201 protein-coding genes, 10 pseudogenes and 2 riboswitches are annotated in these 219,100 nt (G+C 71.2%); of the genes and pseudogenes, 101 read left to right on the forward strand and 110 right to left on the reverse strand.

The genetic code is table 11. The features are described from left to right. Positions 1–203 precede the first annotated feature (203 nt). The 10 genes from clsA (at position 204) to IF17_RS0118260 (ending at position 10,233) form a co-directional block, all read left to right on the forward strand. Positions 204–812 carry a cardiolipin synthase ClsA gene (clsA, locus tag IF17_RS0118215; protein WP_018516183.1) on the forward strand — a complete coding sequence of 203 codons (609 nt, stop codon included), beginning with the start codon at positions 204–206 and terminating at the stop codon, positions 810–812. A 114-nt stretch (positions 813–926) separates the two neighbouring features. Next, on the forward strand, positions 927–3,422 hold the full coding sequence (locus tag IF17_RS0118220) for a mannose-1-phosphate guanyltransferase (protein WP_015607273.1): 2,496 nt from the start codon (positions 927–929) through the stop codon (positions 3,420–3,422). A gap of 100 nt (positions 3,423–3,522) precedes the next feature. Further along, positions 3,523–4,437, forward strand: a complete 915-nt coding sequence (locus IF17_RS0118225) for a DUF881 domain-containing protein (RefSeq protein WP_032772168.1) — start codon at positions 3,523–3,525, stop codon at positions 4,435–4,437. Next, positions 4,434–4,766 (forward strand): small basic family protein, encoded by a 333-nt coding sequence (locus IF17_RS0118230; protein WP_003970459.1) that lies wholly within the window; start codon positions 4,434–4,436, stop codon positions 4,764–4,766. The genes IF17_RS0118225 and IF17_RS0118230 overlap by 4 nt, the downstream gene beginning before the upstream one ends. Positions 4,767–4,771: 5 nt before the next feature. After that, positions 4,772–5,602 carry a DUF881 domain-containing protein gene (locus tag IF17_RS0118235; RefSeq protein WP_030567226.1) on the forward strand — a complete coding sequence of 277 codons (831 nt, stop codon included), beginning with the start codon at positions 4,772–4,774 and terminating at the stop codon, positions 5,600–5,602. Positions 5,603–5,792: 190 nt separating this feature from the next. Further along, on the forward strand, positions 5,793–6,578 hold the full coding sequence (locus IF17_RS0118240; protein WP_078615946.1) for an FHA domain-containing protein: 786 nt from the start codon (positions 5,793–5,795) through the stop codon (positions 6,576–6,578). 42 nt (positions 6,579–6,620) lie between these two features. Continuing rightward, on the forward strand, positions 6,621–7,364 hold the full coding sequence (gene ftsR, locus IF17_RS0118245; RefSeq protein ID WP_030567228.1) for a transcriptional regulator FtsR: 744 nt from the start codon (positions 6,621–6,623) through the stop codon (positions 7,362–7,364). 53 nt (positions 7,365–7,417) lie between these two features. After that, a complete protein-coding gene (locus tag IF17_RS0118250) occupies positions 7,418–7,891 on the forward strand; it encodes a bifunctional nuclease family protein (RefSeq protein ID WP_006123076.1) in 474 nt (157 codons plus the stop codon). A 168-nt stretch (positions 7,892–8,059) separates the two neighbouring features. Next, complete coding sequence (locus tag IF17_RS0118255) at positions 8,060–8,686, forward strand: MerR family transcriptional regulator (protein WP_030567231.1); 627 nt, start codon at positions 8,060–8,062, stop codon at positions 8,684–8,686. A 98-nt stretch (positions 8,687–8,784) separates the two neighbouring features. After that, the gene (locus tag IF17_RS0118260; protein ID WP_030567233.1) at positions 8,785–10,233 is read left to right on the forward strand and encodes a DNA polymerase IV; all 1,449 of its coding nucleotides are present in this window, start codon (positions 8,785–8,787) and stop codon (positions 10,231–10,233) included. Here IF17_RS0118260 and IF17_RS0118265 read toward each other — a convergent pair. Next, positions 10,155–10,526, reverse strand: a complete 372-nt coding sequence (locus IF17_RS0118265) for a PRC-barrel domain-containing protein (RefSeq protein ID WP_026242248.1) — start codon at positions 10,524–10,526, stop codon at positions 10,155–10,157. The genes IF17_RS0118260 and IF17_RS0118265 overlap by 79 nt on opposite strands. A gap of 157 nt (positions 10,527–10,683) precedes the next feature. After that, a riboswitch (glycine riboswitch) is annotated at positions 10,684–10,781 on the forward strand. Positions 10,782–10,974: 193 nt separating this feature from the next. Here IF17_RS0118265 and gcvP point away from each other — a divergent pair. Then, positions 10,975–13,860, forward strand: a complete 2,886-nt coding sequence (gene gcvP / locus IF17_RS0118270) for an aminomethyl-transferring glycine dehydrogenase (RefSeq protein ID WP_030567236.1) — start codon at positions 10,975–10,977, stop codon at positions 13,858–13,860. Positions 13,861–13,955: 95 nt separating this feature from the next. Here the strand turns inward: gcvP and IF17_RS0118275 are convergent, their stop codons facing one another. After that, positions 13,956–14,162 (reverse strand): DUF5999 family protein, encoded by a 207-nt coding sequence (locus IF17_RS0118275; protein WP_030567238.1) that lies wholly within the window; start codon positions 14,160–14,162, stop codon positions 13,956–13,958. Between the two features lie 318 nt (positions 14,163–14,480). Next, complete coding sequence (locus IF17_RS0118280) at positions 14,481–15,071, reverse strand: hypothetical protein (RefSeq protein WP_030567240.1); 591 nt, start codon at positions 15,069–15,071, stop codon at positions 14,481–14,483. A gap of 495 nt (positions 15,072–15,566) precedes the next feature. Here IF17_RS0118280 and IF17_RS0118285 point away from each other — a divergent pair, with 495 nt between their 5' ends. Then, a complete protein-coding gene (locus tag IF17_RS0118285; RefSeq protein ID WP_030567242.1) occupies positions 15,567–17,072 on the forward strand; it encodes a glutamate-cysteine ligase family protein in 1,506 nt (501 codons plus the stop codon). Between the two features lie 133 nt (positions 17,073–17,205). On the opposite strand, the gene IF17_RS0118290 is transcribed toward IF17_RS0118285, so the two are convergent. Then, positions 17,206–18,996 (reverse strand): substrate-binding and VWA domain-containing protein, encoded by a 1,791-nt coding sequence (locus IF17_RS0118290; RefSeq protein ID WP_167344526.1) that lies wholly within the window; start codon positions 18,994–18,996, stop codon positions 17,206–17,208. A 195-nt stretch (positions 18,997–19,191) separates the two neighbouring features. On the opposite strand from IF17_RS0118290, the gene IF17_RS0118295 reads away from it, so the two are divergent. Continuing rightward, positions 19,192–19,971: a CPBP family intramembrane glutamic endopeptidase gene (locus IF17_RS0118295; RefSeq protein WP_030567245.1), complete on the forward strand. Its 780-nt coding sequence runs from the start codon at positions 19,192–19,194 to the stop codon at positions 19,969–19,971. Between the two features lie 47 nt (positions 19,972–20,018). Here the strand turns inward: IF17_RS0118295 and IF17_RS0118300 are convergent, their stop codons facing one another. The 4 genes from IF17_RS0118300 to IF17_RS0118315 form a co-directional block, all read right to left on the reverse strand. Next, positions 20,019–20,840, reverse strand: a complete 822-nt coding sequence (locus tag IF17_RS0118300) for a PhzF family phenazine biosynthesis protein (protein WP_030567247.1) — start codon at positions 20,838–20,840, stop codon at positions 20,019–20,021. Positions 20,841–20,982: 142 nt separating this feature from the next. Beyond that, positions 20,983–21,225 (reverse strand): hypothetical protein, encoded by a 243-nt coding sequence (locus IF17_RS0118305; RefSeq protein WP_030567249.1) that lies wholly within the window; start codon positions 21,223–21,225, stop codon positions 20,983–20,985. Then, positions 21,209–21,460: a DUF6400 family protein gene (locus tag IF17_RS0118310; protein ID WP_030567251.1), complete on the reverse strand. Its 252-nt coding sequence runs from the start codon at positions 21,458–21,460 to the stop codon at positions 21,209–21,211. Before IF17_RS0118310 ends, IF17_RS0118305 begins: the two co-directional genes overlap by 17 nt. Positions 21,461–21,691: 231 nt before the next feature. Continuing rightward, on the reverse strand, positions 21,692–22,954 hold the full coding sequence (locus IF17_RS0118315) for an MFS transporter (protein WP_030567253.1): 1,263 nt from the start codon (positions 22,952–22,954) through the stop codon (positions 21,692–21,694). A 346-nt stretch (positions 22,955–23,300) separates the two neighbouring features. Here IF17_RS0118315 and IF17_RS0118320 point away from each other — a divergent pair, with 346 nt between their 5' ends. The 6 genes and pseudogenes from IF17_RS0118320 to IF17_RS1000000139820 form a co-directional block, all read left to right on the forward strand. Further along, positions 23,301–24,107 carry a TnsA-like heteromeric transposase endonuclease subunit gene (locus IF17_RS0118320; protein ID WP_244890514.1) on the forward strand — a complete coding sequence of 269 codons (807 nt, stop codon included), beginning with the start codon at positions 23,301–23,303 and terminating at the stop codon, positions 24,105–24,107. Beyond that, on the forward strand, positions 24,095–26,176 hold the full coding sequence (locus IF17_RS0118325; protein WP_030567257.1) for a Mu transposase C-terminal domain-containing protein: 2,082 nt from the start codon (positions 24,095–24,097) through the stop codon (positions 26,174–26,176). The genes IF17_RS0118320 and IF17_RS0118325 overlap by 13 nt, the downstream gene beginning before the upstream one ends. After that, entirely contained in the window at positions 26,173–27,204 is a 1,032-nt protein-coding gene (locus IF17_RS0118330) for a TniB family NTP-binding protein (protein WP_030567259.1), read from the forward strand. Before IF17_RS0118325 ends, IF17_RS0118330 begins: the two co-directional genes overlap by 4 nt. Positions 27,205–28,389: 1,185 nt before the next feature. Then, on the forward strand, positions 28,390–28,740 hold the full coding sequence (locus IF17_RS1000000137160) for a hypothetical protein (RefSeq protein WP_051884057.1): 351 nt from the start codon (positions 28,390–28,392) through the stop codon (positions 28,738–28,740). 71 nt (positions 28,741–28,811) lie between these two features. Continuing rightward, entirely contained in the window at positions 28,812–29,054 is a 243-nt protein-coding gene (locus IF17_RS1000000137165; protein WP_051884058.1) for a hypothetical protein, read from the forward strand. A gap of 165 nt (positions 29,055–29,219) precedes the next feature. After that, positions 29,220–31,169, forward strand: a pseudogene (locus IF17_RS1000000139820) (type I restriction-modification system subunit M); the annotation flags it as partial. A 1,399-nt stretch (positions 31,170–32,568) separates the two neighbouring features. Here the strand turns inward: IF17_RS1000000139820 and IF17_RS0118345 are convergent. The 5 genes and pseudogenes from IF17_RS0118345 to IF17_RS0118365 all read right to left on the reverse strand — a co-directional run bounded on the left by IF17_RS0118345 (position 32,569) and on the right by IF17_RS0118365 (position 37,993). Next, the gene (locus tag IF17_RS0118345; RefSeq protein ID WP_244890515.1) at positions 32,569–33,480 is read right to left on the reverse strand and encodes a transposase; all 912 of its coding nucleotides are present in this window, start codon (positions 33,478–33,480) and stop codon (positions 32,569–32,571) included. Positions 33,481–33,623: 143 nt separating this feature from the next. Further along, positions 33,624–34,394: pseudogene (locus tag IF17_RS01000000136530) on the reverse strand (transposase family protein). 126 nt (positions 34,395–34,520) lie between these two features. Further along, the gene (locus IF17_RS1000000138980) at positions 34,521–35,279 is read right to left on the reverse strand and encodes a hypothetical protein (protein ID WP_157851156.1); all 759 of its coding nucleotides are present in this window, start codon (positions 35,277–35,279) and stop codon (positions 34,521–34,523) included. A 35-nt stretch (positions 35,280–35,314) separates the two neighbouring features. Continuing rightward, positions 35,315–36,487 (reverse strand): hypothetical protein, encoded by a 1,173-nt coding sequence (locus IF17_RS0118360; protein WP_030567266.1) that lies wholly within the window; start codon positions 36,485–36,487, stop codon positions 35,315–35,317. Between the two features lie 273 nt (positions 36,488–36,760). Then, the gene (locus IF17_RS0118365) at positions 36,761–37,993 is read right to left on the reverse strand and encodes a hypothetical protein (RefSeq protein ID WP_030567268.1); all 1,233 of its coding nucleotides are present in this window, start codon (positions 37,991–37,993) and stop codon (positions 36,761–36,763) included. A gap of 591 nt (positions 37,994–38,584) precedes the next feature. Here IF17_RS0118365 and IF17_RS0118375 point away from each other — a divergent pair. The 3 genes from IF17_RS0118375 to IF17_RS0118385 are packed head-to-tail and all read left to right on the forward strand — an operon-like array spanning position 38,585 to position 42,463. Further along, complete coding sequence (locus IF17_RS0118375) at positions 38,585–39,952, forward strand: dsDNA nuclease domain-containing protein (RefSeq protein ID WP_030567271.1); 1,368 nt, start codon at positions 38,585–38,587, stop codon at positions 39,950–39,952. After that, complete coding sequence (locus tag IF17_RS0118380) at positions 39,949–40,521, forward strand: hypothetical protein (RefSeq protein ID WP_030567273.1); 573 nt, start codon at positions 39,949–39,951, stop codon at positions 40,519–40,521. The genes IF17_RS0118375 and IF17_RS0118380 overlap by 4 nt, the downstream gene beginning before the upstream one ends. Position 40,522: 1 nt before the next feature. Beyond that, on the forward strand, positions 40,523–42,463 hold the full coding sequence (locus IF17_RS0118385; protein ID WP_030567275.1) for an ATP-binding protein: 1,941 nt from the start codon (positions 40,523–40,525) through the stop codon (positions 42,461–42,463). Between the two features lie 468 nt (positions 42,464–42,931). On the opposite strand, the gene IF17_RS0118390 is transcribed toward IF17_RS0118385, so the two are convergent. Further along, entirely contained in the window at positions 42,932–43,510 is a 579-nt protein-coding gene (locus tag IF17_RS0118390) for a hypothetical protein (protein WP_157851157.1), read from the reverse strand. A 434-nt stretch (positions 43,511–43,944) separates the two neighbouring features. On the opposite strand from IF17_RS0118390, the gene IF17_RS0118400 reads away from it, so the two are divergent. Then, positions 43,945–44,565, forward strand: a complete 621-nt coding sequence (locus tag IF17_RS0118400) for a PadR family transcriptional regulator (RefSeq protein WP_078615950.1) — start codon at positions 43,945–43,947, stop codon at positions 44,563–44,565. A 72-nt stretch (positions 44,566–44,637) separates the two neighbouring features. Here IF17_RS0118400 and IF17_RS0118405 read toward each other — a convergent pair whose 3' ends face one another. Then, a complete protein-coding gene (locus IF17_RS0118405; RefSeq protein ID WP_030567283.1) occupies positions 44,638–45,075 on the reverse strand; it encodes a type II toxin-antitoxin system Rv0910 family toxin in 438 nt (145 codons plus the stop codon). A 62-nt stretch (positions 45,076–45,137) separates the two neighbouring features. Further along, the gene (locus tag IF17_RS01000000136535; RefSeq protein ID WP_032772176.1) at positions 45,138–45,350 is read right to left on the reverse strand and encodes a hypothetical protein; all 213 of its coding nucleotides are present in this window, start codon (positions 45,348–45,350) and stop codon (positions 45,138–45,140) included. A 257-nt stretch (positions 45,351–45,607) separates the two neighbouring features. Between IF17_RS01000000136535 and IF17_RS0118415 the strand changes: the two genes are divergently transcribed. The 3 genes from IF17_RS0118415 to IF17_RS0118425 all read left to right on the forward strand — a co-directional run bounded on the left by IF17_RS0118415 (position 45,608) and on the right by IF17_RS0118425 (position 48,503). Continuing rightward, the gene (locus tag IF17_RS0118415) at positions 45,608–46,168 is read left to right on the forward strand and encodes a Clp protease N-terminal domain-containing protein (protein ID WP_030567285.1); all 561 of its coding nucleotides are present in this window, start codon (positions 45,608–45,610) and stop codon (positions 46,166–46,168) included. Between the two features lie 158 nt (positions 46,169–46,326). Continuing rightward, the gene (locus IF17_RS0118420; protein ID WP_030567287.1) at positions 46,327–47,376 is read left to right on the forward strand and encodes an EamA family transporter; all 1,050 of its coding nucleotides are present in this window, start codon (positions 46,327–46,329) and stop codon (positions 47,374–47,376) included. A gap of 158 nt (positions 47,377–47,534) precedes the next feature. Continuing rightward, complete coding sequence (locus tag IF17_RS0118425) at positions 47,535–48,503, forward strand: DMT family transporter (RefSeq protein WP_030567289.1); 969 nt, start codon at positions 47,535–47,537, stop codon at positions 48,501–48,503. 102 nt (positions 48,504–48,605) lie between these two features. On the opposite strand, the gene IF17_RS0118430 is transcribed toward IF17_RS0118425, so the two are convergent. Then, the gene (locus IF17_RS0118430) at positions 48,606–49,301 is read right to left on the reverse strand and encodes a pyridoxamine 5'-phosphate oxidase family protein (RefSeq protein ID WP_030567290.1); all 696 of its coding nucleotides are present in this window, start codon (positions 49,299–49,301) and stop codon (positions 48,606–48,608) included. Positions 49,302–49,349: 48 nt separating this feature from the next. On the opposite strand from IF17_RS0118430, the gene IF17_RS0118435 reads away from it, so the two are divergent. Then, positions 49,350–50,681, forward strand: a complete 1,332-nt coding sequence (locus tag IF17_RS0118435; protein WP_076968880.1) for an aminotransferase class I/II-fold pyridoxal phosphate-dependent enzyme — start codon at positions 49,350–49,352, stop codon at positions 50,679–50,681. A gap of 40 nt (positions 50,682–50,721) precedes the next feature. Here IF17_RS0118435 and IF17_RS0118440 read toward each other — a convergent pair whose 3' ends face one another. Next, positions 50,722–51,735 carry a DMT family transporter gene (locus IF17_RS0118440; protein WP_030567294.1) on the reverse strand — a complete coding sequence of 338 codons (1,014 nt, stop codon included), beginning with the start codon at positions 51,733–51,735 and terminating at the stop codon, positions 50,722–50,724. Between the two features lie 133 nt (positions 51,736–51,868). Here IF17_RS0118440 and IF17_RS0118445 point away from each other — a divergent pair, with 133 nt between their 5' ends. Then, entirely contained in the window at positions 51,869–52,792 is a 924-nt protein-coding gene (locus IF17_RS0118445; RefSeq protein ID WP_030567296.1) for a LysR family transcriptional regulator, read from the forward strand. Here IF17_RS0118445 and IF17_RS0118450 read toward each other — a convergent pair whose 3' ends face one another. Next, a complete protein-coding gene (locus IF17_RS0118450; RefSeq protein WP_030567299.1) occupies positions 52,793–53,266 on the reverse strand; it encodes a pyridoxamine 5'-phosphate oxidase family protein in 474 nt (157 codons plus the stop codon). 128 nt (positions 53,267–53,394) lie between these two features. Here IF17_RS0118450 and IF17_RS0118455 point away from each other — a divergent pair, with 128 nt between their 5' ends. After that, positions 53,395–54,054, forward strand: a complete 660-nt coding sequence (locus IF17_RS0118455) for a cysteine hydrolase family protein (protein WP_030567301.1) — start codon at positions 53,395–53,397, stop codon at positions 54,052–54,054. A gap of 15 nt (positions 54,055–54,069) precedes the next feature. Here IF17_RS0118455 and IF17_RS0118460 read toward each other — a convergent pair whose 3' ends face one another. Continuing rightward, positions 54,070–54,519 carry a Rieske (2Fe-2S) protein gene (locus tag IF17_RS0118460; protein WP_030567303.1) on the reverse strand — a complete coding sequence of 150 codons (450 nt, stop codon included), beginning with the start codon at positions 54,517–54,519 and terminating at the stop codon, positions 54,070–54,072. Positions 54,520–54,723: 204 nt separating this feature from the next. Between IF17_RS0118460 and IF17_RS1000000137170 the strand changes: the two genes are divergently transcribed. The 3 genes from IF17_RS1000000137170 to IF17_RS0118475 are packed head-to-tail and all read left to right on the forward strand — an operon-like array spanning position 54,724 to position 59,597. Beyond that, positions 54,724–58,461 carry a CHAT domain-containing protein gene (locus IF17_RS1000000137170; protein WP_157851158.1) on the forward strand — a complete coding sequence of 1,246 codons (3,738 nt, stop codon included), beginning with the start codon at positions 54,724–54,726 and terminating at the stop codon, positions 58,459–58,461. Positions 58,462–58,493: 32 nt separating this feature from the next. Continuing rightward, the gene (locus IF17_RS0118470) at positions 58,494–58,871 is read left to right on the forward strand and encodes a CATRA system-associated protein (protein WP_157851159.1); all 378 of its coding nucleotides are present in this window, start codon (positions 58,494–58,496) and stop codon (positions 58,869–58,871) included. A 9-nt stretch (positions 58,872–58,880) separates the two neighbouring features. Then, positions 58,881–59,597: a hypothetical protein gene (locus IF17_RS0118475; protein ID WP_030567309.1), complete on the forward strand. Its 717-nt coding sequence runs from the start codon at positions 58,881–58,883 to the stop codon at positions 59,595–59,597. Positions 59,598–59,702: 105 nt separating this feature from the next. On the opposite strand, the gene IF17_RS0118480 is transcribed toward IF17_RS0118475, so the two are convergent. From IF17_RS0118480 to IF17_RS0118490, 3 genes are read right to left on the reverse strand one after another with little or no spacing between them, the layout of a single operon-like run. Next, entirely contained in the window at positions 59,703–60,089 is a 387-nt protein-coding gene (locus IF17_RS0118480) for a hypothetical protein (protein ID WP_030567311.1), read from the reverse strand. 30 nt (positions 60,090–60,119) lie between these two features. Next, positions 60,120–60,293 (reverse strand): hypothetical protein, encoded by a 174-nt coding sequence (locus tag IF17_RS1000000138985; RefSeq protein WP_157851160.1) that lies wholly within the window; start codon positions 60,291–60,293, stop codon positions 60,120–60,122. A gap of 27 nt (positions 60,294–60,320) precedes the next feature. Next, on the reverse strand, positions 60,321–61,040 hold the full coding sequence (locus IF17_RS0118490; protein WP_030567312.1) for a hypothetical protein: 720 nt from the start codon (positions 61,038–61,040) through the stop codon (positions 60,321–60,323). A 236-nt stretch (positions 61,041–61,276) separates the two neighbouring features. Between IF17_RS0118490 and IF17_RS1000000137175 the strand changes: the two genes are divergently transcribed. After that, entirely contained in the window at positions 61,277–62,230 is a 954-nt protein-coding gene (locus IF17_RS1000000137175) for a helix-turn-helix domain-containing protein (protein ID WP_051884060.1), read from the forward strand. On the opposite strand, the gene IF17_RS0118500 is transcribed toward IF17_RS1000000137175, so the two are convergent. After that, on the reverse strand, positions 62,191–64,593 hold the full coding sequence (locus tag IF17_RS0118500; RefSeq protein WP_051884061.1) for an ATP-binding protein: 2,403 nt from the start codon (positions 64,591–64,593) through the stop codon (positions 62,191–62,193). The genes IF17_RS1000000137175 and IF17_RS0118500 overlap by 40 nt on opposite strands. 265 nt (positions 64,594–64,858) lie before the next feature. Beyond that, complete coding sequence (locus IF17_RS1000000138590) at positions 64,859–66,970, reverse strand: CATRA conflict system CASPASE/TPR repeat-associated protein (RefSeq protein WP_157851161.1); 2,112 nt, start codon at positions 66,968–66,970, stop codon at positions 64,859–64,861. A gap of 118 nt (positions 66,971–67,088) precedes the next feature. Between IF17_RS1000000138590 and IF17_RS0118510 the strand changes: the two genes are divergently transcribed. The 9 genes from IF17_RS0118510 (at position 67,089) to IF17_RS0118550 (ending at position 77,536) form a co-directional block, all read left to right on the forward strand. Next, positions 67,089–67,442 carry a CATRA system-associated protein gene (locus IF17_RS0118510; protein ID WP_157851162.1) on the forward strand — a complete coding sequence of 118 codons (354 nt, stop codon included), beginning with the start codon at positions 67,089–67,091 and terminating at the stop codon, positions 67,440–67,442. 10 nt (positions 67,443–67,452) lie between these two features. Further along, a complete protein-coding gene (locus IF17_RS0118515; protein ID WP_030567317.1) occupies positions 67,453–71,304 on the forward strand; it encodes a CHAT domain-containing protein in 3,852 nt (1,283 codons plus the stop codon). A 92-nt stretch (positions 71,305–71,396) separates the two neighbouring features. Then, positions 71,397–72,275 (forward strand): HipA family kinase, encoded by an 879-nt coding sequence (locus IF17_RS0118520; RefSeq protein WP_030567318.1) that lies wholly within the window; start codon positions 71,397–71,399, stop codon positions 72,273–72,275. Next, the gene (locus tag IF17_RS0118525) at positions 72,272–72,655 is read left to right on the forward strand and encodes a DUF3037 domain-containing protein (RefSeq protein ID WP_030567319.1); all 384 of its coding nucleotides are present in this window, start codon (positions 72,272–72,274) and stop codon (positions 72,653–72,655) included. Before IF17_RS0118520 ends, IF17_RS0118525 begins: the two co-directional genes overlap by 4 nt. Positions 72,656–72,881: 226 nt before the next feature. Beyond that, entirely contained in the window at positions 72,882–73,643 is a 762-nt protein-coding gene (fabG, locus tag IF17_RS0118530) for a 3-oxoacyl-ACP reductase FabG (RefSeq protein WP_015607234.1), read from the forward strand. Between the two features lie 20 nt (positions 73,644–73,663). Then, a complete protein-coding gene (locus tag IF17_RS0118535; RefSeq protein WP_018516145.1) occupies positions 73,664–74,419 on the forward strand; it encodes an SDR family oxidoreductase in 756 nt (251 codons plus the stop codon). A 118-nt stretch (positions 74,420–74,537) separates the two neighbouring features. Next, positions 74,538–76,118, forward strand: a complete 1,581-nt coding sequence (locus IF17_RS0118540) for an ABC transporter substrate-binding protein (protein ID WP_030567322.1) — start codon at positions 74,538–74,540, stop codon at positions 76,116–76,118. Positions 76,119–76,226: 108 nt separating this feature from the next. Continuing rightward, entirely contained in the window at positions 76,227–76,910 is a 684-nt protein-coding gene (locus IF17_RS0118545; protein ID WP_030567324.1) for a uracil-DNA glycosylase, read from the forward strand. A 113-nt stretch (positions 76,911–77,023) separates the two neighbouring features. Then, entirely contained in the window at positions 77,024–77,536 is a 513-nt protein-coding gene (locus IF17_RS0118550) for a hypothetical protein (protein ID WP_373036976.1), read from the forward strand. 628 nt (positions 77,537–78,164) lie between these two features. Here the strand turns inward: IF17_RS0118550 and IF17_RS1000000139490 are convergent. Beyond that, a pseudogene (locus IF17_RS1000000139490) lies at positions 78,165–78,422 on the reverse strand (mycothiol transferase); the annotation flags it as partial. Positions 78,423–78,549: 127 nt separating this feature from the next. On the opposite strand from IF17_RS1000000139490, the gene IF17_RS0118565 reads away from it, so the two are divergent. Beyond that, on the forward strand, positions 78,550–79,458 hold the full coding sequence (locus IF17_RS0118565) for a Gfo/Idh/MocA family protein (RefSeq protein WP_030567328.1): 909 nt from the start codon (positions 78,550–78,552) through the stop codon (positions 79,456–79,458). Here IF17_RS0118565 and lnt read toward each other — a convergent pair. The 4 genes from lnt to IF17_RS0118585 form a co-directional block, all read right to left on the reverse strand. After that, positions 79,379–80,974, reverse strand: a complete 1,596-nt coding sequence (gene lnt / locus IF17_RS0118570; protein WP_106980210.1) for an apolipoprotein N-acyltransferase — start codon at positions 80,972–80,974, stop codon at positions 79,379–79,381. The genes IF17_RS0118565 and lnt overlap by 80 nt on opposite strands. Positions 80,975–81,097: 123 nt before the next feature. After that, on the reverse strand, positions 81,098–81,577 hold the full coding sequence (locus tag IF17_RS0118575) for a nuclear transport factor 2 family protein (protein WP_030567332.1): 480 nt from the start codon (positions 81,575–81,577) through the stop codon (positions 81,098–81,100). Between the two features lie 72 nt (positions 81,578–81,649). Then, positions 81,650–82,516: a universal stress protein gene (locus IF17_RS0118580; protein ID WP_030567334.1), complete on the reverse strand. Its 867-nt coding sequence runs from the start codon at positions 82,514–82,516 to the stop codon at positions 81,650–81,652. Between the two features lie 36 nt (positions 82,517–82,552). Next, a complete protein-coding gene (locus IF17_RS0118585) occupies positions 82,553–83,587 on the reverse strand; it encodes a ferric reductase-like transmembrane domain-containing protein (RefSeq protein ID WP_030567336.1) in 1,035 nt (344 codons plus the stop codon). Between the two features lie 221 nt (positions 83,588–83,808). Here IF17_RS0118585 and IF17_RS0118590 point away from each other — a divergent pair, with 221 nt between their 5' ends. Both IF17_RS0118590 and IF17_RS0118595 read left to right on the forward strand, forming a co-directional pair. After that, positions 83,809–84,459, forward strand: a complete 651-nt coding sequence (locus tag IF17_RS0118590; protein WP_030567338.1) for a hypothetical protein — start codon at positions 83,809–83,811, stop codon at positions 84,457–84,459. A gap of 180 nt (positions 84,460–84,639) precedes the next feature. Further along, positions 84,640–85,296, forward strand: coding sequence for a sigma-70 family RNA polymerase sigma factor (locus tag IF17_RS0118595; RefSeq protein ID WP_030567340.1), 657 nt, complete (start codon positions 84,640–84,642; stop codon positions 85,294–85,296). Here IF17_RS0118595 and IF17_RS0118600 read toward each other — a convergent pair. The 4 genes from IF17_RS0118600 to IF17_RS0118615 are packed head-to-tail and all read right to left on the reverse strand — an operon-like array spanning position 85,285 to position 89,573. Then, positions 85,285–86,505 carry an MFS transporter gene (locus tag IF17_RS0118600; protein ID WP_030567342.1) on the reverse strand — a complete coding sequence of 407 codons (1,221 nt, stop codon included), beginning with the start codon at positions 86,503–86,505 and terminating at the stop codon, positions 85,285–85,287. The genes IF17_RS0118595 and IF17_RS0118600 overlap by 12 nt on opposite strands. A gap of 7 nt (positions 86,506–86,512) precedes the next feature. Next, positions 86,513–87,739 (reverse strand): ATP-grasp domain-containing protein, encoded by a 1,227-nt coding sequence (locus IF17_RS0118605; RefSeq protein ID WP_030567344.1) that lies wholly within the window; start codon positions 87,737–87,739, stop codon positions 86,513–86,515. Beyond that, a complete protein-coding gene (locus IF17_RS0118610; RefSeq protein WP_030567346.1) occupies positions 87,736–88,836 on the reverse strand; it encodes a pyridoxal-phosphate dependent enzyme in 1,101 nt (366 codons plus the stop codon). The genes IF17_RS0118605 and IF17_RS0118610 overlap by 4 nt, the downstream gene beginning before the upstream one ends. Continuing rightward, on the reverse strand, positions 88,833–89,573 hold the full coding sequence (locus tag IF17_RS0118615; RefSeq protein ID WP_030567348.1) for a class I SAM-dependent methyltransferase: 741 nt from the start codon (positions 89,571–89,573) through the stop codon (positions 88,833–88,835). Before IF17_RS0118615 ends, IF17_RS0118610 begins: the two co-directional genes overlap by 4 nt. A gap of 168 nt (positions 89,574–89,741) precedes the next feature. Here IF17_RS0118615 and IF17_RS0118620 point away from each other — a divergent pair, with 168 nt between their 5' ends. Beyond that, positions 89,742–90,299, forward strand: coding sequence for an AAA family ATPase (locus IF17_RS0118620; RefSeq protein ID WP_030567350.1), 558 nt, complete (start codon positions 89,742–89,744; stop codon positions 90,297–90,299). Positions 90,300–90,416: 117 nt separating this feature from the next. On the opposite strand, the gene IF17_RS0118625 is transcribed toward IF17_RS0118620, so the two are convergent. Together IF17_RS0118625 and IF17_RS0118630 are read right to left on the reverse strand one after the other, a co-directional pair. After that, on the reverse strand, positions 90,417–91,289 hold the full coding sequence (locus IF17_RS0118625; protein WP_018516128.1) for an undecaprenyl-diphosphate phosphatase: 873 nt from the start codon (positions 91,287–91,289) through the stop codon (positions 90,417–90,419). A gap of 197 nt (positions 91,290–91,486) precedes the next feature. Beyond that, positions 91,487–92,209, reverse strand: a complete 723-nt coding sequence (locus tag IF17_RS0118630; RefSeq protein ID WP_030567353.1) for a TVP38/TMEM64 family protein — start codon at positions 92,207–92,209, stop codon at positions 91,487–91,489. 49 nt (positions 92,210–92,258) lie between these two features. Between IF17_RS0118630 and IF17_RS0118635 the strand changes: the two genes are divergently transcribed. From IF17_RS0118635 to IF17_RS0118650, 3 genes are all read left to right on the forward strand, one after another. Next, positions 92,259–92,975: a DNA alkylation repair protein gene (locus IF17_RS0118635; RefSeq protein ID WP_030567355.1), complete on the forward strand. Its 717-nt coding sequence runs from the start codon at positions 92,259–92,261 to the stop codon at positions 92,973–92,975. 293 nt (positions 92,976–93,268) lie between these two features. Next, on the forward strand, positions 93,269–94,444 hold the full coding sequence (gene tuf, locus IF17_RS0118645) for an elongation factor Tu (protein WP_030567357.1): 1,176 nt from the start codon (positions 93,269–93,271) through the stop codon (positions 94,442–94,444). 64 nt (positions 94,445–94,508) lie between these two features. Further along, positions 94,509–95,354: a spermidine synthase gene (locus tag IF17_RS0118650; protein WP_030567359.1), complete on the forward strand. Its 846-nt coding sequence runs from the start codon at positions 94,509–94,511 to the stop codon at positions 95,352–95,354. A gap of 75 nt (positions 95,355–95,429) precedes the next feature. Here IF17_RS0118650 and IF17_RS0118655 read toward each other — a convergent pair whose 3' ends face one another. Continuing rightward, positions 95,430–96,503, reverse strand: a complete 1,074-nt coding sequence (locus IF17_RS0118655) for a DUF8017 domain-containing protein (RefSeq protein WP_030567361.1) — start codon at positions 96,501–96,503, stop codon at positions 95,430–95,432. 156 nt (positions 96,504–96,659) lie between these two features. On the opposite strand from IF17_RS0118655, the gene IF17_RS0118660 reads away from it, so the two are divergent. Continuing rightward, a complete protein-coding gene (locus IF17_RS0118660) occupies positions 96,660–97,097 on the forward strand; it encodes a DUF4442 domain-containing protein (protein ID WP_030567363.1) in 438 nt (145 codons plus the stop codon). Between the two features lie 83 nt (positions 97,098–97,180). On the opposite strand, the gene IF17_RS0118665 is transcribed toward IF17_RS0118660, so the two are convergent. Further along, entirely contained in the window at positions 97,181–97,711 is a 531-nt protein-coding gene (locus tag IF17_RS0118665) for a gamma carbonic anhydrase family protein (RefSeq protein WP_030567365.1), read from the reverse strand. A gap of 180 nt (positions 97,712–97,891) precedes the next feature. Between IF17_RS0118665 and IF17_RS0118670 the strand changes: the two genes are divergently transcribed. Together IF17_RS0118670 and IF17_RS0118675 are read left to right on the forward strand one after the other, a co-directional pair. After that, positions 97,892–98,653, forward strand: coding sequence for an acyltransferase (locus tag IF17_RS0118670; RefSeq protein WP_030567367.1), 762 nt, complete (start codon positions 97,892–97,894; stop codon positions 98,651–98,653). A 59-nt stretch (positions 98,654–98,712) separates the two neighbouring features. Continuing rightward, on the forward strand, positions 98,713–99,267 hold the full coding sequence (locus tag IF17_RS0118675; RefSeq protein WP_030567369.1) for a YbaK/EbsC family protein: 555 nt from the start codon (positions 98,713–98,715) through the stop codon (positions 99,265–99,267). Between the two features lie 34 nt (positions 99,268–99,301). Here the strand turns inward: IF17_RS0118675 and IF17_RS0118680 are convergent, their stop codons facing one another. From IF17_RS0118680 to IF17_RS0118690, 3 genes are all read right to left on the reverse strand, one after another. Beyond that, positions 99,302–99,985, reverse strand: coding sequence for a hypothetical protein (locus IF17_RS0118680; RefSeq protein ID WP_030567371.1), 684 nt, complete (start codon positions 99,983–99,985; stop codon positions 99,302–99,304). 89 nt (positions 99,986–100,074) lie between these two features. Continuing rightward, positions 100,075–100,869 (reverse strand): AAC(3) family N-acetyltransferase, encoded by a 795-nt coding sequence (locus IF17_RS0118685; RefSeq protein ID WP_030567373.1) that lies wholly within the window; start codon positions 100,867–100,869, stop codon positions 100,075–100,077. Between the two features lie 31 nt (positions 100,870–100,900). Then, a complete protein-coding gene (locus IF17_RS0118690; RefSeq protein WP_030567376.1) occupies positions 100,901–101,323 on the reverse strand; it encodes a CoA-binding protein in 423 nt (140 codons plus the stop codon). A gap of 75 nt (positions 101,324–101,398) precedes the next feature. On the opposite strand from IF17_RS0118690, the gene IF17_RS0118695 reads away from it, so the two are divergent. From IF17_RS0118695 to IF17_RS0118705, 3 genes are all read left to right on the forward strand, one after another. Next, the gene (locus IF17_RS0118695) at positions 101,399–102,025 is read left to right on the forward strand and encodes a YigZ family protein (RefSeq protein ID WP_018516115.1); all 627 of its coding nucleotides are present in this window, start codon (positions 101,399–101,401) and stop codon (positions 102,023–102,025) included. A 225-nt stretch (positions 102,026–102,250) separates the two neighbouring features. Next, positions 102,251–103,420 carry an exonuclease SbcCD subunit D gene (locus IF17_RS0118700; protein WP_030567378.1) on the forward strand — a complete coding sequence of 390 codons (1,170 nt, stop codon included), beginning with the start codon at positions 102,251–102,253 and terminating at the stop codon, positions 103,418–103,420. Further along, complete coding sequence (locus IF17_RS0118705; protein WP_030567380.1) at positions 103,417–106,422, forward strand: AAA family ATPase; 3,006 nt, start codon at positions 103,417–103,419, stop codon at positions 106,420–106,422. Before IF17_RS0118700 ends, IF17_RS0118705 begins: the two co-directional genes overlap by 4 nt. Positions 106,423–106,448: 26 nt before the next feature. Here IF17_RS0118705 and IF17_RS0118710 read toward each other — a convergent pair whose 3' ends face one another. Next, positions 106,449–106,895, reverse strand: coding sequence for an Lrp/AsnC family transcriptional regulator (locus IF17_RS0118710; RefSeq protein ID WP_018516112.1), 447 nt, complete (start codon positions 106,893–106,895; stop codon positions 106,449–106,451). Between the two features lie 88 nt (positions 106,896–106,983). On the opposite strand from IF17_RS0118710, the gene IF17_RS0118715 reads away from it, so the two are divergent. Beyond that, positions 106,984–107,481, forward strand: a complete 498-nt coding sequence (locus IF17_RS0118715; protein ID WP_030567382.1) for a rhodanese-like domain-containing protein — start codon at positions 106,984–106,986, stop codon at positions 107,479–107,481. A 75-nt stretch (positions 107,482–107,556) separates the two neighbouring features. Here IF17_RS0118715 and IF17_RS0118725 read toward each other — a convergent pair whose 3' ends face one another. After that, the gene (locus IF17_RS0118725) at positions 107,557–109,245 is read right to left on the reverse strand and encodes a DUF885 domain-containing protein (protein ID WP_030567384.1); all 1,689 of its coding nucleotides are present in this window, start codon (positions 109,243–109,245) and stop codon (positions 107,557–107,559) included. A gap of 93 nt (positions 109,246–109,338) precedes the next feature. Beyond that, the gene (locus tag IF17_RS0118730) at positions 109,339–109,827 is read right to left on the reverse strand and encodes an Lrp/AsnC family transcriptional regulator (protein ID WP_030567386.1); all 489 of its coding nucleotides are present in this window, start codon (positions 109,825–109,827) and stop codon (positions 109,339–109,341) included. A 59-nt stretch (positions 109,828–109,886) separates the two neighbouring features. Here IF17_RS0118730 and IF17_RS0118735 point away from each other — a divergent pair. After that, positions 109,887–111,107 (forward strand): annotated as a pseudogene (locus tag IF17_RS0118735) (trans-sulfuration enzyme family protein); the annotation flags it as partial. Here the strand turns inward: IF17_RS0118735 and IF17_RS0118740 are convergent. The 5 genes from IF17_RS0118740 to pdxR form a co-directional block, all read right to left on the reverse strand. Continuing rightward, positions 111,034–112,560, reverse strand: a complete 1,527-nt coding sequence (locus IF17_RS0118740; RefSeq protein ID WP_244890516.1) for a GNAT family N-acetyltransferase — start codon at positions 112,558–112,560, stop codon at positions 111,034–111,036. The pseudogene IF17_RS0118735 and the gene IF17_RS0118740 overlap by 74 nt on opposite strands. Positions 112,561–112,662: 102 nt before the next feature. Further along, positions 112,663–115,368, reverse strand: a complete 2,706-nt coding sequence (locus IF17_RS0118745) for a DUF7825 domain-containing protein (protein ID WP_030567392.1) — start codon at positions 115,366–115,368, stop codon at positions 112,663–112,665. Beyond that, positions 115,365–116,741 carry an SWIM zinc finger family protein gene (locus tag IF17_RS0118750; protein WP_030567394.1) on the reverse strand — a complete coding sequence of 459 codons (1,377 nt, stop codon included), beginning with the start codon at positions 116,739–116,741 and terminating at the stop codon, positions 115,365–115,367. Before IF17_RS0118750 ends, IF17_RS0118745 begins: the two co-directional genes overlap by 4 nt. A gap of 106 nt (positions 116,742–116,847) precedes the next feature. Continuing rightward, entirely contained in the window at positions 116,848–118,440 is a 1,593-nt protein-coding gene (locus IF17_RS0118755; RefSeq protein ID WP_030567396.1) for an alkaline phosphatase D family protein, read from the reverse strand. Between the two features lie 160 nt (positions 118,441–118,600). Continuing rightward, positions 118,601–120,109, reverse strand: a complete 1,509-nt coding sequence (gene pdxR / locus IF17_RS0118760; protein WP_030567398.1) for a MocR-like pyridoxine biosynthesis transcription factor PdxR — start codon at positions 120,107–120,109, stop codon at positions 118,601–118,603. Positions 120,110–120,156: 47 nt separating this feature from the next. On the opposite strand from pdxR, the pseudogene IF17_RS1000000137890 reads away from it, so the two are divergent. Then, positions 120,157–121,002: pseudogene (locus tag IF17_RS1000000137890) on the forward strand (DMT family transporter); the annotation flags it as partial. Between the two features lie 15 nt (positions 121,003–121,017). Here the strand turns inward: IF17_RS1000000137890 and IF17_RS0118770 are convergent. Continuing rightward, positions 121,018–121,902: an alpha/beta fold hydrolase gene (locus IF17_RS0118770; RefSeq protein ID WP_030567402.1), complete on the reverse strand. Its 885-nt coding sequence runs from the start codon at positions 121,900–121,902 to the stop codon at positions 121,018–121,020. A gap of 122 nt (positions 121,903–122,024) precedes the next feature. Here IF17_RS0118770 and IF17_RS0118775 point away from each other — a divergent pair, with 122 nt between their 5' ends. Together IF17_RS0118775 and IF17_RS0118780 are read left to right on the forward strand one after the other, a co-directional pair. Continuing rightward, the gene (locus IF17_RS0118775; RefSeq protein WP_030567405.1) at positions 122,025–122,909 is read left to right on the forward strand and encodes an RNA polymerase sigma-70 factor; all 885 of its coding nucleotides are present in this window, start codon (positions 122,025–122,027) and stop codon (positions 122,907–122,909) included. A 306-nt stretch (positions 122,910–123,215) separates the two neighbouring features. Beyond that, positions 123,216–123,983 (forward strand): GntR family transcriptional regulator, encoded by a 768-nt coding sequence (locus IF17_RS0118780; protein ID WP_030567407.1) that lies wholly within the window; start codon positions 123,216–123,218, stop codon positions 123,981–123,983. A 212-nt stretch (positions 123,984–124,195) separates the two neighbouring features. On the opposite strand, the gene IF17_RS0118785 is transcribed toward IF17_RS0118780, so the two are convergent. From IF17_RS0118785 to IF17_RS01000000136545, 3 genes and pseudogenes are all read right to left on the reverse strand, one after another. Further along, positions 124,196–125,353, reverse strand: a complete 1,158-nt coding sequence (locus tag IF17_RS0118785) for an ROK family protein (RefSeq protein ID WP_026242235.1) — start codon at positions 125,351–125,353, stop codon at positions 124,196–124,198. Between the two features lie 100 nt (positions 125,354–125,453). After that, positions 125,454–126,104: a response regulator transcription factor gene (locus IF17_RS0118790; protein ID WP_030567409.1), complete on the reverse strand. Its 651-nt coding sequence runs from the start codon at positions 126,102–126,104 to the stop codon at positions 125,454–125,456. Then, positions 126,076–127,276: pseudogene (locus IF17_RS01000000136545) on the reverse strand (sensor histidine kinase). Before IF17_RS01000000136545 ends, IF17_RS0118790 begins: the two are co-directional and overlap by 29 nt. Before the next feature lie 108 nt (positions 127,277–127,384). Between IF17_RS01000000136545 and IF17_RS0118800 the strand changes: the two are divergent. From IF17_RS0118800 to IF17_RS0118810, 3 genes are read left to right on the forward strand one after another with little or no spacing between them, the layout of a single operon-like run. Further along, positions 127,385–128,323 (forward strand): ABC transporter ATP-binding protein, encoded by a 939-nt coding sequence (locus IF17_RS0118800; protein WP_030567411.1) that lies wholly within the window; start codon positions 127,385–127,387, stop codon positions 128,321–128,323. Beyond that, the gene (locus tag IF17_RS0118805) at positions 128,320–129,057 is read left to right on the forward strand and encodes an ABC transporter permease (RefSeq protein ID WP_030567413.1); all 738 of its coding nucleotides are present in this window, start codon (positions 128,320–128,322) and stop codon (positions 129,055–129,057) included. The genes IF17_RS0118800 and IF17_RS0118805 overlap by 4 nt, the downstream gene beginning before the upstream one ends. Before the next feature lie 49 nt (positions 129,058–129,106). Then, positions 129,107–129,541 (forward strand): hypothetical protein, encoded by a 435-nt coding sequence (locus IF17_RS0118810; RefSeq protein ID WP_030567415.1) that lies wholly within the window; start codon positions 129,107–129,109, stop codon positions 129,539–129,541. A gap of 34 nt (positions 129,542–129,575) precedes the next feature. Here IF17_RS0118810 and mug read toward each other — a convergent pair whose 3' ends face one another. The 6 genes from mug to IF17_RS0118840 form a co-directional block, all read right to left on the reverse strand. After that, positions 129,576–130,133, reverse strand: coding sequence for a G/U mismatch-specific DNA glycosylase (gene mug / locus IF17_RS0118815; RefSeq protein ID WP_030567417.1), 558 nt, complete (start codon positions 130,131–130,133; stop codon positions 129,576–129,578). 19 nt (positions 130,134–130,152) lie between these two features. Then, positions 130,153–131,595 (reverse strand): adenylosuccinate lyase, encoded by a 1,443-nt coding sequence (gene purB, locus IF17_RS0118820; RefSeq protein ID WP_026242234.1) that lies wholly within the window; start codon positions 131,593–131,595, stop codon positions 130,153–130,155. Positions 131,596–131,706: 111 nt separating this feature from the next. Further along, positions 131,707–132,570, reverse strand: coding sequence for an SGNH/GDSL hydrolase family protein (locus IF17_RS0118825; protein ID WP_030567419.1), 864 nt, complete (start codon positions 132,568–132,570; stop codon positions 131,707–131,709). Positions 132,571–132,684: 114 nt separating this feature from the next. Then, positions 132,685–133,704 (reverse strand): hemolysin family protein, encoded by a 1,020-nt coding sequence (locus tag IF17_RS0118830; protein ID WP_030567421.1) that lies wholly within the window; start codon positions 133,702–133,704, stop codon positions 132,685–132,687. Next, positions 133,701–135,041 carry a hemolysin family protein gene (locus IF17_RS0118835; RefSeq protein ID WP_030567423.1) on the reverse strand — a complete coding sequence of 447 codons (1,341 nt, stop codon included), beginning with the start codon at positions 135,039–135,041 and terminating at the stop codon, positions 133,701–133,703. The genes IF17_RS0118830 and IF17_RS0118835 overlap by 4 nt, the downstream gene beginning before the upstream one ends. A 168-nt stretch (positions 135,042–135,209) precedes the next feature. Further along, positions 135,210–135,644 carry a GNAT family N-acetyltransferase gene (locus IF17_RS0118840; RefSeq protein WP_030567425.1) on the reverse strand — a complete coding sequence of 145 codons (435 nt, stop codon included), beginning with the start codon at positions 135,642–135,644 and terminating at the stop codon, positions 135,210–135,212. A gap of 95 nt (positions 135,645–135,739) precedes the next feature. On the opposite strand from IF17_RS0118840, the gene IF17_RS0118845 reads away from it, so the two are divergent. Both IF17_RS0118845 and IF17_RS0118850 read left to right on the forward strand, forming a co-directional pair. Then, positions 135,740–136,027, forward strand: a complete 288-nt coding sequence (locus IF17_RS0118845) for a hypothetical protein (protein ID WP_051884062.1) — start codon at positions 135,740–135,742, stop codon at positions 136,025–136,027. Further along, positions 136,024–136,395, forward strand: coding sequence for a hypothetical protein (locus tag IF17_RS0118850; RefSeq protein ID WP_030567429.1), 372 nt, complete (start codon positions 136,024–136,026; stop codon positions 136,393–136,395). The genes IF17_RS0118845 and IF17_RS0118850 overlap by 4 nt, the downstream gene beginning before the upstream one ends. A gap of 7 nt (positions 136,396–136,402) precedes the next feature. Here IF17_RS0118850 and IF17_RS0118855 read toward each other — a convergent pair whose 3' ends face one another. The 4 genes from IF17_RS0118855 to bioB form a co-directional block, all read right to left on the reverse strand. After that, complete coding sequence (locus IF17_RS0118855; RefSeq protein WP_030567431.1) at positions 136,403–137,089, reverse strand: class I SAM-dependent methyltransferase; 687 nt, start codon at positions 137,087–137,089, stop codon at positions 136,403–136,405. 163 nt (positions 137,090–137,252) lie between these two features. Further along, a complete protein-coding gene (bioD, locus tag IF17_RS0118860) occupies positions 137,253–137,948 on the reverse strand; it encodes a dethiobiotin synthase (RefSeq protein ID WP_030567433.1) in 696 nt (231 codons plus the stop codon). A gap of 1 nt (position 137,949) precedes the next feature. After that, positions 137,950–139,293 carry an adenosylmethionine--8-amino-7-oxononanoate transaminase gene (locus tag IF17_RS0118865; protein WP_030567435.1) on the reverse strand — a complete coding sequence of 448 codons (1,344 nt, stop codon included), beginning with the start codon at positions 139,291–139,293 and terminating at the stop codon, positions 137,950–137,952. Beyond that, the gene (bioB, locus tag IF17_RS0118870) at positions 139,286–140,572 is read right to left on the reverse strand and encodes a biotin synthase BioB (protein ID WP_030567437.1); all 1,287 of its coding nucleotides are present in this window, start codon (positions 140,570–140,572) and stop codon (positions 139,286–139,288) included. The genes IF17_RS0118865 and bioB overlap by 8 nt, the downstream gene beginning before the upstream one ends. A gap of 144 nt (positions 140,573–140,716) precedes the next feature. Here bioB and IF17_RS0118875 point away from each other — a divergent pair, with 144 nt between their 5' ends. Continuing rightward, on the forward strand, positions 140,717–141,913 hold the full coding sequence (locus tag IF17_RS0118875) for an 8-amino-7-oxononanoate synthase (protein WP_030567439.1): 1,197 nt from the start codon (positions 140,717–140,719) through the stop codon (positions 141,911–141,913). Here the strand turns inward: IF17_RS0118875 and IF17_RS0118880 are convergent. Both IF17_RS0118880 and IF17_RS0118885 read right to left on the reverse strand, forming a co-directional pair. Beyond that, positions 141,906–142,151: a DUF397 domain-containing protein gene (locus IF17_RS0118880; protein ID WP_030567441.1), complete on the reverse strand. Its 246-nt coding sequence runs from the start codon at positions 142,149–142,151 to the stop codon at positions 141,906–141,908. The two genes, IF17_RS0118875 and IF17_RS0118880, sit on opposite strands and share 8 nt — an antisense overlap. 53 nt (positions 142,152–142,204) lie before the next feature. After that, positions 142,205–143,065, reverse strand: coding sequence for a helix-turn-helix domain-containing protein (locus tag IF17_RS0118885; RefSeq protein WP_030567443.1), 861 nt, complete (start codon positions 143,063–143,065; stop codon positions 142,205–142,207). Positions 143,066–143,325: 260 nt separating this feature from the next. Between IF17_RS0118885 and IF17_RS0118890 the strand changes: the two genes are divergently transcribed. Continuing rightward, on the forward strand, positions 143,326–143,757 hold the full coding sequence (locus tag IF17_RS0118890; protein WP_030567445.1) for an ATP-binding protein: 432 nt from the start codon (positions 143,326–143,328) through the stop codon (positions 143,755–143,757). Positions 143,758–143,983: 226 nt separating this feature from the next. Further along, positions 143,984–144,880 carry a M48 family metalloprotease gene (locus IF17_RS0118895; RefSeq protein WP_051884063.1) on the forward strand — a complete coding sequence of 299 codons (897 nt, stop codon included), beginning with the start codon at positions 143,984–143,986 and terminating at the stop codon, positions 144,878–144,880. Positions 144,881–144,913: 33 nt separating this feature from the next. Here IF17_RS0118895 and IF17_RS0118900 read toward each other — a convergent pair whose 3' ends face one another. After that, a complete protein-coding gene (locus tag IF17_RS0118900; RefSeq protein WP_030567449.1) occupies positions 144,914–145,828 on the reverse strand; it encodes a LysR family transcriptional regulator in 915 nt (304 codons plus the stop codon). 72 nt (positions 145,829–145,900) lie between these two features. Here IF17_RS0118900 and IF17_RS0118905 point away from each other — a divergent pair, with 72 nt between their 5' ends. Continuing rightward, positions 145,901–146,581 carry a LysE family translocator gene (locus IF17_RS0118905; protein ID WP_030567451.1) on the forward strand — a complete coding sequence of 227 codons (681 nt, stop codon included), beginning with the start codon at positions 145,901–145,903 and terminating at the stop codon, positions 146,579–146,581. An 81-nt stretch (positions 146,582–146,662) separates the two neighbouring features. Here IF17_RS0118905 and IF17_RS0118910 read toward each other — a convergent pair whose 3' ends face one another. The 4 genes from IF17_RS0118910 to IF17_RS01000000136550 form a co-directional block, all read right to left on the reverse strand. After that, on the reverse strand, positions 146,663–147,133 hold the full coding sequence (locus IF17_RS0118910; RefSeq protein ID WP_030567453.1) for a C40 family peptidase: 471 nt from the start codon (positions 147,131–147,133) through the stop codon (positions 146,663–146,665). A 3-nt stretch (positions 147,134–147,136) separates the two neighbouring features. Continuing rightward, a riboswitch (cyclic di-AMP (ydaO/yuaA leader) is annotated at positions 147,137–147,302 on the reverse strand. Between the two features lie 374 nt (positions 147,303–147,676). After that, positions 147,677–147,982 carry a hypothetical protein gene (locus tag IF17_RS0118915; RefSeq protein WP_030567455.1) on the reverse strand — a complete coding sequence of 102 codons (306 nt, stop codon included), beginning with the start codon at positions 147,980–147,982 and terminating at the stop codon, positions 147,677–147,679. A gap of 7 nt (positions 147,983–147,989) precedes the next feature. After that, positions 147,990–148,625: an ATP-dependent Clp protease proteolytic subunit gene (locus IF17_RS0118920; protein ID WP_030567457.1), complete on the reverse strand. Its 636-nt coding sequence runs from the start codon at positions 148,623–148,625 to the stop codon at positions 147,990–147,992. Positions 148,626–148,772: 147 nt separating this feature from the next. Continuing rightward, the gene (locus tag IF17_RS01000000136550) at positions 148,773–149,294 is read right to left on the reverse strand and encodes an excalibur calcium-binding domain-containing protein (RefSeq protein ID WP_030567459.1); all 522 of its coding nucleotides are present in this window, start codon (positions 149,292–149,294) and stop codon (positions 148,773–148,775) included. A 192-nt stretch (positions 149,295–149,486) separates the two neighbouring features. Between IF17_RS01000000136550 and IF17_RS0118930 the strand changes: the two genes are divergently transcribed. Further along, positions 149,487–149,783, forward strand: a complete 297-nt coding sequence (locus IF17_RS0118930) for a type II toxin-antitoxin system Phd/YefM family antitoxin (RefSeq protein WP_030567461.1) — start codon at positions 149,487–149,489, stop codon at positions 149,781–149,783. Here the strand turns inward: IF17_RS0118930 and IF17_RS0118935 are convergent. Continuing rightward, positions 149,762–150,739, reverse strand: a complete 978-nt coding sequence (locus tag IF17_RS0118935; protein ID WP_030567463.1) for a membrane protein — start codon at positions 150,737–150,739, stop codon at positions 149,762–149,764. The two genes, IF17_RS0118930 and IF17_RS0118935, sit on opposite strands and share 22 nt — an antisense overlap. 117 nt (positions 150,740–150,856) lie before the next feature. Between IF17_RS0118935 and IF17_RS0118940 the strand changes: the two genes are divergently transcribed. From IF17_RS0118940 to IF17_RS0118975, 8 genes are all read left to right on the forward strand, one after another. Next, entirely contained in the window at positions 150,857–151,477 is a 621-nt protein-coding gene (locus IF17_RS0118940; protein WP_030567465.1) for a TetR/AcrR family transcriptional regulator, read from the forward strand. Between the two features lie 139 nt (positions 151,478–151,616). After that, on the forward strand, positions 151,617–151,919 hold the full coding sequence (locus IF17_RS0118945; protein ID WP_018516067.1) for an urease subunit gamma: 303 nt from the start codon (positions 151,617–151,619) through the stop codon (positions 151,917–151,919). Between the two features lie 13 nt (positions 151,920–151,932). After that, positions 151,933–152,244 carry an urease subunit beta gene (locus IF17_RS0118950; RefSeq protein WP_030567469.1) on the forward strand — a complete coding sequence of 104 codons (312 nt, stop codon included), beginning with the start codon at positions 151,933–151,935 and terminating at the stop codon, positions 152,242–152,244. Then, positions 152,237–153,958 (forward strand): urease subunit alpha, encoded by a 1,722-nt coding sequence (locus tag IF17_RS0118955; protein ID WP_030567471.1) that lies wholly within the window; start codon positions 152,237–152,239, stop codon positions 153,956–153,958. The genes IF17_RS0118950 and IF17_RS0118955 overlap by 8 nt, the downstream gene beginning before the upstream one ends. 19 nt (positions 153,959–153,977) lie before the next feature. Next, complete coding sequence (locus tag IF17_RS0118960) at positions 153,978–154,640, forward strand: urease accessory protein UreF (RefSeq protein ID WP_030567473.1); 663 nt, start codon at positions 153,978–153,980, stop codon at positions 154,638–154,640. A 23-nt stretch (positions 154,641–154,663) separates the two neighbouring features. Continuing rightward, entirely contained in the window at positions 154,664–155,341 is a 678-nt protein-coding gene (gene ureG, locus IF17_RS0118965; protein WP_030567475.1) for an urease accessory protein UreG, read from the forward strand. Continuing rightward, entirely contained in the window at positions 155,338–156,126 is a 789-nt protein-coding gene (locus IF17_RS0118970; protein ID WP_030567477.1) for an urease accessory protein UreD, read from the forward strand. Before ureG ends, IF17_RS0118970 begins: the two co-directional genes overlap by 4 nt. A gap of 199 nt (positions 156,127–156,325) precedes the next feature. Next, a complete protein-coding gene (locus tag IF17_RS0118975; RefSeq protein WP_051884072.1) occupies positions 156,326–157,885 on the forward strand; it encodes an alpha/beta hydrolase in 1,560 nt (519 codons plus the stop codon). Positions 157,886–157,924: 39 nt separating this feature from the next. Here IF17_RS0118975 and IF17_RS0118980 read toward each other — a convergent pair whose 3' ends face one another. The 7 genes from IF17_RS0118980 to IF17_RS0119010 form a co-directional block, all read right to left on the reverse strand. Then, positions 157,925–158,956, reverse strand: coding sequence for an NAD-dependent epimerase/dehydratase family protein (locus IF17_RS0118980; protein ID WP_030567481.1), 1,032 nt, complete (start codon positions 158,954–158,956; stop codon positions 157,925–157,927). 86 nt (positions 158,957–159,042) lie between these two features. Beyond that, positions 159,043–159,759, reverse strand: coding sequence for a lysophospholipid acyltransferase family protein (locus tag IF17_RS0118985; RefSeq protein ID WP_030567483.1), 717 nt, complete (start codon positions 159,757–159,759; stop codon positions 159,043–159,045). A 188-nt stretch (positions 159,760–159,947) separates the two neighbouring features. After that, complete coding sequence (locus IF17_RS1000000139290) at positions 159,948–160,106, reverse strand: hypothetical protein (protein WP_032772232.1); 159 nt, start codon at positions 160,104–160,106, stop codon at positions 159,948–159,950. 66 nt (positions 160,107–160,172) lie between these two features. Continuing rightward, positions 160,173–161,120: a cytochrome c oxidase assembly protein gene (locus tag IF17_RS0118995; RefSeq protein WP_030567485.1), complete on the reverse strand. Its 948-nt coding sequence runs from the start codon at positions 161,118–161,120 to the stop codon at positions 160,173–160,175. A gap of 111 nt (positions 161,121–161,231) precedes the next feature. Then, complete coding sequence (locus tag IF17_RS0119000) at positions 161,232–162,257, reverse strand: 6-phosphofructokinase (RefSeq protein WP_018516056.1); 1,026 nt, start codon at positions 162,255–162,257, stop codon at positions 161,232–161,234. A 143-nt stretch (positions 162,258–162,400) separates the two neighbouring features. Beyond that, positions 162,401–163,129: a type 1 glutamine amidotransferase gene (locus IF17_RS0119005; protein WP_030567487.1), complete on the reverse strand. Its 729-nt coding sequence runs from the start codon at positions 163,127–163,129 to the stop codon at positions 162,401–162,403. A 34-nt stretch (positions 163,130–163,163) separates the two neighbouring features. Then, on the reverse strand, positions 163,164–164,402 hold the full coding sequence (locus tag IF17_RS0119010; protein WP_018516054.1) for a Mur ligase family protein: 1,239 nt from the start codon (positions 164,400–164,402) through the stop codon (positions 163,164–163,166). A 114-nt stretch (positions 164,403–164,516) separates the two neighbouring features. Here IF17_RS0119010 and def point away from each other — a divergent pair, with 114 nt between their 5' ends. Further along, positions 164,517–165,062: a peptide deformylase gene (def, locus tag IF17_RS0119015; protein WP_030567489.1), complete on the forward strand. Its 546-nt coding sequence runs from the start codon at positions 164,517–164,519 to the stop codon at positions 165,060–165,062. A gap of 10 nt (positions 165,063–165,072) precedes the next feature. Here def and IF17_RS0119020 read toward each other — a convergent pair whose 3' ends face one another. Then, entirely contained in the window at positions 165,073–165,747 is a 675-nt protein-coding gene (locus IF17_RS0119020; protein WP_030567491.1) for a TetR/AcrR family transcriptional regulator, read from the reverse strand. Between the two features lie 186 nt (positions 165,748–165,933). Between IF17_RS0119020 and IF17_RS0119025 the strand changes: the two genes are divergently transcribed. Then, positions 165,934–167,160 carry an acyl-CoA dehydrogenase family protein gene (locus tag IF17_RS0119025; RefSeq protein WP_030567493.1) on the forward strand — a complete coding sequence of 409 codons (1,227 nt, stop codon included), beginning with the start codon at positions 165,934–165,936 and terminating at the stop codon, positions 167,158–167,160. Between the two features lie 55 nt (positions 167,161–167,215). Here the strand turns inward: IF17_RS0119025 and IF17_RS0119030 are convergent, their stop codons facing one another. From IF17_RS0119030 to IF17_RS0119040, 3 genes are all read right to left on the reverse strand, one after another. Beyond that, positions 167,216–167,704, reverse strand: coding sequence for a glutathione peroxidase (locus IF17_RS0119030; RefSeq protein ID WP_030567495.1), 489 nt, complete (start codon positions 167,702–167,704; stop codon positions 167,216–167,218). Between the two features lie 51 nt (positions 167,705–167,755). Beyond that, positions 167,756–168,280, reverse strand: a complete 525-nt coding sequence (locus IF17_RS0119035) for a GNAT family N-acetyltransferase (protein WP_030567497.1) — start codon at positions 168,278–168,280, stop codon at positions 167,756–167,758. Between the two features lie 145 nt (positions 168,281–168,425). Further along, entirely contained in the window at positions 168,426–169,391 is a 966-nt protein-coding gene (locus IF17_RS0119040) for a DUF389 domain-containing protein (RefSeq protein WP_030567499.1), read from the reverse strand. A 201-nt stretch (positions 169,392–169,592) separates the two neighbouring features. Between IF17_RS0119040 and IF17_RS0119050 the strand changes: the two genes are divergently transcribed. Then, positions 169,593–169,841: a DUF6011 domain-containing protein gene (locus IF17_RS0119050; protein WP_030567500.1), complete on the forward strand. Its 249-nt coding sequence runs from the start codon at positions 169,593–169,595 to the stop codon at positions 169,839–169,841. A gap of 7 nt (positions 169,842–169,848) precedes the next feature. On the opposite strand, the gene IF17_RS1000000140135 is transcribed toward IF17_RS0119050, so the two are convergent. Genes IF17_RS1000000140135 through IF17_RS0119065 form a run of 3 tightly spaced genes read right to left on the reverse strand, consistent with a single transcriptional unit; the run spans position 169,849 to position 173,469 of the window. After that, a complete protein-coding gene (locus IF17_RS1000000140135) occupies positions 169,849–169,980 on the reverse strand; it encodes a hypothetical protein (protein WP_275406367.1) in 132 nt (43 codons plus the stop codon). Continuing rightward, positions 169,977–170,849, reverse strand: a complete 873-nt coding sequence (locus IF17_RS0119060; protein WP_030567501.1) for an acyl-CoA thioesterase — start codon at positions 170,847–170,849, stop codon at positions 169,977–169,979. The genes IF17_RS1000000140135 and IF17_RS0119060 overlap by 4 nt, the downstream gene beginning before the upstream one ends. Before the next feature lie 46 nt (positions 170,850–170,895). Continuing rightward, positions 170,896–173,469 carry a DEAD/DEAH box helicase gene (locus IF17_RS0119065; RefSeq protein ID WP_179115599.1) on the reverse strand — a complete coding sequence of 858 codons (2,574 nt, stop codon included), beginning with the start codon at positions 173,467–173,469 and terminating at the stop codon, positions 170,896–170,898. Positions 173,470–173,546: 77 nt separating this feature from the next. On the opposite strand from IF17_RS0119065, the gene IF17_RS0119070 reads away from it, so the two are divergent. Beyond that, positions 173,547–174,338, forward strand: coding sequence for a metal-dependent hydrolase (locus tag IF17_RS0119070; protein ID WP_030567504.1), 792 nt, complete (start codon positions 173,547–173,549; stop codon positions 174,336–174,338). Between the two features lie 56 nt (positions 174,339–174,394). Further along, positions 174,395–175,930 carry an ATP-dependent DNA ligase gene (locus IF17_RS0119075; RefSeq protein ID WP_030567506.1) on the forward strand — a complete coding sequence of 512 codons (1,536 nt, stop codon included), beginning with the start codon at positions 174,395–174,397 and terminating at the stop codon, positions 175,928–175,930. Positions 175,931–175,972: 42 nt separating this feature from the next. On the opposite strand, the gene IF17_RS0119080 is transcribed toward IF17_RS0119075, so the two are convergent. Continuing rightward, entirely contained in the window at positions 175,973–177,334 is a 1,362-nt protein-coding gene (locus tag IF17_RS0119080) for an NAD(P)/FAD-dependent oxidoreductase (protein ID WP_030567509.1), read from the reverse strand. A 219-nt stretch (positions 177,335–177,553) separates the two neighbouring features. Here IF17_RS0119080 and IF17_RS0119085 point away from each other — a divergent pair, with 219 nt between their 5' ends. The 4 genes from IF17_RS0119085 (at position 177,554) to IF17_RS0119100 (ending at position 180,381) form a co-directional block, all read left to right on the forward strand. Next, a complete protein-coding gene (locus IF17_RS0119085) occupies positions 177,554–178,261 on the forward strand; it encodes a hypothetical protein (RefSeq protein ID WP_244890517.1) in 708 nt (235 codons plus the stop codon). Between the two features lie 79 nt (positions 178,262–178,340). Next, positions 178,341–179,003, forward strand: a complete 663-nt coding sequence (locus tag IF17_RS0119090) for a DsbA family protein (protein WP_030567513.1) — start codon at positions 178,341–178,343, stop codon at positions 179,001–179,003. 110 nt (positions 179,004–179,113) lie between these two features. Next, a complete protein-coding gene (locus IF17_RS0119095) occupies positions 179,114–179,482 on the forward strand; it encodes a BlaI/MecI/CopY family transcriptional regulator (protein ID WP_030567515.1) in 369 nt (122 codons plus the stop codon). Next, the gene (locus IF17_RS0119100) at positions 179,479–180,381 is read left to right on the forward strand and encodes a M56 family metallopeptidase (RefSeq protein ID WP_030567517.1); all 903 of its coding nucleotides are present in this window, start codon (positions 179,479–179,481) and stop codon (positions 180,379–180,381) included. Before IF17_RS0119095 ends, IF17_RS0119100 begins: the two co-directional genes overlap by 4 nt. 12 nt (positions 180,382–180,393) lie before the next feature. On the opposite strand, the gene IF17_RS0119105 is transcribed toward IF17_RS0119100, so the two are convergent. Beyond that, positions 180,394–181,431, reverse strand: a complete 1,038-nt coding sequence (locus tag IF17_RS0119105) for a C40 family peptidase (RefSeq protein WP_030567518.1) — start codon at positions 181,429–181,431, stop codon at positions 180,394–180,396. A 141-nt stretch (positions 181,432–181,572) separates the two neighbouring features. On the opposite strand from IF17_RS0119105, the gene IF17_RS0119110 reads away from it, so the two are divergent. Then, positions 181,573–183,111, forward strand: a complete 1,539-nt coding sequence (locus tag IF17_RS0119110) for a fused MFS/spermidine synthase (protein WP_030567519.1) — start codon at positions 181,573–181,575, stop codon at positions 183,109–183,111. A 15-nt stretch (positions 183,112–183,126) separates the two neighbouring features. Here the strand turns inward: IF17_RS0119110 and IF17_RS0119115 are convergent, their stop codons facing one another. The 5 genes from IF17_RS0119115 to IF17_RS01000000136560 form a co-directional block, all read right to left on the reverse strand. Further along, positions 183,127–184,908 (reverse strand): ABC transporter ATP-binding protein, encoded by a 1,782-nt coding sequence (locus IF17_RS0119115; RefSeq protein ID WP_030567521.1) that lies wholly within the window; start codon positions 184,906–184,908, stop codon positions 183,127–183,129. After that, positions 184,905–186,743, reverse strand: a complete 1,839-nt coding sequence (locus tag IF17_RS0119120; RefSeq protein ID WP_030567522.1) for an ABC transporter transmembrane domain-containing protein — start codon at positions 186,741–186,743, stop codon at positions 184,905–184,907. Before IF17_RS0119120 ends, IF17_RS0119115 begins: the two co-directional genes overlap by 4 nt. A gap of 166 nt (positions 186,744–186,909) precedes the next feature. Continuing rightward, positions 186,910–188,409 carry a Gfo/Idh/MocA family protein gene (locus IF17_RS0119125; protein ID WP_030567524.1) on the reverse strand — a complete coding sequence of 500 codons (1,500 nt, stop codon included), beginning with the start codon at positions 188,407–188,409 and terminating at the stop codon, positions 186,910–186,912. 245 nt (positions 188,410–188,654) lie between these two features. After that, a complete protein-coding gene (locus IF17_RS0119130) occupies positions 188,655–191,600 on the reverse strand; it encodes an FAD-binding and (Fe-S)-binding domain-containing protein (RefSeq protein WP_030567526.1) in 2,946 nt (981 codons plus the stop codon). Between the two features lie 12 nt (positions 191,601–191,612). Beyond that, entirely contained in the window at positions 191,613–192,140 is a 528-nt protein-coding gene (locus IF17_RS01000000136560; RefSeq protein WP_030567528.1) for a MarR family winged helix-turn-helix transcriptional regulator, read from the reverse strand. A 106-nt stretch (positions 192,141–192,246) separates the two neighbouring features. Here IF17_RS01000000136560 and IF17_RS0119140 point away from each other — a divergent pair, with 106 nt between their 5' ends. The 3 genes from IF17_RS0119140 to mltG all read left to right on the forward strand — a co-directional run bounded on the left by IF17_RS0119140 (position 192,247) and on the right by mltG (position 196,030). Beyond that, positions 192,247–194,082 (forward strand): ABC transporter ATP-binding protein, encoded by a 1,836-nt coding sequence (locus tag IF17_RS0119140; RefSeq protein WP_030567530.1) that lies wholly within the window; start codon positions 192,247–192,249, stop codon positions 194,080–194,082. Between the two features lie 68 nt (positions 194,083–194,150). Beyond that, a complete protein-coding gene (locus IF17_RS0119145) occupies positions 194,151–194,762 on the forward strand; it encodes a hypothetical protein (protein ID WP_030567532.1) in 612 nt (203 codons plus the stop codon). Positions 194,763–195,172: 410 nt separating this feature from the next. Continuing rightward, positions 195,173–196,030, forward strand: coding sequence for an endolytic transglycosylase MltG (mltG, locus tag IF17_RS0119150; protein ID WP_030567533.1), 858 nt, complete (start codon positions 195,173–195,175; stop codon positions 196,028–196,030). A gap of 12 nt (positions 196,031–196,042) precedes the next feature. Here the strand turns inward: mltG and IF17_RS0119155 are convergent, their stop codons facing one another. From IF17_RS0119155 to IF17_RS1000000140410, 6 genes are all read right to left on the reverse strand, one after another. Then, positions 196,043–197,137, reverse strand: a complete 1,095-nt coding sequence (locus IF17_RS0119155) for an NAD(P)-binding domain-containing protein (RefSeq protein ID WP_030567535.1) — start codon at positions 197,135–197,137, stop codon at positions 196,043–196,045. Positions 197,138–197,204: 67 nt separating this feature from the next. Beyond that, on the reverse strand, positions 197,205–198,416 hold the full coding sequence (locus IF17_RS0119160) for an LLM class flavin-dependent oxidoreductase (protein WP_030567537.1): 1,212 nt from the start codon (positions 198,414–198,416) through the stop codon (positions 197,205–197,207). Continuing rightward, the gene (locus IF17_RS0119165) at positions 198,413–199,447 is read right to left on the reverse strand and encodes an ABC transporter substrate-binding protein (protein WP_030567539.1); all 1,035 of its coding nucleotides are present in this window, start codon (positions 199,445–199,447) and stop codon (positions 198,413–198,415) included. The genes IF17_RS0119160 and IF17_RS0119165 overlap by 4 nt, the downstream gene beginning before the upstream one ends. Positions 199,448–199,513: 66 nt before the next feature. Then, positions 199,514–200,335, reverse strand: a complete 822-nt coding sequence (locus IF17_RS0119170) for an ABC transporter ATP-binding protein (RefSeq protein WP_051884065.1) — start codon at positions 200,333–200,335, stop codon at positions 199,514–199,516. Beyond that, complete coding sequence (locus tag IF17_RS0119175) at positions 200,308–201,195, reverse strand: ABC transporter permease (RefSeq protein WP_030567543.1); 888 nt, start codon at positions 201,193–201,195, stop codon at positions 200,308–200,310. Before IF17_RS0119175 ends, IF17_RS0119170 begins: the two co-directional genes overlap by 28 nt. Before the next feature lie 252 nt (positions 201,196–201,447). Beyond that, complete coding sequence (locus IF17_RS1000000140410) at positions 201,448–201,549, reverse strand: putative leader peptide (RefSeq protein ID WP_311586523.1); 102 nt, start codon at positions 201,547–201,549, stop codon at positions 201,448–201,450. Between the two features lie 74 nt (positions 201,550–201,623). Here IF17_RS1000000140410 and IF17_RS0119180 point away from each other — a divergent pair, with 74 nt between their 5' ends. Next, positions 201,624–202,046, forward strand: coding sequence for a secondary thiamine-phosphate synthase enzyme YjbQ (locus tag IF17_RS0119180; protein ID WP_030567545.1), 423 nt, complete (start codon positions 201,624–201,626; stop codon positions 202,044–202,046). A gap of 272 nt (positions 202,047–202,318) precedes the next feature. On the opposite strand, the pseudogene IF17_RS0119185 reads toward IF17_RS0119180, so the two are convergent. The 5 genes and pseudogenes from IF17_RS0119185 to IF17_RS0119200 all read right to left on the reverse strand — a co-directional run. Next, positions 202,319–202,513 (reverse strand): annotated as a pseudogene (locus IF17_RS0119185) (transposase); the annotation flags it as partial. Positions 202,514–202,822: 309 nt separating this feature from the next. After that, positions 202,823–204,622: a DUF6924 domain-containing protein gene (locus tag IF17_RS0119190; RefSeq protein ID WP_244890518.1), complete on the reverse strand. Its 1,800-nt coding sequence runs from the start codon at positions 204,620–204,622 to the stop codon at positions 202,823–202,825. A gap of 211 nt (positions 204,623–204,833) precedes the next feature. After that, positions 204,834–204,986: an IS3 family transposase gene (locus IF17_RS1000000140415; protein ID WP_106980211.1), complete on the reverse strand. Its 153-nt coding sequence runs from the start codon at positions 204,984–204,986 to the stop codon at positions 204,834–204,836. A gap of 510 nt (positions 204,987–205,496) precedes the next feature. Then, positions 205,497–206,771 carry an APC family permease gene (locus IF17_RS0119195; protein ID WP_051884066.1) on the reverse strand — a complete coding sequence of 425 codons (1,275 nt, stop codon included), beginning with the start codon at positions 206,769–206,771 and terminating at the stop codon, positions 205,497–205,499. Between the two features lie 402 nt (positions 206,772–207,173). Further along, complete coding sequence (locus IF17_RS0119200; RefSeq protein WP_030567561.1) at positions 207,174–208,577, reverse strand: NAD(P)-binding domain-containing protein; 1,404 nt, start codon at positions 208,575–208,577, stop codon at positions 207,174–207,176. A gap of 108 nt (positions 208,578–208,685) precedes the next feature. Between IF17_RS0119200 and IF17_RS1000000139830 the strand changes: the two genes are divergently transcribed. The 3 genes from IF17_RS1000000139830 (at position 208,686) to IF17_RS0119215 (ending at position 210,062) form a co-directional block, all read left to right on the forward strand. Next, entirely contained in the window at positions 208,686–208,910 is a 225-nt protein-coding gene (locus IF17_RS1000000139830) for an FAD-dependent oxidoreductase (RefSeq protein ID WP_030567562.1), read from the forward strand. 243 nt (positions 208,911–209,153) lie between these two features. Then, a complete protein-coding gene (locus IF17_RS0119210) occupies positions 209,154–209,528 on the forward strand; it encodes an ArsR/SmtB family transcription factor (protein ID WP_030567563.1) in 375 nt (124 codons plus the stop codon). A 27-nt stretch (positions 209,529–209,555) separates the two neighbouring features. Continuing rightward, a complete protein-coding gene (locus IF17_RS0119215; RefSeq protein ID WP_030567564.1) occupies positions 209,556–210,062 on the forward strand; it encodes a GNAT family N-acetyltransferase in 507 nt (168 codons plus the stop codon). A gap of 3 nt (positions 210,063–210,065) precedes the next feature. Here the strand turns inward: IF17_RS0119215 and IF17_RS1000000139835 are convergent. The 5 genes and pseudogenes from IF17_RS1000000139835 to IF17_RS0119235 all read right to left on the reverse strand — a co-directional run. Further along, positions 210,066–210,212 (reverse strand): annotated as a pseudogene (locus tag IF17_RS1000000139835) (pyridine nucleotide-disulfide oxidoreductase); the annotation flags it as partial. A 191-nt stretch (positions 210,213–210,403) separates the two neighbouring features. Further along, positions 210,404–210,775, reverse strand: coding sequence for a transposase (locus IF17_RS01000000136565; protein ID WP_157851163.1), 372 nt, complete (start codon positions 210,773–210,775; stop codon positions 210,404–210,406). 130 nt (positions 210,776–210,905) lie between these two features. Further along, positions 210,906–211,409 (reverse strand): MarR family winged helix-turn-helix transcriptional regulator, encoded by a 504-nt coding sequence (locus tag IF17_RS0119225; RefSeq protein WP_018515998.1) that lies wholly within the window; start codon positions 211,407–211,409, stop codon positions 210,906–210,908. A gap of 482 nt (positions 211,410–211,891) precedes the next feature. Next, positions 211,892–213,004: an ACR3 family arsenite efflux transporter gene (arsB, locus tag IF17_RS0119230; RefSeq protein WP_030567565.1), complete on the reverse strand. Its 1,113-nt coding sequence runs from the start codon at positions 213,002–213,004 to the stop codon at positions 211,892–211,894. Then, positions 213,001–213,309, reverse strand: a complete 309-nt coding sequence (locus tag IF17_RS0119235; protein WP_026242219.1) for an ArsR/SmtB family transcription factor — start codon at positions 213,307–213,309, stop codon at positions 213,001–213,003. The genes arsB and IF17_RS0119235 overlap by 4 nt, the downstream gene beginning before the upstream one ends. A gap of 95 nt (positions 213,310–213,404) precedes the next feature. Here IF17_RS0119235 and IF17_RS0119240 point away from each other — a divergent pair, with 95 nt between their 5' ends. Further along, positions 213,405–213,827 (forward strand): arsenate reductase ArsC, encoded by a 423-nt coding sequence (locus IF17_RS0119240; RefSeq protein WP_018515995.1) that lies wholly within the window; start codon positions 213,405–213,407, stop codon positions 213,825–213,827. Further along, positions 213,824–213,995, forward strand: a pseudogene (locus IF17_RS1000000137900) (FAD-dependent oxidoreductase); the annotation flags it as partial. The gene IF17_RS0119240 and the pseudogene IF17_RS1000000137900, both read left to right, overlap by 4 nt. 808 nt (positions 213,996–214,803) lie before the next feature. Here IF17_RS1000000137900 and IF17_RS0119250 read toward each other — a convergent pair. Then, positions 214,804–215,667: a helix-turn-helix transcriptional regulator gene (locus IF17_RS0119250; RefSeq protein ID WP_030567566.1), complete on the reverse strand. Its 864-nt coding sequence runs from the start codon at positions 215,665–215,667 to the stop codon at positions 214,804–214,806. 254 nt (positions 215,668–215,921) lie between these two features. On the opposite strand from IF17_RS0119250, the gene IF17_RS0119255 reads away from it, so the two are divergent. The 4 genes from IF17_RS0119255 (at position 215,922) to IF17_RS0119270 (ending at position 218,703) form a co-directional block, all read left to right on the forward strand. Next, positions 215,922–216,437, forward strand: a complete 516-nt coding sequence (locus IF17_RS0119255) for a hypothetical protein (RefSeq protein ID WP_030567567.1) — start codon at positions 215,922–215,924, stop codon at positions 216,435–216,437. Positions 216,438–216,486: 49 nt separating this feature from the next. Further along, complete coding sequence (locus IF17_RS0119260) at positions 216,487–217,746, forward strand: serine hydrolase domain-containing protein (RefSeq protein ID WP_030567569.1); 1,260 nt, start codon at positions 216,487–216,489, stop codon at positions 217,744–217,746. 166 nt (positions 217,747–217,912) lie between these two features. After that, the gene (locus IF17_RS0119265) at positions 217,913–218,170 is read left to right on the forward strand and encodes an agmatine deiminase family protein (protein ID WP_030567571.1); all 258 of its coding nucleotides are present in this window, start codon (positions 217,913–217,915) and stop codon (positions 218,168–218,170) included. Between the two features lie 122 nt (positions 218,171–218,292). After that, entirely contained in the window at positions 218,293–218,703 is a 411-nt protein-coding gene (locus IF17_RS0119270) for an FKBP-type peptidyl-prolyl cis-trans isomerase (protein ID WP_051884069.1), read from the forward strand. A 140-nt stretch (positions 218,704–218,843) separates the two neighbouring features. Here IF17_RS0119270 and IF17_RS0119275 read toward each other — a convergent pair. Further along, positions 218,844–219,100 (reverse strand): annotated as a pseudogene (locus IF17_RS0119275) (recombinase RecA); the annotation flags it as partial.

A 219,100-nucleotide genomic window follows, 5' to 3' on the forward strand; every position in this document is an offset into this window, starting at 1 on the left:
GGTACTGCAGGGGGGACCCTGTGGGAGAGTAGGACGCCGCCGAACAATTTTTCCGGGAAAGCCCCGCACCGTATGGTGCGGGGCTTTTCTGCGTTCTGAACCGTGTTGGCCTCGGTCTCCGCCCACCCCTGTGCAGGTGCCGGCCGAGGCTGAGGGTAAGGTCGGGGGGCATCATTCGCACGTTCTTCACAGGAGGCTCCCGGGTGGAGGTCCAGGAGACTCGGGTCCAGACGGACCGGGTCCTCACCATCCCCAACATCCTCAGCATGGCTCGCCTTGTCGGGGTACCGCTTTTCCTGTGGCTGATTCTCCGCCCCGTGTTCGGCGGCCCCAACAGTGATGGCTGGGCGCTGCTGGTGCTGATGCTCAGCGGCATCAGCGACTATCTCGACGGCAAGCTCGCCCGGCGGTGGAACCAGATCAGCAGTCTCGGCCGGCTTCTGGACCCGGCTGCCGACCGCCTGTACATCCTCTCGACCCTTCTCGGCCTCACCTGGCGTGAGATCCTGCCGCTCTGGCTCACCGCCGCCCTGCTGGCCCGTGAGCTGATGCTCCTCGTGATGGTGGCGATCCTCCGGCGCCACGGCTATCCGCCGCCGCAGGTCAACTTCCTCGGGAAAGCTGCAACTTTCAACCTGATGTACGCGTTCCCCTTGTTGCTGCTCAGCGACGGGAGTGGTTGGCTGGCTACTGTGGCCGCCGTTTTCGGATGGGCGTTCGCAGGATGGGGTACAACGCTGTATTGGTGGGCAGGGATCCTCTACGTGGTCCAGGTCCGCCGGCTCGTCAAGGCGGATGCAGTAGCCGATTGAACTCGTTGATGTGGTGCCGTGCAGTGTGGCCGGCCCGCGGTGTGATGTCTTGAGTGTGATGCCCCGACGGGTGAAATCGGCTGACCGTCGTCTCTCTAGGAGGACGTTTCCGATATGAAGGCCGTCGTGATGGCTGGTGGCGAAGGCACACGCCTGCGCCCCATGACCTCGAGCATGCCCAAGCCGCTCCTGCCCGTGGCCAATCGGCCGATCATGGAGCATGTCCTGCGGCTTCTCAAGCGGCATGGGCTCAATGAGACAGTAGTGACCGTCCAGTTCCTCGCCTCCCTCGTAAAGAACTATTTCGGGGACGGCGAGGAGCTCGGGATGGAGCTCACCTATGCCAACGAGGAGAAGCCACTCGGCACCGCGGGGAGCGTGAAGAACGCCGAGGAGGCGTTGAAGGACGACACCTTCCTCGTCATTTCCGGTGACGCGCTCACCGACTTCGACCTCACCGACCTCATCGCCTTCCACAAGGAGAAGGGCGGACTCGTCACGGTCTGTCTGACCCGGGTCCCCAATCCGCTGGAATTCGGCATCACCATCGTCGACGAGAACGGCCAGGTCGAACGCTTCCTGGAGAAGCCGACCTGGGGCCAGGTCTTCTCGGACACGGTGAACACGGGCATCTACGTGATGGAACCCGAGGTCTTCGACTACGTCCAGGCCGATACCTCCGTCGACTGGTCGGGTGACGTCTTCCCGCAGCTGATGAAGGAAGGCAAGCCCATCTACGGCTATATCGCCGAGGGCTACTGGGAAGACGTCGGCACGCACGAGAGCTATGTGAAGGCCCAGGCGGACGTCCTGGAGCGCAAGGTCGACGTGGAGCTCGACGGCTTCGAGATCTCGCCCGGCGTGTGGGTGGCCGAAGGTGCGGAGGTCCACCCCGACGCCGTGCTGCGCGGGCCGCTGTACATCGGTGACTACGCCAAGGTCGAAGCGGACGTGGAAATCCGTGAGCACACCGTCGTGGGCTCCAACGTCGTCGTCAAGACCGGCGCCTTTCTTCATAAGGCCGTGGTTCACGACAACGTCTACATCGGACAGCACAGCAACCTCCGGGGCTGCGTGGTCGGCAAGAACACCGACATCATGCGGGCGGCCCGGATCGAGGACGGCGCTGTCATCGGTGACGAATGTCTGGTCGGCGAGGAGTCGATCATCCAGGGCAATGTGCGGGTCTACCCGTTCAAGACCATCGAGGCCGGTGCGTTCGTCAACACCTCGGTGATCTGGGAGTCCCGTGGGCAGGCACATCTCTTCGGGGCGCGTGGCGTCTCCGGCATCCTGAACGTCGAGATCACCCCCGAGCTGGCGGTCCGGCTGGCCGGTGCCTACGCCACGACCCTCAAGAAGGGGTCGACGGTCACGACCGCCCGTGACCACTCCCGAGGTGCCCGCGCGCTCAAGCGAGCCGTGATCTCTGCGCTCCAGGCCAGCGCCATCGACGTACGCGACCTGGAGAACGTACCGCTGCCCGTCGCCCGCCAGCAGACGGCGCGAGGCAGTGCGGGCGGCATCATGATCCGTACGTCGCCGGGGGTGCCCGACTCGGTGGACATCATGTTCATCGACGAGCGGGGCGCCGACCTCTCGCAGGCCCAGCAGCGCAAGCTGGACCGCGTCTACGCCCGCCAGGAGTACCGCAGGGCCTTCCCCGGGGAGATCGGGGACCTGCACTTCCCGTCCAGCGTCTTCGACTCGTACACCGGCTCCCTGCTCCGCAACGTGGACATCGCGGGGATCGCCGACTCCGGGCTCAAGGTCGTCGTGGACGCCTCCAACGGGTCCGCCGGGCTCGTGCTGCCGAGCCTCCTCGGACGGCTCGGGGTGGACGCCCTGACGATCAACCCGGGGCTCGACGAATCGCGCCCCACCGAGTCCGCCGAGACGCGCCGTGCCGGCCTCGTCCGGCTCGGGGAGATCGTGTCCTCGGCGCGGGCAGCCTTCGGCGTCCGCTTCGACCCGGTCGGTGAGCGGCTCTCCCTCGTGGACGAGCTGGGCCGGATCATCGAGGACGACCGGGCCCTGCTGGTCATGCTGGATCTCGTCGCCGCCGAGCGGCGCAGCGGACGGGTCGCCCTGCCGGTGACCACCACGCGCGTCGCCGAGCAGGTGGCGGCCTACCACGGCACCCAGGTGGAGTGGACGACCACCTCGCCCGACGACCTGACCCGGGTGGGACGCGAAGAGACCACCATCTTCGGAGGAGACGGGCGCGGCGGGTTCATCGTTCCCGAATTCAGCAGCGTCTTCGACGGGACGGCCGCTTTCGTGCGGCTCATCGGACTCGTCGCCCGGACCCAGCTCACCCTGAGCCAGATCGACGCCCGTATTCCGCGGGCCCATGTCCTGCGCCGTGACCTCGCGACGCCCTGGGCGGTCAAGGGCCTCGTCATGCGCAGCGTCGTCGAGGCGGCCGGGGACCGCAGCGTGGACACCACGGACGGCGTCCGGGTGGTCGAGGCGGACGGACGGTGGATCATGGTGCTGCCCGACCGGGCGGAGGCCGTCACCCATCTGTGGGCGGAAGGCCCGGACGACGCCTCCGCACAGGCGCTGCTCGACGAGTGGTCCGCCGTGGTGGAGAGCGCGGGCGAGTGACTTCCTGACACCCGTGCACCGGAACTCCCTGCCCAGGGCGTTCCGGTGCTCCGGTGGGGCCATTCGGCGGCAGCCGTGGTGACGTGCGACGATGTGCGGCATGTCGCAGCAGCCCCCCGATCGGAGCACACCCTCGCCGCCCGCACGTCCTGACGCCTCCATGTCGCTGCTGAACAACGTGATGGACCACAGCCTCGACGACGGTTACGCGGAGGCCTCGGCCCGCCGCCAGGCCGACGGGAGCGCGGGGCTGCCCCGTACGCTCAAGTCGAAGCTCGGCCTCGCCGCCGGTCTGGTGGTGGCCGCCCTCGTGGTCACCCTCGGAGCCGCTGAGGCGCGGGTGTCGGCGCCGGTCGTCGCGAAGGAACGCGAAGAGCTGATCGACCGCATCGACGCCGAGACCCGGGCGGCCGACACACTTGAGTCCGATGTCGACAAGCTCCGAAGCGATGTGAGCGAGCGGCAGCGCAAGGCGCTGGAACAGCACGGCGGGGACCAGGGGGAGCTGGTGGCGCTGCTGTCGGGGGCGACCCCGGTCCAGGGCCCCGGCGTGAAGCTCGTCGTGGACGACGCCAAGAACACCGACCAGGGCGGGGGCGGGCCCCGTGAGTCGTCGAGCTTCTCCGACACGGGCCGGGTGCGCGACCGGGACATGCAGCGGGTCGTCAACGGCCTGTGGGAGTCCGGCGCCGAGGCCATCGCCATCAATGGGCAAAGGCTGACGGCGCTGTCGGCGATCCGCGCCGCGGGCGACGCCATACTGGTCGACAACAGGCCGCTCGTACCGCCTTATACGGTGCTCGCGGTGGGGGACGGGAAGAATCTCGCCGCCGCGTTCCGGGACAGCGCCGACGGCCAGTACCTGAACGCGCTCAAGGAGAGCTTCGACATCCGCACCAGCTTGTCCGATCAGGCCGAGGTGCGGCTCCCGGCCGCACCGAGCCTGATCGTCCGTACAGCAGAGCCGAAGGCCGCCGGCAGTGATGCGGCAGAATCAGGGAAGGGCACATCGTGATCGCCGTACTGGGCCTCGTCGTGGGAGTCGTGGTCGGACTGTTGGTCCGGCCCGAAGTACCGGCGGTGGTCGAGCCCTATCTCCCGATCGCCGTGGTCGCCGCGCTCGACGCGGTCTTCGGAGGTCTGCGGGCCATGCTCGACGGTATCTTCGTCGACAAGGTCTTCGTGGTGTCGTTCCTCTCCAACGTCGTGGTCGCCGCACTGATCGTGTTCCTGGGCGACAAACTGGGTGTCGGCGCGCAGCTCTCCACCGGTGTGGTGGTCGTGCTCGGCATCCGGATCTTCTCCAACGCCGCCGCGATCCGCCGGCACGTCTTCCGGGCTTGAGGCCGATGAACAACGACGAGAACCCGCGCAGCCAAGAGCCGGAACGGCCCGAACAGCCGGACGCCGGTGTCTCCGGCGCCCCGGACGCGCCTGTGCGGCCGCCCGCCGTCGAGGAGGTCTCCGGGCGCCAGAGGCTGCTGGCGGGCCTGTGGCCGCCCCGGGTGAGCCGGGCCCAACTCATCGTCGCCGTGCTGCTGTTCGGGCTCGGCCTGGGGCTGGCCATCCAGGTGCGGTCCACCAGTGACGACAGCGCGCTGCGCGGCGCGCGGCAGGAGGACCTGGTCCGGATCCTCGACGAGGTCGACGACCGCACGCAGCGTCTGGAGGACGAGAAGCAGCGTCTGGACGCCCAGCGCACCGAGCTGGAGAACAGCTCGGACCAGGCCGAGGAGGCCCGGAAACAGACGCTGGAGAAGGAACGCCAGCTGGGGATCCTCGCGGGTACGGTGGCGGCCCAGGGTCCCGGCATCACGCTGACGATCAGTGACCCCTCCGGCGCGGTCGCGGCCGACAAGCTGCTCGACACCGTCCAGGAGCTGCGCGCGGCGGGCGCCGAGGCCATCGAGGTCAACGGCGTGCGGGTGGTGGCCAACACGTACTTCTCCGGGGAGGGCGGTGACATCCAGGTGGACGGCAAGAAGATCGAGGCACCGTACGAGTTCAAGGTGATCGGCAAGCCGCAGGACCTGGAGCCCGCCCTCAACATTCCCGGAGGAGTGGTGCAGACGCTGGAGAAGGAGCAGGCCACGGCGGTCGTGGAGCGCTCCGAGGAGATCGTCGTCGACGCCTTGCGACCGGCGGAGCGGCCTGACTACGCTCGGTCGTCGTCCCCGTGATCGCGCCGAGCCGCAGGGCCGGTGGACGAGGGTACGAGGTTGCGGGGGGTCGGCGCACCGGATTGGTGGTGCGTGGTGGAAACTGTCGGGTGGATACGGACGTTGTGAAGATGTCCGGGTCGGCAGGTGTGTTCATTCAGGGTTCGTCCTGCCCCACGGGCGGGTCTATGTCGGTCAAGGGGAATCGCCCGTGAAGTTTTTTGCGAAGTTGTTCGGGAAGAGCGCGCGCGAGGACAGCAACAGTGCTGCCCGCCACCGTGCTCCGCGCCACGGCCAGGTCGAGGAGCAGGACACGGAGCGTCCGCTCTTCCGCGATGAGGTGTCCGGGGACGCCACTCAGGCTGGTATCGACGTGTCGTCCATTGACCCTGCCGGTGCCGGCCGCATAGGTTTCGGCGCATCATCAACCTCAGGTTCGGGTGGAGGGTTCACCCCGGAGGGCTCGTCGATGCCGGTCTGTACGAGGTGCGGCCACCGCAATGCGGCGGACAGCCGTTTCTGCTCCAACTGCGGCGCGCCGCTGCGGGGCGGAGTCCCCGAGCGTGCCTCGGAGACGACGTCCACGATCTCCATCTCCGGTCTTGAGGCGTACGAGGCCGAGGCGACGGGCCAGACGGCTCTGCCCTCGCTCTCCCCGGAGGCCCAGGCCGCCGTCGACGCGCTGCCCGGAGGTTCGGCGCTCCTGGTCGTGCGCCGCGGCCCCAATTCCGGCAGCCGTTTCCTGCTGGACAGCGACCTCACGACCGCCGGCCGTCACCCGCAGAGCGACATCTTTCTCGACGACGTGACCGTGTCGCGGCGTCATGTGGAGTTCCGCAGGGGTCCGGACGGTAGCTTCACGGTGGGTGACGTCGGCAGCCTCAACGGCACCTATGTCAACCGCGAGCGCATCGATTCGGTCCTGCTGTCCAACGGCGACGAAGTCCAGATCGGTAAGTACCGCCTGGTCTTCTACGCGAGCCCGCGGGGCGTGTGACCAGCCCCCGGACCTTGTCCGGGGGGATCCCCAGGAAGGCCCATGCTGCGAACACCGACAGGCGGTTCCGGTGACGGTACCGCCACCGCGGACGCGCGCTGGGTGAGCATCGGAACGGTACTCACCCGGCTGCGCGAAGAGTTTCCGGAAGTCACGATCTCCAAGATCCGCTTTCTGGAGGCCGAGGGGCTCATCGAGCCGCAGCGGACTCCCTCCGGGTACCGGAAGTTCGCTCCCGGCGATGTGGAGCGCCTCGCGCAGGTGCTCCGCATGCAGCGGGACCACTATCTGCCGCTCAAGGTCATCCGGGAGCACCTGGACGCCCTGGCCCGGGGGGAGCAGCCGGCGCTGCCCTCGCCGGGCGGTCAGCGCGATCTCGGCGACGGTGTGTGGGATTCCGGCCCGGGTGCGGCGACCGCCGCGCGGATCGGGCGCGCCGAGCTCCTGGCGGCCGCACAGGTCGACGAGGAGCAGCTGGAGGAGTGGGAGTCCTACGGGCTCATCGTCCCGGCTCCTGAGGGTGGCTACGACGCGGAGATGGTGACCGTGGCCAGGCTGGTGGCGGATCTGGGGCGATTCGGTCTGGAACCGCGCCATCTGCGCGCCATGCGCGCCTCCGCGGACCGGGAGGCGGGGCTGGTGGAGCAGCTGGTCGCGCCGCTGCGCCTGCACCGGAATCCGCAGACCAGGGCCCATGCCGAGGCCACGGCGAACGAGCTGGCCGAGCTTTCCGTACGGCTGCACGCGGCGCTCGTCCAGAGCGCTCTGCGGAGCCGTCTGCACTGAGCTCGGGGGAGCCCGACTACCCAAACATGGCGAGCACGTCCTAGGGTTGCTGTGTGAACGAGCTCGACGTTGTCGGTGTCCGGGTGGAAATGCCCTCCAACCAACCGATCGTTCTCCTGCGTGAAGTGGGAGGCGACCGGTACCTCCCCATTTGGATCGGTCCTGGGGAGGCGACCGCCATTGCCTTCGCCCAGCAGGGCATGGCTCCGGCCAGGCCGCTGACCCATGACCTGTTCAAGGATGTGCTCGAGGCCGTGGGCCAGGAGCTCACCGAGGTCCGCATCACGGACCTTCGCGAAGGGGTCTTCTACGCGGAGCTCGTCTTCGCCAGCGGGGTCGAGGTGAGCGCCCGGCCGTCCGACGCCATAGCGCTCGCCCTGCGGACCGGCACGCCGATCTACGGCAGTGACGGCGTGCTGGACGATGCGGGCATCGCGATTCCCGACGAGCAGGAGGACGAGGTGGAGAAGTTCCGCGAATTCCTCGACCAGATCTCACCGGAGGACTTCGGTACGAACAGCCAGTGACCGTCCCGCAAGGGTGTCGTCAGCGCATCCGACAAGCCTTTCCCGGAAGCGAGACACGGGAAACCACCCTCAGGGTGATTATCACTCGGCGTGCCGAGTGTGGCGATCGTTGACGCACCCCCAGTGACTGCCTACCTTCGAGTGGGCAGGTCAAGGACGGAGGTCGGCGTGAGAAGCAGCGGCGACGGTACGGCGGCGGGTGGGCCGTATCCGCAGCACGTCAGTGGAGCCGACCACGCCATCAGGCAGCCGGTTCAACCGGCAGCGGTGGCAGCGGGCGGCGTGGCAGCGGCGAGCGATGCCGGTGACATCGGCTATCGGGGACCGACGGCGTGCGCGGCGGCGGGGATCACCTACCGCCAACTGGACTACTGGGCGCGTACGGGGCTGGTGGAGCCGAGCGTGCGGCCGGCCTACGGGTCGGGGACCCAGCGTCTCTACAGTTTCCGGGACGTGGTCCTCCTCAAGATCGTCAAGCGGTTCCTGGACACCGGGGTCGCTCTGCAGAACATCCGCACCACGGTCCAGCACCTGCGGGCCCGGGGGTTCCAGGATCTTGAGCGCATGACGCTGATGAGCGACGGGGCGACGGTCTACGAGTGCTCATCACCCGACGAGGTCGTCAGCCTTCTCCAGGGTGGTCAGGGCGTCTTCGGGATCGCCGTCGGCGTCGTCTGGCGGGATGTGGACGCGGCGCTCTCCCAGCTCCACGGCGAGCGGGTCGACACCGGTGAGACGCTCATCGGCAACAACCCGGCCGACGAGCTGGCCCGGCGCCGCAACCGCGCCGGATGAGCGGCTGAGAGCACAGGACCTTACGGAACGGGGCGGCCCGGCACTCCACGGAGTGCCGGGCCGCCCCGTTGTCAGTGGTGTAGGGCAGCATCGGAGGTGTGAGACCCGCGCCGACCATCCTTCACCTGGACATGGATGCCTTCTACGCCTCGGCGGAGCAGGCGGCCAAGCCCAGCCTGCGCGGGAAGGCGGTCGTGGTGGGCGGCCTCGGTCCCCGAGGGGTCGTCGCCACCGCCTCGTACGAAGCACGGGTTCTGGGCGTGCACTCCGCGATGCCGACGGCCCAGGCCAGACGGCTCGCGCCGAACGCCGCCTATCTGGTGCCCCGCTTCTCGCTCTACCGGTCGGTGAGCGAGCAGGTGATGGAGCTCCTGGGGCGGCTCTCGCCGCTGGTGGAGCCGCTGAGTCTGGACGAGGCCTTCGTCGACCTGGAGGCGGGCGGGGTCGCGGACGACACGGTGTCGGCCCGCAGGACGGGGGAGCGGCTGCGTACGGCCATCCGGGAGGTGACCGGGCTGAGCGGGTCGGTCGGGCTCGCCGGTTCGAAGATGCTCGCCAAGATCGCCTCCGAGCAGGCCAAGCCGGACGGCCTGGTGCTCATCGAGCCGGGCACCGAGCGCGAGCTGCTCGCCCCCATGTCGGTACGGACGCTGCCGGGCGTCGGGCCCGCCACCGGGGACCACCTCCGGCGAGCCGGGATGACCACCGTCAACGACCTCGCGGAGGCGGGGGAGGCGGAGCTGGTACGGCTGGTGGGCAAGGCCCATGGCCACGGTCTTTACCGGATGGCGCTGGGGCTCGACGACCGGCCGGTGGTCGCCGAGCGGGACGCCAAGTCCGTATCGGTCGAGGACACCTTCGATGTGGACCTGCACGACCGGGTGAGGGTGCGCGCCGAGGTGGAGCGGCTGGCCGTGCGGTGTGTGGAGCGGCTGAGGTCCGCCGACCGGTCGGGCCGCACGGTGGTGCTGAAGGTGCGCCGCTACGACTTCTCCACCCTGACCCGCTCCGAGACCCTCCGGGGCCCCACGGACGACCCCACGGTGGTCCGTGAGGCGGCCGCACGGCTGCTGGAGGCGGTGGACACCACCGGGGGCGTACGGCTGCTGGGCGTGGGTGTCACGGGGCTCGCGGACTTCACGCAGGAGGATCTGTTCGCACAGGCCGCGGACGCCCGGGAGCGGGCGGCCCGGGCGGAGGTGTCCGAGAAGCCGGTAGCGGAGGACAGCAAGCCGGTCGAGGAGGAGCCCGAGAGCGCCGAGCAGCTCGCCGCCCGGCGCTGGCCCGCCGGACACGACGTACGCCACACGGCGCACGGACACGGCTGGGTGCAGGGGAGCGGGGTGGGGCGGGTGACGGTCCGGTTCGAGGAGCCCGGCGGGCCGGTCGGCCGGGTCGTCACGTTCCGCGTCGACGACCCGGAGCTGAGCCCGGCCGATCCGCTGCCGCTGGTCCGCGACCCGGTCGACTACTCCTCCTGGCCGGCCAGCCTGCCGAAGTCACGGTCGGGGCCGGTCTCCGCCGCCGGCGGGGAGTCCAGACCGTAGTGGCGGTAGAGCTGCAGCTCCTGCTCCGGGGAGAGGTGCCGGCCGACGCCGAAGTCCGGGGCGCCCTTGATCAGCGTGCGGTCGAACGGGACCCGCAGCTCGTCCTCGACGAATTCGCTCGGCTCCAGCGGGACGAAGGCGTCCCTGCTGAACAGGCCGGTGCGGACGGCCGCCCACTCGGGCACGCCCGTCGCGTCGTCGAGATAGACCTCATCCACCGTTCCGATCTTGGCGCCCTTGCGATCGAAGGCCTTGCGGCCGATCAGGCGGCGCGGATCGATGTCGGTCTGCACGGTGCCTCCCACTGGTCCCACTGCCTGAAAGGTGGTCCTCTGTCACTTCAGGGGTGATCCCCTGTCGCTCCACCAGCACCAGACAAGTGCAGATCCGTGGCGTCGGCCACTCGAGGACTCCACGGGGATGGCCGCTGGTAGGCTGGCAGGTGGCTGCTGACCCCGTGCGGGAGAGTCCTCCGGTGCAGAATTCGGAGGCGCCGAAGGAGCAAATCCTCCCCGGAATCTCTCAGGCCCCCGTACCGCACGGACGAGGTCACTCTGGAAAGCAGGGCGGGTTCGTGCGGGCACATGCCGGGACGGACTGGACCCTCACCGACGGTGAAAGTCGGCACGCCCCCGGGCGGGCCGGTGAAGCTCTCAGGTTGAGATGACAGAGGGGGAGGCCGTTCGGGCACCCGCGCCGTGGTGCCCCTCGCAGGTCGTGACAGACCAGGAGGCCTCCACCATGACCCCCCGTCGCACTCCGCTCTCCCAGCTGGAGCAGGGCATTCCGTTCGAGCAGCGCCACATAGGGCCCGACGCCGGTGCCCAGGCGAAGATGCTCGCCCAGGTCGGCTACGGCTCCCTCGACGAGCTGACCGCCGCCGCGGTGCCCGACGTGATCAAGAGTGCGGAGGCCCTGAACCTTCCCTCGGCGCGCACCGAGGCCGAGGTGCTCGCCGAGCTGCGGTCGCTGGCCGACCGCAACAAGGTGCTCGCCCCGATGATCGGCCTCGGCTACTACGGCACCTTCACGCCGCCCGTCATCCTGCGCAACGTCATGGAGAACCCCGCGTGGTACACGGCCTACACGCCGTACCAGCCGGAGATCTCCCAGGGCCGCCTGGAGGCCCTGCTCAACTTCCAGACGATGGTCGCCGAGCTGACCGGGCTGCCCACCTCCGGCGCCTCCCTGCTCGACGAGGGCACCGCGGCCGCCGAGGCCATGGCGCTCGCCCGGCGCGTCGGCAAGGTCAAGAACGGCGTCTTCCTGATCGACGCCGACACCCTGCCCCAGACCATCGCCGTGATCCAGACCCGCGCCGAGCCGACCGGTGTCGAGGTCGTCGTCGCGGACCTCAGCGACGGCATCCCCGCCGAGATCGCCGAGCGCGGCGTCTTCGGCGTCCTGCTCCAGTACCCGGGCGCCTCCGGTGCCGTCCGCGCCATCGAGCCCGTCATCGAGCAGGCCCACGAGCTGGGCGCGATCGTCACCGTCGCCGCCGACCTGCTGGCCCTCACGCTGCTCACCTCGCCCGGCGCCCTCGGCGCCGACATCGCGGTGGGCACCACCCAGCGCTTCGGCGTGCCCATGGGCTTCGGCGGCCCGCACGCCGGCTTCATGGCCGTCCGCGAGAAGTTCGCCCGCTCCCTGCCCGGCCGCCTCGTCGGCGTCTCCGTCGACGCCGACGGCAACAAGGCCTACCGCCTGGCCCTGCAGACCCGCGAGCAGCACATCCGCCGCGAGAAGGCCACCAGCAACATCTGTACGGCACAGGTGCTGCTCGCCGTCATGGCCGGGATGTACGCCGTCTACCACGGCCCCGACGGACTGCGCACGATCGCCCGCCGCACCCACCGCTACGCCACGATCCTCGCGGAAGGCCTGCGCGCCGCCGGCGTGGACGTCGTGCACGGCGCCTTCTTCGACACCCTGACCGTCAAGGCGCCCGGCAAGGCCGCGGAGATCGTCGCGGAGGCCCGCGAGCGCGGGGTCAACCTCCGCCGTGTCGACGCCGACCACGTCTCCATCGCCTGCGACGAGACCACCACCCGGTCCCAGCTCTCCGCCGTCTGGGCCGCCTTCGGTGCCGACGCCGACATCGAGGCCCTGGACGGCTCGGCCGCCGACGCGCTGCCCGAGGGGCTGCTGCGCTCCGACGACATCCTGACCCACCCGGTCTTCCACCAGCACCGCTCCGAGACCGCGATGCTGCGCTACCTGCGCAAGCTCGCCGACCGCGACTACGCGCTGGACCGCGGCATGATCCCGCTCGGCTCCTGCACCATGAAGCTGAACGCGACCGCCGAGATGGAGTCCATCACCTGGCCCGAGTTCGGCGCGCTGCACCCCTTCGCCCCGGCCGAGCAGGCGCAGGGCTTCCTCACACTCATCCGCGAGCTGGAGGAGCGCCTGGCGGAGGTCACCGGTTACGACGCCGTCTCCATCCAGCCGAACGCGGGCTCCCAGGGTGAGTTCGCGGGGCTGCTGGCCGTGCGCGCGTACCACCGGGCCAACGGCGACGACCAGCGCACCGTCTGCCTGATCCCCTCGTCCGCGCACGGCACCAACGCCGCGAGCGCGGTCATGGCGGGCATGAAGGTCGTCGTGGTGAAGACCGCCGACGACGGTGAGGTCGACATCGCGGACCTGCGGGCCAAGATCGAGCTGCACCGCGACGAGCTGGCCGTCCTCATGATCACCTACCCCTCCACGCACGGGGTCTTCGAGGAGCACGTCGCCGACATCTGCGGCGAGGTGCACGACGCGGGCGGCCAGGTCTACGTCGACGGCGCCAACCTCAACGCGCTGGTCGGGCTCGCCAAGCCCGGCAAGTTCGGCGGCGACGTCTCGCACCTGAACCTGCACAAGACGTTCTGCATCCCGCACGGCGGCGGCGGCCCCGGCGTCGGCCCGGTCGGCGTCCGCGCCCACCTCGCCCCGTACCTCCCGAACCACCCGCTCCAGCCCGCCGCGGGCCCGGAGACCGGTGTGGGCCCGATCTCGGCCGCCCCGTGGGGCTCGGCCGGCATCCTGCCGATCTCGTGGGCGTACGTCCGCCTGATGGGCGGCGAGGGGCTCAAGCGGGCCACGCAGGTCGCCGTGCTGGCCGCCAACTACATCGCCAAGCGGCTGGAGCCGCACTTCCCGATCCTGTACAACGGCCCGGCCGGACTGGTCGCGCACGAGTGCATCGTCGACCTGCGCCCGATCTCCAAGGCGACCGGCGTCTCCATCGACGACGTCGCCAAGCGCCTGATCGACTACGGCTTCCACTCGCCGACCATGTCGTTCCCGGTGGCCGGCACGCTGATGATCGAGCCGACCGAGAGCGAGGACCTCGCGGAGCTGGACCGGTTCTGCGACACCATGATCGCGATCCGCGCCGAGATCGAGAAGGTCGCCTCGGGAGAGTGGGCCAAGGACGACAACCCGCTCGCCAACGCCCCGCACACCGCGGCCGCGCTCGGCGGCGAGTGGGACCACGGCTACAGCCGTGAGGAGGCCGTCTTCCCGGCCGGTGTCTCCGCCGCTGACAAGTACTGGCCGCCGGTCCGTCGTATCGACGGTGCCTTCGGCGACCGCAACCTGGTCTGCTCCTGCCCGCCGCTGGAGGAGTACGACAACTGACGCCTGGGGGCTGACGCCTGACATGCGTCGGGGCCGGTGCGGGGATCTCCCCGGGCCGGCCCCTTCTCCGTACTGCGTGTTCTTTACGTCCGCCCTCAGGCGGCTTTCACCACGCGGCCCGCTGCCGACAGCCGGTGCGGGGCGATGATCTGCCCGTCCGGCAGCAGCTCGCCGGTGTCTTCGAAGAGCAGGACACCGTTGCACAGGAGGCTCCAGCCCTGTTCCGGGTGGTGTGCCGTCAGACGGGCCGCCTCCCGGTCGGGGGAGTCGGCGGTGGGGCAGGGTGGCTGGTGCTGGCACATGGATGGGTTCTTTCGCTGCGTCGAGTCGAGTGTCCTGCGGCTGGATGAAAGGTTCATGGCCGCCCCCGTATCAGTCGGTCCGGTCCCAGTGTTGCCCTACGGGGGTGATTCCGCAGGGATTTCGCTGCAGCTCCCGTACTCCTCTCATGACGCGTCACCCGCGCGGACGGTTCACCGCAACTGCACTGTCCCTTCGGGTGGTTCGGGATGGCCGGGACGGGCTAGTCCGAGTGGGTAGGGCGGAGCCCCCGCGATGACCCGTTCCGCCGCAGGGCGTTCGGGTCACCACGGGGGCCGGTCGTTCCCCTCGGCCGCCGGTCAGGCGGAGCTGAGCAGCGGGCCGGGCGCCACCCGCAGGGTCATGACGGGCAGCAGATCGGCGACCCGGTGCGGACGGTGCGCGGCGATGCCCGGCGGCGCCGGCGCCAGGGGCACCAGGACGTCGGCCGGGGCGAGGACACTGCCGGAGGCGTCGGCATCGTCGTCGGGGTTGTCGTGCAGCCAGAGGGTGAGCATGTACAGCTCGGGGATGGAGAGAAGTCTCGCCTGGTACGCCGTGGGCGAGGCCTCCGCCTGGCGGACCGCGAGCTCCGTCGAGGCGAGGTAGGGGCCCTCGAAGAAGTGCGAGAAGCTCCAGCCGTCCGGCGTGAGCATGGTGTCCGCGGCGGCGATCGCCCGGCCTTCGCTCCGGATCAGGAAGCGCCAGGCCGCGAGGCGGGTCCGGGGTGCGGTCCCGGTCGGGGTGATCCGGTCCAGGACGTGCACGGGAAGCGGCAGTTCGGGGCTGAGCGGTCCCTGGACGGACCGGAGGGCGGAGGTCCGCGCCTGGCGGACCGCGGTGGGAGATCCGAGGGCCGCGAGAACACTGCGCAGGGCGGGCGCGGGAGCCGAGGGGACATGCAGCGGCATAGTGGGTCGCCTCTCACTTGGAGACACGGTGATGCGTGGGCGGGTGCAGACGGCGCTGTCGGCGTGCGGGGCCAGAGGAGGCCGATGACGGGCCGGATGACGGGCCGGTTGCGTCAACTCTCTGCCTCGTCAGGCGGAGTTTATACGACACGTGTTCACTCAGTGTTTCCGCTAGCTGCCGGGGATATTTCGCGCAAGGCGATATCAGGACGTGAAAATGCGGTTTTCCTGGTGATTTGATCGGCCGTTTCCGCTCCGGCCTGCGCCTCTTTTGGCGGAGCGGTAGGCCGAAACTCGTCGGTGTTTCCACCACGCACTCTCCGGGTGAAAATGCCGCTCGCCGGGTGCCCCGGGAATGTGCCCCCGGTCTCCGTCAACCAGCCTAGCGGGTTTCCGGGCGGCTGTGGGGCGTTACGGATCACTCCCACTGGGCATTATCGATCGTGATGCACGCGGCCCGGTCGGCGGGCCGACCACTGGAGGAGGGACCCCTCGATGGGGGAGAAGGTCGTGGCGGGAGCCGTTGACCTGTCCGATCGGCAGGCGTACCGGACCAAGCTGAACCAGTGCCTGGAAGGGCTGGGCAGACTGCTGGCGGAGCGGAGGTTCGACCGTCCCCGAAACCTGATGGGGCTGGAGATAGAGCTGAATCTCGCGGGCTCCGACGGCCTGCCCCGGATGATGAATCAGGAAGTGCTCCAACGTATCGCGAGCCGGGATTTCCAGACGGAACTCGGGATGTTCAATCTGGAAGTAAATATCGTTCCGCACCGGCTCGGCGGCCGGGTATTCGATCAGCTCTCGGAGGAGTTGCGCACCGGTCTCGCCTACGCTCACCGCAAGGCCGGTGAGGTGGACGCGGGCATCGTCATGATCGGAATCCTGCCCACGCTCGGCGAGCACGACGTGGTCTCGGCGAATCTCTCCGACGTGGACCGCTACACCCTGCTCAACGACCAAATGGCGGCGGCCCGGGGGGAGGATTTCGTCCTCGATATCGAAGGCGTCGACCACCTCGTCTGCTCCTCGCCCTCGATCGCCCCCGAATCGGCCTGCACCTCGGTCCAGTTGCACCTCCAGGTGACGCCCGCGCGGTTCGCGGACGTGTGGAACGCCGCCCAGGCGATCGCCGCCGTCCAGATCGCGCTGGGCGCCAACGCCCCGTTCCTCTTCGGCAAGGAGCTCTGGCGGGAGTCGCGGCCCCCGCTGTTCCAGCAGGCCACCGACGTACGGCCGCCGGAGCTGGCGAACCAGGGGGTGCGGCCCAGGACCTGGTTCGGGGAACGCTGGATCTCCTCCGCCTACGAGCTCTTCGAGGAGAACCTGCGCTACTTCCCGCCGCTGCTGCCGATCTGCGACGACGAGGAGCCGCTGCGGGTCCTCGACGAGGGAGGGGTGCCGGAGCTGGCCGAGCTGGTCCTGCACAACGGGACGGTCTACCGCTGGAACCGCCCGGTGTACGGCATGGCCGACGGCGTCCCGCACCTGAGGGTGGAGAACCGGGTGCTCCCGGCCGGCCCGACCGTCACCGACGTGATCGCCAACTCCGCCTTCTACTACGGGCTCGTCCGGGCGCTCGCCGAGGAGTCCCGGCCGGTGTGGAGCATGCTGCCGTTCGAGGCCGCGGCGGAGAACTTCACCGAGGCCTGCCGCCACGGCATCGACGCCGAACTGCTCTGGCCGCGCCCCGGCCGCGCCGGCGGGCTGGCGAAGATCCCCGCCGTACAGCTCGTACGGGAGGAGCTGCTCCCGCTGGCCGCGGCCGGTCTGGACGCCTGGCACATCGAGCCCGTCGACCGGGACCGCTACCTCGGGGTCATCGAGGAGCGCTGCAAGCGGCGGGTCAACGGGGCCTCCTGGCAGGTCGCCACCTACCGCCGGGCGCTAAAGGCCGGGCTCGGCCGGGAGGCGGCGCTGGCGGCGACCACCCGGCGCTACGCCGAGCTGATGCACGCCGGGGAGCCGGTCCACACCTGGCCGGTGGGGTTCCCGGCCCCCTGAGGCACGTCCGTACGGTGGCGTGCCTCAGGCACGTTCGTACGGGGCGCGCTTCGTACGGCGGCAGGCGCTTCCGTACGGCAGCAGGCCTTTCCGTACGCGGGCGGGGGCGGCGGTTCCGGTCGGGGCGCCGCTCTCACTCCTGGGTGGCGCGGCCGTTCTGCCCGGCCGTCATGATGGCCTGGAGGATGACGGCCTGGATCTCCGCCGGGTCGCTCACCTCGTACCCGTCGCCCCCGGTGATCCGCGCGATCTCGGCCACCTCCTCGCGGTCGGCGTCCGGGCCCACCGCGATGGCGATGACCGGAACGGGACGCTCGGTGTCGGCGAGCTCCTTGAGCTCGGCGATCAGCGCACTCCGGGAGATGCCGTCCTCGTCCTGGTTGGACCCGTCGGTGAGGATCACCAGGGCGTTGAACTTGCCCTTCACATACGTCGCCCGGGCCTCCTTGTACGAGGCCAGCGTGGTGTCGTACAGCCCGGTCGCCCCGCCCGGCACGGGCTGGAGCCCCGCGAACGCCGCCGAGAGCTTCTCGCGGTGGGTGGAGCCGCCCTGGGCCGGGTCGCCCAGCCGGCGGGTCTCCATGAGCTGGCGGTAGTCCTTCTCGCCGTCCAGCGTGGTGGCGAACTCCCACAGGCCGATCTCGTCGTCCGGGGTGAACTGGGTGAGCGCCTGGATGAGCGACTCCTTGGTGACGTCCATCCGGGACTGGCCGCGACCCGGCACGAGCGTGGCCATGGAGCCCGAGGCGTCGACCACCGTGGTCAGCCGGGCGCTCTGGACGGTGATCGTCCACATCCCCAGCATCTCCTGGAGCTGCTTCGCCGACGGTGCCTCCGCCGCCGACGTGGCGTACGGCTGCGGCGACCTGCCGCCCGCCGACGTGACGACGGCGTCCTCGGCCGCCCCGTCGGCGGGGCGGAACCCGTACCGGGCGAGGACGGCTCGCGAGCTCCTGTCGTTGAGGAGGGTCATGAAGCGCAGGGCGGCCCGGGACTGGGCGAGGGTCAGCTTCTCCTCGTCGACCAGCGTGTAGGGGTAGTCGAGCAGCGGAGTGCCGTCCTCCGGGTAGAACAGGTTCAGCCTGCCGCTGCCTGTCGCCTCCGCGTTGTGCGTGAAGGCGGCCTGCTCGGATATGAGGACCGCCTGGTTACGTCTCGGATTGCCCTCCTCGGCTCCGGAGCGGCTCCGCGCCAGGGTCTCCAGCACCTGCGCGTCGCTGTCCGACATCCGCTCGGCCAGCACCTTCGCGGTCTCCGCGACCCTGGTGTCGCTGTCCCCGCCCTGCTGCGCGGACGAGCCGCCGATGCTGGTGAGCGCGAGGAGGCCGGTGGCGCTGCGCGCCGGGTCGGCCGCGCCGAGGCGGACCTTCTCCGACTGGAGGGAGGCGCCGACCAGCTCGGCCCAGGAGTACGTCCTCTTCGGCCAGCCCAGCCGCTTCGAGGCGGACGGCACCATGGCGAGGGCCACCGGGGAGGAGGCCACCGAGTCCGAGGGGGAGATGGGGGTGCCCGTGCCGAGCCCCTCGGCCCGGTCCAGCCAGAGATCGGAGTCGGGCAGCCAGACCTGGAAGTCCGGGGTCTCGCCGCCGCCCGCGAGCGCGTCGGCCACCTTGTAGGAGTCGCGGGCCACCACCTCCACGTCGAGGCAGTGGCCGTCGGATCGCACCTCGTCCGCGAAGGCCTGCTCGGCGATGTCACGGACCGCCGGGGCGATGTCCGGGGAGGCGGCCAGGGACAGACGCACGGCGGAGTCCTCGCAGGACTCGGAGAACGACAGCAGGCCGCCGTTGACCGCCACCCCTGTTCCCGTCGCCACCGCGAGCACGAGCAGCGTGGCGATGGCGATGGTGCGACGCCTGCGCCGGGGAGACGCGTCCCCGCGTGTCCCCGGCGCGCCGGCGTCGGGCAAGCTGTGACGTCCCATGTCGGTGGTGCCCCCTGAAGACGAACGATGAACGGTGAACAAGGAAAAGGGGGACCTCACCACCGCCGATGGTGGTCGTCCCCCGGCCTGTCGCGCATGATCTTCGTACCTGCATTCGAGACCCTAGCGGGACGGTGGGCGGGATGAGACGCGATTGCAGAACAAAAGGCAGGTGGAGCGGTGAAGGTGGGGCGCGTGGCTGATTCTTATCCCCAAGAGGGCCTATCACGAGGGATCTTGCGGTCGGAGACGATCCTGGTCCTGGCGCTCTCCCTGGGCGCGAGTGCGGTCTCCGCACTCATCAGCTTTGTCGGATCGCTGACGAAACCGGGAGGTCTGAAGGATCAGGCGGCGACGCTCAACGGTTCGTACGCCCCGGGCCGTCCATGGCTGGATCTGGCGTGGCAAATGTTCGGAATCGCAACGGCCCTGGTGCCGGTCGCCCTGGTGGCGCACCTGCTCATCAGGGAGGGGGCGGGCTTGCGGACCATCGGATTCGACCGCACCAGGCCGTGGTTCGACCTCGGTCGCGGAACGCTGATCGCGGCGGGCATCGGCAGCGCCGGGCTGGCCTTCTACCTGGTCGCCAGGGCGAGCGGCTTCAACCTCACCGTCGTACCGGAGTCGCTGCCCGACGTCTGGTGGAAGTTCCCCGTGCTCATCCTCTCGGCGGCGGAGAACTCCGTGGTGGAGGAGGTCATCGTCGTCGCCTACCTGCTGCGGAGGCTGGACCAGCTGGGCTGGTCACCGATGGCCTCGCTGGCGGCCAGCTCCGTGCTGCGTGGCTCGTACCACCTGTACCAGGGCATCGGCGGCTTCATCGGCAACATGGTGATGGGTGTCGTCTTCGTGCTGCTGTACCGGCGTTGGGGGCGGGTGGGGCCGCTGGTCGTCGCCCATACGCTGCTCGACATCGGGGCGTTCGTCGGGTACGCGCTGCTCGCGGGGAAGGTGGACTGGCTGCCGACGCCGTGAGGAGGGGGGCGTCCTGCGGTGGCTGCGCAGGACGCCCTGCCCGACGTTCAGAAGGCTGTCAGCAGCTCGCCGTCGATGACGGTGACCGCCGAGCCCGTCAGCAGGGTTCGCTCGCCGCGCAGCGCGGTGCGGACGAACCCCGAGCGGGCCGAGGCCTGGAGTCCGGTGAGGTCGTCCCGGCCGAGGCGGGCCGACCAGAAGGGGGCCAGTGCGGTGTGGGCGCTGCCCGTCACCGGGTCCTCGTCGATGCCGACACCGGGGAAGAAGCCGCGCGAGACGTAGTCGTAGCCACGGGAGGGGTCCTCGGCCGCGGCCGTGGCGATGACGCCGCGCCGCGAGTGGGTCTTGAGGGCGGCGAAGTCCGGGGCGAGAGCCCGTACGCTCGCCTCGTCGCGGAGCTCGACGAGCAGGTCGCCGATGTGCTCACCGGTGTCGTGGACCGAGACCGGCTCCGCCCCGAGCGCCTCGGCGAGTCCGGGCGGCGCGGTCTCGGCGCGTAGCGGGGCGGTGGGGAAGTCGAGGGTGAGGGAGCCGTCCGTGTGGGCGGTGGAGGTGAGGATCCCGCAGCGCGCGGTGAAGCGTACGGTGCCGGTGGCCCGCCCCGTGGTGTGCAGGACGTGCGCGGTGGCGAGCGTGGCGTGCCCGCACATGTCGACCTCGGTGGCCGGGGTGAACCAGCGCAGCGCCCAGTCGGCTTCACCGCCCGGCGGCAGCGGGTGGGCGAAGGCGGTCTCGGAGAGGTTGACCTCGGTGGCGATCTCCTGGAGCCGTTCGGCGTCCGGGAAGGCGGCGGACTCCAGCAGGAGGACGCCCGCGGGGTTGCCGGAGAAGGGGCGGTCGGTGAACGCGTCGACGATACGAATCCTCATGGGGCGACCGTAGAGGGGCCGCGCGGCCACGGACCAAGGCCAATCGCGGGTTCCTGGCCCTCTTGGCCGGGCGCGCGCCGGCGGTCCGGGCGCGCGTCGGTGGTGCAGGTGCGTCGGTGGTTCAGGCGCCCGTCGGTGGTTCTCAGGAGCAGTGGGCGCCGCCGTGGCCGGGGCGGCCCGGGCGGGTGTCGAGCGACCAGGTGTGGGTGCAGCCGGGGCACTGGAGGTGCAGGACGGGACCCTGGTTCGAGATCAGGTAGCGCCAGTGCTCGCCGCAGGTGCGGCGGTCCGCGCAGGTCGCGCAGTGCCGGGCGTCGTCGCAGGCGGGGCAGGCCACCCAGGCGCGGTGGGCGATGTCCGCCTGCGGATCAATGGGCAGCCGCACGGCCCTGGTCCTCGCCCGGCAGGACACCGGCGGCCACCAGCCGGTCGTAGGTGCGCTGCTGCTCGGCGTCGAGGCCCGAGTAGAGCAGGGCGTAGGCCTCCTCCTCACCGCGCAGGGCGGCCATCGGGTCCCAGTCGGGTCCGAGCGCGGCGACGACCGCGGCCCGCCGCCGGGCTTCCTCGAAGGTCAGGTCGATGGTGAAGGGGATGAGGTCGGCGGTCCTGTCCTGAAGCATGGCAGCACTTCCGGGGTGGGGGTCGGGACTACCGAAGTGATCGTCGGGGTGAATCCTCACCATCTGTACCAGGCCTTCGCGGCGGCAGGGAAGGGTGACCTGAGTCGCCGGCCGCGGAGCCGGCTCCGCCTTCCCGGTGGGGTGTTCCCGGATCGGCGGGCGGGGGCGGGCGGTTGTGGGTACGGGGTGGTGTGCGGCGGACCCGGCCCGCGCGCGGCCTTGTGGCGCAGGTCATAGCGGGAGCCGCCGCCCCAGGCGTACGAGCGGGGACGCGGCCATCACGGCCGGGGACAGCATCATGCCCGCCGCCGCCACCAGGAGGCTGGTGCGCAGCCCCCACCCCTGCGCGAGGAAGCCGCCGAGCAGCGAGCCGAGCGGGGCGGACCCCAGACCGGCGAAGGTGATCGTCGCGGCAACGCGGCCCTGCATCCCGTCCGGCGTGACGGCCTGCCGCACCGACATGACCGTGACGTTCACCAGCTGGCCGAAGGCCCCGAACACGAAGTTGACCGCCAGAAGCGCGGCCACCGTGACCGCCGAGGAGCCGTGCAGGGCGGGCACCCAGAGCAGTGCGCCGTTGCCGAGCACCGCGGCGGACACGAGCACCACGCCATGGCCGTACCGCCTCGGCAGCCGCGCGGCCAGGAGCGAGCCGAGGAGCGCGCCCGGGCCGGTCGCCGCGAGGGCGAGCCCGATGGTGGCGCCCGACAGGTGCAGTTCGCGCGGGAGGAAGAGCAGGTAGACGGTCATCGTGGCCGCGAGGGAGAACTGGAAGGCGGCCGAGGCGAGGCAGACGGCCCGCAGCAGGGGATGTCCGGTGACGAAGCGCAGGCCGTCCCGGATCCGGTGCCGGACCCGGGGGGCGGGCCCGGGATGCTCCGGTACGGCTTCGGCCCGGCGGATCCGCCGGAGTGACGCGAACGACACCGCGAAGAAGAGCGCACCGGAGGCCGCCGCGACCGGCCCCGAGAGCAGCGACACCAGGGCGCCGCCGAGCGCGGGGCCGCCGATCTGTGCGGCGGACCGGCTGCCTTCCAGCGCGCTGTTGCCCTGCAGGAGCTGATCGCGCCTCACCAGCCGTACGAGGGAGGCCTGATAGGCGACGTCGAACAGGACGGACAGGGCCCCGACGGTGAAGGCGGCCACGAACAGCGCGGGCAGGCCGAGCAGCCCGAAGAGCCCGGCCACGGCGGCCGCGCCCAGCGCCACGGCCCGGGCGGCGTCCGTCAGCACCATCGCCGTGCGGGCCCGCCACCGGTCGACCCATGCCCCCGCGAGGAGCGAGAACAGCAGGACGGGCGCCTGCCCCACGGCACGGAGGGCGCCCAGCTGGCCGGCCCCGGCGTCGAGCGCGAGGACGGCGAAGAGCGGCAGGACGACGAGCGTCGTGTGTTCGCCGAGCTGGGAGGCGGTCTGGCCCGCCCAGAGTCTGCGGAAGTCGGCGTCCCGCCATACGGAGGGCGGAGCGGAGGAGCTGGGGGAGGGGGACGGCACGGAGACCCCTGGAGTTGGCCGGTACGAGGACCGCCGGCCCGGCGCGCGAGGGCGCACCCGGCTACGGGCGGGGTGAAGGGCTCGCTGTGCCGCGACCTCAGGGGCAGCACGCGATGACGGGCCGGTCTCGGCCTAGGACGTCAACGCGCGCTCGGACGACCGGGCATGCCTCACCGCTTCCCTCGTGGGTCACTCGTCGGCCCGAACGCTAGCGCGCGGCGGCGGGAGGCGACAGGCGATTTCGGCCGGGGCCGGCTGTGTGGGCGGGGCAGGCCGTGTGGGCGGCGGCTGACCTGTGACAGTGATCGTTGATCGATTGCCAGCGAATGATGATCAACGCTAGTTTGTGCCACTGAAGGTTGATCATTCGGCGTACAGGTGGGCGGGGGATGTGGTGGGGGCACCCCTTGGCGTGTTCGAAGAGGCTACCCTCACGTCCTTTGACCTGGCCTTTTCTGTCAATGGGTCGCTCGTACGCCGATCGCTTGGGTCTAGCTGGGATACGCCGTTCGAGGCTGTGGACCCGGTGCGGGAGTTCAGCTGGCACAAAGGCGGTCACGGGTTCGCCGGCTGGTACTACTCGGCGACGCTGCGGGATCACGTGGGCTACGAGTCGTGGCTGGAGCGGGACCGGCTGATCTTGCTGGACCGTGATCCGCAGGTGGTCGCGATCGCCTCGCAGCCGTTCTGGCTGCACTGGCACGACGGCACACGCAAGCGCCGGCATGCCCCTGACTACTTCGTCCGGCTGTCCGACGGACGCGCCCGTGTCGTTGACGTCCGTGCTGCGGACGAGATGGACGGGGCGACGCGAGAGGCGTTCGAGGCGGCCGAGCATGCCTGCAGAGCCGTGGGATGGGAGTTCGAGTGGGTCGGGCGGCCCGAGCCGGTGTTCATGGCGAACATCCGCTGGCTGTCCCGATACCGGCGGGCCCGCTGCGGCCGACCGGTGGCGGTGAGGAATGGCCTCTTGGAGGTCTTCCGGGAACCGATGGGGCTATGGGAGGGTGCCGGGCTGGTCGGAGACCGGTTGCAAGTTCTGCCGGTGTTGTTCCATCTGTTGTGGTCCGGCGCTCTGAGGACCGATCTGGCGGGAGGACTTATGGAGAGCGACAGCCTCGTCTGGGCGGAGGGGATCCGATGGGCAGCTTGAAGCGGCCGCCGGCCTTGGTGGTCGGCCAAAGGGTCCGGTTCGAGGGCCAGGTGAGGGGTGTTCTCGAGGTCACCGCACGGGCGGCGGTGCTGGAGGACGCCGAGGCACCGCACCGCGTTGTCGCTCTGATTGAACTGTTCGAAACCGCGGACTTCGAGATCCTGTTCCAGCCCGAACGCATGCCTCTGCCCCAGTCCGGTCTGTTGGAGACCTTCGCACCCGAGGTGATGAAGCGTGCACTGTGGTGGGAAGGACATGTCCTTGAGGTCCTGCACGGGCTGCCGCCAGGCGCCGAACCGGGCACACCACCGCGACCGGGCTACGGACCGGGCACATCGGTGACCTCGCGCCAGAAGGCCAAGGCGGCTGAACTGACCGCCCTCGGCCACGAGATCAAGACCGGAGCAGTGGGCCTCCGGCGACGCCGTTACACGGAGGAAGGCCTGGTCGGCCTGGCTCGGCTGGTCGATCACCGCTCGGTCCGCAAGCGCAAGGAGTTCGGTGACGTGCCCGACGCCGTCGTCGAGGCGATGCGGCAGGCGATCAAGGAGGGCGTCGAGACCTCGACACGCAACGGGGCCTACCTGATCTGGAGGACCGGGGAGATCATTCGGGAGAATGGCGGGAACCTGGCCGAGCTGCCCTCGCGACGGACTCTCTACCGACTGGTGGCGAAGCTGACGGTAGGCACACATGCGACCGGGTCGGCCGTCACACGCAGGTCGAAGGCCCATGGGGCCGCGGCCCCGTTCGGTGAGTTGACGGTGTCGGCTCCGGGTGAAGTCATGCAGATCGACTCCACACCGCTGGACGTCATGGTCCGCCTCGACAACGGAGTGGTCGGCAAGGTCGAACTCACCGGCATGATCGACGTCGCCACCAGGACACTGGCCGCGGCGGTGCTCAGGCCCACGACGAAGTCCGTCGACGCCAGCGTGCTGCTGGCCCGCACGGTCACCCCGGAGCTGATGAGACCAGGCTGGGTCGACGCGTTGAAGATGTCCCGCTCGGTGCTGCCGCATGCCCGGATGCTGACCCTCGATGAGCGTCTGGAGCACGCGGCAGCCAAGCCGGTGATCGTCCCGGAGATGATCGTCTGCGATCACGCCAAGGTGTTCGTCTCGCGCAACTTCCGGGCCTCCTGCCGGTTCCTGGAGATCGACTTCCAGCCCACGCACAAGGGCTCGCCCTTCGAAAAGGGCCACATCGAGAAGATGCTCGGCTCCGTCGCCACGATGTTCGCCCAGTTCCTCCCCGGCTACACCGGCCGCAACACCGACCACCGTGGCCGTCACCCGGAGCGTGAGAACCTGTGGGCTCTGCCCGAACTGCAGGAATTACTGGACGAGTGGATCGTCGCCCACTGGCAGAACCGCCCTCACGAGGGGCTACGAGATCCCGACCATCCGGGCCGGCTGTTCACGCCGAACCAGAAGTACGCCGCGCTGGTCGAGGCCTGCGGCTACGTCCCGGTCGCTCTCAGCGGGCAGGACTATGTCGAACTGCTCCCAGCGGCCTGGCGGGCCGTCAACTCCTACGGAATTCGGATCAACAACCGCACCTACGATGCCCCCGAGCTGGGGCCGATGCGACGGCGCGACTCAGGGGTCACCGCCAAGCGTGGGCTCTGGGAAGTCCACCGTGACCCCTACGATGTCTCCCGCGTTTGGGTACGCAACCACCGCGGCGAAGGCGAGTGGATCCAGGCAACCTGGAAGTACTTGAACCGCGCGCCCGTTCCCTTCGGTGACCTCGCCTGGGACCACGTCAGCCACCAGTTGCCCAAGGCCACGGAGGAAGAACTCGCCAAGGCCGTCTCCGCCCTGCTGACCCGCGCCCACGCCGGCCCTGAACAGCCGGCGGCAAACAACCGGAAGGCCAAGCGGTCCAAGGCGGACCGTCGTGTTACGGCCCGGACCAAGGCCACTACACCGGCAGCAGCCATGCCTCCGCCGCGACCGGAGACGCAACCCTCGCCGGAGCCGCCGGCGGAGGACGAGGAAACGATGGCCGAAGTGATCCCGCTGGGCATCTTTGACCCGCTTGAGGACCCCTGGAGACGTTCGTGAGCACGCCGCTGGCAGACCAGCCGGTAGACGAGTTCGGCCGCTATCTGACAGCCCTGCCTGGCTGGCGCGAGTTCATCGCGGAGGCGATCAGCGAGCCGATGGCCATGGTGACGCAGGACGAGTACGACGCCCTGACCAAAGAGGACAGGTATCAGTACGACGAGGACCGGCTCGACCACCATGCCCGCCTGCAGGTGGTCGCCACCTCAACCGTCCGGCACACCGTCACCTGCGGACGCCGCCTGGTCATCCTCAACCGCGGCGCCATCAGCGCCCGTCGGGGCCTCATCGTCACCGGCCCGGCCAACACCGGCAAGACGATCGCCCTGACCCAGCTCGGGCTGGCGCACGAGTTGCAAGACCGCCGCAGGCACCCTGGCCAGGACGAGCGCATACCGGTCATCTACATCACCGTCCCGCCCGCCGCGACACCCCGCATGATCGCGGCTGAGTTCGCCCGTTTCCTCGGCCTCCCGGTCCTGCGAAGCTCCAACATCACTGACCTCACCGAAGCCGTGGTCGGCGTCTGCACCAAGGCCCGCACCGGCCTCGTCCTAGTCGACGAGATCCACAACATCTCCCTGCACACCCGCACGGGAGCCGAGGCGTCCGACACACTCAAGTACTTCTCCGAGCGCATCCCCGCGACGTTCGCCTACGCTGGCATCGACATCGAAGGCAGCGGCCTGCTGTCCGGCACCCGCGGCGACCAGATCGCCGCCCGCTTCACCTCGGTGGCCACCCACCCCTTCCCCTACAACAAGGAGTGGAAGGGCTTGGTCGCACAGATGGAGGCGAACCTCCTGCTGCACCATCACACACGTGGCACCCTGACTCGCTTGGACCGCTTCCTGCACACCCGAACGGGCGGCATGATCGGCACCCTTTCCCATCAGCTCCGCGGAGCTGCCGTGGATGCCATCCTCACCGGCGCCGAGAAGATCACCAAGTCCGGCCTTTTGGCAGTCGACCTGGACATCGCCTCCCGTCGCAGGCACCCCGACGGCCTCTCGGACGCGGACAAGTGACCCACTCGACCGTGGACAGCGAGCCGATCACCAAGCTTCCCTTCCAGGTCCGGCCGATTGCCGGTGAAGGCTGTTACCCCTTCGTCGCCCGCCTTGCCCGCGCCAACTGCCTTCCGCCCGCCTACCTGCGGCGCTTCCTCGCAGGACCGCCCAGATATCAGGGCCGTCCAACTTGGGCACGGATCGCCGCCGTCACCGGCCGTGACCCCGAACAGCTACGGAAGACGCTTGACACCGTCAAGTGCAAGAGATGCGGCTCCGACTTCGCGGTCACCCGCACGTTCGGCGTCATGCCCGTTTACTGCTCGACTCGATGCCGCGTCCCCCAGAAGCATCCAGTCATGGAACCCTGCCGAATCTGCCGGCAGCCGATGAAGATCCAGTTCGGTCAACGTCACCGGCTCTGTTCCTCTGCCTGCCGCAGAGTGGCCTACATCGAACGTCGTTCCCGCGAAGAGGACGCGGCTGACCAGCAGCCATTCCGCGATTGCGCCGCTTGCGAAGGCCTCATGCCGCCGGCCCCTCAAATCGCCAAGCGCACCTGCTCGGAGACATGCGAACTGCAGGTCTCCCGCTGGGACCTGCTGATCGAGAGGGACGGGCTTCCCTTGCCTTCCAGGACATGCGTGTTCTGCGGCATCCCGATAGAAGCGAAGTCGCTAGCCGATCCCCCTCGCCGCTGGTGCAGCCGCCGTTGCCGAACATGGTCGTCTGGGGGTACTGACCCATCCATCTTCTTTGGGCCGGTGTCGTGCGGCCAGTGCCAGAAACCCATTGACCGCCGCAAGGACGGCTGGACTCGGCGATGGTGCTCGCGCAAGTGCTACCGGTTGTCCCGCGGCTGGCCTGAGCAGCCGCGACGAAGTTAGGCCGTGCTCTGAACGTGGCCAGATGACCTCGCTCCGCGCGGACCTGAGCTGCCGGTTGCACGAGAGCGATGCAGCCATGGTGTCACCACAGGCTTGAACGGGGCAGAGCCGTCTCAGGCTCGCGCAGTGGCTTTCGAGGCGGCGGTGACACACCCTTCTTCCCAGTGCCACCACTCCTTTGTCTCTCCGTGTTTTCCTGCCTACAGGAGCGCTGTTCGTGACGTCCGCCTTGGGCTGTGACTGGGGACATCCCGACCTCGTTTGCCGACCGGCGTCGCGATGTTCGCGATGTCAGCTCAGTCGGCAGGGAGGTCACGTGGCACAGAGATTGGCACTCGGTCAGCTCCGGGTGGAGAAGGTGCGGCACCGGAACGGCCGCTGCTCGTACACCGTCTTCGACTCGGCGAGCGGGCTGCATCCCGGGGCCGACTGGTACCTGTCGAAGTACGCGGGCACGGGTTCGGACAGGACGTATGCATACCTGCTCGTCGATCATCTGCGGTGGCTGGAGCATGAGGGGCTAACGCCCGAGAGCGTGGTCTTCCGCGATCTCAAGCGGTACATGGGGGCCGTCGGGGCGAAGATCCCGATGCCCTACGGGCCCCGTGGCGGGTGGGTTAGCGCCCCTACCAGAACGACGCTCTGCGCGGGGCGGCCACCTGTCTGAAGGGCTTCTACCTGCGGCAGGCTGAGCTCGGCATCAACACTGCGCTCGTCCAGGAGCTGAACCTGAAGCGGATGCCGACGCAGCAGGACAAGGACCGCGCCCTGCTCGGACACCTCAAGCGGAGCATGGACGCGAACCCGCTCGCGCCGAAGGAACTGAAGCGCCGGCATAAGAAGATGCTGCCGGACGGCGCCCGCGAGGTCCTGTTGGAGGAGGTGAACTCGGCCCGCGACCGGGTCGTCGTCGAGTGGCTGAGTGACGGCGGCTTCCGCATCGGTGAATTGTGGGTCTCAACCGTACGGACGCCCCGTTAAGCATGAGGACCTTGACTCGGTGCGTAGGAGCGAGGGATCGGAGCGCTGCTTCTCCGAACTGAGGCTGGGCACCAATGAGCGGCTTGTTGGCAGTTCTTGCCCCTCGCACTGCTCGCCCATGGGACGATCCTCCTTGAACATTGGCTATCTGTTCGGGGGGCTTCAGTGAACGACGGCGTGCAGCACCTAACTGGCTTGATCTGGTCCGTCGCTGACCTTTTGCGTGGCGACTATAAGAAATCCGATTACGGGAAGGTGATCCTGCCGTTTACTGTGTTGCGCCGACTGGAGTGCGTACTAGAGCCAACGCGCGACAAAGTTGCGGATCTCGCTGACCAGTATGAGGACAGCGAGGTCGCGGCGAAGGGTCTCCTTCAGCGTGCCTCTGGACACGTCTTCTACAACACGAGTCACCTGACGCTGAGGGAAATCGCCTCAGATCCGGCGAACGCGGCGAAAAATCTCCAAATCTACGTAAGGGCGTTCTCGGACGAAGCTCGCGAGATTCTGGATCGCTTTGATTTCGACGGGCAGACCCGACGGCTGGACGGCGCTGGGCTGCTCCAACATGTGATCGGTAAATTTTCCGATCTCGATCTGCGCCCTGATGTTGTTCCCGACCACAGAATGAGCCCTGTATTCGAGGAGCTCATTCGCCGGTTCGCCGAGCACTCCAATGAGACGGTCGGTGAGCATTTTACCCCACGTGACGTTATCAGGCTGACAGTCAATCTTTTGCTGTCCCCGGATAGTGATATCGTCACTGCTCCTGGCGCTATCCGCACCGTCATGGACCCGGCATGCGGCACAGGCGGAATGCTTAGCGCCGCCGAAGATCACATTAAGGCGCTGAATCCAGATGCGACAGTCGACGTGTACGGGCAGGAGCTAAACCCAGAGTCGTGGGCTCTCTGCCAGTCGGATTTCTTGATCAAGGGAAAGGGTCCAGGCAATATTGCGTTCGGCAATTCCCTTACCGATGATGGGCATGCGCAGCGAAAGTTCGACTACCTACTTGCTAATCCTCCATACGGCATAGAATGGAAAAAAGCAAAGGCAGAGGTTGAGCGGGAGCACCAGGACCTCGGCGCGTCCGGCCGCTTCGGCGCCGGACTGCCGCGTATCAACGACGGCTCGTTTCTATTTCTTCAGCACATGATCTCCAAAATGAAGCCGGTAGACGCGAACGGAGAGGGGGGTTCCCGTGTCGCGATCATTTTCAACGGATCACCCCTGTCAAATGGTGCGGCCGGATCGGGCGAATCTGAAATCCGGCGATGGATACTGGAAAACGACTGGCTGGAGGGAATCATCGCCCTTCCCGAGCAGTTGTTCTACAACACTGGCATTTTTACATACCTCTGGATTCTCACGAATCGCAAGAAATCTGACCGTAACGGCCGAGTGGTCTTGCTGGATGCGCGTGACGAGTGGCAGAAGATGCGCAAGTCCCTGGGGGATAAGCGTCGGGAAGTAGGCAACGAGCACGTCCGTGCGATCGCTGAGCTTTACGAACAGGCGCTGCAGATTTCGCAAGACCCCAAGAATCCACGTCATGCCAGGGTGAAGGTCCTCCCCAACGAATACTTCGGGTACCAGCAGGTCACGGTAGAACAGCCATTGAAGTTCCGCTTTGAGGCCAACGACGAAACGCTTACAGCGCTGGCAGCGGCGAAGTCGGTACAGAGGCTTGAAAAGAGCGAGCAGTTCGTGGCTGCCGTGAGGACACTGCGGGGCTCATCCTGGGACACGCAGGCGCAGGCGCTGACTGCGATGAAGAGGGTCGTGGCGGCGGCTGGCCTGAGTTGGCCCACAGGAGGACCGTTCGCCAAAGCAGTGCGTGACGCGATTGGTGTACGGGACCCAAGAGGCGAAATCCAGCGGGTGAGGGGGGTGGTAGAGGCAGACGCGAAGTTGCGTGAGTACAAGAGGATTCCCCTGGGCGCGGATGTCGATGACTACCTTGCGCGCGAGATCAAACCGAAAATTCCGGACGCCTGGATCGACCCGGCCAAGACCAAGACGGGCTATCAGATCAGGCCGGAACTGTTTTTCGCGGCCCGACTCAAGGCTACCTTTGCACCGCTCGAAGATTTCTGTCGCCCTGTGACTGAGAGAATTGATCCCCAAAACAGCGAAACCGAGGAGTCACCCGAGGACGCAAGCTCCTACTTGAAGGAGAAGCTCCGCTATCTGCGAGCTCAAGATCTTCACGTGGTTGATTCTGCTCTGGAGCTTTCTTCTCCGCCTGAAGGAACAACTGCGCTGACGCCGTGCGCCGGCGGTGACATCGTGGGGCGGTCGGGAAGCTGGCGTCTTCTACCTCAACTCTTCGGCCAAGCTGTCACATCCCTGATCGTCCTCAACCCTCAGGATCCAAGGACCGGTAGAGCCCTCTGCGAGTGGCTAAATTCCCCAGCAGCTACGAAGGAGTTGCCAGCAGGATCTGACCTGATGATGCTGCCGGTTCCTGTCGACGTTGTCGGGGCCGAGGAATTTGACGATCTCCTTGAGAATGTGCAGTCCGCCCGACACAGGCTCCGAGCCGCGACATCTGACCTGCTGCCGAACGTATTCTCAGGAACAGACTCAAATATTCAAGAACTGCGCAGGACCATACAAGCGGCTGATGCTGAGGCACTATTGATTGGTGGACTGACGCAGGCACTCGAAGATCCAGTGTCGCGGGCAGAATGGAGCTACCCATTTCATGTGGCAGCACTGGCCCGAAGGTACCGAATCAGCAGTATTGCGCCAAGTACTCATCCGGCGGAGCGAATGGATTCCCTGCTAAAGCTCGGGGAAGGCATCGCGCGAACACTCGGGATCATCGCCCTGGCAGAGCTGGCTCAGGCTGACAGGGAAGAGTTCCTCAAGACTTTGAGGCAGAAATTTCGATCCGGTGCCACCTTCGGCACATGGACGACGATTCTTGGCTGGCAGGCCGCGCCAGGGTGGGCGATCCTAGATCCTGACGCTCGCGGGGATGCACACTTGCTACTTAGAGGTATCAAGGAATTCAGAAATAGTGGGTCAGCCCATGCTCATGGCGTGCGTGAAATGCACGAGATCGGCGACGCTGCAGATGAACTTGAACACCTTGTCCTGCGGACCCTTAGATCGGTATCTTGGCTCGCCACTACGCATTGGGATTGGGTCGAGCGGTGCGAGTACCTCGATACGGCCTCTTTCAACCTTGTAAAGCAGCGTCTCCGTGGGAGCCACCCGGCTTGGGAACCTATTGAGGAATCCAGTCAGCGCCCGTTGAGACCCAAGCACATCTATGTAGGGAACGGCCCTACGAAAGCCCCGCTCGACCTTTGGCCCCTGGCGTCCGTGGACGTATGCTCCGATTGCAAGACTCGTGAGCTATTCCTTGTCGATAAACAAGAACAGGGCGTGCTGACGCTGAAGAGCCTGAGGGATCACCCCAAAGAAATTACGTACCCAGATCTCTAACGAACTCGTGCACGGTAGGCGGTGAGACGTCGAGGCTGTCGGCGGGGCTCGGTGTTCACCTCTGCCGTGTCGACGTCAGGTCCGCGGTCTGCTGATGGGACAGCAGGCCGGCGACGGCTTGGACGGTGTCGCTCATGCGCTCGCGGCGGCCGAGGCGGCGGGCCAGGGCACGCCAATTCTTCAGATGGGCGATGCCGTGCTCGACCCGGATCCGCCTCGAGGAGTGTGCCTTGCGCTGGCGTTCGTACATCTCCTCGTACCAGTCCGGGGCGTTCTTCTTGAACTTGCGGTGCGGTGGTGTCACCACCCGGCCGCCGGTCTGCGCGCCAAGGCCCTGGTATCCGGCATCGGCGAGAATCTCGACCGCGGGCCCGTCGGCCAAGAGCTTGACCAGCCCTGATTGGCGGGCGTGAGTGATGTCCGCGCAGCTTGCGGGTCGTGCTGGGCTGCACCACAGCACGCGGCCTTCGGCGTCCGTGACCACCATGGACTTGACGGCGTTCTGCTTGTTCTTGCCGGAGATGAACTTGTCGCGGTCCTTCCGTCCGGCGGCGGGCCGACGGACCCGGATCTCGGTGCCGTCGATGATGCCGGTCGTCCCGCTCGCGCCGAGGTGGTCGACGACGTCGGCCAGAGTTCGCAGCCGCACGTCGGGGCTGACCGTGCAGCCTCGCTCGGCGAGCAGGGGCCGCACCTCGCCGACGGCCCGGGTGATGGTGGAGCGGTCCACGCCGAACCAGCAGGCCAGCACGTCGTGGGTGACCCCGTGACGAAGATGGACGAGCGTGGCCGGCAGCCGATCGACAAACACCAGCCGGTGCTTTGCGCCGGCGCCCACGGCCCGCTTCCGTGGCCGGGAGGTGAGCCGGGCCTGGTGACGCTCTTGCCACAACGGGCCGATCTCCTCGACGAGTTCAGCAATCACTCCCACAGCCAGGCCCGTGATCCGCCGATTGCTGATGATCACTGCACGCGTTGAGTTCCCCACCACAAGACCATGATCGAGGATCAGGAGCTCGACGTCTCACCGCCTACCGTGCACGAGCTCGTAAAGGGTGTTGCACAAGGCCGTGATTGTGCAGGCCAGGGGTTTTGATCGCGGTCTTGTGGTCATGATGCGAGGGCGAGGTTGTGCATGTGGGCGACGGCCTGGACAGCGTGGTGGAGGCCGTCGCCGTGCTGCCGGCAGTCGCGGAGGATCTTGTAGTTCTTCATCCGGCCGATCACATGCTCCACCTGCGCACGCACCTTGCGGTGGGCGGCGTTGTCGTCCTCCTTGCCCGGCAGCAGGGGCCGGCGGGGGCGTTTGCGGTGCGGCACGACCATCCCGCAGTTGAGGTAGGCGCCGTCGCCCAGGACGGTCACGCCCTGGCAGTACGTGCTCAGCCCGGAGGCTCGCCAGGCACGGGCGTCCGCGGTGTTACCCGGCACCGGGCAGGCGGCAGCGATCACAGGACGGGTGCCGGGCATCGACAACGACCTGTACGTTCGTCGAGAACCGGTAGTTGCGTGACGAGGAGCCGACGGTCCGGTCACGGACCGGGACCAGGATGCCGTACAAGATCCACAACCGTTCCGCCGCATCGGCCGCGCGAGAGGCAGGCTCGAGTGCCAGCAGCGGGCCCAGCCGCTGGATGACACGGCAGGCCGGGGAGGACGAGACACCGAACAACGGGACCAGCTGCCGCATCGTCAGGTTCGTCCGGTAGTAGACCGCGACCATGAGAACCCGCTCGGCCAGCGGCAACGACCACGATCGGCCTCGCAGCGTGCCGTCACCGCCCCGCTCCCGCGCCACCTTCAACAGACCCGAAACTGCGTCACCCGCAGCCCCGTAAAGGTCTCCACCCACACCCGCTCAGCCCTCAACACCCCGGCCATACAACGGAGATGCCCAGTTCAGAGCCTTGCGCAACACCTTTTAGACAATACTCATTCTCGCTGGTCAGAGGTGTTCTTTGTTTGTGTGACCGCCTGCCGGACAGCCCCCTTCATCAAAGCGCGAGGTTAAGCTGAAGGCTGACCACCGAGGTAGTTCCACCAGGCCAATACCAGACTGCGGACGAAAGCCTCGCCCTCGGCCAGGGTCATCGTCCGTTTCGGAAGTCCGGTCCCGGTAGCTCTTGCATGACGCGCCTCGCTGCCACTCACATCAGGTCGATTAGCTGATGCCGTAAACGCAGACAGATCACCACTGGACACCCACTGCGTCGCCTTGAGTTGCTTATCGCCTCCTACATTGCCACGCACAATCTCATAGACCTTGTAGAGATCAACCCAGGTTAGTGAAACGCTTGACCTGCCCAGGATTTCCAGAGTCTCGGCAACATCCACGTGGCTCGACGCCAACCGCATGTACGGCGGTCCTTCTGGCGGTGATGGGGGCGGGGGTTGAGATGGTGGCGACTGTCCATCACCCACTGACAGAACTACGCCGTACGCCCTGGACCGAACCACAGCGGTGTCGGCCTGCACAATATGGTGACGCCGCCTGTTACCCGTGCCGTCATCCTCCACGAAGATGCCGGGCAGGCTGACGGGCCGAAAGCTGCTGTCCAGGACACGTGCCACCCCTGTCACTCGCTGGAGAAGGTTAGTAGCTGCCTCGAGCAACCGCCCACCGTTGTCCATGAGGCCGCCCAACTCAGCCGAGTTCAGGTAGTAGCCGCCCTCCTCCTTGCTAACCCTCGGGTCGCCCTCGCGGAAGAGTTCCACCAAGGCATCCAGATCGAAGGTATGGCCCTCTAGCTTTGCCTTTACCGCCATGCCACCTCTTCCCGCAATCCATTTTGCGCTGGCCACTACAGCTTATCGATGCACTCCCGTAGCAGCGCGTTTAGGTAAGCCCCGAAGGGCAACAGGTCGTGCATCGCGATGACGTCCTTGCTAGGGCGGATCCGCCGGTGAAGTACATCATCCGCCTGGTTCTTGAATTCCAGCAAACGGGTCATGTACTTCTTGTCGGTCCGGGTCCACTTGTAGTTGCTGACTGCTGACTCAAAGGAGTTGGCACCAAGAATCGGCGGGACATGATCAATGACTGCCCTTACTAGTGCGTGGCAGGCATAGACATGATCTTCCGCGTAACAATCGTTCAGCTCGCGCAGCAACTGCAACAGCTTGTCGAGGCTCCAGGTGGTCTGACCCTGCTTCTGCTCCAGTTCTTCAATGAGGCCAGCGTTGACGTAGAATGGAAATGTGACGGTAGGAGAAGCTGTTGGCGCCAGGCCCTCCGGCGCGCCTACGATGATGTTCTGTTGAGTCAGGGAATGGGTTGCCTCAAATAGAAGTTGCTCCTCAAGCAGGATTTCAGTGACCTTTGAAACATATTCGCTGAGGTTGCTGACATTCCGATACTTAGCGAGTTCTCGGTTCAGCTCAAACCGCCAGCCGTTGCTGGTGCCCCACGTCGAGTAGCCGCTCCGCAATACTGGTTCGTGACGGAAGATACCAGGCAGCGCCCCCAAGAACTCAGGTGTCGCGGCGGAGAAGTCCCTTCGGATGTCGTCCGACGTTACATATGCCTTCTCTACCTTGTCGGGTGAGGGAGTTATGGCCTGCTGATGCTTAATCAGGTATTGCAAGATGGTGATTAAAAGATCGCCGAAGACGCGCTCAAGTTGGGGAACATGGAGGCCAGCGGCGACGGTAAGAACCGGGCGGCTATCGTCGGCAAGCTGGTTCCGGTCGTACCACGCCAGTCCGTATGAACGCTGCCCGATGAGCGGAGACCCCACGCTCGGCAACGACTTAAGAACCGACGCAGCATCCAGACCCTGGCGGTCGAGCTGAGCCTCGACGTAGTGCCAGACCGGCCACTGCCCCTTCTTGAGGTAGGGCTCAGCCATAGTGGTCATCAGGGCAAGCTGGCCGTCATCAAGCTGAGCCGTCAACGCTGACATGGTTCGTCCGATCTTGGAATCATCCGCCTGGATGGCCCCGTATCGTACGCGCCCTGAGCGGTCATCAGCCATGGCTTTCACGCTGGTCAGGCAAGCCGGATCTTCCTGGTCGCCGAACCCCTCGCCGTACTGCTCGCCACCAGCCGCACCGCCATCGCACGCTCCCGAAGAACAGGCGGTTGCTCAAGGCACACGGCATCGTCATTCTGTCCGCGCCGACCCCCAACGGTCGCCCAGGCGGCTCGGGCCCACGCCCAAGCGAGCACACCCAGCATCAAGATCAAGAGGACACGTTAATGATCTACAAGACCGTAGACCTATTCGTGCTTCAGCCGTCGCGCTTGCTCACCAATCTTCTTCCGGGGCTTCGTTACGCGATTCAATGCCCGCCGTGACGATTTCCCCGCGGTTGCTCAGGGAGAGGCCGCAGAAGGGGCAAGAGAAGGACTCGACCGTTCCGACGTCGACAACCCCGCCAGGGTGGATACACGACTGCGCCCACGCATCGCAGCGGCAGGGTACGGGGCTGAGGTCCCCGTACACGTTGCCGGCGTAACCGCAAGCCGGGCACTCACGCCACCACACGTGGTCACCGCTTGCCCGACTACTTATCAGGCAGCCTCTTTGGTCGAGGTGGATCAGAATGTCAACTAGGGGCATATCGCGGTGGCGACCCTGAACGTCGACGAGTCCAGCGGTGACACCTGAAGCGATCATGACCTTGACCGTTACAGCAGTATGGGACCGCTGCAGGACGCCAGGGTCCTCGTGGGAGGACAGTGGCGCAGGGAGCGGGAGCACTCCGTGCTCTACGAGCAGCCTCTCGGCGGCTTGCCCAGCTTGGGATCCCTCGATCCGTAGTGCAGTGACCAGTGCAGCATCCAGCGCAGTGCGGGTGACATCCCCTTCGAGCTCGCTGGACATTGTGGCCTCGTCCCAGGAGGCGGCTTCAAGGCCTGTACTGAGGGCTACCGAGACAGCCGAGCGGGCACGCTCGCGCGCGGCGAACGCAAGTTGTTGGGCGAAGGGTTCCAGAAGAGGTCGTTTGTCCGGTCCTGCGGGGGCGGGCACGGAGGCAACCTGGCTCAGATCTGCGAAGACGTTCGTGTATTCGCCCCAGAAGCCAGCTGGGTCCAGGCCTAGCTCGGCACGGACAGACTCGACGACCTGGACACCCGTTTCGATGACCTTCCTGACGGCCATGTCATCGAGGTAGGCAGAGTGCGCGACGCCGTTGCGGGAGTCGGCGAACGGCCGAAAAGTCCGTTCATCCACTGGCATACGGCCGCGCATGAAGACGGCTGCAGTCTTGAAGGCTTCGAGTATGCCGATGGTCCTTGCCTCAGAGAGAGGCTTGACGCCGTTCGCGTCCCCGTGGCCAAGAGAGTGAAAACGGAAGGACTGGTCACCCTTCTCAGCGATCAACAAGGGGTTGTGACGGCACAGCAAGGCCTTGAGGATGTGCTCGCATCCGACACCAGCGTGTAGGACAGCAAAGGCGTGGTTCCCCTGGCGCCACGAGTCCAGGGATGCGCGCAGGAACCGGCTTGCCATCTCGGTGAAAGTCTTCTCGTTCAATTTTCCCTCCCCCTCAACTCGATCTTGACTCAGTGGTCGCGCCCTCGTCCAGCACGGGTCCTGTTGGGCATCCGGGGGGGCATCCCAAGTCGAGGGTCAGCGTCGTGGACATTGCGTGGGCTTACACCTCGTCGGCACGTCGTCCGTGAAGTCGCCGGCCGCGCGCCGGGGCCAGGTCGGCGGACGGGTCAGCCACTGGGCGCAGCGGTGCGAGCGCAGCATCGGGAGGGGGTGGTGGCGGAAGATCCGGCCGGGGCCGGAGCTGACCGGTTCGCGCCTACCCATCGTCTTCCTTGTCCGCCAGTACGGCCTTCACCCGCTCCTCCAGGGCGCTCTGTCGAGCCTGCTTCACCAGCGCCCCTTCGTAGGCGCCGAGGAAGTCCGCGTGGCGCAAGCTTCTTGATCGCTGGGGCGAGCATCTGAAGGACACCGGCTAGCGGGGCGAGCGAAATGGCATCTCCCACACGATCACGCGACGGAAAGTTACGCAGTGACCCTGGAGTGTGATACGGGTAGGGATCTTCACGTCTGCTGGCGGAGCAGACGTGGAAAGGAACGCGCTCTCATACGGGGCCGGAGCGGGGGACGTTGATGGTCGACGCGTCGGGCGGAGCCACCAGGGCCGAGCGCCCTGCAACTGCCACGGGTCCGGACGGTTCGACGCACGCGATCTTCAGGCTCGCCCCGGGCGAAGACAGTGGCTCGGATACGTTGGGCCGCTATCGCTACCAAGCGGAAGTAGCCGCGCGGGACTGTCTGGCCATGCTCACGCAAGACGCGATCGACTTCATCGTCTGTGAATGGCACGAAGACTTCGTGGTGGCATTCACCGACGGCTCCGTGGAACTCGTATCGGTCAAGCACCGCGAAGAGAACCAAGGCACCTGGACGCTCGTCAAGTTGTGCAAGAGCGGCGGTCTTACTCATCTCTTCGACCGCTGGTGCGCCTGCGAGTGCGCCGCGAACGTGCGGCTCCGGTTGGCCACCAACGCGGCCATGAGCCCAGCCAAGGACAATGCCGACCTCCTGACTCGGATGTGCGGGCCGGGGCCTGAAATCACTGACGGCCTGTCGGCCATGGTCGACACGATCGCCCGCCAGATGTTGAAGGTGCGCTGGGAAGAGCCCTATGACAACGTCCCTGAAACGCCCAAAGTGCCACTCGCAGACATCCAGATACCGGCAGGCTTCGCGGACAAGGTCAGACAGTTCCTCACGGTCCTAGAGATCTCGTGTGATCCGCCGCAGCGCGCGTACATCACCGACGTCAACATTCAGAGCCTTCTGGTACCCGTCGTCGAGCAACTGCAGCTGGCGCACGTCGACACGGAGGCCACCTACCGGAACATCGTGGACCGGATCGAGAGCGCCAACCGTGATGAGAGCGACCGCGGCCAACTTGCCGCCTACATCGCCGATCCGAGCCGCGTCCGCTACAGCACGCAGATGCAGCAGCGCATTGGGCGCCGGAGCATCACCCGCGACGTCCTCCGTGCAGAGATGGCGTACGCATCGGCCCAACTAGCAGCGTTCCCACGGGGCCAGGTCCCCCTAGTGGCACCGGGGGGCGCCAAGCTCAACCGCAAGCTGCTGCGCGGCCTGGTCCCCTCGGATGAAGCGGCGTTCGCGGAGCGGCTCCGCTCAGCGTGGTACGCCACATGGTCCGAGCGGCGATCCGGCCTGGCCGGAGATGACACCGATCTGCTGAACTTGTCCACGGACGTACTGGAAGTCGTCTTCGAGTGCAAGCGCCACGCCCGCTCACAGACCCAGGACGGCAGCGCGTACGGCAGCACGATGAATGACCTGCTCACCCAGCGACTCAAAGTCGACGGGCTGTCCACGCCGCCGCCATTCCTGGTGAAAAACCAGCATCTGCTGGGGCTGGCCTATCAGCTGTGCGACGAATGCCTCTTCTACTTCTCCGAGAACTTCGATGCGGACGGTGAAGCGTCATGACGCCGAGCGCCGACTTCGAGGCTGCGGCAGTCCGCCTGCGCACCCGGCAGCGGCAGGCCGAGCAGCGCGAGAGCCAGTATCACGAAGCGCGAGTTCTCCTGCTCATTGCGCAGTTCACCACCGCCAAGAGCTGCCTCGCGGGTCTGACTAAGCTCGCCAAACTCGACTTTCTGCTGCGCTACCCGGCCATGCTGGAGCGTCTCTTGCCAGCCGGTCAGGCCTCCTGGCCCGAAGGAACCGCCCCGTCCTCGGAGGAGCGTCTGGCGGTGGAGAGCCGGATGACCCGCTACAAGTACGGGCCCTGGGACCAGCGCTACTACAGCATCCTGGGCTCCCTCGCCGCCCGCGGCCTGATCACCTACGGCGACACGGCCCGAGCCGAATTTCGCGTCACCGAGCAAGGCGCCTCTGCCGCTGCCGCCCTGGCCGCCACGCCGGAATGGGCAGTAGTCGCCAGCCGGATCAAGCTTCTCAAGAAGCATTTCAACAAAACAGGATCGGCTTTGAAGAACCTCATCTACGACCGCCTGCCCGACGCGGTGGACCGACCCTGGCGGACGGAGATCTGACATGGCCGTCAACCTGCGCATCCTCTCCCTGACGGTCACCACCGCCGAGACGGAGAAGACCTACCACTTCAACCGCCCGGCCACCGTGATCACCGGCCCCATCGGGACCGGCAAGTCCAGCCTGCTGATGCTCTTCAAGCACGCCCTCGGCGGCACCGCCATGCTCACCCCTGCCGTCCGCGACCACGTCCTGTCCGTCCAGGCCGAGGTCGTGGCCGGCACCGAACGCATCGTCCTGCGACGCACCATCGGGGGTGACACCGCCGACACCGTCGACCTCCTTGACCCGCACTCCCTCGCCCTTGAGCGCACCCTGCCCCTGCGCAACACGGAGAGCGGTGGAACAACGCTCTCCGACCACCTGCTGGACGCTCTTGGCTTTCCCCGCGTACAGATCGCTGCGCGCCGCGAGGGAGTAGCGCGGCAGCAGAACCTCACCTTCAACGACCTGTACACCTACGTCTATCTCCAGGCGCGCGAGATCGACCGCCAGGTCGTCGGCCACCTGGACTCCTGGTTCGAGCCCAAGCGCAAAGAGCTCTTCCGATTGATGTTCGCGCTGACCGACAGCGTGCTGCTGGAGCTCAAGCGCACCGCGGGCCAGCTCACGGACAGGCTGAAGGCCCGAACCGCCGAGCACGACAACATCGGCCAGTTCCTGGCCGCCTCCGATCCCCGCAGCGACGACGAGCTGCGGGCCGAGCTCGTGCAGCTGCGCGACACTCTGGGACGGGCCGAGTCCGCGCTGGCGAGTCTCCGCACCGAACTGGAGGAACAGACGGCCGCCGACAGCGCACTGCGGGAGGAACTGCAGGCCGCGATCCACGCCGCACGGCAGGCCGAGGAGGAAGTCTCCGCGGCCGCCGACCTCGTAGAGGCACGACAGGCGGTGGTCGCCCAGGTCCAGCTCGACCTATCCCGTCTCGCACGGTCGGCCACCGCCATCGACCAGCTGTCCCCGTTCGAATTCGTCGTCTGTCCGCGCTGTATGCAGTCCCTGACCACACGGACCGTGGCAGACGACCACTGCATCGTCTGCCTCCAGCCCGATCCCGCCGAGGCCGATGTCGACCCGACGGCCATCGAAGAAACACGCACCGTCCTGCAGCAACAACTTGAGGACGCGCGGCACATCGAGCAGTCGGACGAGGCGCACCTGCAGGCCTCACGGCAGCGGTCGCAGCAGATCAACTTCGCTGTCACCAGCTTGCGTCGGCAGCTTGACGCCCAGACCCGCGATGCGGTCGCTCCACGCTTCGACGCAATTACCGATGCGAGCACGCGCGTTGCCACGCTCAAAGCCAGTATCGACGCTATTACCCAGCTGCGGGATTCCTGGACCCGGGTACGCGCCATCGACAAGGACATCCGCGACATCAGAGCGGAGCGGCGGCAGGCCAACAAGGACATTAAGGAAAAGTCGGAGCAGCTCAAGGCCAGCCAGACACTGCTCGGTGACCTCAGCACCGAATTCGGGCAACTGCTCACCAGCTGGAACCTGCCGTGGGTCGACACGGCCGTCATCGACCGCGACACCTACCTGCCCGTGGTCAACGGACAACCCTTCGAGAGCTTGCAGGCCTCTGGCGGCGGCATCGCCACCTCCGTCAGCCTCGCCTACAGCCTGACTCTTCTTGCCTTCGGTCTCGACCACGCTGACGTCCTCGTGCCATCCCTCCTTGTTATCGACTCGCCCCGCAAGGCCTTCGGCAACAACGACTCCGACCGGCAACGCGCTACAGATATCTACAGCCGCTTTCGGACGATGGCCGACGCATACGGTGAGCGCCTTCAACTGATCATCGCCGACAACGACCCTCCGCCAATCACCAGCGACTCTTTCGGCAAGGTGGAGTTCGACTACGAGAACCCCATGGTGCCCGGCGTCGATCATCCGGGCCCCGATCGTGTGACCCGCATCGAAAACCAGACGCAGGACTGACTTCGCGTCCAAGGCTCGGCCCGGCACTGGGCGCAGACACTCAGCCGAGCGAACGGACGTGCGGCGCCGAAGAGACCGGTATCGGTGGGCGGGTGCGGGCGGCGGCAGACGCACCGGCGATCCCATGCCGGCTCGGCAACACCTGATGGATACTTCCGGCATGGACACGGGCACCCCCGGCGAGTAGGCAAGACCAGGCGACGTACTCCGGGCACGCTACCGCCGCCGCTTGCCCGAACGGCTCACAGCCTGACAGGCCCCACCTGTGGGGTGGTGGCGCTTTCCCTGTAGGTGCCCTGGTCTGGCCCGACCGGAAACAGCGGGAGTTGCGGAGCCAGCACGGAGCGTCAACAACAGGCGATCCCGGGACACCGGGTGGCGTCGCATTGCCTATCGGCGGACTTCCTCGCCTGCCTAGGGTCGTGCCTGTGCGTCCGCGTTCCGCGGAGAAACGGCAGGAGAAGGCGCTCAGGTCCGGCGTGGCAGTCTCGCCTGTGGCCAATCCGCTTCTAGAAGGAGGTCGAGCTTCTCGGCGTACGCGAAGAGCAGCCTCGCATCCTCCTCGAGGTCCTCAAGGGTGCAGACGATGTTCGCGCCATCCTGCTTCCTGAAGAAGCGGGAGCGCATGACGCCCACGCCGTCCCAGTTCCACCAGGAAGCGTGAACGGCATCGTCGCGGCGGCGCTTGAGCTCGTTGACCTCGCCCCACTCGAGGATCTCGGCGAGTGCGGTGGCCTGTGGAATGCTCCTGCGGGATTGCGCCACCAGCAGTTTGTGAAGGTCGGACCATGTTTTGTCGACGAGCGAGAAGCCGCCCTGCTCGTCTCTCAGTAGCAGTATGAGCCGCTTCATGGCCGCCTCGACATGGCCGCCGGCGACCACGATGGCGCCGATCAGCCCGTAGAGACGTTCACGGTAAGCGAGGTCGGCTTCGTCCGGGCCTCCGTGGCGCCCGACCCTGAAGGTGGAGATGTCCACGCTCGACCGGGCTCTGGGAGTGGTGATGTCCAGGTCGAAAGACGGTCCACCGTCCAGCTGGGTGCTCATCCGGTAATAGAAGGAGTGCCTGGGCGGGGGCCATTCATCTGACATACCTGGATCCTGTCGGATCTGGCTCCCCGGAGCCACCGCTTTCTGCTCCGCCGCAAGGGCCAGCGCGCGCCTCGCCGACAGGCAGGGTCCAAGTATCGGCTTCTAAAGCATGGCCTAGCAGGCGCTCGACCACGGTCCCAGACGGTCGCCGAGGAGATCAACCTTCACCGAGAGAGGTCAAACACGCAGCGGTCAGCCTGAGCTGACACAAGAAGCCATGTGGTCACTCATCGCTGACATAAACGAACTTTGATCAACTCTTTCTGGCAATCGATCAACGATCGCTGTCACAGGTCAGCGGCGGCCGTCGTGGCAGCTTCTTGCCAGACGATAGCTTCCGATATATCGTTGACGCATCGCGATAGATCAACGATGGAAGGAGCGTAGCGATGCGTTCACACGGATATGAGCACGAGCATGAGCACGGACCGGGGCATTTCGGGCCCGGTCATCACGGTCGTCACGGTCGGGGCGGCCACGACGGCCGCCGGGCCGCCTTCGGCCCCTTCGGGCCGCCGTTCGGCGGTGGTCCCTTCGGAGGCGGGCGGGGTCGGGGCGGAGGACGGGGAAGGGCACGGCGCGGTGATGTGCGTGCGTCGATCCTGGCCCTGCTGAAGGACCGGCCGATGCACGGGTACGAGATGATCCAGGAGATCGGCGAGCGCAGCGGCGGGGCGTGGAAGCCCAGCCCCGGCTCGGTCTACCCGACGCTCCAGCTGCTGGAGGACGAGGGGCTGATCGTCAGCGCGAGCGAGGGCGGCAAGAAGCTGTTCACGCTCACCGACTCCGGGCGCGGTGAGGCCGAGTCCGGCCCCGAGGCTCCCTGGGAGGAGGCCGGGCGCGGTGCGGACTGGGAGGGCGTGAACGAGATCCGCCAGGCCGGATTCGGTCTGATGGAGGCGTTCGGGCAGGTCTGGAAGACCGGCTCCGCCGATCAGCGGCAGAAGGCGCTGACCGTCATCAACGACGCCCGTAAGAAGCTGTACCTGATTCTCGCCGACGAGCACTGAGTCGGTGGTCCCGCCGCCGATGCCGAAGGGGCCCGCTCCGAGCGGGCCCCTTCGGCGTTCGTGCGGTGAGCGTCAGGGCGTGACCAGGCCGTCGAGCTTGCGCAGGGACTCCTGGAGCGCCGCCGTCGCGGAGTCCTTGAGTTTGCCGCCCATCAGCGAGACCGCCGCACCCGTGAACTCGCCCTCGATGCGGACCGTGGTGGCGCCCCCGTCCTGGGCCGGTGCCAGGGCGTAACGCATGACCAGGTCGACCCCCATCGGGCCCTTGCCCCGGGTCGTCAGCAGACGGCCGTCCTCCAGCTCGTCGACCGTCCACACCACTTCGGCGGGGAAGCCCATGAGCTTCATGTTCTCCTCGTAGGTGGCCCCGAGCTCCAGGGGAACAGGACCGCCCTTGGGGAAGCTGGTGTGGGTGGCGTTCCACTCGCCGTACGACGAGAAGTCCGTCAGCTGCACCCAGACCTTCCCGGCGGGTGCTTCGATGCGCGCCTCCGCGCTGACTTCGGCCATGCGACCACCCCTGGTTCGTCCGGTTTCGGTGGGGCGGAACGTAACGGCGACGGCTCCAACATTCAATGCTGATGAACCGTCAGATTCGCTGGCGCTGCCGGGTTCCGCCAGATCTCCGCCGTGTCGAACCGGTCCGACGCGCGCGGATGCGGGCCTTCGTCGTGGCAGTGGAAGGCGGCCCAGAACAGATCGGCGGGCAGGGCTTCGTCCGGTGCGTACACGCGGTAGACGTACTGCATCCCGTCCTGGGCGAGCAGAGCGACCATCCAGAACACCCTTGGTTTCCTCCGCCCGGAGCCGATGTCCGCTGTTACGTGCTGTGTGCCATCAGTGACGTACGCGCGGGGGGTGACGGTTGCCAGGGGGCGTGCGGCGCAAGGCGGCGCGCCCTCTTGAAGGCGATGGTTGTACGCCATGGCGCGATCTCATCCGCAGGGATGAGGGGGCGCTCCGGTGTACCCAACTTGGGTGGGACGCGTGAATGGGCCGCTCCGCCGATGCTTCGCCGCCCGGGGACTGATGGGGTGGAGTAGTGCAAAACCGGACGCCGAGGATCCCCGAACAGCCCACCCCGAACCCCGTCGACGCCGACGCCGGACTCACCGTCGAACTGGCCTCGGTGGTGACGGGTGCGCGCCGGCGTGCGCTGCGGGACGGCGACCGGCAGATCGACACAGCCCACCTGCTGCACTCCCTCATCGAGAGCGACCCCGAGGTCCGCGAGGCCTTCGACGGCGGACCGCAGCTGGCGAAGGTGCTCGGCTACCTCGTGCAGCGCAGCATCGGTTACGGGCTCCGCTGGCAGGGGTCGGTGGAGGACTCGGGCGCCGTTCCCGTCGTACGGGAACCGGCCGCGGACGTCGTACGGGACCCGGCCGCGGAGGGCTGGTCGCCGTCGGCCGTCACCGCGATGGAGGACGCGCTGCACCGTGCCGGGCTGCGCGGGGAGCCGCGCGCCCGCGGGCTGGATCTCCTCGCCGCCCTGGCCGCCGACGGCGAGTGCCGTGCGGTGGAGGTGCTGGGCCGGGCGGGCGTGGACGCGCGGTGGCTGGCGGGGCGCGCGGTGGAGCGTACGGCGGAGGTGTCTCGGTAGGGGGGGACGGGGCTGGGGGCTGTGTCGGTCTGTGGGCGGGGCGGTTCGGCGGGTCTGAGCGGGGTGTGTGCCGACTCCGAGCCGCGTGTGTACCGTCTGCGCGTCTCGACAGGTGTCACGGAGGTGACGGTGCTGTCGGCTGCTGTCATGATGTGCCGATGCACGCGTCTCGGGGTACTCAGAAACGAAGCGCCGGCCTGGGGCTCGCCCTCCTCTCGGCCTTCGCTTTCGGCGGCTCGGGGGTCGCCGCCAAGCCACTGATCGAGGCGGGGCTCGACCCGCTGCACGTGGTGTGGCTCCGGGTGGCGGGTGCCGCGCTCATCATGCTGCCGGTCGCCTGGCGCCACCGGAACCTGGTACGTGAACGGCCCGCCCTGCTCGCCGGGTTCGGGCTCTTCGCCGTGGCCGGTGTGCAGGCCTGCTACTTCGCCGCCATCTCCCGTATCCCGGTCGGCGTCGCGCTCCTCGTCGAGTATCTGGCGCCCGCGCTGGTCCTCGGCTGGGTCCGGTTCGTCCAGCGCCGGCCCGTCACCCGGGCCGCCGCACTCGGCGTGGTCCTGGCGGTCGGCGGCCTCGCCTGCGTCGTCGAGGTCTGGGCCGGGCTCAGCTTCGACGCCCTCGGGCTGCTGCTCGCCCTCGGCGCCGCCTGCTGCCAGGTCGGCTACTTCGTCCTCTCCGACCACGGCGGCCAGGAGGCCAAGGGCCGTGACGGCCGGGAGAGCAAGGGCGGCGACGGCGGGAGCGTCGAACCTCCGCCTCCGCTCGGCGTCATCGCGTACGGACTGATCGTCGGCGCCCTCGTCCTCACCGTCGTGGCGCGCCCGTGGGGCATGGACTGGTCGCTGCTCGGCGGTACCGCCGGGATGAACGGCACCGGGGTCCCCGCCTGGGTCCTGCTCGGCTGGATCGTGCTGATCGCCACCGTGCTCGCGTACGGCACCGGGGTCGTCTCCGTCCGGATGCTGTCGCCGCAGGTCGCCGGGGTCGTCGCCTGCCTGGAGGCGGTCATCGCGACCGTGCTGGCCTGGGTGCTGCTCGGCGAACACCTCTCCGCCCCGCAGCTCATCGGCGGCTTCGTCGTCCTGACCGGTGCGTTCATCGCCCAGTCGTCCGCCCCGAAACCGCCGTCCGGGCCCGTCGCCGCGGGCGCGGGTGCGGCGGCCGCCGCCGCGGAGAGCGAGTTGTCCGCCGGGCGGGCCTCGCACTAGTGTGCCGATCATGCATCTGACTGTGCTGCCGCCGCCTGCCGCCTAGCGCGGGCGGCCACTCCTGACGAAGACCGGGCTCGGGCAGTCCCCGAGCGGTTCGTCGCTGCCCGCGTGCGGAGCCGAGCGACCACCACCCTGTCCTCCTCTGGAGCGGTCCTATGTCCCTTCCCGCTGTTTCCGCGCTGCCCGTCGGGCGCAGCCTGCTGTATCTCGTCATCGCCGGAGTCGCCTGGGGCACCGCCGGTGCGGCCGCCTCCCTGATCTTCCGGGTCAGCGATCTCGGCCCCCTCGCCCTGTCCTTCTGGCGCTGCGCCGGCGGGCTCGTCCTGCTGGCCGGGGCGCTCGCCGTACGTCCCCGCCGCGCACCCCGGCAGCCCGAGCCCCGGCGTCGCCGGCTGCTGCGCATCCTCGGCACGGGGGTCGGTCTCACCGTGTTCCAGAGCGCCTACTTCGCGGCGGTCGACGCCACCGGCCTCGCCGTGGGCACCGTCGTCACGCTCGGCGCCGGGCCCGTCCTGATCGCCGTCGGCGCGCGGCTGATGCTGGGCGAACGCCTGGGCAAGGGCGGCCTGGCCGCCGTGACCGGGGCGCTCGCCGGCCTGATCGTGCTGGTCCTGGGTGGTGAGGGCGGTGACGTCGTCCCGGCCGGGGTGCTGCTCGCGCTCCTGTCCGCCTCCGGGTACGCGGCGATCACCCTGCTCACCCGATGGCTCGGGCGGGACGGCGGCGGCGGTGACGCGCTGACCACCAGTGCCTGGGCGTTCGGCATCGGGGCGGTGGGGCTGCTGCCCATGGCTGCCGTCGAGGGCCTCGTGCCGCACACCGCCGAGACGGGACAGGTGCTGTGGCTGCTCGTCTACGTGGCGGCGGTGCCCACCGCGCTCGCGTACGCGCTGTACTTCGCGGGGGCCGCCGCCGTCCGCTCGGCCACCGTCTCCGTGATCATGCTCCTGGAGCCGGTGAGCGCCGCGCTCATCGCGGTGACCGTCCTGCGGGAGCAACTGACGGCGGCCACCGTCCTCGGCACCCTGCTCCTGCTGACCGCTGTGGCCGGGCTGGCCCTGGCCGAGGCGCGGGGCGCCTCGGCCACGCGCCGGAGGGAGGGCGAGGCGTCGGTGGCGGTGTAGCGGGGGAGGGCCAGGGGTCGGCCGTCCGCCGGCCCCGCTGCACCGGGGAGGGCCGGGGGCCGGCCGTCGAGGCGGGGCCCGCCCCTCCCCGGGTGCTCCGGATCAGAGCGCGCGCAGGTAGTCCGGTACGCCGATGGCCGGGTCCAGGTCGTCCGCCGGGACCGGCTGCGCGTAGCCCCGGGTGAGCGGCACGATGCCGGTCCAGTGGGGGAGGGCGAGGTCCTCCGGCTCGTCGTTGGGGCCGCCGGTGCGCACCTTCGCGGAGACCTCGTCCAGGTCCAGCCGGATCACCGCCGTGGCGGCCAGCTCCTTGGAGTTGGCCGGGCGCGCGTCCTGGGAGCGGCCGGGGACGGCCTGGTCCACGATCGCGTCGAGGGCGATGCGCTGCTCCTCGGGGTCGGTCACCGTGACGGCGGTGCCGTGGACCACCACGGAGCGGTAGTTCAGCGAGTGGTGGAAGGCGGACCGGGCCAGCACCAGGGCGTCGACATGGGTGACGGTCAGGCAGACCGGCAGCCCCGGATCCGCCGCCCGGGCGTTCCGCAGCGGGCGCGAGCCGGTCGACCCGTGGACGTACAGGTGCTCCCCGACCCGGCCGAACAGGGTCGGCAGCACGACCGGCGCCCCGTCCCGGACGAAGCCGAGGTGGCAGAGGTAGGCCGCGTCGAGTATCGAGTGGACCAGCTCCCGGTCGTAGGAGGCGCGCTCCTTGGCCCGGGTCGGTACCGTGCGGGCGGTGGGCGTGTAGGGGGCGGCGACGCCGGGGCCCGTGGTGGTGGGCGGTGCGGTGTCCTGCATGGCGTACTCCCGTTGCGCATCTCATTGCACTAGTGCATACTTTTGTTTGTGCTAGGAGAGTATCGGATCAGTGGGCGGCGCGCATCGGAAATCGCCGCCAGTGTGGAGCGCGGGGTCGGCTCCGGAGACCTCCCGCCCGGTCATGTGCTGCCCCCCATGCGGGAGTTGGCCGAGCGGCTGGAGGTCAACCCGAACACGGTGGCGGCCGCCTACCGGACGCTGCGCGAGCGCGGAGTGATCGAGACGGCGGGCCGCCGGGGGAGCCGGGTGCGGCCGCGTCCGGCCGGCACGTCCCGTGGCTCCCTGCGCATCGAAGCTCCGCCGGGCGTACGTGATCTCGGCGAGGGCAACCCCGATCCGGCTCTGCTGCCGGAGCTCGGCCCGGCGTTCGCCGCGGCCGCCGCGGTCCATGCGGAGAGCCCGGGGCTGTACGGGGAGGCACCCGTGGTCCCGGAGTTCGCCGCGTACGCGCGTACCGCGTTGGATGCCGACGGGGTGCCCGAGGGGCCCGTCGCCGTGACCTCCGGCGCCCTCGACGCCATCGAGAGGGTGCTCGCGGCGCACCTGAGGCCGGGCGACGCGGTGGCGGTCGAGGATCCGGGGTGGGGCAGCGTCCTCGACCTCGTACCGGCGCTCGGGCTGCACGCCGTGCCGGTCGGGGTGGACGACGAGGGGCCGCTCGTCGCGGATGTGGAGCGGGTGCTGCGGGCCGGGGCGCGGGCGCTCGTCGTCACCGACCGGGCGCAGAACCCGACCGGTGCCTCGGTGAGCGCCGGCCGGGCCCGGGAGCTCAAGGCCGTGCTCGCCCGCCACCCGAGCGTGCTGCTGATCGAGGACGACCACGGCCACGCCATCGTCGACCTGCCGCTGCACCCGCTGGCCGGGACCACGGACCACTGGGCGTTCGTCCGGTCGGCGGCCAAGGCGTACGGCCCCGACCTGCGGGTCGCCGTCCTCACCGGCGACGCGGTCACGGTCGACCGGGTGGCGGGCCGGCAGCGGCTGGGGCCCGGCTGGGTCAGCCGGCTGCTCCAGCGCGCCGTGCTCCACCTGTGGACCTCGGAGGCCGTCGACACCGCCGCTGTCGCCCGGTCGTACGGGGAGCGGCGCGACGCCCTCGTGCACGCCCTGGCGGAGCGCGGGGTGGCGGCCCGCGGGCGCAGCGGGATGAACGTGTGGGTGCCCGTCAGCGACGAGACCGGGGCGATCGCCCGGCTGCTCCACGCGGGCTGGGCCGTGGCCCCCGGGGCGCGCTTCCGGATGGGCACGCCCCAGGCGGTGCGGCTCACCGTGTCCCCGCTGACCGCGGCGGACATCGGGCCGCTGGCGGACGCGGTGGCGGCTGCGGCGGGGCCGGCGCGGCCGGTGACGTACGGCTGAAGTGCTGTGCTGTGCCGCTGTGCTGTGAGGTGCCTGCCGGTCACGTACGGCTGAGGCGCTTCGTCCGGTCGCCCGTCGTACGGGTCCGCGCGGCGGTGGTGGCCGACGGGCGGCTCTGGGTGAGCGCCGCCCCGGCCAGCACGATCACCGCGCCCACCGGGGTGTTCCAGGTGAGCTGCTCGCCGAGCAGGGCGACGCCCGCGGCGGTGGCGATCACCGGGATGAAGTAGGTGACCATCTGCCCGGTCGTCGGTCCGACCTCCTGGACCAGCCCGTACTGGAGCAGTACCGCAAGCCCCGTGCCCAGCGCTCCGAGCGCCAGGACCGACAGCGTGGGCAGCAGGGGGAACGTGTCCGGTGCGGAGGTGAACACCGGTGTGACCAAGGCCAGTTGCAGCGTCCCGATGAAGAGCTGGCTGCCGGTGAGTGTCAGCGTCGAGGAGCCGGTCCCCGCCAGCGTACGGCGGACGTAGATCCAGCCGACCGCGTAGCTGAACGAGGCCAGCAGCGCCATCCCCGTACCCGGCAGGTCCAGGCCGGAGAAGCCCTGCCAGGCGCCCAGGACGGTCAGCACCCCGAGGAAGCCGACGCCCAGGCCGGCGACGCGGCGGCGGGTCGGGCGGTCCTCGGAGAGGGCGACCACCGAGAGGGCCATGCCCCACAGGGGTGAGGTCGCGTTGCAGATGCCCGCGAGGGTGGAGGGGATCGTCAGCTCGGCGTAGGAGAAGAGGGAGAACGGCAGCGCGTTGAGGAAGAACGCCGCCACGGTGATGTGCCCCCAGGTCCGGGCCGAGCGCGGCAGCCGCTCACGGCGCATCGCCATCGCGACGGCCAGGACGGCGGTCCCGGCCAGCAGCCTGCCGAGCGTGACCTGGAACGGCGCGAACCCCTGGGTGCCCACCTTGATGAGCAGGAAGCTGAACCCCCAGATCAGGGAGAGCGCGGCGAACCGGATCCGCCAGTCCACGGCCGGGCGCCGGGTGGCGGGAGCGGGTGTGAGAGGGGGTACGGAGGCGGCCGGAGGGGCGGCGGGCTGCTGGCAGGGGGCGCTCATGGCTCAACGATGACGAACAGCACTGATAAGAACAAGCGAGAGTTTCTGTGCTGGTTCGCGTAGCATCGCTTACATGTCGAACCTGGGGCGGGCATCGTGAATCGGGAACGGACATGTTGAGGCGGGAGCGGACATGTTGAATCTGGAGCGGCTGCGCACCCTGGACGCCCTCGCCCGGCACGGCTCGGTGAGCGGAGCCGCCGGGGGGCTGCACGTCACCACGTCGGCGGTCTCGCAGCAGATGGCCAAGCTGGAGCGCGAGGTCGGGCAGCAGTTGCTTGCCAGGAACGGGCGCGGCGTCCGCCTCACCGACGCGGGCCGGCTGCTCGCGGACCACGCCGCACGGATCCTGTCGCAGGTCGAGCTGGCCCAGTCCGACATCGAGGCCCAGCGCGGCGAGGTGGTCGGCGAGGTGACGCTCTCGGCGTTTCCCACGGCGGCGCGCGGACTGCTGCCCGCCACGCTCACCGCCCTGCGCGTGGACCATCCCGAACTGAGAGTGCGTACAAGAGAGTTGGAGCCGGAGCAGGGGCTCCAGGCGGTGCTGCGGGGCGATGTCGACGTGGCCGTGGTGCTCGACTGGAGCAACAAGCGGCTTCCCGTGCCCGGCGGTCTGGCCAAGGCCGAACTCCTCGACGACGCACCGGACATCGCCATGCCGGCCGGGCACCCGCTGGCCGGCCGTGCCGAGGTGGATCTGGAGGACTTCGCCCAGGACGAGTGGGTCTCCTGGCCCGAGGGCGAATTCTGTTACGAGTGGCTCATGTTCACCCTGCGCTCCCGGGGCATCGAACCGCGCATCTCCCATCTGGCCGGTGAGCACCACACACAACTCGCCCTCATTGCCGCCGGGTTCGGCGTCTGCGTCGCGCCGAGGCTGGGGCGTGGCCCTGTTCCCGAGGGGGTCTCCCTGGTGCCGGTGCGGCAGACCATGCGCCGCCACATCCACGCCGTCTGGCGTGCGGACGCCGACCGCCGCCCCTCCGTCCGGGCCGCCGTCGCGTCGCTGCGGGCGGCGGGAGCACGGGTGGCGGCCGGGATCTCCACGTCGGGGTGACTACCGGGACAGGTCCGCCAGCTTGCGGAAGTCCCACGAGGTGATGGCGTCCGGGGTGAGCCGCAACCAGGCGTGCCGGCCGTCGTGCGGCATCTCCTCCATCCCGAAATACTTCGCGGGGAACAGCCGCTCCGGTACGTCGAGTTCGGGGCACGGCTCGCCCGTACGCGGCGCCTCGCCGACGAACTCCGCCGTACCGGACAGCTCCACGCCGCGCAGCTCGTCGTACTCCACGCCGTCGTCGACCACGACGGCGATCCTCGGGTCCTTGCGCAGCTGGGACCAGCGCAGGCTGCGGGTGATGGAGTACAGCCAGAACGAGGTGCCGTCCCAGACGAACCAGAGCGCGCCGATGTGCGGAGGGCCGTCGGCGGCGAGCGTGGCGACCCGGCACGTGCGCTGCTCACGGAGGTAGGCGTCCCGCTCCTCAGGGGTCATCATGATCCGGCGACCGCGGCGCTGGGTGTCGGTCATGCGGGTTCCTCCCCTTGTCATCTGATGAGCTGTCAGAAAGCATGGGGCCTCTTTCCGTGCGGCGCAATGCCGCTCGCCCCGCGCGGCAGACCCCGGGCCGGAGAAGGCCCAGAAGGAGGAGGAGCGCCGTGGCGTCCAGAGAATCCCAGGAACGGCTCGCCGCGCTGCTGGCCCCCGACACCACCGTACTGCTGACCGTCGAATGCCAGCAGGGGGTCGTGGGGCCGGACAGTGCCCTGCCCGAACTCGCCGCGGCCGCCCGCTCCTCGGGCGCCCTCGACAACATCGCCCGGCTGGTCGCCGCCGCCCACGAGAGCGGGGTCCAGGTCATGCACGCCGTCGCCGAGAGCCGCCCCGACGGCCGCGGCGCCAACCGCAATGCCCGGCTCTTCCGCGCCGCCGCCCGGCTCCCCGTACAGCAGCACACCGGCACCACCGCCGTACGGGTCGCGGCGCCCATCCAGGTCGCGGACGAGGATCTCGTCGTACGGCGGCTGCACGGGCTCTCGCCGCTCGCCGGGACCGACGTGGACGCCCTCCTCCGTAACCTCGGCTGCCGCACGCTCGTCGTCACCGGGGTCTCGGCCAACGTCGCGATCCCCAACGCGGTGTTCGACGCCGTCAACCTCGGCTACACGGCCGTCGTCCCGGCCGACGCGATCGCGGGGGTGCCCGCCGAGTACACCCCCGCGATGATCCGCAACACCCTCGCCCTGGTCGCCACCGTCACCACCGCCGACGACATCCTGGGCCGCTGGAAGGAACCGCGCAGGCGCGCCGGGACCTGACGTGGCACCGACCCCCTACGCCAGCGTGATCGAGTCGCCCTCCACCGAGATCTCCCGTGCGGGCAGCGGCTGGGTGGCGGGCCCGGCCGTGGGGCTGCCGGTCGCCGCGTCGAACGTCGAGTTGTGGCAGGGGCAGGTGATGACGTTGTCCACCACGTCCTTGACCGCACAGCCCTGGTGGGTGCACGTGGCCGAGAACGCCTTGAACTGACCGGCCGTCGGCTGGGTCACCACGACCTTCTGCGCGGCGAAGACGACCCCGCCGCCCTCGGGGATGTCGGCGGTTTTCGCCAGCACCGCCCCACCCGCCCCGCCGCTCCCCGGCTGCTGCTCGACCGACTCCGCGCCGCCCGACCCGTCCGAACCCCCGCACGCGGTGAGTGCGGCGGCCGCCCCGGCCGCACCCACCGCCAGGACGACGGTGCGGCGTTCGAGGAGGGTCCGTCGTTCCTGGGCTGCGCTCATCGTGGTGATTCCCTTCATCGGTATCCATGAATGTGTCCTTCGGCCATGGGTACGGAGGGCGGGGCGCGGGTGTTCAGTGCGGATCGGCCCCGCGCACCTCACTGCCGCGGGGACTGTTTGTCGGAGATTTCCGGACGGTGACCATCTTGGGCCGTTGCAGGGAAGACTGGCGGGGTGTCAGAGATACGGATGACCGTGGACCGCATGCTCGTACGCTGTGAGGCGGAGCCGACACCGGCCGTCGAGCGGCACCTGACCGGTGCCGACGATGACCCGGAGAGCTGGCTCGTGTCGGCGACCGGTCTGCTGCGTGCCTCCTGGAGCGAGGGCGGTCGTGACTGCGCGGTGGCCGCGGTTGCTGTCCTCGAGTACGCGCTCGACATGGGGGACAGGGTGCACCCGCAGCGGCCCCGCTGGGTGCTGCACCTGTGGCTGGCCGAGCGCACGCTGGCGCGCAGGTTCGAGGACCACCGGTTGTCGGACGAGGTCCAGCACCATCTCGCCGCCCAGACCCAGGGCCGGTCCGCGGACGATCCGGTCGCGGTCGCGGCGAACTACCTGGAGGAACCCCCGCCCCGTCACTTCGAGCCGCCCCGGCGGTCACACCCGGACGCCGTACGGCTGGCCGACGGGCTTCCGGCGGACGACCTGGTCCGGCCCTGTCTGCTGGCCCGGCTGGCGCAGTCCGCGTACTTCCGCCTGGAGTCGGGCGACGCGACCGCGCTGGAGGACGCCGGACGGTGGGCCGACGCGGCGTTCACCGGCATCACCGCCGACCACCCGGAGGCGGCTTTCGTCAGCCGTACCGCGGTCCACACGGCGCTGATCCGCTTCCGTGACCGGCCGAGCGACGTGCGGAGCGTGCGGCTGGGCCTGAGGGCGGGCCGGTCGGCACTGCGGGCGGTGGAGCACTCCCGGCGTTACGGCACCGGCTCCGTCGACGCCGCCTCGGCCCATCTCATGCTCTCCCTCGCCCTCACGGCATTCCTGCCGTTCGATCCGGACGAGGAACTGGTCGACGAGGCCATCGCCCAGTTGCAGGCCTTTCAGGCCTGCGCACCGCCCGACGACAACGGGATGTATGCCGGGAACATGCCGGCCCTGCTCGCTGTGCGGGCCGTTCTGACCGGCTCGCCCGACGACTTCCGGCGCTCGGACGAACTGTGGGCCGCGCTCCAGCGGGACCTGCCGCCGGACCACCCCCTTTCCCCGCACATCGCGGACAAACGCGCCGCGTGCGCCAAGATGGCGCAGATGCTCACGTGGCTGCCGTTCAACGCCGGCCGGCTGCTCAAGCTCGCGCGTCCGCTGCTGGGTCCGCTGCTGACCGGGGTGCAGCTGCCGCCCATCCGGATGTCCGTGCCGCCCGGCCGCCCCGGCGTGCGGTCCCCCGGCCCGGGGCCTGAGGACTTCGCCCCCTTCGTCGGCGCGTCCCGGCCCGCTTCGGCGGACGCCCGGACCGATCGGGCCGGACCCGTTGCGGTGTGGCCGCCGGGGCCGCCCACGGACGCCGGCCCCGCGCAGCCGGCCTCCGCGGCCGATGTCGAGGGGCTGCCCGCGGACGCCGCGGCCGTGCGGAGCGCCCTGCTGGGTGCGGGGGTCAGCGACCCCCGCCGACTGACCCTGGCCGTGGACCAGTTGCACGCCCTGCTGGCCGAGCCACTGCCCGACGGGCGGCGCGGCTTCGCCGCGAGCATCCTCGTGCAGTTGCTGGCCGCCCAGTTCATGTTCAGCGAGGACCTGGAGGATCTGGAGCGGGCCGTACGGTGCGGGGATGAGCAGCTGGCCCTGCTGCCGCCGACGAGTTCGCGGTACATCGAGCTGCTGTGCGCGGTGGAGAGGCACCGGCACGCCTACGGTGAACTGCACCAGGACGAGTCGACGGTCGCGCGGGCGGCCGACGCGTTGGCCTGGGCGGTGGGCCGGCGGCCGGAGATGTCGGCGAGCTGGCTCGGCTGTGTCCTTCCCTACGCGCATGCCCTGGCATTCGTCTCCTGGTTGCGCCGGGACGTGACCGGTACCCAGGAGGCGGTGCGGCTCGTCGAACTGGCGGCGCGGAGCCTCGAAGGACTGCCGGACCGGCCGGAGTACACGCCCGAGCTGGCCGCGGTGCGTGAGCAGCTCCGCCCAGCCCTGACCATGGTCACCGATCTGGTCCGCCAGGCCCACGACCAGGTCATCTGGCACGTGAAAGCCGACGGAACCGGCCCGTGGGACCCGGCCGCCGACCGGGTGCTGCCTCCCGGAGCCCGGTTGGTGAATGCGCAGATCGCGCTCGGCGAGGCAGTGAAGGTCCGGGACTGGGACCGCGCGACAGAGGCCGGGGCGGCTGCGCTGGAGGCGCTGCCGCTGGTCGTGTCACAGGCGCTGCACCGGGAGGACCGTCAGGCTGTTCTGCGCACCGCGCTGCTCGGCCGCCGCTATCCGGCACCGGCCGGACGCCGCCGCACCTCCGATCTCCCGGACCGGCTCGCGGGGACGAGCCTGGCCAGGACCACGTGCGCGGTGGCGCTCGCCGCTGGGCGTACGGAGCGGGCGGCGGCGCTGCTGGAGCAGGGGCGGGCGGTGCTGATGGGGCAGGACCTCCAGGCCCGCAGCGATGTGTCCGACCTGGCCGCCGCCCATCCGCAGGCGGCCGAGGCGTTCACCGCGCTGGCCCGGCGACTGAGGGAGACGGAAGCGGCGGGTGCGCCGGACACGGGGCTGGGCGCCCGGCGGCCGCACCGGGCCGACGCGCCGGTCGGGCCCGGCGAAGCCGCGCGGATCAGGGAGCAGCACGCGGCGGCCGAGGAGTGGCAGCGGCTGCTGACCCGGATTCGGGGGCTCGACGGATTCACGCACTTCCTGCTGCCTCCGAGCGCCGAACAGATGCTGCGTGAGGCGAAGGAGGGGCCGGTCGTCCTGCTCAACGTCGACCCGCTGCGTTCCGATGCCCTGGTCGTCACGGCCGAGGGCATCGAGCTCGTCCCACTCGGTGTCACCGAGGGACAACTGGCCCTCACCGCCCAGCGGTTCCTCGCGGCGGTGTCCGTGGGCGCCGACGAGCCGCGGGCCCGGCGAAAGGAGGCGTCCGCAACCGTGTTCGGCATCCTCGAATGGCTCTGGGACGCCATCGCGGAACCGGTGCTGGAGACGGTGGGCCTGACCCGCCCGATACCCGAGGGCACCCCGCGCGCTGCGGTGCCGAGGCTCTGGTGGTCGGCGTCCGGCCCGCTGGCCCATCTGCCGCTGCACGCCGCCGGTCACCACCGGGCGGCCGACGGGCGCTCCGTGCTGGACCGGGTCGCCTCCTCCTACACGCCCAGCATCAGGGCGCTGCGGCATGCCCGCCAGGCCCCGGCGGCGCGCGGTGGCGGCGGCCCCTTCCTGGCGATACGCCGCCCCACCGGTACCGGCGGCCGGGACGGCGCGTCCGTGGCCGAGGTGGAGGCGATGGCCCGTACCGTGGCCGGGCTGCGGACGGTGGAGGGCGAGGACGCGACGGTGGGACGGGTGCTCGCCGAGCTGTCCTCGGCGGCCACCGTGCACTTCGCGTGCCATGGCCTCAGTGACGCGGAGGACCCGTCCCGAAGCCACCTGGAACTCGCCGACGGACGGCTCGGGGTGCTGGACGTCGCCCGCAGGCATCTGCCGCACGCCCAGCTCGCCGTCCTGCTGGCCTGCCACACCGCCCGTACCGACCGCCTCCCCGATGAGGCCATCCATCTGACGTCGGCGTTCCTGACGGCCGGGTATCCGCAGGTGGTGGGGGCGCTGTGGGAGGCGACGGACCTGGTCTCGGTGCGGATGGCGGATCGTTTGTACCGGGCCCTGCGGACGTACGGCGGTGGTCTCGACGTCACCGACACCGCGCGGGCCGTGCACGGGATCGTCAGGGAGCTGCGGGCGCGGCATCCCGCCTCGCCCCAGGTATGGGCACCGTACGTCCACACGGGGCGCTGACAGTGATGACGACAGAGCGGAAGGACGGCGGCGTGAGCACATCGGACAGGGCGGCCTCGATCGGCCGGGGGACGCACGAGGCAACGCGTCTGGTGCTGGAACTGATCCAGGAGGAGTGGCACCTGCCGCCCTGGAAGTGGGAGGAGATCGCGGAACAGCTCGACGAGCTGTCGGCAGCCCTGGCCGCGGGCGACCGGGCGGCGGTGGACGAGCTGACCGGCGAACTGGAGGAGGTTTCCGGCCCCCGGGTCTCCCGGATCGGCGCCCCGCCGGACGGGGAGCCGTCGGAGGGCGACAGGAAGGTGCCGCTGCCCGAGGAGTACAGGGAGCGGGTCGTCGCCCTCGTGCACACACTCGCCACGGAGTCCGCGCCCGGCGGATCACGCCCCCAGCCCTCCGAGCGGAACTGACGGCCGCCGATGCTGTCGGTGATCGGCAACGTCGCGGTCGGTCTGCTGACCAGTCTCATCGGTCTCGGTCTGGGTGCGTTGTGGGAGCGGGGCCGGCAGACCAGGAAGCTGTACCGCAAGGCCGCCTTCTTCGGCACCCGCCCGGGCGACCCCTGCGTACTCGTCGCCGGAACCAAGCACGGGCAGTCGGAAACGGTCCACCAACGGGACCTGCGTGCCGTCGTCGAACTGTCCGTGCTGCTGGGCGAACTCGGTTGCCCGGTGAGTGTGGAGTCAGGTGAACTGCGCGGCACCAACGGCGACCGTACGGAGTTCTGCGTCGGCGGGCCCATCGGCGGTGCGAATCCGCGGACCGGGGGGCATCTCACCGCCTGTCTGCCGGGGGTGACGATCACTCCGTTCGGCGACCGGCCCGACTCGATGGCGATCGTGGTCGGCGGCGAGCGCTACTACTTCGACCGGGGGCACCAGGAGTACGCCGTGGTCGCCAAGTTCAGGCCGCCGGAGTCGAGCCGACCGGTCGTGCTCGTGTGCGGACAGAGCTCGGTGGCGAACCAGGCGGCGGTCCACTTCCTGCGGCGCGAGTACGCGGAGGTGGCGCGGTCGGTGGCGTCCCTGGACCAGTACTGCCTGCTGATCAAGGTCTCCCACATCGAGGTCTACGCGTTCCACCGGTCGGTGCTGGAACGGGATGTGTCGGCGGAGGCGTTCGCGGCGGCGGAGTGAGGTGAGCACCCTCCACGTGGGGCTCGTGCACGCCGATGAGCACCCGGTCCCCTGTGCCGGGTGCTCATCGGGCCGCCGGGCCCGAAGGCCGGTCCGTGCGCTCGTTCAGATCCCCGAGTACTCCATGGACGGATCGAGGTCGGCCAGCGCGTCGACATAGCGTCGGATCTTGCGGTTCGCCTTGATGCCGAAGGAACCGAGATTGCGGCCGACGCCGAGCATGATCTCGCGGTTCGGCCCGCGGTTCCACATGTACATGTGGACCGCGGACTTCTGGATCCCCGCTCCCCGGCCGCCGAGCAGCGCCATCACGACGAAGTCCGGACGGTCCTCGGCCACGGTGTCGAAGACCGAGCCGCTGGGCTGCTCGAAGGTGGTTCCCGCGCCGGTGACGTGCTCGCTCCACCAGCTCACCCGCATCGCCTCGCGGAAGACGTCCGCCGCCTCCGCCATCGACAGCTGCGTCGTGATCTCCACAGGTGACTTGGCCATGCCTTGTTCTCCTCTTTCGTTCCGCTCGCTCTACTTGTCCTCGAAGACCTTTTCGCTGAACCGGTTGCGCTGACCGCTGGCGATCCAGTTCTTGCAGGCGGGGTTGCGGCACTCGTAGACGACCCACGAGCCCATGGGCTGCCGCTGTTCGCTCTTGACGCTCATGCGCTGCCGGCAGACCTGGCAGCTTCGGCCTTTGGCCATGTCTTCTCTCCTTGGGAGTCGGTTGCCTCAGAAACGGGACGGAGGCAGGGGGATGAACGGGCGCAGCTCTTCGGCGGCCCAGTGGACCGGTGTCTGGAACGCCTCCCCGATGCCGGTGTAGAGGGCGTGCAGGGTGTCCGCCGACATCCAGACGAAGCGGCTCCGGGTGGGGTCGGTGTCGCTGGCGGGCGCGTCGACGACGGCCACGAAGCGGCCGTCGTCCGCGGTACCGACGTGGACGACGTTGGAGTCCGGCATCTCGGTGATCTGCGCGACCCGGCGGAGCTCGCCCGGTGCGAGCGGCGTGATCCGGGCCTCCCCCGGGGCAGGCGGGGGGCTCCCTGCGAGCCAGGGCTCGGAGTGGTTCTTCCGCCAGAACAGCCAGTCGTCGGTGGGCAGCCGGCCGGCCGGTACGCCGTTCGCCCGGAAGAACTCCAGCGCGGCCGTCCGCACGGAGCGGTAGGCGGGGTCGTCGAAGTCGGAGCCGATCAGGTTCCACATCGTGCGCGCCGCCCCGAACAGGGCGAAGCCTCCGGCCGGCAGTACGGCGTTCGCCAGCTCCCGCGCGAAGCCCCCCGGGTCCGACTCGGCGAACGGCAGGAAAGGCTCCTGCAGTTCACCCCATACATCCGTGGCATCGATGCCGGTGGCGGCGGGGTCGAACTCGAAGCGGCCGAAGCGCTCCATCCGCGCCACCACATCGCCCGGCAGGCGTGTGGCGCGGGGGTTCCCGGCAGACAGAGCCATGGCGTTCTCCTGGGTACAAGGGCGGAAACCGGTCGATGCGGGTGCGCCGGAACCGGGCTCAACCTGTCTAACAAGGGCCGGAGTTCGCGATCAACGATTCTTCACAGAACCGGACGATCGCCGGAAAACCAGGACGGCCACGGGATGCCGCGCGAGACCCGGACGACTTGGCCGGTTCTGTGCGAAACTCGGCGCCACGGGGGCACCGCCTGCGCGGAGAAGGGAAGTTGTGCACGATGGGGCGTCCACAGAAGGAGATAGTCCTGGACGGGTCGCCGACCCGCCTCTTCGCCTACTGGCTCCGGGACCTGCGCGGATCGGCCGGATTCACACTGGAACAACTGGCCCGTCGCACCGGATACGGCAGGACGACCGTCAGCGACGCCATGCGGGGCGAGACCCAGCCCAGCCGTCCGGTCACCCTGGCGATCGTCGGCGCCTGCGGCGGCGACGTGCGGCGGTGGGGCGAATACTGGGCGCAGGTGCGCCGGGCCCTGGACCCCGACTCCCCGGACGGTCCTGACGGGGTCGTCCCACCCCCCTGGGACGGCCCGGCGGGCCGCACGGCCGGGGTGCACACCGAGCAGTGCCCGGCGGACTGCGCGCGAACCGACCCGCACGGCTGGTACACCGAGTCCGTGTCCACCCGGCTCAGGCTGGACACCCCGACCCCCGAAGCGTGGGAACGCCGGGTCGTGGTGGCGACCTGCGACGGCCTGGACCGGATCCCGGTCGGGGTGAGCGTGCCCCGGCGTACCGGCGACACGACGGGCGGGCACGGACTGGACATCTCGCTGGTCCGGGGAGGGCGGCTGGCGGACGGCGTGCCGCAGTACGAGAGCTACTTCGAGCGGTTCCTGGTGCTGCCCGAACCGCTCAGGGCCGGCACCCGCCATGTGTACGAAGTGAGGCTGCGCATACCGCCGGCCCAGCCGATGGCGCCGCACTTCGTGCATGTGCCGCTGACCCGCAGCGAGCACTTCCGGCTGCGGGTCGGCTTCGACCGGGCGAGGCTGCCGCGTACGGTGTGGCGCCTGGCCGGGGTGCCCACCGCCGTGATCTACCAGCACGACCCCGGCACACCCGCCCTGCGGCCGGACGAACGGGGCCTGGTGGACGTCGAGTTCGCGGCGATGAAGGTGGGCTACGGTTACGGGCTGTGCTGGCTGGAGGCGGGCGCCGGAGGGTAGTCCACGGCCGGTGTGCGCAGCTTGGCGCGCACCGGTCCGGCATCGGGATGGTGCAGGTCCTCGAAGATCGCGAGGGCCTCCTCCCACCGGGCGCGGGCTTCCTCCTCCCCGCCGAGCGCCAGGTGGGCGTCCCCGAGGTGGCCCAGGGCGTGGGCCTCGCGGTAGCGGTCGCCCAGGGCCCGGTCGAGGTCCAGGGAGACCTCGTAGTGGCCGACCGCGGCGGCGGGCCGGCCGAGCCCCCGTTCGGCGTGGCCCATACAGATCAGGATGCCCGCCTGGCCGTCGAGGTGACCGAGCGCCGTGTAGAGCTCGAGGGCCCGGCGCGCGTGGTCCAGGGCGCCGGCGTGCTCTCCCAGCCGCTCCCACTGCTGGGCCACGGCGGTGAGTCCGTCGGCCAGCGCCTGCGGATCTCCGGTGCGCTCCGCCGTGGCGAGGGCGAGCCGGGCGTGCGGCAGCGCTCTGCGGGGGTCGCCGCCGGAGTCGTACGCCCGGACCAGGGAGAGCCGGACCTCTCGTACGCCCTCCACCTCGCCCAGGGCGCGGCAGGCCCGGAGGGCCTCGTACAGCAGGCCGAGCGCCTCCTCGGTCCGGTTCAGACGGGAGAGGGCGTCGGCGAGCCGGCGGGTGGCAGTGGCGTGGGCGACCCGGTCCCCGCTCCGGGCCGCGGCGTCGCGGGCCAGGGCATGCAGGGCGGCCCGCTGGGCCCGGCGGCCCGAGCGGCGCAGATGGACGGCACAGGCGTCGGCCAGCCGCCAGGCGTATCCACCGAGGCCCGGGGTGTCGGCGGCCCGGGCGATGGCGGCCTGGAGAGACGGCAGCTCCGTCTCGAACCAGCCGGCCGCCGTGGCGTTGTCGCCGATCGGCGGCTGTACGGCGGTGGGCTTCGGTGGATCGCCGGGTGTCGGGCGCCAGGGTTCGAGGTGGTGGTCGGCCAGGCGAGCGGTGTCCAGGAAGTGCCTCAGCAGCCGTTCGGTGCCGTCCACGCGCTCCTGCGGCGGACCGTCGTCCAGGAGTTCCGCGGCGTACAGCCGGAGGAGGTCGTGCAGGGTGTAGCGGCCTGGAGTGTGCTGGTGGACGAGGTGGGCGGAGGCGAGTGTGTCGAGGAGGGGGAGCGGCGGATCGGGGGCGCCGATGAGTCCCGCGCAGGTCAGGGCGTCGAACTCGGGGCCGGGGTGGCAGCCGAGGAGGCGGAAGAGGTGTGCGGCGGGCGCCGGCAGCAGCGCGTACGAACTGTGGAAGACGCTCCGCAGGTCGACATCCGCATCCTGCGCCCCGAACAGGTCCAACGGCGCCCGCGCACGGCGCAGTTCGCGGACCAGGGTGCTGATCGAGCCGCCGGGGGCCGTGGCCGTACGGGCGGCGGCCACGCTCAGCGCGAGGGGCAGCCGGGCGCACAGATCGACGAGTTCGTCGGCCTCGCGCGGCTCCAGGGCGACGCGCTCCGCGCCCATCTGCCGCTCCAGAAGGACACGGGCGGCGTAGCGGGGCAGCACGTCGAGTGCCAGGCGCAGAGCTCCTTCCCGGACGACCAGGCCGTCGAGGCGGTTGCGGCTGGTCACGACGGCGGCGGAACCGGGACAGGTCGGCAGCAGCGGCCGTACCTGATCCGCGGAGCGCGCGTTGTCCAGGACCAGCAGCACCCGGCGGTCGGCCAGCAGGGTGCGCAGGAGTCCGGAGGCCACGGCGGTGTCGGCCGGGACGGCGGTCGGGCTGACGCCGAGGGCCTGGAGGAACGTGTGCAGCGCCTCGCCGGGGTCCATCACCGCCTCGTGGCCGAAGCCCCGCAGATTGACGTAGAGCTGGCCGTCCGGGAAGCAGTCCCGCACCTCGTGGGCCCAGTGCAGGGCGAGCGTGGTCTTGCCGACACCCGCGGTGCCCTCGATCACGGCGACGGCCGCTCTGCCGGTGGCGTCGCCGGACGGGTTCTGCAACGCGTTCAGCCGGGCGCGTTCCGCCTCCCGGCCGACGAATCCCGGGTGGCTCAGCGGAAGCTGGCGCGGAACGGCTGGAGAGACCGAAGCGGCGGGCGGCCGGCGGACACCGGCACGGGCGGCGGGGGGACGCAGCCGCCGGGCCGCGTCCGCCTCGTCCCGCAGCGTGGCGAGCCGGCCCGCCTGCGGACCCGGGACGCCCAGCGCGGCGAGGAGCGTGTCGAAGACTCCGGCGCCGGGCAGGGTGGTGCCGTTGAGATAGGCGTACAGGCTGCTGGTGGAGATGCTGACGCGTCTGGCGAGTTCCCGGCGGTCCAGCGTTCTGCCCAGCTGCTTCTCGGCCTGGACGACAGCGCGCGCGAACTCGACCGCCAGCTGCCGTCCCAGCACCTCTCCGTCCTGGCCGGACGGCCAGGGGACTTCGTTCGCCACCGTTCCTCCGAGGAGATGTCGACAGGTCCGTGCCGCACGGATTCCAGAGGTTTCCAGTCTGCCCCAGGACCGGGGGCGGCCGGATCCGTCCGGGTGTTTCCCTGCGGACTCCACCCCGAGGGGATATCGGACCCTCGGCCTGCCGCAGGAGGACGACAGCCGTGCAGACCCACTGATCGCCGTGCCCCGCCCGAATCCGGCTCTCCGCGTCCACCGGCAGGACGCGGGGAGCCGGTTGCGGGTCTCGGGAGGCCGCGGGCCCGGGTCAGGCGGTGTTCCTCGGGTGGGCGCAGCCGAGCACGGTGGCGGCGGCCCCGGCCCAGGTGTAGCGGGTGGCCATCACGTCACGGAGGTCGGCGGCGTCACGGAAGGCGGCTTCCGGGTTGCGCAGCACGGCGTGGATGGCTTGCGCCCAGGTCCGCATGTCGGACTTGCGGTGACCCCGGACGGCCTTCACGTCCACCACGGCCCGGTCCGCCGCCGGCGTCTGCTGGGCCCGCAGCAGCATGCCCAGCCCACTGCGACCGCTGACCAGTACGGGTACCCCGGAGGCGATCGCCTCCGCACCGGCCAGGCCGAACGCCTCCGCCCGGGAGGGCATCAGGACGAGAGTGGCCCGCGCGAGGTCGTTCCTGATCCGCCGGGGATCAGCCGAGTAGCTGCGGGGGATGACGTCCACAGCGGGGTTGTCGACCCACTTTGCGACCAGGGCCGCCAGTTCCTCGGACTCGCCCTCGGGGATCCCCCGTACGAACAGGTGCAGGGAACCGGGACCCTCCCTCTTCGCGACCGCTCTGCCCAGCGCCCGGGCGGCGATGTCCAGTCCCTTGAGAGGGGCGTCCTTCAGTCGGCCCAGGAACAGGACCTGGGGGATCTCACCCGGCCGGGGCGGAATCACGAGCGTCCCGCCGTCGAAGCCCGGGTCGACGCGGACGGGTGCGAGGTGTTCGTACTCGGGCGTGCGCAGGTGGGGCGCCAGGGCCTGCTCCAGCCGGGGGCCGACCGGCATCGGGTGCAGCGCGCCCAGGCAGAGCTGTAGTTCCAGCTCCGTGCGTTCCTCGGCGCGGGCGGCCAAGTCCCCTTCGGCGTCGGGTTTGTTGGCCTCCGCCTGGTCCGGCTCGACGTGCAGGAAGTGCAGTCGCCCGGCGTTCTTGAAGTAGCGCTCGACCAGCACCTTGGCCGCCGGCCCCGTGACCCTGCCGTGCCCGACGACGAGATCCGGTAGGAATCCGTCGGTGAAGGCCGGCGGCACGGACCGCGCGACCTCCCTGGTGAGTCCTGGCTGCGCGACGTCGAGCAGCCGCACCCCGTGCTCGGCCGCGTCGGCCCGCTCCCGCTCGGTGGAGGTGTGGACCATGACGCGGACGTCGGCCCCCTGGCGAGCGAGGGCCGCACTCATCCTGCTGTTGAACGTGCTCACGCCGCCATGTGCCGGAAACCACTCGTCCGCGACCATCAGCACCCGCACCGGCCGGCCCGGCCCCCGCCGAGGGCTCCAGAGCGGCTCGCCGACTCCGCTCCGTCTCAGCTGGGCGAGCAGGTCGTCGAGCCAGCCGAGCAACGACGAGGCGAAGCGCCGGTCCTCCTCCACCACGGTCCCACCGTCGAGGCCCGACGCCTCCAGGGCGCGGCGGGCGTTCTCCCAGGTGGCCTCCACCGATTCCCGGATGAAGTGGATCTCGGCCGTGGAGGGCAGTTCCCGGTCCGTGTGACCGTCGAGCCGCACCACGGCCAGCGGCCCCTCGTCTCCCGCGTTCCTGGACTCCGCCAGGCGGCGATAGGTCCTCCACTGGTGACGCATGGCCGTCATGTGCATCAGGTAGCGGACGAAATGCGGAATCTCGGGGTGACTGCCGTCGGACCACGCCCAGCCGCTGAGCGCTCCGTCCGCACGGGCCCGGCCCAGCAGCCGCAACACCCGCCGCGGGCCCGCCCCTTCGCCCCGCTCCGGCTCCATGACATCCGCGACGCCGGGTGTTTCCGCCGGAGCTTTGCCCAACTCCATGGTCACGGAACCCAGGTGGCACTCACCGAGCGGGCCCGTGATGACCTCCATCCGGTCCCGCAGCCCCGGCCACTCCCGGCCCGGACCGGCGCCGAGCAGGAGCGACAGATTCAGGATGTCCCGGTGTCGGCGCAGGATCGCCTGGTCGAGCCGGTCGGCGGACTGCGCTCCCGCCACGGGGATCGAGCCGTACGAGGGCCGGCCGGGCAGAACGTACGGCATGCGGACCGGCAGCGCCGAGTACAACTGCCTGTCGGCTCGCTGCAGTTCCCGGAAGCGGTCCCACATCGCCGCCAGGGAATCCACCCCCTCCTCCGTGCGGGTGCTGTCCAGCGGTACGAAGACGTGGACCGCGACTTCCTGCTCCGTCACCCGGCGTTCCGTCGAACCGAGTTCCGTCACCCTGGCCTCTGCCTTCGCTTCGTCGGGCACGTGCGGGTACACCCCCGTCTCGCCTCGCCGCTACCGGCGTCTCGCTACAGTTGAGGCCATGGAGTCTAAGGCGGATCCACTCGGGATGGGCAGGGACGCGGCGTTGCCCGCCCGGGCCCGCCAGTTGCTCGTCGACGTCTCGACCTGGCGGCTTCCGCAGGCCGCCTGGTCGCGTCCCGCCGCCGCGGTCGAGGCACTCGCGGCGGCGTACGCGGCCGGGGACGCGGTCGCTCTCCGGATCGCCGTCGCCAAGCTCGAAGTCCTCAGCCCGAACCGGGTGGAACGCATCGCCGACCCGGCCGACGTCCCGCCGCCGGAGCCCCTGGCCGAGCGGGTGGCCGCTCTGGTGCACATCATCCCCGTTCCGGAAGAGGACGGGGCGGGGGAGGCCGGCGGCGACGACCGGCGCTGAGGCGGCCGACGTGAAGTTTCCCCACCGTCTCCGGCCGGGCCTGGCCCTGGCGCTGCGGCGTGCCCGCTCGGCGACCGGGGGCGGCCGCTTCCCGCGTCGCCCGGACCGGGCCGTCGGCCGTCTTGAGTCCGCCCTCAGGTGGGCCGGCCGCGCGGACCGGGTGTCACTGCTGGAGGGCATCGCCGCCTTGCACGCCGAGTCGGCCCGGCGTGGCGCGGGGGCCGCCGCGGGGGTGCGGTCGGTGGAGGCGCTGCGCCGGGCCCTGGTCGACGCGGGACCGGACGAAGCGGTTGTCCTTGCCCAACTCGCCGACGCCCAAGCCGCGTTGCAGGAGATGACGGGGGACGCCCGAGCGCTCCGGGAGGCCGTCGCCACCGCACGCCGGGCGGCGGACCGGGCCCCGGCCGACCCACTGACCCGCATCATGGTGCTGTCGTCGGTGGCCGCACTGCTGCTTCGGGCCGGGACGGACCTCGCCGATCCCGACCTGTTCGAGGAGGCCGCCGTCGTGGTCGAGGAGTCGCTCGCCGCGGGCGGAGGTTCGCCGCTCAACCTCGCCTACGCCCACCGGCTCCGGTACGAGTACGACGGGGAGGCCGAGACTCTCGCACGCGCCGAGACGGCGGCCCGCGACGCCGTCGCCCGGTGCGAGGAGCACGGGCTCGACGCCGCCGACGAGTACGCGGAACTCGCCCAGGTGCTGCGCTACCGCTCGGCCCGCACCGACGGCCTGACCATCGCGGCCGAGGCGGCGACCGCGGCGCGCGAGGCGTTGGACCGTACGGCCGAGGACGACGAGGAATACTCCCGGCGCGCCTGCTTGCTGGCGGGCGCGCTGACGGAGTGCCACTACGCGGGGGCTCCGGAGGCCCTGGCACAGGCGGTGGAGGTCGTGCGCGCGGCCATGTCCGCCGGGGCGCCGAGAGCGGAGGCACCCCCCTCCGCCCCCGCCGCGCCGTCCGTCCGCCCCGACGTGTGGCAGATCGCCGCCGCGGTGCTCGGCGCATGGGCCGACCAGCACGAGGACGTCGGAGCGGCCCAGGAGGCCGAGGGGGCGGCTCGGACGGCGCTGGTCCTGGCGGGGGACGACGAGCAGCTCCGGGCCGTCGCGCTCGACACCCTCGCCGATGTCCTGCGCAGCGCCCATCTGCTGACCGGCGACCCCGAGCCGCTGGGCGAGGCGATCGCCCACGGGGAATCCGCCGCCCTGACCGAGGCCGGCCCGCCCGGCGACCGGGCCGGGCGCATCGGCAACCTCGGTGTCCTGCTGCGCCTGCGGCACGAGCAGACCGGCGCGCCCGGCGATCTGGACGCGGCGATCGACCGGTACGGCGAGGCCCTTGCCCTGCTCGGCGACGACCACCCCGACGCCGGGATCCACTTCAACAACCTGGGCTCCGCCCTCGCCGCCCGTACCGCACTCCACAGCCTCGCCGATGAGCTCGACGAGGCGATCGCCGTCGGCCGGGCCGCCGTGCGCGGCGGCGGACCCGCCTTCCAGCGGGTGCTGCGGATGAGCAACCTGGGCGGGGCGCTGTACGAGCGCTACCGTCGCGGCGGAGACCTCGCCGACCTGGACGAGGACATCGACCTCCAGCGCGAGGCGCTGCGCCTGGCCCCGCCCGACCACCCCGAGCGTCCGGGTCTGCTCAGCAATCTGGCCACGGCCCTCACCGAGCGCCACGAGGTGCTCGGTGTCCGGGGCGACCTGTCCGAGGCGCTCACGCTTCTGGAGGACGCCATGGCGACCGGGCCGGCGCCCCGCCGGCTGGCGACGCTCGCGGGAGCGCACGGTCTGGCGCTGCACGCGCACCACCGTGTCACCGGTGACGGCCTGCGCACAGCCGTGGAGGCCACCGCGCCGACCGACCCCCACCTCCCGCTCCAGCTCGCCAACCTGGCGGCCACGCTGCGGGCGGAGTCCGCGCACCGGGCGGCGGCGGCCGCTGAGGCCGTCGACACGGCGCGCGGTGCCCTCCTCTCGCTCGGCGAGGGGCGGTCGGCGACCGCCGTCCGCGGCAGTCTGGTCCTCGCCCTGGCCGCCCGGTCCGGCGAGGGGGATCTCGACGAGTCGGTGACGCTGGCCCGCCGGGTGGTCGCGGACACCCCGGCGGACGATCCCGACCTGAGCCGTTCGCTCTCCAACCTCGCCTACGTGCTGAACCTCCGGCACGCGTCCGCCGGCGGCGAGGACGATCCGGCAGAAGCTCTCGACGCTCTGCGGGCCGCCGCTCGCACCGCGACCGGCCCGGCGGACGTCCGGCTGCACGCGGCCCGTGACTGGGGCCGGCTCGCGGCGCTGAGCGGCGATGCGCGGGCCGCGGCGGACGCGTTCGCCCTCGGTGTGGAGCTGCTGCCGGCTGCCACGCCCCGCCGGCTGGAGCGGCCCGACGCCCAGCGGCGGCTCGCCGAAGCCGCCGGGCTTGCCGGTGACGCGGCCGCGATGTGCCTGGCCTGCGGGGACCGCGAGCGGGCACTGAGCCTGCTGGAGCTGGGCCGCGGGGTGCTCCTCAACCGCCGGTCCGGCATCCGCACCGATCTCGCGGACCTCTACGACGCCGACGAGGACCTCGCCCGGCGCTTCGAGGAGCTGCGCGACGCTCTCGACCGGCTGGACCACCCCCCGCTCCCGCTGCCCACCCCGCCACCGCAGGCGGAGGCGGGGGGCCGGGACCGGGAGCGCCGCCGGGATCTGGAGGCCGAACTCGACATCGTCGTACGCAGGATCAGGGCGCTGCCCGGCCAGGACGGGTTCCTGCGGCCGCCCTCGGTCCCGTCGTTGCTCGCCGAGGCCGCGCACGGTCCGGTCGTCGTGGTCAATGTCAGCGGGTACCGCTGCGACGCGTTGCTGCTCGGCGCCGACGGGCTCCGGCAGGTGCCGCTGGAGGGCCTGGACGCGGACGAGCTGGAGCGGGCGGCGGACGTCTTCCACACGGACGTGGTCACCGCGCTGGACCCCCGAGCCGCCCAGGACGAGGTCGACGCGGCCGACGAACGGATCACCGCGACGCTCGACCTGCTGTGGCGTGAGGTGGCGGGACCGATCCTCGCCGAACTGCGGGTGACGGACCCGGACACCCGGGTCTGGTGGGTGCCGACCGGCGCGCTGTGCCGGCTGCCCCTGCACGCCGCGACGGCGGCAGGGCCTTGGCCGGGGAGCACCGCTGAGCCGGCGGCGCACCCCGCGCTCCCGCCGCCGTCCCTGGTGGACCGCACGGTGTCCTCGTACACGCCGACGGTCACCGCGCTGCGCCATGCCCGCGCTCGCGTCGCGCCGCCGGGCCGTACGGTGGCGGCCGTGATGCACGCCGACGTGCGTCGGCCGGGACTGCCGGAGCTGCCCGCCGCGCGCCGCGAGGCCCGGGCGGCGGCGGACCGCCTCGGTGTCGAGCCGCTGGACCTCGCCGAGTGCGAGCGGGCGGTTCTCATCGAGGCGCTGGGCACCTGTACCCATCTGCACCTGGCGCTGCACGCGGTCGCGGACCAGGACGATCCGGGCACCAGCCGTTTCCTGCTGCCCGATCTGGATCTGACGTTCGCGGAGATAGCCGCGCGCCGGGGCGGCCGGGGCCGTCTCGCGTACCTCTCGGCATGCGAGACGACGTACTCGCCCCGCGATCTCGCCGACGAGGCCATCCACCTCACCGCCGCGTTCCTGCTGGTCGGGTTCTCCGGTGTGATCGGCACCCTGTGGCGGGTACCCGACGCGGTGGCCGAGACGACGGCGGGCGTCTTCTACGACGCCCTGGACTCCGCCCGGGACGACCCCGCCCTAGCCCTGGCCCGCACGGCCCGTCTGGTCCGCGTCCGCTACAGCGACGCACCGGCGGCGTGGGCGGCCCATCACCACGTCGGCATCTGAGGTGTGATCACCTTCGATTACTATGCTCACTTCATGCCGGAGGCCGGAAAACGATCGTGGACCGACGGCTGAAGAGACGGGTGGCCTGGGAAATGCTGACAGAGGTGACCGCGACCCGCTACGTCACGCCCCTGCGTGAGGGCGGCTCGCTCCCCGGCATCGTCGAGGCCGACGATCTCGGTACGTACGTCATGAAGTTCACCGGCGCCGGCCAGGGCCGCAAGACGCTCGTCGCGGAGGTCATCTGCGGGGAGCTGGGGCGGCGGCTCGGGCTGCGGGTGCCGGAGCTGGTGACCATCGAGCTGGACCCGGTCATCGGGCTCGCCGAACCCGACCAGGAGGTGCAGGAGCTGCTCAAGGCGAGCGGCGGACTGAACCTCGGCATGGACTATCTGCCGGGCTCGCTCGGCTTCGACCCGCTCGCCTACGAGGTGGATGCGGCCGAGGCGGGGCGGGTCGTCTGGTTCGACGCGCTGATCAACAACGTCGACCGCTCCTGGCGCAACCCCAACATGCTGGTCTGGCACGGCGATCCCTGGCTCATCGACCACGGCGCCACCATGATCTGGCACCACAACTGGCCGGGCGCCGAGGCCTCGGCCGCGAAGCCGTACAACGCCTCCGACCATGTGCTGGCCCCCTTCGCCCCGGACATCGCCGCCGCGGCCGCCGAGCTCGCCCCGCTGGTCACCGAGGAGCTGCTCACCGAGGTGGCCGCCGAGGTGCCGGACGCCTGGCTGGTGGACGAGCCCGGGTTCTCCTCCACCGACGAGCTGCGGCGGGCCTATGTGGCGCCGCTGCTGGCGCGGGCCGCCACCATCCACGAGCGGATCACCCTGGACGCACCGACCGCGAACCGGCCCTCCCAGGCCCCCGGCTGGCTCACCGAACGCCTGCCACCACGGCACCGGCCGTCCGCCGGCGACGGAGCCGCGGCAGCCGCCCGTACCGGCCTGGAGGGTGGCCGATGACGCGCCGCGATGTCTTCGAGTACGCGCTCCTGCGGGTCGTCCCCCGGGTCGAGCGCGGGGAGTGCTTCAACGCCGGGGTCCTCGTCTACTGCCGGGCCCACTCGTTCGTCGCCGCCCGTACGCACCTGGACGAGGCGAAGCTGAGGGCGCTGGACCCGGACGCCGACGTGGTGGGCGTACGGGCCGCCCTCCGCGCGGTCGAAGGGGTCTGCGGCGGCGGGGAGGGGGCCGGACAGGCGGCCGGTGACGACGCCGGGCGGCGCTTCCGCTGGCTGATCGCGCCGCGCTCCACGGTCGTCCAGCCCGGGGCCGTGCACACCGGGCTCACCACCGACCCGGCCGGTGAGGTGGAGCGGCTGCTCGACCTGCTGGTGCGCTGAGTGTCCTGCGCGCGCCGCCGCTCGGTGCGCTGGATCCGGTACGAGGGGGCCGCCGCCCGGTGTGACGTGCGGCCTCCCGGGCCGTGCGCCGTTGACACCGGGTGCCAGGGCTTCTAGCGTCTCGTCTGCTGAAGGTACTAAGCGGTTGCTCAGCCATCGGGTCTCTCTGTCAGGGAACGGCCACGACGTCCGCTGAGCCGCTATCCAAGGGCGAGGAGAACCAAGCATGTCCACCACCGAGCAGCGCGTCGCCATCGTGACGGGAGCGGCGCGGGGCATCGGCGCCGCCACCGCCGTACGCCTGGCGGCCGAGGGCCGCGCCGTCGCCGTACTCGACCTCGACGAGGCGGCCTGCAAGGACACCGTCGAGAAGATCACCGCCGCCGGCGGCACCGCGCTCGCCGTCGGCTGCGACGTGTCGGACAGCGCCCAGGTCGAGGCGGCCGTCGCGCGGGTCGCCGCCGAGCTGGGTGCCCCGACGATCCTCGTGAACAACGCGGGCGTGCTCCGCGACAACCTGCTGTTCAAGATGAGCGAGTCCGACTGGGACATCGTGATGAACGTCCACCTCAAGGGCGCGTTCCTGATGGCGAAGGCCGTCCAGGCGCACATGGTGGAGGCCAAGTTCGGCCGGATCGTCTCGCTGTCCTCCTCCTCGGCCCTCGGCAACCGCGGCCAGGCCAACTACTCCGCCGTCAAGGCGGGCCTCCAGGGCCTCACCAAGACCCTCGCCAAGGAGCTCGGCAAGTTCGGCGTCACCGCCAACGCCGTCGCCCCCGGCTTCATCGTCACCGAGATGACCGCGCAGACCGCCGCCCGCGTCGGCATGGGCTTCGAGGAGTTCCAGGCGGCCGCCGCCACCCAGATCCCGGTCCAGCGCGTCGGCCGTCCCGAGGACGTCGCCAACGCCATCGCCTTCTTCGCCGGTGACGACGCCGGCTTCGTCTCCGGCCAGGTCATCTACGTGGCCGGCGGCCCCCTCAACTGACCCGAAGGGCAGCGAACGACATGACGGTGCAGGACAGCGGAAAAGTCGCCCTCATCACGGGCGCGAGCCGGGGCATCGGCTACGGGATCGCCGAGGCGCTCGTCGCGCGCGGCGACCGGGTGGCCATCACCGGGCGGGGCGAGGACGCCCTCAAGGAGGCCGTGGAGCGGCTCGGAGCCGACCGGGTCATCGCCATCCCCGGCAAGGCCCACGACGAGTCCCACCAGGCGGCTGCGGTCGAGCGGACCATGGAGGCGTTCGGCCGGGTCGACTACCTGGTGAACAACGCGGGGACCAACCCGGTCTTCGGCCCCATGGCCGAGCTCGACCTCAACGTGGCCCGCAAGGTCTACGAGACCAACGTGATCTCGGCGCTCGGCTTCGCCCAGCAGACCTGGAAGGCCTGGCAGAAGGAGAACGGCGGGGCGATCGTCAACATCGCCTCCGTCGCCGGCGTCGCCCCCTCGCCGTTCATCGGCGCGTACGGGATGTCCAAGGCGGCCATGATCAACCTGACCGCCCAGCTGGCGCACGAGTTCGCGCCGGTCGTCCGGGTCAACGCGATCGCTCCCGCCGTGATCAAGACGAAGTTCGCCGAGGCGCTCTACGAGGGCCGGGAAGCGGAGGCGGCCGCCGCCTATCCGCTCGGCAGGCTCGGTGTGCCCGAGGACATCGGGGGTGCCGCGGCCTTCCTGACCTCGGCACAGTCGGACTGGATCACCGGACAGACCCTGGTGGTCGACGGAGGAATTTTCCTCAACGCCGGCGTGGGCTGAGAGCAGCCTGAACCGTTTTGGCCCTGATTGACTCAAGTGCCCCGCCGGACCGACGGATTGGTCCGGCGGGGCGCTGCGGTATGGTCTGCCGACCCATGGCTGATCGAGGAGCGTGCACGTGTTCTACCGGGCCAGTCTGCAGGCCGCTGCAGCCCTAGCATCCCTTTCTCTGCTGGCCGGCTGCGGTCTTCTTTCCGACAGCGGATCGGAAGAGAACCAGAAGATAACCGTCGGGACGACGAGCTCCCCGTCCACGCTGGACCCCGCGGCGGCCTGGGACGGCTCCTGGGAGCTGATGCGGAACATCTACCAGACCCTGGTGAGCTTCCCCACCGGCAGTACGAGCCCCGAACCGGACGCGGCCGACACCTGCACGTTCACCGACGCCACGAGCATGGCCTATCGGTGCACGCTCAAGAAGAACCTCAAGTTCTCCAACGGCGAGAAGCTCGACGCCCAGGCCGTGAAGCACTCCATCGACCGTGTCGTGGACATCCACTTCAAGGGCGGCCCGGCCGGCATGCTCGGCTCCCTCGACCGGATCGAGACCAAGGGTGACGACACCGTCATCTTCCACCTGAACAAGTCCGACGCCACCTTCCCGTTCATCCTGGCCACGCCCGCCATGTCCCTGGTCGCCCCCGGCGACTACCCCAAGGACAAGATCCGCGACGACGGCAAGATCACCGGCTCCGGACCCTACCTCCTGGACTCCTACGAGGCCGGTGTCTCCGCGGAGCTGACGAAGAACCCCGACTACAAGGGCTTCGCCAACCGGAAGAACAACGCGGTCACCATCCGGTACTTCGAGAAGTCCGGCGAGATGGTGAACGCGCTCAAGGCCAAGGAGATCGACGCCACCTACCGCGGTCTGACCGCCGAGGAGGTCGTCGGCCTGGAGGACAAGAAGGAGGGCAACGACGGCCTCCAGATCATCGAGACCACCGGCGCGGACATCCGCTTCCTGGTCTTCAACCCGAAGGACCCGGCCGCCGCCAAGCCCGCCGTCCGCAAGGCCATCGCCCACATCGTGGACCGGGACGCCCTGGTCGCCAAGGTCTACCGGGGCACCGCCGAACCCCTCTACTCGATGATCCCCAAGGGCATCTCCGGGCACACCACCAGCTTCTTCGACACCTTCGGCGACCCGGACGTGAAGAAGGCGAAGGAGATCCTCACCGAGGCCGGGATCACCGCTCCGGTGAAGATGACCTTCTGGTACACCACCGACCGGTACGGCTCCTCCACGCAGCCCGAGTTCGAGGAGCTGGAGCGGCAGCTGGAGAAGACGGGGCTCTTCGACATCACGCTGGAGAGCGCCCCCTGGAAGACCTTCCAGGAGGGCTTCACCCAGGGCGAGTACCCGGTCTTCGGCCGTGGCTGGTTCCCCGACTTCCCGGACCCGGACAACTTCATCGCCCCGTTCGTCGGCGAGGAGAGCGTCACCGGAACCCCGTACCGCAACAAGGAGATCACCCAGCAGCTCATCCCGGCCACGCGGCAGGAGAGCGACCGGGGCGCGGTCAGCAAGCAGTTCGAGCGGGCCCAGCAGATCCTCGTCGACGACGTCCGGCTGCTGCCGCTCTGGCAGGGCAAGCTGTACGTGGCCTCCGGCGAGGACATCGGCGGCGGCGAGCGCGCACTGGACCCGCAGACCGTCATGCAGATGTGGGAGCTGTACCGCAAGGCCAGCTGGTAGCAGGTAGCAGGTGCGCGGGCCCGGGGAGCAGGTCTCCCCGGGCCCGTTGTCAGTGGCGGGCGGTAGGTTCTGGGATCAAGAACCTGTTGCTCACCGGAGGTTGTGGACGTGACCGATATCGACCTGCTGCCCGAGTCCTGGCGCGGCGTCCTCGGCGAAGAACTGCAGAAGCCGTACGTCAAGGAGCTGGCGGACTTCGTCGAGGAGGAGCGGTCCAAGGGGCCCGTCTATCCGCCGCGCGAGCAGGTCTTCGCCGCCCTCGACGCCACGCCCTACGAGAAGGTCAAGGTCCTCGTCCTGGGCCAGGACCCGTATCACGGCGAGGGCCAGGGGCACGGGCTCTGCTTCTCCGTGCGGCCCGGCGTGAAGACGCCGCCCTCCCTGCGCAACATCTACAAGGAGATGCAGGAGGAGCTCGGCCTGCCCATCCCGGACAACGGCTATCTGATGCCGTGGGCGCAGCAGGGCGTGCTCCTGCTGAACGCGGTGCTCACCGTGCGCGGCGGCGAGGCCAACTCCCACAAGGGCAAGGGCTGGGAGAAGATCACCGACGCGGTGATCCGCGCCGTCGCCGAGCGGCCCGACCCGGCCGTCTTCGTCCTCTGGGGGAACTACGCCCAGAAGAAGCTCCCCCTGATCGACGAGGAGCGCCACGTCGTGGTGAAGGGCGCCCACCCCTCCCCGCTCTCCGCGAAGAAGTTCTTCGGCTCGCGGCCCTTCACCCAGATCGACGAGGCCGTCGCGGCCCAGGGCCACCAGCCGATCGACTGGCGCATCCCGAATCTCGGCTGAGGCCCGACCGGGCCGTGGAGCCCGTGCCTCAGCCGTATTGCCCCGGCCCGGCGCTAGCGTCGGGAAGGACCGGGACCACGACCGGCCGGGACGGGCCAGAGGAGACCGCAGTGGTGGAGCAGCAGCAGGAGGCGTCGTCCGAGGACGCCGTCATGACCAGGATCGGCCAGGCGGTCATGCTGCTCCACGGCGGTGACCGGGAGGAGGCCCGCAACCGCTTCGGCCTTCTCTGGTCGGAGCTCGGCGCCGACGGTGACGGCCTGCACCGCTGCACCCTCGCGCACTACATGGCGGACACCCAGGACGACCCCGGGGACGAGCTCGCCTGGGACCTGCGGGCCCTGACGGCCGCCGAAGGGCTGAGCGGCGAGCGGCCGGCCGAGCACCGGGACTCCTTGGCGGTCCAGGCGCTCTACCCCTCGCTCCACCTCAACCTGGCGGCGGACTACCTCAAGCTCCAGCGCCCCGACGCGGCCCGTATCCACCTGCGCCAGGCCCGCGACGCGGCGGACGCGCTGGAGGACGGCGGGCCCGCCGGGCAGGGGGCATACGGCGGATACAGCGGTTACGACGCCGGAGTGCGGGCCGCCATCGAGCGGCTGGAGGAGCGGATGCGGGGGGTGTGAGCCCCGGCGGGCTTCACCGCCCGTACGTCTCCTCGCAGATCCGGGCCTCCCTGCTGCCCGCGGGCCAGCCGCCGTATCCCCGGCCGAGCGCGCACACGTCATGCAGGCCGCCGCCCCGGGTCTGCGGCAGGGCGGGCAGCACGCCGGGAGGGATGACCGGGACCTGCCGGGGCGGTGTCCGCCGGGGCGGTGGCGCGGCCCGCTCCGGCGGCCGGGGTGCCGGGGGAGGCCCCGCCCGCCGGGCTTCCGCGGAGGAGCGAGGCGCGGGGGAGGCGGGCCTGCCCGGTGAGGGGCTCGGCTCCACGATGGTCTCCAGCGCCTCCCGCCCGGGTGGCTGCACCACCTGCGGGAACACGTCCTGGGCCGCTCTGCTGCTCTCCGTCGTCGAAGGCTGCCGCGGGCCCGCCTCCGGATCGACCGACACACAACCGGAGACGGCGGTGACGGCCACCCCGACCAGGAGTTTCGTGGTGAATCTGGTTCGCTGCACGCGGGTAACTCTGCGCTGCGGGCAGCCGCCCGGGCAGCCCGTGGGCGAGGAATGGCCCGCACGAGTGACCCGGTCAGCACGGCGCCCCGGCCCGGAGTCAGAGGGCGGACGGGCGCGCGCGGGCAGCCGGACCCGTCCGTCGCCCGTCGCGCCGTCGACGCGCTCCCGCACCAGGTCGGCGTGGCCGTTGTGCCGGGCGTACTCCTCGATCATGTGCGTGTGGATCCAGCGCAGGCTGAACGGCTCACCCGCCGAGCCGACACCCTGCGAGAAGTCGTCCAGGCCGTACCCGGCGGCGCTCTTGCGGGCCGCCGCTATCTCCGCCCGCCACACGGACTCCGTCCCGGCCCAGGTGGTGGACTCCGTCACCTTGAAGTCCCCGTCCGGGTCCTCCTGGAGCATGATCACGACCCTGGCCAGGCATTTCTTTCCTGGCGGCCGCCGGAAGCGGCAGGACGGCGGCCCCGTATGCTGCCGGGCAACGGAACTGACGGAACTTCCGCACGGCGAGAGGGAGACCCCTGTGAAGGTCGGTTGCATCGGGCTCGGCGACATCGCGCAGAAGGCGTATCTGCCGGTGCTGAGCGCCGTGCCGGGGGTCGAGCTGCACCTCCAGACCCGTACCCCCGCCACGCTCGACGCGGTGGGCGACACGCACCGCATCCCGGCCGCCGCCCGCCACACGACTCTGGACTCGCTGCTCGCCGAAGGGCTCGACGCGGCCTTCGTGCACGCCCCGACGGCGGTCCACCCGGAGATCGTGGAGCGGCTCCTCGAAGCCGGGGTCGCCACCTATGTCGACAAGCCGATCGCCTACGAGTACGCGGAGTCCGAGCGGCTGGTGAACCTCGCCGAAGAGCGCGGTGTCAGCCTCGCCGTCGGCTTCAACCGCCGCTTCGCGCCGGGCTACGCCCAGTGCGCCGAGCACCCCCGCGAGCTGATCCTGATGCAGAAGAACCGCGTCGGGCTGCCCGAGGACCCCCGCGCCCTGGTGCTCGACGACTTCATCCACGTCGTCGACACCCTGCGCTTCCTGGCCCCGGGACCCGTCGACCACACCACCGTGCGGGCCAGGATCGTGGACGGCCTGATGCACCACGTGGTGCTCCAGCTCTCCGGCGACGGCTTCACCGCGATCGGGATGATGAACAGGCTGAACGGGTCGACCGAGGAGATCCTGGAGGTCTCCGGCCGGGACACCAAGCGCCAGGTCCTCAACCTCGCCGACATCGTCGACCACAAGGGCCAGCCCAGCATGCGCCGGCGCGGCGACTGGGTGCCGGTGGCCCGCCAGCGCGGCATCGAGGCGTGCGTCCACACGTTCCTGGACGCGGTCCGCGCGGGCAAGGTGCTCAGCGCTCAGGACGCTCTGGCGACCCATGAGCTGTGCGAGCGGATCGTCCGGGACTCCCTGGAGCAGGCCTCCTCCTGAGCGCCCGCAGCCCCTCGGCGGCGCACAGGGCGGCCAGCGCCGCCAGGGCCCCGTACACCGCCCAGTCGCCGAAGCGGACGTAGAGCGTGGTGCCGCGCGTCAGCGGTACGTCGTACACGGCCGCCGCGCTCTCGTCCGTACCGAGCGGCGTCCCGATCCGCTCCCCGCGCGGCCCGTACACGGCGCTGATCCCGGTGAGCGTCGCGTGCACCATGGGGCGGCCGTTCTCGGCCGACCGCAGCGCCCCCAGGGAGGCGTGCTGGGCCGGTGCCCAGCTCTCCTGGAAGGTGGAGGTGGCGGACTGCGCGACGAGCACCTGGGCGCCGTCCCGGGTCAGCCGCCGGCTCATGTCGGGGAACGCCGACTCGAAGCAGACCAGCGGACCGATCCGCAGCCGCTCGTCGCCGTCGGGCAGCGTCATCACGACCTGCCGGTCGCCGCGCAGCCGGTCCTCGCCCGCCGCCTTGCCCACCGAGGTCGCCCAGCCGAGCAGGGAGCGCGCCGGGATGTACTCACCGAACGGCACCAGGCGCATCTTGTCGTACCGGTCCCCGGTCGGCCCGTCAGGTCCCACGAGCACCGCCGACTTGAAGATCCCGCTCCGCCCGGAGCCGTTCGTCTGCCGGGCGTCCACATTGACCAGCAGGTCGGCCCCGGTCTGCCGGGAGAGCGCCGCGAGCCGCCGTGCCGTCTCCGGGTCCCGCCAGGCGCCCGCCCCGATGCTGCTCTCGCCCCACACCACGAGGTCGACGTCCCGGCCCGCCACCGTACGGGTCAGCTCCTCACCCCGGGCCAGCCGCCGCTCCACGCTCCCGGGGCCGGAGATGACACCCGGCTGTACGACGGCGATCCTGGCCGTCCCCGTGGTCACCGGCTGCGGCGCCCAGGCCCACACGAAGGTCACCGTCAGCGCGCACACGACCAGCAGCACCCCGCCCGTCGTCCGGGCCCCGGTCCGCGCGACCGTCAGCAGGACGAGCGCGGTGTTGACCGCCACCACCAGCAGGCTCACCAGCCACACCCCGCCCACCGACGCCACCCGCAGCGCCGGGGCGACCTCCCACTGGCTCGCGCCGAGCAGCCCCCAGGGCCCGCCCAGCCCCTCCCAGGAGCGGACCAGCTCGATCACCAGCCACCCCGACGGCACGGCCACCACCGCGGCGGCCGCCCGCAGCGCGGAGGGCGTGCCGCCGAGCAGCCGCTGGGCCAGCACGCCCCAGGGTGCCCACAGCAAGCCGAGCAGCGCGGCCAGCAGCACGATGAAGACGTGCAGGCTCGGCATCAGCCAGTGGTGGACGGCGATGACGAAGCCGGTGCCGCCGATCCAGCCGTCCAGCGCCGCCCGGCGCGTCGTCCCCGCCGAGCGGATCAGCAGCAGCCAGGGGACGAGCGCGACATAGGCCAGCCACCAGAGCGACGGGGCGGGGAACGCGAGCGCGGGCAGCGCCCCGGCGAGGAGCGCCAGGGCCCCCCGGCCCCAGCCGGACGCCGGAACCCTTCCGCCCCGCATCGGCATGCCGTGCCCTCCTCGTCCCACGTGGGTGAGCAGCCGCGTGATCTGCCAGGTCAGCTCTGTGTACCCAGTGTGGGGGAGGTGATCCCCGGGGGACACAGGACACCCCCGGCCGACGGGTGCGGTTCAGGCCGCTCCGGGCGCCCGGCGCCACTTCTCGTGGACGGTGACCGTACGGATCCGCCAGCCCGGGTCCGTACGGTGCAGCTCGAAGGTGTACCGCCCGCCGGAGACGAAGTCGGGGGCGGTGTCACCGGACCCTGAGGCTTCGCCCTTCCGCGCCAGGCGCATCGGGTTCAGGTAGTCGGCCCGCACCTGGGCCCGGTCGCCCGGGTAGCCGCCGAGGTCCTCCAGGTCGATGCGCCGGTTGACGATCAGGTGCTGGCGGATCGCGAAGAGGCGCATCGTGCCGGTGAGCCAGCGCGCGATCTCGTCCGCCGGGCCCTCCACGCCGCCCGCGCCCGTGTAGTCGGCGCGGCCGTCCGGGGTGAACAGGGCTCCGTAGGCGGGCCAGTCGCCGTCGTCCACGGTCACGGCGTACCCGGTGATCACATCATCGATGGCGAGCCGGTCCATCACGGTCGCGAGTGCCACACGCTGTGTCATCGGTCAAGTCTCGGTCAAGCCGCCCGCCACGCCAAGGGGCCTGCGCGGTCGGGCGGATGACCGCCCACCCGGTCAGCAGGGCACGACCGCGACCGGGCCCAGCGCGTGCGTGACCGTCGTCTGGGCCACCGGGGAGAGGCCGAGACCGAGCGACTCCCCGCCCTTCCGGCGGCCGATCACCGTCAGGGCCGCCGTGGCGGAGGCCGTCACCAGGGTGCGCGAGGCGGACCCGTTGACCGGCTCCCGTACGACCTCCACCTGCGGGTACCGCTCCTGCCAGCCGGAGGTCACCTCGGCTAGGCCCCGCTCGGCCGAGCCCTGCGCGGACTCCCGGTCGAAGACCGGTCCGCCCGCGAGCATCGAGGAGAACATCGTCCAGCCGTGCACGATCCGCAGCCGTGCGCCGGGCCGGGCGGACGCGGTGGCGAAGGCGAACTCCAGGACCGCCTCGCTGCTCTCGTCGGCGGCCACCCCCGCCACGATGTCGGAGTACGCCTCCTCGTCCTCGGGCCGGTCGTCCTCGTCCGAGCGGCCGTCCTGCACGATGACGACCGGGCAGTTCGCCATCGACGCGGTGGCCAGGCTGTTGGAGCCGATCATCAGCGACCGGAAGCCGCCGAGCCCCCGCGAACCGACCACGACCATCGACGCGTCCCGGCTCAGCGAGACGAGAGCCGCCGCCGGGAAGTCCAGCGGGGCCAGCGTCGAGGGCCGTGACGCCGGTGCGACCAGTTCACTCCGGCGTACGGCCTCGGCGAGCAGTTCGTCCGCCTCGTGCTGCCCGGTCTCCTCGTCGACGTTCCGGGTGAGCGGCCGGACATGGACGATCAGCAGCGGCAGGTCGCGCCGCGCGGCCTCGCGCGCGGCCCAGTCCAGCGCCTGCCGGCTGTGGGTGGAACCGTCGACGGCGGCGATCACGGGAAGATCATGAGTGGTCATGGACCCGAGCGTACGGCGGTGGGCAAAAAGCGCCGGTCAGTCGTGGTTGTGGCTGGAGGAGGTGTCGTCCGGCGGCACGGTCCGCCCGCCGTCGCTCCCGCTGACCACCACCACGACCAGCGCCACCACGACCCCCACCACCGCGAGCCGGCCGCCCAGGCGCAGCGCCCAGCCCGTCCGGGAGACGGCGGCACCGGGCGTCAGGGGCAGCTTCTCGGAGCGGCGGGCCGGGCGCAGCAGCCGGACGAGCAGCAGGGCGGCGATCGGCAGCTGGAGCAGCCACACGCTGGTGCGGAACCAGCCGTCGTACCAGACGTTCGTCCCGTACAGCAGGGTGTGCCAGACGCTCAGCACGTAGACCACGATCACGAAGCGGTGCAGGACGCGCCAGGTCTTCGGGCCGATGCGGTGGCGTACGTAGAAGAGCAGGCCGAGCGGGATCGCGAGGTACAGCGCCGCCTGGCCGATCGGGATGGCGATCTGGCCGGTCCCCGAGGTGTAGCCGCCCGGGACGAACGTCTCGACGAAGGCGGTGCCCAGCGCGGAGTTCCAGGCGTCGGTGGAGTGCCGGAACAACTCGGCGCCGAACAGCAGCGCATGAGCGGTGATCAGCGCGATGGTGTTGAGGCTCGTGGTGCGGTGCAGGCGCTCCAGGCGGGATCCCGAGAGCGGCAGGCGGCCCGGGCGCCGGCCGGAGAGCAGGAGGCCGAGGATGACCGTGCCCCAGGCCCAGAGCAGCGCGGACCAGCCGAACGCCTGGCTGAGGAAGTACATCCAGAAGCCGCCCGCGTCGGCCATGAACGGCATCACGGAGACCGTGGAGGAGGTCTTGTTGCGGATGCGTATGTAGAGCAGGACGAAGACGGCCGCCGTCACCAGGAGCGCCACGAGCCCGTCGGGCCAGGAGGCGCGCAGGTCGGAGCGGAGGGTGGTGCGCTGGGCGGTACGGGGCTGCCGGGGGCCGGGGAGTTGGGCGTCCGGCGTGGCGTCGGTCTCGGTCTCGGTCGCGGGGGATGCGGTGGGGAGTTCGGCGGCCGCTGCCGGTTCGGGTGCGGGGGTCTGGTTCGTCATGCGGCCTCTTCGGGGGCGTCGACTGGCGGGGCGGATGCGTCGGCCCCGGGCCACGAGGCTTATGCGGACGCGTTGTTGGAGCAGTCGGTGGGGGAGAGGCGAAAGTTCCCCCGATGGTTGTGTGACATGAATCACAGGGATGACGCCTGGGGCAAACGGGGTGAACTCCCGCTGTTTCCGCATCTGCTGGTCTTCTCCACGAGGTGGGGGAGGCTGGCACGATGGCCGCCATGGGAGCCGGAACCGCACTCCGCCTCGCCCGCACCGCGCTGTTCGCGGTCGTGTGCGTCGCCGTGTCCGGGCTCGGCCATGCCCTGATGTCCGGCGGCCCCCTGCCGCTGCCGCCCCTGCTGGCCGTGCTCGTACCGGTCGCCGCCGCGGGCTGGTTACTCGCCCGCCACCAACGGAACGCCCTGGTCACCGTCTCCGCCCATGTCCTGGGCCAGTTGGGGCTGCACGCCTACTTCACCGCGTACGCCACTGGGGGAGCACACCACGCGCACGGGGCGATGCCCCACGCCACCCACGCGGGCCCGGCCGGGGACGTCTCGCACCGGATGGAGCTGCTCGCGGCCTTCGACGCCTCGGTGTTCACCACCGGCATGGCCGCCTCCCACGCCGTCGCCGGGCTGATCTGCGGCTGGTGGCTGTGGCGCGGCGAGATGGCGCTCGCCCGGTTGGGCCGCTGCCTGGCCTACTTCGTACGGACCCCGCTGCGGACGGCCTGGCGCCTCTGGTCGGCGACGCCCCTCGACGGGATCTCGCCTTCTCGGCCGCGCGCCCGCCGCCGGCCGGGCCGCCGCCTTCAGGACCTCCTCGCCCTGCACGCCATCTCCCGGCGCGGTCCACCGCTTCCCGTCCCCTCCCTGTGACCTCCAGCCGCCCGCCCGGTTCCGTGTGACCCGGTGGCGGTACGGGTGTGCGCTCGCGCCCACACCCGTGTCAGGCATGCCGGTACCGCCGGACCCGCCCCCAGGGCCCGTCCGCGCGGCCGGCCACGCGGAGCCGGGCGATGACCACGCCAGGGCTCCGCCAGGACGCGAAGGACTGCTGTGACCCTTACTGCCACCCCCCTCCCCGCCGGGCCGCCCGTCACCCCGGCGCCCCGGCCCCGGGTGTACGCCACCCGCCAGAACGACGTCCAGATCACCGACTGGGCGCTGGCCGCGGGCGGCGGCGACCGGGAGGCCGCCGACCGCTTCGTCCGGGCGACCTACGAGGACGTCCGCCGGTTCGTCGCCTACCTCAGCGCCGACGTCCCCGGCGCCGACGACCTCGCCCAGGAGACCTACCTGCGGGCGATGAGCGGACTGGCCCGCTTCGCCGGACGCTCCTGCGCCCGCACCTGGCTCCTTTCCATCGCCCGGCGCGTCGTCATCGACCGCCACCGCACCGCCGCCGTTCGCCCCCGGACCGCCGACACCGCCGACTGGCAGGGCGCGGCGGAACGGGCCCAGCCGCGCCACCTCCCCGGCTTCGACGAGTCCGTCGCGGTCTTCGACGCCCTCGGCCACCTGGACCCGGCGCGCCGCCAGGCCTTCGTCCTCACCCAGGTGCTCGGGCTCTCCTACGAGGAGGCGGCGGACGCGGCGGGCTGCCCCGTCGGCACGGTGCGCTCCCGCGTGGCGCGCGCCCGCCGCGAGCTGGCCGGGCAGTGGCGTACGGAACCGGGGGAGCGGGTGACGGTGGCCGCAGGTTCAGCCACGTAGCTCCGAGGCCGTCTCCGCCCGGGGCTCCGACCGGCTCCGGGCGGTACGGCGGCCGCCGTACATCAGCAGCACCGGCAGCAGCAGGCACTGGAGGCAGACCACCACCCAGAACGCCCGCGCCGAACCGGCCGACTCCGCCGCCGCGTACAGCTGACCGCCCACCACCCCGCTGGCGAACGCCCCGATGCCCGCCGCGAGCCGCTGCCGCCCGAACACGGTGGCCGGAGGCGCGGAGCTGCGGGCCAGCGCCTCCAGGTCGTTCTTCAGGAAGAGCACGATCTCGCCCAGGCAGATCAGCGCCCCGCCCACCGCGACGCCCGTGTGCCCGCCCCCGGCGATGGCCGCCATCCCCGCCGCCATGGCCCCGAACCCCCACCGCAGCGCGGCCGGGTAGCTCAGCGCGGCGATCCACTCCGCCAGCATCGGCTGGGCCACGACGAGGAGGGCCGCGTACCCCATCAGGACCACGCCGTAGAAGCCCGCCGAGGTCCGGGGGACCGCGTACAGCGCCAGGTAGTGCTGGAAGAACATGAACGCGTAGACGCTCACCACCGTCACCAGGAACGGCGAGAGACCGGACCGCCGTTCGCCGGGTGAGGGCTCCTGGGGCGCGGCCTTCTCCGGCCGCCCCTCCTCGCTCGGCAGGAACGCATGCCCCACCCCGACCAGTGCGAACAGTCCCGCCACGCACGTGAAAAGCACCCCGGGGGAGCCCATCACCAGCGGCGCGGCGGCCGGGGGGCCGAGCGCCATCCCCGCGTTGAACGCCGAACTGCTCGCCGACAGCAGCCGCGGCCGGTCCGCGTCCGGTGAACCGTCCACCAGATAGGCCTTGTTGGCCGGGAGGTAGAGCGCCGCACCCGCCGACACCAGCAACAGCGCGCCGATCGCCAGGACGGGGCTGGTCAACCCCGGTACGAACGCGGCGAATCCGGCCGTCCGCAGGGTCAGCGCCAGCAGCATCGACCGCCGCAGCCCGATCCGCGCGGCGACCGGACCCGCGACCACACCCCCGGCGAACTGGATCAGTGAGGCCACCGCCAGGACGGAGCCGACCGTGCCGAGCCCGAGACCGAGCCGCTGGTGCAGCAGGACCGACATGTACGGCAGCACGGCGAAGCTGCCCAGCGTGATCAGGAACGAGCCCGCCAGCAGAAACCCTTGCGGAGTGGTGAACCGCTTTTTTTCCGGAGGGCGTTCGGCGCTCACCCCGCCCTCACGGCGTGTCCGCGATCACCGGACGCACCCGGACCGCCGCGCTCCACGCCCGGTGCTGGGCCAGCTCCGCCGTCGCCGCCTCGGCCAGCACCATGCCCGTGCACCCCCGCTGGTCGCCCACATGGGCCAGGGTCTCGCCGGGTTCGCGGACGGGGTACCACTCCACGGACCCCGGAAAGGCCGCGAGTTCGTCCAGACCATGCCAGCCCTTCAGCACGCCCGGCCGGTCCGCGTAGACGAGGACGAAGCCGTACGCGGGGCCCTGACCGCCTTCGAGCGGGGCGTCCAGCAGGGTCGGGCGGCGGCCGAGCGCCTCTTCCATCATCGCCGCGTACACATTGGTGCCCAGCGTCCGGCAGAGCACCTCGCCGACCAGCGCACCGCCGATCCGCCGGTTGACCTCCACCAACTCCGGCCCCTCGGCGGTCAGGATGAACTCCACATGGGCGAACCCCCGCCCGTGCCCCGCCACTTCGAGGACCTGCCCCACCCACGCCTCGATCGCGTCCCGCTCCCCGTCCGGCAGCGCCACCGGGAAGGCCGCGACCTCCTCCCGTACCACCGCCGACCGGGACGTCTGGCGGCTCAGCACCCCCAGCAGCCGGGTGGTCCCCTCCCAGCTCAGGGTCTCCGCGCTGTACAACGGACCGGCGAGGAACGACTCCGCGAACAGCGTACCCTTCAAAGGCTGTTGCTCCGCCTCCGCCAGCGCCCGGTGCAGCGCCTCCCCGTCGTGCACGATCCACACGCCCCGCGACGAGGTGCCCGCCGAGTCTTTCAGCACGGCGGGCAGTCCGACCGTACGCAGGACCGCCTCGGCCCCCTCCGGCCCGGGCTCCACGACCACGGCGGCCGACCGGCTCAGCCCCCGCTCGTACAGCGCCTCCCGGACCCGGCGCTTGTCCCGCAGCAGCCGGACCGCCTCCGGGTCCGGCCCCGGGAGCCCCAGCTCGGCGGCGAGAGAGGCGGCCGGGACGCTCCAGGTGTCCGTCGTGTTGATCAGCCCGGCCAGGGACGGGAGGGCGGCCAGCGCCCGGCGGACCGCTTCCGGGTCGTCGGTGTCCACATCGACGACGTCCAGCGCGTCGGCGGGCAGGGTGGCCAGCTCGTGCCGGTACACCGAGCGGTCACCGGTGAGCAGGCACAGCCGGTGCCCGGTCTCCGCGGCGGCCTCGGCCATCCGGCCGAGCCCGAAGGACAGGGACTCCAGAGCGGCGATCGTCATGGCTGCATCTCCACGGTCGGTACGGGGGCGGGGGCGCCGCCCTGTTCGGGCAGGCGGGCGGCTTCGGGTGCGGCGCGCCGGCCCCACTCCATCACCGACCACGGCGGCCGCAGGGCGTCCAGCGACGCGATCGGGCGGGGCCGCAGTCCGGCCGGGTCCAGCGCCTCGGCGTGCCGGGTAAACACCCGCTCCGCGTACCGGTGTCCGGTGTCGGCGCCCAGCACGAGGTGCAGCCGGCCCGGGTCGCGGGCCGCCTCCCAGGAGGCCGCCAGGTGCGCCGCCCCGGTGGAGAGCCCGGCGAACACCGCGTGCCGGCGCAGCAGTCCGACCGCTCCGGCCATGGCATGGCGGAAGTCCAGCCAGTGCACGGTGTCGTACAGCTCGTGGTGGACGTTCCCGAAGGGGATGGAGCTGCCGATGCCCGCGATGATCGCCTCCGGGTCGCTGAACTGCTCGCTGGCGAAGGTGACGCTGCCGAACGGCTGGATCCCCACCAGCCGCACCGCCCGACCCGACTCCCGTAGCGCGCGGGCCAGTCCACCGGTCGAGGCACCCGTGCCGACCGCGCCCACGACGGTCAGCGGGCCCTCGGGCAGGGAGGCGTCGAGGAGTTCGGCGAACTCCCGGTACCCCTCGTGGTGCACGGCGTCGTGGTACTGCCGCATCCAGTGGAAGTCCGGCCGCTCAGTGAGGAGTTGCCGCACATGGCGTACGCGTAGCTCCTGGTCCAGGCGCAGGCTCTGCGACGGCGGCATCTGGTCCACGGTCGCGCCGAGGATCTCCAACTGGGCGAGCATCGTGGCGTCGACGGTGGTGGAGGCCACGATGTGGCAGCGGAGCCCGTAGCGGTGACAGGCCATGGCGAGCGCCACCGCGTAGATGCCGCTGGAGCTGTCGACCAAGGTCTGTCCGGGCACCACCCGGCCCCGGCGCAGCAGCGAACGGACCGCGCCGAGCGCCGCGTACACCTTCATCGTCTCGAACCGTGCGAGCACCACCTCACCGTCCAGCCGGATCAGATCCGGGGTCTTCACGGCGTCGGTGATGTGCTCGTGGACGGTCGCGGTGGCGGCGGACTGCCGTGCCCCGGACCTCACTTGCGCCGCCCGCGGACGATGAGCCGGTCGGAGTGCTGGTCGTACCCCGAACCGTCGAAGCCGCCGAAGCACTCCACGTCGGTGAAGCCCGCCTCCTCGAAGAGGGCGTGCAGCTCGGCGGCGGAGTAGAGCCAGGAGTGGATGGACGCGGTGCGGGCCGAACTCCCGCGCACCAGCGTCCAGTCGGTGCGCAGCCGCCGCCAGCTGTCGAGGACCGTGTCGCGCTGGACGACGTACGCACCGTCCGGCAGGTCCACCACCTTCGGCCGCCCGATCCAGCCCGCCAGCACCTCCTTGCCCATCACGTCGACCAGCAGCTGACCACCGGGCGCCAGGCTCTCGTGGGCGTTGCGGAGCACCTGGAGGTTGTCCTCGGCGTCCTCGAAGTAGCCGAACGAGGTGAAGACGTTCAGCACGACGTCGAAGGCGCCGGGCTCCGCGTACGTGAGCATGTCGGCCCGCTCCAGGCGGACCTCGGCCCCCGCCGCGTCGCATGTGTTCCGGGCCCGCTCCAGCATCGAGGGCGAGAGGTCGACGCCGGTCACCGCGTACCCGCGCGCCGCCAGCGGCACCACGAACAGGCCCGGTCCGCACGCCAGGTCCAGCACCCGTGAACCCGGTGGGAAGTCCAGCAGGGGCGAGGAGGCGACGAGGGCGGCGGCGGACTCGGCCCGGGCCGGCGGGAACATCGTCGAGGCGAAATCGGACCAGAGCGTCTCGTCCTCGTACCAGTGCATGCCTCTCGGCCTCCTCCCGGCCCTCGTGGGCCGACGTGCCGCCGCGGCTGTTCGCCGGGCTCGTCCTCCAGTAGTCGGCGGCCCGGGCCGGGAAGTTCCCGCCCGGGAGGTGTCCTACGATCACCGGGCGGAGACGGGCCGGACCGCCCGCGGAGGGAGCCGAGGACGATGAGCTGGACCGAAGTGCCGGTGGACACCGAACCGGCGGCGGGAGCCGTCCTGCTGAGCGGTATCCCGGGCAGCGGCAAGTCCACCGTGGCCGCCGCGCTCGCCGCCCGGTTCGCCGCCGCGGCCCACATCGAGGTGGACACCCTCCAGGAGCTCATCGTCACGGGCGGGCGCCGGCCCTCCCCGGAGCGGGACGAGGAGGCGGACCGGCAGATCTTCCTCCGGGCCCGCAACGCCTGCCTGCTGGCGGACAGCTTCGTCAGCGCCGGGTTCCTGCCGGTCATCGACGACGTGGTCGTCCGCCGGGCCCACCTCGACTTCTACCGCCGCCAGATCGCCGTCGGGCCGCTGCACTGCGTGGTGCTCGCCCCGGGCGCCGCGAAGGCGGGGGAGCGCAACCTCGCCAGGGACAAGAAGCTCACCACGGACTGGTCGTTCCTGGACACGGCGATGCGCGCCGAACTGACCGGCGAAGGCGTCTGGATCGACAACGCGGAGCTGACGGTCGAGGAGACGGTGGACGCGGTCCTCGCGGCGACGGGCCTCACGGACCGCTGAACCGGCATTGTCAGACCCCCGTTCTACGGTGGTGACATCTATCCGCGCTGCTGGCTGCTGCGCTGCTGGATCGGCCCCGCCCGGCTGCTCCCGGGCGGGGCCGCACAACGGAAGACGTCAGCCCGCCGACTCACCCGCGTGCGGGCTCAGCGCACCGGTCGAGACGAGGATGAAGATGAGGATGCCGAGGGCCACCCGGTAGTAGACGAAGGGCATGAAGCTCTTGGTCGTGATGAATTTCATGAACCACGCGATGACGGCGTATCCGACGAAGAACGCCACGACGGTCGCGAAGATCGTCGGCCCCCAGGAGACATGGCCCTCGCCCACGTCCTTCAGCTCGTACGCGCCCGACGCGAGCACCGCGGGGATGGCCAGCAGGAACGAGTAGCGGGCGGCGGACTCACGGGTGTAGCCCATCAGCAGACCACCGCTGATGGTCGCGCCGGAGCGCGAGACACCGGGGATCAGCGCCATCGCCTGGCAGAAGCCGTAGATCAGACCGTCCCGGATGCCCAGGTCCTTGAGCGTCTTGCGCTCCTTCACCGCGCGGTGCTTGCCGCCGTCCTCGTCGCGTGCGGCCAGCCGGTCGGCGATGCCGAGGACGATGCCCATGACGATGAGCGTCGTCGCGATCAGCCGCAGATCGCGGAAGGGTCCCTCGATCTGGTCCTTGAGAGTGATGCCGAGCACCCCGATGGGGATCGAGCCCACGATGACCAGCCAGCCCATCTGGGCGTCGTGGTCGGCGCGCATCTCCTTGTCCGTCAGCGAGCGGAACCAGGCCGACACGATCCGGGCGATGTCCTTGCGGAAGTAGATCAGCACCGCCGCCTCCGTGCCGATCTGGCTGATCGCGGTGAAGGCGGCCCCTGGGTCGTGCCAGCCGGCGAACGCGGCCGTCAGCCGCAGATGGGCGCTGGAGGAGATCGGCAGGAACTCGGTCAGTCCCTGAACGAGTCCCAGGACGAATGATTCGAACCAGCTCATGGGGCTTCGGCCATCCCGGAAATGATCGTGCATCGGCCAGGGACGACTGGGCCCGTCGGCAGAGTGCGGCGTACGGAGTGCGGACTACGGCGTGCGGACTACGGAGTGCGGCCGCGGACATCGAGGTCGCGGGAAGCGTATCGCCTGTAGGTGAACGCCAGGATGACCGCAGCGGTCATCCACGTGCCGCCGCACGTTCAGTTGTCCGGCGTGTCCCGGCCGAGCCGGTGGCGCTTGCGCCAGGCCACCAGCGCACCGCCGAGACCGGACACCACGATGAACCCCATCGCCGCCAGGAACAGGGGCGAGGTCGGCGAGGCGGCCTCGCTGCCCGCTATGACGTACGCCGCAGTGTTCGGGATGGAGCCGAGTCCGGTGGCCAGCAGGAAGGGCGGATAGCCCATCCGGGAGGTCGCCGCGCAGTAGTTGGCGGCGGCGAACGGGACGCCGGGGAAGAGGCGGAGCGCCAGCACCGAGCGGAAGCCGTGCCGGCTCAGCACCCCGTCGGCGGCGGTGAGCACCTTGCCGCGCAGCAGGGTGCGCAGCGCGTCCTGGCCCAGCACCCGGCCCAGCAGGAACGAGACGCCCGCACCGAGCACCGTCCCCGCCAGGGCCGCCGCGAGGCCCAACTGCGCGCCGAAGAGGGCCCCCGCCGCGAGGTTGAGGAGCGGACGCGGCACGAACGCCACGGTCAGCGCCCCGTACGCGAGTCCGAACAGCAACGCCGCACCGCCGCCGGTCAGCTGCTCCGGCCAGCCCGACGCCAGCAGTCTCTGTGGCTCGAACAGCAGCATCGTCGAAGCGGCGCCGAGCAGCACGGCGACGAGCAGCGAGAACCGGGACCAGGGGGAGAGCAGCCCCTTCGAACGACGAAGGGCCGTGGCGCCGGCGGGCCGGGCGGTGGGGACGGGGTCGAACATTCGGGGAGAGTAACCGAAAACGGTGTCTGATCGTCGTAATGTGCGTCGCGTGGACCCCGCCGCAGCCCCCGCCCCCGCCGCACCGGACAGCCCGCTCGCCGACACCGTCCTCGCCCGGCTGACCGAGCTGTACGCCCCGGCCGCCGACCCCGTACGGGCCGAGGGCGCCGCCGCGTACATGAAGCACATCGCCCCGTTCCTCGGCATCCCCACCCCACGGCGCCGGGCCCTGTCGAAGGCCGTGCTGGCGGGCACCGAGCGGCCGGACGAGCGGGACTGCACGGCGATCGCGCTGCGCTGCTGGGGGCTGCCCGAGCGCGAGTACCAGTACTTCGCCGTCGACTACCTCCGCCGGTACGTGGCCTCCTGCTCCTCCGGGTTCCTGCCCGTCCTGCACCACCTCGTCACCACCACCCCCTGGTGGGACACGGTCGATCTGCTGGCCGCACATGTCGCCGGGCCGCTGGTCTCCGCCGACCCGGCGCTCGCCCGCGCGATGGACCGGTGGATCGACGACGAGAACCTGTGGGCCGCCCGGACCGCCCTGCTGCACCAGCTCCGCTACAAGGACGCCACCGACACCGACCGGCTCTTCGGCTACTGCCTGCGCCGCGCGGACCACCCGGACTTCTTCATCCGCAAGGCGATCGGCTGGGCGCTGCGGGAGTACGCGAAGACCGATCCCACCGCCGTACGCGACTTCGTCGAGGGCGCCCGGGACCACCTGTCACCGCTGTCGGTGCGCGAGGCGCTCAAGAACCTCTGAGGCGCGGGGAAGCCACCGGAAAACCATTCGACGCGGCGGTCCCGCCCGGACATGATCAGGGCATGTTCCGGTACGCCTTCCTCGCAGCACGGCCCGCAGTCGCGGCCGCGCCGAAGGCTGCCGTGAACGACATGGTCGCAGCCACCACCGCAGCCTTCGTCGCTGCCGCAGCGCCCATCGGCGGCGCCCGAAGCTGACCCTCCCCCGACAGTCCGGCGGACCCCGCAAGGGGAGGGTCGGCGGGGCCCTGGGGTCTTCTCTCTCTCAGCTTCGAGTTCTCAAAGGAACGAGCCATGTCCAAGACGGCTTACGTGCGCACCAAGCCGCACCTCAACATCGGCACCATGGGCCACGTCGACCACGGCAAGACCACGCTCACCGCCGCCATCACCAAGGTCCTCAGCGAGCGCGGTGGCAGCTCCACCTCCTACGTCGCGTTCGACCGGATCGACCGGGCCCCCGAGGAGGCCCAGCGCGGCATCACCATCAACATCGCGCACGTCGAGTACGAGACCGACACCCGCCACTACGCGCACGTCGACATGCCGGGTCACGCCGACTACATCAAGAACATGGTCACGGGAGCGGCGCAGCTCGACGGGGCGATCCTCGTCGTCTCCGCGCTCGACGGGATCATGCCGCAGACCGCCGAGCACGTCCTGCTGGCCCGTCAGGTCGGCGTCGACCACATCGTCGTCGCCCTCAACAAGGCCGACGCGGGCGACCCCGAGCTGACCGACCTGGTCGAGCTGGAGGTCCGCGAGCTGCTCTCCGCGCACGGGTACGGCGGCGACACCGTCCCCGTGGTCCGGGTCTCCGGGCTCAGGGCGCTGGAGGGCGACCCGCGGTGGACGGCGGCGATCGAGGGGCTGCTGGACGCCGTCGACACGTACGTACCGATCCCGGTGCGCTACACCGACGCGCCGTTCCTGCTCTCCGTGGAGAACGTCCTGACCATCACCGGCCGGGGCACGGTCGTCACCGGCGCGGTCGAGCGCGGCACCGTCCGCGTCGGGGACCGGGTCGCGGTGCTGAGCGCGGACATCGAGACGGTCGTCACCGGCCTGGAGACCTTCGGCAAGCCGATGGAGTCCGCCGAGGCCGGGGACAACGTGGCGCTACTGCTGCGCGGCGTCGAGCGCGACCGGGTCCGCCGCGGCCACGTCGTGGCCGCGCCCGGCAGCGTGGTGCCCAGCCGCCGGTTCACCGCGCAGGTGTACGTGCTGTCGACGAAGGAGGGCGGCCGGTCGACCCCGGTCACCACCGGCTACCGGCCGCAGTTCTACATCCGTACGGCGGACGTCGTCGGCGACGTCGACCTCGGCGACACGGCGGTCGCCCGCCCCGGCGACACGGTCACGATGACCGTGGAGCTGGGCCGTGACGTCCCGCTGGAGTCCGGCCTCGGCTTCGCGATCCGCGAGGGCGGCCGCACGGTCGGCGCGGGCACGGTGACCGGCCTGCTCTGAGACCGCCTGCTGCCCGCCACCCCTCGGTTCGGGGGTGGCGGGCGGTGGCGGCGACAATGGAGGGGTGAACGAGCCGATACCCGTCATCCGCGACGTCGACTGCGGCACCGCCCGGCTGCTGCCCGATGTGGACCGCGACCGGGCCTGGCTGCTCACGGTCGACGAGGCTCCCCAGTCCTACGTGGACCTGGACGACCCGACGTACCTGGAGTTCGAGTACGTACGGCGCCTCGCGCATGTCCTGGACTGCGCGGCACCCGAGGACGCCCCGCTGGACGTCCTGCACCTCGGCGGCGGGGCGCTGACCCTGCCCCGGTACGTCGCGGCGACCCGCCCCGGCTCGCGGCAGGACGTCGTCGAGGCGGACCGGGAGCTGCTGCGGATGGTGCGGGAGCACCTGCCGCTGCCCGACGAGAGCGGCATCTCCGTGCACGCCGCCGACGCCCGGGCCCGGCTGGAGGCGGCACCGCCCACGTCCGCCGATGTGATCGTCGCGGACGTCTTCGGCGGCTCCCGGGTCCCGGCCCACCTCACGTCGGCGGAGTACGCGCGGGCCGCCGGGCGGGTGCTGCGGCCGGACGGGATCTACGCCGCCAACCTGGCGGACAGCGCGCCGTTCGCGTTCCTCCGGTCCCAACTCGCCAACTTCGCGGCGGCCTTCGGCGAGCTGGCGCTGATCGGTGAACCGGCGGTCCTGCGCGGCCGGCGGTTCGGCAACGTGGTGCTGCTCGCCTCGCACACCCCGATCGCCACGGCGCCGCTCACCCGCCGCTGTGCCGCCGACGCCTTTCCGGCCCGGGTCACCGACGGGGCGGCGCTGGTCCGGCTCATCGGCGGGGCGCGCCCGGTGGCGGACGTGGACGCGGTCGCCTCGCCGGAGCCGCCGGACGGCGCCTTCAGCATCGGCTGAGCAGCACGGTGCCCTCCGGCCCGGGGGACAGCGTTCCCGGGCGGGAGGGCAGGCGTCAGCGGTGTGTGAGTCGCGTCAGCCGGTCGGCTTGTCGGCGGTGAGGCGGACCGTGCTCAGGATCTGCTGGATGGTGGTGTCCGGCAGCTCGCCGTCGACGCCCTTGGGGCCGTAGAGGATCCAGGTCGAGAACTCGTCGTTGCCGTTCTTGAACGAGAAGGCGATCGACTTGCCGTCGGTGTCGCACTTCTCCTTCTTGGCCAGACCCGTCGCCGTGGCGGTCACGACGCTGCCGGAGAGACCCGACTTCGTGGTGAACGGCTTGGCCGGGGCGATCTTGACCTTGTTCTTGGAGTCGGTCTGGGCGTACGCCGCCCACACCCAGGTGCCCGCCTCGGCACGCGCCGCCTCGTCGGAGTTCTTCGCCCCCCGCGCGCCCTTCGTCCCGACGCCGGCGAGCTCGGTCTCCTCCTTGTTGCCGTCCTTGTCGGAGTCGTCGACGCACCACTTGCTCTTGTAGTAGGCGGGTGCCGAGAAACCGGCGACGGGCTTGCCCGTGGGCTCCTTGGCATCCTCGAAGCCGGCGAACACGCCCGAGCTGGAGACCTCCCAGTCACCGGGCACGTCGAACTGGGTGCCCCACTTCGGGTTGGTGACGACCTTCCAGCCCGGGATGAGGGGCTTGGGGTCGCTCTCGGAGCCGCGCGGGTTCTCCACCGGCGCGGAGCTCGTGTCCTCAGACGTGCTCGGCTTCGCGCTGGGGGAGGCGGACTTCTTGTCGTCGGCGACGGTCGAGCCGCCTTCGTCGTCCTTGTCGTTCAGCACGATGACGCCGGTGACGACGGCGGCCACGACGACGGCGGTCGCCGCGACGATGGCGATGACGGTCGTCTTCTTCTTGTCACCGTCCGGCTTGGGCCCACCGGGCGGGCCCGGCACCGCGTACTGCGGGACGGTCGGCTGCTGGTAGGGATTGGGCTGTCCGTAGCCCGGCTGCCCGTATCCGGGCTGTCCGTAGCCAGGCTGGCCCTGCTGCGGATATCCCGGTTGCTGATAGGGATTCGGCTGCTGGTACCCCGGCTGCTGGTACGGGTTCTGGTTCGAGTCCTGCGGGTTCTGCTCGCCCCCGGGCGGCTGCTGTCCTGGCCACATGGCTGGTAACCATAGATGGGTGTCGTGTGCACTGCTACGGCCACCCCTGTCCCAGTGCTGTCCCGGTGCCGTAACAGCGGTAGGTCCGGACCGGGCGCAGGGGATGGCCAAACATCGCTACTCATGAGTAACCTTCGGTCCATGAGCGCTGAACAGATGACCGTGGGCGAGATGCTCGTCGCGACGGTTCCGATGGCCCGGACCCTCAACCTCGAATTCCTGGAGACGACCCCCGAGCGCGCCGTCGTCCGGCTGCCGGACCAGGCGGAATACCACAACCACGTCGGCGGGCCGCACGCCGGCGCGATGTTCACGCTCGCCGAGTCCGCCAGCGGCGCCATCGTCATCGCCGCCTTCGGCGACCAGATGTCCCGGGCCGTCCCGCTCGCCGTCAAGGCCGAGATCGGCTACAAGAAGCTCGCCATGGGCGAGGTCACCGCGACGGCCACCCTCGGCCGCCCGATCGCCGACGTCGTGGCCCAGCTCGACGCCGGGGAGCGCCCCGAGTTCCCGGTCGCCATCGAGATCCGGCGCGCGGACGGCGCGGTCACCGGCGAGATGACCGTCGTGTGGACCCTGCGCCCCAACAGCTGACGCCTGCGGGCGTACGTTCCCGGGGCCGCCGCCCCCTCCGGTCGGGGAGGGTGCGGCGGCCCCGGTATGCCTGGATGCCGGTCTCAGCCCTCGTGCGCCGCGCGGTGGGCCTTGGCCAGCTCCACGTAACCGGCCGCGTTGAACCGGATGCCCTCCAGCTCCTCCGCCGTCAGCGGCCGCTTCACCTTGGCGGGCACGCCCGCGACCAGCGACCCCGGCGGGACCTGCATCCCCTGCGGTACGAGCGCCTGCGCCGCGACCAGGGACCCGGCGCCGATGTGCGCGCCGTTGAGCACCGTGGCGCCCATCCCCACCAGGACGTCGTCCTCGATGACGCAGCCGTGCAGGACCGCGTTGTGGCCGACCGAGACGCGCGCGCCCACGGTCAGCGGGAAGCCCGGGTCGGTGTGGACGCTGCAGTTGTCCTGGATGTTGCTGTCGGGACCGAGCGTGATCGGGCCGCAGTCGGCGCGCAGCACCGCCTGGTACCAGACGCTGGAACCGGCGGCCAGCGTCACCTCCCCGATCACCACGGAGGTCGGGGCGACGAACGCGTCCGCGTCGATGTCCGGCTCCTTGCCGCCCATGCCCGTGATCAACGCCTGTTCCGCCATGGCCTGCTCCTCGGTGGTCCGGTGGTCCGGTGCTGCTGCGGTGTGCTGCGCTTGGGGCCGTCGATCGGGATCGGGCCGCCTCACACGGTAGGCGACGGCTCCCCGCGCGCGCCGGGGGGTGGGGTGAACATCACAGGTCACCGCACGGATCGCCGCCCCACCGACGGCTACCGTGACCCCGTGCCGAAGAACCGAAACACGTTCTCCTTCCTCGCCCGCCGACGGCGCCGCGCCGCCTCCTGGGTGGTCCACCGCGGCTGGGCATGGGCGCAGGAGGCGGGTGCCGTCACCGCCGAGCACCCGGGCCGGCTGCGCTTCGGCGCGATCGGGGAGGGGACCCGGCTCGCCTTCCCCCAGGGCACCGTCTTCGGGGAGCCGTGGATCCAGCTCGGCGGGCACTGCATCATCGGCGAGCAGGTGACCCTGACGGCCGGGATGATGCCGGACCTGGACCTCGGGCCCGAGCCGATCCTCACGCTGGGTGACGGGGTGGTGCTGGGGCGCGGCAGCCACGTCATCGCCGACACGACGGTGAGCATCGGCTCGGACACGTACTGCGGTCCGTACGTCTACATCACCTCGACGAACCACAGCTACGACGACCCGCACGAGCCCGTGGGCAAGCAGTGGCCCCGGATGGAGCCGGTGGAGGTCGGCCCCGGCTGCTGGATCGGCACGGGCGCGGTGATCCTGCCCGGCGCCCGGCTCGGCCGCAATGTGGTGGTCGCCGCGGGCGCGGTCGTACGGGGCGAGGTCCCCGACCACGCGGTGGTCGCGGGGGCCCCGGCGCGTGTCGTACGGAGGTGGGACCCGGAGAAGGGCTGGCAGCCGCCCCTGCGCACGCCGGCCCCCGTGCCGATCCCGAAGGGCGTCACGCCTGAGCAGCTGCTCGCACTGGCCGAGCTGGAGGAGGAGCAGAAGCAGGAGCCGGACACCCGCTGACGGCGCTCCGAGGACCAACGCCCTGCTGGGGCAGGGCCCGTCGCCGTTAGTGTGGGCCCATGCGCGCACCCATCGGCACCTTCGAGGATGCCTCCCCCGCCTCGGAACGGCTCGACCTGCTCCCCGCCCCTGTCGCGGCGGCCCTGGCCGCCGGGTGGGGCGATGTCACCGCCGACCGGATCATCCACGTCGACTCGGACCCGGCCGTGGCCGACACCGCCGTCTTCGTCGAGCACTACGGCGCGGACCTCCTGGACACCTCGGCGAACTGCGTGGTCGTGGCGGGCAAGCGCGGCGGAGAGGTCACCCTCGCCGCCTGCGTGATGCTCTCCCGTACCCGGGTGGACGTCAACGGCGCGGTGCGCAAGCACCTCGGCGCCCGAAAGGCGTCCTTCGCGGCGATGGACACGGCGGTCGGCGAGACCGGCATGGAGTACGGCGGCATCACCCCGATCGGCCTGCCCGCCTCCTGGCCCCTCCTGCTGGACCCCGCCGTGGTGGACGAGGAGTGGGTCCTGATCGGCAGCGGCAGCCGCCGGGGCAAGCTCATCGTGCCCGGCAAGGCGCTCGCCGCCCTCCCGGGAGCGGCGGTCGTCGAGGGCCTCGGGGTCTGACGTCGCGCCCGTCAGGATTCAGGCGTCACGCCCGTCAGAGAAGGGGCGGGTCGGCGCGGCGGGGTGACCGGTCGGCACCCTTCAGCACGTCGATGACGCGCTCATGGGTGTCGCCCACCCGGTCCGTGACCCGTAAGCGCACATGAACGGTGCGGACCTCCGCCATCGCCGCCTCGGTGAACCAGCCGATCAGCATCATTCCCTGGGCCGGAAGGGGTCTGCCGACCCCGATGAAGTGGAGCGCGAAGTCCGCCCGGTCGACCGGTCCCCGCTCCTCGATCAGCCTCACGGCCTCGTCCCGGCGCACCCAGCCCGCCTCGTCGTCCGCCGCATCCGTGTCCCCGGTGAGGGCGACCCGGTAGCCGAGCTGTTCGACGACGGCCACGTCCTGGGCGGCGTTGAGGACGCTGCACACCCAGGCGAGCCGGTCGTCGGGGGCCATGCCCTCCTTCACCTGGCCGAAGTACCCGAGTGCCGGGCGGACCGCTCGCGCGTACTGCGCCCTGGCCAGCGAGGCGCCCAGACTGCCGACCGCCGCCGTGGTGGCGGACTGGACGTCCAGCAGCTGGAGCTTCCAGGGCCAGGAGTCCGTGAGCGAGTCGGGGGCGTTCTCGCGCCACACGCTGTAGGCGAGCAGCAGCAGGGACAGATAGACGAGCCAGGTCAGCAGGCCGGACAGGACGCGATTTCTCCGCACCACCCGCTGCGATGTGTTCACGCTTCGGACCCCCCGTCGGCCGCCGTGCGAGCAGCGTCACTCTAAGGACTCCGAAGGATGTGCGATAGAGCGCCTGTTCGAGCGCCCGGTCACCGATGTTCCGTGAGCCACCCGGTGGCGAAGTCGACGGCCGCCCGCAGCCGGAGCAGCCTGCAGGGCGCGGACCCCAGCAGACCCGTCCGTACGTCACCGGGGCCGGCGGCCTCCTCGAACGCCGCGCCCAGGGACGCGAAGTCGCCGTCGTCCAGGGCGACATCCTCGTACGCCCACCACTGCCGCACGCCCCGCAGGGTCACCACACAGCGGTAGGTGCGGAGGGGAGGGCCGGGTCTGCGGTACTCGCCCAGGTGGAAGGCGGTGCAGGTGTCGTAGCCGGTGCCGAGCAGGAGGGCCCTGGCGTCGGCCTCGTACAGCCGGGCGAGCGGGGAGTCCTCGCCGAGGTGGCAGTCCGGCCGGTGCCCGGCGAGCAGCTTTCCGGCCGCCGGGCCGATCGCAGCGAAGGAGGTCTGCGGATGGCCGCTGCGCTCGGCCCCCGCCGCCGTCCGTACGGTCTCCGCCAGGGCGCCCACCGAGGGGGCGGGGGTGGTCGCCGGATCGAACGGCGCCATCGACGCGCGGACGGCCTCGCGCGCCTCGGCGTCCAGGCCCCGCACACGGGCGCGGTAGTGCGGCGAGGTGTCCGAGTTCTCCGGGGTGAACGAGGGGACCACGACGGTCCCGTCCCGTCCCACGGCCCGGCGCAGGGCCGCCAGCACGGCCTCAGGCCCGCCGGAGACCGGCCCCACCGCCCGCAGGGAGGCGTGCACCAGCAGCACATCGCCGGGGCGCACACCCAGCGCGGACAGCGTGCCGGTCAGCCGGTCGCCGTCGAGAGGATCGCTCACGGCGGGGATCCTTCCCCATGCGGGCCTCTCCCTAGCCCAGGCGCGGAATCTCGATCGCCGGGCACCGGTCCATCACCATGTCCAGCCCCGCCGCCCGCGTCCGCCCGTAGGCGGCCGGGTCCACGACATCGAGCTGGAACCACACCGCCTTCGCCCCCACCGCCGCCGCCTCGTCCGCGACCCCGCCCGCCAGCTCGCTGTTGACGAACACGTCCACCACGTCCACCGGGAAGGGGATCTCCGCCAGCGAGGCGTACCCCTGTTCCCCGTGCACCGTCTCGGCCTTCGGGTGCACCGGCACCACCCGCTTGCCGAAGCGCTGGAGGACCTGCGCCACGCCGTAGGCGGCCCGGGAGCGGTTGTTGGAGAGGCCCACCACCGCCCAGGTGTCGCCCGCGTCCTGAAGAATCCGCCGGATCGTCTCTGTCTCGTTGTCCCTGCCGTCTGCGTTCATGCCGGGACAACCGCTGGTCCCGGCCCTGTCATTCCCGCCGGAACCGGTCGGCGGAGGGCCGCATAGGGTGGACGGATGCAGGAGCAGTACCGGACCGTCGCCCGCGCGGGTGTGCACGAGAGCGAGATCAACCGATCGCGTTTCCTCTGCTCCCTCGCCCCCGCCGCCACCGAACAGGAGGCGCAGGACTTCGTCGCACGCGTCCGCAAGGAACACCCGACCGCCACCCACAACTGCTTCGCGTACGTGATCGGCGCCGACGCCTCCGTACAGAAGGCCAGTGACGACGGCGAGCCCGGCGGTACCGCGGGCGTCCCGATGCTCCAGATGCTGATGCGCCGCGAGGTGCGGTACGTCGCGGCGGTCGTCACCCGCTACTACGGCGGGGTCAAGCTGGGGGCGGGTGGACTGATCCGCGCGTACGGGGGAGTGGTCGGCGAGGCCCTCGACGCACTCGGCACGATCACCCGGCAGCGCTTCCGGCTGGCGACCGTCCGCGTCGACCACCAGCGGGCGGGCAAGCTGGAGAACGACCTGCGGGCCACCGGCCGGGACGTGCGCGAGGTGCGGTACGCGGAGGCCGTGACCATCGAGATCGGGCTGCCGGACGCCGACGTCGCCGCGTTCACCGCCTGGCTGGCCGACGCGACCGCGGGCTCGGCCACGCTGGAGCTGGGCGGCGAGGCGTACGGGGACGTGTGAGCGGCTTGCCGCGCCATGAGACGGGCCCCACGGGCGGCCTCACGGCCGGCCCCCTGGGCGGCCTCAGGGGCGGTCTCACGGGCGGTGAATTCTTGATCGATGCGGGTTCGGGGGCCCGGCGGCGTTAGCGTGGTCCGTGCCGGCGGCGGGATCACGGGCCGCTCCGGCGGTGGCCCAGGGGTGGAGGACGACGTACATGCAGCTCGGAACAGGCGGAGCGATCGCGTGAGGATGCTGCACACCTCGGACTGGCATCTGGGCCGGTCCTTCCACCGCGTCCCTCTCCTCGACGCCCAGGCCGCCTTTCTGGACCACCTGGTGGCCACCGTCCAGCAGCGGGAGGTGGACGTGGTCCTCGTCTCCGGCGACGTCTACGACCGGGCCGTCCCGCCGCTCACCGCGGTCGAGCTCTTCGACCGCGCGCTGCACCGGCTCGCCGCCATCGGCGTCCCCACCGTCATGATCTCGGGGAACCACGACTCGGCGCGCCGGCTCGGCGTCGGCGCCGGGCTCTTCGACCGGGCCGGGATCCACCTGCGCACCGACCCCGAGAGCTGCGCCACCCCCGTCGTCCTCACCGACGCCCACGGCGACGTCGCCCTCTACGGCCTCCCCTATCTGGAACCCGCCCTCGTCAAGGACACCCTCCGCGCCGCCAAGGCCGGGCACGAGGCCATCCTGACCGCCGCCATGGACCGGGTCCGCGCCGACCTCGCCACCCGCCCCGCCGGAACCCGCTCCGTCGTCCTCGCGCACGCCTTCGTGGCGGGCGGCGAACCCAGCGACAGCGAGCGCGACATCACCGTCGGCGGGGTCGCCGCCGTCCCCGCCGGGGTCTTCGACGGCGTCGACTACGTGGCCCTCGGCCACCTCCACGGCTCCCAGCGCGTCACGAGCCGCGTCCGCTACTCCGGCTCCCCGCTCGCCTACTCCTTCTCCGAGGCCGACCACCGCAAGACCATGTGGCTGATCGACCTGGACGGCAGCGGCGCCATCGCCGCCGAGGAGCGGATCGACTGCCCCGTGGAGCGCCCCCTCGCCCGGCTCCGCGGCCGCCTGGACACCCTGCTGGAGGACCCGGCCCTCGACCGCCACGAACACGCCTGGGTCGAGGCCACCCTCACCGACCCCGTCCGCCCCGCCGACCCCATGGCCCGCCTCAGCGCCCGCTTCCCGCACACCCTCAGCCTCGTCTTCGACCCCGAGCGGCACCCCGAGGACCCGCTCGCCTCCTACGCCCAGCGCCTCAAGGGCCGCGACGACCACCAGATCGCGGAGGACTTCGTGGCCCACGTGCGTGGCGGCAGCGGACCCAGCGACCCCGAACGCACCGTGCTGCGCGCCGCGTTCGACGACGTACGGGTGGACGAGACCGTGCGCGAGGTGTCCCGTTGAGACTGCACCGCCTCACCCTCACCGCCTTCGGCCCGTTCGGCGCCACCCAGGAAGTGGACTTCGACGCCCTCTCCTCGGCCGGACTCTTCCTGCTCCACGGCCCGACGGGCGCCGGGAAGACGTCGGTCCTGGACGCCGTCTGCTACGCCCTGTACGGGGCCGTCCCCGGCGCCCGCCAGAGCCCCGGTGCCACCCTCCGCAGCGATCACGCCCCCGCCGATCTGCCCACCGAGGTTCTGCTTGAGCTGACGGTCGGCGGACGGCGCCTGGAAGTCACCCGCAGCCCCGCCCAGCCGCGCCCCAAGAAGCGCGGTGGCGGGTTCACGCAGGAGAAGGCCCAGAGCCGACTGCGCGAGCGCGACCCCAAGGGCGACTGGCAGGGCCTCAGCAAGTCGCACCAGGAGATCGGCGAGGAGCTGGCCCAGCTGATCGGCATGAGCCGGGACCAGTTCTGCCAGGTCGTGCTGTTGCCCCAGGGCGACTTCGCTCGCTTCCTGCGCTCCGACGCCGAGGCACGCGGCAAACTCCTCGGCAAGCTCTTCGACACCCGCCGGTTCGCCGCCGTCGAGGAGCGCCTCGCCGAACTGCGCCGGGCGGCCGAGGCCCGGGTGAAATCCGGCGACGAGCAGATCCTCGCCCTCGCCCAGCGCATCGCCCAGGCGGGCGGCCCGGCGGCGACCGAGGCCGCACCGCCGACCGTACGGGCGGGCGAACCGGGCCTCGCCGAAGCGGTCCTGGAGTGGGCCGCGATCGCGCGCAGCGCCGCCCGTGAACACCTCGACATCGCACACACGGTGGTCGCGGAGGCGGAGAACCGCCAAGTCGCCGCCCGCCGCGCACTGGACGCCGAACGTGAACTGGCCCGCCTCCAGGAGCGGTACGCGGAGACCCTGCGGCGGGCGGAGGCGCTGGAGGAGCGGCGCCCCGAACACGACCGCTGCCAGGAGCAGTTGGAGCGCGCCCGCAAGGCGGACCGGGTCGCCCCGGCGCTGGAGCTGCGCGAGGAGGCCGAGCGGGCGTACCGGGTCGCGAGCGACGTACTGGACCGGACCCGGGAGCGGCTGCCCGCCGAGCTGGCCGACTCGGGGGCCGACCGGCTGGCCGAGCTGGAGCGGCGGTTCCGGCAGGAGTTGGGCACCCTCGAAGCGGCCCGCAAGGCCGAGGTGCGCAGCGCGAGCATCGACGAGGAGCGCGCCCGGCTGAACCGGGACGCCCGCGCCGACGACGAGATCGTCCGGGAGGCGGACGCCTGGCTCGCCGGCTGGGACACCACCCGCGCGGAACTCACCCAGCGCATCGAGACCGCACAGGAGGCCGCCACCCGGGCCGAACAGCTCGCCGGACAACTGGCCCCGGCCCGCCTCCGGTTGGACGCGGCCCGGCGGCGTGACGCGCTGGCCACCGACGTACAGGACGCCCGGGAGGCGCTCGCCGCCGCACGTGAACGGGCCCTGGCCGCCTACGAGTCCTGGCTCGGCCTGCGGGAACGCCGTCTCCGCGACATCGCGGCGGAGCTGGCCGCCGGTCTCGTCGCGGGCGAGCCCTGCACGGTCTGCGGCTCGGCCGAACACCCGGCCCCCGCAAGCCCTGGCGACGGCCATGTCGACCGGGCCACCGAGGAGAAGGCCCTCGCCGTCCACCGGTCCGCCGAGGAGACCCGCACCGGCGCCGAGCACGCACTCGCGCTCGTACGCGAACGGCAGGCGGCAGCCCGGAGGGAGGCTCAGGGGGACGATTCCGCGGCCCCCACCGTCGCCGAACTCCACTCCCTGGTCGACCGGTTGAGCGGCGACCACGCCGGGGCCCACCGCCTTGCCGCCGGGACGCACGCCGCGCGTGAGGCGCTGGCCGCAGCCGAGCGGGAGCACGCCAAGAGGGTGGAGCAGCGGCAGGAGGCCCGGAACCGGGCCGCCGCCCGCACCTCCCAGCGCGAGGCGCTCGACCGCGAGCAGGCCGGTCTGGAGGACCAGATCACCGCCGCCCGGGGCGAGTCGGAATCCGTCGCAGCGCACGCGGACCGGCTGACCCGGCGAGTGGCGCTCCTCGCCGACGCCGCCGAGGCCGTACGCGCCGAACAGGACGCGGCCCAGCGCCGGAAGGAGGCCGACGACCGGCTCTCCGACGCGGCCTTCAAAGCCGGGTTCGACACCCCGCAGGCCGCCGCCGCGACGCTCCTCGGCGCCGCCGCACAGCGCGACCTCCAGCACCGCATCGACGCCTGGCAGGCGGAGGCGGCGGCGGTCGCCGACCGGCGCACCGAACGGGACGCACGCGAGGCCGCCGGACGCCCGGCGGCACAGGCCGCAGCGGCCGAAAGTGCCCACGAGACGGCGGAATGGCTGCTGCGCGAAGCCGCCTCGGCCCGCGCGGCCGCCCGCGACCGGTGCGCCGAACTCGACCGGCTCTCGGGACGGGCGGCCGAGGAGGTACGCCGACTGGGGCCGGTGCGCCAGGAGTACGAGCGGGTCGCCCGGCTCGCCGGTCTCACCGCGGGGACCTCCGCCGACAACGAACGCAAGATGCGCCTGGAGGCGTACGTCCTCGCCGCCCGCCTCGAACAGGTGGCCGCCGCGGCCACCGCCCGCTTGCAGCGGATGTCCTCCGGCCGCTACACGCTCGTCCACTCCGACGCCCGCACGGGCGCCCGCCGGGCCGGGCTCGGACTCCACGTCGTGGACGCGTGGACCGGCAGCGAACGGGACACGGCCACGCTCTCCGGCGGGGAGACGTTCTTCGCCTCCCTGGCCCTGGCGCTCGGCCTCGCCGACGTCGTCACCGAGGAGGCCGGGGGCGTACGCCTGGACACCCTCTTCATCGACGAGGGCTTCGGCAGCCTGGACGACCAGACCCTCGACGAGGTGCTCGACGTGCTGGACTCCCTGCGGGAGCGGGACCGCAGCGTCGGGATCGTCAGCCACGTGGCCGATCTGCGCCGCCGCATCCCCGCCCGGCTCGAAGTGGTCAAGGACCGGCACGGATCGACGGTGCACCACCGCCTCTGACGCCTCCGGGGGGTGGCTCCGGCGGCTCAGCGGGCGATCGCGCGCCGGGGGAGCGGCGAGGAGTAGACGACGCTGGTGGTCACCGAACCGAGCGCGCCGATCCGGCCGGTCACCTCCTCCAGGTGCCGCATCGAGCGGGCCGTCACCTTGAGGACGAAGCAGTCGTCACCGGTGACATGGTGCGCCTCCACGATTTCCGGGGTCGTCTCCAGGAGGTCGTGGAACGGCTTGTAGTTCCCGTTCGGGTAGCGCAGCCGTACGAGTGCGAGGACCGGCAGCCCGAGCCGCTCGGCGTCGACCACCGCCGCGTAACCGCTGATCACCCCGGTCTCCTCCAGGCGCCGCACCCGTTCGGTCACGGCGCTCGGGGACATGGCGACGGCACGGGCGAGCTCGGCGAAGGTGGCCCGGCCGTCACGCTGGAGGACATCGAGAATGCGCCAATCGGTGGCGTCCGGGGAATACTCGGTCATGCCGACGAGACAACAGGGAAATCCCCGGCGGATCAAGAGGAGCGCCGGGGAATCCCACTTCCTGGTCCCGGACGACGGTCATAGATTCATGGTCATGACCTCCCCGGCCACGGCCACCGCCGTCAACCCCGTCCTGCGCGTCCCGCCCGCCTCCCCGGCCGCGGCCGCCGCCTACTTCGGCGCCTCGCTCGCCTTCCACGCCGATGTCTCCGACGTCGCCTCGGCACTCGCCGCCGACGGTGACCCCGGGTTCGTCGTCGTGGACTCCCGTTCCACCGCCTTCTGGGACCAGGGGCACATCCCCGGCGCGGTTCACCTGCCCACCGCCCTGATCCCCGAGCAGGCTGCCCGGCTGCTGGACCCGGCCGTCCCGGTCGTCACGTACTGCTGGGGGCCGGGATGCAACGGCGCCACCCGCGCGGCCCTGGCGCTCGCCCAACTCGGCTACCAGGTGAAGGAGATGCTCGGCGGCTTCGAATACTGGGCGCGCGAGGGCTTCGCCTTCGAGACCTGGGAGGGCGGCGAGCGGCGCGCCGCCGACCCGCTCACGGCACCGGTCGACGACGACGCCGACTGCGGCTGCTGAGGGCCAGGCCGTCGCGCTCACACCACCGGCCGTGACCCGCTCCGCGAACGGGCCACGGCCGGCGGGCAGGACGGATCAGAGCCGGGACAGCTCGTCCACCAGATCGTCCAGGCCGAGCGACCCCTGCGAGAGCGCCGCCATGTGCCAGGCCTTGAGGTCGAACGCGTCGCCGTGCGCCGCGCGGGCGTTCTCCCGGCCGAGCAGCCAGGCCCGCTCGCCCAGCTTGTAGCCGATGGCCTGGCCCGGCATGGACAGGTAGCGGGTCAGCTCGCTCTCCACGAAGTCGGCCGGCCGCCCGCTGTGGTTGCCGAAGAACTCCTGCGCCAGGTCCGGCGTCCAGCGCTCGCCCGGGTGGAACGGCGAGTCCGCCGGAATCTCCAGCTCCAGGTGCATGCCGATGTCCACGATCACCCGGCAGGCCCGCATCATCTGCGCGTCCAGGTAGCCCAGGCGCCGTTCCGCGTCGGGAAGGAAGCCCAGCTCGTCCATCAGCCGCTCCGCGTACAGCGCCCACCCCTCGGCGTTGGCGCTGACCTGGCCGAGCGACGTCTGGTAGCGGGAGAGGCTGTCGGCGACGTGCTTCCACTGCGCGATCTGGAGGTGGTGGCCGGGAACGCCCTCGTGGTACCAGGTCGAGACCAGGTCGTACACCGGGAAGCGGGTCTCGCCCATGGTGGGCAGCCAGGTGCGCCCGGGGCGCGAGAAGTCTTCGGAGGGGCCCGTGTAGTACGGGGCGGCGGCGCCGCCGGGCGGGGCGATGCGGGACTCCACCCTCCGTACCCGCTCGGCCAGTTCGAAGTGCGTGCCGTCCAGCGCCTCGATGGCCTCGTCCATCAGGCCCTGGAGCCACTCGCGGACCTCCTCGACCCCTTCGATGTGCTTGCCGTGCACATCGAGGTGGGCGAGCGCCTCCCAGGGGCCGGCGCCCGGCAGGATCTTCGCGGCCTCGGTCCTCATCTCGGCCAGCAGGCGGTGGTACTCGGACCACCCGTACGCGTACGCCTCGTCGAGATCGAGGTCCGTCCCGTTGAACTGGCGCGTCCAGCGGGCGTAGCGCTCCCGGCCCACCGTGTCGGGTGCCCCCTCGATCGCCGGGGCGTAGACGTCCCGCATCCAGTCCCGCAGGGAGGCGAAGGCGGCGGTCGCGAGCCGGGCCCCCTCGGTCAGCTCCGGACGCAGGGCCTCCGGTGCGGGGGCGATGAAGTCCGTGAAGAACGCGGTGCTCTCGCCACCGCCGCTCCACTCGGTGAGCTGCCCGATGAAGGTGGCGGTCGCGCGGGGCCCGCCGTACAGCTTGCGCTCAAGGCCGAGTCCGAGCGAGGCCCGGTACCCCTCGACCGCGGCCGGGACCGCGCGCAGACGTTCCGCGACCGCGTCCCAGTCCTCCTCCGTTTCGGTGGGGGTGACCGTGAAGACGCCGATGAGGCTGTGGGCGGGGGAGTGCAGGTTGGAGACGGCCCGCAGCCCCTCCTCCGCGTCGTGCACGGCGAGTTCCGCCGTCAGCCGCTCGCGCAGGAGCCGTCCGCAGCGGCGTTCCTCATCGCTGTCGGCACCCGGCAGCCGCTCGGCGTCGTCCAGCTTCAGCAGCGTGGCGCGGATGAGGTCGGCGGTCGCGTCCTGACCGGCCGGTGAGAAATCGGGCAGGCGGCGCGAGCTTTCCGGGACACCCAGATAGGTGCCTGTGATGGGGTCGAGTTCGATGACTGCGTCGACGTAGGCGTCGGCGACCTGGCGGGGCAGCGCGCTGCTCGAAGTGTCTGACATGCGGACATCCTCCAACGGCGGGCCCCTCCCCGTCACCACCGCCGAAGGGTCCACGTCCGAAAGACGATCACCGGCGGACCGGTTCGCGCGCGGTCAGGGACGGACCGGCTCGCCCGGCGGCAGCAGCGGGCCGCAGTCCCACTGCTGGAAGATCAGCCGGGTGTCCACCCGGGCCACCTCCCGGCGCGAGGTGAACTCGTCCAGGACCAGCCGCTGGAGATCCGCCGCGTCGGCCACCGCCACCTGGACCAGATAGTCATCGGGTCCGGTGAGATGGAAGAGCGCCCGGGACTCCGGCAGGGCCCGGATCCGGTCGACGAACGGGCCGATGAGCTCGCGGCGGTGCGGCCGGACCTGCACCAGGAGCAGCGCCTGGAGACCCCGGCCGAGCTTCGCCGGATCCAGCCGGAGCTGATCGCCGAGGATGACCCCGGAGCGGCGCAGCCGGGTCACCCGGTCCAGGCAGGTCGAAGGGGCCACCCCGACCTCGGCCGCCAGCTCCCGGTAGGTGGTCCGTGCGTCGTTCTGCAGCAGCCGCAGAATGTGCAGATCCACCGGATCCAGAGCGACAGAATCAGCCATGCGACGAACGTAACACGGTCCTTTGCCGCTACGAGCCGGTAACTGTTCAGAGTGTTGTCATGGACAACGAAGTCTCGATGACGCCCCCTGCCCCCACCCCGTCCAGGGCGCTGGCCACCGAAGCCGTGCACGCCGGACGCGACGACCTCGCCTCCCTCGGCCTGCACGCCCCTCCGCTCGACCTGTCCACCACCTACCCCTCCTACGACTCGCGCGGTGAGGCCGAGCGGATCGACGCCTTCGCCACCACGGGCGCCCGGCCGGACGGCCCGCCCGTCTACGCGCGCCTCGACAACCCGACCACCGCCCGCTTCGAGACGGCGCTCGCCCGGCTGGAGGGGACCGACAGCGCTGTCGCGTTCGCCAGCGGCATGGCCGCTCTCACGGCGGTCCTGCTGGCCCGCGCGAGCATGGGGCTGCGCCATGTCGTCGCGGTCCGGCCGCTCTACGGGTGCAGCGACCACCTGCTGGGCGCCGGGCTGCTGGGCACCGAGGTGACCTGGACCGACCCGGCGGGCATCGCCGACGCGATCCGCCCGGACACGGGTCTGGTCATGGTCGAGACCCCGGCCAATCCCACCCTGGCCGAGATCGACATCCGGGCCGTCGCCCACTCCTGCGGCTCCGTGCCGCTCCTGGTCGACAACACCTTCGCCACCCCCGTCCTCCAGCGCCCCGTCGAACACGGCGCCCGGATCGTCCTGCACAGCGCCACCAAGTACCTCGGCGGACACGGCGACGTGATGGGCGGAGTCGTGGCCTGCGACGAGGAGTTCGCCGCCCGGCTTCGCCAGGTGCGGTTCGCCACCGGGGGAGTGCTGCACCCGCTGGCCGGCTACCTGCTCCTGCGGGGCCTGTCCACCCTGCCGGTCCGCGTACGGGCCGCCTCGGCGAGCGCCGCCGAGCTCTCGCGCAGGCTGACCGCCGACCCCCGGATCGCGCGGGTGCACTACCCGGAGATCGGCGGCGCGATGGTCTCCTTCGAGGTGTACGGGGACCCGCACGCCGTGATCGCCGGCGTACGGCTCATCACCCCCGCCGTCAGCCTCGGGAGCGTGGACTCGCTGATCCAGCACCCGGCCTCCATCAGCCACCGCATCGTGGACGAGGGGGACCGGCAGGCGTCCGGCGTCGGTGACCGGCTGCTGCGCATGTCGGTCGGTCTTGAGGACGTCGAGGATCTCTGGGCGGACCTGTGCCAGGCGCTCAGCGACGGGCCCGTTCCGCGGGCTCGGACCGCTGAGCGGGCCGCGCGTCCGTCGGCTGAGCCGCCGTCCGCTCGTCCGTCGCGCCCGGCAGCTGCGCCGCACGCGTCGGTTCCGTCGCACTCCTCAGCTCCGTCGCACTCGTCAGTCGCGCGGTGATGACCAGGGTGCCCTCCTCGATCTGGTAGTCGAGGGGCAGCTCCAGGGCGCGCATCGCCGCGACCATGCCGGTGTTACGGGACTGGGTGACGGCGTACACGCTGTCGCAGCCCGCCTCCTCGGCGAGCTGCACCAGACGGCCGAGCAGCTCCGAACCGATGCCCCGGCGCTGCCAGTCGTCCTCGACGAGGAGGGCCACCTCGGTCTCGTCGCCGTCCCAGAGGAGGTGGCCCAGGGCCACCAGCTTGCCGGAGGCGGTCTGCACGGCCAGCGTGCGGCCGAACCGCGGGCTCAGCAGGTGGTCCAGGTAGCGGTCCGCGTCCCCGACGGGCCCGTGGTAGCGCAGGCCCAGGGTGCCGGGGGAGCACCGGTCGTGCATGGCGCGGGCGGCGGCGAGATCGCTGCGGTCCGCGCGGCGCACGGTGATCTCGTTGCCCTCGGGCAGCGTGAGGATGTCCTCGCTACGGGGCACCCGCGGGCCGAGCCGGGCGTCCAGCTCCACCAGGGCGCGGGCCCGGGCGAACTCGGTCGGGGTGAACGGCAGATGGGGCCGCTCGACGGAGATGACGCCGCCGGACGGGTCGCGCAGCCGCATCACCGTCTCCTCCAGCACGCCCTCGACCGGGGCGCTCTCGCCGGTCGGGCGGCCGGTGATGGAGACGGCGGGCAGCGAGTGGATGGTGCACCGGCCGAGCAACTGGCGCAGGGCGAGCGGGAGTTCCGCCGCGTCGAGCGCTGTGCGGGTGGCCAGGGACAGCACCCGGGTCGGGGTGTCGACCAGATCGTGGGTGTCCGCCCGCTCGATCCAGGTGGCGGTGCCGCCCGCGCCCGAGATCTGCCGGGTGAGCTCCTGCGCCGGGAGCGAGGCGGGCGCCCGCAGCAGGAACTCGTCGACCGTCCCCTCCGCCAGCGGGTGGGTCTGGAGCGTCAGGATGTCGATGCGGAGCCGGGCGAGCACCAGGCACAGCGCGGCCAGACTGCCCGGGGCGTCGCGCACGGTCGTCCGCATCCGCCACAGGACCGTCTCTCCGGCGCCAGCCCCGGACCCGGCCCCCGCCCCGGCTTCGGACCCGGCCCCGGTTGCGGCCGTCGAGCCGATGGCCGCAACCGGCGTCGGATCGGACGCGGCCGGACCCGCCGGCGGGGGAGCGTTGCTGTGGCGCCGGGCCCACCAGGTGTGGAACGCCGCCGTGGCCACCAGGGCCACGGCCGACGCCACGAGCAGGTACGGCCCGTCGGGCTGGTGCCCGATCAGATTGGCGATCGCGTCGGCCACGGCCACCGCCGTGAACAGCGCGGCCAGCTCGATCAGGTCCCGGCGCCAGTGGTGCGGACGGCGTGCGGTCTTCGCAGATGTCACATCAGTCATATCCTTACTGTGAACGTCTGGTGTTGCCTGATCACGAACACCTTGTGACTGATGGGTTAAGTATGGATCTGATCACCTATCGTCGTTTTTCAGCCGTATTCTTCACCCCGTGAAGGTCTTCGCCAGGCGCGCGGCCTGCCGGACGGTCTGCGAGGACCCCTTGCGCCCGGCCGTCGCGGCCAGTCCGGCGATCGGCTCGATCCCCTCCGTACCGCAGCGCTCGGCGCACTCCGCCGCCACGGCCAGCAGGTCCCCGAGACCCCGGGGCGCCTTCTCGTACGACAGCAGGGTGGGCAGCGCCCTGGCGAGCACACCCAGCACCGTCCGGTACGCCCCGGTGGCGGCCGCCGTCCGGGCGGCGTCGGCCAGGCGGTTGACCTTGACCAGGTCGTGGTCGACGAGGATGCCCAGCTCACGCCCGAGCAGCGCCGTGTCCAGCCGTCCCTGAGCGGCCAGAACGAGGAGCGCGTCCACGGCGTATATCCGGTCCTCGGGGTGCCGTGCGCCCAGCCCGTAGGCCAGGGCGAGGTGCACCGCGACCCCGGCCTCGCCCCCCGTCTCCATCAGCGGCGGCAGGAACCAGGCGCCGCCCCTGGGCCCCTCGTCGGCGGTGCGCAGCAGATCCGGCATCAGCCAGGCGGCCAGGGCCTCCCCGTCCTCGGGCAGGGTGGCGGCCCAGTGCGGGCACCGGTCGGTTCCCCAGTGGTAGCACTCCCGTGTGTTGGGCACGTGCGGGCGGCCGAGCCAGTGGAAGGAGCGCGGGAACTCCTGCTGGATCACCAGCCGTTCCTTGGTGGCGAGGAGCACCTGCCGTACCCCCGACGCGGACCGCTGCCACCAGTTGCCGGCCGAGGGCCGGTCGCTGGTGAGACCGTGCCGCAGGACGGGAGCCACCGGCTCGTCGGCCCTTATCCAGGCGGCCAGCCGGTCCCCTTCCGGGGTGGAGAGGGACTCCGCCGCCTCGGCGGCCACCGACGCGCCGGTCCGCCGCACCCGCAACAGGGCCTGGGAGAAGTCGGCCGGCCCCGGGGCGACGCCGAGGCGCTGATAGATCCGCAGCCGCCCGACCAGCTCCGCCGCGTCCAGCGAACCGGTGTGCCAGGTCGGCGTGGCGAGCAGGAAGGGGACCCGGTCGGTCGCCACATCACCGGCCGCCTCCCACGCCCGGGCGAGCAGCACCCCGTTCAGCGCCGCGTGGGCGCACGTCCCGGTGCCCGTCCAGCGGTTCTTCCCCTCGACGACGTCCTGGTACGGGACCCGGCCCAGGAGCGAGCCCACCACCAGCGCGAGGGCGTAATCCGTGGTCATGTACGCGGGTTCGGGCTGCCGCTCGATGCCGTGCTCGACGAACCACACCCCGGCCAGGGCCTCCCGCAACGCCTCCGTCAGCTCGGCCCGGTCGGTGCGGGCCACGCGGACGAGCCCGTCCAGCGTGCGCTCGAAGGCGGAGATCCCGGACGCCGCGGCCAGGGCCCCGGGGGTGGAGCCCTGCCAGGAGCGGGACCTCAGCTGGGCCGCCACCTCCTCGACGAGCTCCGCCACGCTCCCCGGCGCCGGGTCGAGCCGGGACAGGACCGGCACGGGCGGCAGCAGCTCCTCATACGGGCGGCCGTCCGCCGACGCCTCCTCACCCACCGCCCCGAACAGCGCGGTGACCGCCTCCCGGTGCAGCGGCCCCAACTGCGCGGCAGCGAAGGCCAGCTCCTCCCGCAGCGGCGCGTCGTCGGCCGGAAGGTGGCGCGCGATCAGCTTGAGTGCCCGCTCCTGGAGGGCGACATCCTCGTTCCCGAACGTCTCGGCGACCACCGGGAGCAGCTCACCCGCCGTCGAGGAGTCCCGGCTCAGCACCTTCCCCAGCAGGATCAACTGGCCCCGCACCAGCTTCTTCTCCCGGCGGAAGAGGACCGAGCCAGAGACCTCGGCGAGATCCCCGGTGGACAGCTCGCCCCGTGCGTCCAGCCGCGCGAGCACATCCTGGGCGTGGGAGGCCACCACCGAGATGCCGTCCGCCGCCATGGCCATCCAGTCGCGGAGACGGTCCTTCTCCTCGTCCTCCGTGATACTCAGCTGCTGGAGCACCGTGAGGAAGAACCGCTGGTCACCGGTCTTCCCGCCGCGCACCAGGCGGGTCACGCACCGTTCGGCCAGCAGCGGACGGCTGAGCACGCCCTCCTCGGCGAGCACGCGGAGCGCGGCCGGCCAGTGGTCGGTCGAGTCCGGCATGTCGTACCAGCCGACCTGCGGCGGGAGCTCCCGCATCTCGAAGAGCCGGGGCGCGAGCACGGCGACATGCGGGTCGGAGCGCAGGAGGTCGACCAGCGGCATCCGGCGGCCGGACCTGCCGTGCCACCGTGCCGTACTGATCCGCTCGGCCCAGCCCTCCACAAGACTGTCGGTCGTCGGGATCGGGCAGCCGGCCATCCGCACCAGCTCGCTGATGAACGTGTACTCCGCCTCCGAGTTCAGCGACTTCGCGGCCAGCCGGTGGGCGAGATCGCCGAGCCAGGCCGGATCGCGGTCACCCAGCGTCACCAGGATCAGCGGATACGGGGACCGCGACCAGCTGCGCAGGTCACGGCCGCCGATCCAGGTGGCACAGCCCGCCGCCCCCGTGTGGCAGCCGGCCCCGGCCACCTGGAGGGCCTTGCGGATCTTGTCCTGCCGCTGCCACTCCCAGCCCCTGGCCTCCTTGCGCAGCTCCTTCAACTCGGCCAGGGCCGCTCTGCGTCCGGCCCGGTCCAGCCGGAGCACCAGCGCCGGGACGTCGCGGTGCTGTCCCGCGCGTACCGCGGTGAGCAGGTCGGTCATCGCACACCTCCGGCGACCGTCGCGCCCCGCCGGACCATCGTCACGGCCAGGGCGTGTTTGCACGGGCCCCGCTTGCCCCGGTAGTCCGCCCACCACTGGCAGGTGCAGGTGAGCTTCCCGTCGCTCTCGCGCACCTGGTAGCGCCGGTCGCCGGAGGCCACGTACGCCAGCGTCCCATCCAGCGACACCGCCCCCGCACCGGCCAGCTCGCGGGCGGCGACCAGACGCGGGTTGTGACGCTCGGCCCGGTCCGCGTCATAGGGCAGTTCGCGGTGGAAGTAGGCCGCGTCCGCCAGGTCGTAGCCGACCCGGCCCGCCGTGCCGAGCCGGGTGAGCGCGGCCCGTACCCGCTCGACGCTCAGCCCCGACCGCTCGGCCAGTGTGGCCGGTTCGATCGTGGGCTCCCAGGCGAGCAGGACGGAGACCAGCTCGGCGTCGGCCGCCGCCTCATCGGTCGCCAGCGCCGCCAGGACCCCGCCCTCACCCGAGAAGCCGCGCGAGGCATCGGGGGACAGAGTCAGCGTGAGCCGCATGCCCGGCAGGACCACCTCCCAGGCGCTCGCCACCGGTGCACCGTCCGCCACCGGAGGCCCGTACACCCGCAGCGCCGTCGCGTGGCGGAGCACCCGCTGCAACGCCACCAGCCGCTCGGGCCCCGGCAGGCACACCGCGCCCGCCACCGGCCGGGTCGTCGGCCGCAGGGCGGAGCCGGACGCCACCACCCACTGCGCGCCCCGGGCCGCGTTGCCCGAGCCGCGCGGCAGGGACCGCAGGAACGCCACCGCCTGCGCCGCCGACAGCTCGGCCCGCAGATCGAACCCGGCCGAGGCCACCTGCGCCTCGGCGAACCCCCGCAGCCACCGGTCCGGCAGCGGCACCTTCTTCTCCACCACCGGCCCGTCCAGTGTGGTGACCGCCAACTCCTCGGGGCCCACCCGCAGATGCAGCGGATCGTCCGCCGTTATCCGGGACAGGGCGTCCCGCAGCGGATTGTTCACATCCACATTGGTCGTGCCGTGCCCCGTGCGCTCCCCCTCCAGCCCTTCCTGCAGCACATCGAGGCGCGCGTACACCCCGCAGCAGCCGGAGAACGACTCGAACCGCAGCCGGTCCCCGTTCCCCGTCACCACCGGGTCCAGGGAGGCGGCCAGGGTGCGCTGGTAGTAGCGGGCGGCGGCCACGTCGGCCACCGCCAGCAGCCCGCGGGCGGCGATACGCGGGGCGGAGAGGAACCCGGCGAAGAACCGCGGATGCGCCTCCGCCCCGCGCGGGGTGAGACCGCCCGCGGTCTCCAGGCCGAGAGAGGCTCCCACCTGCGAGGACTCCAGGGCGGACGGGCGTGCGTAGGCCAAGGCCTGAACGGATCGGGTCATGGAGAAAACGGTAGGACCCACCACTGACAACGGCCCCTGGCGCAGCCGTCCGCGCAGGTCAGCGGCGCTCCACCGCTGACCTGTACACGCAAGTCAGCGCGCTCCCTCACTGGCCGACGCGGCCCGGCCGCAGCACCTTGGTGAACAGCACCCCGCCCCCCTCGGCCCGCAGACGTACCGTCAGCTCAACGCTGTCGCCGTCGATCTCGACCTCTCCGAAGAACTGAGGCGACTCCATCGGCGACACATTGGCCCGGTCCGGCGCCCGGACGAAGACCCGGTCGGGTCCGAAGGTGCCGTCCAGCGCGTTGGCCGGAAATCCCCCTGCGGCCAGCGGACCTGAGACGAACTCCCAGAACGGGGCGAAGTCCTTGAACGCCGCCCGCTCGGGGGCGTAGTGCTGCGCCGAGGTGTAGTGCACATCGGCCGTCAGCCACAGAGTGCCGGTGACCTTGCGGTGCTTGATGAACCGCAGCAACTCGGCGATCTGGAGCTCCCGCCCGAGCGGAGCTCCCGGATCGCCCTGCGCCACCGCCTCGAAGTCCGTCGCCCCGTCCGGCACCACCAGGCCGAGCGGCATGTCTGCCGCGATCACCTTCCACACCGCGCGGGACTCGGCAAGGGAGCGTTTCAGCCAGCGGAGCTGCTCGGCACCGAGGATGCCGGTGGTGTCGTCGGCCTGCCGCCCGGGGGAGTTGCGGTTGCGGTGCGAGCGCATGTCGAGGACGAAGACGTCCAGCAGCGGCCCGTGGTGGACGGTGCGGTACATGCGGGAGCGCCGCGAGGAGGTGCCGTACGAGCCGTGCGGCGCCGACACGGGAAAGTACTCGTGGAAGGCGCGCGCGGAGCGGGCCGCGAGGATGTCGACGTTCTTCTCGGTGTAGCGCGCGTCGTCGAGGATCTGGCCGGGGTACCAGTTGTTGCGTACCTCGTGGTCGTCCCACTGGACGACGGAGGGGACCTGCGCGTTGAAGCGCCGGACGTTGTGGTCGAGCAGGTTGTAGCGGAAATTCCCCCGGTACTCGTCCAGCGTCTCGGCGACCTTGGCCTTCTCCTCGGTCATGACGTTGCGCCAGGTCCGGCCGTCGGGCAGGGGCACGCTCGGCTGGAGCGGTCCGTCCGCGTAGACGGTGTCGCCGCTGCACAGGAAGAAGTCCGGGTCGAGGCGGCGCATCTCCTCGTACACGCGGTAGCCGCCGATGTCCGGGTTGATGCCCCACCCCTGCCCCGCGATGTCCCCCGACCACAGGAAGCGCACCCCGTCACGACGTCGGGCCGGAGCGGTACGGAACGTTCCGTACACCGGTTTTCCCGTACGGCGCGGATCGCCCGGGTCCGCCAACGTGACCCGGTAATGCACCTGCTCGCCCGCCGGGAGGCCGTACAGGGGAGTGGTGCCGGTGAAGTCCGACCCGGGGCCGATCAGCGGCCCGTGCCAGCGCCGGGCCCGGCGGAAGGACTCGGTCGCCGCGGTCTCCACCAGCATCCGGGCGGGCCGGTCCGACCGCACCCACACCAGCGCCGACGAGGCGGTGACGCCCCCCACCTGCACGCCCCACGCCGCCTCCGGCCGCCCCGCCAGCGCCAGGGCGGGAGCCGCGCCGACGGCCGCGGGCAGGGCGACCGCCGCCGGGACGAGCAGCGAGCCCCGCAGAACGGTACGGCGGCCGGGCGAGGGGATGTGCGGACGGTGCGGCATCGAAGCGCCTCCAGGACGGTGGACGGAACGGGCGGACGGACACCGGGCCGGGGCGGCCGCAGCGCTCCGCCGGGCCGGAGCCGGTCTCCGCCCCCATGCCTAGTGGTCCGCGGAGACCGCCGTCCCAACGCCGGGTGAACGGGGCCGGTCCGATGAGCCGTCAGGCACGAGCACCCGCGCCCGGTTCCTGCGTGCCCGCCCCCTGCGCGCCCGGCTCCTGAGCGGCCGCGAGCATGCCGACGCCCCGGGAGATCTCAGCCGCCCCCAGATGGGCGTAGCCGAGCACGAGCGCCACCGCGCCGTCCTCCGGCCCGGCGTCCCCGCAGTCGCTCAGCGGCCGCAGCGCGATGCCCGCCCGGTCCGCGCGGCGCAGGAACGCGTCCTCGGGGCCGTACCGTTGCGGCAGCCGCGCGATGATGTGGAGGCCTGCCGCGATACCGCTGACCACCGTGCCGGGGAAGTGCTCGTCGAGCGCGGCCACCAGGGCGTCGCGGCGCTCCCGGTAGGCGCGCTGGCAGCGGCGCAGCTGCCGGTCGTAGGCGCCGCGCACGATGAAGTCGGCCAGCACCGCCTGGTCGATGGCGGGGTTTCCGAGATCCATGGTCCGCTTGCGGGCAACGATCCGGTCGGTCAGCGCGGCGGGAGCGATCAGCCAGCCCAGCCGCAGACCCGGAGCCAGGGACTTGCTCACCGACCCGGTGTACACGACGCGCTCCGGGTCGAGCCCCTGCAGAGCACCCACCGGAGCCCTGTCGTAACGAAAGTCCCCGTCGTAGTCGTCCTCCAGGATCACGGCGTCCGCCTCCCGCGCCCAGTCGAGCAACGCACGGCGACGCTCGGCGGAGTAGGCGATTCCAGTGGGGAACTGGTGCGCCGGCGTGGTCACCACGGCGTGCACGCCGGAGCGCCGCAGTGGACCCAGTGCTACCCCCTCCGTGTCGAGAGGCAGTGGAGTCGCACGCAGGCCGGTCGCCGCGAACAGCGACGCGTGCTCCGGGCTGCCCGGGTTCTCCACCCCGACGGTGGCGAGGCCCTGCTCCCGCAGGACGAAGCCGAGCAGCGTCGTCGCCTGTGCCACCCCGGAGCAGACCACCAGCCGCTCGGGATCGGCCACCACCCCGCGCCGCCGGGCCAGCAGGCCGGCCAGCGCCTCCCGCAGCTCCGGCAGCCCGCGCGGATCGGGGTACCCCAGCGAGCTGTGCGGCAGCCGGCCCAGCACCGTCCGCTGGGTGGCGGCCCACGCCGCGCGCGGGAAGAGCGAGAGGTCGGGTACACCCGGCCGGAAGTCCACCCGCGCGCCCGGCGCGCGCGGCGCCAGATCCCGTACGGAATGCGCCGCCGCGCGCACTCCGTCGCTCACCCAGGTCCCCGCGCCCTGCCCGCTGCGCAGATAGCTCTCGGCGGTCAACTGCTCGTACGCCTCGGTGACCAGCCCGCGCGACACCCCCAGATCCGCGGCGAGTTCCCGGCTGGACGGCAGCCTCGTACCCGCGGCGAGACGGCCCGAGCGGACGGCCTCGCGCAGCGCGGACCGGAGCGCGCGCCCCCGCCCGCGCGCCGGCGCGGCGGCGGCGGGCAGCAGCAACTCCCAGGCCGGCGAGGTGGAATCGAGACCGCCGGATCCGCCGCGGCCGCCTCCACCGTTCGAATTGGTCCCCGAAGACGTCATGGAAGTGGACCTTAAACCGGTCCGGTCCCGAACCTAGCGTCACCGTCATGAACGCGAACTCTCTGCGCGGGGCCCTCCTGGCGGCCTTCGCCTGTGTGCTGGTGGGGGCCTCCTTCACCGCCAACAGTGTCCTCGGCGACTACCCGTACGCGGGCGGCCAGGCGCTCCGCTACGGCCTGGCCGCCCTGCTGCTGGCCGCTCTGCTGCGGCGGGGCCCCGACCCCGTCGCCGTACCGCTGCGCAGCCTCTCCGGCCGCCGCTGGATGCGGCTCTGCCTGCTGGCGGCGGTCGGCATGGTCGGGTTCAACCTGGCGATCCTGGCGGCGGAGCGCACCGCGGAGCCGGCTGTTCCAGGCGTCTTCGTCGGCTGCGCGCCCATCGTCGTCGGTGTCCTGGTCCCCCTCCTGGAGAACCGCCGCCCGTCCCGTGTCACCTTGTACGCCGCCGGGCTCGTCGCCGCCGGAGCGTTCACGGTCCAGGGCTGGGGGCGCACCGACCTGGCGGGGATCTGCTGGTCGGTGGGTGCGCTGGCGGGCGAGACCGGCTTCGCGGTGCTGGCCGTGCCGGTGCTGCGACCGCTCGGCCCGAAGCTGCTCGCGGCGACGGTGTGCGCGATCGCCGCCGTCCAGTCCACGCTGCTCGGGCTGGTGATGGACGGCGGCGCGTTCCTGCGGGTGCCGTCAGCGGCCGAGACGACGGCCCTGCTCTGGCAGGCCGTCGTCGTGACCGTGATCGGCTTCGTCTGCTGGTATATCGGCCTGCAGCGCATCGGGGCCGAACGCGCCACCCTCTTCTCCGGCCTCATCCCGGTCTCCGCCGCGCTGACGGCGCCGCTCGTCGGAGCGGGGACGTACGGCCTGGCGCAGGGCGCGGGGAGCCTGCTCGTCGGTGCCGGGGTGGCGCTCGGCTCAGGCGTCCTGCGGCGCCGCGAGGCGGGCGGGCACGTGAAGCGCCCCGTCCCCTGCGCGGCTGGTGTCGAGGATGACGCGGGCCACCAGGGCCGGGTCGTCGTTCATGGGCACGTGCCCGCAGCCGGGCAGCCGCACGAGCCTGGCGTCCGGGATCACGTGCTTGGCGCGGAGGCCCTGCCTCCGGAGCAGGATGCGGTCGCGGGTGCCCCAGGCGACGGTGACGGGGATGCCCTTCACATCGTCGGTGAAGGAGACGCTCCCGCCGGCGGCCAGCGTCTGGTGGAAGCCGGTCGCTCCGCGCAGGGCCAGGGTCTCGGCGACGACGGCCTCGGGTGAACGCCTGCCGGGCCGGGCGTAGATCGTGCTGGTCAGCGCCGTACGCCCGGCCGCGCTGCGCGACAGCCGCTCGATCGCGGGCACCGGGAGGGCCAGCGCGGCGCGGCGCATCGCCCGCAGGGTCGTGAAGGCGTAGCGGCGCTCCGGCTCGTTCCAGAAACCCGCGGGCGACAGGGCGGTCACCGAGCGGACCAGCCCCGTGCGCCCCAGCTCCAGGGCGAACAAGCCCCCGAGGGAGTTGCCGGCCACATGCGGGCGGTCGAGTCCCAGCGCCTCGAAGAGGGCCCCGAGGACCGGGGTGACCGCCTCCAGCGTGTACGGAACTCCGTCCGGCAGACCGGGGGACGCGCCGAAGCCGGGCAGGTCGAGGGCTATCACCTCGCGCTCGGTGGCCAGGATCCGCGTCACCGGGTCCCAGGCCTGGTGGTGGTGTCCGATGCCGTGGAGCAGGACCAACGGCTCTCCCGCACCGGTCCGTTCGTACTCCACCGAGACCGGACGGGGGCCGTGCGCCGAATCGACGGTGAAGGAGACCGTGGTGGTCATGGAGCTGCTCCCTGGAGTGGGTAGACATCGCGTCAACAACAATTACCGTCCGGTAGCTTGGAGTTCAAGGGCTACGGCGATTCCCGCTGGACAGCGCCGGGCGCGTCGGCTGGGATGGACCGGTGACAGCCGACCCCGCGACCGACGTCTTCGAAGAGCACCGGCCCGTCCTCACCGGCGTCGCCTACCGCATGCTCGGCCGTGTCGCAGACGCCGAGGACGTCGTGCAGGAGGCATGGCTGAGGTGGTCGTCCGCGGCCCAGGGAGACGTCCGCGAGCCGCGCGCCTTCCTCGTGCGGATCACCACACGGCTGGCCATCGACCGGCTGCGCCACCTGAAGTCGCGCCGGGAGGCGTACGTCGGTCCCTGGCTGCCCGAACCGGTGGTCACGGACTTCGGGCCGGCCGTGCCCGACGCGGCGGAGCGGGCCGTCCTCGCCGACTCCGTCTCCCTCGCCGTGCTGGTCGTCCTCGAATCGCTCTCGCCGCTGGAGCGCGCCGTCTTCGTGCTCCGGGAGGCCTTCGGCTTCCCGTACGCCGAGATCGCCACCGCTCTCGACCGCACCGAGGCGGCCGTCCGGCAGCTCGCCGGGCGCGCCAGGCGCCATGTGGACGAGCGCAAGCCGCGCTACGACGTCGACCCGGGGGAGCGCCGGGACCTCACCGAGCGGTTCCTGGCCGCCGCGTCCGGCGGCTCCATCGAGCAGCTGATGGCACTCCTGGCACCGGACGTCCGGCTCGTCAGCGACGCGGGCGGCAAGGCGAAGGCCGCGCGGCGGGTCATCGAGACCGCCGACAAGGTCGGCCGGTTCCTCGCCGCGGTCGGCCAGGAGGTGGGACCGGACTGGGACATGCGCGTCGCGGAGTTCAACGGCGGACCTGCTGTGGCGTGCTTTGTCGGAGGAAAGCCGGATACTTTCTTCCAGGTGGAGGTCCGGGACGGCGCCATTCAATGCATCTATATCGTTCGCAATCCGGACAAGCTCGCAGGTCTCTCCGCTGTGTAGCAGGTCCGCTGTGTGGCCGGTCGACTTTTCCGGCCAAGAGGAATCCGGACGATCCTCCTCCGCGGCCGGCCCGCGACCGATCCGCGGAAGCCCCACCACCGGCCCGGTGGTGGGGCTTCATGCTGCGCGTGGCTCACGGCACCACGAACGTCTTGTGAACGCTCTGCGCCAAAGTCCCGTTTCGTTCCGTTACGGAATAAGGATTGGTCTTGACCAAGGGGGTGCGCCATCCTAAGGTCACCTTAAGACAGGAACCTTTAATAAATAGCGTCGCGGAAAAGTCGCTGGGCGATTGCGGAGGACTTGGTGGGGACCACGCAGCTGGAATCGGTGCAGGAGCCGAAGTACTGGCACCTCAAGACCGTGCTCAGTGAGGCACTCGACTCGGACTTTGCGGTGGGTGAGATCCTGCCCAACGAGCGGGACCTCGCGGCACGGTTCGGCGTCGCGCGTGCCACGCTCCGGCAGGCTCTGGAGCAGCTCGAACTGGAAGGCAGGCTGCAGCGCCGCCGAGGCGTCGGCACGACCGTCGCCCCGCCGCGCGTGGGCGTGGCCGTCTCCACCGCCCAGCACGAGTGGGCGGGTGGTGTGACCGGCGAGGCATGGCAGCCCGTCGACTGCGCGAGCGAGGCCGCCCCGAGCGCCGTGGCCGCGATGCTCGGCACCGGAACCGAGCCCGTGCACGTGGTGCGCCGCATCCGCGACACCCACGGCCAGGCGGTGGCGGCCGAGCTTCTCTACGTGCCCGCCTCCTCGGTGCCCGACCTCTCCGCGATCGACGCACCGTCCGGCACCGTGCGCGCCCGGGCCGTCCTGCGCGAGCTGCACCGGCTGGGCCTGGAGGGACAGGACCGCTCCGTCGAGCTCGGATCGGCGCGCGCGGACGACGCCAAGGAGCTGGACCGGCTCCCGGGCGCACCCGTCCTCGTCGTCACCACCCGGTACTTCGCCGCGGGCGGTACGGCCGCCGTGTCCATCGCCACCTACCGGGCGGACACCTGTCGGCTCACCTTCGGGGACTCCGGCGCCCTGGAGATCAGCCACGACGAGCAGCAGGAGCGCCAGGCTTCCTGACGCCCCGCGCACCGGGAGCCTGCGGGCCGCCGCAGCCCGGAAGGCTCCGGGCCCGCCATGAACAACGCCACCTGATGGCGGTCCGCCGGGAAACCGGCCGGGCCGCCATCAGCGCGTCTCCCGCCCCGCCCGCGCTCAGCGAACGCCGGCCCGGTCCGGGCCTGGGGCGGCACGCTCTGAGGCAGTGCGCCCACCCCGGCCTGTCCGCGCGATCAACGGCGGGCCGTCACCGCGCCCTCCACGGCGAACAGCTGCTCCTCGACATGGTCCAGCGCCAGCCGCAGGGCCCCCGTCGCGACCGCGGCCTCGCCGAGCAACGACAGGGTCACCCGTGGCGGGCGCAGACAGTAGCGGGCCAGCTCCGCGCGCAGCGGCTCCAGCACTCCGTCCAGGCCGGCGGCCCAGCCCCCGACCACCACCAGCTCAGGGTCGAGCGCCAGCGCCAGGGCCGCCACATCGTGCACGAGCCGCTGGAGGAACCGCTCGACGGCCGCCTGCGCCTCCGCGTCGCCTTGCCGCGCCTTGGCGAACACCACCGCCACCGCCTGCTCGTCCAGCGGTTCCAGCGGGGTGCCCGTGGTCGACAGCAGATGCTCCGGAGTCACGTCCCTGCCCAGCAGGTGCAGAGCACCGATCTCCCCGGCCGCCCCGCCGAACCCCCGGTGCAGACGCCCGCCGATCAGCGAACCGGCTCCCGGGCTCAGCCCCGCCAGGACGAAGACGATGTCGTCGGACTCGGTGGCCGCACCCTTCCAGTGCTCGGCGACGGCGGCGGCGTTGGCGTCGTTCTCGACGAGGACCGGACAGCGGAACGAACGCCGCAGCCGCTCCCCGAGCGCGAGCCCCGTCCACCCCGGCAGCGCCGTGCCCAGCCGGACGGTCCCATCGGCCTCCACGATGCCGGGGCTGCCGACGCCGACGGCCCGCAGACTGCTCCGGGCCACCCCCGTGCGGCGCAGCAGGTCCGCGATCACGGCTCTCACCTGGTCGAGCCGTTCGTCCGCATCCGCCGTCTCCGACACCGTGCGGGAACCCGCCCCGGTCACCCGGCCGTCGAGCCCCGACAGGAGCGCCGAAACCCGGTGCGGGCCGATCTCGACGCCCAGCAGATGTCCGGCCTCGGCCCGGAAGCGGAACCGGCGGGCAGGCCGTCCCTGGCGCCGCGCCTCACTCTCGTCGGGCAGGGCCTCGACCACCAGACCGGCCTCGAACAGCCCCTCGACCACGCCTTCGACCGTCGGACGGGAGAGACCCGTGATCCGGGTCAGGTCCGTGAGCGTCGGCGAGCCGGCCCCCCTCAGGGCGTGCAGTACCACCGCTGAATTGATCCGCCGCAGCAGCGACGGATCTCCCCCGGTCAGCCGGCTCACGGTGTGTCCTCCCAGCTCGTGCGCATGTCTGCCGGATCGTACTCGCTGCTCGCAGGCCCTGCGAGCAGCTCCGCAAGCCGGTATCGAGCCGCAACCTGCGTCAGCTCGGAGCCACGAAACCGGACTCGTACGCCGCGATGACCGCCTGCGTACGGTCCCGGGCACCCAACTTCGCGAGAATCGAACTGACATGGGACTTCACCGTCTCGATCCCGACGGTCAGCCCGGCGGCGATCTCCGCGTTCGACAGGCCTCGGGCCACCAACCGGAGCACTTCCTCCTCCCGGTCGGTGAGGGCGGCCCTCTCCAGGGCCGCCCACGCCTCGTTCGTGCCGTACTCGGCCGCGAGCTGCCGGACCGCGGCGGGGAACAGCAGTGACTCGCCCTCGGCCACCAGACGCACGGCGTGCACGATCTCCGCGGGCCTCGCGCGCTTGAGCAGGAAGCCGTCGGCCCCGGCCCGCAGCGCCTCGTAGACGTACTCGTCGTTCTCGAACGTCGTGACCACCAGGATCTTCGGCGGGTCCGGCACGGTCCGCAGGACCAGCCGGGTCGCCTCGATGCCGTCCATCAGCGGCATTCGCACGTCCATGGCCACCACATCGGGACGCAGCCGGTTCACGAGAGGGATCACCGCGGCACCGTCCGCAGCCTCACCCACCACCTCGATGTCGGGCTGAGCCTCCAGCACGGCACGCAGGCCGGCCCGGACGAGCGGTTCGTCATCGATCAGAAGAACGGTGAACGGCATCCGACCAGCGTATGCCGTCCAGCGGGAGGCTCACGCTCACCCTCCACTCGTCCTCCCGCGACTCCGTGCGCGCCTTCCCGCCCAGCAGCGCGGCCCGCTCCCGAATGCCCCGCAGGCCACTGCCGCTCCCGGGCAGACCGGCCGCCCCCGAAAGCGGGTTGGCCACCTCCAGCTCCAGCCGCCCGCCGGCCACCGTGATGGTCACCCGGACGGAGACCGGGCCGGCATGACGGAGCACGTTGGTGAGGCTCTCCTGAAGAATCCGGTACCCCTCCCGCGACACCGGCGCCGGGACCCGGGACCAGGCCGAGATCCCCGGACACCCGCGCATCCACCTTCGCCCCCGAACTCCGCGCGGAGTCGAGCAACCGCTCGGCCTCTGCCAGCGTCGGCCGCCGGCTCACCGGGGTGCCGGATTCACGCAGCACCCGCAGCACCCGCTCCAGGTCCTCCAGGGCGTCGCGCCCGGTCTCCTCGATGGCGGCCAGCGCCCGCTCGGTGAACGCCGGATCGTTCGCCGTCCGCGCCGCACCGGCCTGCACCACCGCCACCGTCAGCGCATGGCCGATGGAATCGTGCAGCTCCCGGGCCATGCGATTGCGCTCCAACAGCTCCTCGGTCAGCCCCTCCAGCACCGTCAGCCGGTCCGTCGGTGACGGCCCCAGCAGCCACCGGGCGGCCGCCGTGCTCAACCGGCCCCCGAGCACCACCAGAACGAGCAGCGGAATGATCGGCAGGGGCGCCAGCAGCACGTTCCACCAGTGCGGGTCCAAGCCCTCGGCCAGCCCGCCCGGAGGCCTGCCCGCCGCCGACAGGACGAGCTCGATCGAGGCCACGGGGAGCCAGAGCGCCAGGATCGCCCCAGCCGATATCAGCAGCCGCACCTCCAGCCAGAGCACGGTGCGCCACCGCTCCGCCCAACTCGACGAGGAGGCCGCCGCGATGGAGGCATCGGGCCGCCCGCGCTCGGACGGAGTCAGCAGCAACTGCGCCTGTATGCCCTCCTCGAGCCGCATCGCGGGGATGAGACCGATCGGCACCGCGAAGAGCAGGGGCGCCCAGAAGGCGTCGGAGATGAAGAACCACACGCTGGCCGCGGCAGCCGGAATGAACATGTGCAACCAGCGGCTGTACGTGACCGCGCTGGTCAGAGGCGTGAGGATGCGGTGCATGGGTCCATCGTCCCAGCGCCCCGTCCACGGCGGCTCCCCCGAGAGAGGGAGACGATTCCCGCCGACGGGGGAAGCGGGCGGCCAGGCGCGGCGGCCAGGCTTGAGGACATGACCAGTATCGACGTCCACCAGCTCACCAAGGCGTACGGAACCACCCGTGCGGTGGACCGCCTCAGCTTCCGTGTGCGACCGGGCAGCGTCACCGGATTCCTCGGCCCCAACGGCGCCGGCAAGTCCACGACCATGCGCCTTGTTCTCGGCCTGGACCGGCCGACCGGCGGCACGGCCACCATCGGCGGGCGGCCTTACGCCCAGCTCGCCGAACCGCTGCGTACCGTCGGCGCCCTGCTCGACGCCCAGGCCGCCCACGGCTCGCGCACACCACGCAGTCACCTGTCCGTGCTCGCCGCCAGCAACGGCATAGCCGCCTCGCGGGTGGAAGCCGTGCTGGAGGAGACCGGGCTCGCCGATGTGGGAGCACGACGGATCAAGACCTTCTCCCTCGGCATGCGCCAGCGTCTCGGCATCGCGGCCGCCCTGCTCGGGGACCCGGCGGTGGTGATGCTGGACGAGCCGTCGAACGGGCTGGATCCCGAGGGGATCATCTGGATCCGCGAACTGATGAAGCGGCTCGCCCGCGAGGGCCGGACGGTCCTGGTCTCCAGCCACCGCATGAACGAGACCGCCTCCTTCGCCGACCACCTGGTGGTGCTCGGCCGGGGCCGCCTCCTCGCCGACCTGCCCATGCGGGAGTTCCTCGACTCCCGCAGCCGCCCCCGCGTCCACCTGCGGACGACCGAACAGGCCAGGCTCCGATCGGCGCTGGCCACCAGGGGACTGACCGCAGCACAGGCCGAGGACGGCCGCTGGGTGATCGACGGCGTCACCGCGGAGGCGATCGGCACGCTCGCCGCCGACGAGGGCATCCCCCTCCTCGAACTGGCCGATGAACGGGCCACATTGGAACAGGCCTACCTCGACCTCACCTCGGACGACACTCCCTTCGCCGCATCGACCACCAGCACCCGCCAGGAGGCGCGACCATGACACCGACGGCAGTACTCCACTCCGAGTGGATCAAGATCAGATCGGTACGGTCGCTCTACGGCTCCCTGGTGGCCGTCCTCGCGACCACGCTCGCCGTCACCGTCCTCGCCCTCGGGACCGTCGGTCGGGAACAGGCGGAGCGGGCAGGAGCCGAACCGGTCTTCGACGCCTTCTACGCGCTGAACTTCGGACAGATCGCGGCCATCGCGTTCGGTGCGGCGGCGGTCTCCTCGGAGTTCCTCGGCGGCGCCCTGCGCATATCGCTCGCCGCGGTGCCCCGCCGCTCCCTCTTCCACGCCGCGAAGATGACGGCCATCGGCGGGTCCGCGCTCGTGGTCGGGCTGGTGACCAGCTTCACCGCCTTCCTGGTCGGCCAGCTCTTCCTGGGGGAGCACGCGATCGGCCTCGGACACCCCGGTGCGCTGCGTGCGGCTGTCGGGGGAGGGATCTACCTCGCGCTGATGGCGCTGTTCGCGGCGGGGCTCACGGCGCTCCTGCGCAGTGCGGTCGCGGTGCTCAGCCTCCTCATACCCTTCCTCCTGATCGTCCCCTTCGTCTTCGCGGACATAGCCACCGCGGTGGCGCGGTATCTTCCGGACCGAGCCGGGCAGTTGGTGCTCCACCAGAACCCGGAGGGCAGTCTCGGGCCATGGTCGGGACTGGCCGTGACAGCGGCCTGGGCGGCGGCCGCGCTCCTGGCGGGCTGGTGGGCGGTGCGCCGGCGCGACGCCTGAGCCCGGGGGCAGGGCATCACCTGTCAGTGCCGGACGGTTTACTGACGTCATGACGACCGCACACCATCTCCGCCTCATCGACGGGATGTGCACCGGGAACTTCCCCCAGGAGCGCACCCCGTCGGTCTCGGGAGTCAGCGGACCCGGCTATCACACGGCATTCCTGCGCACCGGCCATGAACCATGGGACGACGAACCGGCCGGCCCGGAGCACCGGGCCCAATGCCTGGCGGAGCACGACGCGCTGCTCACGCTCCTCACCGCCCGCTGGGGCGAACCTCAGGTGATGAGTCTGTGGAGCGCCCAGGAGCGGATGCTGGCGGGCGAAGTGATACCGGACCCCTGGGCGGACCCGGTGGCCGCATGTGAGTTCGTCCGACTGTGGCAGGTCGAGGAGCGGTGGGTCGCGATCGGGCTGGTCCTGGAAGAGGAAGGGCCGGGCTGCGAGGTGACGGTGCTGGTGACGGTCATCGACCCGCCCTGATCCGGACGGAGGGGACCGGCGGCCGGTGAGGGTGTCAGCCGGGGCAGTTCGGTGCTGATGCCGGGACGGCCGCACGGAGGCGGGCGTACTCCTCGGCCATCGTGTCGATCGTCCAATGGGCGTTGAGGCCGCTGGGGTTGGGCAGAGCCCACACGTGGGCACCGCCGATCGTGCGCTCCTGCCGGCCGATCCTCGCGCGGGGCTCCCCGAAGGCCGTGCGGTAGGCGGTGATGCCGACGACCGCGAGCCACGCCGGCGCGAGCCGCTCGACCCTCTCGGTGAGCGCCGCCCCGCCCTCCCGGAACTCCTCCGTCCCGAGCTCGTCCGCACGAGCTGTCGCCCGGGCCACCACATTGGTGATGCCGAGACCGAGGGGCAGAAGTTCGGACTGCTCCGAGGGCAGCAGTTGCCGGGGCGTGAAGCCCGAACGGTGGAGGACCGGCCAGAACCGGTTGCCTGGGTGGGCGAAGTGATGGCCTGTGGCAGCGGTCATCAAGCTCGGATTGATACCGCAGAAGAGCACGCGCAGACCGCCCGCGGCCACATCGGGGACGATGCGGTCGCGGGCGGCGCGAAGCTCTTCGGGGGTCATACGGTGAACGCGGTGCCGGTCAGAGGATCGAGCCGGGGGCGTACGCCGCGGCCTGGGGGTGCTGCTTGGTGATCTCCTCGATCCGGGACACCAGCACCGTCACCTGGTCGCCCGCCGCGCCCGTGAACGAGAGCTTGTCCGCCATCAGGGCGTCCAGCTCCGCCCGGTCCAGCGGGATGCGCTCGTCGGCGGCCAGCTTGTCGAGCAGCTCGTTGCGCTCGGCACCCTGCTCCCGCATCGCCAGAGCGGAGGCGACCGCGTTCTCCTTGATCGCCTCGTGGGCCACCTCGCGACCCACCCCGGCCCGCACGGCGCCCATGAGGACCTTGGTCGTCGCCAGGAAAGGAAGGTAACGGTCCAGCTCACGAGCCACGACCGCGGGGAACGCGCCGAACTCGTCCAGCACCGTCAGGAAGGTCTCCAGCAGACCGTCGAACGCGAAGAACGCGTCGGGCAGCGCCACCCGGCGGACCACGGAACAGGACACGTCGCCCTCGTTCCACTGGTCACCCGCCAGCTCGCCCGTCATCGAGGCGTAGCCCCGCAGGATCACCATCAGGCCGTTGACCCGCTCGCAGGAGCGCGTGTTCATCTTGTGCGGCATCGCGGACGAGCCGACCTGGCCGGGCTTGAAGCCCTCGGTCACCAGCTCGTGGCCGGCCATCAGCCGGATGGTCTTCGCCACCGACGAGGGCGCCGCGGCGAGCTGCACCAGAGCGGTCACCACGTCGTAGTCGAGGGAGCGGGGGTAGACCTGGCCGACCGAGGTGAACGCCTCGGCGAAACCGAGGTGTCCGGCGATGCGCTGTTCCAGGTCGGCGAGCTTGTCCGCGTCACCGCCCAGAAGGTCCAGCATGTCCTGCGCCGTACCGACCGGGCCCTTGATCCCGCGCAGCGGGTAACGGGAGAGGAGGTCCTCCAGCCGGCCGTAGGCCACCAGCAGCTCGTCGGCCGCCGTCGCGAAGCGCTTGCCGAGCGTCGTCGCCTGCGCGGCGACGTTGTGCGAACGGCCGGCGATCACGAGCTCGCGGTACTCCGCCGCGAGCTTGCCGAGCCGGGCCAGCACTGCCACGGTGCGGTCGCGCATCAGCTCCAGCGAGAGGCGGATCTGCAGCTGCTCGACGTTCTCCGTCAGATCCCGGGAGGTCATGCCCTTGTGGACCTGCTCATGACCCGCGAGAGCGTTGAACTCCTCGATCCGGGCCTTCACGTCATGCCGGGTGATCTTCTCGCGCTCGGCGATCGACGCCAGATCGACCTGGTCGAGCACACGCTCGTAATCGGCCAGCGCCTCATCCGGCACCTCGATCCCGAGGTCCTTCTGAGCGCGCAGCACCGCCAGCCACAGCTGACGCTCCAGCTTCACCTTCTGCTCGGGGGACCAGAGGACGGCCAGCTCCGTGGAGGCGTAGCGGCCGGCCAGGACATTGGGGATGCGAGGCTTCGCAGACACAGCAGTCACGTGAAGGGATTCTACTGTCGGTTTCTGCAGGCCAGCGCCGCGGGCCTCTTTGTGGCTTGCTACGAAGACCGGTGACGAGGACTCGTTACGGAGACCCGTTACGAGGGCCGGTCACGAAGACGCGGGGGACGGGCCCTCCTCGGGCGAGGTGCGGCGCCAGCCCGTCACCGGGCCCGGGGTCTCGGCGTCCGCGGGCGTGATCCAGAAGCCCGAGGTCGTCCCCGGGTCGAACTGGGCGCCCCACCGGCCGTCGCCGGAGGACCGGCCGGTGAGCCGGCGGCCGATCCAGGGGCCCAGGTGGCGGCGGGCGAAGCGGATGTCGTCGGCCCGCCGGTTCGCCCAGCGGGGCGGCAGGGATGCGGGGACCGGGGCCTGCCAGTCGAGCTCGGGTGGGAGCCCCAGCGTCTGCCAGACCGCCTCCGCCACCCGCCGGTGCCCTTCGGCGGCTAGGTGCAGCCGGTCGGCGTCCCACATGCGCGGGTCGCTGAGCGAGGGCGCGGAGTAGAGGTCGACCACCGCGGCTCCGTGCCGGCCCGCCAGGTCATCGATCAGTGCGAACAGCGCCTCCATCCGAGGACGGAACCGGTCGAACACCGGGCCGTTGCGCCCGGGGCTGCGCATCAGCACCAGCTGCTTGCAGGACGGGGCCAGCCGCTCCACGGCCTCTTCCAGCCGCCCCCTGACCATGCCCATGTCGCACTTCGGGCGCAGCGTGTCGTTCAGCCCGCCCACGAGGGTCACCACATCGGCCTGCATGGCCGCCGCCGCGTCCACCTGCTCGTCGACGATCTGGCTGATGAGCTTTCCGCGTACGGCGAGGTTGGCGTACCGGAATCCGGGGGACCGGGACGCGAGCCGGGAGGCCAGAACATCGGCCCAGCCCCGGTAGGTGCCGTCGGGGAGCAGGTCCGACATGCCCTCGGTGAAGGAGTCGCCGACCGCGACGAGACTGGTGTAGGAGGCATTCAATTCCATGGCCCGGTGATTCTATCGCGTACGGCTCCCGTACCGTCCGGCCGGTACGGGAGCCGTCGCGTAGCTGGCACGGGGGCCGTCACGTAGCGGGCGGAGGAGCCGTCACCCGGGCGTTCAGCGGGACTGCGTCCTGCCGACCAGCTCGCGCAGGACGTCCTCCAGCGTGACCATGCCGACCAGCCGGTCCCCGTCGTCGAGGACCGCTGCGAGATGGGTCCGGCTGCGCCGCAGCGCGGTCAGCACGTCGTCCAGCGGGGTCGACGCGCGGACCCGGGCGATCGGCCGCAGAGCGGTCACCGGGAACGGCGCATCCCTGGGCGTGGCGTCCAGGGCGTCCTTCACATGGAGGTAGCCCAGGATGCGGCCCTCGCCGTCCATCACCGGGAAGCGGGAGAACCCGGACACGTGCGAGAGCCGCTCCAGGTCCTCGGGGGTGGTGCCGACCCGGGTGTACAGCACCCGGTCCACCGGCATGACCACATCCCGTACCGGACGCCGGCCCAGCTCAAGGGCGTGCCGCAGCCGCTCCGCCGAGCGGTCGTCGACCAGCCCCGCGTCCCCGGCGTCCTTCACCAGCCGGGCCAGTTCGTCGTCCGAGAACGTCGCGGACACCTCGTCCTTCGTCTCCACCCGCAGGAGCTTGAGCAGGGCGTTGGCGAACGCGTTGATCGCGAAGATCACCGGACGCAGCGCACGCGCCACCGCGACCAGCGGCGGACCCAGGAGCAGCGCGCTGCGCGCCGGTTCGGCCAGCGCGATGTTCTTCGGCACCATCTCGCCCAGCAGCATGTGCAGATACGTCGCCACGCTCAGCGCGATCGCGAAGGAGAGCGGGTGCACCAGCCCGTGCGGCACCCCCACCGCGTCGAAGACGGGCTCCAGCAGATGGGCGATGGCCGGCTCGGCCACGATGCCCAGCACCAGGGTGCAGAGCGTGATGCCGAGCTGGGCGGCGGCCAGCAGCGCCGAGACGTGCTCAAGACCCCAGATGACACTGCGGGCCCGCCGGTCACCGGCCTCGGCCCGCGGTTCGATCTGGCTGCGGCGTACGGAGATCAGGGCGAACTCGGCGCCCACGAAGAAGGCGTTGACCACCAGGGTCAGCAGACCGATGAAGAGCTGAAGGACGATCACCGGCCCTCCTCCTCCGTCCGCTCCTCGGCACCGGGCGGCGGCGCGTGCAGCAGCGCCCGCGCGGCCCGACGGCCCGTGGCGTCCACCACGTCGATCCGCCACCCCGCCAGCTCGACGGTGTCGTCCACCGTCGGGATCCGTCCGAGCTCGGCGGCGATCAGCCCGGCCAGCGTCTCGTAGGGCCCGTCGGGCACCCGCAGCCCGATCCGGCTCAGCTGGTCGGTGCGGGCCGCCCCGTCGGCCGACCACAGGGTGCGGCCGTCGGCGTCCTCACCGGCGGCCGCCAGATCGGGCGTCTCGTGCGGGTCGTGCTCGTCACGGACCTCGCCGACGACCTCCTCCACGATGTCCTCCAACGTCACGACCCCCGCCGTACCCCCGTACTCGTCGATCACCACCGCCATGGCGAGCTTGCCGGACAGTTGATCCAGCAGTCGGTCGACGGTGAGCGTCTCCGGTACGAGGAGGGGTTCACGCAGCATCTCCGAGACCCGCTTACGGGGGCGCTCGTCCGCCGGGACCGCCAGCACGTCCTTGATGTGGGCCACGCCGACCACGGTGTCCAGACTGCCGCGATAGACGGGGAAGCGGGAGAGACCGGTGGCGCGGGTCGCGTTGGCCACGTCCTCAGCCGTCGCCCGCACCTCCAGCGCGGTCACCTGGACCCGAGGGGTCATCACGTTCTCCGCGGTCAGCTCCGCCAGATTCAGGGTCCGTACGAAGAGTTCGGCGGTGTCCGCCTCCAGCGCCCCCTCCTTCGCGGAGTGCCGCGCCAGCGCGACCAGCTCCTGCGGGCTGCGGGCGGAGGCCAGCTCCTCGGTCGGCTCCAGACCGAAGCGGCGCACGATCCGGTTCGCCGTGTTGTTGAGGTGGCTGATGAAGGGCCGGAACACCGCGGTGAACACCCGCTGCGGGGTGGCGACCGCCCTGGCCACGGAGAGCGGCGAGGAGATCGCCCAGTTCTTCGGCACCAGCTCGCCGACCACCATCAGGACCACCGTGGACAGCGCCGTACCGATGACGAGGGCCAGCGTGGACGCCGCGGCCGGAGGCAGCCCGGCGGCCTCCACCGGGCTGCGGATCAGCTTGGCGATCGACGGCTCGGAGAGCATGCCGATCACCAGATTGGTGACGGTGATCCCGAGCTGCGCGCCCGAGAGCTGGAAGGTCAGGCTGCGTACGGCCTTCAGGGCGCTCGACGCACCCCGGTCACCCCGCTCGACCGCCCGCTCCAGCTCGCCGCGCTCCACCGTGGTCAGCGAGAACTCCGCCGCCACGAAGGCGCCGCACGCGACACAGAGCAGAAGGGCGACGAGCAGCAGAAGCACTTCGATCATCGGTTCACCTCCGTCCCATGATCGGGCAGGGGCGGACGGATCGCGCGGTGTCGGCTACGGGGAGGCTCGCCCATGGGCGGACGCTCACACCTTTCGGCAGATGAAGGTGGGGGACGGAAGAAGGGCTCATCGTAGAGCGTCTGCCCAGCCGCACCCCGCCCTACCGCGTCACTCCGTGAGGTGCTTCACCCAGCGGCTCCACTGCGGCTGCGGCCCATAACCCGCCGCCCGCCAGGCGTGCTGCGCCGACTCGTTGCGGTCCAGCACCATCGCGTCGGAGCGGCGCCCGCCGAGAGCAGCGAAGCGCTCCTCCGCCGCCGTGAGAAGGGCGCCGCCCACGCCCCTGCGGCGCTGCTCCGGATGGACCGCGAGCCGGTAGAGATGGCAGCGCCAGCCGTCGAAGCCCGCGATCACCGTGCCCACCAGCGTTCCGTCCCGCTCCGCGAGGATCAAGGCATCCGGGTCCCGTTCCACCAGACGCGCGACCCCGTCGCCGTCGTCGCTGATGCTGGTGCCCTCCGCCGACACCTTCCAGAAGGCCAGCACCGTGTCCAGATCGGCCGCGGTCGCGGACCGTATCGAAAGATCGTCCATGGCGGCCATCCCACCACCCGCCGGCCGCGGAAGTCGATTGCTTTCCCGGGCCTCCTCCTGCCCTCCTCTTGCCGGTGCTAGCGCGCCCGCGCTAGCTTGTAAGGGTGCCCAAGACTCAGCTGAACGTTCGAGTGGACGAGGCCACCGCCGAGGCCGCGCGGCAGCGCGCGCTCCAGAGGGGGATGAGCGTGAACCGCTACATAGAGGAACTCGTCAAACAGGACGCCGGCGAGGTGGGACACACCTTCGTCGAGGCCGCCGCCGACTTCATGAAGCAGTACGAGTCGGTCTTCGCCGAGGAGTTCGGCCCGGAACGCGAAGGTCCGCGACGTGAAGGTCCGCGACGCGAAGGTCCTCGGCGTGAAGACCCCCAGCGCGAAGGCACCCGTTGAACCTGCGGATCGACCTCTCCTGGCTGCTCATGGTCGCCGAGCACAAGACGCCCGGTGACCCGCAGGTCGTCGACTGGGGCGCGCTCGTCGCCGCGGTCGCCCGCCACGAGGCGGAGATCTTCGGCAGCGCCGTCTACAGCGACCCGCACACGCGGGCGGCCGCCCTGTTGCAACTGCTGCTGCACGTGCCCGCCCTCGAACGCTCCAACGCGATGTTCGCCTCGGCCGTCGCATACGGCTATCTGGTCGCCTCCGGACTGAAGGTGATCACCTCGCCCGAGCAGGTGCGCGATCTGGCCCTCCTGGTCAAGCAGGGCAAGGCGGACGTGCGAGCCATCGCGGACGAGCTGCGCCAGTGGAGCATGTGAGGCGCGCTCAGTTCGAAGGCGGCTCGGCGAACGGCTTACGGGCCACGCCCAGAACGCACGGCGACGAGGGGAACTGCACACCCTTCTCCGGGATCCGCAGCCTGCGGTACGTCCCCAGCTCGAAGCCCGCCGCCTCGATCGCGGCCAGCGGATTCCGCGCGGTGTGACAGCCGCCGAAGAGGAGGGGCCACAGCGTCCGGTCCGCCGTGCGCTGCGCGGCCGCCAACGCTCTCCCCTCTGCCAGTCCGTGTTCGAAGAAGCGCAGTTCACCGCCCGGGCGCAGGACCCGCCTGATCTCGGCGAGCGCCTTCGGCAGGTCCCGTACGGTGCACAGAACCAGTGAGGCCACCGCCGCGTCGAAGGCCTCGCTCTTGACCGGAAGGGCCTCGGCCGCCCCCGGCACCACGTCCACCGGCACCTCGGCGCGCAGCCCGGAGCGGACGGCGAGCTGCCGCAGCGAGCGCTCGGGCTCCAGCGCCACGACCTCCGAGACGGCCCCCGGGTAGTGGGCGAAGTTCAGCCCGTTGCCCGCACCGATCTCGATGACGCGGCCGGAGAGTCCCGCCAGCAGCTCATCGCGGTACGCGGCGACGCCGCCCTTGAGGTCGGCCGTCACGCTCATCCGGGCGTAGAAGCGGGCGAAGACCGGGTGGTGCACGGCGTCCCGCGGGAGCTTCCTGCTGCGCAGCTGCATGACGGACCTCCGGGAGGGAGAGGAGGACGTACGGTACGGCTCTCCTCACCGATTCTCCCCCGTACGGACCGGTACAGGCATGTCCGTACGGGACCGAAGCCGGGCACGTCCGTACGGAACCGAGGCAGACCATGTCCGTACGGAACCGAAGCAGCCCTCCGCCTCACAGCGAAGGTACGGTCCACGTCCCCCCGAGTTCCGGCGCCAGCCAACCGGTCGCCCCCGCCGCGAAGTCGGCGCCCGCCAGCGCCCCCGCCCCGGCCGGCACGGCTCCCAGCAGCGGGGCGCCGGCCGCCACCGGCAGGTCCTCGATGTTGCACCGGGAGGCCAGATCCGGCCGGTCCGGCATGCTGCCCACCACGACGCCCAGGCACTCCAGCCCCCGCGCCCGCAGCGCCTCGGCCGTCAGGGCCGTGGCGTTGAGCGTGCCCAGGCCGGCGGGCGCCACCACCAGCACGGGGGCGGACAGCAGGCGCGCCGCGTCCGCGAGCGTGCCGCCCTCGTCGTCGAACCGGACGAGCAGCCCGCCCGCCCCCTCCACCAGCACCAGGTCGTGCTCGGTGGCCAGCTTCTCCGCCGCCTCGGCCACCTCGTGCGGCCGCACCGGAGCCATTCCCGCCCGCCGCGCAGCCGTGGCCGGCGCCAACGGCTCGGGGAACCGGGCCAGTTCGACGGGCGTCACATGGCCGCCCGCCAGCCGGGCCACCTCGGCCGCGTCCCCCGGCTCCCCGGGCACGAGCCCGGTCTGCGCGGGCTTCAGCACCGCGACCCGGCGCCCCCGCGCGGCGGCCGCGACGGCGGCGGTCACCACCGTCTTGCCGATCTCCGTGCCCGTACCGGTCACCACGAGAATCGTCATGTCAGCCCTCCCGAGCCGCGGCACAGACGGCCCGGCAGATCCGTTGCACGTCGTCGTCCCCGGTGACGTACGGCGGCATCGTGTACACGAGATCGCGGAACGGCCGCAGCCACACGCCTTCGCGCACGGCCGCCCGGGTCGCCGCCGCCATGTCCACCTCGTGGTCGAGCTGGACGACCCCGATCGCCCCCAGGACGCGTACGTCCAGGACGCCGGGGAGGTCCGACGCGGGCGCCAGACCGGAGCGCAGCCCCGCGCCGATCCGCGCGACTTCGCCCTCCCAGTCCTGGCCGAGCAGCAGGTCCACCGAGGCCGAGGCGATCGAGGCGGCCAGCGGATTGCCCATGAACGTCGGGCCGTGCGCCAGCACCGGCACCTCGCCGCTCGAGATCCCCTCGGCCACCCGCGAGGTGCACAGCGTCGCCGCCATCGTGAGATAACCGCCGGTCAGCGCCTTGCCCACGCACATCACGTCCGGCGAGACACCGGCGTGCCCGGCGGCGAACAGCCTCCCCGTCCGTCCGAAACCGGTCGCGATCTCGTCGAAGACCAGCAGGACGTCCAGCTCGTCGCACGCCTCCCGCAGCACCCGCAGATAGGCAGGCGAGTGGAACCGCATCCCGCCGGCCCCCTGCACCACCGGCTCCACGATGACCGCCGCCACCTCGTCGGCGTGCGCGGCGATCAGCTCCCGCAGACGGGCCACGTAGGCGGGGTCCGGCTCGGCGTCGAAACCGTCCGGCGGGGCGTCGGCGAAGACCTGCCGGGGCAGCGCCCCCGACCACAGCTCGTGCATCCCGCCTTCCGGGTCGCAGACCGACATCGGCTGCCAGGTGTCGCCGTGGTAGCCGCCGCGCCAGGTCAGCAGCCGCCGCTTCTCCGGGCGCCCGGCCGAACGCCAGAACTGCAGGCACATCTTGACCGCGACCTCGACCGAGACGGACCCCGAGTCGGCCAGGAAGACGTGCTGGAGCGGCTCAGGGGTGATCTCGACCAGCCGGGTCGCCAGCCGGACGGCGGGCTCATGGGTGAGCCCGCCGAACATCACATGGCTCATCCGGTCCAGCTGGCCGCGCGCGGCCTCGTTGAGGACCGGGTGGTTGTAGCCGTGCACCGCCGACCACCAGGACGACATGCCGTCCACCAACTCCCGCTGCCCCTCGACGGGTTCGGCGAGCCGGAGCCGTACGCCGGACGCCGACTCCACGATCAGCGGCTCCTGCCGGCCGGGCATCGGACCGTAGGGGTGCCAGACGTGCGCACGGTCCAGCGCCCGCAGTTCGTCGGGGTCGTACGGTTTCGGCTCGGCGGGCCCGCCGAGTTCGGGGTCGTACGGCTCAGGCATTGGGCGCGAGATCCGTCCCCGCGCCACGACGGCGGACCGCGACCAGATCCGTACGCGCCGCCCCGGCCGGGACGCTTTCCCGTGCCGGGACACCGGCCCCGGCGTCGGCAACCGTCGCGGGCTCCGGCTCGCCGTGGCCGCCGCACGGCCCGCAGCCTCCGCCGGACGCTTCGTGCGAACCACAGCCCCCGCCGCCGCCGTGCGAACCGCAGCCGGTGGCACCGGACGCCTCCGCGGCGCCCTGCGAACCGCAACCGCCCCCGCTCAGCGCGTCGGCCCGGTGGCGCGGAAGCGTCGTCGTGCCCTGGCCCTCCACCTCGAAACCGGCGTCCGCGATCATGTCCAGGTCGGCCTGGCCCGCCTGGCCCTCGCTGGTCAGGTAGTCACCGAGGAAGATCGAGTTCACCAGGTGCAGCGCCAGCGGCTGCATCGACCGCAGATGCACCTCGCGCCCGCCCGCGAGCCGGACCTCCACGTCCGGGCAGACGAAGCGGACCATGGCGAGGATGCGCAGGCAGCGCTGCGGGGTGAGGTTCCACTCCTTGGCGAGCGGTGTGCCCTCGAACGGGATCAGAAAGTTGACCGGCACCGAGTCCGGGTCCAGGTCCCGCAGTGCGAAGACGACGTCGACCAGGTCCTTGTCGCTCTCGCCCATCCCGGCGATCAGCCCGGAGCACGCCGAAAGCCCGGCCGCCTGGGCCTGCTGCACGGTCTCCACCCGGTCCGCGTACGTGTGGGTGGTGGTGATCGCCCCGTACGTCTCCTCGGACGTGTTGAGGTTGTGGTTGTACGCGTCGGCGCCCGCCGAACGCAGCCGGTCGGCCTGTCCGTCGGAGAGCAGACCGAGACAGGCGCAGACCTCGACGCCCTCGTTTTGTTCCTTGATCGCCTCGATGGTCTTGGTGACCCGGTCGACGTCCCGGTCGGTCGGCCCGCGCCCGCTCGCCACCAGGCAGACCCGCTTGGCCCCGCCCGCGACCCCGGCGGCGGCCGCCTTGGACGCCTCGTCCGGCTTCAGCCAGGTGTACTTGAGGATCCCTGCCTTGGAACCGAGCCGCTGCGAGCAGTACGAGCAGTCCTCGGGGCAGAGCCCGGACTTCAGGTTGACCAGGTAGTTGAGTTTGACGCGCCGCCCGAACCACTGGCGGCGTACCTTACCGGCCGCGGCCACCACGTCGAGCAGGTCGTCGTCGGAGGTCGCCAGCACGGCGAGCGCTTCTTCGCGGGTCGGCAGTTCGCGCCGCAGCCCCTTGTCCACCAGCGTGTTCAGCAGGTCCATGAAAGATGATCCTGGCTTACGGCACCGCCTCCAGCCAAGGAGGAACCGGACAGGAGACGTGGGTGAGGGTGTGTGTATTGCCACACCCTGACCTGCTGCGCCCCCCGCTAGGGTCTGTGAGCTGCCTACAAAGGGGACCGTCCTATGTCCTTCGTCCCGTCCTCCCCCCGGCCCTCCTCCGCGTCCTCCTCCCCGTTCGACTGGATCGACGACGAGGCCCGCCGCCGGGCCGCCGCCGGACTGGTCCGGTCCCTGCGCCCGAGGAGTGCGGAAGCCGAGCTCCTCGACCTCGCGAGCAACGACTACCTGGGCCTCACCCGGCACCCGGAGGTCACCGCCGCCGCCGCTGCCGCCGCCCACCGCTGGGGTGCGGGCGCGACGGGATCCCGGCTGGTCACCGGCACCACCGCGCTCCACGCCGAACTCGAACGGGAACTCGCCGACTTCTGCGGCTTCGAGGCGGCCCTCGTCCTCTCCTCCGGCTACGCGGCCAACCTGGCGGCGCTCACGGCACTGAGCGGGCGCGGTTCGCTCATCGTCTCCGACGCGGGCAACCACGCCTCCATCGTGGACGGCTGCCGGCTCTCCCGCGCGGAGACCGCCGTCGTCCCGCACGCCGATCCGGACGCGGTCGCCAAGGCGCTCCAGGCCCACGAGGGGCGGGCGCTCGCCGTCACCGACTCCGTCTTCTCGGTCGACGGGGACGCGGCGCCCCTGTCCGCCCTGGCCCAGGTCTGCCGCGCCGCGAACGCCGCGCTCGTCGTGGACGACGCCCACGGCCTCGGCGTGCTCGGCGACGGCGGACGCGGCGCGCTCGCCGCGGCGGGGCTGGCGGGCGGCGAGGGAGTGGTCGCCACCCTCACCCTCTCCAAGTCCCTGGGCAGCCAGGGCGGCGCGGTCCTCGGACTGGCCCGGGTCATCGACCATCTGGTCAACACGGCCCGGACGTTCATCTTCGACACCGGCCTCGCCCCGGCGGCGGCGGGCGGCGCGCTGGGCGCCCTCCGGCTGCTGCGCCGGGAACCGGAACGGGCGGAGAGGGCCCGGGAGGTCGCCACCACGCTGTACGGGCGGCTCACCGCCGCCGGGCTGACCGCGGTCCGGCCGGACGCGGCGGTCGTCTCCGTACGGGCCCCCTCCGCCGACGCGGCGGTGCAGTGGGCGGCGGACTGCCGGGTGGCCGGAGTGGCGGCCGGGTGCTTCCGGCCGCCGTCGGTGCCGGACGGCATCTCCCGGCTGCGGCTGACCGCGCGGGCGGACCTCACCGAGGAGCAGATCGCAGCCGCGGTGGCCACGATCGTCGCCGCCGCTCCCCGGGAGGCCCTGACTCCGCTCAGCTGACCTGCTGCCTGTCCAGTCCGGCCACGAAGGTGGTCCAGGCCGTCGCGGAGAAGCGCAGCGGCGGCCGGTCCACGTCCTTGGAGTCGCGTACGGCGAGGAGCGCGCCGCCGGAGTCCGGGCCGCCGAGCCGCGCGGTCTCCACGCAGTTGTTCATTCCGGTGGAGCGGCTGCTGTGGCGCCAGCGGAGCGGTGGCTCGGCGGCGGCCGGTGACGTGGGCGGTACGAGACGGTCGGACATGGTGCCCCCCTCGGGCAGAGTCGGACGTCCTGTCGGTTCAGCGGATCATCGTGCTAGCGCAAGCCGCAGCGGATCGCGTCGATGAGGTCCAGCGATCCGTCCGGCGTCAGTGCGTGTGCCTGCAGAGTGCGGAAGGCCGAGCCGTACGCCTCAAGGTCTTCTCTCCGCTCCAGATAGAGGCTACTCGTCAAGTGGTCGAGAACGACCACGTCCAGATCAGAAATGTGCGGAAAGGAGAAGATGACGAAAGGAGAAGTGAGTCCGACGTACCCGCCGACCGAGAACGGCAGCAACTGAAGCTGTACGTGGGGGAGTTGAGCCACCTGTGTCAGGTGGTCGAGCTGGTCCCGCATCACCTCGGTCCCGCCCACCTTCCGGTGCAGCACCGCCTCGTCCAGCACGGCGGTGAACTGCAGCGGCGGCGTCGCGCGCAGCACCCGCTGACGGGTCAGCCGCACCTCGACCAGCGAGTCGAGATGGTTCGCGGGCAAGCCGTCGAGCGAGGCGCGGGTCACCGCCCGCGCGTAGCCGGCCGTCTGGAGGAGGCCCGGCACCACCGAGGTCTCCAGGGTCCGCACCGTATCGGCCTGGGACTCCAGGCTGATGAAGTCGCGGTACTGGGGCGGGATCAGCCCGCGGTACGCGTGCCACCACCCCGCGCCTCCGCCGCCCGCCGAACCCGCCAGCACTTCGAGCAGGGCGCGCAACTGCGCGTCGCGCACCGCGTACAGATCGAGCAGACGCGTCACGTCGTCGGGGGTGACCCCGCTGGCGCCGGTCTCGATACGGCTCACCTTCGACTGGTGCCAGCCGAGCAGGTGCGCCGCGTCCCGGCTGGTCAGTCCGGAGCCGTGCCGCAGGTTCCGTAACTCCTCGCCGAGCTTCCGTCGTCGGACGACGGGGCCGTGCTGCATTCAGGTCTCCTCGCGCTGTGCGGTACGGAACGGAACGGAACGGGACGGGTCCGACACGCACCGCAAGATTCGGGCCCGCAGAGGGGTCAGTGTGCCCTTCGACCGGGTGGTGCGGGACCCGAATTCACCGCTTCGAGCGACAGATATATGCATATCTTGGTCGAACGTCGTTACAGCGAGCTTCAACAGTGGCAGTCTGGCGCGAAGCACAATCCCGGCCGACCGCGGGTCGGCCGGGGCGCGAAAGGGACGGCGTCGCCATGGCAGACCATCAGGAAGCAACCGTCACCCTGCCGAGCGATCCGGTCTCGGTCTCCTCGGCCCGCAGATTCGTGGCCAGGACCTTGGCCGAATGGGGCCTCTCCGAGGACACGGAGCTGGCCGACACCATCCGGCTGATCATCTCCGAACTGGCCACCAACTCCGTCCAGCACACCTTCGGCCAGTCGCCCACCTTCACGGTCGATCTGCGCCTCGAACGCGACGAGGAACTGCGCCTCGGGGTGACGGACAGTCACCCCCGGTGGCCCCAGCGGCTGCCCGCCGCCGTACGGCAGGACAACGGTCGCGGCATGGTGATCATCCGGGCGCTGGCCAAGGAGTACGGGGGACGGCTCACGGTCGTCCCGACGGCCGAGGGCGGCAAGACGGTCTGGATCGCGCTGCCCTGGGCGGTGCCGGTCCAGGGCTGACGGGACGGCGCAAGGCTCCGAACCGGCCAATAACTCGTCGTGGTCCACGCAAATGCGCAGGACATGGCCGGAGGGCCTGCCTTCGTCCGACGGTGCTGCTCGGATCGAAGCGTATCCGAGCGGTATCAACTGTTCACACGGGGGACTTGTGGAATGCGATCAGCCCAGCCGACCGCCGAATGCTCTAGCCGTCAGGTGCGCGACAGCAGCCGCGGACGCCGTCGGAGTGCGACGGGTCGAGGCGGTCCAGTTCACCGCGGACTTCTCTGTGGACGTCCACCACTACGGGCTTCGCCGCAAGCGCTGCCTCGTCCTGGGCCTTCCGCTCTGGGCCGCCCACCCTCCGCAGCAGCGCATCGCCGCCGTGGCCCAGGCGTTGGGGCGAAGCGCTCCCGGCGACGTCCGGAACGGTGCGGTGGTCGGCTCGGCCCTCGAATCGCTGACGGCCGGATCATGGACCATGCGAACCGGCGGCGGACGTGCTGCCGCGGCACCACGTGTCAAAACCCTCGTCTGGTACGCGGAAGAGGTGGACGAGGGTTCCCGGCGCTTCCACGCGCGGGGGCGGAGGGTCGAGTGGCTGATATGGCTGCTGCGCAAGGCGATGACCGGGACGGCCCGCCTGCTGCTGCGGCTCACGCGGCCGACCGCCCGGCGTGCGCTGTTCGAGGCGGACGACGCGGCGGCCCGTACGGCTTCCTCGCAAGCCACTGTCGGCGCACTGTGTGACCGACGTCTGGAAGCCTCGATAGGCCGCGAGATGCATCGCCTGGTCATCGAGAAGAAGACACTCGTGAGGGCTCAGGCCCCCGAGGGTGCGCAGGACGACTTCTGGAAGAGCGTCGCCGAGCACGCGGCCCGTCTGCGGGAACAGGAAGACCTGGCCGAGTCCTCAGAACCCGAGCCTTCCGCACCCGAGTCCCCGGGAGGCGCTCCAGCCTCCACCTCTCACATTTCCGACACCCTGCGCCTGGCACGACTGGCCCACGCCCCGCAACGCCCCGCGACGATCACCCTCGACGAGCCCGGGCGAGCCCGCGTCGAGGACGAACTCCGCCTGCCCAAGCAGGCGGTGGAGCGACTGACGCGGCGGGACGGCGTACCTCTGGCCGGTCGGTCCTGAGTCCGGCCGGATCCGGAGCTGGGAGGCGGCCGCTCAGAGCACCGCCGCCCGTCCGAACCCGCTCCGCAGCAGGGCGAGCAGCGTCGCCGCCGCGGCGGTCGCCCGGTCGCCGCGGTGCACCACGGAGATCGTCCGGCGGAACTCCGCGGGCTCCAGCCGCCGGACCGCCAGTGCCGTGGACGACAGCGACGCGACCATCTCCGGCACCACCGCCACCCCGAGCCCCGCGCTGACCAGCGCGCACACCAGCGCATAACCGGGCGACTCGCACACCACCGCCGGGGTGGCGCCCGCCGCCGCCAGCGCGCTCTCCACCCCGCGCCGGGGCGGATGCGCCGGAGCGCTGCTGATCAGCGGCCGGCCCGCCAGCTCGGCGACCGGCAGCCGGCCGGACCCTTCGGAGAGCCGGTGCCCGACCGCGGTCGCCAGCACCAGCTCCTCCACCAGCAGGGGCTCCACGGTGACGCCCGGCGGCGGCGGATCGGCCACCGCCGGTTCGTAGGTGTGGGTCAGCGCCAGGTCCACCTCGCCCGCGGTGACCGCCGCGATCCCACCCGGCGGCTCGTACTCGGTGACGGCCAGCTCGACGTCCGGATGGGCCCGCCGGAACGCGCTCAGGACGGGCGGCAGCAGATGGACCCCGGCCGTCGTGAACGTTCCCACCCGCAGCCTGCCGCCCGACAGCCCGGCCAGCTGCGCCAGCTCGTGCCGCGCCTGGTCCAGCTCGTCCAGGACCCGCCGGGCCCGCCCCGCCAGCAGCTCACCGGCGGCCGTCAGCCTCGCCCCGCGATGGTGGCGCACCAGCAGCGTCGCCCCGGCCTCCCGCTCCAGCTTGGCCAGCTGCTGGGAGAGCGCGGGCGCGGTGTAGCCCAGGTGGGCGGCGGCCCGCGTGATCGATCCGGTCTCGGCGACCGCCACCAGTGCGGCGAGCCGCGTCGGGTCGTACATGAAGCGTTCCTTTAGGCAGACCCAGAAGATTGCAAGTACACGCTAAAGGCTCCGCCGGTCCAGTCTTGACCCATGGACGCACAACTGATCGCCTTCACCGGGGTCGCCGCCGGCATGGTCGCGCTGCCGGGCGCCGACTTCACCGTCGTCGTACGCAACGCCCTGGCCTCACGCACCGCCGGTCTGGCCACCGCTCTCGGCGTCGCCGGGGGACTGCTCGTCCACACCGCGCTCGCCGTTGCGGGGCTCGCCGCGGTGCTGGTGACGATGCCCGTCCTCTTCCGCACGGTCCAACTGCTCGGCGGCGCGTACGTGCTCTACCTCGGGATCAGCGCCCTGTACGCGATCCGGCGCCGGGTCTCCGAGGAGGGCCGTGCGCCGGACCGGGCACCGGGGCCGGAGGGGGCGAAGGGGCCGGAGGGGGCGGAGGGGGCGAGGGGGCCGGAGGGGCTCGGGCGCGCGCTGCGCCAGGGGTTCCTGACCAACGCGCTCAACCCGAAGGCGCCGGTCCTCTTCCTCAGCCTGCTGCCGCAGTTCGTCCCGGACGGGCAGCCGCCGCTGCCCAGGACCCTTCTGCTCGCCGCCCTCGTGGTCGCCCTCGCCCTCGTCTGGTTCTCGGCCCTCGCCCTGCTCGTGGACCGGCTGGGGCGGTGGCTGCGCCGACCGCGTACCGCCCGGGCGATCGAGGGCGGCAGCGGCGTGGCGCTCACCGGACTGGGACTGGCGCTGGTGACCGGGCCCCTCCTGCGCTGAGCAGGGGCGCCGGGGGCCTTGCGGGCGGCACCGAGAGGTGCGCTCCTGCCGCCCGCAAGGGAAGAGCGTCCGGCAGGTGGGTCAGCGGACCCGTCCGTACCAGACGCTCTTGGACCAGATTTTCGCCTTGCGCACCACATCCCCGGATTTGGGGGAGTGCCAGATCTTGCCGCCCCCGGCGTAGATGCCCACGTGGTAGACGCTGCGGCCGGAATGGAAGAAGACCAGGTCGCCGGGTTTCCGCTTCGACGAGGAGATCCGGCTGGTCTTGTTGTACTGCTGCTGCGCTGTGCGGGGAAGTTTCTTCCCGGCCTTCTTGAACGAGTAGAGAGTCAGCCCCGAGCAGTCGAACCGGCTGGGACCCGCGGCCCCGTACTTGTAAGGAGCCCCCTTCTTCGACGCGGCGATCTTGAGTGCCTTCGTCGAATGGGTGGCGGCCTCGGCATCGGCGACCAGACCTGGCGCCAGCATCGAGGACGTCACGGCCAGGGTGAGTACGGAAGCCGTACCGACCCGGGCGAACAGAGACGGGACATGAACCTGCGCAGACATGCGCAACCCTTCGTCAGCCGCCTGTGAAGGATGACCTGTCGGGTTCGGGCTGGCGAAGTTGCCCGGCCGCTTGACGCGGCTTCACCCCGAGGGCTTCCCGGTCTCCCGGTCGGCCCGTTGTGCTCGGGTCCTCCACTCCTGCCGATCCACTCCTTGTCGACCAGTCATCCGGGAAGCGGCAGGACTCGGCGTCCACCCGGACCGCCCCGCCGCGGTGGCGGGGGCTTGTCGTCCCAGGGATCTTGACTCACGAAGTGCCGGATTTCCGAGCTGAAACAGTCATTTGTGAGTCTCCTCACCACTGAACCGTTCGGGTGGACGGGGCGGATTCGCGCCCGTTGATGAGCCTGGCGCACGCCCCCGTACCAGCGACGAAAGGCCGCATTTCGTGTACGGCTCCCGCGTCGAGCGCAAGTTGGGACGTCGCTCGCGCGGGTGATCGCCTACGCCGAACGAGCGAGGAAAATTGATCGCGTCACCGGGCGTGTCGCGCGCGGGGCGACCGTCCCGCTCCCGTGATGCGCTCCCGGCGCGCGGAGCGGCTCAGTTCGGGGTCGGCGGCACGGCGACCCTGCCCGCCCGCCGCTCGCCGTCCAGCACGCGCAGGGCCCGCGCGAGCGTCGCCGCGTGGATCTGCCGCTCGCCGCGCTCGTGCATCAGGGAGAGGGCATCGCGCAGGGCCGCGGCCCGGGAGACCAGGGCCTGCGCGGCTCTCAGCGCGCTGTAGGTGTCGCTGCCGCGAGCCGGGTTGATACGGCCCACCTGGTCGAGGACCGCCAGGTAGCAGTCGATCAGCTCACCCTCGGCGCGGGTCAGTGCGGGCAGGGGCGGGAACTCCGTGGGTTCCATGGGCGGTTCACCTCACGTCGTGCGGCGGCTGGGAGAGCGTGCGGTTCTCCACGACGTGGTCCACCAGCCCGTAGGCGCGAGCGGCCTCCGCGTCGAGGATGGTGTTGCGCTCGATGTCGGCGGTGACCCGCTCGGCGGTCCGGCCCGTGTGCCGGACCAGCATGTCCGTGAACAGCTCGCGGGTGCGCACCAGTTCGCGCGCGTGGATCTCCAGGTCGGACGGCTGGCCCTGCAACGGCTCGGCCAGCGCGGGTTGCTGAATGACTACCCGCGCGCCGGGCAGGGCATGTCGCCGCCCCGGAGCCCCGGCCGCCAGAAGAACGGCCGCGTAGGAGCCGGCCTGCCCCAAACAGAAGGTCTCCACCTCGCACGTCAGAAACCGCATCGTGTCGTAGACCGCGGCCATCGCCCCGAACGCGCCGCCGGGGCAGTTGATGTAGAGCGACAGCGGCCGGTCCGGCTCGGCGTGCTCCAGGTACATGAACTGCGCGATCAGATCGCTCGCGGCGGTGTCGTCGATCGGACTCCCGAGGAAGACGATCTGCTTGGACAGGAGCTTGGAGTACGGGTCCTGGGTCCGGGTCCCGGTCGCGGTGCGCTCGGTGAACTCGGGCAGTACGTAACGGGCGTCGGGTCGGATCATGGCGGAGCCCCTCTCCTGGGTGCGTGACGGAACGCAGGGGCAGCGCAGGTCCGCTCCGCGCTCACGCCCTGTCAAAAATGTACAGGACGTACAAAAGAGGGGGAGGGCTGACGCGTTCGCGAGATCCAGAAGAGGGGCGGTGGGCGCCTATTCGCAGCCGACTCCGTCACCGTCGCGGTCGAGGTGCCGTCCGTACCCCGGTTCGCCCGCTCTGATGGGATCGGCGCCGGCGGCCCGGACGGCGGTGCAGTTTCGGTAATACGTGGAGCCGCCGCCCGAGTCGTCGTTCTCGTCCTCGTCGTAGACCGGGTCGGGCGCCTCGGCGGCAGGCTCGGGCGGGGGAGCGGTGACGGTCACCCGTACCTTCTTGATCTTCGTCACCGTCGGCGCCGGCTCCGGACTGGCCGTCACCGTGACCTTCGCCGTCTCCGTCACGGTGACGGTCACCGTCGGCCCCGGCTCCGCCTTCACCGCCGCCGTCCGTACCGTCTCCGGCTCCTCACCGGTGGCGCCGATCCCGATGCCGAGCAGGAACAGCACGCCGGCGGCGGGAAGGATGACGCGCTTACGGGCCCAGCGCGGCCCGTTGGAAGGGTTCGGCGGCGGGACGGTGACGCCCGGCCCCCAGTCCGCTTGCCGTGACGGGTGCTGCGGGTCGTTCCAATTCATCGTCCCCCCAAGGAAGTTCGTGGAGGAACGACGCTAGTGAGCCGAGCGCGCCCGCAGGAGGAGGATGTTCCGTTGGTGATGGAGTTGTGACCAAAGAGCGGGGGAGTGATGGTCACGGCTCGGTCCTGGAGTCGGGCGGCACGGCTGCCGCGCGGCCCCGTGGCGGTTGCGCGCGCGCCTTAAGCTGGGGCCATGGCTTACGAGATTCCGGTGACGCAAGCACGGGCGGAGCTCGCCGACCTGATCAACCGCGTCGTCTACGGCGGTGAGCGGGTCGTCGTGACGCGGCACGGCAAGCCGCTGGTCGCGCTGGTCTCCGCCGCCGACCTGGAACGGCTCGAAGGGCTCGACGGGGAGGGGACCGAGGCCGAGGAGCAGGTGATCAGCTCGGTCTCCTCGATCCGCTCCGCCGCCCCGACGGCCCCCGGCGGACGTCAGCGGTTCGGGATCGCCGCCGAGCACCGCGGTCAGGGCGACCCGGGCGCCTGATCACCGGCGGGTGCGGCGGTCGTACGCCGTCGTCCCGCGACCAGCACCGCCGTCAGACCGAGCGCCGACCAGAGTGCGAGCGTGAGGACAGGGCCGCCCGCCGCGCTGCCGTCGAAGAACGCGACCGAGCGCAGCAGTGAGCCGCCCGCGCCCGGCGGCAGCCACTGCCCGAGCACGCCGACCGGTTCGGGGAGCAGCTGGGGGGCGCTGGTGACCCCGGAGAAGGAATTGCCCAGCAGGATCATCAGCAGGGCGGAGACACCGAGCCCGCGTGGGCCGAGCAGCGAGGCCAGTCCCGCCACCGCCGCGCCGATCGCCAGGACGGTCAGGGCGATCACGCCCGCCTCGGTCCACCAGTCGCCCGTGATCACGCCGAGCCAGCTGTGCGCCACGGCCACGGCGGCGAGGCCCACGAGTGCCGCCGCCCCGGTCAGTGTCAGCCCCGCCCGCGCGCCACGCAGCCCCAGTATGGTGACGGCCGCTCCGGCGCCCATCCCCGCCAGGGCCAGCGGCAGTACGCTCGCGCCGAGTGCGCTGCCGCGCGGGTCCCCGGAGGGTGCGGCCACCACATCGGTGACCTGGACCCGGGCGCCCTCCGGTGCCGCCGCCGTCACCGCCTCACGCAGCAGTTGGGCGACCACGGGGCTCGCGGCCGTCGCGGTGAGCACGTGCGGGCCCTCGGGTCCGGCGACCACGGCTCCGTATACGACCCGGTCCTCGATCGCCTCCCGCGCCGCCGCCTCGTCGTCGAAGCGGTGCACCTCGAAAGCGCCCTCGCGCTGCTCGAACTGCCGCCCCAGCTGATCGGCTGCCGGCGCCGCACCGGCCACCCCCACCGGCAGGTCGCGCGGCGCGATCCGGGCGGCGGGCCAGGCGAAGGCCCAGAGGGCGAGCGTCACCACCAGCGGGATCAGCAGGACGACCGCCACCGCGCGGCGGTTGGGTGCAGTGGACATGGGGAGCCTCGTTCCGGGTCACGATCAAAGAGAAGGATCGTTCGTTTTACGTACCGTCCCACTGTCGGTACGGTGAGCCCGCTTGTCAAGAATGAACGTTCGTTTTAAGTTGAGCCCATGGCTCGTGTATCCCAGGAACACCTCGACGCCCGGCGCCGTCAGATCCTCGACGGGGCGGCGCGCTGCTTCGCCCGCAACGGATTCCACGGCACGTCCATGCAGGACGTCCTCAAGGAGGTGGGCCTCTCCGCCGGCGCGGTCTACCGCTACTTCCCCGGTAAGGAGGACATCATCGCGGCCATCACCGAGGAGACCTTCGCCACCATCCGCGGCGCCTTCGAGGAGGCCAGCCGCATGTCGCCGCCGCCCACCCCCGACGTGCTGCTGAGCCGGGTGCTCGGCCGGGTGCTGGCCGGGGAGGTGCATGGGCTGGAGCGCCGGACCTTCGCCGCCCTCGCCGTACAGCTCTGGTCCGAGACGCTGCGCGACGGGCGACTCGCCGCACAGCTGGACGAGGGTTACGCCACGATGCGCGCCGCATGGACCAGACTGGTCGAGGCCTACCGGGACGCCGGACTCCTGGGCGGCGACGTGGCGGCCGACCATGTGGCGCGGACGATGATCGCCACCGCCCAGGGCTTCATCGTGCAGGAGGCCCTCTTCGGGGACGTCACTCCCGAGGTGCTGGAGAACGGCTTGCGCGGGCTGATGTCCATGGGTCCGCAAAAGGCCAGTTAACGCAACGGAAAAACTTCCGCCCTAACGTGCAATACCTGGTCGCGAGAGCCGGGTTCGTCGTTCAACGAAATGTTGAACGGGGATAGGGTCCCGCTGCGCCCGGAGGCCGGTACCGGGCGGTAGACGATGAGGTGGAAGCGTGCAACTGACCCCGCACGAGCAGGAACGCCTGCTCATCCATGTGGCCGCCGACGTGGCCGAGAAGCGCCGGGCACGCGGGCTGAAGCTCAATCACCCCGAGTCCGTCGCCCTGATCACCGCCCACCTCCTGGAAGGCGCCCGGGACGGCCGTACGGTCGCCGAACTCATGGCGTCCGGCCGCAAGCTGCTCACCCGGGACGAGGTCATGGAGGGCATCCCCGAGATGCTCCACGACGTCCAGGTCGAGGCCACCTTCCCGGACGGCACCAAGCTCGTCACCGTCCACGACCCGATCGTCTGACGGGGCCGCGCCGATGATTCCCGGAGAGATCCTGTACGGGGACGGGGGCATCGCCCTCAACGAGGGGCGTCCCGTCACCCGCCTCACCGTCCTCAACGCCGCCGACCGCCCCGTCCAGGTCGGCTCCCACTACCACTTCGCCGAGGCCAACCCCGGGCTGCGCTTCGACCGCCAGGCCGCCCACGGGCTCCGGCTGCACATCGCGGCAGGGACGGCGGTCCGCTTCGAACCCGGCATCCCCGTCGACGTCGAGCTCGTCCCCCTCGCCGGCCGCCGCATCGTCCCCGGCCTGCGCGGCGAGAGTGGAGGTGCCCTCGATGCCTGACCTCAACAGGGCCGTGTACGCGGACCTCTTCGGACCCACCGCCGGCGACCGCATCCGCCTCGCCGACACCGACCTCTTCGTCGAGATCGAGGAGGACCGCTCGGCCGGCCCCGGACACGCGGGCGACGAGGCGGTCTTCGGCGGCGGCAAGGTGATCCGCGAGTCCATGGGCCAGGCCCGCACCACCCGGGCCGAGGGCGCACCCGACACCGTCATCACCGGGGCGGTCGTGATCGACCACTGGGGCATCGTCAAGGCCGACATCGGCATCCGCGACGGCCGGATCACCGGCATCGGCAAGGCCGGGAACCCGGACACCATGGACGGGGTCCACCCCGACCTGGTGATCGGCCCGGAGACCGAGATCATCGCGGGCAACGGCAAGTTCGTCACGGCCGGAGCGGTCGACGCGCACGTCCACTTCATCTCACCGACCCTGGTCGACCAGGCGCTCTCCAGCGGCATCACCACCCTCGTCGGCGGCGGCACCGGACCCGCCGAGGGCACCAAGGCCACCACCATCACCCCCGGCCCCTGGCATCTGGCCCGGATGTTCGAGGCGCTGGAGACCTTCCCGGTCAACATCGGGCTGCTCGGCAAGGGCAACACGACCTCCCGCAACGCCATGTACTCCCAACTGCGCGGTGGTGCGCTGGGATTCAAGATCCATGAGGACTGGGGCGCCACCCCGGCCGCGATCGACGCCTGCCTCACCGTCTGCGAGGAGACCGGCGCCCAGCTCGCCATCCACACCGACACCCTCAACGAGGCCGGGTTCGTCGCGGACACCCTCGCCGCCATCGCCGGGCGCTCCATCCACGCGTACCACACCGAGGGCGCGGGCGGCGGGCACGCGCCCGACATCATCACCGTGGTCTCCGAGCCGTACGTCCTGCCGAGCTCGACCAACCCGACCCGGCCGCACACCGTCAACACCATCGAGGAACACCTCGACATGCTGATGGTCTGCCACCACCTCAACCCGGCCGTCCCCGAGGACCTTGCCTTCGCGGAGTCCCGGATCCGGCCCTCCACCATCGCGGCCGAGGACATCCTGCACGACCTCGGCGCCATCTCGATCATCTCCTCGGACTCGCAGGCGATGGGCCGCATCGGTGAGGTGATCCTGCGGACCTGGCAGACCGCCCACGTCATGAAGGTGCGGCGCGGCGCGCTCCCCGGGGACGGGGCCGCCGACAACCACCGGGTCCGTCGCTATGTCGCCAAATACACCATCAACCCGGCCGTCGCCCAGGGCCTCGACCGGGAGATCGGCTCGGTGGAGAGCGGCAAGCTCGCCGACCTCGTGCTCTGGGACCCGGCGTTCTTCGGCGTGAAGCCGCAGATCGTCATCAAGGGCGGCCAGATCGCGTACGCGCAGATGGGCGACGCCAACGCCTCCATCCCGACGCCCCAACCGGTCCTGCCCCGGCCGATGTTCGGCGCACTGGGCCGGGCCGCCGCACGCGGTTCCTTCAACTTCGTCACCGAAACGGCGATCGAGGACGGACTGCCCGAACGGCGCGGCCTCGACAAGGAGTTCAGGGCCATCACCAGCACCCGAGGGGTCACCAAGGCGGACATGCGGGAGAACGACGCCATGCCGCACGTCCACGTCGACCCCGACAGCTTCGCCGTCACCATCGACGGCGAACCGGTCGAACCCGCCCCGGCGGCGGAACTGCCCATGGCCCAGCGCTACTTCCTCTTCTGAGCCGGGCGGACCACCAGCCATGTCACGCGCAGCCCTGCTCGTCCTCGCCGACGGCCGGTTCCCCGCCGGCGGCCACGCCCACTCCGGCGGGGCCGAACCGGCCGTCACCCAGGGGCGCATCCGCGACGCCGACGACCTCGCCGCCTTCTGCCGGGGCCGCCTGCACACCGCCGGGCTTACGGCCGCAGCCCTCGCGGCGGCCGCCGCCCACGGCCTCGACCCGCTCGCCCTGGACGAGGCCGCCGACGCCCGTACGCCCTCACCCGCCCTGCGGGCCACGGCCCGCAAGCTGGGGAGGCAGATGATGCGGGCCGCCCGCGCCACCTGGCCGAGCCCCGAACTCGACGCGCTCGCCACCGCCCGGCCACGCGGCGCCCACCAGCCCGTCGTCCTCGGCCTCACCGCCAGGACGGCGGGGCTCGGGCCCGAGGACGCCGCGCACTGTGTGGCGTACGAGACGGTCAGCGGACCGGCCACCGCCGTGGTGCGGCTGCTCTCCCTCGACCCCTTCCACGCCACCGCCGTACTCGCCCGCCTCGCCCCCGAGCTGGACGAGGTGGCCGCCCAGGCTGCCGAGGCCGCCCGGCACGGCATCGACGCCCTGCCCGCCGCCTCCGCCCCGCTCCTCGACATCACCGCCGAGGCGCACGCCGCCTGGCCGGTCCGCCTCTTCGCCTCGTAATCCCGACCACCACCGGAGTCCCCATGCACCTCGGCCACACCCACGACGGCCCCGCCGCCGTCAGCGCCGACGCCACCCGCCCCGACGGCACCCGGCGCGCCCTGCGCATCGGCCTCGGCGGCCCCGTCGGCTCCGGCAAGACGGCCACCGTCGCCGCCCTCTGCCGCGAGCTGCGCGACCGGCTCTCCATCGCCGTCGTCACCAACGACATCTACACGCGGGAGGACGCCGAGTTCCTCCTCCGCAACGCCGTCCTGCCGCCCGAGCGGATCCAGGGCGTGGAGACCGGCGCCTGCCCGCACACCGCGATCCGCGACGACATCTCCGCCAATCTCGAAGCCGTCGAGGACCTGGAGGAGGCGGTGGGACCACTCGATCTGATCCTGGTGGAGTCCGGCGGCGACAACCTCACCGCCACCTTCTCCAAGGGGCTCGTCGACGCCCAGGTCTTCGTCATCGACGTGGCGGGCGGCGACGACATCCCGCGCAAGGGCGGCCCCGGCGTCACCACCGCCGACCTCCTCGTCATCAACAAGACCGACCTCGCCCCCCACGTCGGCTCCGACCTCCAGCGGATGGCCCGGGACGCCAAGGAGCAGCGCGGCGAACTCCCCGTCCTCTTCACCTCGTTGACCTCCGCCGAGGGGGTCGGGCCGGTCGCCGACTGGGTGCGGGTGCAGCTCGCCGCCTGGACCGCATGAGCGTCCGCGCCACCGCCCGCCTCCGCGCCGAACCCGACGGCAGGGGCTCCACCGCCCTGCCGCTCCTGGAATCCGCCGGCCCGCTGGCCCTCCGCCGCACCCGCTCACCGCTCCCGGAACACGCCCGGGTCACCGTCGTCGGCGCCATGAGCGCCCCGCTCAACGGCGACCGTCTCGCCATCGAGGCCGAGGCCGCCGACGGCGCCCGCCTCACCGTCGACGCGGCGGCGGCCACGGTCGCGCTCCCGGGCCCTTCGACGGACACCGGCTCCTCCACGTACGCCATCCACGTGAACGTGGGGGAGGGGGCCACCCTGTACTGGCTCCCCGAACAGCTCGTCTCCTCCCACGGCAGCGACCTGCACCAGACCACCCGGATCGAACTCGCGCCCACCGCACGGCTGTTGCTGCGCGAGGAACAGATCCTCGGCCGCCACGGCGAACCCACCGGCGCCCTCACCACCCGCCTCACCGTCCACCGCGCGGGCCGCCCGCTCCTGGACCAGCAACTCGCCTACGGACCAGGCGCCCCCGGCGGCTGGGACGGCCCCGCCGTCCTCGGCGGCCACCGCGCGGTCGGCCAACTTTTCCTGGCCGACCCGTCCTTCGAGGACGCCCCGCTCCCCGCCCGCCTCCTCGGCCCCACCGCCGCGCTCACCCCGCTCGCCGGTCCCGCCGTCCTGGTCACAGCGGTGGCCGCCGACGCCCGCCTGCTGCGCGAGATCCTGGACGGGGCGCTGCACGAGCTGCTCGACGGCCTCAAAGCGGACACCGGCAACAGCTGAGTCCGCTCAGCGGACTTCCTTCACCGGTTATGGGTTCGGTAAAGAAACAGGTGTACGCCCTGGCCCCAGGAACCCCACAGACGAAAGGATCCCCGGAACGCTCCGATGGAGACCACGCCGCCACCGGCGGCGCATCGGACGACGATGGGGGAGGTTCCACGTGGGACGTACAGCAGTGCTCGGCGCGGCCGGCGCGCTGATGGCGGGCGCGCTCGTCGCGGGAGCGATCACCGCGCCCGCCGCGGAAGCGATACCGGTATCCGCCGACAGCCACCACCACGACCGGGCGGGCTCCGAGGCGCTCGGCGTCCAGATCGCCGCCGAGCGGGCGGCGCAGGCCGGGATCGACTGGAAGGGCTGTCCGGAGGACTGGGGCCTGGCCGCCCCCATCCAGTGCGGCTGGGTGAGCGTACCGCTCGACTACGCGAAGCCGAACGGCAAGAAGATCAAGCTCGCCGTCGACCGGCACGTCAGCACCGGCACCCAGGGCGAGCGCCAGGGCGCCCTCATCTACAACCCGGGCGGGCCCGGCGGTTCGGGGATGCGCTTCCCCACCCGCGTCACCTCCAAGAACCCGCTCTGGACGAAGACCGCGAAGGCGTACGACTTCGTCGGCTTCGACCCGCGCGGGGTGGGCCGCTCGGCGCCCATCTCCTGTGTCGACCCGCAGGAGTTCGTCAAGGCGCCCAAGGCGGACCCGGTCCCCGACAGCGAGGCCGACAAGCGCGCGCAGCGCAAGCTCGCCCGCGAGTACGCCGAGGGGTGCGGCGAGCGCAGCGGCTGGATGCTGCCGCACATGACCACCCCCAACACCGCCCGTGACCTCGATGTCATCCGGGCCGCGCTGGGGGAGAAGAAGCTCAACTTCCTCGGCGTCTCCTACGGCACCTACCTGGGCGCCGTCTACGGCACGCTCTTCCCCACCCACGTACGGCGCATGGTCGTCGACAGCGTGGTCAACCCCTCGCGGGAGAGCATCTGGTACCGGGCGAACCTGAACCAGGACATCGCCTTCCAGATGCGCTGGGACGACTGGAAGGCGTGGGTCGCCCAGCACGACTCCGTCTACGGCATCGGCGACACCCCGGAGGAGGTCGAGCAGGAGTGGCTGAAGCTCCGCGCCGCCGCCAAGAAGAAGCCCATCGGCGGTGTCGTCGGACCCGCCGAGCTCATCGGCTTCTTCCAGAGCGCCCCGTACTACGACTCCGCCTGGGCGCCCACCGCCAAGACCTGGAGCGCCTACCGGGCCGGTGACACCCAGGCGCTGATCGACGCCGCCGCCCCCGACATGGACGACCTCAAGGGCAACGCGGCGGCCGAGAACGGCAACGCCGTCTACAGCGCCGTCGAGTGCGCGGACGCCAAGTGGCCCACCAGCTGGCGCACCTGGGACCGGGACAACACCCGGCTGCACAAGAAGTACCCGTTCATGACGTGGGCCAACGCCTGGATGAACCTGCCCTGCGCCACCTGGCCGGTCAAGCAGCAGACCCCGCTGAACGTGAAGACCGGCAAGGGCCTGCCGCCGGTCCTCATCGTGCAGGCCACGCGGGACGCCGCCACCCCGTACGAGGGCGCCGTCGAGCTGCACCAGCGGTTCAAGGGCTCGCGGCTCATCACCGAGAAGGACGCCGGGTCCCACGGCGTCACCGGGCTGGTCAACCCCTGCGTCAACGAGCGGGTGGACACCTACCTGCTCACCGGAAAGACCGACCGGCGCGATGTGACGTGCACGCCGCACGCCACGCCGAAGCCGTAGGGCACGTGTGAGGCGTACGACCGGGGCCCCGCCGCATCCTCAGCGGCGGCCCCGGTCGTACGCCTCCAGCCACGCGTCCTCCGCCGCATAGTCGAAGAGCGCCTCCCCGTAGTTCCGCGCCATCTTCAAGAACGCCTCCCGCCAGTCCCGCCCCGCCAGCTCCCCGGCGAGCCACTCGACGGTCGCCGGCAGCGACTCCACGTACCCCGTCACCGGCCGGTACCCGAGCTCCCGCTCCGCCGCCGCCATGTCGTACACCACGGGATGCGCCCCGCTCCACGGCGTATCGCCCACACCCCCCTCGGGCGCCGCACCGTCGATCAGCACCGTCTCCGTCTCCCGGCCGAGCACCGCATCGACCGCCGCCCCGATCTCGGCGACCGTGGGTGCCTGCGGGTCCGCCGCGTTCAGCACGCGTGATCCCGGCTTTCGGGCGGCCAGCCGGATCAGCTCCGCCATGTTGGACACATGGACCGGGTGGAAGCGGCTCTCGCCGCCGTACGCGAGCACCCGCCGCCGGCGCCCGTCCAGCAGCCGCTTCACGAAGTACAGCTCGCGCGGTGTGCGGCAGTACGGGCCGTGGACCGCGCCCGCCCGCAGCAGCGTCACCGGCAGCGCGTCGCCCGACGCCAGCAGCTCACACTCCAGCAGCACCTTGCGGGTCCCGTACGTCGTGTCGCCCGGCTCCACCGTGCGCTGGGTCTCCGGCAGCGGCACGGGGTAGCGGGGGAAGCCGTCGGGTTCGGCCTGGGTGTCGAAGCTGCGCCCGCGCTCGTCCTCGTACACCGCACCGCTGGAGATGACGACCGCCGAACCGACCCGCCCGGCGAGCGAGGCCAACTGCCGTGCGTGAGCCCCGCCGAACGCCACCATGTCGACCAGGACGTCACAGCCCTCGCCGAGCGCCTTCTCCAGCGCCCCTTCCTCGTCCCGGTCGAGCGCCAGGGCCCGGACTCCGTGGCCCCATCGCTCATCCCGGCCGCCACCCCGCGAGACGGCGGTCACCTCCCAGCCGTCCCCGGCGAGCGCACCCACCGCCGCCCGCCCGATCTGTCCCGTCGCTCCCAGCACCCACGCGTGTCCCTGGTTCATGGTGACGACGCTAGGGGGAGCGGTCCGCGCCGGACCAGCCCGCTCTGCCGTCGGCGAATTTGCCGTCAGCGTCGCAGCTTGGGGAACTTCCTCGGCGGCGCGGCCTCCTGCTCGGCGGACTTCACCTTCGCCGCGTACTCGTCGACGTACTCCTGGCCGGAGAGTTCGAGGATCGCGTACATGATCTCGTCCGTCACGGCCCGGATCGCGGCCTTCTGGTTCTCCATACCCGCGTAGCGCGAGAAGTCCAGCGGCTCACCGAACCGGATCGCGACCTGCTTGATCTTGGGGAGTTTCTGGCCGGGCGGCTGGATCTCGAACGTGCCGAGCATGGCGCACGGGATCACCGGCACCCCTGCGGTGAGCGCCATGACCGCCACCCCGACCTTGCCCTTGTAGAGCCGGCCGTCGTGCGAGCGGGTGCCCTCGGGGTAGATCCCCAGCAGCTCGCCCTTGCTCAGCACCCCCAGGCCCTCGCGGATCGCCGCCTGGCCCGCGTCCTTGCCCGAGCGGTCCACCGGGATCTGACCCGCGCTGCGGAAGAACGTGGCGGTGAGCTTGCCCTTGATCCCCGGGCCGGTGAAGTACTCGGCCTTCGCGAGGAAGGTGATGCGCCGCTTGAGGATGGCGGGCATGAGGAAGTGGTCGGAGAAGGAGAGATGGTTGCCCGCGACGATCGCCGCGCCGTCCTCCGGGATGTTCTCCAGACCCTCGATCCGAGGGCGGAACAGCACCCGCAGCACGGGCCCCAGCACGACATATTTCAGGATGTAATAAAACACCTTGTGGGTGCACCTCGCTCTGCCGGGCCGGCGTCAGGGCTGCGTTCTGCCAGGTCGCTGCGTACTACCAGGTCATGGTCGTGCCGGGGACGTCAGTGTAGGTCCCCGGCATCACCGTGCGACCGTAGCGAACCGGTCAACCGCCTCGTACCCGCCACCGGGCCCGTCAGGCGTGTCCGCCGTGACGGTCAGGTGTCCTGGGTGGCCAGCATGCCGAGGGTGCAGAGCCCCAGCACGATCCAGCCGAACCAGAGCCAGCCACTGCTGCCCAGCGCCACCGTGTAGGCCGTCACCGTGACCAGCGCCCCGATGGTCAGATATCCCATGGTTTTCGTCGATCCGGACATGCGCGTACCCTCCTCGTCGGCCGCGCGGCCGTTCACCCCATGGTCACCCCGATGACACCCCGGGCGCTACTGTCGCGCCTGCAATGACGCGAGATAGGCGTTGTACGCCTCCAGCTCCTTGTCCCCGTCGCGGTCGGCGGCCCGGTCCGAGCGCTTCGCCGCCCGCTGCTCGGAGTGGTACCACTGGTACACCAGCGCGATCAGCACCAGCACGGACGGGATCTCGCTGAACGCCCACGCGATGCCGCCCGCCCAGTTCTGGTCGCTGAGGGCGTCGATGCCGAGGGATGCGGGCGGATTCTCGTACGTCTTGACCATCGGGGTGGTCGCCATCATCAGCGCGATCCCGAAGAACGCGTGGAACGGCATCCCGGCGAACAGCTCCAGCATCCGCATCACATAGCCGGGCCGGTGCGGGCCGGGGTCGACGCCCATGATCGGCCAGAAGAAGACCAGGCCGACGGCGAGGAAGTGCACCATCATCCCGATGTGGCCGGGCTTGGAGCTCATCAGGAAGTCGAAGACCGGCGTGAAGTACAGCGCGTACAGGCTCGCGATGAAGAGCGGGATCGTGAACGCCGGATGCGTGATGATCTTCATGTACCGGCTGTGCAGCAGCATCAGGAGCAGCTCGCGCGGCCCGGTCCGGCCGCGGGCGGCGGGCGGCAGCGCGCGCAGCGCCAGCGTCACCGGGGCGCCCAGGAGAAGCAGGATCGGCGACAGCATGCTGATCACCATGTGCTGCACCATGTGCACGCTAAACATGACCATGCCGTAGTCGTTGAGCTTGGTGCACATCACCAGGGCGACGCTCAGCACGCCCACGGTGAAGAAGACGATCCGGTTGACCGGCCAGCCGTCCCCGCGCCGACGCAGCCGCGCCACCCCGTACCCGTACAGGGCGAGCGCCAGGACGCAGCCGGTGAGGAAGAACGGGTCGGGTGAGAGCTCCAGCCCCCGTCCCAGCGTGAACGGCGGCAGATCCATGTTCATGCCGTGCCCGCTGTGATCCATCTGTTCACTCCCGATGGGGACACGTCCCCGTTTCGTGCCGGTTGTCCGGTACAGCGTAGAACTGCCCCCGGCCGCGCTCGCGGCCGGGGGCAGTTCTGGAGGAGGGGCGAACTAAAGTACGCACTCCGCTTCGGCGTACCGCTCGGCCGGGACCGTCTTCAGCGTCTCGACCGCCTCCGCCAGCGGGACCATCACGATGTCGGTGCCGCGCAGCGCGGTCAGCATCCCGAACTCGCCCCGGTGCGCCGCCTCCACCGCGTGCCAGCCGAACCGGGTCGCCAGAACCCGGTCGTACGCGGTCGGCGTGCCGCCGCGCTGGACGTGGCCGAGGATGACCGGGCGGGCCTCCTTGCCGAGCCGCTGCTCCAGCTCCCCGGAGAGCTGCGTGGCCACCCCGGCGAACCGCTCGTGACCGTAGATGTCCTTGACGCCCTGCTCGAACTGCATGGAGCCCTCACGGGGCTTGGCGCCCTCGGCGACCACCACGATGGCGAACTTCTTGCCCGCCGAGAAGCGCTTGCCGACCAGCTCGGTCAGCTCGTCTATGTCGAAGGGGCGCTCGGGCACCACGATGGCGTGGGCGCCGGCCGCCATCCCGGAGTGCAGCGCGATCCAGCCGGTGTGACGGCCCATGACCTCGACGATCAGCACCCGCTGGTGCGATTCGGCGGTGGTCTTCAGCCGGTCCAGCGCCTCGGTCGCGACACCGACGGCGGTGTCGAAGCCGAAGGTGACGTCGGTGGAGGCGATGTCGTTGTCGATGGTCTTGGGGACGCCGACGATGGGCAGCCCCGCCTCGGAGAGGAGGTTGGCCGCCTTCAGCGTGCCCTCGCCGCCGATCGGGATGATGGCGTCGAGGCCGAGGTCGGCGACATGGCCGCGGGCCCGCTCCACCCCGTCCCGCAGATGTGCGGGCTGGACCCGGGAGGAGCCGAGGATCGTGCCGCCGCGGGCCAGGATGCCGCCCACCGCGTCGAGGTCGAGCTTGCGGTAGTCGGCCTCCAGCAGGCCCTTCCACCCGTCGTGGAAGCCGATGACCTCGTCGCCGTGGTCCACCACCGCGCGGTGCACGACGGAACGGATGACGGCGTTGAGGCCGGGGCAGTCGCCGCCGGAGGTGAGTACGCCAATGCGCATGGCCCGGAAACCTTTGCAACGTTAAGTCGACGACCGGACCACGTCGTCCGGTTGGATCCCCGCCACCCTACCGGCGCAGGGTGGCGGGACCGAACCGTGCGTCCGCCTGCTGGACTCCGCTCAACCGAGCGGAAAACCCCTCATCAGGCGGGCTGTGTCGCCGAGGCGATCCGCTCCGCGCGCAGCGCCTCGTACCAGCGGTCGTCCGTGGGCGGCAGCGCGTTCACGTCGAGCGCCAGCTTCAGCAGATGGTCGGCGATCTGCGGGTTGCGGGCCATCACGGGGCCGTGCATGTACGTCCCGAAGACCGTGTCGTTGTACGCGCCCTCCGTGCCGTCCCCCGTGCCGTTGCCCCGGCCGAACCGCACCCGGGCGAACGGCCGTGCCGTCGGGCCGAGATGGGTGACGCCCTGGTGGTTCTCGAACCCGGTCAGCGCCTCCAGACCGAGGTGCGGGTCGATGTCCGCCAGGACGTCGCCGACGCACCGGGCGCCCTCGCCGCGGGTCGAGACCACGTCGAGGAGGCCGAGACCCTGCTCACGCTCACCGAGGTCGTTGATGAACTCGTGGCCGAGGATCTGGTACCCCGCGCAGACCGAGAAGATGATCGCGCCGTTGGACGCGGCCCGGCTCAGCCCGCCGTCGCGGCGCAGCCGCTCCGCCGCGAGGCGCTGGGGCCGGTCCTCGCCGCCGCCGATCAGATAGATGTCACCGGACGTCGGCACCGGCTGGTCGCTGCGCACGTCGACGCGCTGCACGTCCAGACCGCGCTGCCGGGCCCGCCGCTCCACGACCAGGGCGTTGCCCTGGTCGCCGTAGGTGCTGAGCAGGTCGGGGTAGACCCAGACCAGACGCAGACCGTTGTTGCTCATGCTTCGTCCTCTCCGGAGGTGGCCGGGGCCGGGGTCAGTTGCCGACACGACGGCGCAGATCCTGGAAGGCGGTGTAGTTGGCGATGACCTCGATACGGCCGGGCGGGGCGTACTGCACGGCCTCGTCGAGGTTCTCGCAGACCCGGAAGTCGAGACCGGCGACTTCGAGCCGGACCGCGAGGTCCAGCTTGCGGTCGCCGAGCACGAAGATCGGGTGGCCGGCGAGCTGGGTGTAGTCGACGTCCCAGAGCCAGGAGGTGTCCGTGCCGTCCGCGCCGCGGGCGTTGACGGAGAGGATCACCGGCGTCGGCGGCGGGTCGATCAGCGAGAACGTCTCCAGCCAGCCGGCCGGGTTCTTCGCCAGCAGCAGGCGCAGCTCACGGTTCTGGAAGGTCACGACGTCGTAGCGTCCGGCGACCGCCTGCACCTGGTACATCCGCTCCAGCGCGACCTGCGGCGGCACACCGAAGACGGCGGCGACCGCGGCCGAGCTGGCGGCGTTCGCCTTGTTGGCGCGGCCCGGCAGCTGGAGGTGGATCGGCCAGGCCGAACCGTGCGGGTCCAGGACGTAGTCGCCGTTGAGGGCCCAGCTCGGGGCGGGGCGGCGGAAGCCGCACTGCCCGCAGAACCAGTCCTCGCCGGGGCGCTGCATCACACCGCCGCAGGACGGGCAGGACCAGGCGTCGTCCTTCCACGCCTGACCGGCCGCCACCCACACCACGTTGGGCGAGGAGGAGGCCGCCCAGACGACCAGCGGGTCGTCCGCGTTGGCGATGATCACGGCCTTGGAGCCGGAGAGGCCCTCGCGCCAGTGCTCGGCCATCATCCGGGTCTCCGCCGCGCGGTCCAGCTGGTCGCGGGAGAGGTTGAGCAGCGCGATCGCCTTGGGGGTGGTGTCGCGGGCGACGCCGGCGAGATACTTCTCGTCGACCTCGATCACGCCGAACTTCGCGTCCGAGCCGCCGGCCAGCGCCGAGGTGATGCCCGCGGGCATGTTCGCGCCGAGCGCGTTCGACACGACGGGACCGGCGGCCCCCAGTGCCTCGGCGATCAGCCGGGTCGTCGTCGTCTTGCCGTTCGTCGCCGACACGAGGATCACGTCCAGGTGCTGCGCCAGCCGCCCCAGCAGGTCGGGGTCGAGTTTGAGCGCCACCCGGCCGCCGATCACCGATCCGCTGCCCCGCCCCGCGGCGCGTGACACCGCCGCCGCGGCCTTGCCCGCCGTCACGGCCAGTTTGGCCCGCGGCGACAACGGCTCCGTGTTGCCTGCCATCGTCCTAGATCCTCCTTGCATCGGTCCGCGCCCAGCCTATCGATGTCCGGCGCGGCGACCGCACCGCGGCACCACGGGAACGCACCGGCCGCGGCGGAACGTACGCTTGCCGCCATGCGAAACCGCCCGATCCCCGGCAGTTCCGGACTCGTCCGTGAGATGAGTCTGCTCGGCGACCCGTTGCTCCACCGTGCCTGTGAGGACGTCACGGAGTTCGGGCCTTCGCTCGCGAGGCTGGTCGAGGACATGTTCGCCACGATGTACGCCGCGCAGGGTGTCGGGCTCGCCGCCAACCAGATCGGCGTCCCGCTCAAAGTGTTCGTCTACGACTGCCCGGACGACGACGACGTCCGTCATCTGGGACACGTCGTCAACCCCGAACTGGTCGAGGCGGACGGACTCACCGTACGCGGACCGGAGGGCTGTCTGTCACTTCCGGGTCTGGAAGCGGGCACGGAACGCTTCGACCACGCGGTGGTCGAGGGCTTCACGATGACGGGGGAGCCGGTGCGGATCGTGGGGACGGGGTGGTTCGCCCGGTGCCTCCAGCACGAGTGCGACCACCTGGAGGGCCGGGTCTACACCGACCGGCTGACCGGGCTGCGGAGGTCCCGGGCGCTGCGGGCGGCGCGCCGGGCGCCGTGGGCCCGTAAAGCCTGAGGCGTACGGGTCAGAACCCCGGGCCGCCCTTCACGTCGCGGTCGCCCGCCTCCGCCAGCCGCCCCCACAGCAGGTCCGCGAGACTGCGCACCAGCCGCTCACGGGAGCAGGGCCGGTCGGCGAGCCACCAGTCGCCCGCCGCGTGCATCATGCCGACGATGCCGTGGCCCCAGATGCGGGCCATCTGCTCGCCGTCCGGGCCCAGGTCCACCCGCTCGACGATCACCTGGCCCAGCTCCTCGCCGAGGCGGCGCAGCAGCGGGGCGGAGTGGCGGCCGACGTCGAAGCCCTGCTCGGTGGAGAGGGCGGCCTCCGCGGAGGTGGCGGAGTCGTCGGAGGGGTGCATCAGGAAGCGGTAGACCTGCGGCCGGGCCTCGATCGCGGCGAGGTAGGTGTCGAGCGTGGCCTCGACCCGGGCGCGGCGCTCGGCGGGGGCGTCCAGGGCCGCGCGCAGGGCGCTGAGGAGGGCGTCGGTGTGGCGTTTGGCCAGTGCGCGGTAGAGGCCGCCCTTGTCCCCGAAGTGGCGGTAGAGGATGGGCTTGGTGATCCCGGCCTCGGCGGCGATCGCGTTCATCGACGCCTGCGGGCCGTCCCTGAGCACCACCCGGTCCGCCGCTTCGAGCAGTTCGCGGCGGCGGGCCTCGGCCGCGGTCCGCTGTCGCTCGGCGCCGCGTGTGGTCTCCATGTCGTCTCTCCCACCCCTGGCCCTGCAATTTCTTCACGTCTGCTTCTTCGCGCCTGCGCAACGTAACACCACGCCCGGCGCCCTTGTCGATCAGCTCCGGGACGGTTGACATTGCTTACTGTCCGGTAACAGACTGCGGTTACCGCAAGTAACGCATGCTTTTCACGGCAGTGCATGGAGGGGAACATGGCCGAGTTCACACTCGATCTCAACGACGACCAGAAGCAGGTCCGTGACTGGCTTCACGGCTTCGCGGCGGATGTGATCCGCCCCGCGGCCTCGGAGTGGGACGAGCGTGAGGAAACGCCCTGGCCCGTCATCCAGGAGGCGGCCAAGGTCGGCATCTACTCCCTCGATTTCTACGCCCAGCAGTTCTTCGACCCTACGGGGCTCGGCATCCCCATGGCCATGGAAGAGCTGTTCTGGGGCGACGCGGGTATCGCCCTCTCCATCGTCGGTACGGGCCTGGCGGCCGTCGGTGTCCTCGCCAACGGCACCGAGGAGCAGATCGGCACCTGGATCCCGCAGATGTACGGCGACGCGAACGACGTGAAGGTCGCCGCCTTCTGCTCCTCCGAACCCGACGCCGGATCCGACGTCGCCGCCATGCGCACGCGTGCCGTCTACGACGAGGCCAAGGACGAGTGGGTCCTCAACGGGACCAAGACCTGGGCGACCAACGGCGGCATAGCCAACGTCCACGTGGTGGTCGCCGTCGTCGACGCGGACCTCGGCTCCAAGGGCCACGCCTCCTTCATCGTGCCGCCCGCCACCCCCGGCCTCTCCCAGGGCCAGAAGTTCAAGAAGCACGGCATCAGGGCCTCGCACACCGCCGAGGTGGTCCTGGAGGACGTCCGCGTCCCCGGCCACTGCCTGCTCGGCGGCAAGGAGAAGCTGGACGAGCGCCTCGCCCGCGCCCGGGAGCGCGCCAAGTCCGGCGGCGAGCGGGTCAAGAACGCGGCGATGGCCACCTTCGAGGCCTCCCGCCCGGCCGTCGGCGCCATGGCCGTGGGCACTGCCCGTGCCGCGTACGAGGTGGCCCTGGACTACGCCAAGACGCGCAGCCAGTTCGGCCGCCCGATCATCGACAACCAGGGCATCGCCTTCCAGCTCGCCGACATGCGCACCCAGATCGACGCGGCCCGGCTGCTGGTCTGGCGTGCCTCCTGGATGGCGACCACCGGGAAGCCGTTCACCTCGGCGGAGGGCTCCATGTCGAAGCTCTACGCCAGCGAGACCGCCAAGAAGGTCACCGCGCAGGCCATCCAGATCCTCGGCGGCAACGGCTTCACCCGCGAGTACCCGGTGGAGCGGATGCACCGGGACGCCGCGATCTACACCATCTTCGAGGGCACCAGCGAGATCCAGCGCCTGGTGATCGCCCGCACGCTGTCGGGCATGCCGATCCGCTAGCGGGCATGCCCGACAAGGGGGGCCGTCCGAGGACGGCCCCCCTTCACACCATCACTCAGCCGGGCAGCTGCGCCTCGATCGCCGTCACGACCTCCGTCGACTCCGGCTCGCTGCGCGGGCGGATCCGGGCCACCGGCTCACCGGCCGGCGAGATCACGAACTTCTCGAAGTTCCACTGGACGTCCCCGGCCTCCCCGTCCGCGTCCGCCAGCTTCGTCAGCTCCGCGTACAGCGGGTGCCGGCCGGCCCCGTTCACCTCGATCTTCTCCAGGAGCGGGAAGGTCACGCCGTACGTCGTCGAGCAGAAGGTCTCGATCTCCTCGGCGCTTCCCGGCTCCTGCCCGGCGAACTGGTTGCACGGCACACCGAGCACCGTCAGCCCCCGGTCCCCGTACGCCTGCTGCAGCCGCTCCAGGCCCTCGTACTGCGGCGTGAGCCCGCACTTGGACGCCACGTTCACCAGCAGGACGGTCCGGCCGCTCCAGGCGCCCAGGGTGGTCGGCTCACCGGCGAGGGTGTGCAGCGGAATGTCGTGCAGCGTCATGAAGCTCTCCCTGATCATCGCGTGCGTGGTGCCCATTGTGCCGCCCGCTGCTCATGGGGCGGCGAGCTCCTTGTAGTAGAAGGTGGTCGGCTTCAGGCTGCCCGCCGGGTCGGCCGCGTATCCCGGCACGGACCCCACTTCCGTCCAGCCCGCCTTGCAGTAGACCTGCTCGGCCAGGCTGCCGCTCTCGGTGTCCAGGATCAGCAGGGTGATGCCCTCGACCTGCGCGTACGCCTCCACGGCGTCCAGCAGCGCCCGCCCGAGCCCCTGGCCGCGCGCGGCGGGGCGGACCATCAGCTTGGCGACCTCGGCGCGGTGCCGGGCGTTCGGCAGCGGCGCCCGGACCAGGGCGATGGTCCCGGCGACCCGGCCGCCCTCCCGGGCGATCCAGATGGAGACCTCCCCGGACTCCACGGCGCCCGCGCGCTCCCGCCACCAGACGGCGGCCTTCTCCCGGTCCAGCGGGGCCAGGAAGCCCACCGAGGAGCCCTCCTCGACGGTCTCCACGAGCAGCTCGGCCATCTCATCGGCGTACGTGACCAGCTCGGGGCCGGACACGTGGACGATCTCGGTCATGCGCAAGGGTCCTTTCACAACGGAACAGTCGGGAGGGGTACGGGACTCGGGGCCGGACGCCGACGTGATCCGGCTCCTCCGCCGTAACCCTCCTCCCCGAATGGTGTCCCCGGTATGCGGGAGGCGTCGACAGGGGAGAGCGCGTTCAGGCCTCCCTCTCGCCACCGGTGCCGTGGGCGCGCCGGAGGCCCACCCGCCGCCAGACCGCCCGCTGGATCTTGAGCACGGCCGCGCCCACCACGATCAGCACCACGATGTTCACCACGAGCTGGACGAGCGAACCCCAGGCGTCGGGCCAGCTGGTGAACGCGGTGGAGACCGCGATGTCCGCGGCGGCCGGGATCGTCGTGACAGAGATGAACACGCCGAGCAGCGCGCTCGTCCTGGCCTCGGTCAGCGACACGATCCCGACGATCCCGGCCAGGGTGGCGACGGCGATGGAGAAGAAGTTCGGTGTGTTGATCAGGTTGGAGACGGGGCGCAGCCCCCGGTCGAACGCGTCCGACTCCAGGCCGAAGCCACGGATGAGGAGACTGAAGAGGAAGGTGACGACGATCGTCAGAAGGAAACCCGTCCCCAGCGCGAAGAGGCCGCGCCGCACCATGGCCCCGTGTCTCCGGTCGATCCCGAGCGCCACGGCGACGATCGCCCCGTACTCGGGCCCGACGACCATGGCTGCCACGATCAGGATCTGCGAGTTGGTGACGATACCGACCGAACCGATCATTCCCGCGATGACGAGATAGAGGTAGAAGCTCGGCCGGTACCGGCCCTCCGCCCGGATGCGTGCCTCGACCTGCTCCCAGACCGGCGCCCCTCGCAGCGGTCCGAGCGCCCGCCGCCCGTCTTCCGCGGCCGCGCTGGCGAAGGCCATGTCCACCGGTTCGATGACCAGCGAGCCCCGCTGGTCGACCCGCAGGGTCCGCAGCCGGTGCAGGACCTCGTTGGCCGCCCCGGTCAGGACGTCGCAGGCGATGGAGTCGCCGTCGGGATGACGGGCGGCGTCCCGACGCACGATCAGGTTGAGCACACACGGATCGTCCGCGAGCAGGCCGACGGCCTCGTCGGTGAGGTCGGGCGGGCTCACCGCGCGGATGTGGATCATGTCCATACCGCTACCTCCGCGGCTCCGGCTGCGGCTTCAGTTCCGGCTCCGGATCCGGCTCCGTGGGACGGAACTCCGCCCGGCCGGCGGCACGGGGGTCCCTCCAGTAACGCGGCCCCGGCCCCGTTCGGCAAACCGGGCATCCGCCGACCGTGGAGCCCGCCGCCCTCTCGGGCGGCCACGCGCCCGTACTGGGAGGATCGGGGCGTGGACACTCCCGATGCCTTCCCCGAACCGCTGCCCGGGGCCGACGGGGCCGTAGCACCGGACCCGGTGGCCGAGGACACCCCGCCGCGCCGCCTGATCCGCTGCCGCCTCTGCGGCCGCCCCCTCACCGGCGCGGACTCCCGCCGCACCGGCCTCGGCCCGTCCTGCGACGCCAAACTGCACCCCGCGCCGCCGGACATCCGCACCCGCCGCCACGAGGTCGAGCAGGACCCGCTGCCGGGCACCTGAACCGCGATCAGCCGTCCGTCCCGCCCTCGGGCACCTCGTCCATCACCCGCGCGGCGAGCTCCAGGAACGCCTTGACCGAGCGGGAGAGCAACCGCCCCCGACACGGATCACACCGCTGCCCGCCAGACAGGGGAGTCATCCGTCCAGTCGCCGGAACAGCCCCTCCTGCACCACCGACACGAGGAGCTGCCCCGACCGGTCGTAGATCCGGCCCCGGGCCAGACCGCGCCCGCCCGTCGCGATCGGCGACTCCTGGTCGTACAGGAACCACTCGTCCGCCCGGAACGGCCGGTGGAACCACATCGCGTGGTCCAGCGACGCCATGTCGAAGCCGCGCGGACCCCACAGCGGCTCGACCGGGATGCGCACCGCGTCCAGCAGCGTCATGTCGCTCGCGTACGTCAGCGCGCAGGTGTGCACCAGCGGGTCGTCGCCCAGCGGGCCGACCGCCCGCATCCACACCGCGCTGCGCGGATCGGCGTCCTTGATCTCCTCCCGCGTCCAGCGCAGCCGGTCGACGTAACGGATGTCGAAGGGCTGGCGCCGGGCCATCCGCTCCAGCGCCTCAGGCAGTACGCCCAGGTGCTCGCGTACCTCCTCGGCGACCGTCGGCAGCTCCTCCGGGTCCGGGACGATCCGGGCCGGCGGCAGCTGGTGCTCGAAGCCCGCCTCCTCGGGGCGGTGGAAGGAGGCCGTCAGGTTGAAGATCGTCCGGCCCTCCTGGACGGCCGTGACCCGCCGGGTGGTGAAGGACCGGCCGTCCCGGACCCGCTCCACCTGGTAGACGATCGGCACGCCGGGGCGGCCCGGCCGCAGGAAGTAGGCGTGCAGCGAGTGCACCGGCCGCTCCCCGTCGGTGGTGCGGCCCGCCGCCACGAGTGCCTGGCCCGCGACCTGCCCGCCGAAGACCCGTTGCAGGGACTCCTCCGGGCTGCGGCCGCGGAAGATGTTGACCTCGATCCGCTCCAGGTCGAGAAGGTCGACCAGGCGCTCGGCCGGATTCGTCATGCCGTACCTCTCCGCTTCCGCGTCCACTCGCTCACCAGGGGGTCTCTCACAGCTGGCCGACCTTCGTGACCCGGACGACCGCCCGGCCCTCCTCGTCGGACGCGGTCAGGTCCACCTCGGCCTGGATGCCCCAGTCGTGGTCGCCCGCCGGGTCCGCGAACGCCTGCCAGACCCGCCACAGCCCGTGCGCCGGGTCCTCCTCGATCTTCAGCAGTTTCGGGCCGCGCGCGTCCGGACCGGTGCCGATCTCCTCGTGCGCGTCCCAGTACGCGTCCAGCGCCTCGCCCCACGCGTCCTCGTCCCACCCGGAGTCGCCGTCGAGCTCGCCCAGGTCCCGCGCCCGGTCCAGCGCGGCCAGCTCCACCCGCCGGAACATCGCGTTGCGCACCAGCACCCGGAAGGCGCGCGGGTTCGCCGTGACCGGCTTGACCTCGTCCGCCTTCTCCTGTGCCTGCTCGGCCGTCTCCACCTCGGGGTTGGCCAGCTGCTCCCACTCGTCCAGCAGACTGGAGTCCACCTGGCGCACCATCTCGCCGAGCCAGGAGATCAGGTCCTGGAGGTCCTCGGACTTCACGTCGTCCGGGATCGTGTGCTCCAGCGCCTTGTACGCGCTCGCCAGATACCGCAGCACGATCCCCTCGGTCCGGGCCAGCTCGTAGTGCGAGGTGAACTCGGTGAAGGTCATGGCCCGTTCGTACATGTCCCGGATCACCGACTTCGGCGACACCGGGTGGTCGTTCACCCACGGGTGGCTCGTGCGGTACACGTCGTAGGCGTGCCACAGCAGCTCGCTCAGCGGCTTGGGGTACGTGACCTCCTGGAGCAGCTCCATCCGCTCCTCGTACTCGATCCCGTCGGCCTTCATCTGCCCCACGGCCTCGCCGCGCGCCTTGTTCTGCTGGGCAGCGAGGATCTGCCGGGGATCGTCCAGCGTCGACTCGACGACGGAGACCATGTCCAGCGCGTACGACGGGGATTCGGCGTCCAGCAGGTCGAACGCGGCCAGCGCGAACGTGGAGAGCGGCTGGTTCAGCGCGAAGTCCTGCTGGAGGTCGACCGTGAGGCGCACGATCCGCCCCTCGGCGTCCGGCGTCTCCAGCTGCTCCACCACCCCGCCGTCCAGCAGCGAGCGGTAGATGGCGATGGCCCGGCGGATGTGCCGCAGCTGCGCCCGGCGCGGCTCGTGGTTGTCCTCCAGCAGGTGCCGCATCGCCTCGAAGGCGTTGCCGGGACGGGCGATGACCGCGAGCAGCATCGTGTGCGTGACCCGGAAGCGGGAGCTCAGCGGCTCCGGCTCGGACTGGATCAGCTTGTCGAACGTGGTCTCCGACCAGGCGACGAACCCCTCGGGCGCCTTCTTGCGGACCACCTTGCGCTTCTTCTTCGGGTCGTCGCCCGCCTTCTTGACGGCCTTCTCGTTCTCGATGACGTGCTCGGGGGCCTGCGCCACGACGAACCCGGCCGTGTCGAACCCGGCCCGCCCGGCGCGCCCCGCGATCTGGTGGAACTCCCGCGCGCGCAGCGTCCGCACCCGGGTCCCGTCGTACTTGGTGAGGGCCGTGAACAGCACCGTACGGATGGGTACGTTGACGCCGACGCCGAGCGTGTCCGTACCGCAGATCACCTTCAGCAGGCCGGCCTGGGCCAGCTTCTCAACCAGGCGGCGGTACTTGGGCAGCATGCCCGCGTGGTGCACGCCGATGCCGTGGCGCACGTACCGGGAGAGGTTCTGGCCGAACTTGGTGGTGAAGCGGAAGCTGCCGATCAGATCGGCGATCTTCTCCTTCTCCTCCTTCGTGCACATGTTGATGCTCATCAGCGACTGCGCCCGCTCCACCGCCGCCGCCTGGGTGAAGTGCACGATGTAGACCGGCGACTGCCGGGTGTCCAGCAGCTCGGTGAGCGTCTCGGTGATCGGCGTGAAGCGGTACTCGTAGCTCAGCGGCACCGGACGGGTCGCCGAGCGCACCACGGAGGTGGGCCGGCCGGTGCGCCGGGTCAGGTCCTTCTCGAACATCGCGACGTCGCCGAGCGTCGCCGACATCAGCACGAACTGCGCCTGCGGCAGCTCCAGCAGCGGGATCTGCCAGGCCCAGCCGCGGTCCGGCTCGGCGTAGAAGTGGAACTCGTCCATCACGACCTGGCCGATGTCGGCGTACTTCCCGTCGCGCAGCGCGATGGAGGCCAGCACCTCGGCCGTACAGCAGATCACCGGGGCGTCCGCGTTGACCGAGGCGTCACCGGTGAGCATCCCGACGTTCTCGGTGCCGAAGAGCTTGCACAGGTCGAAGAACTTCTCCGAGACCAGCGCCTTGATCGGCGCGGTGTAGAAGGTGACCTTGTCCTGGGCCAGCGCGGTGAAGTGCGCGGCCGCCGCCACCAGGCTCTTGCCCGAGCCGGTCGGGGTGGAAAGGATCACGTTCGCCCCGGACACCACCTCGATCAGCGCCTCCTCCTGAGCCGGATACAGCGTGATGCCCTGGCTCTCGGTCCATGACGAGAAGGCCTCGAAGAGGGCGTCGGGGTCGGCGGTCTGGGGAAGCTGGTCGATGAGGGTCACGCCCCCATCTTGCCTGTCTTCGGACCGGATGAGGGAACCGGCGGGCACCACCAAGATCATGGGCGATACGCTGCGCACTCAACCAGCCCGCGCCGTACCGGTGATGGGCACACCACGCTCTGGGGGCGGAACAAGCCATGATGGGACCGGCACACTCTCTGTCAGGGGCAGCGGCCTGGCTGGGGGTGGGCGCGGCGGCCGCCGCCGCGGGCCACACGATGCCCTGGCCCGTCCTGGTCGTCGGGGCGCTGATCTGCGCGGGAGCCGCGCTCGCCCCCGACCTCGACCACAAGTCCGCGACCATCTCGCGCGCCTTCGGCCCGTTGTCGAAGGGGCTCTGCGAGGTCACCGACAAGATCTCCTACGCCGTCTACAAGGCCACCAAGAGCAAGGCCGACCCCCGCCGCACCGGCGGCCACCGGACCCTGACCCACACCTGGTTCTTCGCCGTCCTGATGGGCGCCGGCTGCTCCTTCGCCGCCATCACCGGCGGGCGCTGGGCGGTCCTCGCGATCCTCTTCGTCCACCTGGTGCTCGCCGTCGAGGGCCTGCTCTGGCGCGCCGCCCGGGTCTCCAGCGACGTCCTCGTCTGGCTGCTCGGCGCCACCAGCGCCTGGATCCTCGCCGGGGTCCTGGACCAGCCCGGCAACGGCGCCGGCTGGCTCTTCGACGCCCCCGGACAGGAGTACATGTGGCTCGGGCTGCCCATCGTGCTGGGCGCCCTGGTCCACGACATCGGGGACGCGCTGACCGTCTCGGGCTGCCCGATCCTGTGGCCGCTGCCGATCGGCGGCAAGCGCTGGTACCCGCTCGGCCCTCCGAAGTTCATGCGGTTCCGGGCCGGCAGCTGGGTGGAGATCAAGGTGCTGATGCCCGCGTTCATGGTGCTCGGGGGAGTGGGCGGGGCGGCCGCCCTCAACTACATATGACGCACCGCTCGTGTCGCGGACGGGCGGTCCGCCCGGCCCCGTAGCACCATGGCCGCATGCTGCTCGCCGAGCTCGCCCAGGTCTCCCTGGAGGTCGCCGCCACCTCCGCCCGGTCCAGGAAGGTGGCGCTCCTCGCCACGCTCTTCCGGGACGCCGGACCCGAGGACGTCCCCGTCGTCATCCCGTACCTCGCCGGACGGCTGCCCCAGGGCCGGATCGGCGTCGGCTGGCGCTCCCTCGGCGACCCCGTCGAACCCGCCGCCGAGCCCACGCTCACCGTCACCGGGGTCGACGCCGAGCTGACCGCGCTGGCCGCGATCTCGGGCACCGGCTCCCAGGCGTTGCGCCGGGACCGGCTGCGCGCCCTGTTCGCCGCCGCCACCGCCGATGAGCAGCACTTCCTGCGGGCCCTGCTCACCGGGGAGGTCCGCCAGGGCGCCCTGGACGCCGTCGCCGCCGACGCGCTGGCCAAGGCCGCCGAGGCCCCGCCCGCCGACGTCCGCCGGGCCGTGATGCTCGCCGGATCGCTCCAGGAGGTGGCCCGCTCGCTCCTCGCGGACGGCCCCGGCGCGCTCGCGGGCTTCCGCCTCACCGTGGGGCGGCCCGTCCAGCCGATGCTGGCCCACACCGCCGCCTCCGTCACCGAGGCCGTGGACAAGCTGGGCCCCTGCGCCGTGGAGGAGAAGCTCGACGGCATCCGCGTGCAGGTGCACCGGGACGGCGACCGGGTCCGCGCCTACACCCGGACCCTGGACGACATCACCGACCGGCTGCCCGAACTCGTCACCGCCGTGGCCGCGCTGGAGACCGGGCGCTTCATCCTGGACGGCGAGGTGATCGCGCTGGGCGACGACGGCAGGCCGCGCCCCTTCCAGGAGACCGCCGCCCGGGTGAGCTCGCGGCGTGACGTGGCCGCCGCAGCCGCCGGCGTACCCGTCGTGCCCGTCTTCTTCGACGCCCTGTCGGCCGACGGCGAGGATCTCCTCGACCTTCCCTTCACCGAGCGCCACGCTGCCCTGGCCCGGCTGGTCCCCGAGGCCTTGCGGGTCCGGCGCGCGCTGGTGCCCGACCCTGAGGACACGGACGCCCGCCGGGCCGCCGACGCGTTCCTCGCCGAGACCCTGGAGCGCGGCCACGAGGGGGTCGTCGTCAAGGACCTGGCCGCCGCCTACAGCGCGGGCCGCCGGGGAGCCTCCTGGCTCAAGGTCAAGCCGGTGCACACCCTGGACCTGGTGGTGCTGGCCGCCGAATGGGGGAGCGGACGGCGTACGGGGAAGCTCTCCAACCTCCACCTGGGCGCCCGCCGCCCCGACGGCACGTTCGCGATGCTCGGCAAGACCTTCAAGGGGCTCACCGACGCCCTGCTGGAGTGGCAGACGGAGAAGCTGCGCGAACTGGCGACCGGCGAGGACGGACACATCGTGACCGTACGTCCGGAACTCGTCGTGGAGATCGCCTACGACGGGCTCCAGCGCTCCACCCGCTACCCGGCGGGCGTCACCCTCCGGTTCGCCCGGGTCCTGCGCTACCGCGAGGACAAGACCGCGCAGGAGGCGGACACGGTGGAGACGGTGCTCTCACGGCAGCGCTGAGCCGCGCCCCGGGCGGGCAGGGCGCGGCTCAGGCGTCGGGGGTCAGTGCTTGATGACCGTCGACGCGGTGTGCTCCTTGATCTGCTCGGGCGTCAGATAGGCGCCCGTGTACTCGAAGTCCCGCAGCGTCGCCGGTTTGCGCGCCTGGAACCCCGTCCGTACGAAGTCGTCACCGGCGACCGCGTTGAGCAGCCAGTTCGTCATGACCCGGGTCTTGGCGACGTTCGTCCGCAGCGCCGACCAGTGGTAGCCGCGCGCCACGGCCTGCGCGGGCAGCCCGTGCAGCTCGATGCCCAGCGGCTTGGACACCGCGTCCTTGCCGCCGAGGTCCACGACGAGCCCCAGGTCCTTGTGGACGTAGTCCCTGAGCGGCTGATTGCGCAGCGAGGCGATCAAGTTGTCCGCCATCACCTTGCCCTGGCGCATCGCGTGCTGAGCGGTCGGCGGGCAGACCGCCCCGTCGCCCTTGGCCAGGTCGGGCACGGCCGCCGCGTCGCCGAGCGAGAACACCCCGTCCGAGCCCGGCAGCTTCAGCTGCGGTGTCACGGCCAGCCGGCCGCGGACGGTCTCCGCGCCCAGGGTGGCGATCAGCGGGCTGGCGGCCACCCCCGCCGTCCAGATCAGCGTCCGGCAGGGCAGCACCCGGCCGTCGGTGAACGTCACCTCCTCGGCGGAGGCCTTGGCGATGGAGACCCCGAGCGACACCTCGATGTTCCGCTTGCGGAGGATCTCCAGGGCGGCCTTCCCCAGCTTGTCGCCCAGCTCCGGCATCAGCTTGGGCGCGATGTCGATCAGGTGCCACTTGATCAGCTTCGGATCCAGCCGGGGGTAGTGCCGGATCGCGTTCGTGGTGAGCCGTTGCAGGCAGGCGGCCGTCTCCGTGCCCGCGTAGCCGCCGCCGACCACCACGAACTGGAGCCGCGAGGCCCGCTCGGCCTCGTCCTGGCTGGCGTCGGCCAGGTCGAGCTGGGCGATGACGTGGTCGCGTACGTACGCCGCCTCCGCCAGCGTCTTCATCCCGCGCGCGTGGTCCAGCAGCCCCGGGATGTCGAACGTCCGGGTCACGCTGCCCGCGGCCAGCACGATGTAGTCGTACGGCTCGTTGACGACCTCGTCCGTGATCTTCCGGATGACGCAGACCTTGGCCTCGGTGTCCACGCCGATCGCCCCGCCGGGGATGATCCGGGTGCGGTGGCGTCGGCTGCGGCGCAGGGAGACCGCGACCGACTGGGGGGTGAGCACGCCGGAGGCCACCTGAGGCAGCAGCGGCAGGTAGAGCTGGTAGGAGAACGGCGTTACGAGCGCGATCTCGGCCTCGCCCGGAGCGAGCCTGCGCTCCAGCCGTTGTACACATTCGACACCTGCGAAGCCGGCGCCGACGACGAGAATCCTGGGTGGTGCCACGGTCTGCGTCCCTTCTCGGGCTTGCGTGGTTCTGCGCTCGCCTGCCCCGTATCCCGGCCGATGCACTCCTCATCCTCACCGGATGCACCCCGGACCGCCTCTCGGCGGGGGTGAACGGGCCGCCGCACGGTGGACCGGCGGGGTGCCGCGGTCACATCGGCTCGGTCGCTCTCATCCCGTCGCGGGAAGGCCGGGGCGCGGCGAGTACGCTGCGGGTGCGTGCGCGGCCGTGCGACGCAGGCCCTCCGCAGCCGCCCCGACTCCTCGAAAGCCCCTGGTATGCCGTCGCTCCGCGCCTCGCGCCCCGCCTCACCGGCGGCCGGGATGGCGCGCGGGCTGCGGGCGGGGTCGCTCGCCGTGCTGTGCGTGTCGCTGCCGCTCGCCGCTCATCTCCTCGCCCGCTGCCAGGCTCCGGTGTGGGCCGTCGTCGCCGCGGTCGCGGTGGTCGCGGTCCCGGCGGCGGTGGTGCTGACGCGGCGGCGCCTCTCGGACAACCAGGTCGTCGGTGTCCTCGCCGTCTCGCAGCTGGCGTACCACCTGGCGTACGCGCTGCCCGGCGTCTGCCGCGCGGTGGGCGCGGAGGGCGTGCCGCTCTGGACCGAGCACGCGGCGAGCACGCATGTGCCCTCAGGTGTGCTGCCCTCCGGTCAGCTGGTCGCTCTGCTCGTCGCGGCCCGCGCCCTGGGCCTCACGGAGCTGCTGCTCGGGCGCGGCCGGCCCTTGCTGGCGGCGGTCGGCCGCCTCCTCCTGGCCTTCGTACGGCCGTCGGCCTGCGAACCTCGCGCCCACGGGCCGCGGCGCGGGCACCGGGAGCGTACGCGGCGGCTCAGGTCCGCCGTCCTCGCGCGGCTGCGGTCGGGGCGGGCCCCTCCGTTCGGGCCGCCGCTCGTCCGGTCGATGCCGGCCGGCGGCCCCTGCCTGCCCTGACGGCCCCGCACGCCCGTCCTGCCCCGCCGGGCACACGGCCACCGCCGTGTCCGGCCACATCCATGAGGACGCACGACCCATGAAGAAGCATCTGATCGTCGCAGCAGTGATCCTGGCCGCCTTCGCCGCCGGCCTCGGCTCCTTCCTGCTGCTGGCACCCGAGGACCGCGACCGGGGGATGACGGACATCGAAGCCGCCGCCCAGGCACAGCCCGTACGGGAATCCAGCCACCGGCTCACCTCACCGGAGCGGAGCGAGCTGACGGTGGTGGAGTTCCTGGACTTCGAGTGCGAGGCGTGCGGAGCGGTGTACCCGGCCGTGGAGAAGCTGCGCGAGGAGTACGGGGACCGGGTCACCTTCATCGCCCGCTACTTCCCGATGCCGGGCCACAAGAACGGCCAACTCGCCGCCCGAACGGTGGAGGCCGCCGCACAGCAGGGCAAGTTCGAGGAGATGTACGGCAAGCTCTTCACCACCCAGGCGCAGTGGGGCGAGGCCGACGAGTCCAAGGAACCGCTCTTCCGCGAGTACGCCGGGGAACTCGGCCTCGACATGGAGAAGTTCACCGCCGTGCTGAACGACCCGGCGACCACCGAGCGGATCGAGGCCGACCAGCGCGACGGCCTCGGCCTCGGCGTCCAGGGCACACCGACGTTCTTCGTCGACGGGCTCAGGATCCCCAACCCCGGCTCGTACGAGGAGTTCCGCGCGCTCATCGAGAAGCGGCTCGCGCGCAAGTGAAGCAGGGGCTTCAGGAGCACGTACGGTCCGTGCTCCTGAAGCCGCCGCGCGAACCTAGTATGGGAACGCGGGCGCACAGAAGAGGGCGCGGGACGGAAGAGGGACGGGGCATGCGACGGCTCGGAGAGCTTGAGGCCGAGATCATGGACCGCCTGTGGACCTGGGACCGGCCGGCGACGGTCCGCGAGATCGTGGACGACATCAACCGCCGCCGTCCCGCCGCCTACACGACGGTGATGACCGTGGCCACGATCCTCTACGACAAGGGCTGGCTGACCCGGCGCAAGCAGGGGCAGGCGTGGCTCTACACACCCGTGCGCAGCCGTGAGGCGTACTCCGCCGCTCTCATGGAGGACGCCCTGGGGGCGAGCCGGGACCGCTCGGCCGCCCTCGTCCACTTCGTGGAGCGGATGACCGACGAGGAGGTCGCCGCGTTGCGCGAGGCGCTGCGAGCGACGGGCCGGGGCGGCGAGCTGTGAACGCGGCCCCCGCCTTCCTCGGCTACGCGGCCGCCGTCGGCGTACTGGCCCCGCGCCTGCTGCTCCGCAGCAGTTGGCCGCAGCGCGCGCCGCTGCTGGCGGTCGCCGTCTGGTTCGCCCTCGCGGCGTCCTTCTCGGTCTGCGTCCAGCTGGCCGCCGCGCACCTCACCACGCCGGGGGCGCATCTGCACGGCATCCTCTACTCCTGCCGCGCGGCCCTGGGACTCGGCGGCGAACCCGACGCAGCCACCGGCCCGTCCTGGGGCCTCGTGGCGCTCGTCGTGCTGGCCGCCGCCCATCTGACCGGCTTCGCCTTCCACGCCGTACGGGCGTACGCCGCACGCGCCCGGCACCGTGATGTCCTGGACAAGGTGGGCCGGCCCTCGGCGCGGCTGCGGGCCACGGTGGTGGACCACGCCGAACCCGCCGCGTACTGCCTGCCGGGCCGCCGCCCGCGGGTCGTCGTCAGCAGCGGTGCGGTCGACGCCCTCTCGCACGACGAGCTGGGCGCCGTCGTCGAACACGAGCGGGCCCACATCCACGGCCGCCACCACCTCGTCCTCGCGGCGGCCCACGCCTTCGCCTGGATCTTCCCGGGGCTGCCTCTGGCCCGGCATCTGCGGGAGCAGATCCCGCTGCTGCTGGAGATGGCCGCCGACGACCGGGCCCTGCGCCGCAGTCCGCAGAACGCGCTGGCCACAGCGATGTTCACGCTGGCCTCCGGCCGGGCGCCGCGCGGGGCGCTGGCGGTCGGCGGTGAGACGGTGCTGATCCGCCTGAAGCGTGTTCTGGTGCCGCCGCGCAGCGCGCATCCGGCCCTGCGCTGCACGGTCGGCACCGGCGCCCTCATGGCTCCGCTGCTGCCCGTCCTGCTGACCTGCCACGCCGGACTCGGGTGACAGGCGCCTGCGTCAGATCCGTACGCCCCACATGAACGGCATCCCGCTGCGGGCCATCGACTCGTAGCGCACCTGGGCCCCCGGCTTCGGTGAGTGGAGGATCTGGCCGTTCCCGGCGTAGAAGCCGACATGGCTCAGGTCCGTGCGCATGATGACGAGGTCGCCGGGCTTGAGCGCGCCCAGGGAGTTGATCCGCGTCCCGGCGTTGGCCTGCGCCTGGGAGGTGCGCGGCAGGTTCACCCCCGCCTGGCGGAACGCCCAGGAGGTCAGACCGGAGCAGTCGAACGACCCCGGACCGGTGGCGCCCCACACGTACGGCATGCCGACCCTGGTCTTGGCCGCCGCGAAGGCCGCGGCGGTGATGCCCGAGGCACTGGCCTCGTTGCCGAGCTCGACCCGCGCGCTGGAGCGGTTGGCGCGCTCCTCCTTGGCGGCGATCGCGGCCCGCTCCTTGGCCGTCAGCGTGTTGAGGAGCCGCTGCGCCTCGGCCAGCTTGCCCTGGATCTCCTTCTTCCGGTCGCCCAGCTCCTTCCGGGTGTCCTGGAGGTCGGCGAGCTTGGCACCGGCCTGGGTGCGCTGCTGCTGGAGGGCGCGCTGCTCGGAGAGGAAGCGGTGGAGCGCCTGCGACTGCCGTGCGCCCAGCCGGTCCAGGACCGCCGCCTCGTCCAGATAGGCGTCCGGGTCGGAGGAGAGCAGCAGCCGCACCGACGGGTCGATCCCGCCGCTGCGGTACTGGGCGGCGGCCGCCGAACCCAGCCCGCGGCGCAGCTCGTTGAGGTCTTCCTGCTTGCGGGCCACGGCCTCCTGGAGGTTGTCCGCCTCCTTGCGGAGCTTCTCCGCGTTCTCCTTCGCCCCGTTGTACTTCTCCGTGGCCTGGGTCGCCTCCTCGTGGAGGCGGTCTATCTGCGCCTGCACGCCCTTCTTGTTCGGATCGGGCAGCGGGTCGGCGGACGCCGGAGAGGCGGAGAGCGCCACGCTCACCGCGGCGGTCGCCGTGAGCACGGACGCGTAGCCGTTGCTGGGCTGCTTGGGACGACGGTGGGACGCCACTGAGGCGGGCTCCTTCTTCCTCGTCCGCCGGCGGGACGGCCGGGCGGAGGCTGGGCCACGCATACTAATCAACTTAGTGGCTGGGTTCCAAGCGCCTCCCGGTCGGCCTGAGTTCCCCCGCCCGCATGCGAGGATGCTGCGGTGACCACACCGTCCTCCCCGCCCTTGGCCGACGACCCGCCCCTCGACCAGGGGCTGGGGCAACGCGCCGCAGCGGTTCTCGTGTTCGGATCCTCGGCCGCGGTCCTGGTCGTCGAGATCGTCGCCCTGCGGCTGCTGGCCCCCTACCTCGGCCTCACCCTCGAAACCAGCACCCTGGTGATCGGCATCGCCCTCACCGCCATCGCGCTGGGCTCCTGGCTGGGCGGGCGCGTCGCCGACCAGGTCGATCCGCACCGGCTCATCGGCCCCGCGCTCGGCGTGGCGGGCGTCGTCGTCGCGCTCACCCCGCTCCTCCTGCGCACCACCGCGGAGTGGGCGGCTCCGGCGCTCCTGCTGGTCGCGGCGGGGACCCTCCTCGTCCCCGGCGCGCTGCTCTCCGCGGTGACCCCGCTCGTGACGAAGCTGCGGCTCACCAGCCTCGCCGAGACCGGGACGGTCGTGGGACGGCTCTCCGGCGTCGGCACCTTCGGCGCCATCGTCGGGACCGTCCTCACCGGCTTCGTCCTCATCTCTCGGCTGCCGGTCAGCTCCATCCTGATCGGCCTGGGCGCCCTGCTGGTGATCGGCTCCGTGCTGGTCGGCTGGCGGGCGCGCCGCTGGCGCCGGGCCTCGGCCGTGGCGCTGGCCGCCGTCGTCGCGGGCTCCCTGGCCACCGCGTTCGCCCCGGGCGGCTGTGACGCGGAGACCCGCTACCACTGCGCCCGGATCGTCGCGGACCCCGAGCGGGCCACCGGCCGCACCCTGGTCCTGGACGGCCTGCGCCACTCGTACGTGGACGTCGAGGACCCGACGCACCTCCGGTTCGGTTACGTACGCGCCTTCGCGTCCGTCGTCGACACCGCGTTCCCCGCAGGCGACCCCCTCGCCGCCCACCACATCGGAGGCGGCGGCCTCACCTTCCCCCGCTACCTCGCCGCCGCACGCCCCGGAACCCGCAGCCTCGTCTCCGAGATCGACGGCGGCGTCGTCCGCATCGACCGCGAACAGCTCAACCTGGGGGCCTCCAGCGGCATCGACGTCCGTGTGGAGGACGCCCGGCTCGGCCTGAAGCGGCTGGAGACCGACAGCCGGGACCTCGTCGTCGGCGACGCGTTCGGGGGTGTCAGTGTGCCGTGGCACCTCACGACCACGGAGGCGCTGCGGGACGTCCACCGCGCCCTCAAGAAGGACGGGCTGTACGCGGCCAACGTCATCGACCACGGCCGCCTCGCCTTCGCCCGCGCCCAGGTCGCCACGCTCGCCGAGGTCTTCGAGCACGTCGCCGTCATCGGCGCCCCCGTGGACATCGGCCTCGACCCGACCGGGACCCCGCTGGGCGGCAACATGGTGCTGCTCGCCTCCGACCGGCCGTTCGACGCGCCCGCGATCCAGGAGGCCCTGGACACGCGGGAGACCGACTGGAGGATCGCCACCGGGGACACGGTCACCGCCTGGACCGGCGACGCCACCGTCCTCACCGACGACCACGCACCCGTCGACCAGCTCCTCCAGCCGCACCCCGTCCGAACGGCCCGGTGAACCCTTTAAGGGCCCTCACCCGTGCCATGACCGCCACAGCGCCGCGTACGCGCCGTCCGCCGCCACCAGCTCGTCGTGGCTGCCCAGTTCACTGATCCGGCCGTCCTCCACCACCGCGATGACGTCCGCGTCGTGCGCGGTGTGCAGGCGGTGTGCGATCGCCACGACCGTACGGCCCTCCAGCACCCGGGCCAGTGAACGCTCCAGGTGGCGGGCGGCCCGCGGGTCCAGCAGAGAGGTCGCCTCGTCCAGCACCAGCGTGTGCGGGTCGGCCAGCACGAGGCGGGCCAGCGCGATCTGCTGCGCCTGTGCCGGGGTCAGCGCGAACCCGCCCGAACCGACCTCCGTGTCCAGCCCCTTGTCCAGGCCCTTCGCCCAGCCGTCCGCGTCGACCGCGGCCAGCGAGGCCCACAGCTCGGCATCCTGCGCACCCTCTCGGGCCAGCAGCAGGTTGTCCCGCAGCGAGCCGACGAAGACGTGGTGCTCCTGGTTGACCAGGGCGACATGCTCCCGGACCCGCTCCGCCGTCATCCGCGACAGCTCGGCCCCGCCGAGGGTCACCTCTCCGGTGCGCGGAGCGTAGATCCCGGCCAGCAGCCGCCCCAGCGTCGACTTGCCCGCACCCGAGGGCCCGACCAGGGCGAGCCGCGTCCCCGGAGCCACGTCCAGCGACACCTGGTGCAGGACGTCGACGCCCTCCCGGTACCCGAACCGCACCTCGTCCGCCCGTACGTCCCGGCCGTCCGGCCCGACCTCCGCGTCACCGGCGTCCGGCTCGATCTCCCGTACGCCGACCAGCCGCGCCAACGACACCTGGGCCACCTGGAGTTCGTCGTACCAGCGCAGGATGAGGCCGATCGGGTCGACCATCATCTGGGCCAGCAGTGCGCCCGTGGTCAGCTGCCCGACCGTCAGCCAGCCCTCCAGCACGAACCAGCCGCCGAGCAGCAGGACCGCGCCGAGGATGGTCACGTACGTCGCGTTGATGACGGGGAAGAGGACCGAGCGCAGGAACAGCGTGTACCGCTCCCACGCCGTCCACTCGGTGATCCGCCGGTCCGACAGCGCGACCCGGCGGGCGCCGAGGCGGTGCGCCTCCACGGTTCGCCCGGCGTCCACGGTCTCGGCGAGCATGGCGGCGACGGCCGCGTAACCGGCGGCCTCCGAGCGGTACGCCGAGGGCGCGCGCCGGAAGTACCAGCGGCAGCCGATGATCAGCACCGGCAGCGCGATCACCACGGCCAGCGCCAGCGGGGGAGCGGTCACGGTGAGCGCGCCGAGCAGCAGCCCGGCCCAGACGACGCCGATCGCCAGCTGCGGCACGGCCTCGCGCATCGCGTTGGCCAGCCGGTCGATGTCCGTGGTGATCCGGGAGAGCAGATCGCCCGTCCCGGCGCGCTCCAGGACCCCGGGCGGCAGCCCCACGGACCGTACGAGGAAGTCCTCGCGCAGATCGGCGAGCATCTCCTCGCCCAGCATCGCTCCGCGCAGCCGCATGGACCGGGTGAACACCGTCTGGATCACCAGCGCGACGGCGAAGATGGCCGCCGTGCGCTCCAGATGGAGGTCGGCGACCCCGTTCGAGAGGTCCTCGACCAGCCCGCCGAGCAGATACGGTCCGGCGATCGACGCGATGACCGCCACCGCGTTGGCGCCGATCAGGAGGGCGAAGGCCTTGCGGTGACGCCGCAGCAGATCCCGTACGTAGCTCCGTACGGTCGTGGGGGTGCCCACGGGCAGGGTGGTGGCCGACTCCGGGGCGGCCGGGTCGTACGCCGGGGGTGCGACGCCGATCATGCCCTCTCCTCGATTTCCTGGGTGCTGTTGTCCATGGCGGGGACGGTGACGTCGTCCGGCAAGCCGTTCGCCGCCGTTTCCTCGTCGGTCTCGCGGGTGACGACCGCCCGGTAGCGCGGTTCGGAGCGCAGCAGGTCGCGGTGGGTGCCCGCGGCGACCACGCTGCCCTCGTGGACCAGGACGACCCGGTCGGCGACGTCCAGCAGCAGCGGGGAGGAGGCGAACGCGACCGTCGTACGGCCCCGGCGCAGCCCCGCGACCCCGGCGGCGACGCGCGCCTCGGTGTGCGAGTCGACGGCGGAGGTCGGCTCGTCCAGAACCAGCGCCTCCGGGTCCGTGATCAGCGACCGGGCCAGTGCGAGCCGCTGGCGCTGACCGCCGGAGAGCGACCTGCCCCGCTCGGTGATCCGGGTCCGCATCGGGTCCCCGTCGTTGTCGGGCGAGGCCTGGGCCAGGGCGGCGAGCACGTCCCCGCACTGCGCGGCCTCCAGCGCCTCCTCGGCGGTGACCAGGCCCGAGGACGGTACGTCCAGCAGCTCCTGGAGCGTGCCGGAGAGCAGCACCGGGTCCTTGTCCTGGACCAGGACGGCGGTCCGGGCGGTGTCCAGCGGAAGCTCGTCCAGCGCGACGGCGCCGAGCAGGACCGATGGCTCCCTCTTCGCCGCCTCGGTGTCGTCTTCCCCGGTCTGCGCATGGCCGCCCAGCCGTTCGGCCAGCCGTCCCGCCTCGTCCGGGTCGCCGCAGACGACCGCGGTGAACTGACCCCGGTGGGCCATCAGCCCGGTGGCGGGGTCGTACAGGTCGCCCGACGGAACGCCCGCCTCCGTGGCCGTCCGGTCGCTGCGGCGCAGCGACAGCACCCGTACGGCGCGCTGTGCGGACGGCCGCGAGAAGGAGTAGGCCATGGCGATCTCTTCGAAGTGACGCAAGGGGAAAAGCATCAGGGTGGCCGCGCTGTAGACCGTGACCAGTTGGCCCACGTCGATGCGGCCCTCCCGCGCCAGCGTCGCCCCGTACCAGACCAGGGAGATCAGCAGGATGCCCGGCAGGAGCACCTGCACCGCCGAGATCAGCGCCCACATCCTGGCACTGCGCACGGCCGCCTTGCGGACCTCCTGGGAGGCGCGGCGGTAGCGGCCGAGGAACAGCTCCTCGCCGCCGATGCCGCGCAGCACCCGCAGTCCGGCCACGGTGTCCGAAGCGAGCTCGGTCGCCTTGCCCGCCTTCTCGCGCTGCTCGTCGGCGCGCCGGGTGGCGCGGGGGAGCAGCGGCAGCACGGCCAGGGCCAGCACCGGCATGGCGACGGCCACCAGGACGCCGAGGGTCGGGAGGTAGATGACCAGCCCCACGCAGACCACGACGAGCGCGATGGCGGCGGCCAGGAAGCGCGAGAGCGCCTCGACGAACCAGCCGATCTTCTCCACGTCACCGGTGGAGACGGCGACGACCTCACCGGCGGCGACCCGTCGGGTCAGGGCTGCGCCCAGCTCGGCGGTCTTGCGCGCCAGGAGCTGCTGCACCCGGGCGGCGGCGGTGATCCAGTTGGTGACGGCGGTCCGGTGGAGCATGGTGTCGCCCACCGCGATCAGGACGCCCAGGGCCACGATCAGACCGCCGGCCAGCGCCAGGCGTGCGCCGGAGCGTTCGATGACGGCCTGGACGGCGACGCCGACGGTGACCGGGAGCCCGGCGATGCTCAGCTGGTGGAGCAGGCCCCAGCCGAGTGACTTGAGCTGTCCGCCGAGCTGGTTGCGCCCGAGCCAGTACAGGAAGCGGGGGCCCGACCGTACATCGGGGTCGCCGGGATCCGAATACGGAAGATCGCGAATCTGCATGACGTCCCAGGGCTCGGTATGCGCGAGGCCCGTGCGGGCCTCGGAGTTACGGGGTGACCAAACCGTGCAAGGTTCGCTTCCCGCCCCCCTCCGAGGCAACCGGTTTTCTCCGCGGCGGCGGCCGCCCCCGGGGTCCCGTGCCGAGCCGCACGGGACCCCGCCGCCGTCACGCGGCCGGCTTCTCCGAGTCCATCCCGGACCTGGCCTTCTTCCACGCCCCCCGGGTGAAGTCCGGTATGGGGAGCGGGGCGCCCTTGGCCTTGATCGAGAGGTGGCTCAGCGGCACGGGGGCCGTCCAGACGGCCGCGTCGTACACGTCGAAGTCCGGGACCAGTCCGAGCCGCATGCACTGCATCAGCCGGAAGATCATGATGTAGTCCATCCCGCCATGGCCGCCCGGCGGATTGGCGTGTTCCTTCCAGAGCCAGTGGTCCCACTCGGCGTACTTCTTGAAGTCGTCCCACTGGTGGTTGGTGTTCGCGGGCTCCAGGTAGATCCGCTCCGGGTAGTCCTCGAAGACGCCCCGGGTACCGCCCAGGCTGTTGATACGGGAGTACGGGTGCGGGCTCGACACATCGTGCTCCAGCCGGATCACCCGGCCCTTGGCCGTCTGGATCAGGCTGATCGTCCGGTCGGCGCCGATGTACGACTCCTTCCAGCTTGGGTCGCCCGCCGGCATGTGCTCCTTGCGGTACGCGGCGAGGCCGAGGGCGGGCGTGCCGATGCTGGTGATGGAGACGGCACGGTCACCCCGGTTGACGTCCATGTAGTTGGCGACCGGACCGAACCCGTGGTTGGGGTAGAGGTCGCCGCGCAGCTTGGTGTGCCAGAGCCGCCGCCAGGGGCCCTCGTAGTAGTCGGGGTCGAACATCAGCTCCCGCAGGTCGTGGTTGTACGCCCCCGCGCCGTGCAGCAGGTCCCCGAAGAGGCCCGCGTGCGCCATCCGGAGGACCCGCATCTCGTTCTTGCCGTAACAACAGTTCTCCAGCTGCATGCAGTGGCGCCGGGTGCGCTCGGAGAGGTCGACGAGCTGCCAGAGCTCCTCCAGCCGCATCGCGATCGGGCACTCCACGCCGACGTGCTTCCCGTTGAGCATCGCCGCCTTCGCCATTGGGAAGTGCAGTTCCCAGGGCGTGGCCACATAGACGAAGTCGATGTCCCCGCGCCGGCAGAGGTTGACGTAGTCGTCCTCGCCCTTGGCGTAGACCGCGGGGGCGGGCTGCCCGGCGGCGGTCACCTTGGCGGCGGCCTTCTCCGTCTTCTCCCGGACCGGGTCGCAGACCGCCACGACCCGGACGCCGGGGACGGCGAGGAAGAGGTCGATCATGCTGTCGCCCCGGTTGCCGAGGCCCACGATGCCGACCCGGACGGTCGAGCGCCGGTCGAAGGGGACGTCGGCCATGGTGCGGCCCTGGCGGGCGGGGACGGCTGTCGCGGCCTCCACGGCTTCCGCCGCTCCCGCTGCTTCCGGCGTCACGGCTCCGGCGGCCGACGCGGTGCCTCCCGTGAGGGCGCTCAGGCCGAGTCCGGCGCCGGCCACGCCCGCCGTGGTCCACAGGACCGAACGGCGGCTGGGATCCTGCCGGTCCGGCCGGCCGGTGTCGTCGCCGGAGTGGTGCGGGGGGAGGTCCTGCGGTGCCTGTCCGGGCCGGGCGTCGTCGTTCATCGAGCCTCCAGGTGGGGTGTGGGGGTTCTGGACGTGCGCGAGCGGGGCCCGGGTCCCGTACGGGTGTGAACGGACCCCGGGACCGGGCCTCGGTAGGACCCTGGACGGTGATGCTGATGGTGCGCAAGAGAGCCAATTGGACTCTTGTCCTCAAACCATGGACTTTTCTTCCTGGCATGCGAAGGCCCCAACTGGTTCAACCAGTTGAGGCCTCTGACCTGGGCTCGGACGGGTCCTGCGGAGGCTCAGCGGCCCGGCGGCCGGGTGGCGCGCTCCAGCTCGATCAGGGCCGAGCGGTAGGGGTGTCCGGTGGCCCGCTCCATACCGATCTCACACATGCGGTTGGCCGACAGATAGGCGTCATACGTACGGGAGTTGACCTCGGCCGCCTCCTTCTCCGTGGCCGTATCGGTCAACTCCTTGTGCAGCATGCCCCGGTCGCCCGCGAACGCGCAGCATCCGGCGTCGTCCGGCACGGTCACCTCGTCGGCGAAGGCCTCGGCCAGCACCCGCAACTGCTCGGTGTCGCCCAAATGTTCCATGGAGCACGTCGGATGGACGACGGCCGATCCGGTCCTCGCGGAAACCGTCAGCTCCGGCAGCAGCTCGTCGGCCGCCCACACCAGCGAGTCCACGACGGTGAGTTCGCGGTGCAGGGCCCGGTTGTCCTCGGTGAGGTAGGGCACGACCTCCTCGGCGATGCCGAGCGTGCAGGACGACGCGTCGACGACCAGCGGCAGGGCCCCGCCCGCCGTCCAGCCCCAGGCCGCCTCGACGATGCGGTTCGCCATGATCCTGTTGCCCGCGTCGTACCCCTTGGAGTGCCAGATCGTCGCGCAGCACGTCCCCGCCACGTCCTCGGGGATCCACACCGGCTTCCCGGCCCGTTCGGAGACGGCCACCACGGCCTCGGCCAGAGAGGTGCCGGCCGGGCTCTCCGGTCCTGCGAAGATGCGGTTGACGCAGGCCGGGTAGTACACCGCGCTCGCCCCCACCCGTGCGGTACGGGGCAGCTCCCGGGCGGCGGCCCCGGGGAGCTGAGGCAGCCACTCCGGTACGAGATCGGGGCGTACGGCCCTGCGGGCGAGCCGTGTCACCGACTCCAGCAGCCGGTCCCCGCCCCGCTCCCCGATGGCGTTGCCCGCCGCCACGGCGAGCCGCGCCGAGGCCTCCACCACCCGGAAGTTCTTCACGGTGAGCGCGGCGATCCGCTCCTCGCGCGGGGTGTGCCGCAGGTGCCGGAACCCCTTCATCATCGCCCCGGTGTCGATGCCGACCGGGCAGGCGAGCTTGCAGGTGGAGTCCCCGGCGCAGGTGTCCACCGCGTCGTACCCGTAGGCGTCGAGGAGTCCGGCCTCCACCGGGGAGCCGTCCGTCTGGCGCATCATCTCGCGGCGCAGCACGATGCGCTGGCGCGGAGTGGTCGTCAGATCCTCGCTGGGGCAGGTGGGTTCGCAGAAGCCGCACTCGATGCACGGGTCGGCGACCGCCTCCACCTTCGGAATGGTCTTCAGCCCGCGCAGATGGGCCCGCGGATCCCGGTCGAGGACGATGCGCGGAGCGAGCACCCCCTCGGGGTCGATGACCTGCTTCGTCCGCCACATCAGCTCGGTCGCCCGAGGACCCCACTCGCGCTCCAGGAAGGGCGCGATGTTGCGGCCGGTGGCGTGTTCGGCCTTGAGGGACCCGTCGAAACGGTCCACGACCAGCGCGCAGAACTCCTGCATGAACGCGTCGTACCGCTCGACGTCATCGGGGCGCGCCGCGTCGAAGGCGAGCAGGAAGTGCAGGTTGCCGTGGGCCGCGTGACCGGCCACGGCCGCGTCGAAGCCATGGCGGGACTGGAGCTCAAGCAGCGCCTCGCAGGCATCGGCCAGCCGGTCCGGCGGGACGGCGAAGTCCTCGGTGATCAGCGTCGTACCCGAGGGGCGGGAGCCGCCGACCGCCGTCACGAACGCCTTGCGGGCCTTCCAGTACCCGGCGATCGTCCCCGCGTCCCGGGTGAACGTGTTGGTGACGGAAGCGGCCGGAACCACCAGGTCCAGTCCCCGCATCACCTCGGCGGCGGCCTCCTCGAACGCCTCCTGACCGGCCTCGTCCGGGGCGCGGAACTCGACCAGCAGCGCGGCCGTCTCCCGGGGCAGCGCCGCCCAGTCCGCCGGAACGCCCTGCACACTCACCGAGGCCCGCAGGGTGTTGCCGTCCATCAGCTCCACCGCGATGGCCCCGGCCTCGTTGAACCGGGGGACGGCGGCAGCGGCGGCGGTGAGGGAGGGGAAGAAGAGCAGGGCGCTGGTGATGCGCCGGTCCAGCGGCAGGGTGTCGAAGACGGTCTCGGAGATGAAGCCGAACGTCCCCTCGGAGCCGACCATGAGACCGCGCAGGATCTGCACCGGGGTCGAGCCGTCGAGGAAGGCGTCGAGGCGGTAGCCGTTGGTGTTCTTGATCGCGTACTTGGTACGGATGCGGGCCGTCAGCTCCTCGTCCGCCTCGATCTCCGCCTTGAGCTCCAGCAGCCCGGCGCACAGCTGCGGCTCCGCGTGGGCCAGCGCCTCGTCGGCGGCGGGGTCGGCGGTGTCGACGACGGTGCCGCTCGGCAGGACGAAGGTGAGGGAGGTGAGCGTGCGGTAGGAGTTGCGGGTGGTGCCCGCCGTCATGCCCGAGGCGTTGTTGGCGACGACCCCGCCGACGGTGCAGGCGATGGCGCTCGCAGGGTCGGGGCCCAGCAGCCTGCCGTACCGGGCGAGCGTGGCGTTGGCCCGCAGGACGGTGGTGCCGGGCCGGATGCGGGCCCGCGCCCCGTCGTCCAGCACCTCGACCCCCGTCCAGTGACGGCGTACGTCGACGAGGATGTCCTCGCCCTGCGCCTGGCCGTTGAGGCTGGTGCCCGCCGCCCGGAAGACGACCTCGCGGCCCTTGCCGTGGGCGTACGACAGGATCGCGGAGACGTCGTCGAGATCCTCGGGGACCAGCACGACCCGGGGGAGGAAGCGGTACGGGCTGGCGTCGGAGGCGTACCGCACGAGGTCGGAGATCTTCCAGAGCACCTTGTCCGCGCCGAGCAGGGCGGTCAGCTCGGAGCGCAGGGGCTCCGGGGTCCCGGCCGCGCTCCCGTCGGTGACCCGGTCGGGGGCGGGTGTGCGTGCCGTACCGGGGCGGAGGGCTTCCGGGTCGGGCTCCAGCAGCGGCATGTCGGCGTCCTCTCAGCAGCGGCGCTCCGGCATCCCGTCGACCAGAGCGGAGAGCAGCTCACCCAGCACCTCGCGCTGGCCGGCGGTCAGTGGAGCCAGGATCTCCTCCGCGGCCGCCCGGCGCGCGTTGCGCAGGGAGCGCAGCGTGGCGCGCCCCTCGTCGGTGATCTCGATGCGGACCACCCGGCGGCTGTCCGGGTCCGGGGCGCGGCGGACCCGCCCGCTCGCCTCCAGGGCGTCGACCAGCGTCGTCACGGCGCGCGGGACGACATCCAGGCGTTGGGCGAGATCGGCCATCCGGGGGGCCGCGTCGTAACTCGCGACGGTCCGCAGCAGCCGGAACTGGGCCGGGGTGATGCCGATCGGCTCCAGCTGACGGCTCTGGATGCGGTGCAGCCGGCGGGTCAGCCGCAGCAGTTGCTCGGCGAGCACGCCGTCGGAGTCGCGGTCATGATCCCGGTCCCGGTGATGGTCGGGGGAGCGCTGGGCGGCGGCTGCCGCATCCGTGGCATCGGCGTCGGAGGAATCTGAGGCGTCCATACGGGAACAATATCAGGACCCCGTTCATTGTGAGTATAGGTAACAATGAGCTAAGCTCTGAACGCCGGACACGTCCGGCCGTTCCTCACGCCCCACGAAGGAGCCCATGAAACCCGACGCACTCACGTGGACGCCCCCTCCCGATGCCCGCGCCGCCTCCGGCCGGCCGCCCGGCGAGGTGCGCCGCATCCTCCGCCTCTTCCATCCCTACCGCGGCCGGCTCGCCGTGGTCGGCCTGCTGGTCGGCGCCTCCTCCCTGGTGTCGGTCGCCTCCCCGTTCCTGCTGCGCGAGATCCTGGACACCGCGATCCCCCAGGGACGTACCGGACTGCTGACCCTGCTCGCCCTCGGCATGATCCTCACCGCCGTGATGAACAGCGTCTTCGGCGTTCTGCAGACCTTGATCTCGACGACCGTCGGCCAGCGCGTCATGCACGACCTGCGCACCGCCGTGTACACCCAGCTCCAGCGGATGCCGCTCGCCTTCTTCACCCGGACCCGCACGGGCGAGGTCCAGTCCCGCATCGCCAACGACATCGGCGGCATGCAGGCGACGGTCACCTCCACCGCCACCTCGCTCGTCTCCAACCTCACGGCCGTCATCGCCACCGTCGTCGCCATGCTCGCGCTCGACTGGCGCCTCACCGTCGTCTCGCTGCTCCTGCTGCCGGTGTTCGTCGCGATCAGCCGCCGCGTCGGCCGGGAGCGGAAGAGGATCACCACCCAGCGCCAGAAGCAGATGGCCGCCATGGCCGCCACGGTGACCGAGTCCCTCTCGGTCAGCGGCATCCTCCTCGGCCGCACGATGGGCCGCTCCGACTCCCTCACCCAGGGGTTCACCGAGGAGTCCGAGCGCCTGGTCGACCTGGAAGTGCGCTCCAGCATGGCGGGCCGCTGGCGGATGTCCGTCATCGGCATCGTGATGGCCGCCATGCCCGCCGTCATCTACTGGGTGGCCGGCCTCATCATCCAGCCCGGGGGCACCGCCGTCTCCATCGGCACACTCGTCGCCTTTGTCACCCTCCAGCAGGGCCTCTTCCGCCCGGCGGTCAGCCTGCTCTCCACCGGCGTGCAGATGCAGACCTCCCTCGCCCTCTTCCAGCGGATCTTCGAGTACCTCGACCTCACGGTGGACATCACCGAGCCGGAGAAGCCCGTCCGGCTGGAGAAGATCCGCGGCGAGATCGCCTTCGAGAACGTCGACTTCAGCTACGACGCCGACGGTGCCCCCACGCTGAGCGCCATCGACGTGACCGTCCCCGCGGGCACCAGCCTGGCGGTCGTCGGCTCCACCGGCTCCGGCAAGTCCACGCTCAGCTATCTCGTGCCCCGGCTCTACGACGTCACCGGCGGCCGGGTCACGCTCGACGGGACCGACGTCCGCGACCTGGACTTCGACACCCTGGCCCGGGCGGTCGGCGTGGTCTCCCAGGAGACCTACCTCTTCCATGCCTCCGTCGCCGACAACCTGCGCTTCGCCAAGCCGGAGGCCACCGACGAGGAGATCGAGGCCGCGGCCCGCGCCGCGCAGATCCACGATCACATCGCCTCCCTGCCCGACGGGTACGACACCCTCGTCGGCGAGCGCGGCTACCGCTTCTCGGGCGGCGAGAAGCAGCGCCTGGCCATCGCCCGCACCATCCTCCGCGACCCGCCGGTGCTGATCCTCGACGAGGCGACCAGCGCCCTCGACACCCGTACGGAACACGCCGTGCAGGAAGCGATCGACGCACTCTCCGCCGGCCGCACCACCCTCACCATCGCGCACCGCCTCTCCACCGTCCGCGACGCGGACCAGATCGTCGTCCTGGACGGCGGCCGCATAGCCGAGCGCGGTACGCACGAGGAGCTGCTCGACCGGGACGGCCGGTACGCCGCCCTGATCCGCCGCGACTCCCACCCGGTCCCGGTCCCGGCCCCGGCCCCGGTCCCGGCTCCCTGACCGCGCACCGCGTGCGGCCGGGACCCCGGCACCGCCCGCACACGGCCCGTACGGCATGATCGCCGCGCATGAGAGCTCTCCTCGGGGTCGAACTCCCCGGCTACCGGCCCGTCGACACCGACGCCTGGCTGAACGACCACGGCGATGTGCTGTCGCTGCACTTCTTCGACCTGGTGCCGGATCTGCCGGCCGCCCTGGACGACGGCCCGGCCCTGCGCCACGGTCTGACGCACTTCACGGCGCGAGCGGGCGGCGGCCTCATCGAGGCGTCGGTGAAGCGGCTCGGCGAGCTGCCCGCCCTGCGCCAGATACTCAAACTGCCGCTCCCCGGGCAGCCCAGCGGCCAGGCGTTCATCGGCAGCTTCACCGTGCCGCGCGCCACGTGCAGCACCGTGGTGAAGATCCAGGCGGCCGAGCGCGGCATGACCGGCATGCGGGAGGCCGTGGTGATGGCCAAGCTCGGCCCCGAGAGCTACTTCCGGCCGCATCCGTACGCCCCCGAGGTCCAGGGCGGGCTGCCCTTCCACGCGGCGGACCACGCCCAGTGGGACGCGGAGTTCCCGGACCACCCGCTCACCCGGGTCCGCCGGACGCTCGACGTGCTCGCGGAGGCGGTGACGGTCGACCCCGCCTTCACGGCACTGCCGCCCTTCGCCGGACCGGGCGCGGCCCGGGCCTGACGCCGTACGCGGGCGGTACGGCGCTCCCGCTCCGTACACGCGGCGGCGCCGCCGCTCCCGTGGGACGGGGAGCGACGGCGCCGGGCGGAGCGATGGTCAGACGAGCCAACCCACGAAGTGGACGATGCCGGCCAGCAGGTTGGTCAGGAAGTTCATCTGGTCTTTCTCCTTGTGCGTGATGCATGTGTGGGACGTGCGCGGTAGCGGTCTGCAGCCCGTTGACTGCGCTCTGCAATCATCACGTCCGGCGGAGGAGATCAGCAACGAATCCCCATACGATCACGCGTTCCAGCGAACACCCGATCCCTTGTTCGTGTGTTCTGGTCGTGCGGTACGGCGTTCGTGTCGCCGGAGCCGACGCCGCCGCCGGGCTACCGGCCCGGGGGAGCGGACCGGGTTAACGTGCCCGCATGGTGAACGAGTCCCCGGACGCCCGTCCCCGTCGCAGACTCCGCCCGACCCGCCGCGGAAAGATCGTCCTGGTCGTCGCCGCGCTGCTCGTCGTGTCGGCCGCCGTACTGATCCCGCTCTCCTTGTTCGGATCGGACGAGCAGAAGGAGAAGAAGGAGCGCCCGCAGAGCACGCTGGTGATCCCGGAGGGCTGGCGCGCCTCGCAGGTGTACACCGCCGTCGACCGGGCGCTCGGCCTGAAGTCCGGCACCACGCAGAAGACCGCGGGGACGGTCGATCTGGAGCTGCCGGACCAGGCCGAGGGCAACCCCGAGGGGTACCTCTTCCCGGCCACCTATCCGATCGACTCGGCGACCAAGCCCGCCGGCCTGCTGCGCTACATGGCGGACACCGCCCGCAAACGGTTCGGGGCGGACCACATCACCGCCGGGGCGCAGCGCAACAACGTCACGGTCTACGAGACCGCCACGATCGCCAGCATCGTCCAGGCCGAGGCGGACACCGCCTCCGACATGGGCAAGGTCGCCCGGGTCGTCTACAACCGGCTGCTCAAGGACATGCCGTTGCAGATGGACTCCACCATCAACTACGCCCTCAAGCGCTCCACCCTGGACACCACGACCACCGACACCCAGCTGGACAGCCCGTACAACAGCTACGTACGCAAGGGCCTGCCGCCGACGCCCATCGGCAACCCGGGGGAGGAGGCGCTGCGCGCGGCGATCAGCCCGACGCCCGGTCCCTGGCTGTACTTCGTCACGGTCGCGCCCGGGGACACCCGGTTCACCGACAGCTACGACGAACAGCAAAAAAATGTCGAGGAGTTCAACAGCAACCGCCGCGCGGCAACGGGCTGACCGGAGCAGCCGTCACAGTGCCGCTGCCGCCTCTCGCGTACGGTCCGGGCCACCGGTCTCCTCCAGCAGCCTCAGCACCGAGCGTACGGCGGTGCGTCCCGCCCGGTTGGCGCCGATGGTGCTGGCGGACGGCCCGTACCCGACGAGATGGACGCGGCGGTCCCGTACCGCACGGGTGTTCTCCGCCCGGATGCCGCCGCCCGGCTCGCGCAGCTTCAGCGGCGCCAGGTGGTCCACCGCGGGCCGGAAGCCGGTCGCCCAGAGGATCACGTCCGCCTCGACGCTCCGGCCGTCGTCCCAGGCCACCCCGGTCGGGGTGATCCGGTCGAACATCGGCAGCCGGTCCAGCACCCCCTGCTCCCGGGCGCGCCGCACCGCGTCGGTGACGGGCAGCCCGGTCACGGACACCACGCTCTGCGGCGGCAGCCCGTTGCGGACCCGCTCCTCCACCATCGCCACCGCCGCCCGCCCCCACTCCTCGGTGAACGGCTCGTCGCGGAAGACCGGCTCCCGCCGGGTCACCCAGAAGGTCTCGGCGGCGTACGGGGCGATCTCCATCAGGTGCTGCGTACCGGAGGCGCCGCCCCCGACCACGACGACGCGCCGCCCCGCGAACTCCTCGGGCCCCGGGTAGTTCGCCGTGTGCAACTGCCGCCCCCGGAACGTCTCCTGCCCGGGGTAGCGCGGCCAGAAGGGCCGGTCCCAGGTGCCGGTCGCGTTGATCAGCGCGCGAGGGGCGTACGTACCCTCGGACGTCTCCACGAGCAGCCGCCCGCCACTTCCCTCACGTACGGCACTCACCTCGACGGGCCGGTGGACCCGCAGCTCGAAGCGCTCCTCGTACGCCGAGAAGTACGCGCCGATCACCTCGGACGAGGGCCGGTCGGGGTCGGCGCCGGTCAGCTCCATGCCCGGCAGCGCGTGCATCCCGTGGACCTTGCCGTACGTGAGCGAGGGCCAGCGGAACTGCCAGGCGCCGCCCGGCCGGGGTGCGTGGTCCAGGACCACGAAATCGCGGTCCGGCTCCAGACCGACGCGGCGCAGGTGGTGGGCGGCGGAGAGCCCCGCCTGCCCGGCGCCGATCACGACCACGTCCAGCTCGCGCACCCCAGTAATGTTCACGTTTCTACTAACTCGTGGGGCGCCCGGGATCTTCCCGGGCGCCCCACAGGGTTCAGCGCCCTCCGGCGATCAGCAGCGGCGCCGCACCGTGCACCGGAGCCCCACCCGGGGTCTCGGCTCCCGGCCTGCCCAGCCGCACAGACGCGGGAACGGTCGACAGCAGCCCGCGCCGGGCCAGCTCGGGCGTCACGCCCTCGCCGAACCAGTACGCCTCCTCCAGATGCGGATAGCCCGAGAGCACGAAATGCTCCACACCCAGCGCGTGGTACTCCTCGATCCGGTCGGCGACCTCCGCGTGGCTGCCCACCAGCGCGGTCCCGGCCCCGCCGCGCACCAGGCCGACCCCAGCCCACAGGTTCGGCGCGATCTCCAGCTTGTCCCGCGAACCGCCGTGCAGCGCCAGCATCCGCTGCTGCCCGACCGACTCGCTCTTCCCGAGCGCCTGCTGCGCCGCCGCGATCGTGTCCGCGTCCAGATCGTCCAGCAGCCGGTCGGCCGTCGCCCACGCCTCGCGCGACGAGTCACGCGAAATGGTGTGCAGCCGGATCCCGAACCGGACCGTACGCCCCTGCTCCTCGGCCAGCCCGCGAATCCAGTCGATCTTCTCCTTCACCTGGGCCGGCGGCTCACCCCAGGTCAGATAGACATCGGCATGGGCGGCGGCCACCGGCCCGGCCGCCGCCGAGGACCCGCCGAAGAAGATCTCCGGCAGCGGGTCCGGCGGCAGCGCGGTCAACCCGCCCTCCACCTGGTAGTGCTCGCCGTCGAAGTCGTACGGCTGCCCGCTCCAGGCACCCCGTACCACCGACAGGAACTCCGCCGTCCGCGCGTAACGCCGGTCGTGGTCCAAGTGGTCCCCGAACCGCCGCTGTTCGGTCGAGTCGCCACCGGTCACCACGTTGAGCAGCAGCCGCCCCCGGGTGATCCGCTGGTAGGTCGCGGCCATCTGGGCGGCGAGCACGGGCGAGATGACCCCCGGCCGGAAGGCGACCAGGAACTTCAGCCGCTCGGTGTGCTGCGCGAGCGCCACCGTGGTCAGCCAGGCGTCCTCGCACCACGTACCGGTCGGCGTCAACACCGCCTCGAAGCCGAGCTGTTCGGCCGCCTTGGCGATCTGTGCCAGATACTCGATGTCCGGCGCGCGGACCCCGCTCACCGGGGTGATCCGGTCGCGCCTGATCCCGCCGTCGGTGTACGCGTGCCGGTCCACGAGCGTCCGGCCGTCACCTCCGGTGGGCAGGAACCAGTGCAGATGTACGTTCACGAGGAGGCCTTTCCGTACGAGCGGGGTGCGGTGGAGGAGGCGGGGAGGTTCCGGTTGAAGCGGGTGTCGACGTAGTCCTTGAAGTCGAACCGCCGCGGAATCAGCCTGAGTTCGGCGAAGGTGTCGGCGATCTCCTGCTCGGAGGCGATGGCGGCGTCGTCGATCGCCACGGGCACGCGGGTGCCGTAGGTGAGCTTCACGGCGTCCAGCGCCACCTCGTAGGGCAGCCCGGTCTCCTTCGCCCACACCTTCGCCCACTCCTCCGGGTGCTCGAAGACCCAGTTCTGCGCCCGCTCCAGCCGGACCAGCAGGTCACCGAGCGCCTTCGACTTCCGCTTGTCCTTGAGCGAGGCGGGCGAAGCCACCTGGAAACCGAGGCCGTTGACCACGCCCTCGCCGGTCGTCAGCACCCGGGCGTTCCCGGCCCGCAGGATCTGCGAGGTGTACGGGTCCCAGATCGCCCAGGCGTCGACCTTCCCCCGGCTGAACGCGGCCAACGCGTCAGCGGGCTGGAGGTAGTTGAGCTTCACGTCCTTGATGGAGAGGCCCGCCTTCTTGAGCGAGGCGACCAGCTGGAAGTGGGCCGAACTGCCCTGCGCCACGGCGACGGACTTCCCCTTGAGCTGCTCGGGCTTCCTGAGCGGCGAGTCCTTCGGGACGACGATGGCCTCACCGGCCGACGATCCGTGGCTGGCACCCACGACGACGATGTTCGAGTCGGACCCGGCGGCGAAGACGGGCGGGGTGTTGCCCACCCCGCCGATGTCCACGGCCCCGGCGCTCACGGCCTCCAGCAGCGGTGGACCGGAGGTGAAGGTGGACCATTTGATGCGGTAGTCGAGATCGTCGAGCTCTCCGGAGGCCCTCAGGATGGCTTCGTAACCACCCTTCTGGTCACCGACGTTGAGCGTCACGCTGCCCTTGCCGTCGGTGCTGCCTCCCCCCGACCCCGTGGACGAAGCGCCGCCACCGCAGGCGGCGAGGAGAAGGGCGAGGGGAAGGAGCAGGGCGGGCAGGGCGCGGCGTTTCATGGTGGTTCTCCGTGTTGCTCGGGAAAGGGAAGGGGAGGGGGAGGAGGTGCGTGGTGGTCCGGGAGGTCATACGCCGGAGTGCGCGGCGGCGGCCACTTCCTGCTGCTGGTGGTCGGCCCCGGCGTCCGCGGCACCGCCGTCCTCGACGCCGAGCTCGCTCAGCAGCCGCGAACGCAGGCCCGCGAAACCGGGGGCGCCGACACCGCGCGGGCGGTCCAGCCCGACGGCGGTGTCGTACGCGATGCCGCCCTCCCGCATCACCAGCACCCGGTCGGCCAGCAGCAGGGCCTCGTCCACGTCATGGGTGACCAGCAGGACCGCGCAGCCACGCCGCTGCCAGAGCTCCGCCACGAGCTGCTGCGCCTTGATCCGGGTCAGGGCGTCCAGCGCGCCGAACGGCTCGTCGAGCAGGAGCAGATCGGGCTCCCGCACCAACGCGCGCGCCAGGGCAGCACGTTGGGCCTCGCCGCCGGACAGCGTCTTGGGCCAGGCACCGACCCGGTCGGTCAGCCCGACCTCCGCCAACACCTTCTCGGCCAGGGCTCGTTCGGGCTTGCCCGGCAGCCCCAGCAGCACATTGCGCCAGACCCTCTTCCAGGGCATGAGGCGCGGCGCCTGAAAGGCCACGGCACGGCGCCGGGGCACCAGAACCGTCCCCGCTATCTCGCGGTCGAGCCCGGCCAGCACCCGCAGCAGGGTCGACTTGCCGCATCCGCTGCGCCCCAGCAGCGCGGTGAACTCCCCTGCTTTCAGAGTGAGATCGAGACCGTTGATGACGGCACGCCCGTCGAAGGACCGGGTGAGCCCTTCGACCCGTACGGCGGCTTCGGGCTCCCCGGCGGGGGAGGGGGCCGGGGCGGTCACTGGCCGGTGAAGGTCGGTCGCCATTGCAGCAGCAGCCTTTCGAGGGTCCGGACGATGACGTCGGCGGTGAGGCCGAGGAAGGCGTAGACGACGAGGCAGACGACGATCACGTCGGTCCGGAAGAACTCCCGGGCCTGGTTCATCAGGAACCCGATCCCGGCATCGGCGTTGATGGACTCGCCGAAGACGAGCGCGAGCCAGGCGGTGGCCAGCGAGTACCGCAGCCCGGTCATGGCCCCGGGCAACGCCCCCGGCAACACCACATGGCGCACGAGCCCCCACCGGTTGAGCCCCAACGACTCACCGGCCTCGATGAGTTGGGCGTCCACGCCGCGGATCCCCGCATACACGTTCAGGTACAGATGAAAGGCGACCCCGAGCGCGATGAGCGCCACTTTCGGCGCCTCGCCGATCCCGAGCCAGATGATGAACAGCGGGATCAGCCCCACCCAGGGCACGGTGCGCAGCATCTGTACGGTCGCGTCGACGAGGTCCTCGCCGAGCCGCGAGAGCCCCGAGACCAGTGCGAGCACCGTCCCGATCACCCCGCCGAGCACGAGCCCCACCGCCACCCGCTGGAGCGACACGCCCATGGCGGCCGGCAGGGTCCCGTCGGCGATCAGATCGCCGCCCGCCCGGGCGATGGTCCCCGGTGAGGCGAGCACGTCCGGGTGCAGGACCCCCGTAGCGCTGAAGACCTGCCAGAGCGCGAGCAGCAGCAACGGCCCCACGGTGCGCCGCAGCCACCGGGGCACGGACCGCAACCGCGCCCGGCGCACGGACGCCGGGACGATCGGCTCCAGATCGGGTGACGTACGACTGCCGGAGGCCGGGGTCTTCTCCAGGCCGGCGGCCGGATCGGGCGGTGCGTGGCTGATGGTCATAGGGGCTCCACGGGAGGTCGTACGGAGGGGGGATCGGGAACGGGGACACGCTGAGGCGCCCCCGGGCCAGGACACAGCGGCTGACCCGAACACGTCAGGAAGGCCGCAAGGCCGGAGGATCAGAGGTGGCGGGCCCGGCCGGCGGCAGATCGAAGCGACCCACACGGGTACGTCGAGGGAGAGGCGCAACCGCCGGGGCGGAGCAGGCGCAAAGGCCCGGTCAGAAGCGACCGGAAAGGCGCTGAGAGAACGTCAGCAGCCGCGACAACACGCGGCGGATGCCACCCGCAGCAGGTCGATGTGACCGCGCGAGGTGAGCAGAGCTGATCGGAACATGGCGATGAACGTAGTCATCCGGTCAGGAGACGGTCAATGGCGTCTCGGAGCGTGGACGTGTGATCTCGCCCTCCGGAAGGGAAGATGGGGGCATGTCCGATTCCTTCACCACCACGGTTCTGCACATCACCACGGGTACGGCCGAACGCGTCATGGACCTGACCCGGGAGTGCGAGGACTTCCTCGCCCGGGCGGCGTCCGGCCGGGACGGCCTCCTGAACATCTTCGTCCCCCACGCCACGGCGGGCATCGCGATCCTGGAGACGGGCGCGGGCAGCGACGACGACCTCCTGGCCGCCCTCCACCACCTGCTCCCGGCGGACGACCGCTGGCAACACCGCCACGGCAGCCCGGGCCACGGCCGCGACCACGTACTCCCCGCCCTCGTCCCGCCCCACGCCACCTTGCCGGTGATCGGGGGGTCGCTGGAGCTGGGGACCTGGCAGTCGGTGTGCCTGGTGGACACTAATAAGGACAATGCCAACCGTCGGGTCCGACTGTCGTTCCTCGGGTAGAGCTGCCTCTACCGTCACTGTAGGAGTGATGTCCGGCCGCACCAAGTGAGAGTCGCAGCTCAGGGCAGGGCCGGGGCGAGCGGTGTTGCGTGGTGACGCACCTGGGGAGGCTTGGCACCGCGCGTCGGCGCATTTCCTGACCTGCACGATCCAGAGTGGTCGGAACCGCCGGCCCGCAACGGCTGGTTGCTGCCACGTCCCGGGCCGGCCCGCGATAGCGCAGGTTGACGACGCGGTTCCCAGGATCTGGTCACAATCCTGAAGACCGTGTCCTACATGGTGAGGCGGACGAGCCGCCTGTAGCAGCAGAGGGTGGTGGCGAGTCCGAGATAGGCCAGGTAGTTGCGGGGATCTCGCTCGTAGCGAGGACTCAGGCGGCGGTAGCCGGACAGCCAGGACATCGTCCGCTCGACGACCCAGCGGCGGCGCCCCAATCGTTCGCTGGACTCGACGCTCTTGCGGGCGATGCCTGCTTCGTCGCGGCACTGAGGTGTCCGGATGACTGGAGGAATCTCAACGGGGCCGAATCCTCAAGAAGTTCCGCCCCAGGGCAGCCCTCCGGGATGTGAACGATGGCGTCGCCGCCCTTTGCAGCGGCGTTCTGGCATGTCGCCGCCACAAGGCCAGGCCCGCGCCGGTCGCACGGGCCTCGCAGCCCCGGAAACCAGCCCCGTACGGATCGATGCCCCACACATCGGTAGTGCGTGCCTTGATGGCCCGAGCCGCTGACCTGCGACGATGCCTATCGTGCGCGAGGTCGTCAGATCCTGCCGAGGTCAGAAGCCCCGGAAGACACCGTTGTCGGCGGCGTTCTCGAAGTCCTCCCAATCCATGTTGGCGAGGGAGATATTGTTCTCGACCGACCACAGTTCGGTGGCGATGACTCGGAGTTCGCCGTGCTCCTGCCTGGCCTCACCCTCCTCACATTCGTCGTTCTCGTTGAAAAGCAGGAGGGCCAGCAGCGGTATCTCCGGCGCCGTGAGGGCGGTCTTGTCGGCCACAATGAATAGATCGGAGTTCACCTCGCGTGCGGCCGACAGGATCTGTCGGGGCGCCAGGTCGCGATAGGCAAGATCATCCACTGGGTGGACGTTCGCGAGGAAGCCGTCCTGGTTCGGTGTCATGACGGTCTGGAGCAGGGCTTGCCAAGCGGTCGGGTCGGAGAAGTCGGTGCGGATCAGCAGGGTTTCGTCCGTGTCCGGCAGGCTCTTCACGATTCCTCCCCGTGCGGGCGGGTTCGTGGCGGCGGCCGACTCGGCCACCGGCTCGCCGTCGCGCCAGACGATGGTGCCGTCGGCACGGAACAGGACCACTCCGCCCTCCTCGACACGCAGTTCGTCGGCCGGTCCGCCCAGCGGTGGGCGGTCGTCGCCGAGAACGCGCAGCATGCCGTCCTCGTCGAGCCGCAGTCCGGGCTCGGCCGTTTCGCCGAGGTGCGCGTACCAGAGCCAGGTCTGGTCGGCCCCGAACAGAACGAGGCGGCGTTCGTCCCAGTGTCCGAGCACGGTGCTTCCGTCGGGGGAGGTGAGGGAGTGCCGTCCGAGCGTCTGTCCTCGGCGCAGCACGGCACCTAGCGGGGCGTCGAGCGCGGGGCCGTGGCATGCCGTGTGTGTGCCTGTGGACCACACCGGCCGGCCGTCCACGTCATGCAGTTCGGCACGGCCGTCATCTCTGACCACGAGCCTGCGGGCCCCCGAACCGGATGGGCCGGAACTCCACACCGGGACACCATGGGTGTTGTGGACCGCGAGGACACCGTCCTCGGAGAGCTCGGCCCATCCTCCGTCCACCCACCCCGTGCCGGTTGACCACACGGCACGGCGCTCGGTGTGGCAGTACAGAGTCAGGTCGCCATTGCCCTGGTGGGCAAGTGTGTGCGTACCGGTGGGAGACGTCAGGGACTGGTTGCGCAGGCGCCCTCCCGCCTCCAGCGCGGGCCCACCGTACGCGTAGGGCTCTCCCAGGGGGACCGGTCCGTGCGGGCGTTGGGTGCCCTCGTGCCACAGGACGGTCCCGGCGGAGTCGACCAGGCACAGCATCAAGCTTTTGGATTTCGAACCACCCGCCAGGTGCCGGCGCCACGTGAGCACGGTGCCTTCCTGTTCGAACCAGTCGACCAAGGGACGGGTCAGCGCGTAGCTCATACCCCCGCCCTTCCCGTACTCGCAGACCCGCAGCCATCCGTCCTGCTCGCGGGCCACTGTCCGCCGTATCTTCCCCTCTTTGACCAGATACGCATCCCGGGTGATGGCAGCCGCGGGCGCCGCGTCCCCGAGCGGCACAGGGTGGGTGAGTCCGGTGCGTATGTTGCCCAGGCGGACGTGGGAGCGGTCCAGGAGTTCCAGCTCTCCGGCGTCCGTGAGGATGAGGTACTGCGCCCCGGGCGCGGCGAAACCGGAGCGCCACACCGTGTCGTCGTCCTCCCCGCCCTCGACGACGACCTCATACCCGTGTCCGAGCAGCAGCCGGCCAGCCGCGCCCGCCCGCCAGACGACCTGACCGCGGTCGGTGTCCGTGACTGCGGCGATACCCTCCGAGTCGCACCGCAGCACGAACCTTTCCGAGGGGGACGTCATCTGGGCATCGTGGTAAAGACGTTCGAACATGGGCAGTTCACGCACAGGAACCCTCTTCTCCTACCGGGCGACGCCAGGTCATGGTGGCGTCGGTGCGGATTCTGCCGGACGCCTCTGACAACGGGCCTGGTTGGCCCGACGGCCCTGCCCTGACACCCCTGCCGCACACCCTGAGCTGCCCCGAGTTTCGTAGAGATCCGGTGATCTTGGTTCAGGCGGGCCGCGGGGTCTGCTCCTTGCTTCGCCAGAGGGCTCCCTCGTACTCGGCGGGCGAAACGTAGTCGAGCGCGGAGTGAAGACGTTCTCCGTTGTACCAGGTGATCCATGGGAAGATCGCCCGTACGGCCTGGTGACGTCCTTCCAGGGGTGTTGCGTCTCTATAAGTTCGGCCTTGGAGGTGCCGTTCAGTGCCTCGGCCATCGCGTTGTCATACGAGTCCGCGCCCGACCCGACGGAGGCGAAGGCACCGATGTCTGCGAGCCGGTCGGTATACCGAATTGACACGTATCGCAACCCGCGGTCGCTGTGACGGATGAGGTCGGAGCCCCTCGTGATCCTCGGCCTCCACAATGCTATTTCCAGTGCGTCCAGCGGCAGTTCCGTTCGGGCCCAGCATCGCGAAGACGGCCTGTAGGTAGTCGGTCATGGCGGTCATGCCTCTCGAAGATGCTTGCCGGGAATCGTTCGTGCCAGCATCGAGCGCCCTTTCCTGTCGACGGACTGGTGTCAGACAGGTTGTGGGAGCTTTTCCTTTGCGTGATGCCCGAGGCGCCTGTCCGATGACTAACAAAATGTCCGCCGAACTGACCGAAGAATCCGTCCCAACCTGGCGAATGGAAACGGACATATCACCTACATCGGCGTGAAAATCTGATCAGATGCCCTGCTGGTGGTGTGTGCTGACGCGGCGGATGCCGTACGTGGCTGCGCCGATGAGGAGGACGGCGGCTCCGGTGAGCACGGAGGACGGCGGCAGGGCGAAGGCCAGGACGAGGCATCCCGCCACGCCGGTGACTGGGATGATCCGCGCCGGGCGGCCTTCGGCGGGGGTCAGGGTCCAGGCGGAGGCGTTGGCGATGGCGTAGTAGGCCAGGACGCCGAAGGAGGAGAACCCGATAGCTCCTCGTACGTCCGTGGTTGCGGCGGCCACGCCGACGACGGCGCCGACGAGGAGTTCGGCCCGGTGAGGGACTTTGAAGCGCGGGTGCACAGCGGCCAGGGCGTGGGGGAGGTGATGGTCGCGGGCCATGGCCATGGTGGTGCGGGAGACGCCGAGGATGAGGGCGAGCAGGGAGCCGAGGGCCGCGACGGCCGCGCCGACGCGTACGGCGGGGACGAGCCAGGCGGCGTCGGCCGCCCGGGCGGCGTCCGTGAGTGGGGCGGTGGCGGAGGCGAGCCCGCCGGGCCCGAGGACGAGGAGGACGGAGACTGCGACGAGGGCGTAGACGACGAGGGTGATGCCGAGGGCGATCGGGATGGCCCGAGGGATGGTGCGGGCCGGGTCGCGGGCCTCCTCGCCCAGGGTGGCGATGCGGGCATATCCGGCGAACGCGAAGAACAGCAGCCCGGCCGCCTGCAGCACACCGGCCGCCGTGGCGTCCGCACCGATCCCCAGGCGGGCCGTGTCCACCCCGTCGGACGTCAGGGAGGCGGTCGCGACGGAGGCGAGCACCGCCAGGACGACCGCCATGATGCCGCGCGTGAGCAGGACGGACTTCTGGAGGCCCGCGTAGTTGACGACGGTCAGGGCCACCACGGCGGCCACCGCGACCGCGTGGGCATGGCCCGGCCAGACGTAGGAGCCGACGGTCAGCGCCATCGCCGCGCAGGAGGCGGTCTTGCCCACGACGAACGCCCAGCCGGCCAGGTAGCCCCAGAAGGGGCCGAGCCGTTCGCGTCCGTAGACGTAGGTACCGCCCGAGGCCGGGTAGAGGGCGGCGAGCCGGGCGGAAGAGGTGGCGTTGCAGTAGGCAACGACCGCAGCCAGGGCCAGTCCGAGCAGCAGGCCGGATCCGGCGGCGCGGGCGGCCGGGGCCAGTGAGGCGAAGATTCCGGCGCCGATCATCGACCCCAGCCCGATCATCACCGCGTCCGGCACGCCCAGGCGCCTCCGGAGTTCGTCCGGCAGCCCGACTGCGGGCGGAGGCATGCTGCTCACGGTGTTCTCTCCTTGCCGAATGCGCTCGCGGACAGTTTCGCGGTGCGCGGGCACGATAAGCGATCGACCTGAACAGCACGCGGCTTGCCCCACCTGTGGGCCGGGGTACTGGTGTCAGGCGGCGGTCGCTGCTCGTCGCGGAGTCCGGCGCGCGCGGTGCGAGGGGTTGAACGCGTAGAGGTCGAGAATGCCGGGCGGCTCGGTGACGCCGGGGTCGGCATACACCTTCAGCGCGTGAAGCTCACGGTCATCCGCGATCAGACTCCAGCGGATCTTCGCAACTACGCACTCCCCGAGGCAGTCGGCTCGGCCCGGAGCGTGCGAACTCGGGCCTCGCGCATGGGCCTTCTTCGGTCAGTAGCCGGACCAGCTCCTCAGGGGCAGCCCGGTTGGTCACGAGCTGCAGCAGCCACCTGCTGGTTCCTCTTCGTCAGTTGCGCCGACCGTGGTGGGGGTGTCGAGCTGGACGAGAGGCGGGGTGGGCGCGCAGCAGCCTTCGCTGTCGGTTTCCCTGGTGTCGGAGGTGTCGAAAAGGCCGGCTCCGCCGCAGACTCCGGTTTCGGGGAGGGTGAGTTCGACGCGGTCGGCGGAGGCGAGGTCGCCGGCGATCGCGGCGGCTACCGAGCGGACCTGCTCGTAGCCGGTCATCGCGAGGAACGTCGGGGCGCGGCCGTAGGACTTCATCCCGACGAAGTACACGCCGGGTTCGGGGTGGGAGAGCTCGCGGTGGCCGTGCGGGTAGACGGTGCCGCAGGAGTGCTGGTTGGGGTCGATCAGCGGCGCGAACTCGGCCGGGGCCTGGAGGCGCTCGTCGAGGTCCAGGCGCAGTTCGTTGACGAAGGACAGGTCGGGGCGGAAGCCGGTCAGCACGATCAGCTGGTCGACGGCGTCCAGGCGGCGCCCGTCCTCGCTGACGAGGGTCAGGCGGCCGTCGGTGTCGCGTTCGACCGCTTCGGTGCGGAAGCCGGTCACGGCGTCCGCGTGGCCCTCGTCGACGGCGGCCTTCGCTGCGAGGCCCAGGGCGCCGCGGGCGGGGAGCTGGTCGGCTTCGCCGCCACCGAAGGTGGAGCCGGAGATGCCCCGGCGCAGGATCCAGACACCTTTGGTGCCTGTGCCGTCCTTGGACTTGGCGAGGTCGGCGAGGTAGGCGAGGGCGGTGAACGCGGAGGCACCGGATCCGATCACGGCGGTGCGCCTGCCGGCGTAGCGGGCGCGGGTGGCGGGGTTCTTGAGGTTCGGGACGCGGTAGGTGATCCGGTCGCTCGCCGCGTGTTCCCCGAGGGCGGCCAGGCCGCTGCCGCCGGCCGGGCTGGGCGTCGCCCACGTGCCGGAGGCGTCGATGACGGAGCGGGCGAAGATGCGTTCCTCGCGGCCGTCGGCGTGCGCGAGGTGCACGACGAAGGGCTGCTGCTCGCGGTCGGCGTCGACGATGCGGTCGCGGCCGGTGCGCGAGACGCCGGTGACCGTGGTGCCGAGGCGGACCCGGTCGCCGAGGGCGTCGGCGAGCGGCTGGAGGTACTGCTCGGCCCAGTCGCCGCCGGAGGGGTAGGTGGCCGGGTCGGGACGGGCCCAGCCGGTGGGAGCGAGGAGCTTCTCGGCAACCGGGTCGATGACCTCGCCCCAGGTGGAGAACAGGCGCACGTGTGCCCACTCGCGCACTGCGGCGCCGGCCTGCCGGCCGGCTTCCAGGACGAGGGGTTCGATGCCCTGGTCGAGCAGGTGGGCGGCGGCGGCCAGGCCGGAGGGGCCTGCTCCGATCACGGCGACGGGCAGCTCGGGGGTGGCGGGCGCGTTCACGGGGGCTCCTTGCGTGGTTCGACATCTGTCGATGGCTTGCGCGGCCCAGCATCGCACCTGTATTGATGATCGTCAACATAGACATCTATCGAATTCAGGGAATGGTTCATGGAGCACATCGACGTCGCCGTCATCGGTGGCGGTCGGTCCGGACTCGCCACCGCCCGCGCGCTGCTGGGTCGCGGGCTGCGGCCGATGGTGGTGGAGGCGTCCGACCGCACCGGCCGGTGCTGCCGGGTCTGGCGGAGTTCACGGAGCAGGTGCTGCATGCTGCCGGCTACCGCAGCCCAGCCCCCGTCACCGGCGGCCGACCGGTGGTGGTCGGGGCCGTAAACTCGCAGCGCAGATCGCCGCCCCGTGAATTCTCGGCCGGGACCTGCACTTCTGGACGGCCGGCACCGGCCTGGACGCCGCGCCTCTCGGCTGGCTTCTGGTGCGCCCGCCGGGGCAGCCCGTTCGAACTCGCTGCGCGGTCTCGGCCGGGAGGCGGAGCAGATCGCCCGGCGCGTGGCCGCCCGGCTCTTGTGCCGATGACGTCCCTCCCCAGGCTGGTTCGACGTGTGTCAACATGGACTTATGTCGAATGTGCAGGAGTTGCCGCTACTCGAACCCACCGGTGGCCAGGGTGCGGTGCCGTGCTGCCCGCCGCTGACCGAGCGCCCCATGAGCGCCGCGGAGGCCGAAACCGCGGCGCGGATGTTCAAGGCGCTCGGTGACCCGGTGCGGCTGCGGCTCTTCTCCGCCGTCGCCTCGCACGAGGGCGGGGAGGCGTGCGTGTGCGACATCTCCGACGTCGGCGTTTCCCAGCCCACCGTCTCCCACCACTTGAAGAAGCTCAAGGAGGCCGGTCTGCTCACCTCCGAGCGGCGCGGCACCTGGGTGTACTACCGGGTCGAGCCATCGGTGCTCGCCGCGATGGGCCAGTTGCTGGCCATACCGGCCGCGGCCTGACAGTCGGACGGAAAGGGGGCGGGCGCAATGGGCGGGGTACTGAGTGCCGTGGTCGTGCCACTGGCGGTGGAGCACGCCGAGCAGGTGCTGGCGATCTACCGGGCGGGAGTCGACGAAGGGAACGCCACCTTCGAGACCACCGCTCCGGCGTGGGAAGCGTTCGACGCGGCGAAGCTGCCCGAGCACCGCTTCGCCGCCGTCGAGGGGAACGGGAAGGTGCTGGGATGGGTCGCGGCGAGCCGGGTTTCCGACCGGTGCTCGTACGCGGGGGTGGTCGAGCACTCCGTCTACGTCCATCCGGCGGCCCGCGCTCGCGGGATCGCTTCCACCCTGCTCAGAGCGCTGATCGAATCGACCGAGCGAGCCGGTATCTGGACTATCCAGTCCGGGATCTTCCCCGAGAACGCCGCCAGCCTCGCCGTGCACGAGCGGGCCGGCTTCCGGGTCATCGGCACGCGGGAGCGGATCGGGCGCCATCACGGAGTCTGGCGCGATGTCGTCCTTGTCGAGCGCCGCAGCCCGGCCATCACTTGAGCGTCAGCTCGACTGTGCGGTCTCGTGTGCGGCATCGCGGGCAGGGCGACCGACGCCGATGGGTGTGGCTGACGCCGGGCCGGACCGGTCGCCCGAGCCGAGCATGTCCAGCCGCAGCAGGCTCAGGGCCCGGGTGCAGGCGGTGGGTAGGGCTTCGTCACCGGGCACGCAGGAAGCGGTGATGTCGGCCTCCGGCGGGGCGGCGATCATATCCTGTGCCGGACAGGGCTCGGTGAGGAACTGCACCGTCTCGGGTATGCCAGCGGCGTTCGGGGTCATCGGACCAGGATGCTCGGGCAGGTAGAGCCGACGGTTGATCAGGACCCGTTCCCTCTCGGTGGTCAAGTCGAGAACACCCCGACCTGGGCGTTCTCGATGCATCCCGCAGCGCGGGTGTATTGCCTCTGCACTCCCGCCGAAGCCCGGCCCTTCTTCAGGAAGCCGGTCTCGTCGAGCACGGGAACGCCGTCAGCACCGAGGTATTCGACGCCGTAGGCGCGCAGGCCATCGCGGACGGCATCGGCGTACCAACAGGCGCAGCGCAGCAGGCGCTGTATCGGACGGGGCCGGATGCGGCCGGCCTGTTCGGCCAGTTGCCAACCGTTCTTCCGCTCGACGCTCGACAGAAGTCCGCGCAGGTAGGTGCGGTCCGTGGCCCGGGGTTCAACTCGCCCGAACCGGCCTGAGATCCGGCCCATGACCTGGTCGGACATCACCCGCCAGCGGGTCGGGTCTCCCTGTGGCCCTGCGGCCACCGCACGCTCTTCAGGAGTCCGCACAGCCCTCGATGATCACGCGGTGCCCGCACGCGTCGTCAGCCGGGTCCGCTGCGAGATCGCCACATCAGACCGGGTTACCAGAAGCCCCGTCGACCTCGACATTGGCCACCATCGTGCGAAGCACTTTCAGCGCGGCCACGTACTCCTCGTCGCTGATCCCCTTGTGGACTACGGCGCGTACCTCGGTCGCCAGCTCACGAAGCCGCGCTCTGGCGGCCTCCCCGGCATCCGTGAGATGCAGGCGCTGGCCGTCGTCGATCCGCAGCCATGCGCGGTGGAGCAACTGGTCGACGACCCTGGCGATCTCGTGCGGGCCGTCGGCAAGGTGCGTCAGCTGGGCGACGACCTCCTCGCGGCTCGGTGCCGCAGGGCCGCCGTTCACACGGTTGAGTACCCAGTACTGCGGCTGCGTGACGTCGAGCCTGGCCATCGCGTCGCGCAGATGCCGAGTGACGGCCGCGTGTACCAAGCCGCTCCAGTATCCGATCGGCTGAGTGGCCAGCATGTCATCGGTGGCGGCCGGGTTCGCGGGCGCCTGGTCAGTGGTGGTGCCTATCAGGGATTCCATGATCGCGACGCTACATTTCCCCCGGAGCGCTGAACCACCGGAATGGACTATTCACTGCAACTCGTCCTGGGTGTGCGCCGGAACGCCGACCACCGTCATCCTCAGGGCCGCCGCAGCCTCACGACACCCGACCCGGCCCGACGCGGCGACTGCTGACGACCGCTCGCCCCCGTAGCCAGCTGGTCGATTCACGAAACCGCACTGGATTATCAGGACGTCGGGAAGGGAGGGCGCGTCCAGTTGAGGGAGGGCGCGTCCAGTTGCTGGTGGCGCTGATGACCGCACGGGCTCGCCAGGTGCCCGCGTCGGCCTCGACCCGGAGCGTCGCGGCGCACGGCGCCCGCGCGGGCGCCGTGCAGGATGGTCGGGCGCGTAGCGCTTCTCGTAGTCGGCGAGGTAGTCGAGACCGCGTCAGCGCAGGTGGTAGTCGGCGGCGAGCCCAGCCTGGCCCCCGCCGACCACCACCACATCCGTGTGCTGGCTCACGGGGCCGTCGTCACCGTGCCGGGGGCGAACCTCCTGCGCCAGGCGAGCGCGACGTAGACCAGGCCGATCAGAACCGGGACTTCGATGAGCGGTCCGACGACGCCGGACAGGGCCTGGCCGGAGGTGACGCCGAAGGTGGCGATGGCCACCGCGATGGCCAGTTCGAAGTTGTTGCCCGCCGCGGTGAACGCCAGGGTCGTGGTGCGGTCGTATGCCAGGCCCAGGCCCTTGCCGAGCAGGAACGTGCCGAAGAACATGACGGCGAAGTAGACCAGCAGAGGCAGCGCGATCCGTACCACGTCCAACGGCTGCGAGGTGATGGTCTTCCCCTGCAGGGCGAAGAGGACGACGATCGTGAACAGCAGCCCGTACAGCGCCCATGGGCCGATCTTCGGCAGGAACCTCCGCTCGTAGGTGTCGCGGCCCATCTTCTGCTCGCCGATACGGCGGGTGGAGAAGCCGGCCAGCAGCGGGATGCCGAGGAAGATGACGACGTTCAGCGCTATGTGCCACACGGACACATCGAGGCCCTGGCCGTCGCCCAGGTTCATCCACCGGGGCAGCAGGTCGAGGTAGAACCAGCCCAGCAGGCCGAACGCGAGGACCTGGAACACCGAGTTCAGCGCAACGAGGACGGCGGCGGCCTCGCGGTCGCCACAGGCCAGGTCGTTCCAGATGATGACCATGGCGATGCAGCGGGCCAGGCCGACGATGATCAGGCCGGTGCGGTACTCAGGCAGGTCTGGTAGGAAGATCCACGCCAGGGCGAACATCACCGCCGGGCCGACGATCCAGTTGATCACCAGCGAGGAGACGAGGAGCTTGCGGTCGCCGGTCACACGGTCGAGCCGGTCATAGCGGACCTTCGCCAGGACCGGGTACATCATCACGAGCAGGCCGAGGGCGATCGGCAGGGAGATCCCGCCGATCTCGATCTTCGCGAGCGCGTCGTTCATCCCCGGGACAAGACGGCCCAGGCCCAGGCCCACGGCCATGGCGAGCAGGATCCACACCGCGAGGTAGCGGTCGAGCGTGGAGAGCTTCTTGATGATCGAGTCGTCCCCACCGCCGGTCGGAGCGGGGGCCGTGGTTGGCTCGGTGGACGTCACGGGCAGGCCCTCTTGTTCTCGGCGGCGGTGCGGGCCAAGGCGGCGAGCTCGGCGAACTGCTCGGACAGGCCGGTAAGAACCTCGGGCTTGAGCTTGTAGTAGGTGAAGCGGCCGCAAGGCTCGGTCTCCACGATCCCGGCCTCGCGCAGCACCTTCATGTGGTTGGACAGGTTGGTCTGCCTGGCCCCGGTCTCCTCGACCAAGTGCGTCGTGCAGAGCGTCTCGCGCGCCAGCAGGGTCACGATCTGCAGGCGGAGCGGATCGCCCAGCACCCGGATCACATCAGGATCGACTGAAGTCAGCATGCACTGATACTGTCACATCATCACTCGCTGATACCAGCCGGGGCTGAAGTCATTGGCGGCTGGGTTCCGCCCTGCGACGAGAGAGAACGATCACCATGGCCGACAAGCCGTCCGTCCTGTTCGTCTGCGTCCACAACGCCGGCCGCTCCCAGATGGCCGCCGCGTGGCTGACCCACCTGGCCGGCGACCGCGTCGAGGTCCGCTCCGCCGGCTCCAACCCCGGCGACCAGGTCAACCCGGCCGCCGTCGCCGCCATGGCCGAGGTCGGCATCGACATCTCCGCCGAGACCCCGAAGATCCTCACCATCGACGCGGTCCGCGAGTCCGATGTCTGCATCACCATGGGCTGCGGCGACACCTGCCCCGTCTTCCCCGGCAAGCGCTACCTCGACTGGAAGCTCGAGGACCCCGCCGGCCAAGGCGTCGACGCCGTCCGCCCGATCCGCGACGAGATCAAGACCCTCGTCGAGGGCCTGATCGCCGAGATCGCCCCGGCGAAGCCGGAGGCGACGGCGTGAGCGAGATACGCGACGTCGTCATCATCGGTTCCGGCCCCGCCGGATACTCCGCCGCGCTCTACGCCGCCCGAGCCCAGCGGCGGGCCCCTGCTTTCGGTTAGCGGCATCGTCATCGGTGGCTCCCTCACGACCACCACCGAGGTCGAGAACTTCCCCGGTCTCCCCGACGTGGTCTCCACGACTGGTATGCCGAGCCGGGACGGGAGCCACTCTCGAGGCTGCGCCATGGAGGGCGACTGGCGAGACCGGTCGCGGACCGTTGGTTCCGTCCTGCGGATGGGCAGGCGCGTAAGGAGACCCTGATCGACCTCGGCGGACGGCTGACGCTCTTTCCGGCCCGCGCTTCCCTTCGCTGGGTGCCCGGTTTCCTTCACCGCCCCGAGTAGGACTGAGCTGGAGATGGCAACCGGCCGGCATCGACCGGTTGAGAGCGGCGGCGACGCTGCGCCTGCTCTCCAGCGCCCCGCGGTTGGAGGAGGCCGCAGCCCGGATGCGGGAGGCATGGCAGACCTCGCCGACGAGGTGTGGTTACCGGACAGAGTTGCCGTTGCCGAAGGCGCCCGAGCTCAACTCGGCAAAAGTGGCTGCCCGGAACGGCGCACAGGCTTTGCCCAGACCTGGCACCGGCGAGGTCACCGCAGAGCAAGATCACTTACGGGGCAGCCCTCAGTGTCGGCCCATGTCCTCGATCAAATGCCCGCGTCTACTGAAAACGCGGTGCGTGCTGTGGCCGCCGTTCGCCTGCTTCGTGATGAGTGGCAGCCAGAGGTAGGGCCCGGCCGCGGCGCAAGTCCCAGGTCTGTCTCGCCCGGCGGTGCGCTCCTCGGCGGAGGTGAGAGGGCTGGCGAGGGCAACTAGCCGACCCGCCCCTGCGCGCGCCGCCAAGGGCTTCCATCGCCGAAGTCGATGGGCGGGGACTATCCTCGGGGTTGCCTTAACGGGGTTTGGTGGACACGAATGTCGATAAGGCGGACCGTCAGGTGCGGCTGAGCTTCCTGGGCTGATGGGGATGCGGCAGGTTCCCGCCCACCGGAGAAGGGTGCGTGCCGGACGGCTCGGCCGACCCGGGAAGCAGGCCTGCGTCCTGGGCACGCAGCACCGCGCTGAGCCGGTCCGCGGCTCCGAGCTTTCGGTAGAGCGCGTTCAGGTGCTTGTGGACGGTGCGCGGCGAAATGCCCAGCCTTCGTCCGATCACCTCGGCGGTCAGTCCCGTCGCCAGCAGGTGCAGTACGTTCGTCTCGCGCGGTGTCAGCGGCGCCGCCAAGGCGTGGTTGGCCTGCCGCCTGCGAGCGCTGCCCGATGACTCGCGCAGCGCCATCAGGAGGGACCGGTGGGCCGTCGCGGCCTTGAGCAGTGGCTGCACGCGTGCCGCGTAGCGCTCGTCGTGCCGGGAGAAGTCGCTCCCGGACCGGTGCACCAGGAACCCGCTGACGTGCGGCCCCCTCTCCGGCAGCGGCAGGCCGAACACGTGACGTGTCCCGAACGCCTGACGGAGTGCGTCGGCGGTCGGACTGCTCCGCCAGGTCCGCGCCCCCACCACCCGTGCGGCGCTCTGCGGCGTCCAGTCGGATGTGGCCCCGTAGCGGTCGATGAAGGGGTACCCCGAACGGATGTAGGCCTGCACCGAGTCGTCACCGCCGCCGACTTCCGTTAGAGGTTCCGGGGACCGGATCACCACGCTGCCCTGATCACGGGTCCAGGGCACCTCCTTGACCACGATCAGCTCCCCGTCGAGCGCAGTGAGCAGCTCCGCGGTGAGCAGGGGCCAGACGAACTCAGGGGCCTCGGCGCCCATCACCTCGACCGCCACGTCCAGCATGCGTGCGTACCGATCCGGCATGACGACTTCCCCCGAGGTCCCCGTGACTGTGCCTCTTCACCGTAACCCGCCGCTGTCCATACGCACTTCTCCCCATAGCCCGGCACACCGCGCTCCCGCCACGATCGGCTCCGGTCGGACCACAGGGTCCGTCCGGACCCACGGGGAGACCACACATGTACGGAAAAACGCCGGCGGCAACGGCTCGTTGACGTACCTGAAGGTCCGGCGCGGCTGACGCCGCGACCCCCAGCCACCGAGAGGACATCTGCGACATGAGTTCACCGCGTTCCGTGCTCACCTCCCTCACTGCGGTGTGCGCCCTCGCGGCCGGCCTGGCCGTCACGGGGCCGGCCGCCCCGGCGCAGGCCGCCGCTTCGGACTGTACGGGCGGTGCCCGGGGCTTCCGCGACCACCCGGACAACGCCTCCGGCGACACCGACAAGCCTCGGCGCCTGGACCTCGGCGGAGGCGTCGTCATCACCCTGGAGAAGGGGGTGTACGGGGGCCAGCAGATCGGTTTCGGGAAGATCAGCGGCCCCACCCGTCCGGGTGACAAGGTGTGGATGGACTGGCGGGCCGGCGGGTGGGATGACGGAGGCAGGCCCGAATGGCCGATCCGCCCCTGGCTCCAGTGCGGACCGTTCACCGTTCAGAGCCACGGCCAGAGCCTGACCACTCCCTTCAAGCGCACCAGCACCGACCCTGACTACCAGTTCCGGGTCTGCGGTTCGCTCGCCACCAACGGCGTGGTCCGCTGCGCCACCAAGAACGGCGTCGACTGGTGGTGACCTGCCGGTACCCCTGGGACCCTGCCCGCTCCGAGAAGAAGAACCGAGGATGACCGTGCCCCTGTCGTCACACCGATGTCTGGCCGTGAGCGCAGCCCTGATCGCCGCTCTCGCCGGTGCTCTCGCTCCCGCCACCAGCGCGTCCGCAGCCCCCGCCACCATCCGAACCCAGACGCCCGCACCTGATGTGGCCGGCATCGTCGCCGCACTCGAATCCGCGTTGGCCAACGGGGCGCCGGGGGCGATGGCCCGCTACTCCGGCCCGGACGGGGTCAGAGGAAGAGCTGTCGGCGTCCGTGACCGGGAATCGGGCGCGGCCATGGACACCCAGGCACGGTTCCGGGTCGGCAGCGTCAGCAAGACGTTCTCCGGCGTCGTGCTGCTCCAACTGGTGGAGGAGCACCGGCTGAAGCTGGACGCGCCCGTCAACACTTATCTCGAAGGGCTGTTGCCCGACGACCGGATCACGGTCCGGCATCTCCTCAGCCATCGCAGCGGCCTGGCCGACTACACCGACGCCATGTTCAACGAGACCGTGCCGGGCTTCGAGGCCGTACGCAACCGGGTGTTCAGCTACCGAGAGCTGCTCGACCTCTCCCTCGCCGAACCCCGGACCACCGAGCCCGGTGGAGCGTACGCGTACTCGAACACCAACTTCGTCGTCGTCGGCATGCTCATCGAGAAGCTGACGGGACGCCCGGCGGCCGACGCCTACCAGCGGCGCATCATCAAGCCGCTGGGGCTGCGCCAGACCACGTACGTCCACCCCGACACGCGCATCAAGGGCACGCATGTACGCGGCTATCTGCACCCTGACGAGGCCGGGGCGCCGCTCGTCGACTCCACCGAGCAGACCGTGTCCTGGGCGCAGTCCGCGGGCGCCGTCATCTCCAGCCCCGCCGACCTCAACACCTTCACCAGCGCCCTGATGCGCGGCCGGCTGCTCTCCCCGGCGACGCTGGAGGCGATGACCACGGTCACGCCGACGGACGGCACCAACACCCGGTTCTACGGGCTCGGTCTGCGCCGCTACGACCTGTCCTGCGGCACCCGGGTGTATGGGCACACCGGCACCGTCCAGGGCTACTACACCTACGCCTTCTCCACCCGCGACGGCCGCCGCAGCCTTTCGGCCTTGGCCAACACCTCCAACCACGGCGCGGCGAACACCGCGCTGGGCGGCACCCTGGAGGCCGCCTTCTGTGGGAAGCCGTCGGCACCTGCCCCGACCGCGCGCTCCACGACACCCTCCGGCCTCTCCGCCCACGCACCACGGCCCGCCGAGCGTGACCTGCCGGAGCGCTACTGAGGTCCGACACGACGGGTTGACCGGCCGGCCCGCCGAAGCGGGTCGGCCGGCCTCACAGGGCAGCCCCGCGGGGCGCCCCACGGGCGGTGCGCCCGGAGCGGTGTCGCGGAAGGCGGCCGGAGCGAATGGATGGGATCAGCTGACCGGCTTGCCGGGCTGGTCGTGCGTGGCGCAACTCCAGGGACCGGACTACGACAGGATCCGCTCCCGCAACCCCGACTTCCTCACCTCGTACGTCAACTACTACCTGTGCAACGGCGCCGTCATCTGCGCCCACTTCGGCGACTCCCGCGCGGACACGGCGGCGAAGGCCACGCTGGCCCGGCTCCACCCCGACCGCACCATCGAACAGCTGAACATCGACCGACTCGGCACGGGAGGCGGCGGCATCCACTGCGTCACCCAGCAGCAGCCCGTGCCGTAGCAGCGGCGGACAGGAAACAATGGTGCGGTGGCCCGCCGGTCCGGCGGCGGACCACCGCACCGGCCGTGACACGGTGACAAGGGGTACGGGATGACGCCCCCGAGCAAAGGGATGGGAAGTCGATGAGCGAACGGACGAAGCCCGTGATCGAGGTACCGGAGGGTGACGCGCCCACCGAACTGACGATCCGGGACCTCGTGGTGGGGGACGGACCCGAGGCGCAGCCGGGCAGGGTCGTCCAGCTCCACTACGTAGGGGTGACGTTCGCGTCCGGGAGGGAGTTCGACTCCTCCTGGGAGCAGGACCGGCCGTTCAAGTTCGCCGTGGGCGGCGGCCGGGCCATCAAGGGCTGGGACCGGGGAGTGAGGGGCATGAAGGCCGGCGGCCGACGTGAGATCATCGTTCCCCCGCGGCTCGGCTACGGCAAGCAGTCACCTTCTCCGCTGATCCCGGCGGGCTCGACGCTGATCTTCGTCGTGGACCTGCTCACGGTGGCGGGCGGACCCGCCGGAGCGAGGCCCCGCTCGGCCTGAACGCAGCGCTCCTGAGGTGCCGGAGTGCCCCGGTTGTTGGAGGAGGTGGCGTTGTCCCTGGACGGCACCAGGTCGCTGCGCGATGGTCGGCTCTGCCCCTTCCCCCGGCCGTGGCGAGGACGCCGCCGCGCCCCTGGCTGTCAGGCGGCGTTTCCCGCCGAGGCCGGGGCGGTGTCAGGGACCGGGACGCTGCCCGTGCCGTCGGCGACCGCAGGCTTCGCCGACAGGTCGATTCCGAGCTTCTGGAGGATCTTCTTCTCGATCTCGTCGGCGAGGTCGGGGTTGTCCTTGAGGAAGGTGCGGGCGTTCTCCTTGCCCTGGCCGAGCTGGTCGCCCTCGTACGTGTACCAGGCGCCGGCCTTGCGGACGAAGCCGTGCTCCACGCCCATGTCGATCA

The sequence above is a fragment of the Streptomyces cyaneofuscatus genome, from assembly GCF_000718135.1.
GTDB lineage: Bacteria > Actinomycetota > Actinomycetes > Streptomycetales > Streptomycetaceae > Streptomyces > Streptomyces cyaneofuscatus.

What these genes read in the sequence shown, in the direction of transcription:
- IF17_RS0118285 (WP_030567242.1), top strand. Translation starts at nt 15,567, where the DNA reads ATGGGGGAGAAGGTCGTGGCGGGAGCCGTTGACCTGTCCGATCGGCAG.
- IF17_RS0118695 (WP_018516115.1), top strand. Translation starts at nt 101,399, where the DNA reads ATGCAGGAGCAGTACCGGACCGTCGCCCGCGCGGGTGTGCACGAGAGC.
- IF17_RS0119020 (WP_030567491.1), bottom strand. Translation starts at nt 165,747, where the DNA reads ATGGAGACCACACGCGGCGCCGAGCGACAGCGGACCGCGGCCGAGGCC.
- IF17_RS0119175 (WP_030567543.1), bottom strand. Translation starts at nt 201,195, where the DNA reads ATGACCATCAGCCACGCACCGCCCGATCCGGCCGCCGGCCTGGAGAAG.
- mltG (WP_030567533.1), top strand. Translation starts at nt 195,173, where the DNA reads ATGGTGAACGAGTCCCCGGACGCCCGTCCCCGTCGCAGACTCCGCCCG.
- IF17_RS0118875 (WP_030567439.1), top strand. Translation starts at nt 140,717, where the DNA reads ATGTCCTTCGTCCCGTCCTCCCCCCGGCCCTCCTCCGCGTCCTCCTCC.
- IF17_RS0118910 (WP_030567453.1), bottom strand. Translation starts at nt 147,133, where the DNA reads ATGTCTGCGCAGGTTCATGTCCCGTCTCTGTTCGCCCGGGTCGGTACG.
- IF17_RS0118935 (WP_030567463.1), bottom strand. Translation starts at nt 150,739, where the DNA reads ATGTCCACTGCACCCAACCGCCGCGCGGTGGCGGTCGTCCTGCTGATC.
- IF17_RS1000000139290 (WP_032772232.1), bottom strand. Translation starts at nt 160,106, where the DNA reads ATGTCCGGATCGACGAAAACCATGGGATATCTGACCATCGGGGCGCTG.
- IF17_RS0118585 (WP_030567336.1), bottom strand. Translation starts at nt 83,587, where the DNA reads ATGACGAACCAGACCCCCGCACCCGAACCGGCAGCGGCCGCCGAACTC.
- IF17_RS1000000138985 (WP_157851160.1), bottom strand. Translation starts at nt 60,293, where the DNA reads ATGGCCAAAGGCCGAAGCTGCCAGGTCTGCCGGCAGCGCATGAGCGTC.
- pdxR (WP_030567398.1), bottom strand. Translation starts at nt 120,109, where the DNA reads ATGACGTCTTCGGGGACCAATTCGAACGGTGGAGGCGGCCGCGGCGGA.
- IF17_RS0118655 (WP_030567361.1), bottom strand. Translation starts at nt 96,503, where the DNA reads ATGTGGCCAGGACAGCAGCCGCCCGGGGGCGAGCAGAACCCGCAGGAC.
- IF17_RS1000000140410 (WP_311586523.1), bottom strand. Translation starts at nt 201,549, where the DNA reads ATGACTACGTTCATCGCCATGTTCCGATCAGCTCTGCTCACCTCGCGC.
- IF17_RS0119005 (WP_030567487.1), bottom strand. Translation starts at nt 163,129, where the DNA reads ATGAGCAACAACGGTCTGCGTCTGGTCTGGGTCTACCCCGACCTGCTC.
- IF17_RS0118290 (WP_167344526.1), bottom strand. Translation starts at nt 18,996, where the DNA reads ATGGGACGTCACAGCTTGCCCGACGCCGGCGCGCCGGGGACACGCGGG.
- IF17_RS0118480 (WP_030567311.1), bottom strand. Translation starts at nt 60,089, where the DNA reads ATGGCCAAGTCACCTGTGGAGATCACGACGCAGCTGTCGATGGCGGAG.
- IF17_RS0118620 (WP_030567350.1), top strand. Translation starts at nt 89,742, where the DNA reads ATGAGCTGGACCGAAGTGCCGGTGGACACCGAACCGGCGGCGGGAGCC.
- fabG (WP_015607234.1), top strand. Translation starts at nt 72,882, where the DNA reads ATGTCCACCACCGAGCAGCGCGTCGCCATCGTGACGGGAGCGGCGCGG.
- IF17_RS0118665 (WP_030567365.1), bottom strand. Translation starts at nt 97,711, where the DNA reads ATGGCGGAACAGGCGTTGATCACGGGCATGGGCGGCAAGGAGCCGGAC.
- IF17_RS0118800 (WP_030567411.1), top strand. Translation starts at nt 127,385, where the DNA reads ATGACCAGTATCGACGTCCACCAGCTCACCAAGGCGTACGGAACCACC.
- IF17_RS0119170 (WP_051884065.1), bottom strand. Translation starts at nt 200,335, where the DNA reads ATGGCGACCGACCTTCACCGGCCAGTGACCGCCCCGGCCCCCTCCCCC.
- IF17_RS0118810 (WP_030567415.1), top strand. Translation starts at nt 129,107, where the DNA reads ATGACGACCGCACACCATCTCCGCCTCATCGACGGGATGTGCACCGGG.
- IF17_RS0118690 (WP_030567376.1), bottom strand. Translation starts at nt 101,323, where the DNA reads ATGAACGCAGACGGCAGGGACAACGAGACAGAGACGATCCGGCGGATT.
- IF17_RS0118900 (WP_030567449.1), bottom strand. Translation starts at nt 145,828, where the DNA reads ATGTACGACCCGACGCGGCTCGCCGCACTGGTGGCGGTCGCCGAGACC.
- IF17_RS0119190 (WP_244890518.1), bottom strand. Translation starts at nt 204,622, where the DNA reads ATGACGTCCCCCTCGGAAAGGTTCGTGCTGCGGTGCGACTCGGAGGGT.
- IF17_RS0118750 (WP_030567394.1), bottom strand. Translation starts at nt 116,741, where the DNA reads ATGACCCGATCCGTTCAGGCCTTGGCCTACGCACGCCCGTCCGCCCTG.
- IF17_RS0118580 (WP_030567334.1), bottom strand. Translation starts at nt 82,516, where the DNA reads ATGACCACTCATGATCTTCCCGTGATCGCCGCCGTCGACGGTTCCACC.
- IF17_RS0119260 (WP_030567569.1), top strand. Translation starts at nt 216,487, where the DNA reads ATGACCGTGCCCCTGTCGTCACACCGATGTCTGGCCGTGAGCGCAGCC.
- IF17_RS0118880 (WP_030567441.1), bottom strand. Translation starts at nt 142,151, where the DNA reads ATGTCCGACCGTCTCGTACCGCCCACGTCACCGGCCGCCGCCGAGCCA.
- IF17_RS0119060 (WP_030567501.1), bottom strand. Translation starts at nt 170,849, where the DNA reads ATGACGAATCCGGCCGAGCGCCTGGTCGACCTTCTCGACCTGGAGCGG.
- IF17_RS0119095 (WP_030567515.1), top strand. Translation starts at nt 179,114, where the DNA reads ATGCGACGGCTCGGAGAGCTTGAGGCCGAGATCATGGACCGCCTGTGG.
- IF17_RS0118385 (WP_030567275.1), top strand. Translation starts at nt 40,523, where the DNA reads ATGGCCGTCAACCTGCGCATCCTCTCCCTGACGGTCACCACCGCCGAG.
- IF17_RS1000000137170 (WP_157851158.1), top strand. Translation starts at nt 54,724, where the DNA reads ATGCTCGTACGCTGTGAGGCGGAGCCGACACCGGCCGTCGAGCGGCAC.
- IF17_RS0118275 (WP_030567238.1), bottom strand. Translation starts at nt 14,162, where the DNA reads ATGTGCCAGCACCAGCCACCCTGCCCCACCGCCGACTCCCCCGACCGG.
- IF17_RS0119070 (WP_030567504.1), top strand. Translation starts at nt 173,547, where the DNA reads ATGATGGGACCGGCACACTCTCTGTCAGGGGCAGCGGCCTGGCTGGGG.
- IF17_RS0119240 (WP_018515995.1), top strand. Translation starts at nt 213,405, where the DNA reads ATGGCCGACAAGCCGTCCGTCCTGTTCGTCTGCGTCCACAACGCCGGC.
- IF17_RS0118525 (WP_030567319.1), top strand. Translation starts at nt 72,272, where the DNA reads ATGACGCGCCGCGATGTCTTCGAGTACGCGCTCCTGCGGGTCGTCCCC.
- IF17_RS0118475 (WP_030567309.1), top strand. Translation starts at nt 58,881, where the DNA reads ATGCTGTCGGTGATCGGCAACGTCGCGGTCGGTCTGCTGACCAGTCTC.
- IF17_RS0119065 (WP_179115599.1), bottom strand. Translation starts at nt 173,469, where the DNA reads ATGATCTTGGTGGTGCCCGCCGGTTCCCTCATCCGGTCCGAAGACAGG.
- def (WP_030567489.1), top strand. Translation starts at nt 164,517, where the DNA reads ATGCGAAACCGCCCGATCCCCGGCAGTTCCGGACTCGTCCGTGAGATG.
- IF17_RS0118905 (WP_030567451.1), top strand. Translation starts at nt 145,901, where the DNA reads ATGGACGCACAACTGATCGCCTTCACCGGGGTCGCCGCCGGCATGGTC.
- IF17_RS0118920 (WP_030567457.1), bottom strand. Translation starts at nt 148,625, where the DNA reads ATGATCCGACCCGACGCCCGTTACGTACTGCCCGAGTTCACCGAGCGC.
- mug (WP_030567417.1), bottom strand. Translation starts at nt 130,133, where the DNA reads ATGACCCCCGAAGAGCTTCGCGCCGCCCGCGACCGCATCGTCCCCGAT.
- IF17_RS0118425 (WP_030567289.1), top strand. Translation starts at nt 47,535, where the DNA reads ATGTCCCTTCCCGCTGTTTCCGCGCTGCCCGTCGGGCGCAGCCTGCTG.
- IF17_RS0118520 (WP_030567318.1), top strand. Translation starts at nt 71,397, where the DNA reads ATGCTGACAGAGGTGACCGCGACCCGCTACGTCACGCCCCTGCGTGAG.
- IF17_RS0119180 (WP_030567545.1), top strand. Translation starts at nt 201,624, where the DNA reads ATGTCCGATTCCTTCACCACCACGGTTCTGCACATCACCACGGGTACG.
- IF17_RS0118975 (WP_051884072.1), top strand. Translation starts at nt 156,326, where the DNA reads ATGGCGGGCGCGCTCGTCGCGGGAGCGATCACCGCGCCCGCCGCGGAA.
- IF17_RS01000000136565 (WP_157851163.1), bottom strand. Translation starts at nt 210,775, where the DNA reads ATGTCCGACCAGGTCATGGGCCGGATCTCAGGCCGGTTCGGGCGAGTT.
- ureG (WP_030567475.1), top strand. Translation starts at nt 154,664, where the DNA reads ATGCACCTCGGCCACACCCACGACGGCCCCGCCGCCGTCAGCGCCGAC.
- IF17_RS0119140 (WP_030567530.1), top strand. Translation starts at nt 192,247, where the DNA reads ATGAAACCCGACGCACTCACGTGGACGCCCCCTCCCGATGCCCGCGCC.
- IF17_RS0118660 (WP_030567363.1), top strand. Translation starts at nt 96,660, where the DNA reads ATGACCGTGGGCGAGATGCTCGTCGCGACGGTTCCGATGGCCCGGACC.
- IF17_RS0119165 (WP_030567539.1), bottom strand. Translation starts at nt 199,447, where the DNA reads ATGAAACGCCGCGCCCTGCCCGCCCTGCTCCTTCCCCTCGCCCTTCTC.
- gcvP (WP_030567236.1), top strand. Translation starts at nt 10,975, where the DNA reads ATGACCCCCCGTCGCACTCCGCTCTCCCAGCTGGAGCAGGGCATTCCG.
- IF17_RS0118955 (WP_030567471.1), top strand. Translation starts at nt 152,237, where the DNA reads ATGCCTGACCTCAACAGGGCCGTGTACGCGGACCTCTTCGGACCCACC.
- IF17_RS0118915 (WP_030567455.1), bottom strand. Translation starts at nt 147,982, where the DNA reads ATGGAACCCACGGAGTTCCCGCCCCTGCCCGCACTGACCCGCGCCGAG.
- IF17_RS0118840 (WP_030567425.1), bottom strand. Translation starts at nt 135,644, where the DNA reads ATGGCCGCCATGGACGATCTTTCGATACGGTCCGCGACCGCGGCCGAT.
- IF17_RS0119250 (WP_030567566.1), bottom strand. Translation starts at nt 215,667, where the DNA reads ATGCCGGATCGGTACGCACGCATGCTGGACGTGGCGGTCGAGGTGATG.
- tuf (WP_030567357.1), top strand. Translation starts at nt 93,269, where the DNA reads ATGTCCAAGACGGCTTACGTGCGCACCAAGCCGCACCTCAACATCGGC.
- IF17_RS0118375 (WP_030567271.1), top strand. Translation starts at nt 38,585, where the DNA reads ATGGTCGACGCGTCGGGCGGAGCCACCAGGGCCGAGCGCCCTGCAACT.
- IF17_RS0118740 (WP_244890516.1), bottom strand. Translation starts at nt 112,560, where the DNA reads ATGACTGATGTGACATCTGCGAAGACCGCACGCCGTCCGCACCACTGG.
- IF17_RS0118300 (WP_030567247.1), bottom strand. Translation starts at nt 20,840, where the DNA reads ATGAGGATTCGTATCGTCGACGCGTTCACCGACCGCCCCTTCTCCGGC.
- IF17_RS0119090 (WP_030567513.1), top strand. Translation starts at nt 178,341, where the DNA reads ATGAAGAAGCATCTGATCGTCGCAGCAGTGATCCTGGCCGCCTTCGCC.
- IF17_RS0118960 (WP_030567473.1), top strand. Translation starts at nt 153,978, where the DNA reads ATGTCACGCGCAGCCCTGCTCGTCCTCGCCGACGGCCGGTTCCCCGCC.
- IF17_RS0118225 (WP_032772168.1), top strand. Translation starts at nt 3,523, where the DNA reads ATGTCGCAGCAGCCCCCCGATCGGAGCACACCCTCGCCGCCCGCACGT.
- IF17_RS0118430 (WP_030567290.1), bottom strand. Translation starts at nt 49,301, where the DNA reads ATGCAGGACACCGCACCGCCCACCACCACGGGCCCCGGCGTCGCCGCC.
- IF17_RS0118325 (WP_030567257.1), top strand. Translation starts at nt 24,095, where the DNA reads ATGGGCAGCTTGAAGCGGCCGCCGGCCTTGGTGGTCGGCCAAAGGGTC.
- IF17_RS0118770 (WP_030567402.1), bottom strand. Translation starts at nt 121,902, where the DNA reads ATGACCACCACGGTCTCCTTCACCGTCGATTCGGCGCACGGCCCCCGT.
- IF17_RS0118490 (WP_030567312.1), bottom strand. Translation starts at nt 61,040, where the DNA reads ATGGCTCTGTCTGCCGGGAACCCCCGCGCCACACGCCTGCCGGGCGAT.
- IF17_RS0118630 (WP_030567353.1), bottom strand. Translation starts at nt 92,209, where the DNA reads ATGTTCGACCCCGTCCCCACCGCCCGGCCCGCCGGCGCCACGGCCCTT.
- IF17_RS0118940 (WP_030567465.1), top strand. Translation starts at nt 150,857, where the DNA reads ATGGCTCGTGTATCCCAGGAACACCTCGACGCCCGGCGCCGTCAGATC.
- IF17_RS0118725 (WP_030567384.1), bottom strand. Translation starts at nt 109,245, where the DNA reads ATGTCAGACACTTCGAGCAGCGCGCTGCCCCGCCAGGTCGCCGACGCC.
- IF17_RS1000000137165 (WP_051884058.1), top strand. Translation starts at nt 28,812, where the DNA reads ATGCCGACGCAGCAGGACAAGGACCGCGCCCTGCTCGGACACCTCAAG.
- IF17_RS0118755 (WP_030567396.1), bottom strand. Translation starts at nt 118,440, where the DNA reads ATGCCGCACCGTCCGCACATCCCCTCGCCCGGCCGCCGTACCGTTCTG.
- IF17_RS0118730 (WP_030567386.1), bottom strand. Translation starts at nt 109,827, where the DNA reads ATGGCTGATTCTGTCGCTCTGGATCCGGTGGATCTGCACATTCTGCGG.
- IF17_RS0118220 (WP_015607273.1), top strand. Translation starts at nt 927, where the DNA reads ATGAAGGCCGTCGTGATGGCTGGTGGCGAAGGCACACGCCTGCGCCCC.
- IF17_RS0118855 (WP_030567431.1), bottom strand. Translation starts at nt 137,089, where the DNA reads ATGCAGCTGCGCAGCAGGAAGCTCCCGCGGGACGCCGTGCACCACCCG.
- IF17_RS0118715 (WP_030567382.1), top strand. Translation starts at nt 106,984, where the DNA reads ATGGTCATGACCTCCCCGGCCACGGCCACCGCCGTCAACCCCGTCCTG.
- IF17_RS0118310 (WP_030567251.1), bottom strand. Translation starts at nt 21,460, where the DNA reads ATGCTTCAGGACAGGACCGCCGACCTCATCCCCTTCACCATCGACCTG.
- IF17_RS1000000140135 (WP_275406367.1), bottom strand. Translation starts at nt 169,980, where the DNA reads ATGACTCCCCTGTCTGGCGGGCAGCGGTGTGATCCGTGTCGGGGGCGG.
- IF17_RS0118835 (WP_030567423.1), bottom strand. Translation starts at nt 135,041, where the DNA reads ATGATCGAAGTGCTTCTGCTGCTCGTCGCCCTTCTGCTCTGTGTCGCG.
- IF17_RS0118615 (WP_030567348.1), bottom strand. Translation starts at nt 89,573, where the DNA reads ATGCACTGGTACGAGGACGAGACGCTCTGGTCCGATTTCGCCTCGACG.
- IF17_RS0118235 (WP_030567226.1), top strand. Translation starts at nt 4,772, where the DNA reads ATGAACAACGACGAGAACCCGCGCAGCCAAGAGCCGGAACGGCCCGAA.
- ftsR (WP_030567228.1), top strand. Translation starts at nt 6,621, where the DNA reads ATGCTGCGAACACCGACAGGCGGTTCCGGTGACGGTACCGCCACCGCG.
- IF17_RS1000000139830 (WP_030567562.1), top strand. Translation starts at nt 208,686, where the DNA reads ATGGAGCACATCGACGTCGCCGTCATCGGTGGCGGTCGGTCCGGACTC.
- IF17_RS0118535 (WP_018516145.1), top strand. Translation starts at nt 73,664, where the DNA reads ATGACGGTGCAGGACAGCGGAAAAGTCGCCCTCATCACGGGCGCGAGC.
- IF17_RS0118510 (WP_157851162.1), top strand. Translation starts at nt 67,089, where the DNA reads ATGGAGTCTAAGGCGGATCCACTCGGGATGGGCAGGGACGCGGCGTTG.
- IF17_RS0119145 (WP_030567532.1), top strand. Translation starts at nt 194,151, where the DNA reads ATGAGAGCTCTCCTCGGGGTCGAACTCCCCGGCTACCGGCCCGTCGAC.
- IF17_RS0118440 (WP_030567294.1), bottom strand. Translation starts at nt 51,735, where the DNA reads ATGAGCGCCCCCTGCCAGCAGCCCGCCGCCCCTCCGGCCGCCTCCGTA.
- IF17_RS01000000136550 (WP_030567459.1), bottom strand. Translation starts at nt 149,294, where the DNA reads ATGAATTGGAACGACCCGCAGCACCCGTCACGGCAAGCGGACTGGGGG.
- IF17_RS0118380 (WP_030567273.1), top strand. Translation starts at nt 39,949, where the DNA reads ATGACGCCGAGCGCCGACTTCGAGGCTGCGGCAGTCCGCCTGCGCACC.
- IF17_RS1000000138980 (WP_157851156.1), bottom strand. Translation starts at nt 35,279, where the DNA reads ATGGCGGTAAAGGCAAAGCTAGAGGGCCATACCTTCGATCTGGATGCC.
- IF17_RS0119040 (WP_030567499.1), bottom strand. Translation starts at nt 169,391, where the DNA reads ATGGACATGATCCACATCCGCGCGGTGAGCCCGCCCGACCTCACCGAC.
- IF17_RS0118420 (WP_030567287.1), top strand. Translation starts at nt 46,327, where the DNA reads ATGCACGCGTCTCGGGGTACTCAGAAACGAAGCGCCGGCCTGGGGCTC.
- IF17_RS0118390 (WP_157851157.1), bottom strand. Translation starts at nt 43,510, where the DNA reads ATGAGCACCCAGCTGGACGGTGGACCGTCTTTCGACCTGGACATCACC.
- IF17_RS0119075 (WP_030567506.1), top strand. Translation starts at nt 174,395, where the DNA reads ATGCTGCTCGCCGAGCTCGCCCAGGTCTCCCTGGAGGTCGCCGCCACC.
- IF17_RS0119225 (WP_018515998.1), bottom strand. Translation starts at nt 211,409, where the DNA reads ATGGAATCCCTGATAGGCACCACCACTGACCAGGCGCCCGCGAACCCG.
- IF17_RS0118890 (WP_030567445.1), top strand. Translation starts at nt 143,326, where the DNA reads ATGGCAGACCATCAGGAAGCAACCGTCACCCTGCCGAGCGATCCGGTC.
- IF17_RS0118590 (WP_030567338.1), top strand. Translation starts at nt 83,809, where the DNA reads ATGGCCGCCATGGGAGCCGGAACCGCACTCCGCCTCGCCCGCACCGCG.
- IF17_RS0119030 (WP_030567495.1), bottom strand. Translation starts at nt 167,704, where the DNA reads ATGACGCTGCACGACATTCCGCTGCACACCCTCGCCGGTGAGCCGACC.
- IF17_RS0119010 (WP_018516054.1), bottom strand. Translation starts at nt 164,402, where the DNA reads ATGGCAGGCAACACGGAGCCGTTGTCGCCGCGGGCCAAACTGGCCGTG.
- IF17_RS0119000 (WP_018516056.1), bottom strand. Translation starts at nt 162,257, where the DNA reads ATGCGCATTGGCGTACTCACCTCCGGCGGCGACTGCCCCGGCCTCAAC.
- IF17_RS0118360 (WP_030567266.1), bottom strand. Translation starts at nt 36,487, where the DNA reads ATGGCTGATGACCGCTCAGGGCGCGTACGATACGGGGCCATCCAGGCG.
- IF17_RS0119025 (WP_030567493.1), top strand. Translation starts at nt 165,934, where the DNA reads ATGGCCGAGTTCACACTCGATCTCAACGACGACCAGAAGCAGGTCCGT.
- IF17_RS0118745 (WP_030567392.1), bottom strand. Translation starts at nt 115,368, where the DNA reads ATGACCGACCTGCTCACCGCGGTACGCGCGGGACAGCACCGCGACGTC.
- IF17_RS0118575 (WP_030567332.1), bottom strand. Translation starts at nt 81,577, where the DNA reads ATGACACAGCGTGTGGCACTCGCGACCGTGATGGACCGGCTCGCCATC.
- IF17_RS0118675 (WP_030567369.1), top strand. Translation starts at nt 98,713, where the DNA reads ATGCGCGCACCCATCGGCACCTTCGAGGATGCCTCCCCCGCCTCGGAA.
- IF17_RS0118885 (WP_030567443.1), bottom strand. Translation starts at nt 143,065, where the DNA reads ATGCAGCACGGCCCCGTCGTCCGACGACGGAAGCTCGGCGAGGAGTTA.
- bioD (WP_030567433.1), bottom strand. Translation starts at nt 137,948, where the DNA reads ATGACGATTCTCGTGGTGACCGGTACGGGCACGGAGATCGGCAAGACG.
- bioB (WP_030567437.1), bottom strand. Translation starts at nt 140,572, where the DNA reads ATGGACCTGCTGAACACGCTGGTGGACAAGGGGCTGCGGCGCGAACTG.
- IF17_RS0118280 (WP_030567240.1), bottom strand. Translation starts at nt 15,071, where the DNA reads ATGCCGCTGCATGTCCCCTCGGCTCCCGCGCCCGCCCTGCGCAGTGTT.
- IF17_RS0118995 (WP_030567485.1), bottom strand. Translation starts at nt 161,120, where the DNA reads ATGGATCACAGCGGGCACGGCATGAACATGGATCTGCCGCCGTTCACG.
- IF17_RS0119130 (WP_030567526.1), bottom strand. Translation starts at nt 191,600, where the DNA reads ATGCCGCTGCTGGAGCCCGACCCGGAAGCCCTCCGCCCCGGTACGGCA.
- IF17_RS0118445 (WP_030567296.1), top strand. Translation starts at nt 51,869, where the DNA reads ATGTTGAATCTGGAGCGGCTGCGCACCCTGGACGCCCTCGCCCGGCAC.
- IF17_RS0118405 (WP_030567283.1), bottom strand. Translation starts at nt 45,075, where the DNA reads ATGGCCGAAGTCAGCGCGGAGGCGCGCATCGAAGCACCCGCCGGGAAG.
- IF17_RS0118930 (WP_030567461.1), top strand. Translation starts at nt 149,487, where the DNA reads ATGGCTTACGAGATTCCGGTGACGCAAGCACGGGCGGAGCTCGCCGAC.
- IF17_RS0119035 (WP_030567497.1), bottom strand. Translation starts at nt 168,280, where the DNA reads ATGACCGAGATCGTCCACGTGTCCGGCCCCGAGCTGGTCACGTACGCC.
- IF17_RS0119120 (WP_030567522.1), bottom strand. Translation starts at nt 186,743, where the DNA reads ATGCAGATTCGCGATCTTCCGTATTCGGATCCCGGCGACCCCGATGTA.
- IF17_RS0118950 (WP_030567469.1), top strand. Translation starts at nt 151,933, where the DNA reads ATGATTCCCGGAGAGATCCTGTACGGGGACGGGGGCATCGCCCTCAAC.
- IF17_RS0118865 (WP_030567435.1), bottom strand. Translation starts at nt 139,293, where the DNA reads ATGCCTGAGCCGTACGACCCCGAACTCGGCGGGCCCGCCGAGCCGAAA.
- IF17_RS0118450 (WP_030567299.1), bottom strand. Translation starts at nt 53,266, where the DNA reads ATGACCGACACCCAGCGCCGCGGTCGCCGGATCATGATGACCCCTGAG.
- IF17_RS0119125 (WP_030567524.1), bottom strand. Translation starts at nt 188,409, where the DNA reads ATGAACGACGACGCCCGGCCCGGACAGGCACCGCAGGACCTCCCCCCG.
- IF17_RS0118605 (WP_030567344.1), bottom strand. Translation starts at nt 87,739, where the DNA reads ATGACGATCGCCGCTCTGGAGTCCCTGTCCTTCGGGCTCGGCCGGATG.
- IF17_RS0119270 (WP_051884069.1), top strand. Translation starts at nt 218,293, where the DNA reads ATGAGCGAACGGACGAAGCCCGTGATCGAGGTACCGGAGGGTGACGCG.
- IF17_RS0119255 (WP_030567567.1), top strand. Translation starts at nt 215,922, where the DNA reads ATGAGTTCACCGCGTTCCGTGCTCACCTCCCTCACTGCGGTGTGCGCC.
- IF17_RS0118400 (WP_078615950.1), top strand. Translation starts at nt 43,945, where the DNA reads ATGCGTTCACACGGATATGAGCACGAGCATGAGCACGGACCGGGGCAT.
- IF17_RS0118790 (WP_030567409.1), bottom strand. Translation starts at nt 126,104, where the DNA reads ATGCCGTTCACCGTTCTTCTGATCGATGACGAACCGCTCGTCCGGGCC.
- IF17_RS0118825 (WP_030567419.1), bottom strand. Translation starts at nt 132,570, where the DNA reads ATGGAATTGAATGCCTCCTACACCAGTCTCGTCGCGGTCGGCGACTCC.
- IF17_RS01000000136560 (WP_030567528.1), bottom strand. Translation starts at nt 192,140, where the DNA reads ATGGACGCCTCAGATTCCTCCGACGCCGATGCCACGGATGCGGCAGCC.
- IF17_RS0119195 (WP_051884066.1), bottom strand. Translation starts at nt 206,771, where the DNA reads ATGCCTCCGCCCGCAGTCGGGCTGCCGGACGAACTCCGGAGGCGCCTG.
- lnt (WP_106980210.1), bottom strand. Translation starts at nt 80,974, where the DNA reads ATGCCGATGCGGGGCGGAAGGGTTCCGGCGTCCGGCTGGGGCCGGGGG.
- IF17_RS0119115 (WP_030567521.1), bottom strand. Translation starts at nt 184,908, where the DNA reads ATGATCGGCGTCGCACCCCCGGCGTACGACCCGGCCGCCCCGGAGTCG.
- IF17_RS1000000137175 (WP_051884060.1), top strand. Translation starts at nt 61,277, where the DNA reads ATGGGGCGTCCACAGAAGGAGATAGTCCTGGACGGGTCGCCGACCCGC.
- IF17_RS0118805 (WP_030567413.1), top strand. Translation starts at nt 128,320, where the DNA reads ATGACACCGACGGCAGTACTCCACTCCGAGTGGATCAAGATCAGATCG.
- IF17_RS0118625 (WP_018516128.1), bottom strand. Translation starts at nt 91,289, where the DNA reads ATGAGCTGGTTCGAATCATTCGTCCTGGGACTCGTTCAGGGACTGACC.
- IF17_RS0118970 (WP_030567477.1), top strand. Translation starts at nt 155,338, where the DNA reads ATGAGCGTCCGCGCCACCGCCCGCCTCCGCGCCGAACCCGACGGCAGG.
- IF17_RS0119215 (WP_030567564.1), top strand. Translation starts at nt 209,556, where the DNA reads ATGGGCGGGGTACTGAGTGCCGTGGTCGTGCCACTGGCGGTGGAGCAC.
- IF17_RS0119235 (WP_026242219.1), bottom strand. Translation starts at nt 213,309, where the DNA reads ATGCTGACTTCAGTCGATCCTGATGTGATCCGGGTGCTGGGCGATCCG.
- IF17_RS0118460 (WP_030567303.1), bottom strand. Translation starts at nt 54,519, where the DNA reads ATGAGCGCAGCCCAGGAACGACGGACCCTCCTCGAACGCCGCACCGTC.
- IF17_RS0119210 (WP_030567563.1), top strand. Translation starts at nt 209,154, where the DNA reads ATGTCGAATGTGCAGGAGTTGCCGCTACTCGAACCCACCGGTGGCCAG.
- IF17_RS0118710 (WP_018516112.1), bottom strand. Translation starts at nt 106,895, where the DNA reads ATGACCGAGTATTCCCCGGACGCCACCGATTGGCGCATTCTCGATGTC.